Origin of the sequence: Acidithiobacillus thiooxidans ATCC 19377 (genome assembly GCF_009662475.1) — a bacterium.
GTDB classification, from domain to species: Bacteria; Pseudomonadota; Gammaproteobacteria; order Acidithiobacillales; family Acidithiobacillaceae; genus Acidithiobacillus; species Acidithiobacillus thiooxidans.
Genome location: NZ_CP045571.1, coordinates 487471 through 715190, shown reverse-complemented (window position 1 = coordinate 715190; position 227720 = coordinate 487471). Strand labels below are relative to the sequence as shown.

Annotated in this window: 225 protein-coding genes, 5 tRNA genes and 6 pseudogenes (2 of these 236 only partly in view); 110 read left to right on the top strand and 126 right to left on the bottom strand. The window is 55.2% G+C overall.

Annotated elements, in window-relative coordinates; genetic code table 11:
- A protein-coding gene (locus tag GCD22_RS03825) for a class I SAM-dependent methyltransferase (protein ID WP_081577168.1) crosses the window boundary here: on the bottom strand, window positions 1-743 show its 5' portion. Its footprint begins 19 nt before the window's first position; only the first 743 of its 762 coding nucleotides appear in the window; it begins with the start codon at window positions 741-743; its stop codon lies off the left edge, out of view.
- A gap of 120 nt (window positions 744-863) precedes the next feature.
- On the opposite strand from GCD22_RS03825, the gene GCD22_RS03820 reads away from it, so the two are divergent.
- From GCD22_RS03820 to GCD22_RS03810, 3 genes are all read left to right on the top strand, one after another.
- Window positions 864-1667, top strand: coding sequence for a helix-turn-helix transcriptional regulator (locus GCD22_RS03820; RefSeq protein ID WP_031569049.1), 804 nt, complete (start codon window positions 864-866; stop codon window positions 1665-1667).
- 256 nt (window positions 1668-1923) lie between these two features.
- The gene (locus GCD22_RS03815) at window positions 1924-2370 is read left to right on the top strand and encodes a phosphate-starvation-inducible PsiE family protein (RefSeq protein WP_031569047.1); all 447 of its coding nucleotides are present in this window, start codon (window positions 1924-1926) and stop codon (window positions 2368-2370) included.
- Between the two features lie 254 nt (window positions 2371-2624).
- A complete protein-coding gene (locus GCD22_RS03810; RefSeq protein WP_031569041.1) occupies window positions 2625-3251 on the top strand; it encodes a trimeric intracellular cation channel family protein in 627 nt (208 codons plus the stop codon).
- Window positions 3252-3313: 62 nt separating this feature from the next.
- Here GCD22_RS03810 and GCD22_RS03805 read toward each other — a convergent pair whose 3' ends face one another.
- From GCD22_RS03805 to GCD22_RS03780, 5 genes are all read right to left on the bottom strand, one after another.
- Entirely contained in the window at window positions 3314-3742 is a 429-nt protein-coding gene (locus GCD22_RS03805; protein ID WP_153940445.1) for a GNAT family N-acetyltransferase, read from the bottom strand.
- Between the two features lie 523 nt (window positions 3743-4265).
- Window positions 4266-5084, bottom strand: a complete 819-nt coding sequence (locus GCD22_RS03795; RefSeq protein WP_031569036.1) for a metal ABC transporter permease — start codon at window positions 5082-5084, stop codon at window positions 4266-4268.
- A gap of 2 nt (window positions 5085-5086) precedes the next feature.
- The gene (locus GCD22_RS03790) at window positions 5087-5968 is read right to left on the bottom strand and encodes a metal ABC transporter permease (RefSeq protein ID WP_031569033.1); all 882 of its coding nucleotides are present in this window, start codon (window positions 5966-5968) and stop codon (window positions 5087-5089) included.
- 4 nt (window positions 5969-5972) lie between these two features.
- Window positions 5973-6794 carry a metal ABC transporter ATP-binding protein gene (locus GCD22_RS03785; RefSeq protein ID WP_031569030.1) on the bottom strand — a complete coding sequence of 274 codons (822 nt, stop codon included), beginning with the start codon at window positions 6792-6794 and terminating at the stop codon, window positions 5973-5975.
- Between the two features lie 4 nt (window positions 6795-6798).
- Window positions 6799-7755 (bottom strand): metal ABC transporter solute-binding protein, Zn/Mn family, encoded by a 957-nt coding sequence (locus GCD22_RS03780; protein WP_176211971.1) that lies wholly within the window; start codon window positions 7753-7755, stop codon window positions 6799-6801.
- A 184-nt stretch (window positions 7756-7939) separates the two neighbouring features.
- On the opposite strand from GCD22_RS03780, the gene GCD22_RS03775 reads away from it, so the two are divergent.
- The 3 genes from GCD22_RS03775 to GCD22_RS03765 all read left to right on the top strand — a co-directional run bounded on the left by GCD22_RS03775 (window position 7940) and on the right by GCD22_RS03765 (window position 10312).
- Window positions 7940-8557: a carbohydrate porin gene (locus tag GCD22_RS03775; protein ID WP_153940444.1), complete on the top strand. Its 618-nt coding sequence runs from the start codon at window positions 7940-7942 to the stop codon at window positions 8555-8557.
- A 76-nt stretch (window positions 8558-8633) separates the two neighbouring features.
- On the top strand, window positions 8634-9719 hold the full coding sequence (locus GCD22_RS03770; RefSeq protein WP_153940443.1) for an IS630 family transposase: 1086 nt from the start codon (window positions 8634-8636) through the stop codon (window positions 9717-9719).
- A gap of 56 nt (window positions 9720-9775) precedes the next feature.
- A complete protein-coding gene (locus GCD22_RS03765) occupies window positions 9776-10312 on the top strand; it encodes a carbohydrate porin (RefSeq protein WP_140391011.1) in 537 nt (178 codons plus the stop codon).
- 37 nt (window positions 10313-10349) lie between these two features.
- On the opposite strand, the gene GCD22_RS03760 is transcribed toward GCD22_RS03765, so the two are convergent.
- Window positions 10350-10541, bottom strand: a complete 192-nt coding sequence (locus tag GCD22_RS03760; RefSeq protein WP_024893984.1) for a hypothetical protein — start codon at window positions 10539-10541, stop codon at window positions 10350-10352.
- A 173-nt stretch (window positions 10542-10714) separates the two neighbouring features.
- On the opposite strand from GCD22_RS03760, the gene GCD22_RS03755 reads away from it, so the two are divergent.
- Window positions 10715-10885 (top strand): hypothetical protein, encoded by a 171-nt coding sequence (locus GCD22_RS03755; protein WP_153940442.1) that lies wholly within the window; start codon window positions 10715-10717, stop codon window positions 10883-10885.
- Between the two features lie 92 nt (window positions 10886-10977).
- Here the strand turns inward: GCD22_RS03755 and GCD22_RS03750 are convergent, their stop codons facing one another.
- Complete coding sequence (locus GCD22_RS03750; protein ID WP_081577169.1) at window positions 10978-11247, bottom strand: hypothetical protein; 270 nt, start codon at window positions 11245-11247, stop codon at window positions 10978-10980.
- Window positions 11248-11520: 273 nt separating this feature from the next.
- On the opposite strand from GCD22_RS03750, the gene zigA reads away from it, so the two are divergent.
- Complete coding sequence (gene zigA / locus GCD22_RS03745; protein ID WP_081577170.1) at window positions 11521-12720, top strand: zinc metallochaperone GTPase ZigA; 1200 nt, start codon at window positions 11521-11523, stop codon at window positions 12718-12720.
- A 9-nt stretch (window positions 12721-12729) separates the two neighbouring features.
- A complete protein-coding gene (locus GCD22_RS03740; RefSeq protein WP_081577171.1) occupies window positions 12730-13392 on the top strand; it encodes a DUF1826 domain-containing protein in 663 nt (220 codons plus the stop codon).
- Here GCD22_RS03740 and bfr read toward each other — a convergent pair.
- Window positions 13389-13877, bottom strand: a complete 489-nt coding sequence (bfr, locus tag GCD22_RS03735) for a bacterioferritin (RefSeq protein ID WP_081577172.1) — start codon at window positions 13875-13877, stop codon at window positions 13389-13391. The genes GCD22_RS03740 and bfr overlap by 4 nt on opposite strands.
- A gap of 49 nt (window positions 13878-13926) precedes the next feature.
- Window positions 13927-14154 carry a bacterioferritin-associated ferredoxin gene (locus tag GCD22_RS03730; RefSeq protein WP_081577173.1) on the bottom strand — a complete coding sequence of 76 codons (228 nt, stop codon included), beginning with the start codon at window positions 14152-14154 and terminating at the stop codon, window positions 13927-13929.
- A 439-nt stretch (window positions 14155-14593) separates the two neighbouring features.
- Here GCD22_RS03730 and GCD22_RS03725 point away from each other — a divergent pair, with 439 nt between their 5' ends.
- Both GCD22_RS03725 and pmbA read left to right on the top strand, forming a co-directional pair.
- Window positions 14594-15826, top strand: a complete 1233-nt coding sequence (locus GCD22_RS03725; RefSeq protein ID WP_306670500.1) for an IS256 family transposase — start codon at window positions 14594-14596, stop codon at window positions 15824-15826.
- A gap of 116 nt (window positions 15827-15942) precedes the next feature.
- Window positions 15943-17289, top strand: a complete 1347-nt coding sequence (gene pmbA / locus GCD22_RS03720) for a metalloprotease PmbA (protein ID WP_081577174.1) — start codon at window positions 15943-15945, stop codon at window positions 17287-17289.
- Here the strand turns inward: pmbA and lnt are convergent.
- From lnt to miaB, 5 genes are read right to left on the bottom strand one after another with little or no spacing between them, the layout of a single operon-like run.
- The gene (gene lnt / locus GCD22_RS03715) at window positions 17258-18778 is read right to left on the bottom strand and encodes an apolipoprotein N-acyltransferase (RefSeq protein WP_153940441.1); all 1521 of its coding nucleotides are present in this window, start codon (window positions 18776-18778) and stop codon (window positions 17258-17260) included. The genes pmbA and lnt overlap by 32 nt on opposite strands.
- Entirely contained in the window at window positions 18775-19650 is an 876-nt protein-coding gene (locus tag GCD22_RS03710) for a CorC family transporter (protein WP_010641994.1), read from the bottom strand. Before GCD22_RS03710 ends, lnt begins: the two co-directional genes overlap by 4 nt.
- Entirely contained in the window at window positions 19643-20140 is a 498-nt protein-coding gene (gene ybeY, locus GCD22_RS03705; protein WP_024893990.1) for an rRNA maturation RNase YbeY, read from the bottom strand. The genes GCD22_RS03710 and ybeY overlap by 8 nt, the downstream gene beginning before the upstream one ends.
- On the bottom strand, window positions 20137-21123 hold the full coding sequence (locus GCD22_RS03700) for a PhoH family protein (RefSeq protein ID WP_077218182.1): 987 nt from the start codon (window positions 21121-21123) through the stop codon (window positions 20137-20139). The genes ybeY and GCD22_RS03700 overlap by 4 nt, the downstream gene beginning before the upstream one ends.
- Window positions 21124-21127: 4 nt before the next feature.
- A complete protein-coding gene (gene miaB, locus GCD22_RS03695; RefSeq protein WP_081577175.1) occupies window positions 21128-22483 on the bottom strand; it encodes a tRNA (N6-isopentenyl adenosine(37)-C2)-methylthiotransferase MiaB in 1356 nt (451 codons plus the stop codon).
- Window positions 22484-22664: 181 nt separating this feature from the next.
- Between miaB and GCD22_RS03690 the strand changes: the two genes are divergently transcribed.
- From GCD22_RS03690 to GCD22_RS03665, 6 genes are all read left to right on the top strand, one after another.
- A complete protein-coding gene (locus GCD22_RS03690; protein ID WP_081577176.1) occupies window positions 22665-23249 on the top strand; it encodes a class I SAM-dependent methyltransferase in 585 nt (194 codons plus the stop codon).
- Between the two features lie 13 nt (window positions 23250-23262).
- The gene (locus tag GCD22_RS03685; RefSeq protein WP_031570402.1) at window positions 23263-23775 is read left to right on the top strand and encodes a chorismate--pyruvate lyase family protein; all 513 of its coding nucleotides are present in this window, start codon (window positions 23263-23265) and stop codon (window positions 23773-23775) included.
- On the top strand, window positions 23775-24677 hold the full coding sequence (gene ubiA, locus GCD22_RS03680; RefSeq protein ID WP_024893995.1) for a 4-hydroxybenzoate octaprenyltransferase: 903 nt from the start codon (window positions 23775-23777) through the stop codon (window positions 24675-24677). The genes GCD22_RS03685 and ubiA overlap by 1 nt, the downstream gene beginning before the upstream one ends.
- A 235-nt stretch (window positions 24678-24912) precedes the next feature.
- Window positions 24913-27069 carry a primosomal protein N' gene (locus GCD22_RS03675; RefSeq protein WP_024893996.1) on the top strand — a complete coding sequence of 719 codons (2157 nt, stop codon included), beginning with the start codon at window positions 24913-24915 and terminating at the stop codon, window positions 27067-27069.
- An 86-nt stretch (window positions 27070-27155) separates the two neighbouring features.
- Window positions 27156-28544, top strand: a complete 1389-nt coding sequence (locus tag GCD22_RS03670; protein ID WP_081577177.1) for a sigma-54 dependent transcriptional regulator — start codon at window positions 27156-27158, stop codon at window positions 28542-28544.
- Between the two features lie 105 nt (window positions 28545-28649).
- The gene (locus GCD22_RS03665; RefSeq protein WP_009564993.1) at window positions 28650-28853 is read left to right on the top strand and encodes a cold-shock protein; all 204 of its coding nucleotides are present in this window, start codon (window positions 28650-28652) and stop codon (window positions 28851-28853) included.
- Between the two features lie 52 nt (window positions 28854-28905).
- On the opposite strand, the gene GCD22_RS03660 is transcribed toward GCD22_RS03665, so the two are convergent.
- Together GCD22_RS03660 and GCD22_RS03655 are read right to left on the bottom strand one after the other, a co-directional pair.
- Window positions 28906-30774: a DEAD/DEAH box helicase gene (locus GCD22_RS03660; RefSeq protein WP_081577178.1), complete on the bottom strand. Its 1869-nt coding sequence runs from the start codon at window positions 30772-30774 to the stop codon at window positions 28906-28908.
- Window positions 30775-30867: 93 nt separating this feature from the next.
- Window positions 30868-31491, bottom strand: a complete 624-nt coding sequence (locus tag GCD22_RS03655) for an MBL fold metallo-hydrolase (RefSeq protein ID WP_081577179.1) — start codon at window positions 31489-31491, stop codon at window positions 30868-30870.
- 122 nt (window positions 31492-31613) lie between these two features.
- Between GCD22_RS03655 and GCD22_RS03650 the strand changes: the two genes are divergently transcribed.
- The 17 genes from GCD22_RS03650 to GCD22_RS03570 all read left to right on the top strand — a co-directional run bounded on the left by GCD22_RS03650 (window position 31614) and on the right by GCD22_RS03570 (window position 42419).
- Entirely contained in the window at window positions 31614-32621 is a 1008-nt protein-coding gene (locus GCD22_RS03650) for a sodium:calcium antiporter (protein WP_081577180.1), read from the top strand.
- Between the two features lie 74 nt (window positions 32622-32695).
- A tRNA-Arg gene (locus GCD22_RS03645) sits at window positions 32696-32771 on the top strand.
- 434 nt (window positions 32772-33205) lie between these two features.
- Entirely contained in the window at window positions 33206-34276 is a 1071-nt protein-coding gene (locus GCD22_RS03640) for a tyrosine-type recombinase/integrase (protein ID WP_153940440.1), read from the top strand.
- Window positions 34273-35076 carry a hypothetical protein gene (locus GCD22_RS03635; RefSeq protein ID WP_153940439.1) on the top strand — a complete coding sequence of 268 codons (804 nt, stop codon included), beginning with the start codon at window positions 34273-34275 and terminating at the stop codon, window positions 35074-35076. Before GCD22_RS03640 ends, GCD22_RS03635 begins: the two co-directional genes overlap by 4 nt.
- A gap of 125 nt (window positions 35077-35201) precedes the next feature.
- A complete protein-coding gene (locus tag GCD22_RS03630; RefSeq protein ID WP_153940438.1) occupies window positions 35202-35429 on the top strand; it encodes a hypothetical protein in 228 nt (75 codons plus the stop codon).
- Window positions 35426-35758: a hypothetical protein gene (locus tag GCD22_RS03625; RefSeq protein ID WP_153940437.1), complete on the top strand. Its 333-nt coding sequence runs from the start codon at window positions 35426-35428 to the stop codon at window positions 35756-35758. The genes GCD22_RS03630 and GCD22_RS03625 overlap by 4 nt, the downstream gene beginning before the upstream one ends.
- A gap of 98 nt (window positions 35759-35856) precedes the next feature.
- Window positions 35857-36744 (top strand): toprim domain-containing protein, encoded by an 888-nt coding sequence (locus GCD22_RS03620; RefSeq protein ID WP_153940436.1) that lies wholly within the window; start codon window positions 35857-35859, stop codon window positions 36742-36744.
- The gene (locus GCD22_RS03615) at window positions 36741-38069 is read left to right on the top strand and encodes an AAA family ATPase (RefSeq protein WP_170286688.1); all 1329 of its coding nucleotides are present in this window, start codon (window positions 36741-36743) and stop codon (window positions 38067-38069) included. The genes GCD22_RS03620 and GCD22_RS03615 overlap by 4 nt, the downstream gene beginning before the upstream one ends.
- Window positions 38056-38481, top strand: coding sequence for a TubC N-terminal docking domain-related protein (locus GCD22_RS03610; protein ID WP_153940434.1), 426 nt, complete (start codon window positions 38056-38058; stop codon window positions 38479-38481). The genes GCD22_RS03615 and GCD22_RS03610 overlap by 14 nt, the downstream gene beginning before the upstream one ends.
- A complete protein-coding gene (locus GCD22_RS03605; RefSeq protein ID WP_153940433.1) occupies window positions 38478-38684 on the top strand; it encodes a hypothetical protein in 207 nt (68 codons plus the stop codon). Before GCD22_RS03610 ends, GCD22_RS03605 begins: the two co-directional genes overlap by 4 nt.
- Window positions 38681-39070 (top strand): putative PDDEXK endonuclease, encoded by a 390-nt coding sequence (locus tag GCD22_RS03600; RefSeq protein WP_153940432.1) that lies wholly within the window; start codon window positions 38681-38683, stop codon window positions 39068-39070. The genes GCD22_RS03605 and GCD22_RS03600 overlap by 4 nt, the downstream gene beginning before the upstream one ends.
- Window positions 39067-39372, top strand: coding sequence for a hypothetical protein (locus GCD22_RS03595; protein WP_071182662.1), 306 nt, complete (start codon window positions 39067-39069; stop codon window positions 39370-39372). Before GCD22_RS03600 ends, GCD22_RS03595 begins: the two co-directional genes overlap by 4 nt.
- A complete protein-coding gene (locus GCD22_RS03590; RefSeq protein WP_153940431.1) occupies window positions 39359-39604 on the top strand; it encodes a hypothetical protein in 246 nt (81 codons plus the stop codon). Before GCD22_RS03595 ends, GCD22_RS03590 begins: the two co-directional genes overlap by 14 nt.
- 427 nt (window positions 39605-40031) lie before the next feature.
- Window positions 40032-40099 (top strand) — tRNA-Ser (locus GCD22_RS03585).
- Between the two features lie 52 nt (window positions 40100-40151).
- A complete protein-coding gene (locus tag GCD22_RS03580) occupies window positions 40152-40409 on the top strand; it encodes a hypothetical protein (RefSeq protein WP_081577181.1) in 258 nt (85 codons plus the stop codon).
- A gap of 221 nt (window positions 40410-40630) precedes the next feature.
- Window positions 40631-41716: an IS630 family transposase gene (locus GCD22_RS03575; protein WP_065972780.1), complete on the top strand. Its 1086-nt coding sequence runs from the start codon at window positions 40631-40633 to the stop codon at window positions 41714-41716.
- 226 nt (window positions 41717-41942) lie between these two features.
- Window positions 41943-42419, top strand: a complete 477-nt coding sequence (locus GCD22_RS03570; RefSeq protein WP_081577182.1) for a cupin domain-containing protein — start codon at window positions 41943-41945, stop codon at window positions 42417-42419.
- Window positions 42420-42595: 176 nt separating this feature from the next.
- Here the strand turns inward: GCD22_RS03570 and GCD22_RS18125 are convergent.
- Window positions 42596-42748: pseudogene (locus GCD22_RS18125) on the bottom strand (IS5/IS1182 family transposase); the annotation flags it as partial.
- Window positions 42749-42779: 31 nt separating this feature from the next.
- On the opposite strand from GCD22_RS18125, the gene GCD22_RS03565 reads away from it, so the two are divergent.
- Complete coding sequence (locus tag GCD22_RS03565) at window positions 42780-43616, top strand: SDR family oxidoreductase (protein WP_244947575.1); 837 nt, start codon at window positions 42780-42782, stop codon at window positions 43614-43616.
- A gap of 16 nt (window positions 43617-43632) precedes the next feature.
- Here GCD22_RS03565 and GCD22_RS03560 read toward each other — a convergent pair whose 3' ends face one another.
- From GCD22_RS03560 to GCD22_RS03545, 4 genes are all read right to left on the bottom strand, one after another.
- The gene (locus tag GCD22_RS03560) at window positions 43633-44013 is read right to left on the bottom strand and encodes a hypothetical protein (protein WP_153940430.1); all 381 of its coding nucleotides are present in this window, start codon (window positions 44011-44013) and stop codon (window positions 43633-43635) included.
- Window positions 44014-44088: 75 nt separating this feature from the next.
- Window positions 44089-45321, bottom strand: coding sequence for an IS256 family transposase (locus tag GCD22_RS03555; RefSeq protein WP_425321085.1), 1233 nt, complete (start codon window positions 45319-45321; stop codon window positions 44089-44091).
- 89 nt (window positions 45322-45410) lie between these two features.
- Window positions 45411-45557, bottom strand: coding sequence for a hypothetical protein (locus tag GCD22_RS03550; protein ID WP_153940429.1), 147 nt, complete (start codon window positions 45555-45557; stop codon window positions 45411-45413).
- Between the two features lie 55 nt (window positions 45558-45612).
- The gene (locus GCD22_RS03545; protein WP_081576819.1) at window positions 45613-45861 is read right to left on the bottom strand and encodes a hypothetical protein; all 249 of its coding nucleotides are present in this window, start codon (window positions 45859-45861) and stop codon (window positions 45613-45615) included.
- A gap of 506 nt (window positions 45862-46367) precedes the next feature.
- Between GCD22_RS03545 and GCD22_RS03540 the strand changes: the two genes are divergently transcribed.
- The gene (locus GCD22_RS03540; RefSeq protein WP_244947574.1) at window positions 46368-47141 is read left to right on the top strand and encodes an oxygenase MpaB family protein; all 774 of its coding nucleotides are present in this window, start codon (window positions 46368-46370) and stop codon (window positions 47139-47141) included.
- 576 nt (window positions 47142-47717) lie between these two features.
- Here the strand turns inward: GCD22_RS03540 and GCD22_RS03535 are convergent.
- Complete coding sequence (locus tag GCD22_RS03535) at window positions 47718-48299, bottom strand: IS630 family transposase (protein WP_226859265.1); 582 nt, start codon at window positions 48297-48299, stop codon at window positions 47718-47720.
- Entirely contained in the window at window positions 48209-48739 is a 531-nt protein-coding gene (locus tag GCD22_RS03530) for a 3'-5' exonuclease family protein (protein WP_211371689.1), read from the bottom strand. Before GCD22_RS03530 ends, GCD22_RS03535 begins: the two co-directional genes overlap by 91 nt.
- Window positions 48740-48863: 124 nt before the next feature.
- Between GCD22_RS03530 and GCD22_RS18355 the strand changes: the two genes are divergently transcribed.
- Window positions 48864-49280: a hypothetical protein gene (locus GCD22_RS18355; RefSeq protein ID WP_244947573.1), complete on the top strand. Its 417-nt coding sequence runs from the start codon at window positions 48864-48866 to the stop codon at window positions 49278-49280.
- 5 nt (window positions 49281-49285) lie between these two features.
- Window positions 49286-50185, top strand: a complete 900-nt coding sequence (locus tag GCD22_RS03520) for a phospholipase D-like domain-containing protein (protein ID WP_081576825.1) — start codon at window positions 49286-49288, stop codon at window positions 50183-50185.
- 367 nt (window positions 50186-50552) lie between these two features.
- Here the strand turns inward: GCD22_RS03520 and GCD22_RS03515 are convergent, their stop codons facing one another.
- Both GCD22_RS03515 and GCD22_RS03510 read right to left on the bottom strand, forming a co-directional pair.
- On the bottom strand, window positions 50553-51239 hold the full coding sequence (locus tag GCD22_RS03515) for a YoaK family protein (RefSeq protein WP_153940428.1): 687 nt from the start codon (window positions 51237-51239) through the stop codon (window positions 50553-50555).
- Between the two features lie 278 nt (window positions 51240-51517).
- Window positions 51518-53080: an APC family permease gene (locus tag GCD22_RS03510; protein WP_081576817.1), complete on the bottom strand. Its 1563-nt coding sequence runs from the start codon at window positions 53078-53080 to the stop codon at window positions 51518-51520.
- A gap of 448 nt (window positions 53081-53528) precedes the next feature.
- Between GCD22_RS03510 and GCD22_RS03505 the strand changes: the two genes are divergently transcribed.
- The 6 genes from GCD22_RS03505 (at window position 53529) to GCD22_RS03485 (ending at window position 58556) form a co-directional block, all read left to right on the top strand.
- Window positions 53529-53777 carry a hypothetical protein gene (locus tag GCD22_RS03505; protein ID WP_140390916.1) on the top strand — a complete coding sequence of 83 codons (249 nt, stop codon included), beginning with the start codon at window positions 53529-53531 and terminating at the stop codon, window positions 53775-53777.
- Between the two features lie 149 nt (window positions 53778-53926).
- On the top strand, window positions 53927-54235 hold the full coding sequence (locus tag GCD22_RS18350; RefSeq protein ID WP_244947572.1) for a hypothetical protein: 309 nt from the start codon (window positions 53927-53929) through the stop codon (window positions 54233-54235).
- A gap of 11 nt (window positions 54236-54246) precedes the next feature.
- Window positions 54247-55077, top strand: a complete 831-nt coding sequence (locus tag GCD22_RS03500; protein ID WP_244947571.1) for an outer membrane beta-barrel protein — start codon at window positions 54247-54249, stop codon at window positions 55075-55077.
- Window positions 55078-55115: 38 nt separating this feature from the next.
- Window positions 55116-56702, top strand: a complete 1587-nt coding sequence (locus GCD22_RS03495) for an APC family permease (protein WP_081576815.1) — start codon at window positions 55116-55118, stop codon at window positions 56700-56702.
- 88 nt (window positions 56703-56790) lie between these two features.
- Entirely contained in the window at window positions 56791-57261 is a 471-nt protein-coding gene (locus tag GCD22_RS03490; RefSeq protein ID WP_081576814.1) for a LexA family protein, read from the top strand.
- Window positions 57262-57263: 2 nt separating this feature from the next.
- Window positions 57264-58556 carry a Y-family DNA polymerase gene (locus tag GCD22_RS03485; protein WP_081576813.1) on the top strand — a complete coding sequence of 431 codons (1293 nt, stop codon included), beginning with the start codon at window positions 57264-57266 and terminating at the stop codon, window positions 58554-58556.
- Between the two features lie 38 nt (window positions 58557-58594).
- Here GCD22_RS03485 and GCD22_RS03480 read toward each other — a convergent pair whose 3' ends face one another.
- Window positions 58595-58867: a hypothetical protein gene (locus GCD22_RS03480; protein ID WP_010641848.1), complete on the bottom strand. Its 273-nt coding sequence runs from the start codon at window positions 58865-58867 to the stop codon at window positions 58595-58597.
- A 251-nt stretch (window positions 58868-59118) separates the two neighbouring features.
- On the opposite strand from GCD22_RS03480, the gene GCD22_RS03475 reads away from it, so the two are divergent.
- On the top strand, window positions 59119-60438 hold the full coding sequence (locus tag GCD22_RS03475; RefSeq protein WP_226859266.1) for a hypothetical protein: 1320 nt from the start codon (window positions 59119-59121) through the stop codon (window positions 60436-60438).
- A gap of 6 nt (window positions 60439-60444) precedes the next feature.
- On the opposite strand, the gene GCD22_RS03470 is transcribed toward GCD22_RS03475, so the two are convergent.
- Window positions 60445-61677 carry an IS256 family transposase gene (locus tag GCD22_RS03470; RefSeq protein ID WP_306670500.1) on the bottom strand — a complete coding sequence of 411 codons (1233 nt, stop codon included), beginning with the start codon at window positions 61675-61677 and terminating at the stop codon, window positions 60445-60447.
- A gap of 146 nt (window positions 61678-61823) precedes the next feature.
- On the opposite strand from GCD22_RS03470, the gene GCD22_RS03465 reads away from it, so the two are divergent.
- A complete protein-coding gene (locus GCD22_RS03465) occupies window positions 61824-62099 on the top strand; it encodes a hypothetical protein (RefSeq protein WP_153940427.1) in 276 nt (91 codons plus the stop codon).
- On the opposite strand, the gene GCD22_RS03460 is transcribed toward GCD22_RS03465, so the two are convergent.
- Window positions 62066-63034 carry an IS110 family RNA-guided transposase gene (locus GCD22_RS03460; RefSeq protein ID WP_211371688.1) on the bottom strand — a complete coding sequence of 323 codons (969 nt, stop codon included), beginning with the start codon at window positions 63032-63034 and terminating at the stop codon, window positions 62066-62068. The two genes, GCD22_RS03465 and GCD22_RS03460, sit on opposite strands and share 34 nt — an antisense overlap.
- A 236-nt stretch (window positions 63035-63270) precedes the next feature.
- Here GCD22_RS03460 and GCD22_RS03455 point away from each other — a divergent pair, with 236 nt between their 5' ends.
- The 4 genes from GCD22_RS03455 to GCD22_RS03440 all read left to right on the top strand — a co-directional run bounded on the left by GCD22_RS03455 (window position 63271) and on the right by GCD22_RS03440 (window position 69974).
- Entirely contained in the window at window positions 63271-67254 is a 3984-nt protein-coding gene (locus GCD22_RS03455; RefSeq protein ID WP_244947570.1) for an alpha-2-macroglobulin family protein, read from the top strand.
- Window positions 67251-69329, top strand: coding sequence for a transglycosylase domain-containing protein (locus tag GCD22_RS03450; RefSeq protein ID WP_226859262.1), 2079 nt, complete (start codon window positions 67251-67253; stop codon window positions 69327-69329). The genes GCD22_RS03455 and GCD22_RS03450 overlap by 4 nt, the downstream gene beginning before the upstream one ends.
- A gap of 142 nt (window positions 69330-69471) precedes the next feature.
- Window positions 69472-69723, top strand: a complete 252-nt coding sequence (locus GCD22_RS03445; protein ID WP_010641843.1) for a type II toxin-antitoxin system Phd/YefM family antitoxin — start codon at window positions 69472-69474, stop codon at window positions 69721-69723.
- Window positions 69720-69974 (top strand): Txe/YoeB family addiction module toxin, encoded by a 255-nt coding sequence (locus GCD22_RS03440; RefSeq protein ID WP_010641842.1) that lies wholly within the window; start codon window positions 69720-69722, stop codon window positions 69972-69974. The genes GCD22_RS03445 and GCD22_RS03440 overlap by 4 nt, the downstream gene beginning before the upstream one ends.
- A 27-nt stretch (window positions 69975-70001) precedes the next feature.
- Here GCD22_RS03440 and GCD22_RS03435 read toward each other — a convergent pair whose 3' ends face one another.
- The 3 genes from GCD22_RS03435 to GCD22_RS17895 all read right to left on the bottom strand — a co-directional run bounded on the left by GCD22_RS03435 (window position 70002) and on the right by GCD22_RS17895 (window position 71462).
- Window positions 70002-70370: a DUF2442 domain-containing protein gene (locus tag GCD22_RS03435; protein WP_226831431.1), complete on the bottom strand. Its 369-nt coding sequence runs from the start codon at window positions 70368-70370 to the stop codon at window positions 70002-70004.
- A gap of 401 nt (window positions 70371-70771) precedes the next feature.
- Window positions 70772-71302 carry a hypothetical protein gene (locus tag GCD22_RS03430; protein WP_153940426.1) on the bottom strand — a complete coding sequence of 177 codons (531 nt, stop codon included), beginning with the start codon at window positions 71300-71302 and terminating at the stop codon, window positions 70772-70774.
- Window positions 71289-71462 (bottom strand): hypothetical protein, encoded by a 174-nt coding sequence (locus tag GCD22_RS17895; protein ID WP_170286687.1) that lies wholly within the window; start codon window positions 71460-71462, stop codon window positions 71289-71291. Before GCD22_RS17895 ends, GCD22_RS03430 begins: the two co-directional genes overlap by 14 nt.
- Window positions 71463-71691: 229 nt before the next feature.
- Here GCD22_RS17895 and GCD22_RS03425 point away from each other — a divergent pair, with 229 nt between their 5' ends.
- Window positions 71692-71997 carry a hypothetical protein gene (locus GCD22_RS03425; protein ID WP_031575399.1) on the top strand — a complete coding sequence of 102 codons (306 nt, stop codon included), beginning with the start codon at window positions 71692-71694 and terminating at the stop codon, window positions 71995-71997.
- A 1200-nt stretch (window positions 71998-73197) separates the two neighbouring features.
- On the opposite strand, the pseudogene GCD22_RS03420 reads toward GCD22_RS03425, so the two are convergent.
- The 3 genes and pseudogenes from GCD22_RS03420 to GCD22_RS03410 form a co-directional block, all read right to left on the bottom strand.
- Window positions 73198-74430: pseudogene (locus GCD22_RS03420) on the bottom strand (IS256 family transposase).
- A 220-nt stretch (window positions 74431-74650) separates the two neighbouring features.
- On the bottom strand, window positions 74651-75547 hold the full coding sequence (locus GCD22_RS03415; RefSeq protein WP_227487886.1) for a retron St85 family RNA-directed DNA polymerase: 897 nt from the start codon (window positions 75545-75547) through the stop codon (window positions 74651-74653).
- Between the two features lie 38 nt (window positions 75548-75585).
- A complete protein-coding gene (locus tag GCD22_RS03410) occupies window positions 75586-76506 on the bottom strand; it encodes a retron St85 family effector protein (protein ID WP_153940424.1) in 921 nt (306 codons plus the stop codon).
- Window positions 76507-77028: 522 nt separating this feature from the next.
- On the opposite strand from GCD22_RS03410, the gene GCD22_RS03405 reads away from it, so the two are divergent.
- Both GCD22_RS03405 and GCD22_RS03400 read left to right on the top strand, forming a co-directional pair.
- Window positions 77029-79080, top strand: a complete 2052-nt coding sequence (locus GCD22_RS03405; RefSeq protein WP_153940423.1) for a DNA topoisomerase 3 — start codon at window positions 77029-77031, stop codon at window positions 79078-79080.
- Window positions 79081-79698: 618 nt separating this feature from the next.
- Entirely contained in the window at window positions 79699-80382 is a 684-nt protein-coding gene (locus tag GCD22_RS03400) for a hypothetical protein (RefSeq protein WP_031575411.1), read from the top strand.
- Window positions 80383-80843: 461 nt separating this feature from the next.
- On the opposite strand, the gene GCD22_RS03395 is transcribed toward GCD22_RS03400, so the two are convergent.
- On the bottom strand, window positions 80844-81140 hold the full coding sequence (locus GCD22_RS03395) for an addiction module antidote protein (RefSeq protein WP_075324056.1): 297 nt from the start codon (window positions 81138-81140) through the stop codon (window positions 80844-80846).
- A gap of 2 nt (window positions 81141-81142) precedes the next feature.
- Window positions 81143-81409, bottom strand: a pseudogene (locus GCD22_RS03390) (type II toxin-antitoxin system RelE/ParE family toxin); the annotation flags it as partial.
- Between the two features lie 376 nt (window positions 81410-81785).
- On the opposite strand from GCD22_RS03390, the gene GCD22_RS03385 reads away from it, so the two are divergent.
- From GCD22_RS03385 to GCD22_RS03350, 8 genes are all read left to right on the top strand, one after another.
- Window positions 81786-82217 carry a hypothetical protein gene (locus GCD22_RS03385; protein WP_244947569.1) on the top strand — a complete coding sequence of 144 codons (432 nt, stop codon included), beginning with the start codon at window positions 81786-81788 and terminating at the stop codon, window positions 82215-82217.
- The gene (locus GCD22_RS03380; RefSeq protein WP_153940421.1) at window positions 82214-83584 is read left to right on the top strand and encodes a conjugal transfer protein TraB; all 1371 of its coding nucleotides are present in this window, start codon (window positions 82214-82216) and stop codon (window positions 83582-83584) included. The genes GCD22_RS03385 and GCD22_RS03380 overlap by 4 nt, the downstream gene beginning before the upstream one ends.
- A 47-nt stretch (window positions 83585-83631) precedes the next feature.
- Window positions 83632-83925: a hypothetical protein gene (locus GCD22_RS03375; RefSeq protein ID WP_153940420.1), complete on the top strand. Its 294-nt coding sequence runs from the start codon at window positions 83632-83634 to the stop codon at window positions 83923-83925.
- Window positions 83888-84100, top strand: coding sequence for a hypothetical protein (locus tag GCD22_RS03370; RefSeq protein ID WP_080707873.1), 213 nt, complete (start codon window positions 83888-83890; stop codon window positions 84098-84100). Before GCD22_RS03375 ends, GCD22_RS03370 begins: the two co-directional genes overlap by 38 nt.
- Complete coding sequence (locus GCD22_RS03365; protein WP_153940419.1) at window positions 84072-84725, top strand: S26 family signal peptidase; 654 nt, start codon at window positions 84072-84074, stop codon at window positions 84723-84725. Before GCD22_RS03370 ends, GCD22_RS03365 begins: the two co-directional genes overlap by 29 nt.
- Before the next feature lie 94 nt (window positions 84726-84819).
- Entirely contained in the window at window positions 84820-85215 is a 396-nt protein-coding gene (locus GCD22_RS03360) for a hypothetical protein (protein ID WP_031575425.1), read from the top strand.
- Between the two features lie 2 nt (window positions 85216-85217).
- Window positions 85218-85988, top strand: a complete 771-nt coding sequence (locus GCD22_RS03355) for a ParA family protein (protein ID WP_153940418.1) — start codon at window positions 85218-85220, stop codon at window positions 85986-85988.
- Window position 85989: 1 nt separating this feature from the next.
- Window positions 85990-87234: a ParB/RepB/Spo0J family partition protein gene (locus GCD22_RS03350; protein WP_153940417.1), complete on the top strand. Its 1245-nt coding sequence runs from the start codon at window positions 85990-85992 to the stop codon at window positions 87232-87234.
- A gap of 596 nt (window positions 87235-87830) precedes the next feature.
- Here the strand turns inward: GCD22_RS03350 and GCD22_RS03345 are convergent.
- The gene (locus GCD22_RS03345) at window positions 87831-88772 is read right to left on the bottom strand and encodes a putative bifunctional diguanylate cyclase/phosphodiesterase (protein ID WP_153940416.1); all 942 of its coding nucleotides are present in this window, start codon (window positions 88770-88772) and stop codon (window positions 87831-87833) included.
- Between the two features lie 49 nt (window positions 88773-88821).
- Between GCD22_RS03345 and istA the strand changes: the two genes are divergently transcribed.
- On the top strand, window positions 88822-90342 hold the full coding sequence (istA, locus tag GCD22_RS03340; protein WP_070114524.1) for an IS21 family transposase: 1521 nt from the start codon (window positions 88822-88824) through the stop codon (window positions 90340-90342).
- A 17-nt stretch (window positions 90343-90359) separates the two neighbouring features.
- Window positions 90360-91118, top strand: a complete 759-nt coding sequence (istB, locus tag GCD22_RS03335) for an IS21-like element helper ATPase IstB (RefSeq protein WP_065975116.1) — start codon at window positions 90360-90362, stop codon at window positions 91116-91118.
- Here the strand turns inward: istB and GCD22_RS18120 are convergent.
- From GCD22_RS18120 to GCD22_RS18340, 4 genes are read right to left on the bottom strand one after another with little or no spacing between them, the layout of a single operon-like run.
- Window positions 91076-94423, bottom strand: coding sequence for a PAS domain S-box protein (locus tag GCD22_RS18120; protein ID WP_211371687.1), 3348 nt, complete (start codon window positions 94421-94423; stop codon window positions 91076-91078). The genes istB and GCD22_RS18120 overlap by 43 nt on opposite strands.
- Window positions 94420-94608, bottom strand: a complete 189-nt coding sequence (locus GCD22_RS03305) for a response regulator (RefSeq protein WP_211371686.1) — start codon at window positions 94606-94608, stop codon at window positions 94420-94422. The genes GCD22_RS18120 and GCD22_RS03305 overlap by 4 nt, the downstream gene beginning before the upstream one ends.
- A 22-nt stretch (window positions 94609-94630) precedes the next feature.
- On the bottom strand, window positions 94631-95338 hold the full coding sequence (locus GCD22_RS18345) for an outer membrane protein assembly factor BamB family protein (protein ID WP_244947568.1): 708 nt from the start codon (window positions 95336-95338) through the stop codon (window positions 94631-94633).
- Between the two features lie 10 nt (window positions 95339-95348).
- Window positions 95349-95672 carry a hypothetical protein gene (locus GCD22_RS18340; RefSeq protein ID WP_244947567.1) on the bottom strand — a complete coding sequence of 108 codons (324 nt, stop codon included), beginning with the start codon at window positions 95670-95672 and terminating at the stop codon, window positions 95349-95351.
- Window positions 95673-96280: 608 nt separating this feature from the next.
- On the opposite strand from GCD22_RS18340, the gene GCD22_RS03295 reads away from it, so the two are divergent.
- A complete protein-coding gene (locus GCD22_RS03295) occupies window positions 96281-97330 on the top strand; it encodes an IS5-like element ISCARN8 family transposase (RefSeq protein WP_153940414.1) in 1050 nt (349 codons plus the stop codon).
- A 668-nt stretch (window positions 97331-97998) separates the two neighbouring features.
- Here GCD22_RS03295 and GCD22_RS03290 read toward each other — a convergent pair.
- The gene (locus GCD22_RS03290; RefSeq protein ID WP_153940413.1) at window positions 97999-98424 is read right to left on the bottom strand and encodes a PIN domain-containing protein; all 426 of its coding nucleotides are present in this window, start codon (window positions 98422-98424) and stop codon (window positions 97999-98001) included.
- Window positions 98414-98674: a prevent-host-death protein gene (locus GCD22_RS03285; RefSeq protein WP_012537639.1), complete on the bottom strand. Its 261-nt coding sequence runs from the start codon at window positions 98672-98674 to the stop codon at window positions 98414-98416. The genes GCD22_RS03290 and GCD22_RS03285 overlap by 11 nt, the downstream gene beginning before the upstream one ends.
- Window positions 98675-98886: 212 nt before the next feature.
- On the opposite strand from GCD22_RS03285, the pseudogene GCD22_RS03280 reads away from it, so the two are divergent.
- Window positions 98887-99150 (top strand): annotated as a pseudogene (locus tag GCD22_RS03280) (hypothetical protein); the annotation flags it as partial.
- Between the two features lie 281 nt (window positions 99151-99431).
- Here GCD22_RS03280 and pyrC read toward each other — a convergent pair.
- Complete coding sequence (gene pyrC, locus GCD22_RS03275) at window positions 99432-100481, bottom strand: dihydroorotase (RefSeq protein WP_153940412.1); 1050 nt, start codon at window positions 100479-100481, stop codon at window positions 99432-99434.
- Window positions 100482-100724: 243 nt separating this feature from the next.
- Here pyrC and GCD22_RS18335 point away from each other — a divergent pair.
- The 8 genes and pseudogenes from GCD22_RS18335 to GCD22_RS03235 all read left to right on the top strand — a co-directional run.
- A pseudogene (locus GCD22_RS18335) lies at window positions 100725-101096 on the top strand (transposase); the annotation flags it as partial.
- Between the two features lie 178 nt (window positions 101097-101274).
- On the top strand, window positions 101275-102246 hold the full coding sequence (locus GCD22_RS03265; RefSeq protein WP_153940410.1) for a LysR family transcriptional regulator: 972 nt from the start codon (window positions 101275-101277) through the stop codon (window positions 102244-102246).
- 160 nt (window positions 102247-102406) lie between these two features.
- Entirely contained in the window at window positions 102407-104101 is a 1695-nt protein-coding gene (locus GCD22_RS03260; RefSeq protein WP_153940409.1) for a proton-conducting transporter transmembrane domain-containing protein, read from the top strand.
- A complete protein-coding gene (locus GCD22_RS03255; protein ID WP_153940408.1) occupies window positions 104098-106509 on the top strand; it encodes a YbcC family protein in 2412 nt (803 codons plus the stop codon). Before GCD22_RS03260 ends, GCD22_RS03255 begins: the two co-directional genes overlap by 4 nt.
- 85 nt (window positions 106510-106594) lie before the next feature.
- Entirely contained in the window at window positions 106595-106885 is a 291-nt protein-coding gene (locus GCD22_RS03250; protein WP_244947566.1) for a hypothetical protein, read from the top strand.
- Window positions 106886-106932: 47 nt separating this feature from the next.
- Window positions 106933-107346, top strand: a complete 414-nt coding sequence (locus tag GCD22_RS03245; RefSeq protein ID WP_153940407.1) for a hypothetical protein — start codon at window positions 106933-106935, stop codon at window positions 107344-107346.
- A complete protein-coding gene (locus GCD22_RS03240) occupies window positions 107316-108194 on the top strand; it encodes a DUF6671 family protein (protein WP_153940406.1) in 879 nt (292 codons plus the stop codon). Before GCD22_RS03245 ends, GCD22_RS03240 begins: the two co-directional genes overlap by 31 nt.
- Window positions 108195-108255: 61 nt before the next feature.
- Window positions 108256-108813, top strand: coding sequence for a hypothetical protein (locus GCD22_RS03235; RefSeq protein WP_153940405.1), 558 nt, complete (start codon window positions 108256-108258; stop codon window positions 108811-108813).
- Between the two features lie 169 nt (window positions 108814-108982).
- On the opposite strand, the pseudogene GCD22_RS18330 reads toward GCD22_RS03235, so the two are convergent.
- The 12 genes and pseudogenes from GCD22_RS18330 to GCD22_RS03180 form a co-directional block, all read right to left on the bottom strand.
- Window positions 108983-109138, bottom strand: a pseudogene (locus GCD22_RS18330) (IS3 family transposase); the annotation flags it as partial.
- Between the two features lie 854 nt (window positions 109139-109992).
- Complete coding sequence (locus GCD22_RS03230; protein WP_153940900.1) at window positions 109993-113985, bottom strand: EAL domain-containing protein; 3993 nt, start codon at window positions 113983-113985, stop codon at window positions 109993-109995.
- A gap of 816 nt (window positions 113986-114801) precedes the next feature.
- Window positions 114802-115791, bottom strand: a complete 990-nt coding sequence (locus GCD22_RS03225) for a hypothetical protein (protein ID WP_153940404.1) — start codon at window positions 115789-115791, stop codon at window positions 114802-114804.
- 76 nt (window positions 115792-115867) lie between these two features.
- A complete protein-coding gene (locus GCD22_RS03220) occupies window positions 115868-116308 on the bottom strand; it encodes a ribonuclease H family protein (RefSeq protein ID WP_031575594.1) in 441 nt (146 codons plus the stop codon).
- Between the two features lie 52 nt (window positions 116309-116360).
- Window positions 116361-116609: an N-6 DNA methylase gene (locus GCD22_RS03215; protein WP_031575591.1), complete on the bottom strand. Its 249-nt coding sequence runs from the start codon at window positions 116607-116609 to the stop codon at window positions 116361-116363.
- Window positions 116587-119037 carry a type IV secretory system conjugative DNA transfer family protein gene (locus GCD22_RS03210; RefSeq protein ID WP_153940403.1) on the bottom strand — a complete coding sequence of 817 codons (2451 nt, stop codon included), beginning with the start codon at window positions 119035-119037 and terminating at the stop codon, window positions 116587-116589. The genes GCD22_RS03215 and GCD22_RS03210 overlap by 23 nt, the downstream gene beginning before the upstream one ends.
- Before the next feature lie 10 nt (window positions 119038-119047).
- On the bottom strand, window positions 119048-119689 hold the full coding sequence (locus GCD22_RS03205; protein ID WP_153940402.1) for a lytic transglycosylase domain-containing protein: 642 nt from the start codon (window positions 119687-119689) through the stop codon (window positions 119048-119050).
- Complete coding sequence (locus GCD22_RS03200; RefSeq protein ID WP_153940401.1) at window positions 119686-119988, bottom strand: hypothetical protein; 303 nt, start codon at window positions 119986-119988, stop codon at window positions 119686-119688. The genes GCD22_RS03205 and GCD22_RS03200 overlap by 4 nt, the downstream gene beginning before the upstream one ends.
- Before the next feature lie 10 nt (window positions 119989-119998).
- A complete protein-coding gene (locus tag GCD22_RS03195) occupies window positions 119999-121414 on the bottom strand; it encodes a TraB/TrbI/VirB10 family type IV secretion system protein (protein ID WP_031575578.1) in 1416 nt (471 codons plus the stop codon).
- Between the two features lie 2 nt (window positions 121415-121416).
- On the bottom strand, window positions 121417-122418 hold the full coding sequence (locus tag GCD22_RS03190) for a TrbG/VirB9 family P-type conjugative transfer protein (RefSeq protein ID WP_153940400.1): 1002 nt from the start codon (window positions 122416-122418) through the stop codon (window positions 121417-121419).
- A 1-nt stretch (window position 122419) separates the two neighbouring features.
- Window positions 122420-123595, bottom strand: a complete 1176-nt coding sequence (locus tag GCD22_RS03185) for a TrbG/VirB9 family P-type conjugative transfer protein (protein WP_031575575.1) — start codon at window positions 123593-123595, stop codon at window positions 122420-122422.
- Window positions 123596-123607: 12 nt separating this feature from the next.
- Window positions 123608-124276 (bottom strand): VirB8 family type IV secretion system protein, encoded by a 669-nt coding sequence (locus GCD22_RS03180; RefSeq protein ID WP_031575572.1) that lies wholly within the window; start codon window positions 124274-124276, stop codon window positions 123608-123610.
- 581 nt (window positions 124277-124857) lie between these two features.
- Between GCD22_RS03180 and GCD22_RS03175 the strand changes: the two genes are divergently transcribed.
- Window positions 124858-125346: a hypothetical protein gene (locus GCD22_RS03175; RefSeq protein ID WP_153940399.1), complete on the top strand. Its 489-nt coding sequence runs from the start codon at window positions 124858-124860 to the stop codon at window positions 125344-125346.
- Here GCD22_RS03175 and GCD22_RS03170 read toward each other — a convergent pair.
- Window positions 125339-125743, bottom strand: a complete 405-nt coding sequence (locus GCD22_RS03170) for a hypothetical protein (protein WP_153940398.1) — start codon at window positions 125741-125743, stop codon at window positions 125339-125341. The genes GCD22_RS03175 and GCD22_RS03170 overlap by 8 nt on opposite strands.
- Before the next feature lie 148 nt (window positions 125744-125891).
- Here GCD22_RS03170 and GCD22_RS03165 point away from each other — a divergent pair, with 148 nt between their 5' ends.
- The 3 genes from GCD22_RS03165 to GCD22_RS03155 are packed head-to-tail and all read left to right on the top strand — an operon-like array spanning window position 125892 to window position 127682.
- Entirely contained in the window at window positions 125892-126260 is a 369-nt protein-coding gene (locus tag GCD22_RS03165) for a type II toxin-antitoxin system RelE/ParE family toxin (protein WP_280527713.1), read from the top strand.
- A 7-nt stretch (window positions 126261-126267) separates the two neighbouring features.
- Complete coding sequence (locus tag GCD22_RS03160) at window positions 126268-126657, top strand: addiction module antidote protein (protein WP_153940397.1); 390 nt, start codon at window positions 126268-126270, stop codon at window positions 126655-126657.
- Window positions 126642-127682, top strand: a complete 1041-nt coding sequence (locus GCD22_RS03155; RefSeq protein WP_153940396.1) for an IS5 family transposase — start codon at window positions 126642-126644, stop codon at window positions 127680-127682. The genes GCD22_RS03160 and GCD22_RS03155 overlap by 16 nt, the downstream gene beginning before the upstream one ends.
- A 644-nt stretch (window positions 127683-128326) precedes the next feature.
- Here the strand turns inward: GCD22_RS03155 and GCD22_RS03150 are convergent.
- The 9 genes from GCD22_RS03150 to GCD22_RS03110 form a co-directional block, all read right to left on the bottom strand.
- Window positions 128327-128956 carry a Panacea domain-containing protein gene (locus GCD22_RS03150; RefSeq protein WP_170286682.1) on the bottom strand — a complete coding sequence of 210 codons (630 nt, stop codon included), beginning with the start codon at window positions 128954-128956 and terminating at the stop codon, window positions 128327-128329.
- 180 nt (window positions 128957-129136) lie between these two features.
- Window positions 129137-129520, bottom strand: a complete 384-nt coding sequence (locus tag GCD22_RS03145) for a hypothetical protein (RefSeq protein ID WP_227487821.1) — start codon at window positions 129518-129520, stop codon at window positions 129137-129139.
- An 85-nt stretch (window positions 129521-129605) separates the two neighbouring features.
- A complete protein-coding gene (gene trbL, locus GCD22_RS03140) occupies window positions 129606-131378 on the bottom strand; it encodes a P-type conjugative transfer protein TrbL (protein WP_153940393.1) in 1773 nt (590 codons plus the stop codon).
- Window positions 131379-131391: 13 nt separating this feature from the next.
- Window positions 131392-131646, bottom strand: coding sequence for an EexN family lipoprotein (locus GCD22_RS03135; RefSeq protein WP_031575552.1), 255 nt, complete (start codon window positions 131644-131646; stop codon window positions 131392-131394).
- An 11-nt stretch (window positions 131647-131657) separates the two neighbouring features.
- Window positions 131658-132398 (bottom strand): P-type conjugative transfer protein TrbJ, encoded by a 741-nt coding sequence (gene trbJ, locus GCD22_RS03130; RefSeq protein ID WP_031575548.1) that lies wholly within the window; start codon window positions 132396-132398, stop codon window positions 131658-131660.
- A gap of 82 nt (window positions 132399-132480) precedes the next feature.
- Entirely contained in the window at window positions 132481-133626 is a 1146-nt protein-coding gene (locus GCD22_RS18325) for a hypothetical protein (protein WP_227487822.1), read from the bottom strand.
- Window positions 133627-133628: 2 nt separating this feature from the next.
- Window positions 133629-136163 (bottom strand): VirB4 family type IV secretion/conjugal transfer ATPase, encoded by a 2535-nt coding sequence (locus GCD22_RS03120; protein WP_153940392.1) that lies wholly within the window; start codon window positions 136161-136163, stop codon window positions 133629-133631.
- Complete coding sequence (locus tag GCD22_RS03115) at window positions 136163-136486, bottom strand: conjugal transfer protein TrbD (RefSeq protein ID WP_244947564.1); 324 nt, start codon at window positions 136484-136486, stop codon at window positions 136163-136165. The genes GCD22_RS03120 and GCD22_RS03115 overlap by 1 nt, the downstream gene beginning before the upstream one ends.
- A gap of 57 nt (window positions 136487-136543) precedes the next feature.
- Entirely contained in the window at window positions 136544-136930 is a 387-nt protein-coding gene (locus tag GCD22_RS03110; RefSeq protein WP_153940390.1) for a TrbC/VirB2 family protein, read from the bottom strand.
- Window positions 136931-137211: 281 nt separating this feature from the next.
- On the opposite strand from GCD22_RS03110, the gene GCD22_RS03105 reads away from it, so the two are divergent.
- Window positions 137212-137409, top strand: coding sequence for a type II toxin-antitoxin system HicA family toxin (locus GCD22_RS03105; RefSeq protein ID WP_153940389.1), 198 nt, complete (start codon window positions 137212-137214; stop codon window positions 137407-137409).
- On the top strand, window positions 137406-137813 hold the full coding sequence (locus tag GCD22_RS03100) for a type II toxin-antitoxin system HicB family antitoxin (protein WP_153940388.1): 408 nt from the start codon (window positions 137406-137408) through the stop codon (window positions 137811-137813). Before GCD22_RS03105 ends, GCD22_RS03100 begins: the two co-directional genes overlap by 4 nt.
- A 42-nt stretch (window positions 137814-137855) precedes the next feature.
- On the opposite strand, the gene trbB is transcribed toward GCD22_RS03100, so the two are convergent.
- The 14 genes from trbB to abiEi form a co-directional block, all read right to left on the bottom strand.
- Complete coding sequence (trbB, locus tag GCD22_RS03095) at window positions 137856-138824, bottom strand: P-type conjugative transfer ATPase TrbB (RefSeq protein ID WP_153940387.1); 969 nt, start codon at window positions 138822-138824, stop codon at window positions 137856-137858.
- Complete coding sequence (locus tag GCD22_RS03090) at window positions 138821-139273, bottom strand: hypothetical protein (protein ID WP_153940386.1); 453 nt, start codon at window positions 139271-139273, stop codon at window positions 138821-138823. Before GCD22_RS03090 ends, trbB begins: the two co-directional genes overlap by 4 nt.
- A gap of 151 nt (window positions 139274-139424) precedes the next feature.
- Window positions 139425-139739 (bottom strand): hypothetical protein, encoded by a 315-nt coding sequence (locus tag GCD22_RS03085; RefSeq protein WP_153940385.1) that lies wholly within the window; start codon window positions 139737-139739, stop codon window positions 139425-139427.
- Window positions 139740-139838: 99 nt separating this feature from the next.
- The gene (locus tag GCD22_RS03080) at window positions 139839-140138 is read right to left on the bottom strand and encodes an addiction module antidote protein (protein WP_012536655.1); all 300 of its coding nucleotides are present in this window, start codon (window positions 140136-140138) and stop codon (window positions 139839-139841) included.
- Window positions 140139-140141: 3 nt separating this feature from the next.
- Window positions 140142-140438 carry a type II toxin-antitoxin system RelE/ParE family toxin gene (locus GCD22_RS03075; RefSeq protein WP_153940384.1) on the bottom strand — a complete coding sequence of 99 codons (297 nt, stop codon included), beginning with the start codon at window positions 140436-140438 and terminating at the stop codon, window positions 140142-140144.
- Window positions 140439-140717: 279 nt separating this feature from the next.
- Window positions 140718-142268 (bottom strand): DUF3363 domain-containing protein, encoded by a 1551-nt coding sequence (locus GCD22_RS03070; protein ID WP_153940899.1) that lies wholly within the window; start codon window positions 142266-142268, stop codon window positions 140718-140720.
- Window positions 142268-143059 carry a hypothetical protein gene (locus GCD22_RS03065; protein ID WP_153940383.1) on the bottom strand — a complete coding sequence of 264 codons (792 nt, stop codon included), beginning with the start codon at window positions 143057-143059 and terminating at the stop codon, window positions 142268-142270. The genes GCD22_RS03070 and GCD22_RS03065 overlap by 1 nt, the downstream gene beginning before the upstream one ends.
- Window positions 143060-143123: 64 nt before the next feature.
- Window positions 143124-144068, bottom strand: coding sequence for an LPD7 domain-containing protein (locus GCD22_RS03060; protein ID WP_153940382.1), 945 nt, complete (start codon window positions 144066-144068; stop codon window positions 143124-143126).
- A gap of 22 nt (window positions 144069-144090) precedes the next feature.
- Window positions 144091-144462, bottom strand: a complete 372-nt coding sequence (locus GCD22_RS03055; protein WP_153940381.1) for a hypothetical protein — start codon at window positions 144460-144462, stop codon at window positions 144091-144093.
- A gap of 10 nt (window positions 144463-144472) precedes the next feature.
- Window positions 144473-144751 (bottom strand): hypothetical protein, encoded by a 279-nt coding sequence (locus GCD22_RS03050; protein ID WP_153940380.1) that lies wholly within the window; start codon window positions 144749-144751, stop codon window positions 144473-144475.
- Window positions 144748-145944, bottom strand: a complete 1197-nt coding sequence (locus tag GCD22_RS03045) for a hypothetical protein (RefSeq protein WP_153940379.1) — start codon at window positions 145942-145944, stop codon at window positions 144748-144750. Before GCD22_RS03045 ends, GCD22_RS03050 begins: the two co-directional genes overlap by 4 nt.
- Window positions 145945-146004: 60 nt before the next feature.
- Window positions 146005-151155: a DUF3560 domain-containing protein gene (locus tag GCD22_RS03040; protein ID WP_153940378.1), complete on the bottom strand. Its 5151-nt coding sequence runs from the start codon at window positions 151153-151155 to the stop codon at window positions 146005-146007.
- A 137-nt stretch (window positions 151156-151292) separates the two neighbouring features.
- A complete protein-coding gene (locus GCD22_RS03035; RefSeq protein WP_080707782.1) occupies window positions 151293-152264 on the bottom strand; it encodes a nucleotidyl transferase AbiEii/AbiGii toxin family protein in 972 nt (323 codons plus the stop codon).
- The gene (gene abiEi / locus GCD22_RS03030) at window positions 152254-152838 is read right to left on the bottom strand and encodes a type IV toxin-antitoxin system AbiEi family antitoxin (protein WP_244947563.1); all 585 of its coding nucleotides are present in this window, start codon (window positions 152836-152838) and stop codon (window positions 152254-152256) included. Before abiEi ends, GCD22_RS03035 begins: the two co-directional genes overlap by 11 nt.
- A 174-nt stretch (window positions 152839-153012) precedes the next feature.
- On the opposite strand from abiEi, the gene GCD22_RS03025 reads away from it, so the two are divergent.
- Entirely contained in the window at window positions 153013-153477 is a 465-nt protein-coding gene (locus GCD22_RS03025; RefSeq protein ID WP_031571688.1) for a helix-turn-helix domain-containing protein, read from the top strand.
- A 119-nt stretch (window positions 153478-153596) separates the two neighbouring features.
- Here the strand turns inward: GCD22_RS03025 and GCD22_RS03020 are convergent, their stop codons facing one another.
- Window positions 153597-154031, bottom strand: coding sequence for a 1-acyl-sn-glycerol-3-phosphate acyltransferase (locus tag GCD22_RS03020; RefSeq protein ID WP_031571690.1), 435 nt, complete (start codon window positions 154029-154031; stop codon window positions 153597-153599).
- A 261-nt stretch (window positions 154032-154292) separates the two neighbouring features.
- Here GCD22_RS03020 and GCD22_RS03015 point away from each other — a divergent pair, with 261 nt between their 5' ends.
- The 6 genes from GCD22_RS03015 to GCD22_RS02995 all read left to right on the top strand — a co-directional run bounded on the left by GCD22_RS03015 (window position 154293) and on the right by GCD22_RS02995 (window position 158908).
- A complete protein-coding gene (locus tag GCD22_RS03015) occupies window positions 154293-155189 on the top strand; it encodes an LAPAL motif-containing putative phage structural protein (protein WP_031571692.1) in 897 nt (298 codons plus the stop codon).
- Between the two features lie 24 nt (window positions 155190-155213).
- Window positions 155214-155420: a hypothetical protein gene (locus GCD22_RS17870; protein WP_031571694.1), complete on the top strand. Its 207-nt coding sequence runs from the start codon at window positions 155214-155216 to the stop codon at window positions 155418-155420.
- Window positions 155421-155581: 161 nt separating this feature from the next.
- Window positions 155582-155917, top strand: a complete 336-nt coding sequence (locus tag GCD22_RS03010) for a hypothetical protein (RefSeq protein WP_075322251.1) — start codon at window positions 155582-155584, stop codon at window positions 155915-155917.
- A 329-nt stretch (window positions 155918-156246) separates the two neighbouring features.
- Window positions 156247-157257, top strand: a complete 1011-nt coding sequence (locus tag GCD22_RS03005) for an adenine-specific methyltransferase EcoRI family protein (protein WP_153940377.1) — start codon at window positions 156247-156249, stop codon at window positions 157255-157257.
- A complete protein-coding gene (locus GCD22_RS03000; RefSeq protein ID WP_211371685.1) occupies window positions 157254-158336 on the top strand; it encodes an HNH endonuclease family protein in 1083 nt (360 codons plus the stop codon). The genes GCD22_RS03005 and GCD22_RS03000 overlap by 4 nt, the downstream gene beginning before the upstream one ends.
- A gap of 107 nt (window positions 158337-158443) precedes the next feature.
- Window positions 158444-158908 (top strand): AAA family ATPase, encoded by a 465-nt coding sequence (locus tag GCD22_RS02995; protein WP_211371684.1) that lies wholly within the window; start codon window positions 158444-158446, stop codon window positions 158906-158908.
- A 6-nt stretch (window positions 158909-158914) separates the two neighbouring features.
- On the opposite strand, the gene GCD22_RS02990 is transcribed toward GCD22_RS02995, so the two are convergent.
- On the bottom strand, window positions 158915-160147 hold the full coding sequence (locus GCD22_RS02990) for an IS256 family transposase (protein WP_306670500.1): 1233 nt from the start codon (window positions 160145-160147) through the stop codon (window positions 158915-158917).
- 236 nt (window positions 160148-160383) lie between these two features.
- Between GCD22_RS02990 and GCD22_RS02985 the strand changes: the two genes are divergently transcribed.
- Both GCD22_RS02985 and GCD22_RS02980 read left to right on the top strand, forming a co-directional pair.
- Complete coding sequence (locus GCD22_RS02985) at window positions 160384-162192, top strand: ATP-dependent nuclease (RefSeq protein ID WP_342353868.1); 1809 nt, start codon at window positions 160384-160386, stop codon at window positions 162190-162192.
- The gene (locus GCD22_RS02980) at window positions 162189-164114 is read left to right on the top strand and encodes a UvrD-helicase domain-containing protein (RefSeq protein WP_153940375.1); all 1926 of its coding nucleotides are present in this window, start codon (window positions 162189-162191) and stop codon (window positions 164112-164114) included. The genes GCD22_RS02985 and GCD22_RS02980 overlap by 4 nt, the downstream gene beginning before the upstream one ends.
- Window positions 164115-164455: 341 nt before the next feature.
- On the opposite strand, the gene GCD22_RS02975 is transcribed toward GCD22_RS02980, so the two are convergent.
- From GCD22_RS02975 to GCD22_RS02955, 5 genes are all read right to left on the bottom strand, one after another.
- Entirely contained in the window at window positions 164456-165346 is an 891-nt protein-coding gene (locus GCD22_RS02975; RefSeq protein ID WP_153940374.1) for a DNA adenine methylase, read from the bottom strand.
- Window positions 165343-166542, bottom strand: coding sequence for a hypothetical protein (locus GCD22_RS02970; protein WP_153940373.1), 1200 nt, complete (start codon window positions 166540-166542; stop codon window positions 165343-165345). The genes GCD22_RS02975 and GCD22_RS02970 overlap by 4 nt, the downstream gene beginning before the upstream one ends.
- Window positions 166539-167399, bottom strand: a complete 861-nt coding sequence (locus tag GCD22_RS02965; protein ID WP_244947562.1) for an ATP-binding protein — start codon at window positions 167397-167399, stop codon at window positions 166539-166541. The genes GCD22_RS02970 and GCD22_RS02965 overlap by 4 nt, the downstream gene beginning before the upstream one ends.
- 10 nt (window positions 167400-167409) lie before the next feature.
- Window positions 167410-168408: a DUF1376 domain-containing protein gene (locus tag GCD22_RS02960; RefSeq protein WP_244947561.1), complete on the bottom strand. Its 999-nt coding sequence runs from the start codon at window positions 168406-168408 to the stop codon at window positions 167410-167412.
- Between the two features lie 114 nt (window positions 168409-168522).
- Window positions 168523-168747, bottom strand: coding sequence for a transcriptional regulator (locus tag GCD22_RS02955; protein ID WP_153940371.1), 225 nt, complete (start codon window positions 168745-168747; stop codon window positions 168523-168525).
- Here GCD22_RS02955 and GCD22_RS02950 point away from each other — a divergent pair.
- From GCD22_RS02950 to GCD22_RS02930, 5 genes are all read left to right on the top strand, one after another.
- Window positions 168746-169561: a LexA family protein gene (locus tag GCD22_RS02950; RefSeq protein ID WP_211371683.1), complete on the top strand. Its 816-nt coding sequence runs from the start codon at window positions 168746-168748 to the stop codon at window positions 169559-169561. The genes GCD22_RS02955 and GCD22_RS02950 overlap by 2 nt on opposite strands.
- A gap of 181 nt (window positions 169562-169742) precedes the next feature.
- Window positions 169743-169976 carry a hypothetical protein gene (locus tag GCD22_RS02945; protein ID WP_031572472.1) on the top strand — a complete coding sequence of 78 codons (234 nt, stop codon included), beginning with the start codon at window positions 169743-169745 and terminating at the stop codon, window positions 169974-169976.
- 199 nt (window positions 169977-170175) lie between these two features.
- Window positions 170176-170439, top strand: coding sequence for a hypothetical protein (locus GCD22_RS02940; RefSeq protein ID WP_153940370.1), 264 nt, complete (start codon window positions 170176-170178; stop codon window positions 170437-170439).
- A 92-nt stretch (window positions 170440-170531) separates the two neighbouring features.
- A complete protein-coding gene (locus GCD22_RS18885; RefSeq protein ID WP_153940369.1) occupies window positions 170532-170771 on the top strand; it encodes a DUF4224 domain-containing protein in 240 nt (79 codons plus the stop codon).
- A complete protein-coding gene (locus tag GCD22_RS02930; RefSeq protein WP_153940368.1) occupies window positions 170758-171789 on the top strand; it encodes a tyrosine-type recombinase/integrase in 1032 nt (343 codons plus the stop codon). Before GCD22_RS18885 ends, GCD22_RS02930 begins: the two co-directional genes overlap by 14 nt.
- A gap of 13 nt (window positions 171790-171802) precedes the next feature.
- Here GCD22_RS02930 and GCD22_RS02925 read toward each other — a convergent pair.
- The 32 genes from GCD22_RS02925 to tldD all read right to left on the bottom strand — a co-directional run bounded on the left by GCD22_RS02925 (window position 171803) and on the right by tldD (window position 201053).
- A tRNA-Pro gene (locus GCD22_RS02925) sits at window positions 171803-171879 on the bottom strand.
- A 36-nt stretch (window positions 171880-171915) separates the two neighbouring features.
- Window positions 171916-172368 carry a MerR family transcriptional regulator gene (locus GCD22_RS02920; RefSeq protein WP_010641744.1) on the bottom strand — a complete coding sequence of 151 codons (453 nt, stop codon included), beginning with the start codon at window positions 172366-172368 and terminating at the stop codon, window positions 171916-171918.
- On the bottom strand, window positions 172343-172642 hold the full coding sequence (locus GCD22_RS02915) for an integration host factor subunit alpha (protein ID WP_024893611.1): 300 nt from the start codon (window positions 172640-172642) through the stop codon (window positions 172343-172345). Before GCD22_RS02915 ends, GCD22_RS02920 begins: the two co-directional genes overlap by 26 nt.
- Window positions 172643-172654: 12 nt before the next feature.
- Complete coding sequence (gene pheT / locus GCD22_RS02910; protein ID WP_031572476.1) at window positions 172655-175048, bottom strand: phenylalanine--tRNA ligase subunit beta; 2394 nt, start codon at window positions 175046-175048, stop codon at window positions 172655-172657.
- Between the two features lie 12 nt (window positions 175049-175060).
- Window positions 175061-176083, bottom strand: a complete 1023-nt coding sequence (gene pheS / locus GCD22_RS02905; RefSeq protein ID WP_031572477.1) for a phenylalanine--tRNA ligase subunit alpha — start codon at window positions 176081-176083, stop codon at window positions 175061-175063.
- A gap of 20 nt (window positions 176084-176103) precedes the next feature.
- Window positions 176104-176463 (bottom strand): 50S ribosomal protein L20, encoded by a 360-nt coding sequence (gene rplT, locus GCD22_RS02900; RefSeq protein WP_010641740.1) that lies wholly within the window; start codon window positions 176461-176463, stop codon window positions 176104-176106.
- Between the two features lie 18 nt (window positions 176464-176481).
- Window positions 176482-176679 (bottom strand): 50S ribosomal protein L35, encoded by a 198-nt coding sequence (gene rpmI / locus GCD22_RS02895; RefSeq protein WP_010641739.1) that lies wholly within the window; start codon window positions 176677-176679, stop codon window positions 176482-176484.
- A gap of 9 nt (window positions 176680-176688) precedes the next feature.
- Entirely contained in the window at window positions 176689-177207 is a 519-nt protein-coding gene (infC, locus tag GCD22_RS02890) for a translation initiation factor IF-3 (RefSeq protein WP_075323539.1), read from the bottom strand.
- Window positions 177208-177223: 16 nt separating this feature from the next.
- Complete coding sequence (thrS, locus tag GCD22_RS02885) at window positions 177224-179158, bottom strand: threonine--tRNA ligase (RefSeq protein ID WP_081576810.1); 1935 nt, start codon at window positions 179156-179158, stop codon at window positions 177224-177226.
- Between the two features lie 54 nt (window positions 179159-179212).
- Window positions 179213-179287, bottom strand: a tRNA-Val gene (locus GCD22_RS02880).
- A 35-nt stretch (window positions 179288-179322) separates the two neighbouring features.
- Window positions 179323-179637 carry a DUF2818 family protein gene (locus GCD22_RS02875; RefSeq protein WP_035210597.1) on the bottom strand — a complete coding sequence of 105 codons (315 nt, stop codon included), beginning with the start codon at window positions 179635-179637 and terminating at the stop codon, window positions 179323-179325.
- Entirely contained in the window at window positions 179637-181082 is a 1446-nt protein-coding gene (gene nuoN / locus GCD22_RS02870) for an NADH-quinone oxidoreductase subunit NuoN (RefSeq protein WP_031572480.1), read from the bottom strand. Before nuoN ends, GCD22_RS02875 begins: the two co-directional genes overlap by 1 nt.
- A 13-nt stretch (window positions 181083-181095) precedes the next feature.
- Entirely contained in the window at window positions 181096-182577 is a 1482-nt protein-coding gene (locus tag GCD22_RS02865; RefSeq protein WP_031572483.1) for an NADH-quinone oxidoreductase subunit M, read from the bottom strand.
- A 6-nt stretch (window positions 182578-182583) separates the two neighbouring features.
- Window positions 182584-184566 (bottom strand): NADH-quinone oxidoreductase subunit L, encoded by a 1983-nt coding sequence (gene nuoL, locus GCD22_RS02860; RefSeq protein WP_031572485.1) that lies wholly within the window; start codon window positions 184564-184566, stop codon window positions 182584-182586.
- A 1-nt stretch (window position 184567) separates the two neighbouring features.
- Window positions 184568-184885, bottom strand: a complete 318-nt coding sequence (gene nuoK, locus GCD22_RS02855) for an NADH-quinone oxidoreductase subunit NuoK (RefSeq protein WP_029316355.1) — start codon at window positions 184883-184885, stop codon at window positions 184568-184570.
- The gene (locus tag GCD22_RS02850) at window positions 184885-185481 is read right to left on the bottom strand and encodes an NADH-quinone oxidoreductase subunit J (RefSeq protein WP_031572487.1); all 597 of its coding nucleotides are present in this window, start codon (window positions 185479-185481) and stop codon (window positions 184885-184887) included. The genes nuoK and GCD22_RS02850 overlap by 1 nt, the downstream gene beginning before the upstream one ends.
- A gap of 16 nt (window positions 185482-185497) precedes the next feature.
- Entirely contained in the window at window positions 185498-185989 is a 492-nt protein-coding gene (gene nuoI, locus GCD22_RS02845) for an NADH-quinone oxidoreductase subunit NuoI (RefSeq protein ID WP_010641710.1), read from the bottom strand.
- 10 nt (window positions 185990-185999) lie between these two features.
- On the bottom strand, window positions 186000-187025 hold the full coding sequence (gene nuoH, locus GCD22_RS02840) for an NADH-quinone oxidoreductase subunit NuoH (protein ID WP_024893600.1): 1026 nt from the start codon (window positions 187023-187025) through the stop codon (window positions 186000-186002).
- On the bottom strand, window positions 187025-189373 hold the full coding sequence (gene nuoG / locus GCD22_RS02835; RefSeq protein WP_031572489.1) for an NADH-quinone oxidoreductase subunit NuoG: 2349 nt from the start codon (window positions 189371-189373) through the stop codon (window positions 187025-187027). Before nuoG ends, nuoH begins: the two co-directional genes overlap by 1 nt.
- Window positions 189373-190656 (bottom strand): NADH-quinone oxidoreductase subunit NuoF, encoded by a 1284-nt coding sequence (gene nuoF / locus GCD22_RS02830; RefSeq protein WP_153940367.1) that lies wholly within the window; start codon window positions 190654-190656, stop codon window positions 189373-189375. The genes nuoG and nuoF overlap by 1 nt, the downstream gene beginning before the upstream one ends.
- Window positions 190646-191137, bottom strand: coding sequence for an NADH-quinone oxidoreductase subunit NuoE (gene nuoE / locus GCD22_RS02825; RefSeq protein WP_031572491.1), 492 nt, complete (start codon window positions 191135-191137; stop codon window positions 190646-190648). The genes nuoF and nuoE overlap by 11 nt, the downstream gene beginning before the upstream one ends.
- A 3-nt stretch (window positions 191138-191140) precedes the next feature.
- Window positions 191141-192394: an NADH-quinone oxidoreductase subunit D gene (locus GCD22_RS02820; RefSeq protein ID WP_024893595.1), complete on the bottom strand. Its 1254-nt coding sequence runs from the start codon at window positions 192392-192394 to the stop codon at window positions 191141-191143.
- A complete protein-coding gene (locus GCD22_RS02815; protein WP_031572493.1) occupies window positions 192378-192986 on the bottom strand; it encodes an NADH-quinone oxidoreductase subunit C in 609 nt (202 codons plus the stop codon). The genes GCD22_RS02820 and GCD22_RS02815 overlap by 17 nt, the downstream gene beginning before the upstream one ends.
- Before the next feature lie 3 nt (window positions 192987-192989).
- Window positions 192990-193466, bottom strand: a complete 477-nt coding sequence (locus tag GCD22_RS02810; RefSeq protein ID WP_010641695.1) for a NuoB/complex I 20 kDa subunit family protein — start codon at window positions 193464-193466, stop codon at window positions 192990-192992.
- Complete coding sequence (locus tag GCD22_RS02805) at window positions 193457-193813, bottom strand: NADH-quinone oxidoreductase subunit A (protein WP_024893593.1); 357 nt, start codon at window positions 193811-193813, stop codon at window positions 193457-193459. Before GCD22_RS02805 ends, GCD22_RS02810 begins: the two co-directional genes overlap by 10 nt.
- Before the next feature lie 134 nt (window positions 193814-193947).
- A tRNA-Leu gene (locus GCD22_RS02800) sits at window positions 193948-194032 on the bottom strand.
- 37 nt (window positions 194033-194069) lie between these two features.
- Window positions 194070-194507 (bottom strand): preprotein translocase subunit SecG, encoded by a 438-nt coding sequence (gene secG, locus GCD22_RS02795; RefSeq protein WP_010641686.1) that lies wholly within the window; start codon window positions 194505-194507, stop codon window positions 194070-194072.
- A 4-nt stretch (window positions 194508-194511) separates the two neighbouring features.
- Window positions 194512-195285 (bottom strand): triose-phosphate isomerase, encoded by a 774-nt coding sequence (gene tpiA, locus GCD22_RS02790; protein ID WP_010641685.1) that lies wholly within the window; start codon window positions 195283-195285, stop codon window positions 194512-194514.
- Window positions 195286-195382: 97 nt separating this feature from the next.
- Complete coding sequence (gene glmM / locus GCD22_RS02785) at window positions 195383-196723, bottom strand: phosphoglucosamine mutase (RefSeq protein WP_031572495.1); 1341 nt, start codon at window positions 196721-196723, stop codon at window positions 195383-195385.
- Complete coding sequence (gene folP, locus GCD22_RS02780) at window positions 196720-197532, bottom strand: dihydropteroate synthase (RefSeq protein ID WP_031572497.1); 813 nt, start codon at window positions 197530-197532, stop codon at window positions 196720-196722. Before folP ends, glmM begins: the two co-directional genes overlap by 4 nt.
- A 53-nt stretch (window positions 197533-197585) precedes the next feature.
- Window positions 197586-199511 carry an ATP-dependent zinc metalloprotease FtsH gene (gene ftsH / locus GCD22_RS02775; protein WP_010641671.1) on the bottom strand — a complete coding sequence of 642 codons (1926 nt, stop codon included), beginning with the start codon at window positions 199509-199511 and terminating at the stop codon, window positions 197586-197588.
- A gap of 96 nt (window positions 199512-199607) precedes the next feature.
- Window positions 199608-201053 (bottom strand): metalloprotease TldD, encoded by a 1446-nt coding sequence (gene tldD / locus GCD22_RS02770; RefSeq protein WP_031572498.1) that lies wholly within the window; start codon window positions 201051-201053, stop codon window positions 199608-199610.
- Window positions 201054-201366: 313 nt separating this feature from the next.
- Here tldD and GCD22_RS02765 point away from each other — a divergent pair, with 313 nt between their 5' ends.
- Entirely contained in the window at window positions 201367-204219 is a 2853-nt protein-coding gene (locus GCD22_RS02765) for a ribonucleoside-diphosphate reductase subunit alpha (RefSeq protein ID WP_031572500.1), read from the top strand.
- Window positions 204220-204239: 20 nt separating this feature from the next.
- Entirely contained in the window at window positions 204240-205355 is a 1116-nt protein-coding gene (locus tag GCD22_RS02760; protein WP_031572502.1) for a ribonucleotide-diphosphate reductase subunit beta, read from the top strand.
- A gap of 290 nt (window positions 205356-205645) precedes the next feature.
- Here GCD22_RS02760 and GCD22_RS02755 read toward each other — a convergent pair whose 3' ends face one another.
- From GCD22_RS02755 to GCD22_RS02735, 5 genes are all read right to left on the bottom strand, one after another.
- Window positions 205646-205903, bottom strand: a complete 258-nt coding sequence (locus tag GCD22_RS02755; RefSeq protein ID WP_010641624.1) for a CopG family antitoxin — start codon at window positions 205901-205903, stop codon at window positions 205646-205648.
- The gene (locus tag GCD22_RS02750; RefSeq protein ID WP_024893584.1) at window positions 205887-206168 is read right to left on the bottom strand and encodes a BrnT family toxin; all 282 of its coding nucleotides are present in this window, start codon (window positions 206166-206168) and stop codon (window positions 205887-205889) included. The genes GCD22_RS02755 and GCD22_RS02750 overlap by 17 nt, the downstream gene beginning before the upstream one ends.
- A gap of 514 nt (window positions 206169-206682) precedes the next feature.
- Window positions 206683-208980 (bottom strand): EcoAI/FtnUII family type I restriction enzme subunit R, encoded by a 2298-nt coding sequence (hsdR, locus tag GCD22_RS02745; protein WP_031572504.1) that lies wholly within the window; start codon window positions 208978-208980, stop codon window positions 206683-206685.
- Between the two features lie 10 nt (window positions 208981-208990).
- Window positions 208991-210196 (bottom strand): restriction endonuclease subunit S, encoded by a 1206-nt coding sequence (locus GCD22_RS02740; RefSeq protein ID WP_031572506.1) that lies wholly within the window; start codon window positions 210194-210196, stop codon window positions 208991-208993.
- Window positions 210193-211647, bottom strand: a complete 1455-nt coding sequence (locus tag GCD22_RS02735) for a type I restriction-modification system subunit M (RefSeq protein ID WP_031572508.1) — start codon at window positions 211645-211647, stop codon at window positions 210193-210195. The genes GCD22_RS02740 and GCD22_RS02735 overlap by 4 nt, the downstream gene beginning before the upstream one ends.
- Window positions 211648-211854: 207 nt before the next feature.
- Between GCD22_RS02735 and GCD22_RS02730 the strand changes: the two genes are divergently transcribed.
- From GCD22_RS02730 to GCD22_RS02720, 3 genes are all read left to right on the top strand, one after another.
- Window positions 211855-212133: a BrnT family toxin gene (locus GCD22_RS02730; RefSeq protein WP_031572510.1), complete on the top strand. Its 279-nt coding sequence runs from the start codon at window positions 211855-211857 to the stop codon at window positions 212131-212133.
- The gene (locus GCD22_RS02725) at window positions 212130-212444 is read left to right on the top strand and encodes a CopG family antitoxin (protein ID WP_010641612.1); all 315 of its coding nucleotides are present in this window, start codon (window positions 212130-212132) and stop codon (window positions 212442-212444) included. The genes GCD22_RS02730 and GCD22_RS02725 overlap by 4 nt, the downstream gene beginning before the upstream one ends.
- Before the next feature lie 168 nt (window positions 212445-212612).
- The gene (locus tag GCD22_RS02720; RefSeq protein ID WP_226831169.1) at window positions 212613-213080 is read left to right on the top strand and encodes a rhodanese-like domain-containing protein; all 468 of its coding nucleotides are present in this window, start codon (window positions 212613-212615) and stop codon (window positions 213078-213080) included.
- Between the two features lie 37 nt (window positions 213081-213117).
- Here the strand turns inward: GCD22_RS02720 and GCD22_RS02715 are convergent, their stop codons facing one another.
- Window positions 213118-213921 carry a DNA-formamidopyrimidine glycosylase family protein gene (locus GCD22_RS02715; protein WP_010641608.1) on the bottom strand — a complete coding sequence of 268 codons (804 nt, stop codon included), beginning with the start codon at window positions 213919-213921 and terminating at the stop codon, window positions 213118-213120.
- 166 nt (window positions 213922-214087) lie between these two features.
- Here GCD22_RS02715 and leuS point away from each other — a divergent pair, with 166 nt between their 5' ends.
- The 12 genes from leuS to GCD22_RS02655 form a co-directional block, all read left to right on the top strand.
- Window positions 214088-216553, top strand: a complete 2466-nt coding sequence (gene leuS, locus GCD22_RS02710; protein ID WP_031572515.1) for a leucine--tRNA ligase — start codon at window positions 214088-214090, stop codon at window positions 216551-216553.
- Entirely contained in the window at window positions 216550-217068 is a 519-nt protein-coding gene (locus GCD22_RS02705) for an LPS-assembly lipoprotein LptE (protein WP_031572517.1), read from the top strand. The genes leuS and GCD22_RS02705 overlap by 4 nt, the downstream gene beginning before the upstream one ends.
- Before the next feature lies 1 nt (window position 217069).
- A complete protein-coding gene (gene holA, locus GCD22_RS02700) occupies window positions 217070-218065 on the top strand; it encodes a DNA polymerase III subunit delta (protein ID WP_031572519.1) in 996 nt (331 codons plus the stop codon).
- 122 nt (window positions 218066-218187) lie between these two features.
- Window positions 218188-219447, top strand: coding sequence for a glutamate-5-semialdehyde dehydrogenase (locus tag GCD22_RS02695; RefSeq protein WP_226856036.1), 1260 nt, complete (start codon window positions 218188-218190; stop codon window positions 219445-219447).
- The gene (locus GCD22_RS02690; protein WP_081576807.1) at window positions 219416-220363 is read left to right on the top strand and encodes a biotin--[acetyl-CoA-carboxylase] ligase; all 948 of its coding nucleotides are present in this window, start codon (window positions 219416-219418) and stop codon (window positions 220361-220363) included. Before GCD22_RS02695 ends, GCD22_RS02690 begins: the two co-directional genes overlap by 32 nt.
- On the top strand, window positions 220318-221082 hold the full coding sequence (locus GCD22_RS02685; RefSeq protein WP_176211930.1) for a type III pantothenate kinase: 765 nt from the start codon (window positions 220318-220320) through the stop codon (window positions 221080-221082). The genes GCD22_RS02690 and GCD22_RS02685 overlap by 46 nt, the downstream gene beginning before the upstream one ends.
- 79 nt (window positions 221083-221161) lie before the next feature.
- Window positions 221162-222049 carry an NAD(+)/NADH kinase gene (locus GCD22_RS02680; protein WP_031572525.1) on the top strand — a complete coding sequence of 296 codons (888 nt, stop codon included), beginning with the start codon at window positions 221162-221164 and terminating at the stop codon, window positions 222047-222049.
- Window positions 222050-223729 carry a DNA repair protein RecN gene (recN, locus tag GCD22_RS02675; RefSeq protein ID WP_031572527.1) on the top strand — a complete coding sequence of 560 codons (1680 nt, stop codon included), beginning with the start codon at window positions 222050-222052 and terminating at the stop codon, window positions 223727-223729.
- A 292-nt stretch (window positions 223730-224021) separates the two neighbouring features.
- Entirely contained in the window at window positions 224022-225527 is a 1506-nt protein-coding gene (locus GCD22_RS02670) for a sensor histidine kinase (RefSeq protein WP_031572529.1), read from the top strand.
- Window positions 225528-225598: 71 nt separating this feature from the next.
- On the top strand, window positions 225599-226051 hold the full coding sequence (locus GCD22_RS02665) for a hypothetical protein (RefSeq protein WP_140390910.1): 453 nt from the start codon (window positions 225599-225601) through the stop codon (window positions 226049-226051).
- Window positions 226032-227441, top strand: a complete 1410-nt coding sequence (locus GCD22_RS02660; RefSeq protein WP_226825859.1) for a sigma-54-dependent transcriptional regulator — start codon at window positions 226032-226034, stop codon at window positions 227439-227441. Before GCD22_RS02665 ends, GCD22_RS02660 begins: the two co-directional genes overlap by 20 nt.
- Before the next feature lie 63 nt (window positions 227442-227504).
- Window positions 227505-227720 carry the beginning of a DUF502 domain-containing protein gene (locus GCD22_RS02655; RefSeq protein WP_031572532.1) on the top strand. Its footprint extends 474 nt past the window's final position, so the window shows 216 of its 690 coding nt (coding positions 1-216); its start codon is at window positions 227505-227507; its stop codon lies beyond the right edge, outside the window.

The following is a 227720-nucleotide window of genomic DNA, read 5'->3' as shown; positions in this document are numbered from 1 at the left end:
ATCCAGCACACATCCAGCGAAAAATCATGATTCGGCTGCAGCGCAAAGTGGTCACAGACCTCGGTTGAAGCCCCGGCCCATACGCTTTTAATCGCTGTTACGCGCTCTTCCGGGCTGCGCATCCGGCTTATCCAACTGGCAAAATCCAGGGGCAGCTTCCAGGTATCCTGATCAGGCATCTGCCACCCGGCTGCAGCCAACATCGCCTGCCATTCTGAAACCCGGTAATCCCGCACATGAGAAGGGTCACGTAAAATTTCGACCGTCTGCAGAAAAGTATCCAGTAATGGATTTTCGGGTGCGCATACGTCGATGATGACACATTTTCCCTGAGGATGGAGTACACGCCGCATTTCCCGAAGTGCCGCAGGGACATCCGCCCAATGATGGGCGGAAAAACGCGTCACCACTCCATCAAAATAAGCATCGGCGAAAGGCAATGATTCTGCCGTACTTTTTTCGGTGTGGAGATTAGACAATCCACGCTGTTGCGCCTCGTCAGCTACCACACGCAGCATTTCGCCGGAAAGATCCACCGCGAACACTTCCCCGACAACTTCCGCCAGTGTAAAGCTGGCATGCCCCGCCCCGCAGCCAAGATCCAGCACCCGCATGGCCGGCTGTCCGGTAAACTCCCGACGCAGACGCTGTAAATCTGCACCCTGTGCGTGTGCCGGGCTATGGAGATAATCCGTCGCCGCCACACCGAATTGCTTCTCTACCAGTTTTTGCTGATTACTCATGGGCTTTAGGTCTTCCAAAAGAATATACACCTATCATACGAAGGCCATTAAACTGGTACAATATGAGCATATATACTGGTATATTTACTACCAGTATTGTGCTTTCCATGGATTATACCGATGTCTGGAGACAGCTTGGCCTTGGGGGCGTTTATTCGTCGCCACCGCGAAAAAACAACACCGCAGCAGGCTGGCCTGAATGCGCTTGGACGCCGCCGCACTCCCGGGCTGCGCCGCGAAGAACTCGCCATGCTCTCGGGAGTCAGTGGCACCTGGATCACCTGGATTGAGCAGGGGCGGCCGATACAACCTTCCGTGCCCACGCTGGATCGCCTCAGCAAGGCACTGCAACTATCCCAAGCTGAACGGCAGCATTTGTTTCATCTTGCGGGCAAGGCTGATCCCCAGCTGGAATCTCCCCCTTCTGCCGTAGCGCCCACCCTGCTCCACCTTCTCAAAATCCTGCAATATCCTGCCTATATCCTGGATCGCTACTGGAATGTACCTGCCTGGAATGCTGCCGCCGCCGCACATTTTGCGGGCTGGTTACCAGCCAGTCCGGTTCCCGAGGAAAAGCCTCCCAATTTGCTGGAATTTCTGTTCCTCGACCCCGGCGCCAGAAACTTCGTCGATGATTGGCATAGCCGTTGCCGACGTCTGGTCGCCGAGTTTCGTGCCGATGTTGGCAAGCACCTGGATGATCCCGAAATGGCCCGGATCATCACCCAACTGCAAAGTCAGAGCCGCACATTTGCCGGGCTCTGGCCTGCCCAGGATGTAGTGGAAAGAGAAGGCGGTCGCCGGATATTCCAGCACCCAATGCATGGGCGCGTGGTGTATGAACAAAGCACCTTATTACCAGCGGCACATACGGATATGAAACTGGTGATTTTATTGCCCTATCAGGAAGATGATCTTGTGTAACCATGTGGAAGGGCAATGCTCCGCTAGGGTTATGCGGTAATATACCACTTCATCATCGCTCTTAGCTCGCGAGGGAGACTGGAAACAACATGATCGTGGATTTATGGATTCGCTGAGTTCAGTAGCTTGATTAATTTTTATATGTTTATAATTTATTTATTATTATTTGCCAGACTAAATCAATGGCAGGGTTCCCTCGTTATCATCTATCATGCCCTGCGTCGCCAGGCATGCGCATCCAGCCAAAGGAGTCCTGATGTTGAATGATGGTTTCAACGGCGTTCTACGAATGCTGAATTATACCCTTCACCTGTTTATTGCCGTCGCCCTGGCGGCTGCCAGCGTATTGATCATGATCCAATTCAGTCATGATGTGGTGGACGCTTTCCGGGAGCACATACTGGCAGCTGGCTTTCTCCACGCCTTAGGCACGCTTTTTATTGTCTGGGTCCTGTCAGCCCTGATTTCCGCCGAAATCACCTTCATGCGCAGCGGTATTTTTCATGTCGAGGTGTTTTTTGAAGTCGCCATGATTACGCTGTTGCGACAACTGATTCTGATCCCCGTGAAAGGCGGAGGAGAAACCATCCCGCAGGATGACCTCATATTCTACGCCATGATCAGCGGCGCCCTGCTGGCTACCGGCATCGCTTACTTCCTCGTGGCCCGCAGCCGCTTGGGTACTGGCCGGAAAGCGCCATGAAGCGAACAAACGGCCCAAGGAACGCTTTCAACAAACCTATGTCGACTATCTTGATCCACTGATAGCTGTCCCAGCTTAAGTCTCTACCGTCCATAAAGCATTTTCACAAACTCCGGTCTCGCGTGGCAATTTATACCGCGCCCAGTTGTTCCAAGGCCTCAAAGGATGGATGACTTCCACCTGATTTACTGACCATATAGTATCGCCCGGCGCTCAATGTACGGACGCATAAAAAAACCAAACAAATGGAGACCATGCAGTTGACTCATTCTACCACAACATTCTTCTTGAACCTGATCAACCTGTTAGGGATATTCGCCTTTGCCATCAGCGGAGCAATGCGCGGGGTGCGCAGTCAAATGGATATTTTTGGTATTGTCGTTTTGGGCGTTGTTACTGCGGTTTCAGGGGGCATCTTACGGGATTTGCTGATCGGTGCCATTCCCCCGGAGGCCATTGCCAACTGGCATATCATGGCGTTGGCGGTTCTCGCAGGGGTCGGTGTATTTTTCTTTCATCACCTTTTTGATCATTTGCGCCATCCTGTACTGCTTTTTGATGCTGCCGGCCTGGGTGTTTTTGCTGCTACGGGGGCACAAAAGGCTTTGACATATGGCTTGTCTCCGGTCATGGCAGCAGTTTTGGGAATGATCAGTGGCATTGGCGGCGGCATGGTACGCGATATTTTAACCGCCGAGATTCCTGTGGTATTGCGTGCGGAAATCTATGCATCTGCGGCGTTGTTGGGGGCAGCAGTTACTCTGGTTGGCGATTATGCGCATTTACCCGCCATCGAAAGTACTCTGGCTGGCGCATCACTGTCCTTTATTCTGCGCATGATGGCCTTGTACCGACACTGGAGTTTACCCAGACCGCGCTAACCGCCTGAAATGCTAAAATTACCATACAGCGCATGCCAAAATATGTCAATTTTCACCTTTGATCACAATGACTTGACAAAATGATGGCCAAGCACCTGATAACCCATTCGCTCATAAAACCAGCGTGCCGAATGGTTGGTGACGTACGCATCCAACACCATGATTTCGCAGCCTTGCTGACGGGCATATTGTTCAACCCAGTCCATAAGCTGCCGTCCTATCCCGGAACTGCGATATGCAGGATCCACGACCACGTTGTCTACATCCAGATAACGACCGCACCAAAAGCGCGTTCCCTGCCAAATCCCCGCCACCCCGACACAATCATCATCCAAAAAGGCGGCAACACATTGATACCCTTGCCCCATCATATCCTCAAGCCGCTGCGCGAGCAGATCGGGCAGCACATCAGGATTAAGGACCTGTACCAAGGGCAAAATGATTGTCAGCTCCTGCTTCGCCAACAATCGAATCAATAAACGACGATCCATTCTTATCTCCTACTCTGAGCCTGGGTCATTGTCCTAGAAGATTCTTTTTTGAGTGTGCAAGCAGATTCTCCCTTTCTCTGCATAAAATTTGGGTATTGAGCCGAATCTTATTCAAAACCTTTTCAGCCGCATCTATAGTACTATATTCACCACGCGACCGACTCTTGTCATCAAAATCAAGGCCGGTGAATAGTCGTGCCAGACGACATCAACTCAACCGATCATCACTCATGCCCATGCCTAAGCCGTATGACTCGCCGCTAGCTTTGAATTGACAACAGCTATACGCCACTCTACCGTTTGTATATCTATTGCGTTTCATGAGGAGGCTGTCATGCGCGCTACCGCCATCAACTTGCGGGCTTTGCCGGAGCAACGTGATCTTATTGACCACAACGCCCACCTGCTGGGTAAAAACCGTTCTGAGCGATGAGCAACCAGCTCAGAGGGGCCAGCAGGAGTTTTGTGCTTGTCGTTGATGCTGCGCCTGAGTACCGTCAACGCCTGATTACTGCATAAAGATTCACAAGCCAGAAACCTGCACGACCGGGCGTTGTCGCTGACTCCAGTGACGATAACTGCGGGCCAGGGTAAAAAGTCCGGCGCCCAGCATGCCGACAAAAAAACCGATGGGCCAGTTGGTCCAATAAGACAGCGCAATGGCTGACCAGATGCTGCTCTCGGCAAAAATTACTGCCAGGAGCAGGCTGCGCAGCGGGTGAATACTCAGCGACTGGGCAGCAGCAGGTGGCCCCACCAACAAGGTAAAAACCAGAAAGGCACCGACGACTGGCAGGGCTGAAGCCGTCACCAGCGCCAGCAGACTTAGAAAAATCAGATCCATGCGTGCTGCAGAAATCCCCTGTAAAGCAGCCAGATCAGGAAAACTGGAATCCAGCAGCAAGGGGCGAAAAATAGTGATCATAACCACCGTGACCAGGGCGGAAATCACCAGTATGGGCCACAAATCCGCATCGCTGACACCCAGCATCTCACCAAAAAGCAGCGAAAATACCTCAGGGGCGTATTCACTGGTCATACTGAGAAACAGCGCACCGACGCCCAAAAAGAGCACCAGCAGCAGTCCGGTTCCCACGTCACGCCGCCCTATACGGGCCAATTGACGCAAGAGCAGCACCCCCATTCCCACAAAAACCAGGAGGCCAACAAAAGGATTCACTCCGAGCAGATTAGCCGCTGCCGCCCCCGGAAAGGCTCCCAACGGCAAGGCATGGGCTGCAAAGGCCGAATGGCGAATTACCACAAAATAACCGACCAGTGCGGCCACCAGCGCAATGGCGGTACCCGCAATCCAGGTGTTGATCATAAAACTGGAAAACACGGCTAAGGCTCCTGAAGGCGGCGCAGGGACGCAATGCCCCGGCGCTGGTATTTCTGGCTCCACGAAGAACCGAACATAGCCAGTAGATAAAACAGAAAAATCAGGACCACCACAAAAAAACTGACGGGCCAGGCATTACCGGAAAACCAGTAATAACTTTCGTAGGCCATCCAGATTCCCAACCAGACCGCCGTCAGGGCAATAATCATCGCCCAGAAAATAGCCTGGGCAGGTCGTCGACTGAGACGAATCGCCGCTCCGGCAGGGCCGATCAGGAGCGCCGTCGCCAGTACCGCGCCAATCGCCAGAGCACAAACCGCAACGGCCAGTCCCAGCACCAGAAGTTGTAGCAAACCCATCCAGCGTGGGGAAACACCCCGCAAAGTCGCCAAATCCGGGTCCACCGCTGTCAGAATCAGCGGCCGATAAAACAAGCCGACCAGCAAAAACACCGCCAGTACCGCCAGGATGGCTGGCCAGATCAAGCCTTGCGAAATGGCGAATAAAGATCCGAACATCACCGATACAGCGGCACCGGTGGTACTGGTGGTAGTGACATCCAAATACAAAAATAGCGCCGAAAGTCCCAGACCGGCACCCAGCACAATCCCGGTCGCCAGATCTCTTTCCCGCGCCTTGCGGACCCCCAGAAATTCCATCCCGAATGCAGCAATCCAGGCCATGCCGAGAAAACCCAGCAAGGGGCTGATACCCCATAAAAACGAAGCGGCTCCTCCGGCACTGCTGACATCAGCTAGGGCATGACCGGCGAAAGCATTTCCACGCAACACAGTAAACACCCCAATCAGGGCACTGACCAACGCCGCGCAGCTGCCCACAATAAGCGCAGTCTGTACCGGCTGACTGCTTAAAAAAGCAAACATCCGCTCACACTCCGTGACCTGCACAACGATTCATATTGGCCACATCGGCATTTTCGGGGGCATCGGGCAGCACCAGAATCCGCCCGCCATGGTGCAGAACCGAAACGGGATAACCGTAAAGCTTGCTGAGCACCTCCGCCTGCACGACCTCGGCAACCGTGCCGGTGGCGGCGCGCCCGTCTACCAGATACACCAGACGGTCCATCACCGGAATCAGCGGATTCATATCATGAGCAGTCACCAGCACCGTCATTTGTTGCTGGACAATCAAACGCCCCAGCAGATCTACCAGTGCATTGGCGCTACCAAAATCGAGATTTGCCAGCGGTTCATCCAGAATCAGCAGACGCGGCTTGCGAACCAGAGCATGGGCGATGACGGCACGCTGCTGCTGCCCCCCCGATAATTCTCCAACCCGCTGATCGGCAAATTCTTCCGCGCCCACGGCTTGCAGCGCCTGATCCACCGCATGGCGGGTGCGTCCATTAAAAAACGGCAACCCCAAACGCTGACCATCCAGCCCCAAACGCACCAGATCCCGGGTGCGCAAGGGCAGATCCGGATCAAAATTGATTTTCTGGGGAACATAGCCCACCATCTCGCGATGTTCACGAGCCGGCGCAGCGCCGATCAGCACCGTGCCGGCACGCTGGGTAATCAGGCCCAGCAAGGTACGTAACAGGGTGGTTTTACCCGCCCCATTTTCACCGATCAGGGCGCAGAGCTGCCCGGGATACAAGTCAAAACTGACATCCCGTAAAATACTGCGGCCGCCCAGATCCACAGAAAGATCGGCGACCGCAAGAATCGGACTCTGATTGGTCAAGATATTATTTCAACACCGTCGTAGAGGTACCATGTTCTTCGGCTGCGCGCAGGGCATCCACTTCTGCGAGCATCCAGGATTGATAAGTGTACCCGGTTGGCATGGTTTCATAAACGCCCACCACCGGAATATGCGCCGCCTTGGCATTATTCAGGAAAGACGCGGTCAGGGAGTCAGTGACCTGCTGGTTATACAGAAACACCTTGACCTGATGATTTTTGAACAGATGATTCTGGATGCTGACATCCTGGGGTGCCGGATCGGTCCCATTCATGATCGCCGCCTGGAGATTCCAGGGGGTTTTCAGATCGCAGCCTGCCGCCTGCAGCATGTAATCCGCTACGGGTTCGGTAACCGCTACCGGAGTATGGGGATATTGCGCTTTGAAACTGGCAATGGCGGCGTACCAGGGCTTCAGCGAAGCATCAAACTTTTGAACATTGGCCTTGAAAAAAGCCGCATGGGCAGGATCCAGCTTGCTCAGGCTCGCCGCAACCGCCTTGACAACCGCCGGCATGGTTTCCGGTTTGTACCAGAGATGCGGGTTTTTGGTGCTGTCGGGTAAATGTAACAGATCCTGAACCACAATCACCTGCCGCTTGGAATTAGGATCAGCCGCCAGAATTTTTTTGGCCCAACTGTCATAACCCACGCCGTTACGGACCACCAACTGGGCCGCCGCAATTTCTCTGGCCACGGACGGGCTCGCCTCAAAAGTATGGGGGTCCGTGTTGGGATTGCTCTCAATGGCACTCACGTCAACATATTTTCCACCAATCTGGCTGATGACATTAGCATATTCATTTTCTACGCCGACGGCATGAATGGTGTCTGCTGCGGCCATTTGTGCAGCACCCAGACCCAGCAACAAGGACAGCAAAGGCAGAAAACGCCACCCGGCGCCAGTATGCCGCCTGAACAGTTTAGATGGCGATAACTCATTGGATTCAGTGTGATACATAGTGATTCTCCTAAAAGTGGTATTGATAACGGCATGTTTGTGCGTCATATTATATGCAACTTTGTTGCATATTAAGGAACGATGCCGGGTCTGTCAAGTGGCCTTTCACCACGATATAAACACTTTTATTGCAGTTGATAGTGATAATAGTTACCGTCAATATCGAGTAAACAAGGGAGAACTCATGCTTCGCCAGCAAAACCGTTACCGCAACATCCTATTGAGTAGCATTCTTTTCTGCGCATCTACTGCCCCCGCCTGGGCTGCCAGTACGGGGCAATCCATCCCCGAAGCAGCGCACCAAAACTGGTGGCGGAGGATTTCCCTGGTCATTCATGGTCAGGTAGAAGGCGTTTCCAATCTGAGTGGTGGCATCAGTACCGGCAGCACCGCAACCGGGCTCTGGAAAGGCGGACTGGCCCTGCATACAGGTAAGGCCGGTTGGTGGCAGGGGGGCCTTTTTGTAGTCGAAGGCCTTGCTGCGGACAGCAGCAACCCCGACAGTTTGTACATTGGTGATCTACAGAGCGTCTCCAATCTCACTACGCCCTATCAACACATGGCCCATCTTTATAAGGCTTATTATCGACAAAAATTCGGCGACTATACCTTGCGCCTCGGCTTGCTCAATCCTAACGACTATTTCAATGATACCGGAGTAGCAGGCGAACTGTTCAATGCCTCTTATGGTATTTATCCCATCATTTCGGCCAACATTCCCTTCACGCCCACTTATCCCTATTCCAGTCTCGGAGCCATTGCTGCAGCGAGCTGGGGAAATACCACGGTAATGCTAGTGTAGTGTTGCATTCTTGGTGAACCTTAAGGTTAATGATGATAAAATAGCTCCATGTTGAGGGTATGAATGGAGTCGAGCCTTGCGAGTTGCGCCCACAGTCACTTTAACCAGCGAAGAGCGGTCCGAGTTGTCCCGTATAGTCGCCTCCCGATTAAGCAGTGTCCGCTTGTCATTACGGGCACGGATGATATTGCTGGCGGCAGAGGGCTTGCAGAACAAAGAAATTGCGGAGCGCCTGGGGGTGGATCGCCTGCAAGTCGCACGTTGGCGCAAGCGTTATCTGGAACACCGCTTGTCGGGCATTGAACGCGATTTACCGCGCGGCGCCCCTCCGGTGAAAGTGGATGTGGCCCGTCTGGTAGAATTGACCACGCAGAGTAAGCCGGAAGCGATGACGCATTGGAGTACGCGTAGGATGGCGGCAGAACTGGGTGTCAGTGCCGCCAGTGTGTCACGGCATTGGCGCAAGCATGGCCTCAAGCCTCATCTGCTGCGTGGTTTCAAGGTGTCACGTGACCCGCATTTTGTGGAAAAGCTGGAAGATATTGTGGGGTTGTATATGTCTCCCCCGGAGCATGCCTTGGTGCTCTGCGCGGATGAAAAAAGTCAGGTGCAGGCCCTGGACCGGACCCAACCGGGACTTCCCCTCAAAAAGGGCCGCGCAGAAACGATGACCCACGACTACAAACGTAATGGTACCACGACCTTGTTTGCCGCCCTCAACGTGCTGGATGGTCAGGTCATCGGACAGTGTCAACAGCGCCATACCCATGTGGAATGGCTGAAGTTCCTGAAGAAAATTGATCGGCAGACGCCCAAGGACAAGGCTCTGCATTTGATCGCCGACAACTATGCGACCCATAAACACCCGGTAGTACAGGCGTGGCTCGACAAGCACCCGCGTATTCACATGCACTTTACGCCCACTTCGGCATCCTGGCTCAACATGGTCGAGCGTTTCTTTCGGGATATCACGACCCAGCGGTTACGTCGTGGGGTGTTCACCAGTGTGCCTGAACTCATCCAGGCCATTGAGGGGTACATCGACCACCACAACACCCATCCCAAACCTTTCATCTGGACCAAAACCGCCCGCGACATCCTGCAAAAAGTCATTCGCGCCAACAGCCATTTAAGCAGCAAACAGAATGCAACACTACACTAGGCGCGTTTGGTGCGGATGGCGTCCATCCTTTCCGTGCGCCCTGGGGCAGTGACGGAATGATTTATTATGGTGAAGTCGACCAAAGCATTCCCGTCGGTCCTGGCACGGCGATGCTCAAGGCCGGAGGCTATTACAACCACATCTACGGCCCTTACCTCACCCAAAATATTGGCATCGGTTCTTCTACCAGTCAGGGCGGATTTTACGGTACCGCCGAGTATCGCTGGAAAGCCGATCAGATGACCTGGGGGGTCTTCCTGCAAGGTGGCGGAGCCCCCAATGCTGCAGCCGTTTCGCCGGTGAATGCCTATGTGGGCGCAGGATTGCGGCTGCGACATTTCATTCCGGATTCACCCGGCTCTACCCTGAGCCTGGGCATGGCCCGCGCCTGGCAACGCCAATCCGGTTCGAATACGGGGGCTGCAGAAACCAGTCTGGAAGTGAACTTCAAACAGCCCGTTTTCAAGGATTTGTATATCCAACCCGACCTGCAATATATCATCAACCCCGGCGCCAATGGGCCCGGGTACACCCTCCCAAATGCCTTCGTCGCCATTATCCGACTGGGTTGGCACTATCATTTGCACGCTTGAAAACCAAACAGCAGGTTTCTAAATAGCATCATCGCTTTTAGTGCTTGCTTGCCTCTTGTGCTTCTTTTTTTGCCTCGGCACGCGCAGCGCGCATGAACAGCGCTGCAGCCAACCCAAAAAAAGCAAAGGCAATCAAACCCGTCACTATGATCCCCGCAGCGGTTTGCCCATCAGAAATATAATGCATGCTGTTGGTCATCGCCTGCATGCTCATTGAATGCATATCCATTATCGATCTCCTGTGTCGATTAACACATCATTAATCTTAATTCTTTGCAAGACCAGTAACAAAATAGAAATTCAGTTAGCTCGCTACAATTTTAATTATACCCTAACCTTACTATTGGCTTTAATGCCACACGGAGCAGCACACCAGCGCTTTTTGTGGAAAATTGCCCATTGATGGCCACCATACGCTCCGACCAGGAAAACCTAAGATTAAAACCCGTTACGCTCGCGGACCATAAAAAAGGTAGCCTCATTCAGGCTACCAATCGCCATATGCTGGCGCGTCGTGAAGAAAAAGTCATTGTTCAGCTCAGGTTTCCCATGATTTCCGACCGACATAATTGATGTTTGACTATGCCTTCGGAGCAGGCAAACAGTCTGCGGAAAAACCAACACCCACAAAAAATGTCATAAGGCCCATAAAAAACAGGCTCTGTTCAGGAATGCAACATCACGGACTGGCTGTATTCCAGGTTGGCCTTATCCACAGCCGAACAAAAAAAGCAGATGCGGGATGGTTTATTGCCGCCTTCCCGACAACGGCCACTTTCTGCACAGCCGGTTTCCATCGCCAGCAACTGACCATTTTTGGTGAGTTTAGCCAGCAATGCGGACATGTACTCCGCATCGGCAGCATGTAAATCAATCAACGACTCCAGAGTGATGCCCGGATATTGGCGCACATGGGCGAGTACTTCTTTCAGCATATTCGTCTCCTTGAAAGTCTTATAGACAAAACAGCACAACCACTGGTTATTAATGTAAACGATTATCATTTGTGTAGTCAATACCAGTAATATCCACACCTCTGCAAATGGAACCCAGCCGGCTGTCAGCCCGGAGGCCTGCCGCGACTTTGGCAACAAAAGAGGGCGCTTTGTGTTCTCCTCGCTTGACCTGCACAGGATTCCCATGTTGTTATGTGCAACTTAGTTGCATATTATGGCATGCCGTTTCAGTTATCATTGTGAGGATTTACCATGTCCCAGCTCTCCACCACTCCCCTTCCCGTCACCGTGTTGTCGGGTTTTCTCGGTGCCGGCAAAACCACGCTCCTCAACCATATCCTGCACAACCGGGAAGACCGGCGTGTCGCAGTAATTGTCAATGACATGAGTGAAATCAATATTGATGCCGCCCTGGTCCGTGAAGGGGGCGCGCAACTATCACGCACGGAAGAAAAAGTCGTTGAAATGTCCAATGGCTGCATCTGCTGCACGCTCCGGGAAGATTTGCTTGAGGAGGTGGCCTTATTGGCAAAAGAAGGGCGTTTTGACCAATTGGTAATTGAATCCACGGGGATTTCTGAGCCTTTGCCCGTCGCCGAAACCTTCACATTTGAGGATGAACAAGGCAGCTCACTGTCACAGTTGGCGCGCCTGGATACCATGGTGACGGTCGTGGATGCCTATAACTTTCTACGGGAATATGCCGACGCTCAATTATTGCGCGATCGTGGAGAGTCACTGGGCGCAGAAGATGAGCGCACCATTACCGACCTCCTGATTGAGCAGATTGAATTCTGCAATGTGCTGGTGTTGAACAAGGTGGGCCTCATCAGCCCGGAAGAACAGCAGAGCTTGATGGCTATTTTGAATGCGCTCAATCCTCGGGCGCGCATTGAAATTTCCGAGTTTGGTCGGGTTCCTGTCAGTCGCGTACTGCAAACCGGTCTTTTTGACTTTGAAGAAGCCAGCCAGGCCCCCGGATGGTTGATGGAAATGCGCGGGGAACATATTCCTGAAAGTACGGAATATGGTATTGGCAGTTTTCATTTTGCCGCTCGCCGCCCCTTTCATCCGCAACGATTCTGGGACTTGATGCATCAGAATTGGGACAGCGTATTACGCAGCAAGGGATTTTTCTGGTTAGCGAGCCGGCCGGATGTCGCAGGACTCTGGTCTCAGGCCGGGGGAATTTTCCGACATCAAGCGGCCGGACAATGGTGGGCCGACACCCCCAAAAAATACTGGCCTAAAGATCCTGAAGAACGCCAGGCTATCGAGAAACATTTTCAGGGAGAATGGGGCGACCGCCGCCAGGAGCTGGTTTTTATCGGACAAAACATGGATGAAGACAAGATCCGTCAATCTCTGAGCGATTGCTTGCTTACCGATGCAGAGTGGCAGCAGGGTCCGTCGGCATGGAATGGTTTTGTTGACCCATTTCCGGAATGGTGAGGAGTTCCCATGTCGCAAGCCACATTAAAACAAGGTGCAGGAACCGATGAAATACTGTTCGTAGATCAACTTGCCGATCTTGTCAGCATTTTCGATACGGACGTCCAGCTGTGCATAATGCAAAGATCCCAACAACCGGAAATACTGGATTATCTGGATGCCGCCGAAAATGATCTGGGCAGCGGAATTCGCCAATCCTTCAATCGTGGAACGCTTTTCCCTGCAGAGCTGTTGCCCGACTTATCCGGCCGGGAGTTCTTACTGAAAGACATACGCTTCCTGATGGAGCTTTACTTCGATTTAACCGGTTGCGACGCTATCGCGCTTCGCCTGATGGTTCTCGATCGGGCTATGTGCCCAAGATTCCATACAGATTTTACGGGAATCCGTTTGTTGTGCACCTGGAAAGGGCCGGGCACGCAATGGCTAAGCAGTGATTATGCGGATCGCAGTAAACTGGGAGAGGGATCCCGAGGACTGGCGGACCTGAAATCCGGGCTAATTCGCGATCCTCGCGGCATCGGGGAGGTCCCCGCATTTGCCATCGCTCTGCTCAAAGGAGAGGCCTGGGAAAACAATGCCGGAAAGGGGATCATACATCGTTCCCCGGCCCTGGGCAGCACAGGGAAAATGCGCATTGCGCTTTCCCTGGATGCGCTTTGGAATGATTAATCGGCCCCAGCACCCAAAGGACCCGAGGCCGTTTGCATAAAGTTGGGTAAACCCATTTTGTCGATCAGATCAATGTGGGTTTCCAGCCAGTCAATATGCTCTTCAGTCTGCTCCTGAATTTCGACGAGAATGTCACGCGAGACGTAGTCTTTGACCGATTCACAATAATGGATGGCCTCAACATAATGGGCACGGCCAGCTTCTTCCAGTTTCAAGTCACAAGCCAAGCATTCAGCGACATTTTCACCGATGAGTAATTTATTCAGGTCCTGCAGATTGGGTAGGCCTTCCAGAAACAGAATACGTTCGATGAGTTTGTCGGCATGCTGCATTTCTTCAATGGATTCCGCATATTCATGCTTACCCAAAGCAAAAAGTCCCCAGTTTTTGTACATGCGGGCATGCAGAAAATATTGATTAATGGCCGTCAGCTCAATGGCCAGTGCCTTGTTCAACAACTGAATAACTTTTTTATCCCCTTTCATGACGCGCTCCTGGTTGAATAGTTAATTTAATGGACTAGAAAATGAGTGTTTAGACCGCACGCTTGAGTGTAGACCGGGAATGCTGATGCATGGGATATTGCATGGCTTTGGCATGCTGCGTTTCCTGATCCAGAATCGCTTTGGCACAAGTCGCACAACGCCCGCACTGGGAGGCCACACCTAACTGTTGGCGTAGATCCCGCATGGAACAGGCACCTTCACATACTGCCTGATGAATGTCTTTTTCGGTGACAACGTTACATAGGCATATATACATAGCTATTCTCATCAAAAGCTCTTACACAGCATTCAAACGCAAATGATAATGCATGTCAATAACATTACCCCAAAAAATGGCCGTTGGGTCTGCAGGCTTTGCAGCGACTTTTGTTTCGAGCCGTTGTTGTTCTTGGCGAAATCCTGCGCCCGTCAGGAGAGCTGTCTGAGCCCGCAGGGCGAGTTCTCTCCTGACAGCAGGATGAGCCGTAGAACAACAGGCAATGAACAATGGAGCAAAAAGCCTGCAGACCCAACGGCCATTTTTTAGGTTCAACAGTCATTCATCAGTCATTTTCTTGAGCTATGCTCGAAAGTGGTGTACGGGCGCGTTACAACTGGCTTGAATGAGGTGGCGTACTGTTGCTACAAAGGGTTTCCGACTCAAAGAGCAACATAAGGAGTACGCCGTGGAAAAGAATACCGTAATAGCAGGTGGGATGGGAGAGTTGGGTCTGGGCATTGAAGGGATACTTCGACGCGCGGCACGCTCTCTGATTGAGCAGGCCATAGAGGCAGAGGTGGCGGTATTGCTGGAAGAATTTGCGACGGTGCGGATGGTTGATGGGCGTCAGGCGGTCGTGCGTAATGGGCATCTGCCGGAGCGCGAGATCATGACCGCTCTGGGTCCGGTACCCGTCAAAGTACCCAAGGTGCGGGACCGCTCAGGATCGGGGATCAAATTCAATTCGGTACTGGCGCCTCCGTATGTACGCAAATCACGAACAGTAGCCGCTACAGTACCTTGGCTCTATCTGCATGGGGTGTCTTCCGGCCACATGCAGGAAGCCCTTTCCATTTTGCTGGGTGATGAGGCCAAGGGACTTTCACCTGCGGTGTTGGGACGTCTCAAGGCGGAGTGGGCGCAAGAGTATGCCCATTGGCAACACCGCTCCCTACAGGGAAAGCGCTATGCTTACTGGTGGGTAGACGGTATTTATACGAACCTCCGTGCGGAGGAGGATCCGCGTATCTGCCTGCTGGTGATTATCGGCGTGACGGCAGAGGGCAAGAAAGAGCTGGTCAGTGTCAGTGACGGCCTGCGCGAATCCAAAGCTTCCTGGCTGGAGATTCTGCGTGACCTGCAGGCGCGCGGTCTGGAGGCGGCCCCTTTGCTCGCCATTGGGGATGGTGCCATGGGGTTTTGGGCCGCACTGGATGAAGCCTATCCCGAAACTGGTCAGCAACGCTGCTGGGTGCATAAGACCGCCAACATTCTCAACGAACTTCCCAAAGCCCAACAGAGCAAAGCCAAGGCAGCGTTGCAGGAAATCTGGATGGCCGCCAATCGCCAGGCTGCGGAAAAAGCACTGGACGTGTTTGTGCGCAATTACCAGGCAAAGTATCCCAAGGCCGTGGCTAAACTGGAAAAAGATCGGGCTGAATTGCTCGCTTTCTATGATTTTCCGGCCGAACACTGGCGGCATATCCGGACCACCAATGCCATTGAGTCCACCTTCGCTACGGTACGCCACCGGACTACCCGGACGAAGAACTGTGTATCACGCAGCAGCTTTCTGGGATTGGGTTTCAAGATGCTGCAGCAGGCTGAAAAACGCTGGATTGGGATTTATGCTCCAGAGAAAGTCCTGCAGCTTTTTGCAGGGGTGAAATTTATCGATGGCTTACCGGCTAACCTCACCCTGCCGGATGATCAACAGACCGCCGCCTGATCTATGTCAGAAAATGCTCATACACCAGATTTGACTATAGCTCCATTTTCTTTCTACATCGGATGGCTTGGGAGTAAGATGTCGGGATTCTTTCATTCACAGCGAGACCCAAGCCCATGAGCCAAGCCCCCCATTCCACCCTGAATGCCGAAACCCTGTGCCAGATCAGCGAGGATATTCTGGTTCTCGCCCGCAAACAGGGGGCAACTGCAGCAGAAGCGGCAGCGAGTACGGGCAAGGGACTTTCTGTGACCGTCCGCCTCGGTGAAGTGGAATCCATTGAGTACAATCAGGATAAAGGAATGGGTGTGACGGTCTACCTGGGGCAGTCCAAAGGTAGTGCCTCCACCTCGGATTTTTCGCGCAAGGCCATTGCCGAAACCGTGGAAGCCGCGCTCACCATTGCCCGTCACACCTCCGCAGACCCCTTTTCGGGCCTGGCTGATCCGGAGCTTTTTGCCCGCGAGTTCCCTGATCTGGATCTTTATCATCCCTGGTCAATAGACGCCGATACGGCCGCAGAGTTGGCACGCCGTTGCGAGGCGGCTGCCCGTGATAGTGATCCACGTATTCACAATTCTGAAGGGGGAAGCCTGGGCACCAGCGAAGGCCTTTCCGTTTACGCCAACAGTCTGGGTTTTGTGGGGAAAAGACAATCGTCCCAGCATAGCCTGTCCTGCTCAGTCATTGCCGAAGATCTGAAAGGCGGCATGCAAAGGGACTACTGGTATGATGTAGCCCGCAATGCCAGCGCATTGGCCAGTCCGGAAAGTATCGGCAAAATTGCCGCCGAACGGGCGGTGCGGCGTCTGGATGCCCGTAAGCTACCCACCACCAGGGCACCGGTGATTTTTGAAAATCAGGTGGCTTCCAGCATCCTTGGACACCTGGCCAGTGCCATCAGTGGTGGCAGTCTATATCGTAAAAGTTCCTTTCTGTTGGACAGCCTGGGCAAGACCCTGTTTCCGGAACATATTCGCATTTATGAAGAACCTTTGCGCCCCAAGGGGCTGGGCAGTGCCAGCTTTGACTCGGAAGGCGTAGCCACCTGCAATCGCGACATTATTTCCGAAGGCATTCTGCAGGGATACATCCTCGACAGTTACAGTGGCCGCAAGTTGCAGATGGCGACCACCGGAAATGCCGGAGGTGTCCACAATCTGACCCTGGAGCCCGGCAGCCGATCACTGCAGGAAATGATCCGGGAAATGGGACGGGGTTTACTGGTCACCGAACTGATCGGTTTTGGGATCAATATGGTCACCGGCGACTATTCACGCGGTGCCGCCGGCTTCTGGATAGAAAATGGCGAGATTCAATATCCGGTTGAGGAGATCACCATTGCGGGGAGCCTGCAGGCCATGTTCAAGGGTATGCAGATGGTCGGCAACGACCTGCTTATCCATGGCAACACCGGCTGTTCTTCCATTCTCATTGACGAGATGATGATTGCCGGCGAGTAACCCCTATGGCCAAAAGCATGAGCAAAGCACTCAGTAGCAGGTAGGGCAGACTCCCCCAACGACCATAGGGAGTCTCTCCGGCCATGGGCTGCACCGAGCCGTTCAGCGTGCCCACCACAAATTGCGGAAGCTGGGTGCGGATTTCGCCCTGGGGAGAAATCAGCGTGGTGATACCGGTATTGGTATCGCGCACATCCGGTTTCTGCTCCTGACGGGACTGCATGGCAGCCATCTGCATACTCTGGGCGGCAGCAATACTATGCCCATACCAGGCATAATCACTGATATTGAGTAAAAAAGTCGCCCCTTCTCTGACCCCCTTACGGACATCACGGGAAAAAGATTCTTCATAACAAATGGTCATGCCAGCCTTTTGTCCGTCTACAGGCAGGACATAAGGACCATGCCCAAAGGAAAAACTCCCCAGACCCGGTAAAAAGTGGTGGACCAGAGGACCCAGCAGGTGCGGCAAGGGAATATATTCACCAAAAGGCACCAGATGTTCTTTCTGGTACCAGCGCAGGGGGGCTTTCCCGTCAATTTCCATGGCAGCGTTGTAGTATTTGCCATCTGCCAACTCGGGAATGCCGATAATCAGAATCTTGTGATTCCGCGCCGACCATTCCTGTAACTGACTAATCAGTTGAGGAATTTCCGTCTGAAAAATGGGAAAGGCGGTTTCCGGCAAAACCACCAGCTGGCTATTTTTGGGCGTCTGCAAAATCAGTTGTACGTAATGGTGCAGTATCTCGCTGATGGCTGCAGTATTCCATTTTTCGGTGATGGGAATATTACCCTGCACCAGGCTAACCCGAAGCTTGTGCCCGACGGGATGGGTGAAGCTGACTGACCCTGCCGCCAGAGCCAATCCGGAAAGCACCAGCAAGGCAGAAACGCCGCCGAGCAGTGCCCGTCTGGATGAGGATTCGCGCAACATCCATAACAAAATAGTGGCAAAACCGGCGGTGGCGAGCCCGACCCCATACTGCCCCAGCCAGGCGGAGAAACCACCCAAAAAAACATGGGTCTGCGTATATCCTGTGGCCAGCCAGGGGAAGCCCGTGAAGAACCGGGCTCGACACCATTCCGCAAATATCCACAACACCGGTAAGGCGACAAGACGCGCATTTCCCCGAAAAAAACGGATAGCCAGCCATAGGGCCAAAGCTGGATAAATGGCGCAATAAGCCGCCAGCAGCGCTACCGCCCCACCCGCAAGTAGCCAGTCCATATGGGCAAAATTGTGCAGGGTGACGGATATCCAGCTGACTCCGCTACAAAATGCCCCGAAACCAAAAGCGTACCCCAAAGCGGCAGCCCGCCGGGGACGTTCAGCTGTGGTAGCCAACCAGAACAGCGCAAATAGCAGAATGATAGCGAGAAACCAGGCATTAAAAGGGGCAAAAGCCAAAGGCCAGAGCACACCCAAAATTAATGCGGCCAGAAGCCGCAAAGGAAACGCCCATGTTTTGATGGAATCCTGAATCATGCACTATCCTGATCGGGCGATTCGGGCAGCGCTGCACTGCGCGGAGGAGACACCCGGACAATTTGTACCCGGCGTCGATCGGCTCTTAACACTTCCAGTCGCAAATTACCCTCCTCAATCACTTCGCCCACCCTCGGCACATGCCCGAGACGCGTAGCCACCCAGCCACCCAGGGTGTCCGCGTGTTCATCTGCCAGATGCGCCACAAAATGTTCATTGAAATCCTCCAGGGGAATCAGCGCATTCACCAGAAAGTCACCATCTTCCCGTGAGGCTATCATGACATCTTCGTCAATGTCATATTCGTCTTCAATTTCCCCGACGATGATTTCCAGCACATCCTCAATGGTAATAAGGCCGGCCACCCCGCCATATTCATCAACCACCACCGCCATGTGGTGGCGACCTGTGCGAAACTCATAGAGCAGGTGATCCAGATGCTTGCTTTCGGGAATAAACGTCGCCGGTCGTAACAATTCTCCCAAGCGCGGCAAGGACATGCCCGAACGACAGGCCTGGAGCAAATCCTTGGCCAGTAGGATGCCGCGCACGTCGTCGCGATCCTCTCCCACCACCGGAAAACGCGAGTGCCCGACTTCCGAAACCCTGGCGATGATTTCCGGCAATGGCATATCCATCTCAATCACTTCCATCTGAGCGCGGGGAATCATCACGTCACGGACGGTCAATTCGCCCATCCGGAAAATCCCATCCACCATGCGTGCCGCTTCGGCATCAATCACCTGACGCTCGCCAGCCTCCCGGATCAGATCCAGCAAACTATCCTGATCTTCCACATTGCCGCGCAGGGACTGGGTAAAGCGCGCCCACCAACTCCGTGGGCGCTCCTGGGTACTTCGATCTTCACTCATGTATTTGGTTCAGGTAAGGGTCGGCCACACCCATTTCAGCCAGCAATCGGGTTTCCAGTTGTTCCATGATCAGTGCTTCGTGGTCTTCGACATGGTCATAGCCCAACAAATGCAAGGTACTGTGAATCAGCAAGTGACGATAATGATTCAACAAAGTTTTCCCCTGCTCGGCCGCTTCCTGAAGCACCACGGCCGGGGCTATCACAATATCGCCCAACAGGTCGCGGCGGAACACTGGAGGCAGGGGATCCTGGGGAAAAGATAGACAATTGGTCGGTTTTTCCTGCTGCCGATAGTGGGCATTCAATCGGGTGATTTCGGCATTACTCACAAAGGCGAGGGAGATTTCGGCCATGCGCCCTGCGTCCGGGGATCGCGGAGTCGCAACCGTCAGCGCCTGAAGAATGGCAGTCCTGGCCTGGTTGCGGGAAGGAATAGAAGCTGGCTCCACGGAATCATCCGCAGATAGACGCAGATAAAGTCCGCTCATGCCTTATCCCCAAAGCGATCATAAGCCTGGATAATGCGGGCCACGAGCGGGTGCCGGACCACATCGGCACTTTCAAAAAAGACCATTTCCACGCCCGGCATGGCATCCAGCACATCCAGCACCTGGACCAGACCGGAAAGCTGGCCACGCGGAAGGTCAATCTGGGTGACGTCGCCAGTGACGACTACTTTTGCACCGAAACCCATACGGGTCAAAAACATTTTCATCTGCTCCGGCGTCGTATTCTGGGCCTCGTCGAGAATGATAAAGGCGTCGTTGAGCGTCCGACCGCGCATGTAAGCCAGCGGAGCCACTTCAATGATTTGCCGCTCGATGAGTTTTGCCACCTTCTCGTAACCGATCATTTCATGCAGGGCGTCGTAGAGGGGGCGCAAATAGGGATCCACTTTTTCACTTAAAGACCCGGGCAGGAAACCCAGCCGTTCACCGGCTTCGACGGCGGGACGCACCAACACCAGGCGGCGTACCTGATTGCGTTCGATCTGCTCGACGGCCGCTGCGACGGCCAGATAGGTTTTTCCCGTACCGGCCGGACCGATGCCAAAAGTCAGGTCATTATGGCGGATGGAATCCAGATAGCGGCGTTGACGCAATCCTCGACCCCGAATGGTCCCTTTGAGGGTTTGCACCCCTGGGGATTCCGAGACTTCATGAGTTTCAGACTCGGCTTCCACCTGAACACGCTGAATACATTGATGCACCCAGTGGCTGGAAAGCTTCCGGCCCTGAACGACCTGAGCATGAAGCTCTGCCAGAACGGTTTTTGCGGCCTGCACCGCCGCTTGTGGACCGGTAATATGAAAACGTTCCCCACGCGGGAGAATGACGACACCCAGCCGGGATTCCAGTTGCCGCAGATGACTGTCCAGTTCGCCGGCCATTTCCGACAAGTCAGCGGCGCTGGCCTGCTCAGCGATAAAATCACCATGACAGATGGCGGGATTCTTACTGGGAGGCTCCATGGGATTATACGGCAAGACGATGTGCCGCAGGATTGGACTGCGTCAGACGACCACGCAGGCTATTCGGCAAAGCGGTCGTAATTTCTATATTCATCATTTGTCCTGCCCAGTCAGGGTTGCCGGGCAGATTGACCGAGCGGTTGCAGGCGGTTTTTCCGGTCACTTCACGCGGATCACGGCGCGAAGGGCCGGTAATCAATACCGCCTGACGTGTCCCCACCAGACTCTGGGCGTAGGCTTGGGCCAAGCCGTTGATACGTGTCTGCAAAATGGCGAGACGGGCATCTTTTTCGGCTTCGGGGACACTGTCCTTGAGTTTCAGGGCGGGGGTATTGGGCCGCTGACTGTATTTGAAGGAGTAGGACTGGTCGAAACGCACGGCCTCAATCAAGTCCATGGTGGCCGCAAAATCTGCCTCGCTTTCACCCGGAAATCCGACGATGAAATCTGATGAAATCTGTATACCCGGACGCGCCGCCCGCAGGCGAGCAATTTTTTCCAGATATTGCTCGACACTATGCTTGCGGTGCATGCGCCGCAAAATCCGGTCTGAGCCGCTCTGCACCGGTAAATGTAAGTGCGGAGCCAGTTTTTCGATAGAACCGTGAGCGGCAATCAGGTCATCATCCAGATTACTGGGATGAGAAGTGGTGTAACGCAGGCGCAGCAAACCCGGAATACGGGCAAGCCTTTCCAGCAATTCGGCAAGGCCGCCCTCACCAATCAGGCCCGTCGCGCCGCGATACGCGTTGACGTTTTGCCCCAACAAGGTGATTTCACGCACCCCCTGATCGACCAGACTGCGTGCCTCACGGATAATATCGGGCATGGGACGGCTGTATTCCCGTCCCCGGGTATGGGGTACCACACAAAATGTACAAAACTTGTCGCAGCCTTCCTGAATGGTCAGGAAAGCCGTGGCACCATCGCGACCGGGACGCTGGGGCAGACGGTCAAATTTTTCGAGAACCGGAAAATCCACATCCACCTGAGGATGACGTTCAGCCACACAGGCATCGAGCAGATCGGGCAGACGGTGCAGGGTCTGAGGACCAAACACCAGATCGACGTAAGGGGCACGACGACGCAATTTTGCGCCCTCCTGACTGGCTACACAGCCTCCCACGCCAATAATCACTTCCGGACGTTTTTCCTTGAACGGACGCCAGAATCCCAATTGGGTGAATACTTTATCTTCAGCTTTTTCGCGAATGGAACAGGTATTGAGCAAAAGCACATCAGCCTGCTGGGGATCGTCTACCAATTTCAGTCCATGACTCTGCGCCAGCAGATCCGCCATGCGCTCGGAGTCATATTCATTCATCTGACAACCGTAGGTTTTAATAAACAGATTTTGCAATGCAGTTCCGGAAAAAGCGGCCTTATCACGATGATAGGGCCAGCAACCCGGATTGACAAGGGCCCTGTTTCGCTCAGTTTCGCTCAGTTTCGCTCTGCATGCCGCCCATGCTAGAGTATTGACCGTTCATATGGGTTCTGCGCAAATCCGTGCATTGCCCTTTATCCGGTGGAGAAAATCCATGTCCAGATCTTCCGGGCCGGCATCCCAGGCTTGGCACTTTACCCGCGAGTTTTTACGCGACCCCCAGGCCATAGGCGCGGTACTGCCCAGCTCTCCTTTTCTCGCCAGACGCATGGCCGCCATGGTCCCAGACGGACCGGGACTGGTGATTGAACTCGGACCCGGCATGGGGCCGGTCACCAAGGCCCTGCTCGCCCGGGGTATAGATGCCAGTGATCTGGTGTTGGTGGAACAGGCGCCAACGATGGTCCGCCATCTGCGCCACCTGTTTCCGCAACTGGAAGTCATCGAAGGCGATGCTGCGCGACTCCAGGAAATGATTGCCCATCGTGGCAAGGTCCGGGCTATTGTTTCCAGCCTGCCGCTGCGCACCATTCCCCGGGAAATCGTCGATCGTATTTTTCAGCAACTGCCGGCAGTCAGCCAGCAGGGCACGGTATTTATTCAGTTCACCTATCATTTCCGCAGTTCCTGCCAGGGCTTGCCCACTGAATTCCGGCGCGGACGCCCCGCCATGGTGCTGCGCAATTTACCTCCCGCCCGCATTGATCAGTTTATTTTTCACGGCAAAGGTTCGGTCTGATTTGCCCCGAATCATGGCTTACAAAACCGCAGCACTGAATCATGCGCCCAGGCATTTATGGCCCTGGTTGGCGCTCCCGGCATCGCTGACTGCAGCACTGCAGCGCGCCTATGGTCATACCCATCGGGTCACGGCGCTGCTTATGGGGAGTGGACGCCGGAAACCGACTTATAGTGAACAGCGGCTCCTGCATTTAAAGCGGGGCGAGCGAATTTTCTGGCGGGAAGTCCTTCTCCACGCTGGTAATCCGGATCGGCCCGCCATATGGGCTATGACCACCATACCGCTTTGCGGTCTGCGCCATGGTCTGCTTCCCCTGGCGCGCCATGGTTCCCGTCCCATCGGCAATACTCTGTTCCGGCATCGCCGCTTGCGCCGTTCCTCCATCACCATGGAGGCCTTGCCGCGCTTCGGCCAACGCGCCTGGCGACGACGCTCCATTTTACGCCGGGGTCATACTGAAGTGTTGGTTGAAGAACATTTCCTGCCGGACTTACCCCCTTGGGCGGGTCGAGGTCGACGCTGATGAATGATTTCATCCCGTTTCGTCAGCGTTTTTCCGCCTATCTGGCGCTGATGCGCATGGACCGCCCCATTGGTACGCTGTTATTGCTCTGGCCAACTTATTGGGGACTCTGGCTGGCGGCCAAAGGGACGCCTTCCCTGCGCCTGTTTGTGATTTTTACCCTGGGAACATGGCTTATGCGCTCGGCAGGCTGTGTCATCAATGATTATTTTGATCGGGATTTTGATAAACAGGTAGCACGCACCCGGCACCGACCACTGGCAGCAGGACTTATCAGTCCCGCTTCAGCTTTACGTCTTTTTGTATTGCTCTGCCTGATGGCTGCGGCTTTATTGCCCTTTTTGAATCTGCTCAGTCTGGCTTTGGCAGGTGGCGCGGTATTCATTACCATTACCTATCCCCTGTTCAAACGCTTCACCCATCTTCCCCAGGCTTATCTGGGCATTGCCTTTTCCTTTGGTATTCCCATGGCCTTTGCGGCAAGCACAGGGACCGTTCCGGCTATTGGCTGGTGGCTGATGCTCGCCAATGCCTGCTGGGTGGTCGCCTATGATACGGCCTATGCCATGGCGGATCGTCCGGATGATCTGAAGGCCGGTATCAAATCTACGGCCATTTTGTTTGGCCGCTGGGATCGTCATATCATCGCCGGTCTGCAACTGACCATGCTATGCATATTTGTCGGCATTGGCGTCAGCACGCAAATGTACTGGCCCTTTTGGATTGCCTTGCTCCTGGTGCTGCTTCTCGGCATTTATGAACAGAGCTTGCTGGGGGGAGACAGAGATCTGGCTTTTCGTGCTTTTCTGCACAACAACTGGATTGGGCTGGTGCTGTTTTGGGGAATAGTGGCCGGTTTAGCGCCATCAAGCAGCTTGCCCATACCGGGAGCCTGGGGCTGAAACGGAGCATCTTGTGCGTTTTTGAAAAACTTATACACAGTTTACTCATAAACCGACAAAAGCCAGAGCAGCACCGTTAAGTTGTTGTTGAAAGTCATCATCTAATTGTTTTCATTTATTATTTATCCTTGCCACTTTTTTGGGCAAGCCGGCTAAGGTCTTGAAGCACTAGGCATATGCGAGTTTTCCTGAGGTCCATGCACAGACTTATCCACAGAACTTGTGGGCAACTTTAATGCCCGCTGCGACGGCCTGCCTGCAAGTGGCTGTTTTGGGGCATCTGCCCCGGATATTTTCCTATGCCCTGCCGGAAAACCCGGAACGCCTGCCTCCCGGCGTACGCCTGCGTGTCCCTTTTGGTCAAAAAAGCCGTATTGGTATTCTGGTGGGATATGACCACTGTCCACCAGAAATCACCCTGAAACCCATCGAGGCTGTTCTCGATACGCGGCCCCTGCTGCCGGAATCTCTGCAGCAGCTTCTGAATTTTGGTGCGCATTATTACCAGCATCCCCTGGGCGATGTCTGGGCTGCCGCCCTCCCAGCGCTACTCCGTCAGGGTCGGCCTTTGCCAAGGCCCGCAGCACAGGCTTATCAACTCACCCGGCATGAACAGACGCCTGCCCGTCCCGGCAAACTGCAGGAAGCCCTGATAACCGTGCTCAGCACCTCAAGCCCTACTGCTGAAACAGAAGTACCAGCACGTTTACGTCCGGTCCTTCGCCAGGCACTTCACAACGGCTGGGTAGAAGCCCTCACTCTTCCCGCTCCCCGGGTAACTGTGCAACCGCTTCCCTACCCTCTGAATGCAGAGCAGCGCATTGCCATCACCCAATTACGGGCTACCCAAGGCTTTACGTGCTGGCTGCTGGATGGCGTTACCGGAAGCGGCAAAACCGAAGTCTACTTCGAAACAATCCGTCCCCATCTGGAAGCCGGTCGGCAGGTGCTTATTCTCGTCCCGGAAATCGGTCTTACCCCACAGCTGCTGGCACGCTGTCAGGCCCGCTTTGGCAAGGCAGCGGTCGCCGCACTGCATTCCGCCCAGACCGACACCGAACGTTTGCGCATCTGGGCATTGGCGGCCATGGGGCATATTCAACTGCTCATCGGCACCCGCTCCACTCTTTTTGTGCCCATGCCGCAGCTGGCCTGTATTGTCATTGATGAAGAACATGATCCCTCTTTCAAGCAACATCGGGGCTGGCACTATTCCGCCCGGGACATGGCCATTCAGCGGGCCAAACTGGAGAATATTCCGGTCATTCTCGGTTCGGCCACGCCCTCTCTGGAAAGTCTCTACAATGTCCAGCAGGGACGTTATCAAAGTCTGCAATTACGGCAACGCGCTACCAACGCGCCCCTGCCGGGCATCACGATTGTTGCTCTTCGCCGCCAATATCTTCAGGGGGGGCTCTCCAGTGATCTTCTGAACGCCTGCTCAGAAACGCTCGCGGCGGGAAATCAGGTCCTGCTGTTTTTGAACCGGCGGGGTTATGCACCCGCCGTACTCTGCCATGATTGTGGCCATGTCCTGCACTGCCCACGCTGTAGTGCCGCCCTCACCTGGCACCGCCACCAGCAACGCCTGCGCTGTCACCACTGCGGATACGAGTCACGCTGGCCTGAAGACTGTCCGGAATGCCACAGTACTGCGCTGATCACTGCCGGACAGGGAACCGAGCAACTGGAAGAAGTCCTGCGCCAACGCTTTCCCGATACGCCAGTCTGGCGGATTGATCGGGATGCATTACCCGGTCGGGAGGCTTTTTCCGCCGTACTGGAGCAAATCCATCAAAACCAACCTGCCATCCTGGTTGGCACGCAAATGCTCGCCAAAGGCCATCATTTTCCAGCCGTCACCCTGGTCGGCATCGTCAACACCGATCAGGGCCTGTTCAGTGCCGATTTTCGGGCTCCCGAGCGCTTGCTGCAGATGGTTCTGCAAGTGGCGGGACGGGCGGGTCGCGAAGACCGACCCGGACGAGTCCTTCTGCAAACACACCTGCCCCATCATCCCCTGATCCAGAAACTCAGTGAGGGAGACTATCAGCAAGCCGCCCGCTTACTCCTGGAAGAACGCCTGCAAGCAAGTCTTCCTCCCGGCACAGCCCTGACGCTGATGTGTGCTGAAGCCCATCAACGGGCAGCCATTCAGGCCTTTCTGGAAGCGGCAAAAGCCTGCGCTCCCGATTCGCTGGTAATCAGCGGACCGCAGCCTGCACTGCTGGAAAGACGGGCCGGTTTTGAGCGCGCTGAACTGTGGGTGGAAGCACCCACCCGCCAGATCATGCAGAAGGCTCTTAAAACCTGGTTACCCTGCTGCCAGCAGCTGCCAGAAGCCCGGAGGGTGCGCTGGTTTGTCGATGTCGACCCGCAATTCATGCTTTGATTCCGGCGTGATGGGTAAAAGCGCCTATATATTTTGGGTATGCGTGAAATTTATGCGACACTCGTAACAAATTCGAAGGAGTAAACATGCCCAAAAATGCCAAGCTCAAACTCTCCGATCCGTCAATAGAACGCAGTGTATTGTATGTGGGTGAAAAAGAGATCATTGCTGCCTCTACAGGAATTTTGAAAGAAGAAGGCTGGAGTATCATTTATGCACCCTCTTTAGCAGAGGCTCCCCAATACGCCAGCAAAAGCGGCGCGCTGGTTGGCGTAGTCGGCTTCAGCCAGAAAGAGTTCGTGGATCATGCGCATCGTGTCGAACTGATGCTCGCCCAGTCCACCATGCTGAAATGGATTGCCTTGATCCCCCCCAATGCCGCTGAACAACCGGCTTTCCGTCAGCTGATTGGTAGCGCATTTTATGATTATCACACCTTGCCTTTAGATGCCCTGCGTCTGTCCATCACCTTGGGACACGCATTTGGAATGGCAGAAATGACGGCTGACACCTTTCAGGGCGGACAGTGGGATCTTCACCATCATCCCGAAAGCCAGATGGTTGGCGCCAGTGACCAGATGCAGAAAATCTATCAGGAAATTCGCAAAGTCGCTGGCGTAGAAGCGCCCGTTCTCATCACGGGCGAAAGCGGGACGGGCAAAGAACTGACAGCTCAAGCTATTCATGAAAGGTCCACGCGTAAAGAAGGGCCCTTTATAGCCGTCAATTGTGGTGCTCTTCCTGCCAACCTGATTCAATCAGAATTATTCGGGCATGAAAAAGGTTCTTTTACCGGTGCCCATGAACGCAAAATCGGACGCATTGAGTCTGCCACTGACGGAACCCTTTTTCTGGACGAAATTGGCGACTTGCCGATGGACCTGCAAACCAATCTGCTGCGTTTTTTACAGGAAAAAACCATTCACCGCGTTGGTGGCCGTCAGGATATAGAAGTCAATGTCCGCGTGCTCGCTGCCACCCATATTAATCTGGAAGCAGCCATCAAGGACGGACGTTTCCGACAGGACCTTTACTACCGCTTGAATGTGTTGCAGATAAAAATGCCGCCTTTGCGTGATCGTGTGGGTGACATTCCCTTGTTGGCGCAATATATATTCACGCGCTTTTCGGATGAAAAAGCACATCGAGTCAAAGGATTCAGCGAAGAAGCACTCCATGCCATGAATCATTATGACTGGCCGGGCAATATCCGGGAACTCATCAATCGTGTCCGTCGAGCCATGGTCATGTGTGAAAAATTCCTGATTTCACTGGTTGATTTAGGTCTGGAGCGGCGCACCAATTCACGCATGCAGGTCACCCTGAATGAAGCCCGTGACAGTGCCGAAGCCAGTAGTATTCGTGGAGCACTGGCACAAAGTCGCGGCAGCGTCAGCATGGCTGCCCGCCAGCTGGGCATTTCGCGGGTGTCTTTATATCGCCTGATGGAAAAACACGGCATTTCCAAAAGCTGAATATACGCTAACAGGCTGATCAGCATAGCAACTTGCGCAGGGGCAGGTATATGCTATTCTTGAAAGTAGCCGGTTGGGCTATTTTTGATTATTTTGGGGTGTGAAATGGCGGTTGGTACAGTGAAGTGGTTCAATGACAGTAAGGGATTTGGTTTCATTACACCTGAAGATGGTAAGGAAGACGTGTTTGTGCACCATTCCGCCATTGAAGGTACGGGTTTCAAAACCCTGGCTGAAGGTGAAAGGGTCAACTTTGAAGTCACTCGTGGACCCAAAGGTCTGCAGGCCGAAAAGGTCCGCCGGGCTTAATTAGGGCTCAGCGTTAAAACCGGATGTTTCGCGCATCCGGTTTTTATATTTTCTAACTCTCTCTCGTTGGCTTTTTGCGCTTGCCAGCCGAGTTACCACGCGGTTTACCCTCACCTTTCGATGGCTTGGTAGTTGCCGACAAAATCTTTCTGGATGGTTTCGCGTCTCCCCCGGTACGCGCACGTGGTGCTGAAGACCGACGGGGTGCTCCCGATTTATCGCCTCCAGCTTCTTGTGGGGCAATTTGTAACGGCCGTCCCGCCACCCAGACTTTCTGCAAATGCTGCAAGGCGGCCGCAGGAAGATCCGCCGGTAACTCTACCGTACTGTACTCGCCGTGGATTTCCACCTTGCGGATATTGCGACTGGGAATCCCTGCCTCATTGGCAATAGCGCCGACAATATTTTTGATCTGGGCGCCGTGATCTTCGCCGACATCCAGACGGAAGCGCCGCATCGGCTGATCATCAGCAAGGGGTTTACGGGGTGTGCGGTTAGCACCGCGATCACTGCGCACTGGCCTTTCGTCATCGCCGCGCCGCCGTGAAGGACTTGGCCGCCCCGATCCTGAGGACTCAGTACGCATGGGCCGGGTGGGTTCTTCAACAGGCACCAGTGGCCGTTCTTTTTGCACCATGTAGGCCAGAGCTGCCGCAATTTCACTGAGGCCCACGTCATGTTCCTGCTGATAATCGGCAATGAGCGATTCAAAAACCGACAAATCCTGAGCATTGATCACTTCCGACAATTGGTCCTTGAACTGGGTCATGCGGCGGTCGGCCACATCTTCGATGCTCGGCAGATGCATAGCCGTAATCGTCTGGCCGGTAGCCTTTTCAATAGCCCGCAACAAATGACGCTCGCGCGGCGCCACAAAGAGGATGGCATCACCGGTTCGTCCTGCCCGTCCGGTACGCCCAATCCGATGCACATAAGCCTCGGTATCATTGGGAATATCGTAATTAATGACGTGGGTGATGCGTTCCACATCCAGGCCCCGCGCCGCGACATCCGTAGCAATCACAATGTCCAGCGCACCGGATTTCAAGCGTTCGATGGTTTGTTCACGCAGGGCCTGACTCAGATCACCATTCAGGGCACCGCAGGCATAACCGCGTGCTTCCAGACGCTCGGCGAGTTCTACAGTCGCAGTTTTGGTGCGGACAAATACAATCCAGGCATTACTGTCTTCGACTTCCAGAATCCGCGTCAGCGCATCCAGCTTGTGGGTACCACTCACTTGCCAGTAACGCTGACGAATAGTGGCTACGGTGGTCGTCGCCGACTTGATTTTGATTTCAAGAGGGTCCTTGAGATAGGTTTTCGCAATCCGGCGAATGGCATCGGGCATGGTCGCCGAGAACAAGGCCACCTGCCGACCATCCGGCGTGTGCTGCAGGATGTCTTCCACTGCATCAATGAAGCCCATGCGCAGCATTTCGTCGGCCTCATCCAGAACTACCGCCTGTAATTGGTCAAGGCGCAGGGTTTTGCGGCGCAAATGATCCTGAATACGCCCCGGAGTCCCTACCACTACATGTACCCCCCGCTGCAGTTGCTTCAGTTGCAAGCCCATGGATTGTCCACCGTAAATAGGCAATACATGAAAACCCGGCAGAAATTTGGCGTAGCTTTGCATGGCCTCGGCAACCTGGATGGCCAATTCGCGAGTGGGAGCCAGAACGAGCAATTGCGGAATGCGCAGGCTGATGTCGACGCGACTGAGCAGTGGCAAGGCAAAAGCCGCCGTCTTACCCGTACCTGTCTGGGCGAGGCCAATGACATCACGGCCTTCCAGCAGCGGCGGGATACTTTGCTCCTGAATCGGGGAAGGCTGTTCATAGCCGATCTCCGCCACCGCCTTCTGCAAAGGTTCGGCGAGAGCAAAATCACTAAAACGGAGATCAGATTGTTGAGACATGGACACACCCGGAAGAGAATTCAGGGTCAGAACTATACGCCAATTATCGCGAATTTGCAGTGTTTTCTTGTCGATAAATGCGCTTCGGCAAAATCAGTCGGCGTCGAGAGCCGCCTGCAGTTCTGTTTGAATCGCCAGATCTGCCCCGGGACCAACGGGCGTCCTGTCTGCCACAAAGGTATCTGTGAAGGCATATTCAAAATGCACATCCTGAAGACCGAGGCTGCCGAAAATGCGGGTTTCCCAGCAATGATCATCGGCATGGGCCAGCAGGGTCGGCCACTGGTCCGGACTGGCACATTCGAGGATGGGACCGAAAAAAATGGCACCCGGCTTGTTTTTCAGGCGTAAAGCACAACTGCCGGGAGTGCGGCCGGACATGGGCAGAAAATCAATGGTGCGCGTCAGGCGCAACTTGCTATCCAGGGCAATATCAATGGGCGTGTTCAAAAATTGGGCCTCGGCGGGCTGCGCCACCAGCTTGCAACCGGCCTGCTTCCAGAGCAACACATCCTGAGCCCCAAAATGGCTGGGCAAAAACAATATCTGCAGCGGAGCCAAAGCTTCCAGTTCTGCCTTCAATACCTCGGTATATTCCGGCGCGTTGACGAGAATGCCCCCGGCATCTTTATCGGCAATAAAATATACTGCTGGCTGTACGCCCCCACCTTCTACATGGTAAATATCCCGATCGAAGAAACTGCACAACTTTTGCATACTCTGCTCCTGCCTCGGTCATTCCAGATGATGCTTGCAGTATAAACATAATCCACGCTGAAACTCATCTTGCGACTGTTTTTTGTCGTTGTGGATACAGACCACTGTGGCATAATCCATTCATGAATATACTCCTGCTGATTGCTGCCCTGATCATCATCCTCGCCGGGGCCGAGGCGTTTACCAATGCCCTGGAACATCTGGGTGACCGCCTCGGCATATCCGAAGGCGTCACCGGTTCGATATTTGCCGCTGTAGGCACGGCACTGCCGGAGGCCATGGTCCCCATCGTCGCGGTATTTGCGGCCGCATCGGGAAAACCCGCCCATCTTGGTGAAGAAGTCGGTGTCGGTGCCATTCTGGGCGCGCCCATGATGTTATCCACCCTGACCTTATTTCTGATGGCCATTTTTGTGTCTCCGCAACGGGGCTGGCAGGGTGCCCTGCAGCCAGAACCCAGCGGAATACGCCGTGATCTGGGATGGTTTCTGGCGGCTTTTGGCCTCTCCTGCGTCGCCTTGTTTGTCCCTCATCATATTACCCTGGTACGAGTCGGCATCGCCCTGATTCTGATCACCCTGTATTTTTTATATGTGCTGGTCACCCTACGCGCTTCGGCAGCCCTGGTTGCCGAGGGTCATGGCACAGAAGCTGGTCATGCCTTATACCTCAGCAAAGCGGGTTTGCCCGTGCAAATGCCGGTGATTCTGCTGCAACTGGCGATCGGCTTGGGCATGATAGTGTTCGGTGCCAGTTTATTTGTGGATGGTATTGAAGGGTTATCCCACTGGCTGGGCATCTCGGCGCTGATCCTGTCGCTGCTGGTGGTTCCCATAGCCACTGAGCTTCCGGAAAAAATCAACAGCATCCTCTGGATTCGGCGCGGCAAAGATACCCTCGCCTTTGGCAACATCACCGGTGCGCTGGTTTTTCAGGGCAGCCTCCTGCCTGCCATTGGCGTATTACTCACCCCCTGGTCGCCCTCCTTCCCCGTACTGCTGGGGGCGGGACTCACTTTGTTGGCCGGCACTTATACCTACTTGCTGGTCATACGTGGGGTCATCCTGCGTCCTTATCACTTTGCAGTAAACGGTTTGTGCTATGCCACGTATTTTTTTGCCTTAACCTGAAAGCATCTGCTTGGCTGCTGCGAATAAACCGGGGACTCGCCGCCGGTAACCTGCTTTTGCTAGACTAGACTCATGCCCCGGTAGCTCAGTGGATAGAGCAACCGCCTCCTAAGCGGTAGGTCGCGCGTTCGATTCGCGCTCGGGGCACCAAATAAAACAACTAGTTAAGCAACATTCCAGACTATCAAAACCCCGTCATGGGGCACTCTTGGGACACTAAGCCGCAAGCCGTGGGCACTCACCGGAACCCAAACCGCACCCTTAAACCTTCCCTCTGGTGTCACTGTGACAACCGTCTGACCTGTGGATAAGTGCCCCATTTTGTCCCGCACTGTCCCACTAGTGCCCCATACTCCGTTTCATGGCGGACTGATAATATATAAATCATTGCCTTGTGTTGTAACAGCATGGGCTTGCTCAGCCTGTGTTGCCTTTTTTTGCCGTGTTGCTATAATAAAAAACAGGCCGAGGGGTGTTATCAGCACCCGCCCGACCCTACCAAGGCAAACTGACAAGGAGCCTGCAATGGATAAGCACAGTTTACCGCATACAGCGCCAGCCCTCACCATTTGGAGGGCTTGAGCATGGCAGCCATAGAGAAGCGCACCGGAACCGATGGCGCAACATCCTACCGGGTGAAGGTCAGACTACGGGGCCAGCCTGTCCAGTCCGCCACGTTCGCCAGTCTCAGCAAAGCCAAGCAATGGGGCACCCAGACCGAGGCCGCCATAAGGGAAGGTCGGTACTTCCAGACCGTGGAAGCCAAACGCCACACACTGGCGGAGGCTATCGAGCGTTACGAGCGGGAGAAGTTGCCCGGCATTAAGACAGCGCACAACCGCCGCCCTCTGTTGCACTGGTGGCGGAACAAGCTGGGCACCGTGACACTGGCAGACCTGACAGCGCCAGCCATCAATGACGCATTGCAAGCGTTGGCACTGGAACCCAGCGAACGCCACCCGGACAGACCCCGCGCCGCCCAGACGGTATCCCACTATAGGCAGGCCTTGGCGTCCGTACTGTCTGAGGCCGTGAAAACTTGGGAATGGATGGAGCAAAGCCCCATGCACCGCGTACCTAAGCCAAGCCTACCCCGTGGCCGCGTGCGCTACCTGTCAGACGATGAGCGCGAACGCCTGCTATTAGCCTGCAAAGAATCCGCCAATGATGATTTATATCTTGCCGTGCTGCTGGCGCTGACCACTGGCGGCAGGCAGGCTGAGACGATGGGCGCGTCATGGTCACAGATAGACCTGAACAGGGCCACCTTGCAGCTTGAGGAGACCAAGAACGGCAGCCGCCGCGCTCTGCACCTTGCCGCCCCTGTGCTGGCGCTGCTGAGGGCCAGAGTGCGCCGGATAGATACTGACCTGTTGTTCCCTTCCCGCGTGAATCCTAAGCAGGCCGTGGACTTGCGCCAGCCTTGGGAAAAGGCGTTACAGGCGGCAGGCATCGAGGGCTTCCATTGGCACGACTTGCGCCATTCATTTGCATCCATGGCGGCAATGAATGGGGCCAGCCTGCCCGAATTGGCCGCGTTACTCGGTCATAAAACGCTGGCAATGGTTCAGAGATACGCGCACCTGTCGCCTCAGCATACCGCTTCACTGGCGGAGCGGGTGGCCTCTAAGATGCTGGGCGGGGGTGCGGCATGAGTGCCGGAGACATGGTGGACGAGACGGAAAACGAGCGCCGAGAGTTTGCCGAAGCCTTCGAGCGTGCCCATGCTGCGGGGAAAATTTCAGACAGGGACTTTGCACGCGCCTATATTCAGGGCGCTATGGCACGCTGGCAAATGCAGATATATGAAGCCGCTGGGAAACCGCACCCCGCGCCTGACAACATCTATGAAGGCCAGCCAGACATTGAGCGCGTGGGTATTCCCGCCATAGATGACGCGCTGCTATTCCTGAAACCGAACGGAGAGCATCCGCGCTTTGCCTTTCTGTCCGTCATGGCGTACCTGCTACGGGAGAAGGAAAACGCTCTGGAATTGAGCGAGTCGCGGAAGAAAGCCGCACAAGAGGCCGTGCAGCACGCATTGAAAGCCGCCGCGCTATTGGATGGAATTGACAATCAACTATTGGCGCATGAGTTCCGGAAATTAGCGACACTCTCCACAGGCGCACAATATGGCCGCGTCTCTCCGATTGGCGGACTTATGCCGGACGCGTTAACAGGGATGCACGCTGGACATGGAAATAAAAAATCCCGTGATGCAAATATCGTTATAGCCATAGCGCAATTTTTCCCAGATTCGCCCGACTTCTTTAGCCGCCCGAATAATGGATACAGCGTTATCGCAAGGCTGGCCGTCCTCTGTGAATTGAAGGCCAAAAACCCCGCCGCTTATGTTGCCACAATTCTTAAAGGCAGGAAGCGCACCACCAAGACGAAGCCACAGCGCAACAAGGCCGATATGCTTAGTCTTTTTGCACCCGAAAGCCGTGATTAAATAATCATCTATTATTTTAACTATTAAATATTTAGCCCCTTAATTGGGGCGTTTCTATTTATGCGGGGGGCTTCTCTATTCTCAGCACATCGCCGGAATAAACCGGCAACCCTGAGGATAGACAAATGCAAGAAGTAACGAACAATCCGCAATTCCTGACCGTCCGCCAGTTCACCGAAAAGCAGCCCGCTTTCACTGCTGGCGGAATCCGTAGTCTGCTGTTCTACCGTGGCGATGATGCCGAGAAGTCCGGGGCCGTGGTTCGCTTTGGCCGCCGCGTGTTGATTGATGAGCCGCGCTTCCTCTCGTGGGTCCGGGAAGGTGGAGCAAAGCATATCCGGGGGGCAGCATGAGCGCCGCGCCAGAGAAGAAACCGCGCCCGACCGTGGACACCTGGGCAACCGAAAAGCTGGAAGCGGGCGAACCTATCAGCCACCCGCGCCAGATACGGGAAACAGGTCATTGGCGCTTGGCCGCGTGGGTCCACAAGGAACGCAAGCGCGGGGCCAACATCAAGACGCTACGGGGGCCGGGGGGCATCGCTGTTTATGTGATGCCGGGCGCTGGGCCTCAAGGGGAAATGTTCGAGGTAGGGGGCGATGCTGAGAACACCGCCCAAGGCACGGCAAGCAAGACCGACGACGAAGCCACCGACGAAGAGGGCCGCCGCCATGGGGAATGATACCTGTATCCTGCTGATTTTCATATATGCCGCCTTCATTGTTGCCTACTCTCTGGGCGTTCTCGTTTGGGTGCGCCGCCAGACCAAGGAGGGCCGCCATGGTAAATAATCCTCTGGTGGCCTTTCAGGAAGCCATGCGTGCCTCTGGTGTCTTTCTAGCGGCAGATGCCCATATCACCCCAGACGGTCAGCTACACCGCGCCCGTGCTGCTGATGACAAGGCCGGGGCGCTTTCAATCTGGTATAACTTCCACCCGGACGCGCCTGCCTCTGGTGCTGCTGGCAACTGGCGGACAGGTGCGCGTCTGACATGGTGCGGAAAGCGTCAAAGTGCCCTCACAGCGTCCGAACGTGCGCTATTGAGTCAGCGCATCGAGCAGGACAGGAAACGCGCTCAGGAGGCACAGGAAGCCCGTCACCGTGACGCTGCTGCAAAGGCTATCAGGATATGGGCAGATGCAGCGCCAGCAAGCCCGAACCATCCGTATCTGCTGAAAAAACAGACTGTGCCAGGCATTGCCCGCCAGTCCGGGGCGTCTCTGGTCCTGCCCGTGGTGGACTTCTCAGGGGCATTGCATGGCCTGCAATTCATTGATGAGCAAGGCGGCAAACGATTTATCAGCGGCATGGCAAAGGCTGGGCATTATATCCCTGTAACCGGGATGCCTTCACCCGATTCCCGCTTGCTGATATGCGAAGGCTGGGCCACTGGTCAGACCTTGTCGGCACTGTCGCCGGGGGCCGTGGTTCTGGCTGCTTTGGACTGCGGAAATATGCAGGCCGTGGCAGTCGAGGCACGCCGCCGATTCCCTGCACTGGATATTGTGATATGCGCCGACCTTGGCGAAATTGGAATGACAAAAGCCAAAGCCGCCGCTGTCGCCTCCCGTGCCAAATGGATATGGCCTCACCTCCCAGACGACGCACCGGCATGGGTGAATGACTTTAACGACCTGCAAATATGGCGGCAGGGGGTGGCCTCATGAGCGATTTACGAGACTTCCCCATCCTGCGCGGACTCACTGAGCCGGACGACCTGCCACCACTGGACGCATACGACGAACTCGTTGAACAGCCAACACCGCGCCTGTCTGTTGTGCCTGCTGCGGGTCCGTCTGCTGGTGCTGATGAATTGCCGGAGCCACAGCCAGCACGTCCGCCCCTTTTGCGGCACGTCCGGGATTTGCTGACCAATCCGCCCGCCGTCCGTTGGCTGATACGCGGCATTGTCGAGGCCGACACTCTGGCGATGTTGTACGGTCAGCCGGGGGCCGGAAAAAGCTTTATCGCTCTCAGCATGGCGGCATCCATCGCTTGCGGGTCGGACTGGCACGGCCACCGAGTCGCCCAAGGGCCGTCCGTCTACATTCTGGGCGAAGGTGGCGGGGGTGTATCTCGCCGCCTGCGGGCGTGGCAGCTCAGCAACCCAGATGCACGACTACAGGACGCGCCGCTTTATGTGTCCTCTCGCATGGTTCCGATGGGTGAAGCTGAGGCCGTGGAGGAAATCGCCGCCGCCATAGCGGACGCTGGAACAGGCAAACCGTCCTCAGTCTGGATTGACACCCTTGCCCGTGCCGCTGCGGGCCTTGATGAAAACTCAAGTCGAGACATGGGCGAACTCATAAAAGCCTGCGATGCCATCCGGGAGCGTTACGGGTGCGCCGTGATACTGGTCCACCATGCCGGACACAATCAAGACCGTGCGCGGGGTTCCTCTGCAATCAAGGCGGCATTGGATACCGAACTATCCGCCACCAAAGACGGGCAGGTTATTACTCTGGCATCGACCAAATCCAAAGAGTCGGAAGGGTTCAAGCCCCTTACCTTCCAACTGGCGGGGGTGGATACGGGCTGGAACGATGAAGATGGGGAGCGCGTTTATAGCGCCGTGCTGGAGCCGTGCGATGCACCGGGGCAGGATGAGGCCATAGGCAAAAATCAGACGTTATGCCTTGGCGTCCTGCGGGAAATGTACGCCAACCGCCGCGCTAATCTTGAGCAGGCCGGTAACGACCCAGAATCCGCCAAGGTAACGACTACTGAGTGGCGGGAGGGTGCGGGCCTTAATAAGCAAAGGTTTTATGACGCTAAAACGTCCCTCATAAAGCTAGGACTTGTTGAAATTCAAGGAAGTACCGTAAAAGTAACGGGTAACGGTCCGGTAACGGTCGGTAACAAACGTTACCCCGGCTCACTGGTAACGTCCGGTCCGGGGGGGTCTATAGACCCCGCCGTTACGTTACCGCCCCGTTACCGGAAACAGGACGCCGTGGGGAACGATGAAGGGGAAAATTATGAAGACTTCTAACCCCTCACCTATGGCGGCATCTTCCATTCTGGCGGAACTCAAGGCGGCAGGGTTCGCCCTCACCGCCGAGGGTTCACGTCTGAGGGTGTCACCTGCTGACATGCTGACCGATGAACTACGCCAGCGCATCCGGGAACATCGCGCCGCGCTTGTATCCATATTGGCGGCAGAATCAGCGCCAGCCGGTCGGAGCGCCACTGATGCCGCCCCCGCCGCTTGCGTGCATCCTGAGCAAGATATGGCCCATTGCGGGGCATGTAGTCACTTCCTTCCCGATACCATCAACCCAGCCCAAGGGGTAGGCCGCTGCGGAGTCACCGGAGCCGGGCCGCCGTCTGGTGGCTCTGGTTATAAAGCCTGCTACCCGATGGCACCGAGGACGTGCCACAGCTATGAAGGAAACGAGACATGACAGACGAACGATGGAACCCACAAACCGCGCTGCGCCGGTCAGTATCATTTTTCCGGGCATTGCCGCACTTAGAGCAGGCCACCCTTACCACCTGCGGGGGCGAGTCTCTACATATCGCCTTTGACCCTGACACGTCCGAACTGGTGGCGGAGGATACAGAAGGGCGCGAAGTTGGCCGCGTGCCGTTCGAGGTGACGGAATGAGCGCGTCACAGAGAAACAAGGGCAGCCGGGGCGAGCGTGAATTATTCGCCCTGCTGACCGAGCAGTTAGGCGTCACCGTGACGCGCAATCTCACCCAGACGCGGGGCGGGGGTGCTGATGCTCTGGACGTGCCGGGCTGGGCTATCGAGTGCAAACGCTGCGAAGCCCTCAGCCTTGCGTCATGGTGGAGCCAGACCCAGCGGCAGGCCGATGACCTCAGCCGCAAGCCCGCATTGTTCTACAGGCAAAGCCGGAAGCCGTGGCGTGCCGTTCTGGACCTGCACCATATCGCGCCGGGGGTATTCACGGCACCGGGCAGCTTGTGCGAGCTGGCCTTGTCGGATGCCTGCACCGTCATTCGTGAATCGTTAGGGGGTGAAGCATGAGCGATAAAATAGGCCAAAATACGCGGGGTCGGGCCGGACTCGGCAGACCTGCGGGCAGCCCGAACCGAATAAATGCGGGCGTTAAGGCTATGATTTTGGGCGCTTTGGATGACTTGGGCGGGCAAACATGGCTTGTCGCGCAAGCCAAAGCAGACCCACGGGCGTTTATGTCTCTGCTGGGCCGGATACTACCGTCTGAAATCTCGCTGGATGCCCACGTTACCCATGACCCCATTGTCGAAATCAGGCGCACCATCGTTGACCCGCGTATCGTTGAGGAGGTACGCCATGACCAAGTTTAGCCATTTTGCCGCTGACCTTGGCACCACCGCCGAGGATTTGCAGGAGCAGCTTGCACAGGAGGCCAAGCGGAAAGGCTTTACACCGCCGCGCCCATTGGCAGCCGTGCCGCGTGGGTATGCTGATGCTTGGGCGCGATTGTTTGCCCGCTCACCCGCCGAGATTGAGGCGGAACGACAAGCCCGGACCCCAGCGCCACCACCACAGCCACCCGGAAGCCGCCGGAAGTCCTGAGCAATCGCCCTGCCCTCTCTGGCGGGGTTTTTTGTGCCTGAGCCACCCATGCACCACCCGCACCGATTGCGTGCGCTACACGGCAGATATGACCCCTTCCTGAGCGTCTGTATTTTTACGGAGCTATAAACGCGCGTGCCTGTCATGGGCTGCTGACCTAAAAGCGGAAAACGGGCATATTATCGAACCAACCCCATGAATGCCCCTGTCAATCCCCTGCCCCTGAATTTTTGGGGGCCCTAAAGAGTGGAAGCTCATGCGTGCGCGTGCGCGTCGTTATGGGGTGCTGGCGCTGGCAGCGTGGATTGTCCCGTGGGACACTGGCGGGACACTCAGGGGCGAAAAAGGGGCAATCTCAGGAAGCAACCGGAAACAGCGCAAGCGCGTAATATACTGTTTTTACTTATCCTGTGCCTTCCCTTGTGTTGCCGTTATTGGTACGTCTTACCCCTCCTAAGCGGTAGGTCGCGCGTTCGATTCGCGCTCGGGGCACCATATAAAACAATACCCTGACGCCATACTTAGGTTACAAACTGATGTGGCAAATATGGCTACCATCCGCTCACGCGAAGACCAGGACGGTTTCACCATCGGCTGGCAAGCGCAGATCAAACGCAAGGGATTTCCACTCCAGGTCAAGACATTCAGAACCAAAGCTGAAGCCAAAGAATGGGCAGCCGTTACAGAATCTGAAATGATGCGCGGGATCTGGCGGGATCGTGGACTGGCGGACTCAACCATCCTTGCCGATTTACTGGATCGCTACTCCCGTGAAATACTGCCTTTGAAAAAGAGCCGTCAATGAGCGGAATCTGTGATCCGTATTCTCAAAAAATCCAGCTTAGGGAAATATGCACTGTCGCAATTGACGCCAGACTTGATTGCAAAATACAGGGACAAACGGTTAAACACTGTCAGTTCAAAAACTGGACGCAAGGTTTCTAGTGTAGTGTTGCATTCTTGGTGAACCTTAAGGTTAATGATGATAAAATAGCTCCATGTTGAGGGTATGAATGGAGTCGAGCCTTGCGAGTTGCGCCCACAGTCACTTTAACCAGCGAAGAGCGGTCCGAGTTGTCCCGTATAGTCGCCTCCCGATTAAGCAGTGTCCGCTTGTCATTACGGGCACGGATGATATTGCTGGCGGCAGAGGGCTTGCAGAACAAAGAAATTGCGGAGCGCCTGGGGGTGGATCGCCTGCAAGTCGCACGTTGGCGCAAGCGTTATCTGGAACACCGCTTGTCGGGCATTGAACGCGATTTACCGCGCGGCGCCCCTCCGGTGAAAGTGGATGTGGCCCGTCTGGTAGAATTGACCACGCAGAGTAAGCCGGAAGCGATGACGCATTGGAGTACGCGTAGGATGGCGGCAGAACTGGGTGTCAGTGCCGCCAGTGTGTCACGGCATTGGCGCAAGCATGGCCTCAAGCCTCATCTGCTGCGTGGTTTCAAGGTGTCACGTGACCCGCATTTTGTGGAAAAGCTGGAAGATATTGTGGGGTTGTATATGTCTCCCCCGGAGCATGCCTTGGTGCTCTGCGTGGATGAAAAAAGTCAGGTACAGGCCCTGGACCGGACCCAACCGGGACTCCCCCTCAAAAAGGGCCGCGCAGAAACGATGACCCACGACTACAAACGTAATGGCACTACGACCTTGTTTGCCGCCCTCAACGTGCTGGATGGTCAGGTCATCGGACAGTGTCAACAGCGCCATACCCATGTGGAATGGCTGAAGTTCCTGAAGAAAATTGATCGGCAGACGCCCAGGGACAAGGCTCTGCATCTGATTGCCGACAACTATGCGACCCATAAACACCCGGTAGTACAGGCGTGGCTCGACAAGCACCCGCGTATTCACATGCACTTCACGCCCACTTCGGCATCCTGGCTCAACATGGTCGAGCGTTTCTTTCGGGATATCACGACCCAGCGGTTACGTCGTGGGGTGTTCACCAGTGTGCCTGAACTCATCCAGGCCATTGAGGGGTACATCGACCACCACAACACCCATCCCAAACCTTTCATCTGGACCAAAACCGCCCGCGACATCCTGCAAAAAGTCATTCGCGCCAACAGCCATTTAAGCAGCAAACAGAATGCAACACTACACTAGTCAGACTGTGCGACACGAAATCGCTTTGCTGTCCAGGGTAATTACTCACGCCATCAAAGAATGGAACATCCCCTTACCACACGGGAATCCTTGCCTACAGATGGAAATGCCAGCGCAACCGCAATCGCGAGATTGCCGTCTAACCGACGATGAAAACGATACAATCATCTGAAAGCAGAAGATTTGGCAAGGCTGTTGGGTTGAAGAGCGCCTTTTATTCTTAACCATGTCCACACAGAAAATCATCCACCAGCTTGATCTTCAACCGCACCCAGAAGGGGGTTGGTATCGGCGGAACTTTACATCGCCAGAAATGGTGAGCACCCCACAGGGAGATCGCCCTACCCTGACCAGCATTTTTTACCTGCTGGCAGTAAATCAATTGTCCCGCTGGCATATGATCCCCTCTACTGAACTCTGGCATTTTTACAAGGGCGCCCCCTTGGAGCTGATCATCTACCACACGGAGACACACCATCTTCAGAAACACATTCTGGGTAATGATCTCGACGCAGGGCAGATTCTCCAGGCAATTGTTCCCGGCAAAGCCTGGCAGTGTGCCCGTAGCCTTGGGGCTTTTTCTCTGATGGGGTGCATTGTTACCCCCGGCTTTGATTTTCGAGACTTTCAGTTTGTGCGCGATCTTCCAGGCCATGTTCTCCACTTTGAAGGAGAGATGGCTGCGTTACGCCATTACTTGTAGGCGGGGCTATCGAACAAGCCCGTTTTCCTGCTGCGACGATATCGGTATGCAGCCCAGACCAGCGAGCGATCGGCACCTCTTTTGAGGTTGCTATCCTCAAATTATTCACCGTCGGGGGTGTAAGAATTTTTGTGTAAATGGTCATTTGGCAGGAAACTTTCGTCCTGTGAAAAAGGAGTTGTATAAGGCGGGCGACCACCCTGGGGACTCACCGGTCGAGGAGCCGCGCCATCCACCTGTGCTGCCAGTGCCGTAAAGTCGATACAGGAGTCAATCCGCAGGAGCGGTTCGTCCAACTGATCCAGTTTCTGATGAGCTCTGCCTTTCAGCGCTAATTTTCAAGACCAACGAGATCAAATCTTGCGTCACAAAAGCCATCCCAGCTTGACGAAACGGTTTACCTTGACTACGGTTAATACCAACTGGACGGTATATAAATTCCCCATGTTGAGAGGTTATTTCATGAAAATGCAAGATTTAAAAGGTAGGGTTGCTGTTGTCACTGGAGCATCCAGTGGAATTGGTGAGGCTAGCGCCAGACTGCTTGCGGCCGAGGGTATGCATGTAGTCCTGGTAGCTCGTCGTCGCGAGCGCTTAGAAAAACTGGCCCAGGAAATTGGCGATACCGCTTTGGTGATGCCTGCTGACTTGCGAAAACCGGAGGAAGTGCTTCATTTGTTTGAAGCTGTTGGAAATCATTTTAATGGAATTGATTTGCTATTCAATAATGCTGGTCTCGGTTATCACGCTGAGTTTGCTGATAGTAAACCGCATGAATGGGAAGAAATGATTGATGCCAATTTGTACGGAGTGCTCCGCTGTACACATGCAGCTATACCCTTACTTAGAGGGAGGCCCGGGGCAATGATTTCGACGGTTTCCAGCGTGGGTGGTCGCTACGGTCTTCCTGGTTGGTCAGTTTATAATGCGACCAAATTTGCGGTAGTCGGCTTTCATGACGCCTTACGTAAGGAGCTCGGGCCGGAAGGTATTCGGGTGGCACTCATTGAGCCGGGTGCAGTCTGGACAGAATGGGGTTTTAATGTTTCCGAGGAGAGCATGCACAAAAGACGAGAGTCCCTGGAGGCTCTCCATGCAGATGATGTTGCCCAGGCTCTCGTATACAGTTTTGCTCAACCGGCTCATGTGCTTGTCGAAGAAATTCTGGTTCGTCCTGTCAAGCAAATCGTGCCATAGGGAAGTTCGGCTGAAATTAAAGATCAATCCCATCAACTCGATTGCATACACAAGATAACAATAAGGCCTGCGCTGCTGTTGCCGTTATAGCTGCCTGCGCTTCCTGAAGATTAGTTGCTGCGGGAGAGGCACGAAAATGGCTACTACATAAAGTGGCAGCGTACTGCGTGGGATAGGCCAAGGAAACCGAGGTGAATCCTCGCGGTATAAATAATTGATTGGTTCCAGCCACGACTAACCGCCCGTCCACGACGGCCACTCCTGAAGTCGCAGCAGACGGAGCGAGGGTTTGCGCAGGCGTGGTATTGGCCAGAGCCTGATTGCTCACGCACGCGATACACGCAAGAACTACCGCCGGGAGTGCAGTAGCAAGGGTGATACGCAGGGATTGTTTCATTTGGGTTCAGTTGCTTCCCACATGGGTATTCAGAGCTATAGTCAAATCTGGTGTATGAGCATTTTCTGACATAGATCAGGCGGCGGTCTGTTGATCATCCGGCAGGGTGAGGTTAGCCGGTAAGCCATCGATAAATTTCACCCCTGCAAAAAGCTGCAGGACTTTCTCTGGAGCATAAATCCCAATCCAGCGTTTTTCAGCCTGCTGCAGCATCTTGAAACCCAATCCCAGAAAGCTGCTGCGTGATACACAGTTCTTCGTCCGGGTAGTCCGGTGGCGTACCGTAGCGAAGGTGGACTCAATGGCATTGGTGGTCCGGATATGCCGCCAGTGTTCGGCCGGAAAATCATAGAAAGCGAGCAATTCAGCCCGATCTTTTTCCAGTTTAGCCACGGCCTTGGGATACTTTGCCTGGTAATTGCGCACAAACACGTCCAGTGCTTTTTCCGCAGCCTGGCGATTGGCGGCCATCCAGATTTCCTGCAACGCTGCCTTGGCTTTGCTCTGTTGGGCTTTGGGAAGTTCGTTGAGAATGTTGGCGGTCTTATGCACCCAGCAGCGTTGCTGACCAGTTTCGGGATAGGCTTCATCCAGTGCGGCCCAAAACCCCATGGCACCATCCCCAATGGCGAGCAAAGGGGCCGTCTCCAGACCGCGCGCCTGCAGGTCACGCAGGATCTCCAGCCAGGAAGCTTTGGATTCGCGCAGGCCGTCACTGACACTGACCAGCTCTTTCTTGCCCTCTGCCGTCACGCCGATAATCACCAGCAGGCAGATACGCGGATCCTCCTCCGCACGGAGGTTCGTATAAATACCGTCTACCCACCAGTAAGCATAGCGCTTTCCCTGTAGGGAGCGGTGTTGCCAATGGGCATACTCTTGCGCCCACTCCGCCTTGAGACGTCCCAACACCGCAGGTGAAAGTCCCTTGGCCTCATCACCCAGCAAAATGGAAAGGGCTTCCTGCATGTGGCCGGAAGACACCCCATGCAGATAGAGCCAAGGTACTGTAGCGGCTACCGTTCGTGATTTGCGTACATACGGAGGCGCCAGTACCGAATTGAATTTGATCCCCGATCCTGAGCGGTCCCGCACCTTGGGTACTTTGACGGGTACCGGACCCAGAGCGGTCAGGATCTCGCGCTCCGGCAGATGCCCATTACGCACGACCGCCTGACGCCCATCAACCATCCGCACCGTCGCAAATTCTTCCAGCAATACCGCCACCTCTGCCTCTATGGCCTGCTCAATCAGAGAGCGTGCCGCGCGTCGAAGTATCCCTTCAATGCCCAGACCCAACTCTCCCATCCCACCTGCTATTACGGTATTCTTTTCCACGGCGTACTCCTTATGTTGCTCTTTGAGTCGGAAACCCTTTGTAGCAACAGTACGCCACCTCATTCAAGCCAGTTGTAACGCGCCCGTACACCACTTTCGAGCATAGCTCCATGGGCGCTTCCTCCTTCATCTTCTTTGCTTGCCGCTAGTCTATCTGCAGCATTCACCGAAAAGCACTGGTTATCGCTTCTGATCGCGTTGTCCATTTTTGATATTCTCCAGAAGCTCGTTTGATGCTTTCCGATGGTTCGGCAGAGGTCTCTAACCGAAAAAGTTTTCGATCATTACCCGCATATAAATGCCGCGCACCTCGGCACTTAACCCAGACACTTCATGCAGACGTGATCTGACCCAGGCATTGGCCTTCGTCTCATTGCCTTTCGCTACGATCAGTTTTTTCCAGTTTTCTTTGCTGATCCCGATATTAATAAGCGGTGGGTTATTATCCGGGGTAATCTCTATCAGAGTTTCTGCGTTATCCCCATGTTCCTGTCGGCCGTTCTGATTCATGTGTTTTGAATAGCCTCCAGTTGCTCAGTTCATGGATGAAATCGCATTTGTATAGAGGATATGCTTTTTGTCGGGATAAGCATACCCAGAGTTATTGAGGGGGGTATTCACAGTACAGCGCTTCCATAAAACGCCGCATCCGTATCTTTCTAACTTTTTACGATTTCCAGAAACTTGTCCAATGCTCTGGAGCGACGACTGGTCAGCGGCGTGGCCATAAAATTCAGACAGAGCATGTCATGACTTTCCAGCGTGGCCGCCGAAACCTGCCAGTCCGGACAGTGATTTCTTCATCGTACTGTACCCGTCTCCTGCCATTGTAGTAGTGTGACTCCACAGATTTTTGATTCTCTACAAGACATGAAGCGCTCATAAGGCGCGCATAGGAAACCGATGCCTTCCAAGCTTTTTGTAAATCAGCCATGACTACCGCATATGATCGTGAAATTCTCCAGTTAGATCCGGTCAAGGATCACTGCCGAATCACTTTTCTGATGGCAACTTGTGTGTATCCTTTTGATATACCGCGTGCGCTTGAACTAGCTTTGTTTCGTACGTATGCGGTCCCCCGTATTTCTGGTCTCCTTCGCCACACAGGAGAACTCACTGAATACACCCGCAAACGTTACGATGATACCGACCTGCTCCTCAGTGAATTGATTGAACACGGCTACGATAGTCCACGAGGACAGGCTGCCATTGAAAACATCAACCGCCAGCACGCCAAATATACGATTCGCAATGAGGACTATCTATATGTATTGTCCACGTTTATTTTTGAACCTATACGGTGGATAGAGCGTTTCGGGCATCCCCCCCTATCAGAAAAAGAACGCTTGGCCTGGTTCCACTTCTGGCGGGCCATAGGCATGCGCATGAACATCCAAGGTATTCATGATGAATATGCTGAACTGGAGCAGTTTAATCAGTCCTATGAGGCAGAGCGTTTTCATTATTCAAATTCAAACCGATGTGTCGCAGAAAAAACGATAGACTTGCTGCTGGGTTTTTATATGCCGCCCGTACTGTTTCGCCTGGGACGGCCTGCCGTTTATGCGCTGCTGGATCGACCCTTACTCAACGCCTTAGGCTTACCTGGACAATCAATCTGGTTGAGCCGAATGCTCACCCGTGCATTACACTTGCGCGGACGAATAGCCAGTGCGCTACCGATCAGAAACAAACCCGTGATGCGTACGCAATTGCACCGGCCAAGCTACCCAGATGGCTATCGCATTGACGATCTAGGCCCAGAAAAACCTACGCAGCAGCGCGATTGAAGGTCTACTTTATAGTCAAGCTCTTGGCCTTTCCTATCTACCAGTCGCGATTCTCAATATTCATGCTCAAAAGACTGCCACGAGTTACACCTATAGAAATAACCCAACGTTCTACAACACGCGCATACTGACGGATGGAAAGATGAGGTGAGGCGTGTTTCCTGTTGGGGAAAAGAAACTGGTCATCCTTGAGTTTGGCATGGGTGATCCAAGCAGTCAGGGCCTCTCGGGTGTGTTCGGTGATCTCAATTGGACGGGCCTCTGAGTTTTTTGTTGGAGCACAATGGCGCGGTGCATGACGGCGTGACCATGTGCGATATCGGAAACATGCAGTCCCACGAGGTCACAGCCCCGCAATTTGCTATCGATGGCGAGGTTGAAGAGGGCTAATTCATGGATCTGTTAGGCCAGTTGCAGGCGAATCCTAGTGGCCCATACCTCCTGTAGTTTCAAGGGCCGTTTCTGACCTATGATTTTTGTCTTTGTTCCAAGGGGTGTTGAGGCGCTGGGTGGCGTTGAGCTTTGTTTGCATGACACGGTCTCCATGGTTGTGAGAAGAAGACCATTTTTTGCGAACTAAACAGACGGCGCCGTACTGACTGCACCTGTGCGCAGAGCAGTTTTAAAATCCCGATTCAGGTATTCGTCGGGGTTGGATTCTGGCGCATAGGGCGGCAGAAAAGCCAGCTCAATGCGGTCTTTTTTATCTGCCAGCCAAGCCGTTACCACTTTGGCATGATGCACCCGCAGATTATCGACGACCAGATAGGTTTTCTGGGGCGCGTCCTGAATCAAGGCAGTAAGAAAGGTGATGAAACGCTCCGCATCAATGCGGCCTTCGACAATCTGGAAAGCAACTTTGCCCTGCGGAGAAATCGCCGAGATCATGGAGAGCGTGGCCCATCGGGCGGGAACCGCCAATACCGGCGTTTGTCCCCGAGGCGCATACCCGCGTACCCAATGGGCATCTTCCTTGACGGCCGTCTCGTCCCCCCAATAAATCACCGCTCCCTCTTGGGCCGCTTGCGCGCGCAGGCGGGGATAATCCTGTTCCAACCACTGACGGACTACTTCTGGATTCTGCTCCAATGCCCTTTTGACGCAGTAACCAGCCAGTGCCATGCCGCAAGCAGACGAGGATTGGTTTTTTGCAGGCATTCAAAGGCCTCACGCTGATCGGAAAACAGTGTCAGAGTAAGGCGCGCATCCAGTTCGGGATCATTCAGACGACCACGCTCAAGTTGCCCATCCTGATAATGTTTGACTAAATGATGATAAGGATTGCGGGGAAATGCCAGAGGATTGAGCCGTAACGTATCGACTACCGGCAGTTGCAGTAGTTGAAGATTCGGTTTGGCAGCGCGTAAATAAGGTAAATCAAAAGCGATAATGTTGTGCCCCAACGTAAAGGCAGCCCCTACAGAGAGGGCATCAAGACGGGAAAGGGCCTCATTGAGCGGGCCGTTACGATAGGTAACTGTTTTGCCGGTATCCCCACGAATACCGGCAAGTTGATGAATTTGCTCATCCGCTTTGCCTACTTCAAGGTCAATGGATAAACACTGTGGTGCAAAGCGGGTTTCTTTATTTTCGTTCAAGGTGCGGCCTAATAAAGTGGTTTTTATAGATTCCAGCTAGGGACAACTTACCACTTTATTAGGCGAATGTTTAACTATTTTCCTAAGTTGGTTTTTACAGCCTTGATCAAGATGGCTGCCATCCATGATGCGCTTGTGGGATACAGCAATAGGACTCACTTGGTGGTATCTTCATCACAATATTTCCGGGCTGGCCGTCTTTCTTTGCCTTTGTGCCGGGCACGAGGCGTGGCGTATCCCGATTAACGACATCTTTCCGCAAACCAGCAAAAAGGAGCACCATCACATGTTTGGATTTGGAGAAAAACACCAGGAACAACAAACTGCCATTTGCCCTTGCTGCCAGACGCCCATGCAGAATATGGGCGCCCATGGCCTTCGTATGGGCGGTTTAACGGGCTTGGGTGGTGCCGCTTTGGGCATGATCGCTGGGCAGATGGCCGATGATGGCGAGGAAGCCTTCGAGAAGAAGCTCAAGGTACAGGTCTTTGTCTGCCCACAGTGCAGCGAGATTTCGTTTAAATATCATGGCGGGCTTTGATCCATATGCCGCTCTATATTGAGCCCCATGCGGGACCTGCACCCATTGTGCAGCTGATACGATCAGCCCATCACGCGGTCAGTGTCGGGGTTTATTATCTCTCCGACCGCCCTATTCTCCGGGCATTGAAAGCCGCCCATGCGCGCGGTGTGAATGTGCGTGTGATTATCGAGGGTAAGCCCTATGACATGAAACCCTGGCAGGTGCGCAAGGAAGAACGGGAGATCAAGGCGACAGGCGCTATTTTACATCTGGCCCCTTACCGCTTTACCAGCCATGGAAATCACTATGCTTTTCTTCATGCCAAGTACGTCTGTTCAGGCCATGAATGCGAGATCGGTACGGCAAACTTTGACTGGAGTGCTTTTCATCGGAATCGGGAGTATTTATATGTCACGAAGGATCCTGCCTTGGTCAAGGCGGCCAACGCTGTTTTCCATGCCGACTGGAACAATCGACGGGCCCCGGCCTATGCACATCGCGTTCTGGTTCTTGCGCCGCGCACATCTGCCGCGCAGATCATCGGCGTCATCCAGCAACCGGGTCCGATAGACATCGAAAGCGAGGAAATGGGTCCATATCGCCCGACACTGGATGCTATTGCCCAAAAAGGCGCTCTGGCCAGAGTAATCCTGCCCGCCAGTATCAACGCCCAAGACAAGCAGGATGTAGCCTTCCTGCGCGCGCATGGGGTTCAGGTACGCTTGATGCCGGTGAAGCCGGTTTACATGCACGCCAAGGCCGTAATTTCCGGAAATGAGGCATTGATAGGCTCCGAGAATTTCACGGAGACTTCACTGGAGGCCAATCGAGAAATGGGGTTATTGCTGCATGGTCGTTCGGTATCGGAACTGCAGGCCCAATTTAATCGGGATTGGGTGAGGGCTGGACGGGGTAGCATGTAAACGTGACATTGCGGTTATCTCATGACTTCGCAGATAACAGCGACAGCCATCTGCCCTTGTGCTTGGTGCCGACTGATCCGGCTTCCAACAGCTGTAATCAGCTATCGGTTTGATCCGGTGGCGTGTTCACTACCACATTGGATGTCACGCTCTAAGTGCTTGATTCCCGCGCCACCCTGGCGCCATCTCGAACACAGGAATGATGGGGAATATTAGGGATTTCCAATATACAGATGCACGCATAACATATTGTAATTTTTTTCTATATGCCATTGATGAAAAAAGAGGAAAAAACGCATTTTAACCGACTCCTAAGCGGTAAGTCGCGCGTTCGACTCACGCTCGGGGCACCACTCCGACTCAATCCCTAATCGGAGCCGGCCCTCGTACTTTTCCAGTGGCTTAGCAACGCAATACCAACTAGAAATACCGGCAAAACCATTGCGAGAACGGGAACCCGGAAAAGAAAAAAAGCAAACAAAATCGCACCAACCAGATATGCAAATAGTGCAGCTAGCTGTTGATGCCAGGCAAAGGGAAGCGGGCGTTTCTTGCGAAGATTTTCGACAAAAGTAATGACAATGCTGGTCAAGGTATTCGTGAACACGACAGAAGGAACGCCTGCGACATTAATTAATCTCGCTGCCACACTTTGCAGGCCCATGCTTAGCGCTGAAGCCATAATCAGGACATAGAGCAATACACCATCACCAGGAAAACCTACAAGCATCCAGACTAAAGCATAAATCCCCAAAAAAAAGGTCTCTATGCAGAGAAGTATTCGTAATCCATTGAGATGTTCTTTCCACATGCTCCCGAGCGCGATACCCACTATAAAATCCAGAAGTGCGGCCAGAGAATGGGTAGCTGAGAGCAGGCGTCCCTGGCCTACGGCAATACCAAACAGAGCCAGATTGCCGGTCATGGCCGAGGTAAAGACCATGTGGAATTTGAGAAAGGCGACAATGTCTGCTCCGCCAGAGGTGGCTGAGAGAAGGTGCATGTTCCGATCGGATTTCCCCAGGCGTTGGGGCGCAGAAGATCGCTCATTCATAAAATACAGGTCATCTCAATATCCTCCTAACTTATTGTTCAGGATTCTTTACTTGCATACTCAGGGAATCAAAGTAATTGAATATGCCACATTGTGCATGTGATGTGGCCAGAACGATTCGAAAGCAACTAAACAGATCTAAGGGATGAAAATTTATCAGCGCCTCCTCCCACAAAACCGTATAAAAAAACTTCTGCGGATAACAATGAATCCGCAGAAGCCCGAATATTACAGAGTTCCATTTACGACCTTGCGCAAGTGGAACTCCAGATAAAAAACTAGCTCTGTAACTGAGGCGAGAACTTGGGACGCTTGGCTTCTTCCATGCGTGATGCGACGCCCCATGGTAGAAAAATAACCAATGCGACCACCACCACGATAACGCTACCAATCTGCACACTGACAAAGTTTTTTGCGCCCTCACTACCAATGTAAGTCATGCCTGAAAGGAAGAGAATATAGGCAATATACCATACTGAATTTATAAGGCCTTTTTTCACATTTCCCGTCATAGCAAAGACTAAAGCGAGTAACAAGACTATAACACTTGCATAAGGGACAGAGGGCCAGCCACACCAGTAGATAATCAATGAAGCCGAAGCAAATGCCAATACAGCAATGATGGTACTAACAGAATTTGACGTAAAACGCCCCTGACGTCCCTCTTTGCGTAATGCCAGCATGATTGGCGGGTTAGCTGCAAAACCAATGTAACCAGCAACCACGGCATCACTCAGCAAATTGTAAATGGATGGTAATGGCGCAGCTATAAAAGCTACTATGATTCCGATGACGGTTGTAACTACTAATGATTTTACAGGAATGCCATGATTATGGCTGAGTTCAACCATTTTCTTGCTGACAATTTTCGATCTACCCATGGCAAACAAAATTCGGCTTCCAGCACCCTGGTAAATATATCCAGTAATAAAGGGACCGATTATGGCAATGGCTACCACAATAGCAATCAGCCATGTCGCCTTCGAACCCGCTGCCATCACCAAAAATGGATTTCCTGCAATTTTCGAAAGGTCCGCCCAGTGACCTGCAGCAATATGAATCGTACCCCAATCCAATGCCGACAACAATGCAACACCAAAAAGAATGTATAAGATAGACTGGCCAAGTAGAGACCAAAGAATGGAAGGCATAATGACACTTGGGTCTTTTGCCTCCTCGGTATAGTCAGGTATGACCCTAAGGCTACCAAAAGCAAACATACCCAGAGGGATGGCCGCAAAGACACCTGCCATACCAAATGGCAAGACGCCACCAAAATGGCTAAAATTACCGAAATGACCAAATGATATAAATCCAAGAGCTACCAAGAAATATAAAACCAACTTCAGCCCACCGAACCAGTTGGTACTATTTGAAAATGCCTTCACCCCGTAATAGTTGAAAGGAAAAAACATCAGCATGAAAATAACACCTAATATCGCGCCAGATAAAGTTGGATCTCCGGATGAGTTAACCAAGTGTGGATAAAAATAATTTAAACCCATTACGGTGCCAAGTGCTTCGATGGGTGGTATAAAAAGATACCAAAGCAAATCAGAAATGGCATTAATCATATTGGTCACTGGGCCAAAAGTATATAGGCTATATCGAGAAGGGCCACCCTCTTCAGGATACAAATAACTTAGGTCTACATATGTTAGGCCCACTGTCAAGTACATGAGTGCGCCAATTAGCCAAGCAAGAATTACCCCTGGACCAGCGACAGCAGTCATGCCCGCCGTACCAAATAAAACGCCCGTACCTACGGCACCACCTATACCAATTATAATCAGTTCTTTTTTACCAAGCTCACGATGTAATCTGGGTTTTTTGCTAGTCATAATTTTACTCCTAGTATTTTCAGGATGATTATATGCAATCACTATAACCATCAGATCAATATGAGGGCTAAAAATTATTTAATAGCCTTTTTTCCGGAAACAAAATTCGTATTGCCCACCTAAATTCAAGATGACAACGAATATGCCAAGATCAATAGTCTTAACAAATTAAAGATAGAGAAGCGATTATCGTACCACATGTTGCATGTCTTCCCTTTATACTCTATACATAGTTTTAACCTATTGTCAAATACAAAATAATATCAATTTTAATTTGTTAAAATAAGTCACATATAATAACGTATTTTATTAATTTTTTCATTGGCTTATAGGTAATATCGCCAGCAGATTTCACATCAGTAAGTTTGATCATCATTTAACCATGAGATAAGAATTCGATATGACCATGTCATTTTATCTTTTTTGCTGGCATGTCAGAATTCTACCCATGAAAAGAAATTTCATGGCATCTATATGCCTCTGGAAGCACATCAACAATTCAACCGGCAATGCAGCATATCCAAACCGCTGCAGAATTGATGCCCTGCCGATTCAAAGGCAACGAATATTTCTGAACTTCGGGCACCCATTTGGCCCAAAAAAACAGAATATCCTTATATTGGTGCAAGACAAGCCCTATTTTGGTGCAGAAATATTTATTCGTGGTATAGTTGGCAATCGTCTTGTTGTTGGTTAACCATGACTTAGTAGGCATCATCTGTACAATTAATTTATAACTATCAAAATGTTAGCCATACAACACAAAGTACTGTAGACGAGAATCTGTTCAATTGGAATGTTTTTTGCGTAGATTGTATTGGTTTTTTTCAAACAAGGAGAAACTCAATGTCGCTTAACAACCGTAAAGTAATCCTGAGCACATTAGCAGCCCTTTTCGTGAGTCCTTTCGCAGAGGCTGCCGTCCTTCCCGCCATGCCGCCCAGCGTTCATATCAATGCGGGCCCACTCGGAGAACTATCCGTAGGAGGAATCCTTAGTGTTAACGGCCGGGCGCAAAGCAATCGTTACGACGCATCGGGTCCCGCCGGTAAATATTTCAGTGCCAATGTCACTGACGGATTGGTCTCTGTAGCCAAAACCCATGGTCTCATCCAGTTTTATCTGGAAGCTGGTGCTATAATTTATATGGTGTAGGACAACCTGCAATGTCTACGGGGACTGCAACTAATCTTTTTGGTGCGCTTCCGCTCGCTTATCTACAAATCACACCCAGCAAAAACTTCAATGTACAAATTGGCAAGCTTCCGGCTATTACAGGTATCACCCCACTGACGGGACTGATTTCTGATTCGTATAATGTGCAATTTGGACTGGATGGATGGCAGCAGCAGACTATCAGCCGTGGGATACAGGCTAACTACAGTGCTGGTCCTTTTTCCGCTTCTCTGGCCTGGACTGACGGTTACTACTCCAAACGCTTCAATTGGGCAGTGGGCCAGCTCACTTATTCACCCAGTGCCAGCAGCACTTTTTATTTACAAGGCGGCGGCAATTTAGGGCATACCAGCTACATAGGTCCACTGGATAACTCTGATTTTTATCTGCTTGGCTATAGCTATAGCGGTACAAAATGGAATATGTTCGCTTACCTGCAATATCAAAAACTACTAAACGGTAGAAATTTTGATAATCTGAATGATGGTAATCAATATGGTGCCAGCATTGATGGGAACTATGCGTTCACCAAGCATTATTCACTCAGTGCACGTCTGGATTACATGGCCTATAGTGATACTGGCACATTCGGAACTGGAAACAACCAAACAACACTTGTCGGGAACGAGATGGGTTACGGGCCTGGAAGTCGTGCTGTATCACTGACTTTTACTCCAATTTATCAATATAAACATTGGTTTATTGAAGGAGACCTGAGTTACGTACATGCTTATCACATTACTTCCGGGGAAGCCTTTGGGCAGAATGGTAATCAACCCAACCAATTTGTGGCAATGATAAATACCGGTTTCCTGTTGTAAACCATAGTCTGTTTCTACCACTATAAGAGGTACATAAAATGGTTGGGAAATTAAAAAGAGAGGTAGGATTTTCAGGGTTAATTTTTGCCAGCCTGGGGGGCATCATTGGGTCAGGCTGGTTGTTTGGCCCACTGGATGCGGCACAAATCGCGGGCCCCCTCAGCATTTTCTCATGGGTCATCGGTGCGGTTACCATCCTGTTTCTAGGGCTGACCTACGCCGAAGTCGGTCCGTTATTTCCGCGTGCGGGTGCCGCTGCGCATATCGCCAATGTGGTTCATGGTAATCTGCTCGGCAAAATCTGGGCCTGGCTACTGTTCATGTTTTATATTGCCATTGCTCCTGTGGAAGTCGTGGCGGTACTCACTTATGCCAACAACTATATTCCCGGTCTTTTACAAGGCAATACCGGACTGCTCAGCGGACTTGGTCTAATTGCTGCTGTTGTTCTGCTGGGAATTATGTTTTTACTTAACTTTTTGGGCATAAAACGCATCGGCCAGATATTTACGGGCCTTGGTTGGTGGAAGCTGGCAGTTCCCGTTCTGACCATCATCGTTTTGGTAGCGTTTTCCTACCACCCGGAAAATCTTCATATCATACATATGAAGGAAAATGTGCATGGCATGTTTGTGGCTGTAGCTTCTTCAGGCATTGTCTTCAGTTACCTAGGCTTCAGACAGGCCATTGAATTGGGTGGGGAAAGTAAAAATCCGGGTAAACATATCCCTATGGCAGTCATTGGTGCCATTGTGATTGGCGCAGTCATTTATGTAGGCTTGCAATGGGCTTTTCTGGTCAGCATGCCACCCGATCAACTCACCCAGGGCTGGACCAAGCTCAGTTTCACTGGAGTATTTGGTCCCTTCGCGGCAGTTGCCGGCATGCTCGGGATTACCTGGCTGGCGGTGCTGATTTATGCCGATGCGCTCATTTCTCCCGGCGGCACGGCGCTTGTGTATGCTACTTCAGCGGCGCGCGCCGTAGTCGCCAATGGCGAAGTCAAGGCAGGGCCGAGCTTCTTCACCAAAATCAGTGAAGGTGGCGTGCCCTGGGTGGGTGTCATTGTCGCTTATGTCATTGGCTGTCTGTATTTTCTGCCTTTTCCTTCCTGGCAAAAGCTGGTGGGCTTCATTACCACCATTTCAGTCATTACCTACGGCATTGGTCCCATCGTCTTGTTGCAGTTACGCCGTTCCGTACCGGACCTGAAGCGACCCTTCCGCCTTTGGGGAGCGCACGTTATCGCCCCCATTGCCTTTATTCTCTCCTCACTGGTGGCGTATTGGGGTGGTTTGCAGGCGCTTTCCTATATTTTTGGCGTCCTGTTTGCCATTCTCTTCATTTACTGGATTGTGCACCTGATTCGGGGTAAATCCGGTGACAAGCCCCTCGGTTTCAAACATATTACCTGGATATTTCCCTATTTTATCGGGCTCTGGGTACTTTCCTGGTTTGGACCCAAGGTGTTGGGGGGATCCGGGGATATTCCTTTCTATCTGTCCATGTTGCTGGTCGCCATTCTGGCCATTATCTGCATGATCTGGGCACTGAAAGTCACCGTTCCGGATGGCCGCGTTACCGATTATTTTGCGGCCATGGATCATGAAGGCATCGACCTGTAAATAATCTTTTTTATTTGATTATTTGTCAGCCCCCTTTCAGGGGGCTTTTTGTTATTATATTCAGCATTCCTATAGCGGAGTGAAAATCATGGGGTATTCAACATCCAGCGGGGCCGACAAGGCGGAGGGTGAACCAATCATTTTTTACCCGCCAAGCCAACCTGCACCTTTGAAAAGACCGTTGTACGCATCACGCATTCCAGCCGGATTTCCTTCTCCTGCCGATGATCATGTCGAACGGTCTCTGGACTTACACGAACACTTGCTGCCTCACCCCGATGCCAGTTTTTTTCTGAAAGTTTCCGGCGATTCCATGCTGGACTATGGCATCCACGATGGTGATCTGCTGATTGTGGATCGTGCCATTGATGCCCGGGAAGGTCATATTGTCATTGCCGCCATAGATGGAGAACTGACCGTCAAGAAGCTGGGAAAACACACCGGGAAGCCCGCTTTGCTGCCCGGCAATAGTGCGTACCCACCCATTTTGCTGGACCCCGAACAGGAACTGCTTATCTGGGGTGTGGTGCGGCATGTGATTCATAGCCTGGGGCAGTAAACATGCGCTTTGCATTGGTGGATGCCAACAATTTCTACGTGTCCTGCGAACGCCTGTTTGCGCCACAACTGGAGGGCCGCCCCGTGGTCATCCTCAGCAATAACGACGGTTGTGCCGTATCCCGATCCGCCGAAGCCAAGGCCCTGAAAATCGGCATGGGCACCCCCTATTTTCAGTGGCAGAAGCTGGCCAAACAGCAGGGTGTAGTCGTACTGTCTTCCAACTATGCCCTTTATGGAGAATTATCGGCGCGAATGATGCGCCTGCTGGGCAGCCTCAGCGCTGCGCAGGAAATCTACAGCATTGATGAGTCATTTCTGCATATTCCGGTCAGCGGAAAGGAAGCGCTGCACTGGGGCAGTGCAGTCCGGCATCGCGTTCGCAAGGAATTGGGCCTGCCCGTTTGTGTCGGCATGGGTCCTTCCAAAACCCTGGCCAAACTCTGCAATCACTGGGCTAAAAAAGGGCGCGTGGCAGAAGGCGTTTGTGATTGGGACAGCATTCCCGACAACCAGAAGGTCCAGTGGCTTCAGGATACCCCTATTGATGCGGTCTGGGGTATCGGCAGACAGCTCGGCGAGTCCCTGCGCCGCCAGAATATTCAGCAGATTGCGGAATTTTTACGGGCGGATCCCGTCGCTATCCGTCAACGTTATGGCGTCGTGTTAGCCCGTACCCAGCAGGAGTTGCAGGGTATTTCCTGTCTGCAGCTGGAACAGATACCCCAGAAAAGGCAGCATATTCAATGCAGTCGTTCTTTCGGCCAAGCCGTGGAAAGCCTTACTGATCTGGAAGAAAGTTTGTCCGTGCATACCCAGCGTTGCGCCGCAAAGTTACGGCAGGACGGTCAAAAAGCCCAAGGCGTCCAGATACAAATTCGCAGATCGCCCCATCGGGGACGTTATTATTCGGGAGTAGCCTTCCGCCCGCTGGCGAATCCAAGCAATCATTACCAGGATCTGTGGCAGGCGGTCAAGGCCGCGCTGGCAGAAGCCTATCGACCAGGCGTGCGCTATATCAAATCCGGCATTTTGCTGAGTGCCTTGCAGGACGTGAACATGCCCGAAACCCAAAGCCTGTTTACCCCGGAAGACGATGCGGCCACACCCGGCGATACACAGAAAAAAGCCTTGGCTGATGTGCTTACGCTGCTACAAAAGCGTTACGGTAAAGCGGCTCCAGGATTCGGGGTAGCCGGGCTGCGGGCCGAAAGAGCTTGGGCCATGCGTGCCGGTAACCGCTCCCCCCGTTATCTGAACGCGTGGTCAGACATTCCCGTGGTACGGGCGGGTTGATTGCCCAATGAATCGGGAACCCGCCAGCCGTTACCCGACTATTCGACAACCACTTCCAGCGCCCCTACATCCAGAAAAGCCGCTTCCACCATCGCCGACTCCTTCTCGTCAAAACCATAAAACTCACAGGAAATGACGTCCTTCTCGGCAAAAACAGCGGGGCTGCACCGTAAAGGCTGCTGCAGCAGTTTTTGCAGCGCTGCATAGTAATCAGGATGATCCGCATGCTTTTCCATCCCGGCCTCGCGAATACTGGAAATGGCTTCCCTGGCGGCATTTTCATCGGCGAATAAAACTTTAAGGGCAAACATGAACACTCCTATTATTTAACGGGAACAGTAATAAATAAAACAACGACATCGCAGCAATTAAATAGGCCGAAACGAAAATCTACTGCAAACAGTATATCACGTATTAGTTTTGCTGAAATTGCCACTCATTTCCACGTTGTCCCCTGAACACGTTTAAATTATTATTCACAATTATCGGGAGCGGTTGATTTTTTCTGGCAAATTCTTACACATTTTGACAATCTATCCGGCAGATTACATAGAGAGAATATATGACTCAGCATAAAATCAGTTCCCGGCTCCTATGGATAGTCATCACATTACTGCTGGTACTCATCGCTTTTGCGGCCTGGGCTTTCAGTGCCCGACAAGACGCAACAGCCCATTCGTCCAAGACCCATAACAACCAAACATCCCGATCCGCAGATCATGCCGGCAAAACATCCCCACCCCAGGCTCCAAATCACTCTGAAGTAACCAACGCTAATAATACGCTTCCTGCCGCATCCACCATCTCCAAGCCAAGGGCTACTACCGTCCCGGTCGTCAACTTATCCCGGACTCTGCCCGGGCTGGGAAATGACGCCGAAAACTATGCCAGCACGCTGGAGTCTTCGGCGCCGGGCCAAAGTTTCCGCAAAAAATGTCAGGATAAGGAAAAAGCCATTCTTAATGCCCTGCAATCCGGAAATACGGCTCAGGCTGCAACCCTGCAAAAGCAATATGAAAGCTGGAAACAACAAGAGCGCAGCGACGCGCTCAGCAAGGCAGATCAGGCCTACTCGGCAGGAGACTGGTCTTCAGCCGTCACCGACTACCAAAAACGCATTGCCCTCGAAGACAATACCGATCCACAAATCTGGTGGCATATGGCCGATGCCTTGCAAAAGCGGGATCGGACCTCTGCAAAAGAGACTAAATATGCTGCCTATCTGGCTTATGATCGTAATATCTACAGCCAGAAACCGGATGTCACCCTCCTGCTTCCGACTTTGCAGATTCTGCAGAAAGCACTGGCTGCAGAGGACGATCATCTCGGTGAAATTCATCTGCTCGAGGCCATGTATCGCGCTTATCCCGGCAATGCCCAAGTGGCTGTCGATCTGAAAAAAACCGTAATGCACTACGGTTTCAAGGTTCAGAAAATCACACCCGATACCAACCAGTTCCCCACCCGTACTTGCGTCCAGTTTACAGCCCCACTCTCCGAGGCCCCTGATTTTCATGCCAGCAACTGGGTGACTTTTTCGCCTGCCCAGGCGCATGTCGCCGTGGTTCGCGAAAATGGCGGCATCTGCATCAGCGGCCTGCCCGCTGGCAGCAGTACCCAGATGCATATCCGTGCGGGTCTGCCCGCCATTGCCGGCGCTGTTCTGACCAAGGCGCAAACAGTCACCTTGTCCCTGCCCAACCGTTCTCCCAGCATCATCACCGATACCGGGCGCTTCATTATCCCGGCATCACTGCCCCCCGCCGTAGGTTTTTCCAGTATCAATATTTCCAGAGTTAAACTGAAAATCAATCGGGTACCAGAACGTGCCTTGCTGGCTTTTGTGAGCTATAGTCAAATCTGGTGTATGAGCATTTTCTGACATAGATCAGGCGGCGGTCTGTTGATCATCCGGCAGGGTGAGGTTAGCCGGTAAGCCATCGATAAATTTCACCCCTGCAAAAAGCTGCAGGACTTTCTCTGGAGCATAAATCCCAATCCAGCGTTTTTCAGCCTGCTGCAGCATCTTGAAACCCAATCCCAGAAAGCTGCTGCGTGATACACAGTTCTTCGTCCGGGTAGTCCGGTGGCGTACCGTAGCGAAGGTGGACTCAATGGCATTGGTGGTCCGGATATGCCGCCAGTGTTCGGCTGGAAAATCATAGAAAGCGAGCAATTCAGCCCGATCTTTTTCCAGTTTAGCCACGGCCTTGGGATACTTTGCCTGGTAATTGCGCACAAACACGTCCAGTGCTTTTTCCGCAGCCTGGCGATTGGCGGCCATCCAGATTTCCTGCAACGCTGCCTTGGCTTTGCTCTGTTGGGCTTTGGGAAGTTCGTTGAGAATGTTGGCGGTCTTATGCACCCAGCAGCGTTGCTGACCAGTTTCGGGATAGGCTTCATCCAGTGCGGCCCAAAACCCCATGGCACCATCCCCAATGGCGAGCAAAGGGGCCGCCTCCAGACCGCGCGCCTGCAGGTCACGCAGGATCTCCAGCCAGGAAGCTTTGGATTCGCGCAGGCCGTCACTGACACTGACCAGCTCTTTCTTGCCCTCTGCCGTCACGCCGATAATCACCAGCAGGCAGATACGCGGATCCTCCTCCGCACGGAGGTTCGTATAAATACCGTCTACCCACCAGTAAGCATAGCGCTTTCCCTGTAGGGAGCGGTGTTGCCAATGGGCATACTCTTGCGCCCACTCCGCCTTGAGACGTCCCAACACCGCAGGTGAAAGTCCCTTGGCCTCATCACCCAGCAAAATGGAAAGGGCTTCCTGCATGTGGCCGGAAGACACCCCATGCAGATAGAGCCAAGGTACTGTAGCGGCTACCGTTCGTGATTTGCGTACATACGGAGGCGCCAGTACCGAATTGAATTTGATCCCCGATCCTGAGCGGTCCCGCACCTTGGGTACTTTGACGGGTACCGGACCCAGAGCGGTCATGATCTCGCGCTCCGGCAGATGCCCATTACGCACGACCGCCTGACGCCCATCAACCATCCGCACTGTCGCAAATTCTTCCAGCAATACCGCCACCTCTGCCTCTATGGCCTGCTCAATCAGAGAGCGTGCCGCGCGTCGAAGTATCCCTTCAATGCCCAGACCCAACTCTCCCATCCCACCTGCTATTACGGTATTCTTTTCCACGGCGTACTCCTTATGTTGCTCTTTGAGTCGGAAACCCTTTGTAGCAACAGTACGCCACCTCATTCAAGCCAGTTGTAACGCGCCCGTACACCACTTTCGAGCATAGCTCGGCTTTTGTGGCCAACCACCCACTGCTGAACCAGGACGAGAGCGAATCCACCCTGAACAACCAGAACAGCCTGACGATTTGGCAAGGCAGCGCGGATATTCCGCATTTCAGCGCCAACCGTTTGATGCACAGTATATTGCCACTGCCCAAAATCCTGCAGAAACCCGGGCTCTATGCCATTGAGATCAGTCCGGGAGATGGTACGCCCAACCCTAACGGCGGCCTGAACAGATACCGTCTTGATGACGCCTATGCAAGAGCTTTTTCAGGGTCGAACGGCTGACCGGATTTGAGGACGCCATAGGTGATATGCAGGAGCTTGCGCATGGCGGCAATGATCACCTGCATAGGACATTTACCCCGTGACAGTAACCGATCGCAAAAGGCGGCGATCGCTGGATTGTAACGCTTGGCCACTACGGCTGGCAGGTACAGCGCCTTGCGTAGAAGAACATTGCCTGCCTTGGCAATATGGCTTTTACCGGCCCACTGGCCCGACTCACGAATACGCGGGTTGAGTCCCGCATAGGCGCCGACCTGTTTGGCGGAATGAAAGCGCGTGAGTGGACTGAGGAAAGCCAGTAGCATAGCTGCGGTAGCCTCGCCGATGCCGGGAATACTCAGCAGAAGCGCCTTTTGGGATTTCAGGTCCGGGTGATCATCCATATGATCCTGGATTTGTCGGCGGACGGCGTCAATTTGCTGATGGATGGTAAGCAAAAGGGCTTCAATGGACGCGCGAGCGGCAGGCTCTGCCATTTCGAGGCGATTGTTTTCCATATTCTGCATACCCAGAAGGTCGTCCAGACGCTGCACCAAAGCCTGGAGAGTCACAATGGCTTCTGCCGGTGGCACCCAAGGGGCAGGTCGGTGCATCTGGCAATAGCGGGCAATGAGCCGAGCATCCGCTTTGTCTGTTTTGGCCCGGGAAAGCTCGGTTTTACCAAAGGCGTGAATCAAGGCAGGATTCATCACACTGATAACTAACTGTTGCTGCGCCAGAAAGCGCGCCAGGCTTCGGCCATAGGCGCCAGTCGTTTCCATGCAGAGATGAGCCTTGAGGGCCTCCTGCTTCTCCAACCAATCCAGGAATTGCCGGAACCCCTCAGAATTATTGGAAAAGACCTTGCTGCGATATTTACCATTGGGTTTCAGCAGGGCAACATCGAATTTGGCTTTCGCTACGTCAATACCAACACAGGAAACTGGATTCATCATAAACCTCCTTGACTAGCATCATGGCGATCTACGGACCATGCCGGTTCATCCTTATCTGTGCAGGCTCATGCGCAATGCAGGCCTCGGATACCGTCCGAACTGGGTGGCAAAGTTGAGGCAGTCGATTAATCTGTTTAACGGAGTCATGCCCCAAGCGTGTAAACAATCTGATCTGCCTCACTCCGGGGATCAGCCGAAGGGTACCAGTACATACTGACTGGCTCCAAGACATAAGCGTGCAACTGGTATTGCGCACCAATCTGGCACCTACCGTCTGGCAGGGCCGCAATGGATTATATGTGCAGATCCGCCATTATACGGATGCCAGCCCCTGGAGTGGCGTCAGTGTGAAACTCATTGCCCAGGACAATGATATCCTCCAGACCGTCCAGACCAACGCCGATGGCATTGCCTTTTTCCCCAAACCCATTCTCCAGGGCAGTGGTGGGCAAAGCCCGGCTGCCCTGCACATTTATGGGCCGGATAATGAATTTACCTTGTTCAATCTCGAAAACTCGCCGCTGAATTTGTCCGGGCGCGGCATTTCCGGACGCCCGGCACTGCAACCGGTCAGTCCATTCCTGTGGCTGGACCGGGGCATTTATCGCCCTGGCGAGACGGTCCATGTGGCGGCCATTTATCGCAGCGCCGCAGGTCAACCGCTGAATTTGCCTCTACATCTCATTGTGCGGCGGCCCGGTGGGCAGGTATTTCTGGATACGGTTCCAAAATTGTCTGACGATGATGCCATTGCCGTACCCGTCAAACTACCCCTGGCCGCTCAGGATGGCAACTGGAGTGTGAGTCTGGCGACCGGTCTCAAGGAGCCTGCCCTGGCGCAGGAAAGCTTTACCGTATCTGCCTTTGTACCGCCAACTCTGGCTGTCAAACTGGGAACAGCCAAGCCCATTCCGGCCGGACAAGCCCTGCAGTGGCCGGTAGAGGCACGTTATCTTTATGGCGCTCCGGGTGGGCATTTGTCGGGAACGGCGCGGATCAGCCTGAGCAGTGGTCCTACGCCCTATCCGCAATGGCAGAACTATCAGTTCGGGCTACATAGCGAAATATTTACCGCCCCGGTCCAGGAGCCGACACTGCCGGACACCGATGCTGAAGGTCAGACACAAGTACCCATCAATTTACAAAAACTGCCGGACAGTACCCGTTTTCTTGAAGCGCATGTCGCGGTATCCATCAATGAGCCTTCTGGCCGTCCGGTAAGCAGCGAAATCGTTTTGCCGGTAACCCCCGACCATCCCCTTATTGGCATCGAAAATGCTTTTAAAAATGACACGGTAGCCGCAGGGAAAATACCGGAGTTTCATATTGTGGCGTTGGCACCAGACGGCAAGCCCAGCGCCATGCCCGTACAAATCGAAGTAGTCCGACAGTCTTCGCAATGGAACATTTCCATGCAACACGGCGTAGCCAGCTGGGGATATAGCTACGTTGACCATCCTGTACTGAAGAAAAATATCAGCTTACCCGCCGGTCATACCTATACCCTGCAATTGCCGGTGCTGGATTATGGTCGTTACCGACTGCGGGTTGTTGAGGCGCACGGTGGGCTGGCAGCCAGTTCCGCGATTTTTTACTCCGGCTGGCAGACCAGTGCCAATCCGGGCGTACCCCAACGGGTTTCAGTACGCAGTAACACGGCAGAATATGCGGCGGGCAGCACGGCAGATATCCATATTGACGCCCCCTTTGGCGGCCCAGCCGTACTGGTGCTCGCCAACGACAAAATTCTGTCCCTGAAAAATTTCAATTTACCCAAAGGGGGTATCACCCTGCATATCCCGGTGGAAAAAAACTGGGGTGCAGGTGCTTATGCGCTGGTCGATGTGTTTCGGCCGGCCAGCGCCAGCGAGGCACCAGAACGCGCCATCGGCCTGACCTGGCTGGGCCTCAAGCCTGGCGAGCGCGCCATCCCCGTTCATTTTGATGTGCAGCCTGTTTATCGCCCCCGTCAAATCATCCGGATTCCTGTTAAAACCCGACCCGGTGCCTACGTGACGCTGGCGGCCGTCGATCAGGGAATTCTCAACCTTACCCAGTTTCCCAACCCGAATCCGCTGCATCATTTTTTCGGGAAACGGCGGCTGGATATCAGCGTAGCAGACAACTACGCTGCGCTACTGGCGCGACCTACCGGCTATGAGGCACTCCTGCAAAATGGCGCCGGGGCCAACTTCGGCCCGGCCGTGCGTCCCATTCCCCAGAAGGTGGTGGCACTATTTGCCGGTCCGGTGCAGGCCAACAGTGCCGGGCTTGCGGAACTTCCCATTGATGTTCCGGAGTTCAATGGCGCATTACATCTCATGGCCGTGACCTGGCAGGGAGATGCGGTGGGTGCTGGCAATGCCGACATCATCGTCCGCAACCGGCTCATCGCCAATTTGCTGCTGCCCCGCTTTTTGTCCTCCGGTGATGGCGCCGAGGCCACGCTCATGCTGCAGAACCTGAAGCTGCCCGCAGGCGACTATCAAAGTGTAGTCACCGCTACCGGACCCATTCAGGTCGGGAATAATGGACAGCACAAAACCTTTTTGAAAGTGCAGGCCATGCATCTCTTGCCGGTTACCCTGACCGGTACGGGTGAAGGTACCGCTCATCTAACCCTACGTATTACCGGCCCAGGTGGATACCAACTCATCCGCCATTGGGATATGGTCGTGCATTCTACCCAGCCCCCGGTTTCCAAAAATCATAGGCTGACCCTGGTAGCCGGAAGCCAGCATCTCCTCAAGCCGGATCTGCAAGGCTTCATTCCCGGTTCCAGCACCACTGCGGTCACATTGGGCAACACCCTGCCCTTCAACCCCAAGGTCTACGTGCAGGCGCTGTATCAGGGTTGGCATTGCCATTCACTGCTCAATGCTGCCAGCCAGGGTTTACCACTGACCATTCTGAAGTCTCCGCTCATCACCCCGGAACAAGCCGCCAAGCTTCAGGATTACGTGAATCAGGTCCTCAATGATCAGCGTTATGATGGCGCTTTCGGGCTCTGGTCCAATAATGGTGACGCCCAGCCCTGGCTCACGGCTTTTGCCACAGAATTTCTCCTGCGCGCTCAAAAAGCCGGTGCAACGGTGCCGCAACCCACCATCGACCAGGCCCTGCACTGGCTGAGTAATGAGGTGGAAGAGGAAAACCATCCGGTATTTGATCGCATTTATGCAGTCTACGACCTGAGTCTGGCTGGGAAAGCGCCAGCAGGAGCCATCCGTATGCTGGCAAGACACATGGATCAACTCACCATGCCCTTGGCCCTGGCACAACTGGGCTCGGCATTGAACACCATTGGCGAACGCCATTTGGCCGAGCAGGCCTTGCAAAAAGCCATCAAAAGTCAGGGACCCATTGGCGGCGACTGGTGGTGGGGACGCTCAGACTGGGATGCGGCCTTCGGTTCACCTTTACGGGATGCCTGGGCAGTACCGACCATCATTGCCCAGACCGGACTGATGCCCGATGCCATGGTCAAATTACGGCAGAATCTGCCCGGCGCAGGACTGGAACCCGATAGTCTGACGACCCAGGAACTCGCCTGGGCGCTTTACGCCGATGGCGTACTAGGCGGCAACAATCAACCAGTGCATGTGCAATGGGGTCAGCGAACCATCCAGCAGACTGGACCCGTTGTTCTGCCTCTGAGACAGGCAATCAACATCCGTAATCTTGGCAGCAAAGCCCTGACAGTAGCCCTCAGCACGACCGGCATCACCAGCAGCCCCCCTCCGGCCGCCGACCAGGGGATGACTGTCAGCCAGGCTTTTTATTCACTCTCGGGCAAGCCCCTGCAGCCTGACTCCCTGCCGCAGAACACCGTCTTCGTCGTCGTTCTGAAAGGGAGCATCAGCGATAATTTACCCCATCGTGCACTGCTCAACATGGGTCTGCCACCGGGCTGGGAACTGGCAGGCGACCTCTCGGCGGGCAAGGTGCATGGGCTGCCCTGGCTCAAAAACCTCAGCACTCCGGAAGCCACTGCGGCTACCGATGACCGCTACGAAGCCGCCTTCAAAATGGCCCCCAAAGACAGTCAGGCTTTCGACGGCGACGGGATACCCGATTTCAAGACGGCCATTTTGTTGCGCGCCGTCACTCCGGGGCATTATCTTCTGCCCGGCGTTACGCTAAGCGACATGTTTCACCCTTCCATCTTCGCCCGCAGCGCTGGGCGCAAGGTCAGCGTGACAGCAGCGCCAGCTTCATGAACAGTCTACAGTCTATGAGTGGGCGCAGGACGGACAGAATATTTTCGAGCATTTTGCGCGGGGGCCGACGCTGCCTCTGGCCTCGGGGCCGCTACGCCTGGTGGCGTCGCTGCGGACACTGGCTGCTGCTCAGCATCATTCTGGTGGCCGTCATTGCCTGGTTTATGCCGCCCGATACCCAGACGCTGAAGCAGGAGGGGCGCATCATTTACGACCGCCACGGCCACGTGTTGAGTATGTTTCTCAATCACCAACAGCAATGGGCTTTTGCCACGCCCGCAAAGCGGGTCAGTCCGGTCCTGATCCAGATGCTGATCGCCATTGAGGACCATAATTTCGCCTGGGACCCCGGTATTGATCCCTTGGCCATCATCCGTGCTGCTGGACAGATGATCATGGCGGGGCACGTAGTTTCCGGCGCTTCCACCCTCACCATGCAGGTCACCCGCATGCTCCATCCGGCACCGCGCACCCTGCCCGTCAAAATAGTGGAGGCCCTGCAGGCTATTTCGCTGTATGAACATTATTCCAAGTCTGCGGTGCTGGGCATGTGGCTGTCACTGGCTCCTGAGGGGAGCAACATTCAGGGTATCGAGGCGGCTGCACATGCCTGGTTCAATCAGTCTCCACGCACCTTGGGTCCGGCACAAGCGGCTTTTCTGGTCATGATGGTGCGCAATCCTAATCGGCTGAATCCATTGACCCACCCTCGCGCGGCTCTTGCCACCCGCAATCAGATTCTGCGCGAAGCCCAACGCCGGGGCATTATTTCGAAGGCAGCATTGGAGCGCGCTCTGGCAACAGCGCTGCCGCAACGGCTCTATCCCATGCCTCTGCTTTCTCCCCAGGTAGCCTCGACACTACCCAGCGGGACGCATAGCACAATTGATGCGCCCATGGATCGCGCGGTGGCCGACATCGCCCAACATGCCCTGCAGCAGATGGCCCCCTCGGAGAGCATCGCTATTGTGGTTGTCAGCCTCAAGACAAAAGGCATCCGTGCGATTTATAGTGGTGATTGGGGTAATGTCCAGCGCGATGGTTTTGTCGATATGACCCGCGCTATTCGGTCTCCGGGCTCCGCCCTCAAGCCATTTTTATATGGCCTCGGCTTTGCAGCCGGAATCATCCGCCCAAGCACCAATGTAGCTGATTTTCCCAGCAATTTCGGCGCTTATGAACCTAATGATTATAATGACCGCTATATGGGGGTCGTCACCGCAACTACCGCATTACGACGCTCCCTGAATGTGCCGGCCGTAGATCTTATCGAAGCCTACGGCCCCCTGCGCTTTGCGGCACATCTGCGGGCTGCCGGTACGCAGTTGCTGCTCCCCTATGGCGCGGATCCCGCCCTGCCCCTGGCCCTGGGTGGTGCCGGCATTTCCATGCGCCGCTTGCTGGCACTATACGCCGGACTGGCTAACGATGGTGTCGTCGAACGCTTGCACCTGATTGCTGGCCAACATCGCCGCGCACGCCGTCTGTTATCCCCTTATGCAGCAGAAGATGTCACCGCCATCCTCAATCGTTCCTTCCCTTTTGGTGGTCCTGGTGGCATTGCCTGGAAAACCGGCACCAGCGCCGGAAATCGCGACGACTGGGCCATGGGATATAATCACCGCTACGCCGCAGCAGTCTGGATTGGTCAACCCAATGGCGCCGCCCTGCCCGGTGACACAGCGCTCGCCGCCATCCCCATCCTCGCCAAGGTTTTCAGCATTCTGCCGGGGCAGCCGATTGATATCCATCCGACGACCCGTTCCCTGACCTTGCAACGCCAGCCCATGGGTACGCTTTTAGAAATTGCCTCTCCCGCACCGGGAAGCCAGCTGACAGTTGGCGAACCGGTCAGCATTCGCATCATTGGCGGAAATCGGCCCTTTCATTTTCTGCTGGACGGTCGCCCACTTGACTCCAACCCGGCGTTACGCAGCGTGGACTGGACACCAGCGGTGGCCGGTTTTTATCAGCTCAGCGTTCTCGATGCCAGTGGCCAACTGGTCAAACGCGCCTTACGCGCAGTGCTACCCATAAGCGCAGCAAATGCGGAGTGGGGTAATAACGTCCGCTGAACGGATGTGGGTGAGTATTCCATCAAAAAAGTGATTTAAGGAAGCTTTTAACGCTCAGCGTAACCAGCATCCGGTTGACAGGGGGATGGACATCCGGGTTGGCAAGAATGTACAGTAACATGTACAAATCAGGAGTCCGACAGTGGATGCTATTACTTACACGAAAGTTCGAGCGAACTTGGCGAGCGCGATGGATCGAGTCTGCGACGACCACGAAGCGTTGATTATTACCCGCAACGGAGAGCAATCGGTTGTGATGCTCTCGCTTGCAGATTATAAAGCGCTGGAAGAAACCGCTTACCTCTTGCGCACGCCCGCGAACGCGAAGCGTCTTCTTGCGGCGGCAGCGCAATTGAACGCTGGTAAGGGCGTTGAACTGAAACTGTCCATGTGAAGCTGGTCTTCGCAGATGAGACTTGGGAAGACTACCTGTTTTGGCAGAAGCAGGATAGAAAGATGATAGAGCGGATCAATAAACTGATTCGCGAGACTCAGCGTGAACCGTTCGGCGGCATCGGAAAACCCGAACCACTGAAACACGCCTTCTCCGGATTTTGGTCACGCCGGATCACGGACGAACACCGCATGGTGTATCGCGTTGAAGGCGACCAACTTCAAATAGCTCAATTGCGTTTCCATTACTGAGAGGTTATCTGAATTCAATGGAGCGCTTTAGCGCGTTCGCTGGAATGATGGGTTGGGCTTGGCAACTAATGGGAGCAAAGCTGGACTGCGGATAGATTCAACTGCAAGGTCAACATCAAGCAAGGGCCAATAAAGATGAGCAGAGGACTGCCGCTCAATCGTGGTGATTTGCTCAACCGTGGCTTGTTTAAACCATGGGAACTCGACACAGGAAACAAAAATACCTTGCTTTTGTGGTGCCTTCCGAAGGCTTTGATTGCTTCCGCCGAGTGAAGTCTTCAGAGACCTGATGATCCCCTGAGCCGGATGACGCTTGCCCTGTGCCCTGTATTTCTTCCTCAGAAATTCCCAAGCGTTTCCTGTAATCCGGATAGGGGCCGATTTGCGCCAGTCCAATACGATGCGGGAGACTGCTGGGCCACTCAACCGAAAAGATGACAAAACACTACCTGGATAAACACCAGGAACCTTGGATTGTAACGAATACCGTCGGGTTATCCCTACTGGTTTCCCCATTATAAACCCAAAGTTTACCCACAGATATTACTTATGGCCCATAAAAATTATATCATTATGATTCATATAGTAAAATTGGTCGGGGCGAGAGGATTTGAACCTCCGACCACCTGAACCCCATTCTAGCCCCATAATCCCGCTTACACTATGTATTTATAGCATATTCCTGCGCGGATACTTTCTACAAAATGGCATGCCGGGACAAAATATTTCCATTACAAAACAATGGCGAGTTTTCAGTTGTAGAAGGCTTTAGTCATTCCTGATTCTACCTGTGAAGCCTATTTGATCTGGTCCGCAAGGTCTGTTTCGACAATCTCCAGCAGTGATCGCTCACCGCATAGGAAGATCGAGGCGGTTGAGCGGGTGGGATGAATCTGACACCCAAGTCCAATACCATCAAGCCGATCTTTTGTGACATGCCGCCGGCGGGCTATCGGTGTCGTTCCCCACGTTCCTACCTTCAGTTTCAGGTAAACAGCCAGGTCGAACAGGCTCATTCCTCGCACATGCTCTCGCCAGTGCTCAGGTGAGAACGGCTTCCAAAGGTCAACCGATCGGTTCACCGTCTGAATGGGAGTGGGGCCGTATGCCAGATCTCCGGATTCGTAGGGGGCTGGATCAATCTTGATGATCAGGTTTGCTCCGGCCCAGGCCAGGGCATCCTGGCCGAGCCTGCTCCAAGACAGCACCAGGAGTTTGGCCTTTGTATATGGCAATGGGCTTTGTTCTGGGAGCAAGTCGGCCAGTAAGACAAGTTCTTTTCTAAGGTCTTGCGGGATCGCGTTGAGAGTTGATTCACTCCGCATCATCAATGTCTTCCTCTGGTTCTGCTTGCTGCAAATGGTCAACAGGGCACCGATACCCATTTATGGCCCAAGCCGCGGCGATGAGCAGGTCTGGCGCCCCGTCCTCGATAAAAGCTCCCCCACAAAGCAGCTCGTCTGGGATCTCGATTTCCTCGTAGTTCATCCCTCTCACCCTCGCTCTGAGTCTGATTCCTGGCCAGGTATAGATCGGACTCGGGTGCGCCTCTTCAGGTATCTCCAGATTCTTTGATCTATACCCAAGCGGGTTCTGATATGGAGGAATGCCCGATGTTCAAAGGTGCTTTTGTTACAGCCTGCATGGCGACATTAGGCTGCAACGGGACCGGGGCCAATGCTCCGGTGGCTGGTTCCGCAAGCTATAGCTGGTAACCATGCGACGAATTTCAAATCTTGCATTTAACCAGGAGTTCCCTGAAGCTTCTGGTCTGTCTGGTATCCCAGCGGATAACCAGGTTCGGATTTCTCGGGATACGGGCAACCCCTATGATCGGGATGCGGTGGGGATCTGGCTTGGAGGACACCCGAAAACGCCCATCGGTTGGCTTTATCGCAAAGACGGCAACCGCGATGCCGTACTGCAAAAGCTCGACGCCGGCGGAGAGATCACGGGACACATCGAACAGCGCAGCCGCAGAAAAGGTGAGAAGCCACGAAAAGTTGTGGTATTTTGGCTATGAGGGGTCGTTGCTCCAAAATCTGATAACGTGGAACCCAGAGGGAAGGAGGATGCCTGACGACGGCAATGCCTTGAAGAAGGATGCACACACCGAAGACTTGGTGCCGTCGTTGAATCGGGCTACTCCATGATCGGTGGTAAAATCGCTGGCAGCAGGGCCAGCCTGAACGGCCGTTCAAGACTGGAAGCGGACGTCCATTAGCACTAACCTGTTTCGAGCGTGAGACGGCCATGGCTTGCAATACGTTGGCGCACAGTATTCGAACAGCTATTCGAAGGGAAAACGAGCGATGAAGGAATCAAGAATTTGTATATTTTTTTAAAAGATTTGTTTTTAATAGACCAATTAATAATTTTAACAAATAATTTAAAAGAAAATAAACAGGCACCAAGAAACCGTTTGTACTTGTTTTCTATTCTTGTGTGTTCTATCTTTATTTTTTCTTTGTTTTCTTTGTTTTCTTTGTTTTCTTGTTTTCTTGCTACAATACATTATGAAATAATTTCCGTCATAATGCTTCTTTTCTCTATTCTATATTTATATCTTTTTTTGTTAAAATTTATAGCCTCAGGTGATTCCTTTATTAAAGATGATGAGGTAATCTTGTTTTCGTTTCTTTTAGTGGTTTTTATTTTTATGTTTAGCCTTTTTGTTATTTGCGACTTTGCTTTTTATTACCAAGCTGCCACAACAAGTACTATTTTTATTATGCCATCAAAATCCTATTTCTATAACTCATCGCAGTTTTTTTGCAACACCGGCGATCCGGTAACCATTGGCATAAATCAACCCATTGATAAAATCGCTAGGATGGCGGAGCAGCTTCTCGGTTATTCACTTATTCCTGTTTATATATCTTTTATATTTTTCAAGGTTTCAAAATGGAACGTTTCCAAAACCTAAGGTTTCTGAACACTTGCGGCCAGTTTCCATGTCCGTTCTGTATTCAGAAATCCATAGAACCATCGCCGTCCGAAAAATAATCTCGCATGGGCGCCGAATGACCGCTGCCCTGCCGCCGTTGAGCCATGATCGTCGGCAGAAGACTGATTTCAGTCACTCCGAAGATCCCCAGTCACGAGATTAAGGTAACCTCTACAGATTGTAGAGGATCTTTATAAATCAAACGCCACTCAACACGGATAACGTCGTTAGTGGAGCTATAGTCAAATCTGGTGTATGAGCATTTTCTGACATAGATCAGGCGGCGGTCTGTTGATCATCCGGCAGGGTGAGGTTAGCCGGTAAGCCATCGATAAATTTCACCCCTGCAAAAAGCTGCAGGACTTTCTCTGGAGCATAAATCCCAATCCAGCGTTTTTCAGCCTACTGCAGCATCTTGAAACCCAATCCCAGAAAGCTGCTGCGTGATACACAGTTCTTCGTCCGGGTAGTCCGGTGGCGTACCGTAGCGAAGGTGGACTCAATGGCATTGGTGGTCCGGATATGCCGCCAGTGTTCGGCTGGAAAATCATAGAAAGCGAGCAATTCAGCCCGATCTTTTTCCAGTTTAGCCACGGCCTTGGGATACTTTGCCTGGTAATTGCGCACAAACACGTCCAGTGCTTTTTCCGCAGCCTGGCGATTGGCGGCCATCCAGATTTCCTGCAACGCTGCCTTGGCTTTGCTCTGTTGGGCTTTGGGAAGTTCGTTGAGAATGTTGGCGGTCTTATGCACCCAGCAGCGTTGCTGACCAGTTTCGGGATAGGCTTCATCCAGTGCGGCCCAAAACCCCATGGCACCATCCCCAATGGCGAGCAAAGGGGCCGCCTCCAGACCGCGCGCCTGCAGGTCACGCAGAATCTCCAGCCAGGAAGCTTTGGATTCGCGCAGGCCGTCACTGACACTGACCAGCTCTTTCTTGCCCTCTGCCGTCACGCCGATAATCACCAGCAGGCAGATACGCGGATCCTCCTCCGCACGGAGGTTCGTATAAATACCGTCTACCCACCAGTAAGCATAGCGCTTTCCCTGTAGGGAGCGGTGTTGCCAATGGGCATACTCTTGCGCCCACTCCGCCTTGAGACGTCCCAACACCGCAGGTGAAAGTCCCTTGGCCTCATCACCCAGCAAAATGGAAAGGGCTTCCTGCATGTGGCCGGAAGACACCCCATGCAGATAGAGCCAAGGTACTGTAGCGGCTACCGTTCGTGATTTGCGTACATACGGAGGCGCCAGTACCGAATTGAATTTGATCCCCGATCCTGAGCGGTCCCGCACCTTGGGTACTTTGACGGGTACCGGACCCAGAGCGGTCATGATCTCGCGCTCCGGCAGATGCCCATTACGCACGACCGCCTGACGCCCATCAACCATCCGCACCGTCGCAAATTCTTCCAGCAATACCGCCACCTCTGCCTCTATGGCCTGCTCAATCAGAGAGCGTGCCGCGCGTCGAAGTATCCCTTCAATGCCCAGACCCAACTCTCCCATCCCACCTGCTATTACGGTATTCTTTTCCACGGCGTACTCCTTATGTTGCTCTTTGAGTCGGAAACCCTTTGTAGCAACAGTACGCCACCTCATTCAAGCCAGTTGTAACGCGCCCGTACACCACTTTCGAGCATAGCTCTCGTTAGTGCCTCAGTAATGAGCGCCACTCCTTGCGTCTATCCAGGCAAGACTACCACAGCAAACATGCTTGTTTGATGCATCATCGGAGCAAATCAGAAATGCGTGAAAAGCCATGCCGCTGACACAAATTTTCGACGAATTTTGGATCTATTGACCAGACGAAAGACAGCATTCCCGCCAATCGAGCAACTTCGTCACAGGGTAACCGGCCCTGTGTATACGCGTGCAACGCAGCCCGCAGACGACGCTTTTCTTCCCGTCCGATAGAAACATTACCATCATTTGCAAGCGTAAGTCCGACTAGCAACCTTCGACGTTTCTTCGAAACATTGACGGTCTTGTCCGGATGCAATATTAGGGGTAAGTAGGATATTGACGCCAATATTTTCTGGACAGTATCGAAGACTTTGTCCAATAGCCGAGGGGTGTCCGTAGAGAATGCCAAGTCGTCGGCATAGCGACTGTACATCACACCCATGACCTCACAGTACTGCTGCATTGCTATGTCGAACTCCCACATCAGGTAATTCGAAATAAAAGGAGAGCTTGGGGCCCCAATGGAAAGCTGCAACGGCCCACCTTCAATGCTTGCGGACTTCAGAAGTAGGTTACAGAGGATCTCAATCTCTTCCTCAGAATAGTTGCAATCACGTTCGAGACAATGCCGAAGCGCGTGCTCGTTTAGACTCGGAAAGAAATCCTTGAAATCGAGTTTTAGAAGGTATCTCTGTTTTGCATGAGGAGTAGCATGATCGAGAATTGAGCGCCCCTTGCGGTATGCCGTAGCCGCATCGTGCACAGGCAGTTGATTCAGCTCATTATCGACCAACCATCTTTGGAAATATTTCAGCTCGGCTGTTGGTTGCGAAATTAACCGCTTGCCACGACCGTGTCGCTTTTCTATGAAGTGGCTCTTGTAACGATGAGGCGCAGTGGCAATCACGCGAGATAGCTCTCTCGCTGATAGGGGAGACATCTCAAGAAGTCTAGTGAATAAATTAGCGCTCCTAAAGTTCATGGGAGTCTCCCATAAACGGACTTCAGTCGAATTTTGCCATTTACATACTCTTCGGCATAAATCTTAAACTTTTCTCGGAAAAATCTGCCGCCACTTTTAGCCTTATGGTCAACCCATGGCGCATCGCTGCCCGGCGCTCGTACCCAGAAGATCTCTCTTCCCCGTACTTCTTTCTGAATCAACTTAAAGAAGCTAAGCAATTCGAGGTGCTGTGCCAGTATCTGCTCATCCAAATTAACGCCGTAAAACTTCAGAACAGCGTCAATTTCTGTTTGCTTGCTGATCAACATTAAATCGACCAGATCAGCAGCTATCAGGAAGATGTGGGCGGGTTTATTCGGATCGAAACGAGTGCGCTGTGGATTTGTCTTGAGCCACTCGTCAATTGTTTCAACAATGGCATCGAAATCGTCGTCCGGCAGTTCCGTTTCTTGGTTGGTGCCAATGACGCATTCTGCCCCGTGGCTTTGCACGCGATTCAGCGGCCCTAACCTCAGAAATGACCGCCGTGAGCCCTGCTCACAGTACTGCCGCTGCACGACTGTCAAAACTTGCGGGAGGATGCTGTCATGCGATGCCAAGCAACCAAGCTCAGCAAGCGACCCTGGCGACTCCACAAATAAAATGATCGCGCGAGCCAAGAAACACGCGTCACGCTCGAATGTTAGAAGGTCAGAGTAACCTGAAAAGGCCCACCAATCGTCAAAGTCTTCAGGACGCGCCAAGTGCTCGGCCCAAGGACGATTAAACGTAGATTTCAACGTACGCCGCCAGAAACAATCTCGAAGAGAACCTGCTGGTTCGCTGGAGGGCTCTGTGGGACCACCGAATACCCAAATACGAGCCGGCAGGTTGATGACTTCACAACCTGCCGGATCCAATTGCTCGGTCAGAACTGTGACCAGCTCGCTGTTCACCCTCAACTACCTTAAACTAGACTCGAAAAGTTGCGATGGCTCGCCATCGCGGCTTTTCGAGCCGTAATTGCGATCCACCACACCGCAGTCCTGCGAAACGCCGGACAGTTGATAGTTCTACAGTTGACTACCAAAACGCGTAGCTGAGGTGTACAGCATAGCAACATTTTGTGTCTCTCTCCAATAATCTGGGATATATTTCCCGATCATCGTGCATTGACCTAGCAGATTTCAAGTGCTGGCGCGTACGGTCAGGGATATCAGTGGTGTTACGGGTCACCAAGGCGCGCTCAATGATGAGCGGAATCCGGTTGCAGTGTCCAAGGAAGGGAGCGTCGTTTAAACCTTACCCAAGCGCGCTACGTACGGGACCACCAATTTCTGGATGGCCGGTTACGCTGCATCTTGGTCGTTCGGATTTAACGTCTGCCGGTCGGTGACAGTGACCGACCCAACAACGATCTATACCCTCACGTTGGGGTGACGCAGAGCGTCTACCCGGTAGACAATAGAGGGTGCCTGATGAAAGTATACATTGCCGAGAAACCCAGCCTGGGTAAAGGCATAGCCGAGTATTTGCCTGGACCAAAGAACAAGGGTAACGGGTTCATTCAGTGCGGATCCGATACCGTCGTGACCTGGTGTTTCGGCCATATATTCGAGCAGGAAGAGCCGGACTTCTACACGCCTGATGATGTTCCTACCACGCCAAAGGGCAAGAAGAAATGGCGCTTTGAGGAACTGCCCATTTTTCCTGAGCAATGGAAGAAGCGGGCAAAAGATGACGCCAAGGCCCAGATCAAGGTGATCCGGGAACTGCTTAAGAAAGCCTCGTCTGTCGTTAATGCCGGCGATCCGGACCGAGAGGGTCAGCTGCTGGTGGATGAGATCCTGGAGGAACTCCGCTGGAAAGGCCCAACCCAGAGGATCTGGCTGGCCGCCCTCGATGAGCAATCCGTGCGTAAGGCTCTGGCATCGCTCAAGGACAATAGGGAATATCAGAATCTCAGCAATTCTGCCGAAGCCCGCGCACGCGCGGACTGGCTCATGGGCATGAATCTCACCCGCGCATTTACGCTGCGCAACAGCGGCGCCGGAGTCGTCTCCGTGGGTCGGGTGCAGACGCCGACCTTGGCTCTGGTCGTGGCCCGTGATGAGAAGATCGAGCACTTCAAACCCAAAGATTACTACGTTCCTCGGATTTACACAGGATTCTGGGCCGCCTGGGATCTGCGGGAGGACTTCGAGGGCGTCGATGCCGAAGGCTTCCTCACCGACCGGAAAGCAGCTGACCGACTGGCAACCCAGGCCAAGGCAGACGGCAAGGCCACGGTGAAGGATTTCACCAGCGACGAAAAGCAGCAACAGGCACCGCTAGGGTTCTCTCTCGCCGAACTGCAAAAGGTCTGCTCGGCCAAGCTCGGCATGTCGGCACAAAATGTCCTTGATGCGGCCCAGGCGCTGTACGAGGAGCACAAGGCGGCGACCTATCCCCGGACCGATTGCCGCTATCTACCTGAAGAACAGCATGGGGATGCCGGACAGATACTGTCCGGCCTGGCAAAAGCTGGATTTGCGGATCTGGTGAAAGCCGCCGATTCTAACCGGAAGTCGGCCATCTGGAATACGGGCAAAGTGACGGCGCACCACGCCATCATTCCGACCGGCTCCATGCAGGGCTCTATGAGCCCCGCAGTGGCCAAAGTCTACGAGATCATCGTCCGCTCCTATCTCGCGCAGTTCTATCCGCCCTATGTGTACCGGGCGATCAAGGCCCTACTGACTTGCACCGGCGAGGACTGGAAGGCGACTGCCAACATTCCGGTATCCGCAGGCTGGAAAGCCGTGTATGGGATGACCGATGACGATAATGATGACACCCCCGCCCAGCCGATCCCGGCGCTCAAAAAAGGCCAGGTTCTGACCGTCCAGGATGCAGATGTCCAGGCAAAACAGACCAAGCCGCCGGCACGATTTACGGATGGGTCGCTCATTGAGGCCATGAGCAACATCCACAAGGTGGTTGAGGATGAGGCCGCCAAGGCCAAACTCAAGGAAACCTCTGGCCTGGGGACTGAGGCCACCAGGGCTAGCATCATCGAAACACTGCTCACCCGGGGATTCATGGAGCGCAAAGGCAAGCAGATTCTCTCCACCCAGGCAGGGCGGGCGCTGGTTCACGCGCTGCCCAAAGACCTCACGGATCCCGTCCTGACGGCACGCTGGGAAGATGCCCTATCATCCGTGTCTGAGGGCCGCGTGACGCTACAGCAGTTCGAGGAAGCCCAGCGCAAATTCGTTTCTCGCATGATCGAAGCAGCCAAGGCGGCGACCATCGCCGTTGGGCAAGCGCGGTCCGCCACGAGCGCGCGGGGTAAGGCGTCTACCGGAAAAATGCGCGGAGGCGCTGCGAAAGCAGGCCCTTCCTGTCCAGACTGCAAAAAACCGACCATCACCCTGAAGACCAAGAAAGGCGACTCCTTTTTCAAGTGCGAGGGCTGCCAGTCCTGCTGGTGGCCGGACAAGCAGGATGCCAAGAAGCTCGGAACGAAGTGGAGCGAGAAAAAAACATGAGCGAGACAATTTGTTGCTTCCTGAGATCGCCTACCCGGTAGACGAACCCCGCTTTTCCTGCCGCAGGACATGTGGTCGCGTTATCCCCGCAGCTCCACCGCCTTGTGGACGGCTCGTTACCGTGTAACGACCAGCCGGTACACATTCCGGCTTGCCGACCACAACCCAGACGGCCGCCGGGGGTCCAGTTGGACCCCGCTTCGTTGTCTGGGCTTCGGACCGTGGATCGCGGGGATAACGCTCCAAAAAATCGTCTACCCGGTAGACGAACCCCGCTTTTCCTGCCGCAGGACATGTGGTCGCGTTATCCCCGCAGCTCCACCGCCTTGTGGACGGCTCGTTACCGTGTAACGACCAGCCGGTACACATTCCGGCTTGCCGACCACAACCCAGACGGCCGCCGGGGGTCCAGTTGGACCCCGCTTCGTTGTCTGGGCTTCGGACCGTGGATCGCGGGGATAACGCTCCAAAAAATCGTCTACCCGGTAGACGCTGGGCCGATCTCCGCTGTCAGAAATCGTCTACCGAGGAGACTGACCCGATTCGGGTTTGAAAACCTCTCGCTGATCTATACCCGTCTGGGATTGATCCTTTCTCACTGGAGGGCTTGTAGATACCATGGAAATTCTGGCTTGGCTGGTAGCCGCTATCGTTGCGGTCTGGAGTGTACGACGAGTGAGTAAATCTGTGCTTTCCGAACTTTGGAGGATTCCACTCATAGTGTGGGCAGACTTTCGCCATCCTCCGCAGGTTGCCTGCATACCTTTGCGGGTGATGACCCGCTGGGATGTTCCATTGTTCTTTGTTGGGAGCGTTCTCTGGTTGATCTGGGCACTCGCTTTCGCTCTGACGCTCTTTTTGCATTTGACGCTTCTGGTCTTTCTGGCATTCGAGATGGGTTTCCTCTTGCTGGCTATTCCACGCGCATATAACGATTCCTCCGTGAGGCGAAAACTACTCGGAATGTGCGCGAACGACGGCGAGCGGCTCGCTTGGTTTGCCTTGTTCGAGCGCACTCACCCCGATCTGGCAAAGATGGAGCCGACGTTTTTCTATCCTATTGATGGCAATCTTTGGAGATTCGTCGCCGCGATCTTCATCGTGCTCTTCCCGCTATATTCACTGGCGCTACAGCTCATGCTGTCGGGGCTGGCTGGTCTGGCCGTACAAGGCCTCGTCCTTTCCTGTGTATTGGTTGTGAGCATCATCCCTCTGGTTCGATGGGCCGGAGCTCTAATCGGCGGCAGGTACGCCTGGTGGCTTGAATACCACTTACTGCTCTCTGAGTCGTCTACCCGGTAGACGATCTCGCATTTTTCACCCAATCGGGCCTGTGTTCGGGCGTCTACCCGGTAGACGCTGGACCCAGAATCGGTAAATAAAAGCGTATTCCCGCTGAACGCTGCTCTAAAAAATCGTCTACCCGGTAGGCGAAAACGCCAAAAAAAGCGTCTACCGAAAGAAAAGCGGAACGCAAGATAAAGAAGGGGTAATGTGGGCGTTTTCCGGGAAAACGTGGCCGCTGCGCCCGTCTACCCGGTAGACGATCGCCCGCCCCGCTGCCCTGCCCTGCCCCCCAAAAACAACTGAAGCGCACAATGCGTGGAACGATGTTTGTCAGGAAGATCTCTTCGCTCGATCTCTATTGCAGCAGTCCTGGTTGTCGTGCGGTGATGGCACACCGGAGCTATCCAGGCTCAGAAAACGGTCGGTTCTGGCGAGCGTAGCCTAATAGTCGGTGGCTTTACCGATATGATTGGCCATCATCGGCCCTGTGGCCCCGGTTTTGCCGTAAGTTCAATCCCTAGGACCTTCATGACTGCTAGCGTGGTCTTGAGCGTCGGATTGCCGCGCTCGCTGAATGAGCGGTACAACTGTTCACGCGAAAGACCAGTTTCCCCAGCGATCTGAGCCATTCCCTTGGCGCGGGCCACGACGCCCAGCGCGTGCGCAATGTAGCCGGCGTCTGCAGATTCAAACGCATCGGCCATGAAGGCTGCGATGGCCGCGTCTGATGCCAGCCCTTCGGCAGGGTCAAAAGTAGATAATTTTTCACTCATGGTCATTCACTCCATTCAGCAGCCAGGCGCTTTGCTACCCTGATATCCTTCGCTTGCGTGCTCTTGTTGCCACCACAGAGCAAGACGATGATCATGCTTCCCCGTTGCTGAAAATAAACGCGGTACCCAGGGCCATGGTGGATGCGTAGCTCACTGATCCCCTCCCCCACCGGCCCCGCGTCGCCGATCAACCCGTAAGCGAGACGATCCAGGCGACCAGCAACGATGCCACGAGCTCGTTCATCTTTGAGCTTCGTCCACCACTTTCTGAAAGTCTCTGTTTACTTGAGTTCGATCATCGCATGACGCTTGTAGTTCACAAACTACTAATGGCAAAACTTCCGTTCCCATCCTTTTTAACCCTTCGTGCCAACCGTTAGGTAGATAGCCCGTTGTGGAATCCCACCCCTGGCCTGCCCCCGATCTATACCCCGCCAACGGGTGGGCATACATCGTCTACCCGGTAGACGATAGGGGGGTGTGATGAATCCGATTGTGGTGTTTGACCTGGACGGTGTGCTCTTAGACTTCGAGTCCGCCTGGGCGCAGTGCGCCTCGTGGGAACTGGGCAGGCCCATCCAGAAAGTCTCCGAGGCCTATGACCTTCAGGAGCGCTTCGCGCTGAGCGCGAGGGAGTGTCATCGGGTGTGGTCCGCGTTTCATCGGGATGCCTGGTGGGAGCGAGTGCCGTCCCATGGTTCCGCCTGGGATGCCGTCTGCAACGTGGAGGCAGCCGGGGGCAGCGTCTGGGCCGTCACCAATGTTGATGCCCAGTGGATTCACGCCAGAGCGATCTCCTTGGGAGGGCTGATCCCCTCTGGCCGCATCATCTGCCTGGGCGAGGATGCCTCTGCCCACGACCGCGTGAAAATCCTGGAAGCCCTGCATGCCCAGGCTTTCGTAGATGACCAGGCGGCCAACGTCAACGCGGCGGTAGGCATCATCGCCGCTCCGGTATTCCTTCACCGTGCCTACCAGGGGCAGGAAGAGCCCGCTCATGGTGTTACGGTAATCGATGATCTGCTGGACTTCCCGGTGGTGGTCGAGCCCCTCTTCAAAGCGGCCCGGGCCGCATGACGGCCCAGAGCTCCACCGTCTACCCGGTAGACGATTCGCGGAGAAAGTCCGCTCTCGTCTCCCGATTCGCCATTCCGGCACTCCTGGGTGCCCTGGTGGGTGTTCTGGCCTGGCCTCATGCCATCTGGCTTGCGCCACTGGCCTTGCTGCTTCTGCCTGTTTTGAACAAGCGTTCCTGGATGGCGCCATTTTGCTTGATGTTCGGATATCACATGGCGACAACCTACGGCCTCATCAAAGGCACGTCGGTTTTCTTCCCACACTCCGGGCTATTTCTCGGTATTGGGTTCTGGTCGCTGTCATCTCTGGCCTTTGCCCTGCCCTATCTGGCGTACCCGTACATTGCTCTGTATTTCCGTGGCGGCGGCCTTGCAGGTGGCAGCCTTGCAGGCGGCGGTTTTGGCGCGGTCACGGCCACTATCATTACCTCTGCTGTCTCGACGATTCTGCCACCCTTGGGGATCATCGGCTGGACTTCCCCATGGCTCGGCGCCGTCGCCGCAGGCCCAACCGGCATCCTGCTGACCATTCTCGGAATCTTCGCTCTGGGCTACTGGGAGCGGAAAAATCAGGATTTCCCGGTGCGCTTACTGATGGCCGGGATCGTCGTCTTCAATCTCTGGCTTCTGGGTTTTGTCTTCCCTGCCCTGGCCGCCCTGGCCGAGCGGGTGCCGGCACTAGTTGACATGATGGGTCACCCGCTGCCCACAGCGCCCGCTGGATGGGTGGGCATCAATACCCACCTGGGCCGCCTGCGTTCCAATCTTTCCTATGTCGATGCGTCCATGGAAATGGCTCCCAAGATTTTGGCCGATCTGCACGCAGGCGACAAGGTGGTATTGCTCCCGGAAACCTTGGCCGGGCCCTGGCTGCCAGGAACCCGGGCCATTTGGCGTCCGGTCATCCGCTGGACGGCGCGACATCCCGGACAAACCGTGCTGCTCGGGGCCGATGTGCCCCTTACAGGGTGCGAGCCCCATGGGCGGGACTTGCGCCCTGCCAAGGGTTATCTGGATGCTCTGGTGAAGATCCAGGATGGCCACCAGACGGTACTGCCGGATCACATCCCGGTGCCTTTCTCGATGTGGCACCCGTGGCATCCCCGTGACAGCTTCCGGATGGCGCCGTTTTCCAGGAAACCGGAAACCACGGAGATTGACGGCAAAAAAGTCGGCTATCTCATCTGCTATGAGCAACTGCTGATGTGGCCTGCCCTCGATCTATACCCGCATGGGATACAAGTCCTGTTGGCTCCGGCCAATGACTGGTGGGCGCGGGGGACGGATATTCCGGCCATCCAAAGGGCTTCGGCAAAAGCCTGGGCCGCGTTTTTTGGGGTGCCGGTATTGTTCGCGGTGAATCAATGATGGGGGAACGGATGAAGAAGCCTGATCATATGAAGGCAGGAGTTTCCATGGGAAACCCATCTGATCCCTGCGATCCATTGCTTGCCTGGAAGCCCGTTCTGGATTCCCTGGATGACAAGCGCCGTGAACGACTCAAGGATCTGCTCAAGACGCACCTGTCCCGTCCCCTCACCGCGCAACAGCGGATTGCCAAATGGGAAAAGGTGCTCTCTGCGGATTATTCACGGATTCCGGCTGAACAGCACATTGCTACCCTGGAAGCCTCTCTTGAAGAGGCGATCACTGTCCTGAAGGAGCGGGTGCGTGAGCAATCCTCTTCGGCAAGTCATCGCTCGGCTTGACCAGAGGCTAATCGCCTTCTTCGAGCGGCCCAGCCCGCGCAAGGTGGCTGAAGCCATGCTATGGGGTGCCACCCATATCGAGTGGCTATTCTTCTTCCCCTTTCGGTTATTGACAGGCCCCGCACGCTTTTTTCTGGAGCGCCGCCATGCAAAGAATGTCCGCCACCATCGCTAAGCGGCTACTCTGGTGGAGCGCGTGGGCGATTGTCGGCGTCCTGGTACTGAATGCTGCCGTGGGGCTATGGATGCAGTACCAGCATCTGGTCTTCAACGACTCGACCTGCGAACCCATCGGCATCTATAAGCTTCTCGGCTCGCCTTATCCGTTGCATGATGGAGAACTGGTCGAAGTCGAGATTCCTGGCCCCACCCATCACGCCGCCGTCGCAGAGGGACTGAAGTACCACTGGTTTCCTGCTGGACAGCCGTGGATCAAAGAGATCGCCGCTGTTCCTGGGCAAACCGTGAAACTCTCCCGCGCGGGAGACTGGGTGAGTCCCGGGGATGCGAGTCCTGCTGACAGCAGCCCTGCTGGCGGCGGTCCTGCGGACGGCGAAGCCGGCCATTACCTGCCCAACTCCCATGTGGATCGCTGGACGCCCGGCCACCATCACCGGATTGTCCATTACCCTTTCGGCACCTATCACCTGAAGCGTGGCCAGGTCTGGCTCTACGCCCCGGGAAACTATGCCTTTGACTCCAGCTATTATGGCCCAGTCCCGGAGACCAGCATCCTGCAACGGGCGGTTCCCTGGTGGACGATTCCCGGAAGTCAGTTCTGGCTTCAGAAGGGAGACTGAGCCCCGGGCCGTCCTCGTAAATCGTCTACCCGGTGGACGATCTGGCCCGGCGCTGATCTATACCCATTCGTGAAAGGGTCAAGCCGGGAAAAGCATGCTGACACCATCTCTCTTTAACGGTATGCCCTATGCGGGGGAATCGACGGTTATCCCGCTAAAGATGCACCTGTACATCCAGGCCCTGGCCTTCGTTCAGGGGATGACGCTTCGGGCCGTCCATGAGGACTGCGCTTCCCGGTTTCTGGCCGAAAAAGCGTGGGAGAAAGGACTTCGATGGCGGGATGGGCACCGCCCGGCCTTGGCCGACACGGAATGGGTGGAAGTGAACGTGCGGATTCCCTGCGATCTGGCGGACAACCTGGTAGAGGTCAGCCACCGGAACGGAGTCGGCCTGCCCGATGTGCTTTACACGATGTTGTATTGGTATTCCTGGGTTCTGTATCCGCCACTGCATGAGCAGGAGCGTCGGAAAGCGCAAGAAGAGAGGTAGAGATGCCACAGATCATTACCGTGACCAATCAGAAGGGCGGGGTAGGAAAGACCGCTCTTGCCGTTCACATTGCGGCTTACGCCAGCATGGCGGCGAAGAAAAAGACATTGCTCGTGGACATGGACGGCCAACGCAACGCCACTTTTATCACTACGGGGGAGCCGAATGGCCGTGGCAAATCGGTATTGGAACTGTGGGACGGGGACACCAGCCTGGAGTTCCAGGACACCCGGTTTGGGGATCTCAAAATCCTGCCAGGCCACCAGCATGTACATCTGGTTGAAAAGCAGGGATTGAAGGCCGGACAGGAGGCAATGAGCCGTTTGCTGAAGATTGATTTTGATGTGGTGGTCATCGACACGCCACCAGCCGCCGGCGTGCAGCAGCTGGCCCCGCTCTATCTGGGCGGGTTGTTGGTGGCGCCCGTGGAGCCCGACCTGTTGGCGTTGCAGGGGCTCACTTCGCTGCTCAAGGTATGGCGGGAGATCGCCTCGCAAGTCGACCTGGGATTGTCCCTGGTCATCAACAAGCGGGTTTTGAACTCCACGAATCAGCAAATGGTCGTGGATGCGATCACCGAGTCGGGTTTTGGTCAGCATGTGCTTCCAGTGCATCTGACGAATCGGCTGATTGTATCCAACGCCCTGAAACAGGGGATGCCCGTCTGGAAGCTGGACCCGAAAGACGCGGCGGCGGCGAAATGGGCCATGGCCTGCAAGATGATTTTGGAAACGGACCGGGTGCCGACAGAAGAAACAGTGAAGGAGGGATAAGATGGCCAAGGTAGATCTTTCAGAGAATCTCTTTGATGAGATGAAGCGCACGCTGGCCGAGATGGCGGGAGATTCCGGCGAGACCGATGCCAAAGCCAATCGTCTACCCGGTAGACGACTTCCGGGACAGAAAGCGGCCCCGGCGGATGAACAGAATACCGTCTCGGGCGGAACTGTCGGCAGCGGAGCCGCTTCGGCGCTCTTTCTGGAGTTGTCGGAGATCGAGCCGGACCCGGAGCAGCCGCGCAAGACGTTTGTGGCATCCGGGGCACAGGATGCCATCGACAATGATCTGGAATTGCTGAAGGAAAGCATCTTGCAGCATGGGGTATTGCAGCCCATCGCGGTACGTCATGTCGTGTCGGGAAGATATCGGATCATAGCGGGCGAGCGGCGCTGGAGGGCATCCATGGCTGCCCGAGACAGTGGCCAGCCATGCCGTCGCAAGGGCTATGACCTGTCCCGGATTCCAGCCGTGATCCTGGAGCCCGACACAGACGCTGATCGGCTGGAAATGCAGTTGGTCGAAAATCTGGCGCGAGCGGATATGACGCCCGTAGATACGGCGAAGGCCGTAAAGCAGCTGATGGATAGCCTGGCCCCCAAGCCGAGCCTGTCGGATCTGGGCAAGCGGCTGGGTCGATCCAAAGCATGGGTACACCAGATGCTCTCTCTGGGGAGCGAAGATGCGCAGGCGGTGGCAGAGTATCTGGGCGTGCCGCTGGAGTCCATCGGGCAAACAGACATCAGTCGCATGAAAGGATGGATGAAGGACGAGGACAAGCGCATCGTGCTGGACGCCATCCGTGCCAGCCTGCAGGCCGGGGAAACCCTCTCCCGCGTGCTGGTGGATAGAGAGGAAAGCCGATACGAACGAGGTTTGAGCGGAAAACCGCAGGAGGTAGACATGCAGCAGGAAAATGGGGCCGTGAGGGCTTTTGATGCCAATGGGGAAGAAGTGGATTTGTCCACGATCGATATGCACAACGTCGATAGCGATGAGGACATCGAGGATGGGGGCGCCGTCGATGAGAACGGAGTGGTTGTCGGAGATCCGGCGGATGATGCGCAGGAGGATGGCACCCTGCCGGGAGCACCTCTGCCGAGAGCATCCCTGCCGAACCAGGTGACGGTGACGCTTCCCCGCCCTCTGCTGGAGCGAGCCTTTGAGAAGGCCGGGCGCGAATTGCCCGGGACGATGGGAACGGTGGAGATCATTGAGGTGTTGGAGTTGGTGTTAAATTAAGGGTCGGGTAATGTCATGTATCACCGCCAATGAACGGCCGCAATCAGTGATCAAGCCGCCAACGGCGGCAGGGCAGCGTAACCGGACGTCCAGATTCTTGGTTGGTGGTGCGGCGCACCTGGGTGGGATGTGCCTGTCCTCGCTACGGGGCTTGTAGTGGCAGCGGCGTCAGACGATGGATACCAAATCTATCAGGCGGGGTACGGTGTGGCTCCATGATGTTCGCTCCTATGGTTGACGACAAAAAGTGGAGCATAAACCTAAGGAGCAAAAAAGGAGGGGCAGTGCTGGGCCCGCCTTTTCCTACATGCATATAGAGACCGACGGGAGGAATAACCTTGTTAAACCATGATGATTTGATATTATGTAAGCAGTTTCTATACCAAACAAAGTCCTGATCCGCCAGCCTTTACATTAACTGTTAGGCACCAAAAGGAGTCGTACATGCACGTCGAAAGCCTAGCCATGATCGTTTCCCCTGCGCTCCGACCTCTATAACATCTCGAACTAAGCCGCAAGATACGCCGCTCAGTTACCGCTTACTGCACGGCCCGCAAAAGGCCCACCCGTGATGGGCCAACCTTTTTACAGATACCTCACATCCGACCGAGAAATCTTTTTTCGAAATCTTCGACCGGCACTGGTTTGCTGAACAGATAGCCCTGCATCTCGTCGCAGCTCAGCAGGTGCAACAGACTGTACTGCTGTTCGGTTTCCACACCTTCCGCCACGACTTTGAGCTTGAGCGCATGGGCCAGGCTGATGATGGTGGTCACCAGCGCCAAGCCTTGCGGTCCCGCAGTAATGTCGGTCACGAACGAGCGGTCGATTTTCAGCGTGTCCAACGGTAGTTTCGACAGGTAACCCAGCGAGGAAAAGCCGGTGCCGAAGTCGTCGATGGTAACGTGTACGCCCATGTCGCGGATAGTCCTCAGAATGGAAACACTGTGCTTGACGTCTTCCATGATCATGCTTTCGGTGATCTCCAGTTCCAGGCCATCCGCCGCATGCGCGCCGATACCGATTTTTCGTTCGATCTCGGCGACAAAGCCGGGGTTGCGCAGTTGCAGCGGCGACACGTTCACCGCGATGCGCACCGCTTCCAGTCCGGTTGCCCGCCAGCGCAGGTAATCCTCGACCGCTCTGCGCAGCGCCCAGCGCCCGACCTCGGAGATCAAACCGGTTTCTTCCAGGATAGGAATGAACTTGTCCGGCGGCACTAGGCCTGTGCGCGGATCGTTCCAACGGATCAGCGCCTCGGCGCCGACGACCTTACCGCTCGCCAGGTTCACCTTGGGCTGGTAATGAAGCACGAATTCCTCGTTATCGATCGCCTGGCTGCGTATTCTGGCCCATCGTGGGCAGTCATTCTGAATGATCGTGGGCGGTGATTCTGGGCGATGGTGGGCAATGATTCTGGCGGATCGTGGGCAGTTTGCACGATTTTCCAGAATCGGTGCCCACGATGCCAGAATGGCCTGCGGAAATTCGTCTGTGGAGTAAAAAACATTTTGGTCATTCATTGGCTTGAGCGGCATTCTGGGTCTTTTTTAGAGGAGATCCAGCATGCCCACACCGAGGATGACCATGAAAGCGATTATCGAGATCCTGCGATTACATGCCGCCGGCTGTAGCCAGCGGCAAATAGCCCGGGCCTGCGGGCTGTCCAAGGGGGCCGTGGGCAAGTATCTGCAACGGGCGACGGAAGCCCGGATCGGCTGGCCGCTGTCGGAGGGGCTGACGGTCGTGGAGGTAGAACAGCGGCTGAACCCGCGCCGCCAGCCCCTCCCGGCGTCCCGGCCGGTCCCGCCCGACCTGGCGCAGATCCATACGGAGTTACGGCGCAAGGGCGTGACCCTGCAACTGCTCTGGGAGGAGTATGTAGCCACCCATCCGGATGAGCGCACCTATCAGTATGCGCAGTTCTGTGTCCATTACCGTAGCTGGAAAGCCCGCCTCAAAACCAGCATGCGGCAACAGCATGTGGCGGGCGAAAAACTCTTCATTGATTATGCCGGGCCTACGGTTGCGGTCGTGGACCCGGGCACCGGCGAGATCCGGCAGGCGCAGATTTTTGTGGCGGTGCTGGGGGCTTCCAGCTATACCTACTGCGAGGCCACCTGGAGCCAGAGTCTGCCGGACTTCCTGGGCTCCCATGTCCGGGCCTTCCGGTACTTCGGCGGAGTGCCGACTCTCCTGGTCCCCGACAATCTCAAGGCGGCGGTCACCAAGGCCTCCCGCTATGAACCCGAGATCAACCGCAGCTATCGGGATCTGGCCACCCATTACGGGACCGTAGTGCTTCCGACACGCCCCTACAAACCCCAGGACAAGGCGAAGGTCGAGGTCGGCGTACAAGTGGTGGAGCGCTGGATTCTGGCGCGTCTACGCCACTTCCAGTTCTTCTCGCTGATGGAGCTCAACAGGGAGATCCGCCGCCTGCTGGAGGACCTCAATCAACGGCCCTTCAAGCGCCTGCCCGGCAGCCGCCAAAGCGTCTTTGAATCCTTGGACCGGCCCGCCCTACAGCCCTTGCCCGCACAGGACTATGTGTATGCGCTCTGGAAAAGCGCCAAGGTGAGTATCGACTCCCATGTGGCCTATCAGGGGCATTTTTACTCGGTACCCTATCGTCTGGTCAGTGTGCGGGTTGACCTGCGGGTCAGTGCCCGGACGGTAGAAATCTTCCACCAGCAACAGCGGGTGGCCAGCCATCCCCGCCAGACTCTGCAAGGGCGTTACAGCACCGTCCCGGAACACCTGCCCAAAGCCTACCAGCAACACCGGGAATGGTCCCCGGGACGGCTCCTGAATTGGGCCCTGTCCATTGGCCCTGCGACCCGGGACGTAGTGCGCTGGCAACTGGCGCGGCGCGCCCATCCCGAACAAGGCTACCGATCCTGTCTGGGCCTGCTCAGCTACTCCCGGCGCTATGGCAAGGAACGCCTCGATGCCGCCTGTGCCCGGGCGCTGAAGATCGGTTCTCCGACGACCCGGAGCATCCAGTCCATCCTGAAGCAGGGGATGGATCAAGTTCAGGAGAGCCCCTCTCCCACGACCCCCCTCCCGACCCACGACAATATCCGTGGCCCCCACTACTACCAGTGATTTACAAGGAGTCTCTCATGTTATACCAACCCACCCTGCACACCTTACGGCAACTGAATCTCACCGCCATGGCCGAAGCCCTGGAAGAACAATCCCTGCTGCCCCAGGTCCAGGATCTCCCCTTTGAGGAGCGCCTGGGCCTGCTGCTGGACCGGGAACTCAGTGCACGCGACCAGCGCCGCCTGACGCGCCTACTGAAGCTCGCCCACCTCAAGCACAACGCCTGTGTAGAAGACATCGACTACCGTGCTTCGCGCGGCCTGGAACGCGCCCGTATGCTCTCCCTGATCCAGAATACCTGGATCCGTCAGGGCCAGAACCTCCTGATCACCGGTGCCACCGGTACCGGCAAAACCTGGCTGGCCTGTGCCCTGGGACAGCAGGCCTGCCGACAGGGACTGAGTGTCCGCTATCTCCGTCTCCCCCGGCTGTTTGAAGAACTGCAGACCCGCCATGGGGACGGCAGCTTCGGGCGCTACCTGAACACCCTGGCCAAGGTGGACCTGCTGATTCTGGATGACTGGGGCCTGGCGCCCATGCGCGGAGAAGCGGTCCGTGACCTGCTGGAAATCCTCGATGACCGGGTGAACCAGAAGGCCACCCTGATTACCAGCCAGCTACCGGTCAACCATTGGCATGACTATCTGGGCGAGCCCACCGTGGCCGATGCCGTCCTGGATCGCCTGCTGCACAGTGCCCACCGCCTGGAGCTGAAAGGCGAATCCTTACGCCGTCACCGGGACCCCGGCACCGCCCCCAAAGTTGACCCATCGTGACCACCCGTGCTTAAAATCACAACGACCAAAATGTTCCCTCTCCAGGGGTGCCCACGATCGCCAGAATCGGTGCCCACGATCAACAGAATACGCACCTGGCGCAGCTGATTTTCTAGGGTAAGCTTGGCGGCTACCGCTTCGGTCATTTTTCTGGTGTGGAACAGGTAGCGATCGCCGCTCTTCTTGGCTGCTTTAAGTGCGGACTCGGCGTTCTTGAACACGGCCTCTGCATCGGCGCCATCGTCGGGAAATAGCGCGATGCCGGTTTTGGCTGCCAGGCGCAGCTCGGTGTCACCCACCCGGAACGGGTGGGCCAGAAAGCTCTGTGCGACCTTATCGAACAACTCGGTCAGGTTGCCGTCCGCCCTGACTTCCGGCACCACGAACGCGAAATGGTCCGCATCGATACGCGCCAGCAGATCAGCGTCATGCGCGAAACGCGCCAGCCACTCTGCCACCTGCTGCAGCAGCGCGTCACCGGCCGGTCGGCCGAGACTGTCATTGATGTTCTTGAACCGCTCCAGATCGATCAGACCTATCGCAAAGCGTTGCCCGTCCCTGTCCGCAGCACGAATCAATTGTTCGACGCGCTCGAGAAACAGGTTGCGGTTCGCGAGCCCGGTGAGCGCGTCGTAGTAGGCGAGATAGTTGAGCCGTTCCTGCTTGTCGATGTGATCGATGGCGTATGCGATATCATCGGCAAGCTCATTCAGCAGCTTCATTTCTTCCTGATGGAAGAATTCAATCTCGCTTGCATATAGCGAAAGCACACCTAGGACTGCACCGGAATTGATCAACGGCATTACAACCATCGAGTTTACTCCTGCCCCAGCGTATTGCCTGCCGAACACTACTTGAGGATCATCTCGCGATTCATTTGACACGACTGGCCGCTTTTCCCTGATCGCTCGTGCGACCATAGTCTTCGGGGCATCCTCGCTCGACGACAGGATGTTTTTGATGGCGGCCATCAGCGCGTCGTTTTTGCCTGCGGATGCGCAAGGAACGATCCGGGCCGTGCTGTTGTCGACGGTGCATAACAGGGCCATGCGGAACCCGCCTAACTCAACTGCTATCCGGCACGCCTCCCTGAACAGCTCGTCACGGTCGCTTGCATGCACAATCAGCGTACTGATGCCGCTCAATACTGCATAGACACGGTTCAGGTAAAGTATCCTGGCTTCTGATTCCTTGCGTTCCGTGATGTTTTCAAACACAGTCACGAAATGCCCTCGGTCGGAACTGTATACGGTAATGGAAAGCCATGCGCCCACAGCCGACATGTATGTTTCGAATTTTTCCGGCTGTCCGGTCAAAGCAGCCCGGCCATATATTTCAAAAAGATTCGCATTATCCTTCTGCACACCGGGGATGATATCGCTGATCTTCCTGCCGACCACGTCATTCAAGCCGGTCAGTCTGCCAAATGCGCGATTGACTTCAAGGTAGACGAAATCGCGTAGCACATCCTGTTCAAAGATCGTTCCGCAATACGCATAGCCTTCCAGCATATTTTCAAACAGCGAGTGATAACGCAATTCGCTTGCCCTGAGCGCGGCTTCAGAATCTCTGCGCTCGGTGATGTTGCGGTTCGACCCGACCACGAAGGCGACGCTTTGATCGGCATCCAGCACCGGCGAAAAAATATACTCGTAATACCCTATTCGATCGTCCTGGCCGACATAAGATGTCTCATCGGTCACGCGCTGCCCGGTTTCGAATACATGGTGCAGCTGCCGCTGCAGTCTTCCAGCCAATTCTTCAGGGTATCCCAGGTCAAAGAAATTCCTGCCAACCGCCTCCTCAAGGGCGATCCCCCACAGGTCGAGCAGCGGTTGATTCACATACAGGATGCGCCCTTCGGGATCATATATCTGCGCAAAATCGCTCATCGAGGAGAGCGCAGAACTCAGCATGTGATCGCGCCGTTCGGTTTTGCGCGACAGCTCCTCAAATGCATACTCAGCCTGTTTGCGTTCGGTAATGTCCTGGCAAGTGCCGAATGCCCGGACTGGCGTTCCCTGATCATCAAAAAAGATCTGCCAATTCTGTTCCACGAATTTGATGCGGCCATCCGGCAGCAGAATTCGGTGCTTGATCGCACATGGGACTCGCTGGTCGAGGGATCGCACAAATGCCTCATCTACCGCCGCGCGATCTTCGGGATGTACAAGCGCGATGAAATTTTGATGGGAGGGGTGGAAGCTATCCGGATCGGTTTCAAAGATGCGATAGGTTTCGTCCGACCAGATGACCTCCAGTGTGGTCAGATCTGTATCCCAGCTGCCCACCTTGGCGACCCGCTGGGCGGCAACCAGGCGGCCCCGCTCCGCCTCGAGTTGTTGCACCAATTGCCGCTGCTCGCGTTCGCTGGCGTGCAATGATTGTTGCGCACGCCTGCTCTCGGTAACATCCCGGAAATACCATATGCGCCCGTAATATTTTCCGATTTCGCCCGCGATAGGAGCGGAATAGCGGTCGATTATCCGGCCATCTTTCAGCCGCAGTTCGTCGCGGCTCTTTTCGTCGCGGTGCGCATACAGATATTTCACCGTGGCGGTCAATGCTTCCGGGTCCTTAGTCTGTTCAGCGGTGGACGGAAGCACGAGTGTGTCGACATGGGTGTTGATGAACTGCGGCGGTAGCCCCCATAGCTCGATGAATTTCTGGTTGAAAGTGAGGACTTCCCCATTCTCGCCGACCACCATGATCGCATCGAGCGACGTCTCCTGCTGGGTCTGGAGCATCTGGTTCTTGAAATTCAACTCTTCCTCGATAGACCTGCGTTCGGCGAGTTCGAACTGCAACGCGCGGTTGGCCTCCTCCAGTTGCAGCATCCTGTCTTCGAGCTTGCGGACCAGCGTTTCGCTGCAATACTTGAGCATGGAATTCTCATCGCCCACAGGCTGGTACGGCAGTACCGGTTTGTCCGCGCCAGCGTTGGCCTGTACTTCGCGCAACCTGACGATGAAATCATCCGGTTCGCAAGGCTTTAGGATGAAAGCGTCGGCGCCGAGATTCATGGCCAGGCGCTCGTCCTCTTCCTCGGTGTAGGTTGCGGTGTAGACAATGAACGGGATATCCGTCAGGCGGGCATCGGCCTTCCAGTGGCGCAGCAGCGTATAACCGTCCATCACCGGCATCAGCAGGTCGGAAACTACCAGCCCGGGCGGGGTCTGCCGCGCCTTGACCAGCGCCTCGGCGCCATGGCGCGCAGATTCAATCACACAGCCGTTCCCTTCCAACAAAGCACGCAGGTAATAGAGGTTCTCCTCCTTATCGTCGACGATCAGTATCCGGGTCATGGCCGCCCCCCCCCGATCGGCGGGGACAAGTAGCGCTCGATCTCCGCCACAAAAGTATCCAGATTGATTGGCGTTTCGATGTATCCGTTGCAACCCGCGGCCAGATATTTTTCACGGTCGCCCACCATCGCGTAAGATGTCACGATAATGATAGGCGTGTTGCGCAGTGTATCGGTATCTGTCAAGGCGGTTATCGCGTCTCCCATTTTAGGCTGCCTTTGTATCCTGCCGCTGCGGGTTCAGGTCTACCGCAATGCCATCTGCCACGGCAGGTGATACATCCCCCATCCCCGTATTCACGGCACCGGGAATCTCACCCTTCCACAAGACCTTACCCGTACGAGCACTCAGGGCATAAAGACCAGGAATGACGGACATGGAAACGAAAATTTTTCCACGCCACACGACGGGGCTCGCCATGTTGGCGATGCCGCCAACATGGGTACGCCACATTTTCTGGCCGTCCGCCGAGCGAATACGGTAAATGTTGCCATCCCCGGTACTGATAAAGAGGGCATGATCCGCATAAGCCGGAGTTGGCATAGCGTCACCGGCCGTTTTGAAGCTCCAGAGCAGTTTGCCGTCGGTCCGGTCCAGACAGAATATCCCATTGTAACTGATGTCCTTGCCGCGCCCCGCATTAGTCGGATGCTTAGCGTATTCCATCACGTTGGTAAAATTGAAAGACACACTGCCGGCGGATAGGTATACATGCTTGCCGATCACCAAGGGGTTACCCATCAAAGTGTTAGCGACCGGGCTGGTTCTCCAGATCAGCTTGCCCGTCCGCGCATTGACCGCATAGGCAAACATGTCATCGCTCTCAGCGTAAACCACGCCGTTGACGACAGAAACCCCAAGCGCATTGCCGTAAAACTGGGTTTGTACTGGCAGGGCTTCCTTGAGGCCATCCACTTTTTCTCCATCAAGGGTGGGAATCCCTCAACGGCCAGGCACGCGCCTCCGGGAAATTCCAGCGCACGCCCTCGCGAACCCAGGCTGGCGCGCTGGCCGGAACCCGGAACCCCGCATTATGCTGAGGATTTCCGTAGGCATGGGTCCACTCGGAGGGGCCGACCTGATCATCTGGCGCGGGTGCGTTTTGCGGCAGGTAAAGTGTGGCGAAGGGGCTTTGCGGGTCTAACGCATTATTGGCCGGGTCCTGCGGGACCATGGCGGTCTGTGCCCAAGCCGTGCCGGAAATCACGCTGCACATTATGGATAAAACGACGATTTTTCTGGTTTTCATAATACTTCCTCCTAAAGCGCTAAAGACATGCGATGGATATCGCAAAGAACAGCACAACAACTGAATTACAAATAAATAATATGGCCAATAAGTTATCCATTTTATTTGGGCGATTGTTTGACATTAGACACGCTATTAAACTACGTCAACCCCGCAAATTGTAACAATGTGAAACATTGTTACAGCTTATTACAATTAGGTCACGAAATCATAAAAAATATTTCATATGAGTTATTATGATCCATGAGAATGTATAATCTACAGCCTAATCAACGCGGACTCGCTCAATAATAATGCGCAACACCGATCGTCAAAAGAGATCGGAGGTGAGGAATGGGACGGAAGTATCAGCAGTTGAGCACAGAGAAGCGTAATACCGGCATCGGCTGCAATCACGCTTCCGCGCTACGCCGCTGGTATCTCCTCCGTGTATCCAATTGCATAGTTCATAGGCTCCTTGGCTGTTTCCAGAAGTCTATTCTCCACATAGGAAAATCAGAGATACAACGCCGCTCAGTTACCGTACATGGACGGGCGCCTCGAAAAACCTTCCCATTTCGGCTGTATATGATAAAATATAACCAGTTGAATATTATGGGGTATTCCGGATGACACCACGAAAGAGCGCAATCAAAACCGACCTGTTTGCAGCGGATTTCCACCAGCAGAAACTGGATCAGTTGGGTGATCCATTGCTGCGCATCGCTTCCTGCATCGACTTTCCTGCCCTGGCGGCAGAGGTTGATCGTGTGGCCCCTCGTCCGACCAGTCCCCAGGGCGGTCGCCCTCCTTATCCCACGGAAACCATGGTGCGGATATTGGTGTTAAAGCGCCTTTACAATCTTTCAGACGAGCAGATGGAGTATCAGCTGCTGGATCGCCATAGCTATCAGCGTTTTTGCGGTCTGGTGGATGCTGCACGTCTTCCGGATCGCACGACCATCTGGCACTTTGAAAACCGTATTGGCGTAGCCGGTGCCGAAGCGCTGTTCGCGGCAGTCGAGCAGCAAATCCTGCAGCACGGCTATGTGGCCCGGGGGGGCCAGATCATTGATGCCACGCTGGTACCGGCACCCAAGCAACATTTCTCCAGAGATGACAAGGAACAGATCAAAAAAAACGCTATGCCTGCCGACTGGAGCCCAGCGAAACGCCGTCAGAAAGATCTGGATGCGACCTGGACGAAGAAGCATGGCAAAAGCACCTATGGCTTCAAGCTCTCTATCGGAGTAGATCGCAAACACAAACTGATCCGCAAGCTGGTGACCGACACGGCCTCTGTCCATGACAGCCGACACTTTGAAGTCGTACTGGATGACTGGAATACCAGTGCGGAAGTGTATGCGGATAGAGGCTACCCCAGTCAGGAGCGGGAAGAACAACTCAAGGCCCAAGGCTACCGGAGTCGTATCCAACGGAAAGGCAGCCGCAACCACCCACTGTCCGAATGCCAACAGCGGCGCAACCATAAAATCGCCAAAGTGCGGGCGCGCGTAGAACATGTATTCGGCGCCATGGAGCAGATGGGCGGCAAGTGTATCCGGACCATAGGCCAGGCGCGGGCCGACTTTGCGCTGACCATGATGGCGGTTACCTACAACATCAAGCGACTGGTGTTTCTCGAAGTAGGTCCTATGAGGGCGGTGGCTTGCCCGTAATGCGGCAAATTATGGAAAAACAGCCGTAAAGAACAGCATTCGGCATCAAAACAGCAGGAAAATAACCTGAATTCTGATTTTTCAGATTATTCTTCGTTCTGAGCGCCGGTTTTTAGAGGTGCCCGGACGTCTCCAGTTTGCCAAACAATCGATTCGTGATGATCAGATAAGGAAAAGGTTGCTCCCGTACATGCGGACTTTCGCTGCGAGATACAATCGCTGTCCCTGATGGGCTTCGCTGGTCTACGCCTCTATCGCTTACACGCACTCTGGGTGCCTCGGTAACTTCGGGCTGTTCAGACCACGGTCTTACCTGTTCTGCCATTACTTCCTGTTTGCCTGAGTGGGCACAGCAAACGTTCCAAATCCGCCGGGAACACCCCCGCCGACAAGGGCCAGGTGATCTTCGCATCTGCCGCCCGTTGCAGATACTTGCCAACGGCACCCTTGGAGAGTTTACAGGTGCGGGCGATTTGCCGCTGGCCTGATAACATCGCGGCCAAAAGAGGCGCAAAAAAATCTCGGCTTTTTCCGCTGCTGAATGACCGTAATCAGTCTTTCACAGACACTCCAGAATTCGGGCCTAGCCAATCCTCCCGATAGCTAAACTTTAGCGTAACCCAATGTCTGGTACCGCCGATCAGAACCTAATGGAGGCAGAGCAGCCTTCAGCAGCTATCAAGATATATAGATATGGTTTCTGTCGTCCAGGTTGCCACACCGGCACCAAAGAAATCTCGATCCTCCGTCCAGATCGGACAATCCAGCAGCAGGGACGCCGCTACCGCCGGCCAATCCCGTTCGTCTCTCCGGGCAATTCTGGCTTTTGCGGCAATTTCTACAGGCGACAATGTTTCCTGGCCAATCAACTGTATGGCCGTCATAAGCGTATCTAACGCGTCCCGCCACACCACTTCGGATATCCCCCGGGCGGGAGCCAATTCTGCTAAGTAGTGCTTGGCTTCGTCATAATTTTCTTCGGCCACATAGAAACTGACCCTGTCACATGCATCGGCGATGAGTAATCGTACTCGCAGCCCCAAGACAGCACGAATCAGGATGTTGGCGTCTACAACCAACCGCCTACGCGGCATGAGCTTTTTTGCGCCATTCCTTGAACCCCGCTACCAGTTCGTCCTCTGTGATACCCATGTGTTCCATTTCTTCACGCATTCGCCGTCCTGCTTCGAGCAAAGCATCTCTTTCTGATTGGCTGGGTTTTTTAGGAACCGGGATGTAAAAGCCGATGGTCTGCCCATGTCGTGTCACCTCAATGGGCATTGAGGCTTCGAGATATTCGGCCAATTTGTCGCGTAATTCTCGCACTCCTACACGCAGGCTCATGATCGCCTCCTTTCTGCCGCGATGTGTACACAATATAATACACAAGTCGAGACCTATCAAGCTGAGGCACATTAAATCTTTCGCACCCCATCCCAGCGGAATACGTTGGCTCTGGTTGCCTGACTCGCGAAGGAACGCTCTGCAGCGTAAGCAGTCGTCCAGCGAACTGACCGTCATGTTCTCGAAACTCGTCACCATGGCTGTAAAAAGAGCTGGGCTTGGGGATAGAGGGCGTGCTGCGGCGAGCGGCACGTTCCCTGATCGAACAGGCCATAGAGACAGAGGTGGCCGTATTGCTGGAAGAGTTTTCTGCTGTACGGATGGTCAATGGTCGTCAGGCGGTCGTTCGTAACGGCCACCTGCCGGAGCGAGAGATCATGACTGCCCTGGGCCCTGTAGAATCACTGCCCACGATCAAACGGAATGGATGCCCACGATGCCCCGGAATACGCAACAGGCTATGCGGTTCTGGTATTTTCGTTGCGTAGAACGGCGATCGCAGGGATGAATGTGCTCTCTCTTCACGTCGAAAGATCGCGCTGGCTTTTTGGAGGGCTGACCATGACCAGGGCTACCGCCGGGCCTTGAGTGGTCCCTTCGTTGCACTCTCCAGGCTCGCAGCGTGGGAGGAAGTGCGTCGCGGCGACGCACTTCAGCGAACGCAAGATAGAGGGTTCACGAGAAAGCTATACCATTCAGTTTTGCCAGATTTTTGCCATCAGAGCGCCCCTTGCTGGATGAAGCGCGATTGCATAGGTTATGACGCTTCGGCTTTCATGCGCCAGGCTATGGCTTGCCCGGCGCGCAGAGGTACTAAGGTGTCGGTGCCGCAGTCTAAGGTTTCTGGCACGGTCCAGCTTTGTTTTTCAAGGGTGATGCTATCCGTGTTGCGGGGCAGGCGGTAAAAGTCTGGACCATGAAAACTGGCGAAGGGTTCGAGGCGATCCAAAGCGCCTGCGCTTTCAAACGCTTCTGCATACAGTTCAATAGCGGCATGGGCACTGTAAATGCCGGCACAGCCGCAGGCGGATTCCTTGGCATGGCGGGGGTGAGGGGCGCTGTCCGTGCCAAGAAAATATTTGGGATTGCTGCTGGTGGCGGCGGCAAGTAATGCCTGACGATGGATTTCCCGTTTGAGTACCGGCAGGCAGTAATGATGAGGACGGATTCCGCCTACAAAGAGGGCGTTGCGATTGAGCAGCAGGTGATGGGCGGTGATGGTGGCCGCAATTTGACTCCCTGCATCGGCAACAAACTGGGTGGCAGTGGCAGTGGCAGTGGTAATATGTTCAAGCACCATGCGCAGGCCTGGTAAAGCTCGAATCAGCGGGTCGAGATGCCTTTCGATGAAGACGGCTTCGCGGTCAAACACATCCACTGTGGGGTCAGTGACTTCACCATGCAAGAGCAGCGGAATTTCCAGTTTTTCCATGGCTTCCAGTACCTTGTACGCGCGCTTCAGGTCTGTGACACCGTTTTCTGAGTGGGTGGTGGCTCCTGCCGGATAATATTTGAGGGCATGTACGAAGCCGCTTTTTTTGGCTTTTTCTATTTCGCTGACCGGGGTGTTGTCGGTTAAATAAAGGGTCATGAGCGGTTCAAAGGCGTGTTTGGTTTTTTGTGCGCGCTTAATCTGGTCCCGATAGGCGGCTGCCAGATCCACCGTCGTTACCGGCGGTCGCAGATTGGGCATAACAATGGCGCGAGCAAAGCGGCGAGCACTGTCTGGCAGTACCGACGCCATCAGGTCTGTATCCCGGAGGTGGAGATGCCAGTCATCGGGGCGGGTCAGGGTTAGTTCTTGCACAGTGCTTCCCTCAGCAGATGGCGCTTGAGCTGGATAATAAGGTGCAGGCGCTTCGCTGTTCAATTACGAATCCGATCTGCACGCCGTACTGGACTGATTCAAAATTCAGGAATTTGTCACCTGGTGTTGTGGTATACTGGTAAGCATCAACGATGCACAGGGGAGATAGTATGTCCGGGCAGATGACTCTTGCGGAAGAAGAGGATCTTTCCTTTCCCTGGAAGCGGACCATGCGGTGGCTGCACGGCGGAGAAAATACTGGTCCATCAAGTCTTGGGCCGGTTGCTGGCCGGAGAAGAATCGGTAGTCCTCGTGGACCGGGGCTATGATTATCCCCCGGTCTACGAGCATTTGGCCGCCTAGGGAACCCAGGATGCCGTGGCCTTGCGTCGATATATGGGGCAAAAGAAAGGGCTGGCGGTGATGAAGCGCTGCAGCCGGGGCGTAGCCCATATCCGTGCCTTGGGAGAGCATGCCTTACGGGTGCTGAAGTGTCCGTTCGGCTACCCCAAGACCCGCTACCAGGGGCTGGACAAGAACGGTGCTCAGCTGACCACGCCCTTCGCCCTAGCCAATCTTTACCTGCTGATGCGGCATTTGCTAGCCGCCAGAAGCGCACTGCGCCCAAAATCTGCCGATGGCCCTCAGATAGCGCGAATTTCGGTGGGAAACCCATCATTGAGTGGAATTTTCGTGTTCCGAAAAAGGAGCTTTTCCGTTCAGATCAGGGCTTCCTTAATGGCTGACCATGGAGTACCCATTATTTTTCATGAGTAATAATTAAAAAAAGAGTATGTCCAGATCGACTCATTCACTCTTGCGCCATGTTACTTTCCGGCAATTACAGATATTTTCTGCAGTTGTTCACACGAGGAGTTTTACCAGGGCCGCAGAAGAACTTTTTCTGGCTCAGCCCACTATCTCTCTGCAAATGAAAAAGTTAGGAGAGGCCGTTGGTATCCCTTTGTTCGAGCAAGTTGGCAAAGAGATTCGACCGACTGATGCTGGGCAGGATCTATACGCTGCCTGTCGCGACCTGTTCCGCACCTTTGAGAACCTGGAGACGCAAATCGCTGACCGCAAGGGAATCCGGCGGGGCAAGTTGCGTCTGGGTGTGGTGACTACAGCCAAGTATATTGCTCCGGAGTTGCTGGCTGCCTTTGGTGCACAATTCCCGGGCATTGAATTCAGCATGAAAGTCAGTAATCGAGATGAAATCATTCAACGCATTCAGAATGGCGAGGATGACCTCTATGTGATGGGTCAAGTGCCCACGGATGAGGTCGATGTGGAGGCCATCCCCTTTGCCTTGAACCCGCTCACGGTCATGGTGCCCCGAGCCCATCATCTTGCCAGGCTTGCGAAGCCCGTGCCATTAGACGCCATCGCTCAGGCCCCCTTCCTCATTCGGGAACCGGGGTCTGGCACCCGCAATGCCTACTTACGGTTGTTTGGTGAAAAGGGCTTGCGACCCAACATCGTTATGGAACTGAGTAGCAACGAGGCTATCAAGCACGCTGTGGCCAGTGGTTTGGGGGTATCCATTCTCTCCATTCATTCCCTGGCCCTGGAAGGAACTAGCGGACCCATTGAAGTGCTGGAAGTCGAGGGCTTTCCCATCCTCCGGAAATGGTTTCTGGTCTACCCCCGGGGCAGGCTGTTGTCGCTCACAGCACAAAAATTCTTGGACTTTTCCGTTTCCCAAGAGCAGTTCATCACCGACCGCCTCGTGCAGTTGTGGCCTGACCTGGCCCGATATCTCTAAATCACCTGCTCGCAAACAAGCGAGGGGGAGGCTGGCCCATGGTTTTGGTTAAGAATAACGCATTTATAAATATAAATCACAATGATTTATATATTAAATTAGAATAAATATCCGTATCCCATTATTGTCTCCGCCAGTCAACTGAACCACGGAGGCAACTATGACTCACGTACTTTCCATACCTTGGCTTGCGGGTGCGTTCCTGGCGTTGATGCCTTTGGGACTCATCGTCGCGTCTTTACCCGGTGTGCGGGCAACGCGGCAATCGGCCCTGTCGACCCGCTATCGCGTTCGCTGGGCGGCGGTGGCGGCGTTGCTCGCGGCACTGGCCAGCGACCTTTGTTTTTTTCTGGGCGCACGAAGCGATCTGGATGTGGCAAGTTTGCCACTGCCAGGTTTGCATTTCGATTTCCCCCTGTCGATTGCCGTCAACGGCTTGACCCTGGTCTTGGCCACGTTGGTGTCCTTCGTCATCGTCATGATCGCTCAATACAGCGTGGGGTACCTGGATGGTGACCCGCAGCAAGCACTTTTTTTTCGCTTGCTGGCTTTCACGGGAGGCTTTTTCCTGGTGGCGATGGTTTCCGGGAATATCGGTCTGTTTGCCTTTGGAATCGTCGTCATGGGTTTCAGCCTGAATAGGCTTCTCAAGTTCTACAGCGATCGTCCCAAAGCCATCATGGCGGCCCATAAAAAATCTCTCTTCACCCGAACAGCAGATCTTTGTCTGGTGTCGGCCACCGTGCTGATCGGGCAACAGCTTGGCAGCATTCAGTTCAGCGCCATTCGCCACTTTGCCGGGCAGGCGGGAAGCATACCGGTGTCGTTGCAGATGGCGGCCTGGTTGATCGTTGCAGCAGTGATTTTGAAGAGCGCCCACTTTCCATTCCAGGGCTGGCTGATTCAGGTCATGGAGGCGCCCACCCCGGTCTCGGCGCTGATGCACGCCGGTGTTGTGTACAGCGGCGCCATTGTCGCTCTGCGTACCAGTTCGCTTTTGGTCCGGGTTCCTGATGCGTTGATTTTCTTGGGAGCAGCTGGATTGGCGACGGTCATTATTGCTTCTCTGGTGATGACCACCCAGACGTCCATCAAATCCATGTTGGCATGGTCTACCACGGCCCAGCTGGGATTCATGTCGCTGGAGTTGGGGTTGGGGCTCTTCCCTCTTGCGTTATTGCACCTGATCGGTCACTCCCTCTATAAGGCACATGCCTTTCTGTCCTCGGGCAGCGTTACCGATCAATTGCGACAGGTACCGCCAGGAGGAAAGAAGATTCCCAGTATGGGATCGTGGATGGCTGCCACCGTTCTTGGAGTATTTATTGCTGGAGGAGGCGCTTGGCTTTTCGGGGAGAATCCTCTCAAAAACCCGGCATGGATCGTACTGATACTTATCGTGGCGATAGCGATATCGCAGATCCTGCTCAAAGGCTTTCAGTTCGATGCCCTGGTGGATCGGATCACCGCGCTGTTGATTGCCACGAGTATGGGATTTGTCTATCTGATTTTACACACGTTGTTCGTTTTAGGGTTCACGCCCGATTTGACACGTTCCATGCTGACGGTATCCGGTCTCTACCTGGCACTCGTTGGGCTAACAGCGCTTGGCTTTTTGCTCCTGAGTTGGTTACAGGGGCCAGGACGTGTCCTGTTGCCCAGAAAAGTCCAGCTGGCGATGTTTACCCATCTCTACAACGGCCTGTATACCGATTATTGGGTAGAGCAGTTCTCCCACCGATTTTGGTCAGAACGCGTCGGTGTGCAATTACCACGCAAGAATCTTGCCGTGGAATCTCTTCAAACCATTGCCCGCAATCAGGATGTTCTTGGAAAATCTGGAGGTGCTCAATGACTGCAACTACCACTGAAAACCCCGAGCAGCTTTTCGATCGGGTGATTCGCCGTATTGCTCCGGTATGGCCCCTGGATAGCTTCGTGGCCGTCAACCCCTACTGGGGTTTCGCCGATCAACCTTTCTCCCAGGTAGCCGCACAGCTCCAGGGGACCGTCGGCGAGCGGGTCCTCATGGATCGGCGCTGGTACGCGGACCTGCTTCAAACGGGCAAGCTCGACATGACCGATGTCCTCCGGGCGGCCGAAGACCTGGGTCTGGCTGCTGACGAGGAGGGCTGGAGAGCGTATCTCCGTGAGGCGTCTGATCTGCCTATGCGCTTGCCACGCTTGCCCGAATTGATGGATCGGCAAGGGCATGCTTCCATCTCTCAGTATGTGGTGGAGCAGATCAGTCACTTCCTGGCGGCATATTACGATCGGGGACAGTCGCTTTGGTCCTTTCCCAAGGACCCCAAGATGGGTCTGTTCGGTGCCTGGCGCCAATATACGCTCACGGACCGCAGTCTGGGACCCATGGGCCTCAAAAGCATTCGTACGCAGCTTTTGGCCGTATCTGCTGATGGCACTGAGGCCCGGCTCTGGGCCCTGCAAACCCTGAGCATTCCCAGTTTCGCTGAGGAGGCGTACTTGCTGGTACTGCTCAAGTCTATCGGAGGTTGGGCCAGCTGGTGTCGTTATCTGCTTTGGCAAGCGGAACTGCAGGGCGGCACCCATGGGGATCTGGCCGATCTTTTGGCGATCCGTATGGTCTGGGAAGCCCTCCTGCGGCAAACGGTCCTGCCAAACGTCCTGGAGCGTTGGCGACGGCAAATCGAGGGCTGGATTCTCGATAACAAAGGCAAGGATTTGGAAGACGCTCAGCGTGGTGAGGTACTCCTGCGCGCTTCTGAAATAGCCTATCGTCGCCAAGTGGCGACCCGGATCCGACGCCAGCCGGCCAGAAAAAAAGGCACATCAAAGCCTCAAGTGCAGGCCGCCTTCTGTATCGACGTCCGCTCAGAGGTCTTCCGCCGGCACCTGGAAGGGGTTATGCCCAATCTTGAATCCATTGGCTTCGCAGGATTTTTTGGGGTACTCCTTGATTACCGTCGGCAAGGAGATCACACAGCGAGGACGCAATCTCCGGTGTTGCTCAATCCCAGCGTCCATGTGGAGGAAAATGGCCCTGAAGCCATTATTCAGGCGCGGTTCCGCCGTTTGCGACGCGGGGCCGCATGGAAGCAGTTCAAGCTCTCGGCGTCTTCCTGTTTTTCTTTTGTGGAGACGGCGGGACTCTCCTATGTGGGGCGTCTACTGGCAGATACCTTAGGATGGCACCGTCCTTCCATACCGCCGGACGAAGCCGGTCTTTCCGAAACGGAGCGGGCCACTTTGGAGTGTGTGTTGCCACCATCTCTCAGCCTACAGGAGCGAGTGGCTATGGCCGAGTTCATCTTGGGTGGTCTGGGTTTGACTCAGGGAGTAGCCCCCATCGTCCTGCTTGTGGGGCACGGAAGTTCCACCACCAATAACCCGCACCGGGCGGGACTGGATTGTGGCGCCTGTGCCGGGCAAACGGGAGAAGTGAATGCCAAGGCGGCAGCCAACCTCCTGAATGATCCGCAGGTACGAAAGTCCCTCGTGGAAAAAGGTTGGGATCTGGATCCAAAAGCCTGCTTTTTGCCGGCTCTCCACGACACCACCACGGATCGGGTCGATATTCTGGGCGGGATGGACGATCCCCGTTTGGATGTAGGACTGCTTACAGAATTGCGCGAGGCCCTGGAGAAAGCGGCCAATCTTACCCGACTCGAAAGAATCTTGCGTCTGGAGCCAGACATGCGGGATCAGAAGGCAGTGGCCAGAAACATGGCCTTTCGTGGCCGGGATTGGTCCCAGGTGCGTCCGGAATGGGCCCTGGCAGGCAATGCGGGTTTCATCGCGGCACCCCGCTGGCGCACCCGGGAAATGAATCTGGCGGGTCGGGCCTTCCTCCACGACTACGACGCCTCTAAGGACCCGGAATTCGCCGTCCTGACACTGATCATGACCGCGCCGCTCATCGTCGCCAACTGGATCAATATGCAGTACTACGGCTCCATCGTCGACAACCAGCGGCAAGGATGTGGCAACAAGGTCCTGCACAACGTGGTGGGCGGTACCATTGGTGTCCTGGAGGGGAATGGAGGCGACCTGCGTATTGGGCTTTCAGAGCAATCTCTGCGGGATAGCGGTGGCGGATTGCAGCATGAACCCTTGCGTTTGTCGGCCTTCATTGAGGCCCCAACGGAGGTCATGGACCGCATCATTGCCGATAACAATGTTCTTGGTCAGCTGGTGAATAATCGCTGGCTCACCGTCGTCCAAATTGCTCCCGACGGCAGTCTCTTCGAGCGACGTGCGCAGGGCCAATGGGGGGCGATATAGGTTGTCTGGACTTGGGGTCATACCCCAAGTCCTGATAGCCAGCAGCAGGTTTCAGCTGTTTTTTCGGATATGGAGAGGACACAGCATGGATAAAATTAAAGAAAAGAAAATGTCAGACATCCAGCAGAAAAGTTCGAAGATCGTGGTTTTCGAGCTTGCACGGGCCATTGATGCCAGAGTGTCAAAGGTGGGGCTGCTCCACAATGGATTCAACGGTGCCTACGCCCGAGCGGCCGGGCGTTATGTCTGTGTGCGTTATCACCACAGCCAAGAGCCGTCTTATCTCAGCATTGATGAAGCGCGCCGTTATTTGGAATGGATCCGCGCCGGTCATGTCGGACCCCACTGGTACCTACGAGACAGACAAAATGACTAGGGGCTGACATGGCAGCCCCGTTATGAGTACCCTCTTGGAAGATTGTCATGCCATCAAACCTGAATTTCATTATTCTTATCCTCATTTCTGGGGCGCCGTTGTTACTTTGGGTGACGGGGCTTTTCGGGAGTGTTCTGCCCGGCGAACATATCCGGCTGATGGCACGCCTGAGTAACGGTGCCGCAGGGTTGTCCTTTATCGGTGCGGCCCTTGCCGCACTGCTGTACGCGGTCGGCGGGAAAGCCCTAACGGTAACCCCATTCTTCTTTGTCTTGCCCCGGGACATGGGGGCGTTGGCCCTGAGCATCTATATCAATACAGTGACGCTGGTGATGCTCGCTCTGGTTTCTTTCGTCGGATTCGTGGTCTCCCGCTACACGCGCCACAAGCCGTTGCTGGGGGATCTTCGATTTCCGCTGAGGGCCAACCGATGCATAAGTTCGAGCACACGAAATTTATGAGTTCAGGAAACGCTATCTACAGGGGCTCAACTGTGGCCCTACTCACGCAGCACGGCAAGGAGAAAGTCGTCACTCCTTTACTGGCTGCCACCATCGGTTGCCAAGTGGTGCAGGTGACCGGCTTCGACACCGACCAGCTGGGCACATTTACCCGCGACATTCCCCGCTCCGGCACCCAAATCGAGGCGGCCCGGAAAAAGGCGCGCATCGGCATGGGACTGGCGGGCCTGGCTTTGGGACTTGCCAGCGAAGGCAGCTTCGGGCCGGACCCGTTCACCGGGATGTTTTCTATGAACGTAGAGATGCTTGTCTGGATCGACGATACGCTGGGCATCGAAGTGATCGGTGTTGCCTCGGGCAAGACCAACTTCTCTCACCTGCTCACCGCAAACTGGGAGCAGGCCGAGACATTCGCCCGTGCGACAGGTTTTCCCGAACACGGCTTGGTAGTACGCCCGCGACACGAGGACGACCCCCGCATCCGCAAAGGCATTGCCGACTGGGAAACACTGCGCGTGGCCTTTCGCCGGGCCTGCGGCGAGGCGGACAATGGCTGTGCCTTCCTGGAAACCGACGTGCGCGCCCATATGAACCCCATGCGCATGGAGATCATTGCCCAGGCCACACGGGATCTCGCACGCAAGCTTTGCACCCCATGCCCGGCCTGCAACTCGCCCGGTTTCCAGATCGTGGAGCGCGTCCCCGGCCTGCCTTGCGAGGATTGCGGCGCCCCGACCCGGGAAGCCAGGGCGGACATCCACCGTTGCGCCAGATGCGGCCACCAGGTGATGGCGGAGCGCCCGGAGAAGGCCGCTCCAGTAGGCCGCTGCGACTGGTGCAACCCGTGAAGCCGAAGCAGCGCGACGATCACGCGGCTTTGCCCCGAAACGAACGGGAGCGGATCGCGCCATGAGAACGAATGCCAATGAAGCGCGGGATGGTCAAATGACGAATCTGCTCATTTTCGTCCGCACAACAGACGACCTTGTCCGCGCCTGCCCCCAGGTGGAGGAATTTCTCGCATTCTGTCGCAGCCGCCAAGGCGGTTCATTCGCCAACGGGCGGCTCTTGGGGGCCTGGATTGATGAGCACACGGTCACCAATCTTCCCCAGGAGATGGAGTTGCGGTTACCATCCAACCAAACGATTCTGCTAGCGGTGCGGGAAACTTTCGCCTTGTGGGGGATATGGGCGGTCGCATCGATCGATCCCGCGTGCCTGGAGCCAAAGGCTGGCATGAAGCTATCCCACGATATGATGCTCGATGCGCTGATTGGGCTTGCGCGGGGCGACAGCGGGAGGGCCGGCCGCTATTCACCCGTCTTCGCCCGCGACACGCTCAAGGAACAGGTTCGTGCCGAAATCAAGCGACTGAATATCCATTATCCGCTTCGGATCGCAAGGCCGATCTATTACGACCCGGTTACCGGCGGGTTGTTCTTGCAGAACGAACGATTATGCCATTAACGAAAAAATGACCAGACCCATAGAAACACGTATTCATTCGGGTTTCAAAGGTTTTGCAGAATCGGCCATTGAACATGGCGAAATCCAAATACGAACATTACGCCGTGATCCAGTTCCTGAGCGAGATGGAGGTGCTGCGGCCCGAGATGGGGACGGCTCAAGAATGAAGTTGAATCTCCGTCAGTAGTACTTCATCCCGGAAGATGCGGGGGATCCGTAAAGCCGGGTTACGTCGACCTGCAGCGGAGTGCCGGTATCCCGATGGGGCCATCTGCAATACCTTGCAAATGGGCTCGACCCCGTAGCGGTTTCGGTTCTGATCGACAACTCTCCCCCTGCTAGGTTTATCGAATGCGTGTTTTTAACGATAGGAAAAGCCCCATGAAAACTGCGTTTACAGATTTTCTTCAATGCAGTTTTGCTGTCGTCGCAACCCATGGCGCAATTCCATTGAATCCGCGGTGACCGGGCGCACCAAAAATGACCAATGCACGCAGTAAAATACATCGGATGCCCAAATGGCGCCATTTTGTCACCAATAGGGCTGGGTAAGCCGGAGACCTTCGACTTTCTGGGATTCACACACTGCTGCAGCCAAAACCGGCAGGGTTGGTATGAAATCCAACGCTTGACGGTCAAGAAACGCATGCGCCAGACGCTGCGTGCTATCAGGGAAACGTTGATGCGGCGACGGCATGAACCCATTAGGGTGTCAGGCCGTTGGTTGGGAACGGTGCTACGCGGGTACTTTTGCGTACTTCGCTTCGCCGTCCCCGGCAACATGGATAGGCTGAATGGCTTCCGGACGGAAGTGATTCGCGCATGGCTGCATGCGTTAAGGCGACGCAGTCAGCGCGTACGAATGTCTTGGCGGCGTTTTGGGCCGATAGTGAACCGATACCTTCCTCCCGTAAAACTGGCTCATCCCTACCCATCGCAAAGGTTTCGCGTCATGACCTAAGGTAGGAGCCGTATGCGGTAATTCCGCTCGTACGGATCTGTGCGGGGGGCAGTGGGTAACTACTGTCTCTACCGCGACCTAGACATAGGAAAGATAGACGAGTCGATTGACAGATTCAGGGCCAGAAATGGCCCCAAAAATGTCATGAAACCGAAGCGTCAAAAAACGTTCGTTTTTGTGGAATCTTGTTCGCCAGATGTTTGGCAAACACCGCCGAATTACTGGTTGGCGCCTTCTGGAGGTGGTGCCTTGGCCTCTGCGTTTTCCCGCATGGCCTTCACCGCCTGTCCCAAGCCTTCCTGAAACTGAAGACTGTGCCCATGCAACTGGCCGAGCAGGCGATGAAGTTCCTCGCGTGTTCCTTTTTGCCGTACCTGGAGAATTTCCCGACCCAGGATATGCACTGTTTTGTGCTCGGCCAGCAAGGTCTCTACCTCGGGCAGTTCTGATGCATGGGCGTGCAGCCAGGTCGTGATCGGGCAGGCTGCCAGTTCCGCATGTTCGTAAAGTCCATGATTTATTGCGGACTCTGCTGCCGCACGCACCCATTCCAGATGCTGGTACAAAGCCAGCAGCGGCGTGTCCGCATCCCCTGCGCCGAGGACGAAGGTGCTCACAAAATTCGCTACCGCTTCCGCCTCCAGCGGCCTGGCAATGGCATACCCCTGGAGATAGTCGACTTTCATCTCGCGCAGGAGGGCGATATGCGCTTCAGTTTCCACTCCTTCCACGGTGATGAGGATGCCCATCCCCAAACCCAGGTTGACGAGACTTTCGACGAAAATCAGGTCCTGGGGTTTGTTCGACAACTCGCGGATGAAACCCTGATCGATCTTGATTTCGTCGATGGGCAGATTTTTGAGTCGCAGGAGAGAGGCATACGCGCTCCCCACATCATCCAGGGCGATTTTGACGCCCGCACTGCGCAGTCGTTGTAGATGCCCCATGACGACCTTCTGTTCGAGGATTTCCCCGATTTCCAGCACCTCCAGCACCAGGGATTCCGGAGGTATGCCCAGCTGGGTGGCCAGGATGGCAAAGACCGCATCGGCAAATCCGGGCTGGTTGAGCTCTTCCGGGGTGACGTTGACGCTGAGAAAGAGGTCCAGACCCATGTCCCGCCACTGTGCGAGTTGCTGCAGCCCCATTTGCAGCACGAAGCGCCCCAAGGCCTGACGCTCCCGCACGCCCAGGGAAGGAAGGAACCGATCGGGGGAGACCTCCTGACCCTCCCGGTGCCAGCGGGTCAGGGCCTCGAGACCTGCCACCCGACCCGTCGCCATGGCTACCAGAGGCTGATAGCGTAGTGTCACCGCTCCGCTGGCCAAGGACCGCAGGAAATCCTGGCGCAACGTTTCATCGCCCACGGTGAGGGTGCCAAAATCAGGGTGATAGAGCTGCACCCACCCTTCGCGCGCCCGGCCAAGGCGCGCCTTGGTCGCATACATGGCCTGATCGGCGTGCCGCAGGAGCAGGTCGGCATCCGCCTCGTCAAAAGGATAGATAGTCAGTCCCAGGCTCGCCTGAATACTGACCATCTCCCCCTTGATGTTGAAGGGCTGTGCAATCGCGGTCTGGAGACGGGTCAGGACCTGATCCAGTTCATTCATATCGCGCAAGCCTTCCAGCAGCAGCACGAACTCGTCACCCCCCAGGCGCGCGACCGTATCCATCCGACGCACAGCGTCCTGCAGGCGGCGGGCCATTTCTTTCAGCAGGTCGTCACCGGCATCATGGCCAAAGGTGTCATTGACCGGTTTGAAGTCGTCGAGATCGAGAAACCCCACCGCCAGGAGCCGCTCCTGGCGGTCGGACCGCGCCAGCGCCTTATCCATTTCCGCATCCAGGGCGCGGCGATTAGGTAGGCCGGTGAGCATGTCGGAGAACGATTGCCGCGCGAGCTCATCCACCAATCGATGTCGTTCCGTCACGTCCACAAGGGTGCCGAGAACGCGCTGCACGCCATCCGTGCCGTCCAGGCGTTGAACAGAAATATCAATGTATATGATCTCTCCATCCAGACGGCGATAAGGCATATCTCTGAGCGCCCCGTGGCCTTCGCTTAGGCTCTTCTGCTTCGCTACTGTCACCTGATCGTAGGTTTCCTCATTGAGGTAGAACTCCCGTATCGGGTGCCCGAGAAACTCCTCCTGCGAAGAGGCCCCAAACATTTCCAGCATCCGCGCGTTCACCCGCTCGAGAATCCCTTCTGGAAAGCGTGTAACAGTGATGCCGGACGACTGCGTGTTCAGCAACGCCTCGTTGAAGAAGTTGGCTTCCCGCTCCCTTCGCAGGATATCCAGGCGATCCAGGCCATAGCCGACGTCTTTGGCCAAGTCCGTCAATATCTTCTGGAGATCGGCATCGAAAATATCATCTTCACCGTGACCCATCGCCAAGACGGCCCACCGCTTGCCACCACGGAAAATGGGTAGAGCGGCGTTCGCACTAATCCCGAAGGCTTCGGCACGCTGCGCCCAGGGCTTCATGCGAGGGTTTTTGGTGAATGACGCATTGTAAACCAGTTTTTGATCGCGCCAGGACAGACCTGCTGGTCCTTGTCCCTCTGGAAGTTCTGCGGACGCGGATATACGTATCCCCGCCAGATAGCCGATCGGCCCGGCGGCGGCAAGCATTTGAAACCAGCCATCGCTATCGGGCCGACCAATCCATGCCAGCCGTAGATGAGCGTGATGGACGGCCAGTTCGCAGAGGGATCGCAGCAAATCTGCTTCGTTCTCCATCTGGGCGATGGCTTCATTGGCGCTGGAAAGAAGCACACTGAAATCGGTGATCCGTTGTAGGCGTCTGGCGCTGTCCTGCTGGGCGGCCTCCAGCGCCTTGCGCTCGGTGATATCACGCGTGATGGCCAGCAGGTAAGGCCTATCGAGTTCGACAGATACCACGTTGACCTCCACAGGAAACGTCGAGCCATCCTTGCGGCGGTGTATGGTTTCGAATAACGCGCGTCCTGATTCCTGTAACTGCGCGAGCACTTTCTGGGGATCCGCGCTGTAAGCCGTGTCTATGTCGCAAATGCTCATGGACAGGAGCTCTCCCCGTGTGTAGCCCAAGGCGAGGCATTCCGTCTCGTTTATATCTAAAAAACGCAACGTGACAGGATCGACAATCTCGATTGCGTCGTTGGAATTATCAAGCAGGGTACGAAACAGCTTCAGGGTCTGGCGTTGCACATCCTGCCGGCTATCCAGGAAGAGGATGCGTCGATAGGCAACCAAGCCGAACCCCAAAGCAACGATCAGAAAGATCAGAGGGAATTGGATATGTCGTCGCCACCAGGCGGCCAGCCATTGATCCCTGGGGATGGAAACGAAAGCGGTCAATGGATAATGGCTCAAACGCGTAAAGGCCCCAAAGCGGTAGGCCTGCGCCCCCACCGCGACGACGCCCGCATAAGTTCCATGACGTGCATGGGGGGCACGCTGCAAGACTTGCCGTAAGGCTTCTCCTGCAGGCACGGGATGGGCAAGCCTCTTGGAGAGATCACCCTGGGGTGTGGGCCAGCGCCCTTCAATATAAAAGTCACTCCGGATCAAACCGACAGCCGTTCCCGTGCGCAAGGGCAGGTGTCTCAGGAAGTCTTCAATATCATTGAAGCGCAGCGGCGTGGCCACCACAAACAAGGGTTTTCCCGCAGGGGAAAACACCGTGCGACTCAGGCGGATGACCCAATGATCGCCCACCAGCGGACCACGCAGCGGGTGGTAGACCCGCATGCCATGTGCCTGCAAGACTTTCTGAAAATCCGGCCATCTGGCCGGATTATTACGAAAATCCAGGAGCGGCTTCCCCGCCGGTACGGCCGTGGAGGCAATGACCTGGCCATTTCGTGCAATAAGATTCGCGCTGGCGATATCCGAGGTGGCCTTCAGGTAATCGAGCAGGAGCGTCCGGGCGCGGCGCGGATGCTGGAGTGCATCTGCGCGCTGTAACTGCACCCCCAAAAACTGGAGCCCGGAGGCGTGGCCGTCCAGCAGATTCTGCGTGACGGTTGCGACCATATCGGATTCCAGCGTCAGGCGATATTGACTGTTCTGCTCATAGCGATGCCAGGAGAACCAGGCATACCATCCGGCAAAAGCCAATATCCCTACCAACGTCCCCCAAAAGACCAGAAATATGGTCCGCCGATAGGGGGGCATAGTGATGGGACGGGTGAGAAATGCGGGAATTTTCGGGATGATTTTCAAATTCAATGGTCCCCGCCACCCAGAGAGCTATCCGTCATGGCGGCACCGACATGCTCTGGGGATCCGGTAGCGAACGCGGAAAAGGCAATTCGCCTCTTTCAAGTACGTCAAACACCACGACTACTCCAGTGATGATGCAGGGAGAGGATATTGGAGACTTTTGAGTGAGCGGGCCGAAGGATCTGCAAGTCACTACCCGGTTAGCTCCACCAGACAGAAGGTATCATTGTGTCTGGTGAGTTTCTGCTCGGCCAATAGCAAGGTATCGATTACAGATACCCGGCGAACAGCCTGTCGTGCCATTGCCATGGTGGCCTCTCCTGCTGGCATGCCGTGATGGGGAAAGCATAGTGCAATTCAGCGAGCCAAGTCGTCCATTATTATTGTGATCGGGTTCCTCAATATTAGCTAACAGGCATCTGGACAACCCAATGTCTGCAATCAGTCTGTACCGGCCCTTCAACTTGGAATTCCCACAGAACACCGTTGACACGAGCTGCACAGACCATAGCTCCATAAAGTGGTTACAACCGCATTACTACCATAGGGCACTCCGAATAACTCCGCCGGACGAAAAGCAGACCTAAAAGAATCAAATGGTTGCAGATCGGCATTCAGCAAAAACTAGGGTTTTTCGAAGTGCCACATAGCCTTCTGCATGCGCCTCTCACCGATTGTCATTTTTCAACCCAGTGCAGGCATGGGTCACTCAGGTCTTTGTCCTCCCGACTCTTGGGTTTATAACCAGGATTCGCACATAGCTCAAAAAGCTTGGCCAGAGTACCAAAGATTTGGCCAACCACACCTAGTAGCCCATTAGTGCAGCTTAGTCGAGGGCGCTTCAGCAGGCCCACTCTGGATCACCGGGAAACCGAAATCCTCCAGCACTTGTTTGAGTTTGTCCGTGATCTGTGTCCGAGCCACTCTGACGGCCTCGTAGTCTAGGCTGCAGAGCAGGTTTCTGCGTCCATGCTTGGGCTGGAGATAGATATGGATCATATTATCTAATCCATCCTCCAGGAGGACCCTACAGTCCTTTGCAGGAAGGTGCTCTTCCTCAATCTGTTTTTTTGCTGCTGCAGCGACCGAGAAGACCATCTCTAGCAGGCGATCCTCCCTGGAATCGGGTTCATCATCCACACTTTCCAGAAAGAATTGCAAGGGGGCACAGGCGTCGAGCGTTTCTACCGGCCAGCCCAGTGCTTCGGCTTGGGCCTGGATGAGCAATTCCGGATTGGGCCAGTGGAGCTTGCTTTGCTCTGGAAACTCCAATCGCCCCACCAACAGGTACATGGTAGGCGTCGTCACACGGCTATAGTTCCATGGATAGGGGGCTGTGGCTGTGGGCGTGTTCAATGCCCACAGCTGCATTGGGCTGGTATCTCTCAAATGGTAAATCGACTGCGGTTGCTGAACCCAGTGGATTTTGCCACGCGGGGGTATGACACCCTGCTTCTTTAGAACCTGGGATAGCGCCTTGCGGTCAGCCGCTCGGCATTCTCCGGACCAGGGGGCCAGGAAGGGAACGGCAATCAGGAGGCTGCGGTAGTCATTTTCATAGGATTTCGCACAAGCCATGTCAGTAGCCCGATCCCAAAAGTATTGCCAAAGATCGGTCAGACCCTCGGCACGGAGCGTTTCAAGCACCGCCTGAAAGGCTTCGTCGTCACGTTCGTACATGATGCTGTAGAGCGATGTCAGCAATCGCGACATCTCCGAACCGTGCTTCAGTGCATTATCGACCGCGTGCGCGAGCGGCATCATTTCTCCCAGAAGGGCCTCTATTCTGGCGCTACGTTTTCTCATGATGGCAGCGAATCCCAAGTGCTTCTTTTGCTGTGGGCTACAGCGGCGAAATAGGGAACATGCTGGCCCGCCCACTTCATCCCAAGGTCAATCCACGGTTTGCGAGCTGGTCTGCCGTCTCATTTTCCGGATGACCATTATGCCCACGCACCCACTCCAGCCTGACCTTGCGGGTAAGGTACTCCTGGTGCAGCAGTTTCCAGTGTTCCTGGTTCAGTACCGGCGATCCAGAAGCCGTTTTCCAGCCCTTCCTGATCCAACCGGGAAGCCATTCCCCCAATCCCTTCAGGGTGTATTGGCTATCCGAGCAAAGAATTACTTCTGCCCCTTCGGGAATCCTGCGCAAGGACTCAATGGCCGCTGTCAGTTCGGCAATATTGTTGGTGCCCCGTTTCTGAATAAAGCCGCAATGTTCCGTGCGCTCCCCATCCGGCGACTCGATCACTGCTCCCCAGGCACAGGGGCCGGGATTGGTTGGGCCACAGGACCCATCACACCAAATTTTCCATACAGTCACAAAACGATTCCTCTCGCACTGAAAGCTTGCGTCCAGAGTATAACGCAGTCGGTCACGGTGTCCCCAGCAGCGGTAGCCCAAGCTCCTGCAGAAAGGCATTGTGGCGCTGCGTGGCCTCTGCGATTTGGTCCTCCAATGTGGTCAGTTCCTTGTGGACCGCCTGCAGGTCGATTTCTTCCTCGGCCTGGGCTGTGCTGACATACCGGGAGATGTTGAGGTTATAGCCATTTTCCTCGATCTCGGCTATCGGCACCCGGCGTGCGTAACGACCCTCCCATTCACCCCTGCCCTGATTTACTATCTTCCGTCAGACCCGCAAATGATTCCCTCTCCGCGTCTCGCTCGCTGGTATCATATTTCCCCTCGCCAGCAGGTTTTCCCCCCGCGAGGGCATTGAGTTCGGACTGAGTGGCTGCCAAGGCTTCCTTCTCTGCGTCTGACACTTCCTCGACAGGCCCCTGCCCATTGGGCGCCTGCCCTTCCAGCTTTTTCTCGATATGGGGGATGGGTAGCGTTCCACCCGACTCACCCAGAATGGCCTTGTAGTCTTTCCTGGCTCCGGGGATGGAATCGCTCTTCTCTGGCCACCGAATGGATGCCCGATCGAGCCATTCCGGGTTCTTGAAATAGAGCAGCTGCTGTCCATAGATGGGGTGAAAGCCCGCCGCGAATACCAGCATATCGCCGGGGGTCTTGATATTGGCGCCTTCCTTTTCCGGTCCCCGCAAGGTCATGACTTCATCCGCCGTCAGCAGGGCGCGGGACTGGTAGCTGAGGCTCGTCGAATAGCCCTTGTTCTGGCTGAACATGGAGCCGTCGAAACTCTGGTTGTCGTTTTCCATGGTCACCGTACGGGTGCCCAGCATGTCAGAGATCCACTTGGCCGTCTCCACCTGGTTGGGCGCGTAGGCCGCCCGGATGTGGCAGTTGCCAATGATGGTCTTGGCCCCGGCCTTGCCGTAGCCGTGGCCTTCATCTTCCAGCTGGGCAATGTCCTGGGTGATAAGGTACAGCTTGACGTTGTAGCCTGCGAGGAAGGCGATGCTGTCCAGGAATACATCGAGTTTGCCCAGGCTCGGGAACTCGTCGAGCAGCAAGAGCAGCCGATGCCTTCCCTTGGCGACGATTCGCCCGTCTTTCGCTTCCAGGCGTTCTTCTGCGGTGAACTGGGAGGCGATCTGGTTGAGCACCAGGCGAATGAGGGGCTTGAGCCGGTTCTTGTCTTCCGGACTGGTAACCAGGTACAGAGAGACGGGTTGTTCGGCGTCCTGAAGGTCAGTGATGCGAAAGTCCGAATACTCGGTCCACTTCGCGACGATGGGGTCCCGGTAGAGGGACAGGAAGCTCATCATGGTCGAAATGACACCCGATTTTTCATTCTCGGCCTTGTTCAGCATCTCCCGCGCGGATTGCGCGATGACCGGATGCACTTTGGTGAACTGGCCGTTGCCGTCCCTCCAACCATATTGCTCATCCGGGTCATGCTCCGTCTGCATCATGCGTTCAAAGGCTACGTCCACGCTTTCCAGCGTAGGATCGTTGAGATAGGCGGCAACGCCCCGCAGGGTCTTGTCCGGCATGGCGTAGAGCACATGCAGGATGATGGACGTGAGCAGGGCAAAGCCGGTTTTCTGCCAGTGATCGTTCAGTCCCTTGCCATCCGGGTCCACAATCATCGTGGCAATGTTCATCACGTCCTTAACTTCGTACTGGGTTCCGACACGCACCGCATCCAGTGGGTTGAAGTGGCAACCTTCTTCGGATACCGAGCCTGGTGAGAACTTCAGGATGTGGTGCCCCATGGCCTTGCGGTATCCCGCCGTCAGGTTGAAGTTTTCCCCCTTGATGTCATGCACGACCACCGAGTCCATCCAGCCGTCCAGCAACGTGGGCAGCACCAGGCCCACGCCCTTGCCAGATCGGGTCGGGGCAAAGACCAGGATGTGCTCTGCCCCTGTGTGCTGGAGTGGAGTGGCCACCCCGTTCTCGACAAAAGCCCCAACATAACAGACATGCGGAGAGTCAAACCGGTCAAAAACTGTCGGCTCCGGGATCTCTGACAGGCGTTTCTTCTCGCTCTCCGCCTTCTTCTTCCGCCATTCGGCGGCCTCCTTTTTCCGCTTTTCCTGCCGGTCTTTCCAGTGGGTCCAGTCGGAATCTCCCTTGAGCCCCTTCGCAGGGTGCAAGCCCTTTGCAGGGTGCAAGCCCTTCGCAGGGTGCAAGCCAAGCCAGGGGCGCAGGGAGTCCATCACCGTCTTTGGCGGGGGAGAGGGCAGGAGCGCCGCGCGGATCGCGTCGCTCTTGCCCGCCCAATGGGCTGAGCCATGCACAGGATTGTCCAGGACGGCTTTTTGCGCGTCCTTGTGCTTTTTCCCGAGCATCCCCGCCGTGAGCATTCCCAGCACCACGGCAGGCAGACCGGCATCATAGAATGCCTGATGAATCACTGGATAATGAATGTTCAGGATCATGGGGCGCAGGAAAGGCAGAGGATTATATAGACGCCAGCCGTAAGGCAATGCGATGTAGGCATGCGCCTTCTGGATGAAATCATCGGTCCACTGGTAGCCAGGAAACACGTCCCTGGCCACATAGGATATGCCTAGCGTGTAACCGAGGACGCCAACCGCAACGCCAGCGAGCGTCGTCTTGAGCCTGCCGCCCCGGGCGAGACGCTGGACCTTGTAGTCTGAGACGGCGGAGTCAGGGGCATGGATCTTGTTTACCATCTCGAAGTCCTTATGGGAGAACCGGCCACGAGTGGGAGCCGCCTGATGATGCAGGCGTTACCGCCTGAGCAGGTTTTGCCTGCCAGCGAAATTGAGGAAAGGGATTGGTCGGCAATGCCGCATTGACCTGGTTGCCCCAGGAGACGGGGCGCAATCCGCCGTAGGCGGCGGGCTTGCAGCCGGCAGGCTTGCAGCCGGCGGACGTGGGTACTCCAGCGGCACCCAGTATCCGGTTGGCATATTGGGCATCGCCCCGGAGCCGCCCGGAATTGTACGCCTCAAAGGCGTGGTAGAGCGCTTGTTGGCCCCGGTAGCCGCTGGCCAGCGCCTGTTGCCAATCCATGTGCAGGATCTCGCCGCCAGCCCGAAGGTTGGCGCAGGCATTGAAGGCTGTCCTGGGAGTGAGCCCGAAGGCGGCGAAGTTCCCGGTATCCACTTGGGCCAGCCCGACGTCGACCCGCTGGCCAGCGGCCATGGCTTTCCGCAAATACTGGATGGCCTGAGCCCGACCGCCGGGAGTGACCATGCTCCGCGTGCTGTTGTTCCACATCGCCAACGGGCGGCCCCCGGACTCCACCTGCACAATGGCGGCCATCGTCCGGGCAGCGACCATAGGGGCGCATTCGGCACTGATCTGGGGTAATGGAATCATTGCGAACTCCGTGATGATTCAGGGTGGGCATCTTCCGATTCCAGAAGCCGATCGATCAGCGCGGAGACGCTCCATCTCGCTCCCTGGAAACGTTGCAGACGTTCCAGCACGTCGGCAGGCAGGGTGATCGACATGGGGCGAAGGCGGCGCCCCGGGTGCTGTTTCTCCCGGCGGCACGCCAATTCCTGCAGGCCCTCATCGGATAGAGAGCGCACCTTCTGCGTCACGATCGCCGTTCGCTTTTCAGGCGAAAGCCCGGCGCAATCGTGTTCCGTCCGGACGATGATGCTTCCGCGCATGTTTCTCTCCTTACCCCTTTGCAGGGTGCAACCCGTTCGCAGGGCGCAGCCCATAGGGATTGAGGTTCGGCCCAAGCGCAGGCTCGGTGCCTGCCAATCCCGTCTGCATGGCCGGGTCGTAAGGGCCGGGGAACACCATGTCGTGAGCCACCACCACCGAGAACAGATAACCAGGATGAATGGTGATCGTGGGTGCTATGTCGATGTACTTTTCCAGCAGTTGGGATTCGGCTTCCCCAAAGGTCTGCGCCAGGGATTGCTCGCTGTCCTGAAGAGCCACATTCCCGGACATCTGGCCTGTCACACTGGTTGAAGTGGACGGAGAGGAAATCGCCATCCCTGCATCCACGATCGACATCAATAACGCATTCCTGAAGATCAGCCAGGTGTGGTCATTGACCTCCCCGGCGAAGCCGGCGTATCCGGAACCGCCCGCTCCTCCGTATCCCGGCAGGTTCATGGTGGTGCCGTTCGGAAACTCGATGCGTGTCCAGGCAACGGCCAGCCGGTTGATGCCCAGGGCGGTCTGGGTATCATAGGTGCCTACCAGTCTGGCGCCGGCAGGGATCAGGAGCGTTGCCCCGTTCACGGACGAATAGACATCCTCGCTGACCACCGCCACGATCTCTCCCGGCAGATAGCTCTTGATTCCCGTCTGCAAAACGGCGGGGATGACCGATCCAGAAAGAATCTCGTAGGGGCTCGTCTCCCGTGTCACCAGGGGCGGCGGGGTCTTTTTCTTCGTTTTTCTGGCGCCATCGGCTGCTTGTTCTGCATCAGCCAGGGCTGCCCCCGGCAGGGCCATAGGGAGAACTGTCGGGGCCTGCGCGGACGGCGTTGACCCCTGCGTTTTCCAGGCAAGGCCCTCACCAGATCCGCTCCCGGCGCTTCCCGTACCCAGGGCGGACGCGAAGGCGGCGTCCTGCGTTGCGTAGGGATTCTTTTGGGGTCCTGTGGACGCTGGGGCGGGCGTTGGATGGGACTGTCCACCCGCGCTGTTCGTGGCCACGGTTGCCGGCGTGTCCGCAGCCCCTCCAGGAGCGGTAGGCTTGTGGACCTGCTTCCGATGCTTCGGGGCGGCAGGTGCGCCAGTCCCGTTCGCCGGTCGGATGGTTTTGGCCTGCGCCTGCGGCCTGGCGTTCCCGAACATCGAATGACTTTGCAGATACTCATAGCCGCCATAGGCGCCCAGTCCAACCACCGCAGCCGCGATATAAAGTGGCGTCCGTTTGATACGCGTCGCCATCCGGTCCCTGTCCGGCTTGACCTCTATCCCGGGCTGACCGGCTTGTGGTCCTTGCTGCCCGCTAGGACCTTGCTGCCCGCCAGGGCCTTTGCTGCTATCCATGGCGGGCTGTTGCCCTGCGGGCGGCAGCCCCTTCTTTTTCTGGAGCAAATCGGAGAAAAAGTCTTTGCCGCTTTTCATGGCTATGCTCCTGCCTCGTTCGTGAGGCGAATTTCGGCCAGGTGACTCCAGTGACCCGTGAGCAGATCGATGCGGTAGGGGATGGCCCCCACGGCCAGCGTGTGCCCTTCCATGCGGTAGCCCACCAGCAAGGATTTGCCTGCCTTGTTGCGCACCAGAACCATCGGGGGTTTCCCTGTAGGCAGGCGGATATAGGTCATCCTGTCCTTTATGTCGCTGACCACGCTGATCGGCTGGACAGGCTTACAGTCGCCCGTGAAACACTGCATTTTCCAGTCGAGATCGGCATGTGTGGCATTCACATGCGGAGTATTGGCATGCGAAGCATTGGCGACGGAGGCCGTCGCCTGCCTGTCCTGGTCGCGTATCACGGCTTCCCGGGGTTGGGGGATAACGTGAGGGACGCGATAGAAGGACAGAACCGGTGTGAACCGGGAGGCACCGCTGACCAAACCCACGGTGTACGTCAACGGATAGCCATGTGGGCTGGTCGCCACGATCTGGATGCTGCCTTTGAGTCCGGCAAAACGGGGCATGATTTCCAGAATGGGATGCCTGCCGGCTGCAAGCCCGCCGGCGGCGGTCTCCTTCACGACCCACTCGGCGCTTGGGGCGCCGACCAGGGATACCGGCTTGACGCCCTTCCCCAGAATGACCACGGAGAAGTTGCCAGGGGCGGTCTGAAGCACCGGCAGGACTTGCCCCAGTGGCACGATGACCTCTCCACCTGGGCGCGTGAATACGGGGAGCTGCGAGAGCGTGCCCAGGGCAAAGGCCCGCACCGATTGTTGCTCCACCGCCTGGATAGGCTCGCCATAGTGGATGTTCATGCTGTGCCGAAAGATCTGGGCGGTGTTCACGATCCCGGCAATCGGTGAGGATTGTCCAGCAACTTCCGGCGCCTTCACCGTGGATGCCATGGAAGCGGGTACGCTTGCTGCCATGGCAATCGTGGCCATAATCAACACAGACCGTTTTTTCATCGTCAACGCAACGTCGCGCATGTTACTTCCCCCTCTGCTGAATGGTGACCACCTCAGAACCCAGACGTAACAGGATCTCGGCAGGAACTGAATCGACGACATAGGTGTTGCCCCGGATCTGGGTATCGACTCCGATCAGGTGTCCACTGGCATTGCGGGCCTGCAGGATGGGAAAGCCTCCGTGGCTCGCCAGCCCATGGGGCATGTCGATGAAGGTATGGGTCCCATCGTCATACACGCGCAATGGACGGATCGGTTTGCAGTCGCTGGAACTGAACCATCCGTCGCCACCGCAATGAATGGACCAGCGAAGATTGACGTGGTTGAGACGGATATTGGGCAGAGGCAGTACATTGCCTTGAAGGTCGGCAGCCGACTGATCCGTTGGTGCGTTGTCTGCCGTCTGCAAGGCTGCCGCCTGCGAGTCTGCTGACTGCAAGTCTGCTGACTGCAAGTCTGCTGACTGCAAGTCTGTTTTCCAGGAACGGACCTCGCCCCCGCTATCCTCGATCTTCAGGGCGGGAATGTAGCGCACTGCGTCACTGACCAGACGGATTTCATAGTTGATGGGCTTGCCCTGGTCGGTCGCGGCCACCACGATGTTTTGGTGGAGCCCCTTGAATTTCGGGCTCAGGAAGATTTCCGGCTGTTTCCCAACCAGCGCCTGTTGCACATTCCATTCCGATGGGCTGACGCCGACGGTTGTCACGGGCTTGACCCCATCTGGCAGTTCGATGATGCAGGTATGCAGTGGCGAACAGACCAGCACGGGCCGTCCGGCAAGGCTGCCGCCTGCAAGGCTGGTGACGGTTCCGTTCGCGCCGCCGATCACCGGAGGGGTGTTGTCCATTGCCTGGGACGCCGCCAGTGACTGGCGGACCAGCACTCTGGTTGCCGCACTTTCCGGCCCCTCGGGCGGTGTGGCGATGGACTGTTGCCACACCTGCGCCGACGCTATCTGCGCGGCAGCCTCCGGGGAGATGGCCGGGACTTTCTGGCCCGCAGACGTGGTACCGCCAGATGCGGATGGTGTCGCTGACGGATGGACTGCTTCGGTTTTCGTCCCTGCAGGCTTCGTTGCCGGATTCCCCTGCAGCGAAGCGATCGGCTTCACCGGCGGCAGACTGGTATCCACGCCTGCCAACGCCAATCCAGGAAGGACGGCGAGCCCCAAAGAAAGCCATGTTCTGTTTTTCATGTCATCTTCTCCTTACACCTGCGGACTGAAAGCAAAGTGCGTGATATAGATGCCGAAGGGATTGCCTTTCAGGACATTGGGGTTGTTCGATGGCGGGACCGTCGCGTAAGTGACCGTGCCTTGCCAGTTCTGCTCGCCATCCATGCCGCCATGCGGGCCATAGTGCTTTACCAGGAAATCGACGATGTACGAGCCACCCTTGGCCGTCACCTGCCCAACGGGAACGGCGCTCTGGATCGTGACCGTGTTGCCCTGCGTCTTGTTGGAATAGGCCGCGTAGGGATTGTGCTGCGCGTAGAAGGCATCCAGCGATGGTTCCGCACTCGATGCGATGTAGTGATAGGACTCGTCGATGAAGTGCTTTTGCACGTACTTGTCCGGGCTGCGCGTAAAAGCGAACCAGGCAAAGCGGGAAACGATGTGCTGCACCACCGGCTGGGCGAAAGAACCGGCACGCACGGCCTGCGCCAGTTCCACAGCCTTGCCCAGTTTGTCCACTTCGACGACATAGGGCACCACATGGACACGGTCTGCCTCGTACACCATACCCGCCCCAAATAGGGCGGCAATGCCGATGGCCGACAGGGCAGCGATGCGCCAGTTCCGCGCCTGAGCGATGTAGGAGCCGTAGCGCTCAAGCCATTCCTGGCGGGCGGCCAGATAATCGGGATTGCTCGACATGAAAAAACCCTCTCAGATGATTCCTGAGAGGGTATAGATCAAGGGGTGGGGGGATAACCGGGGCTCGCGCCCGGCGAGCGAGGGTATATCCAGCGGAGTGGATGTTGGGTATCTTGGGTCATGGCTGAATTCTGTAGGGGGGTGCGCATATGTCAGATTATGCCTCAACGGAGCCAGGTGGCGAACCGTTAAGCGCATGGGACTACCGTTCTCTATTCCTTCGGGATGAGACCGCGTTCGATAAATTTTACTGTCCATACTGCGATATCAGGCTAAGTAGTGTGCTGATATATGAAACTGGAGAGCTATCGAAGTCTCCCCACTTCTCAGCAAGGTTTGGTGCCCATAGATATGGGTGCGACGGAACACCTGATAGCGTTCCAAGCCATGTTAATGAACCAACGAAAAGACACTATGTGAAAAGTGTCATGCATGCGCCAGAAGTTCTGATTACTCGTCCTGCACCGCGAGCGAGCAATACCGCGCGCAATAGCAGATCTGAACCTCCGACGCCAGACGAAGTACGAAGAAGACGACGGGAGGCTGGAGTTGCTGGCCTGGCAAGGCCAAGGACATATCTATTGCAACCATTGGTAGAAGTTCGCAACGCTGTTCTTGCCGAAGGCTATGAGTTATTCGGGAGAGACCATCTCCATGAAGGCAAGAGAAACGAATGGTTTAAGAAAAATCTGAAACAAATGCCATTGACGCTGGACGATGATACAAACTATGACGACGCTTTCCGTACCCCCCGATATATCAATTGGAATAATGATCGTATTTATCACGGGAAAGGCGTTGTTATAGGTTTAGATGGATGTTACAAAATAACTAGCGAAATAGCCGCAAAAGTCCCCAATTTGGCTAAGATCCAATTTTTTGTGAAGATAAACACTTCTGCTTTGTTGAACCAAAATTCGCCGCGCTCACATCATGCACTATGTCAAAGGCTAAATGATCTATGCCAGCCAGACAAAACTATTAAGTGGTACGCCTACGGGAGGCCAGCCATTGGGGGGCGTGGCTGTGACGTTATCGTTGATAGCCTTGATTACATTTATATCAAGTAGTTCCGTCGATGATAGATATGACCGCCTCCTGCCAATCTACAAAGAAGTCTCCGTGATCATTCAGAGGATGCAGCACTTTGCAGGAACACCGGAGTTTTGATTCCAAAAGCCTTGTGAGACCGATGATGTAAGCAAACTGCGGAAGCTCAATGGTGGTCTCGCGCTTATTCGGGAATGCGGGTATTGATCCCAGCCTGAAGCAGCCATCAACCTCAGCATAAATTGTACAGAAGATGGTCCTATCTTCCAGCTGACCATGGGAAATCTCGATAAATGGTTGGTGACCATGCGCCCCAAGTACTGGATAACATTCGGGAGTTGGGATTGTTGACACCAAACCATTTACGAAACAGGCCATCTCCAGAAAGTTCGATGACGTGTTGTCATTCGTCATCATATTGCAATGTCCTGCAAATCAAATCGCGCCATGCGGATCTCGAACCAGAGATTGGAGACATTGGCAGGCTGGCCGGCAGGCAGGGGACTGGTCATGGAAAACCCTCTCAGGTGGGATCCTGAGAGGGTATAGATCGGGGCCGGGTGAGATGATCGCGGGGCATGATCAACATCTGTCAACTGCGGTTGACATGCGAGCACATAGCAACTATGGTTGTCATATGCTTGAACTCATAGAAACCAACGTGTTCAGAGAATGGCTCGAAGGTCTGCGCGACCACCAAGCCCGCGCAAGGATTCAGGTGCGGATGCGCCGATTGAGCCTTGGGAATCCTGGAGACGTGAAGCCTGTAGGTGAAGGCATCTCGGAAATGCGGATTGACTACGGTCCTGGCTATCGCGTCTATTTCATGAGGCGCGGACCAGTTGTGGTGGCGCTTCTGTGCGGCGGAGACAAGGGGAGCCAGGAACGGGACATTGCTTTGGCAAAAGCCATTGCAACGCAATGGAAGGAGTAATGTTATCATGGAAGTGCAATTCAGACGCTACGACACCGTGAATTACCTCAAGACTGAGGACGATATTGCGCACTATCTCGATGCTGCGATGGATGATGGCGACCCCGCGTTGATTCTTGCAGCGCTGGGAGACGTTGCCCGCGCCCGCAACCTCAGCCAGCTTGCCCGCGACGTAGGCATGAGCCGCCAAGGATTGGACAAGGCCCTTTCCGGAACAGGGAACCCGAGCCTGGTAACGGTGCTGAAAATAACCCAGGCACTCGGCCTGCGGCTTTCCTTCCAACCAGCACACACAAGCAGTCACCCATCGGCTACAGGGCGGTTCGAAAAACTCCCCATTTCCAGTAAAATGCAGGGAGCCGATTGGAAGGGAGAGCAACCATGGCAGGACTGGTAGGGCAAACAGGATTTTTCCCCGGAGACCGCCGGTTGCGGGAACTGGATTTGCTGGGCGACGGCCTGCCGCTGCTCAACCGGCTCATTCCCTGGGAGCGCTTCCGCCCAATTCTGGAGAGTGTGCCGAAGGCCAAGCCCAAAGGGCCGGGAGGGAGGAAGCCCTACGACCGGATGCTGCTCTTCAAGATGATGGTGTTACAGCAACTGCACAATCTCAGCGACGAACAAACCGAATACCAGGTTCGGGATCGCCTCAGTTTTCAGCGTTTCCTGGGGCTTGGGTTGGAGGAAGCCGTACCCGATAACACGACCTTGTGGCTATTCCGTGAATCACTGGCCCAGGCCAAACTGACGGAGCGACTGTTCACGGCCTTCCATGCTTTTCTGCGGGAAGCCGGCTACGCCGCACGGGCCGGGCAAATCATCGACGCGAGTTTTGTGACGGTTCCACGGCAACGGATGCACCGGAAGGAGCGGGAACAGGTCAATCAGGGCGAAACGCCCCAGACGTGGCAGGATCAGCCCGCCAAGCGCCGCCAGAAAGACACCGATGCCCGCTGGACCAAAAAGAATGGCCGCAGTTTCTTCGGATACAAGAACCATATCAACGTGGACAAGCGCCACAAGCTGATTCATCAGTACATGGTCACGGATGCCGCTGTGCATGACAGTCAGTGCCTGGAAGCGCTTCTGGACCCGGAGAATCAGGGCGTACAGGTTTTTGCGGACAGCGCCTATCGTTCAACGGAAGCGGAGCAAATGCTATGTCAAAAAGGTTACCGCAGCCGAATCCACGAGAAGGCGCAACGCAACCGCCCCTTGACCAAGGCCCAGGAGTTGGCCAACACGCGCCGGTCACACCACCGCGCACGGGTTGAGCATGCCTTTGGCGCCATGGTACAGCAGGGTGGTAAGTTTCTGCGCACCATTGGTATGGCTCGCGCTGAAGTCAAAATCGGCATGATGAATCTGGTCTATAACATGCGGCGATTTACCTGCTTAATGCAGCAATCGGTGGCCAGGTAGGGATCAATCCGTCCAAAGCCCACGAAAAAGGCTAAAAATACTGGAAATACGCAGATAAAGTAGGGATAATGCGTAAAAATCGCCTGAAAGTGGCGAGGAAAGGGGAATATTCCATTCTCAAGTCGTGAAATTTTTGTTATTCGAAGTGCCCTACAGGGGCTTAACCAGAGTTGCTACGGAGCGCTTTCTTGTGCGTCTCATAATAATACGCCGTATAGACTGGCTGCTGACTCCCGCAACCACAATTTCAGCGTGAATCTCCAAAAAAATCTTTATTTATGAATCGGCGCACTTGCTTTGATCTTGGAAGGATGTCGATCATTTTTTGTAACGTCGGCGGGTCAATCCTGACAGGGTGGAGTCTAAAGAGTGTGGTTTCTACATTCTGGCACAGGTCCACTATATTTCTTATTTGCGCATGCGCAAAATCAGCATAGCTGTCATGTGTGACGAATGGGTGGCACCCAACAGGCACTCGGCACTCATGAGAACAGCCAGTGATAGCAGTACAAATTGGAACCAAAAGGAACTGATCCTGATCACCGTAGGCTGGTAACTTTTTGGGACCAAACACAATCACAAATAAATGATCGCCAGATGGCCCGCTTGGAATAAATAGAGCGACGCCAGGAGAAAGAACCATATTAATATAATACGTTATTTTTTGTTTTTTCTTGGATAAATGCCATTTTCTCCAAGTTCTCGCAAATATCCTGTATGGCTACAGGCGTGTAATTCATACTCCTCAGCATGGTCTCCATAGAAATAGGGCGACTGGAATTGCCCGGATCTTCCCATTCCGGGCAGTTTTCCGGGTTATGGGTGTATTCCCTTATATCGTGAGCCGAATAACGACAGAATTGATTCCATAGATTTTCAAGAATGTCCAAATCCGCTTCGCTCAATTCAAGCAAGTCATCAGCATGTTGTATCGGTGCATCGCTGCGTAGATAGAGATAATGCCCGTTTCGTTCTGAAATGAGTTCATCCCAGTGTTCACCACCCTGCCTTTCATCGGGTGCTGAGTTGATGAGGTTCAACGTATTGGATAGAACGGGTCCATGTTGCATCGAAAACAACGCATCCCCAATCATGGGAGAAGCATACTGCTTGTAAGATTCCCGTTCGGCGAGATACATGAGTTTCATGAGCTTCAGAACGGAAACGTTTGCGTCTCTCTCTCGCGCCTTAATAAGAAAGAACGCTGCCACTTGGGCAGCTTTCCGGGCATCGAAAGGAAAGGCCGAAGGTGCTGATATCATGTATCGTTCCATAGGTAATCTCCTGCGTGCTCCTTGTAGCATAAACGTTTGACATGACGCAAGCACGTTCGACCACATGGTCTCTGACCCTTCCTGCACACATCCGAGCCAATCAGGTCCAGAGGGCCGCTACAGGATGAGTGTCCGCAAATGTATCCCGGTACGTCAGGAACAGGGTCGGGTGCAATCATGTCACGCCGCAGCCAATGTCTGCGTCAGATCCCGGACCAGCCAGGTCCAATGGACCGCTGCCGGGTGCCGGATGACATGCGCCTGCCAGTGGGCCAGGAACACCTGAGGCTCCGCGTGGATTTTCAGTACGAGTTCCACCGCCACCCACCCGAATATCAGCAGCAGAGGAGCCACAAAAATCAGGAACAGGAAATGCTTGCCGTAGCCGTAGCGGAAGGGCAGGAACAGGACGAAGGCGAGGGCCTTGATGGGGAGGCTGAAGATATACGCCCAAAGCTCGCCGTCCCCAGGCCGGGCGTGAAGCTCCGCCACCTCGCGTTCTATCTGCTCAAGGTAATGGTCCCGCTCGCCATTAGGTTTATAACGAAAAATCGTTGCGGTCATTTCAGATATCCTGGCCCGTGGCTCTGCCAATCCCGTTGTTAGTGGTATACCGTCACGGATATCCCGCCATGTCAAGAGCAGGCCATCAATCAAAATCTCTTGGGTGACTGGTATCTATGGCGTTCTTCTGGACTTGATTTGATTTTGTTGTAGCTATTTCCTCCACATGTTTTTGAAATCTATCGGCAAAGTCCTCCTTCACCTTATCCACCACCCCCTTCGGCTGCCCCTGCATCTGCTTCATCTGCTCGACCACATCGTCCATCGTGGCACCGCCACTTGCGGGCGCGCTCGGAGCCGGAGCCGCCGTGCTTCCCTGACCGCCACCGCCGGAAGGCGCACTGACGGGCTTAGGAGTCGGAACCGCATTGACCGGAGCGGGCGGCGCATCGGGATGGGGTTCACCCCCTGCAAAGGGTTCGCTTGCGCTCATTTCCTGATCGTTCTGCTTATCCTGGCCCGCTTCCTTTCCAGCTTCCTGGATCGGTGCCTCGACACCCTTGGATGGGTTTTGCTGGCCAGTGGATTGCGTGCTGGTCGCTGGAGCCTGCACAGCCCTGGATGCCTGTGGAGCCTCATCACCCGTCGAACCGCCAGCGCTGGGGGCAGGGACAGCGTTCCCCTCGCCCGCGCCGGAACTCGCACCACCACCTGCGGACATCGCTCCAGCTTCCGGGGCCGCCACACCAGCCGCCGCGCTGGTCTCTCCCGCACCCGCGGCTCCGGCAAGGCCGCCGCCTGCAAGGCTGCCAGCGCCTCCGGCTGCACCGCCTCCAGCGCCCGCCGCTGCGGAGAGTCCACCAGCGGTGAGACCGCCAGCCGCACCAACGCCTAGGGCCGCCACTCCCGCTCCAGCCGCTACCGTACCACCGGCGATCATCCCGCCCTCTTTCGCAAGCTCCCCGCCAGAGAAGCTGGACTGGCCGGAAAGCAGGCTGCTGGCAATACTCGAAGCCTTTCGGGGAAGCAGCGCGATCACCGCGCCCAGAATGAGCACCTCGAACCCCGCCTGGAGCGGATTGGTGACGTTCTCCAGGATCGTCTTGATCAGCGGCACGATGCTGTAGGTCACCAGATACGCCAGCGCGGTCAGGACAAAAAGACGGACACCCACGTTGATGGCGTAATCGAAGTAACTGCCGACATACTTTGCCGTCCAGCGCAGCCCGCCGCCGGCCAGCATGATCACGCCCAGGGCGATCACCAGGTAGCTCTCGATCTGGACCATCAGGAACTCCAGGGCCATGACCAGAATACCCATCCCCGCCAGCAGACCAATGATCCCCGCCAGGAGGGTCTCTACCAGGAGCGATGCCGGATTGCTGCTGGCGACCGTTTTGGCCGCAGAAGAGAAAGCCGCAGAGAAGTTACCACTGAAAATGTCGCTGAAGGTATTGCTCGCGTTGTGGGTGGCGGCAGCTATTGGAGACAGCACGATCCCGAGAAATGCCTGAAGAGCCTCCGTCGCGATCTGCCCGGGCGTCACAGCCGTCACTCCAAGCGCGTGCGCTCCACCGGCCAGACCATTGATGATGTCGGGAATCCAGGTCCCGGAGTTGTCCAGCAGGGTCAGAAAAAACCCCAGCGTCACCACCTTCTTGATGATACCGGCAAAGAGATCTTCGTGCCCACGCTTTTGCAGAACATGGTTCAAAAAGAGGACGGAGAACTCGACCGCCGCCAGGACGTAGAACAGATCCGTGGCCGCCGTTTGCATGACACTTTGCCAGGGAAGAATTTTGCCTCGCAAAAGGCTTTGTACCTGGCCCAACGATCCCGAACCCGCTGCGAATGAAATGGCGGGGACGGCACCCAGAAGCATGCCCACGACCCACGGAAACCTGCGTAGTCCACGCATAAGCCCAACCTCTTTATGGCAGCAATGCAGGGTTGTTCGTGCCGCCAGAGAAGAGTCCGTCTGCCGCCTCTTCATCCGACCGTACCTCGTGCGCCGTCCGACAGTTCTTTTCCTCGCTATCCGATAGCTTTTCAGCCTTCGCGCAGAAGGCAATTTCCTTTTTGAGCGCTGCCTTGTGCGTCCGATAATAATGCGCGGTGTATACTGGCTGGTGTGCGCAACCGGCCAACATGGCGCCTAGTACTGCGAGCAATAGGGCTTTTTTCATCATCATCTCCTTCAAGGCAAAAGACTTGGGTTGTTCGTGCCACCGGAAAAGAGCCCGTCTGACGCTTCTTGCGCAGTCACGTTCTTTTCCGCCTTCTTCTGCCGCTGATACGCCAGTACCGCATCCTGTCCAGCCATGGTGATCTGCTCCAGTTGCTGGATCGACTTGGTGGTGACGTTGGCCGCAGCCACGGCGGCAGCGGCCACCTGCTCCCGGCCCTGAGCTGTTTGTGCTTCATTCTGAATCGTCTGCATGGACGAGTCCTGAGTGGCGAAGTTTGCCGCCGCCAAGTGCTGGGACTGCAAGGCGTCTTCCATGTCGGTGTTGGTCGTCTGGTTCCAGTTGGCATAGACGGAGGACAGGTTCTGGATGGAGCTGCCCGCTCCCTGATACTCCTGGGCCAGCTGTGCCCCGATATTCTGCCCGGCATAACCCAGGGCCTGCGCCTGGCTGTAAATGGACGTGAGCTTCTGAATGGATCCCACCAGCGGATTCCAGATCTGCGCGAACACGCCCGCAGGCATATCCATGGTGTTGGTCACCATGTTCTGATAGCGCTCGATATCGTTGGCATACATGCTGATCTGTGTCGTCACTTCCTGCGCCTGCTTCGCCAACTGCTCAACAGACGTTGCTTCCTGTACAATCTGTTCTGGGAAAGTGGCCCCGGCTATTTCACTGACGGCGAAGGCGGGCGCTGGTAATAGAGCGAGGCTCATGCCCAAAAAGACGGCCTTGCTTTGGATGCTCATAGAAAACCTCCCTGCGCCGATCCCGGCGCAATGATCTGGACTCCATGGGTATAGATCAGAGCTGGGTGGAGATGCCTGTCGCCTACTGCGATAGCGATTGCGTCAGCGTATTGGCCTGGGCCGCGAAATTCGCCACGTCGCCGTTTATGGGCACCATGTAGTTGCTGACCTGATTCATGTCGTACCCCAACGCCTTCACCAATTGCGTCCGCTCTGTGTACTGCCCACCCATCAAAGGCCCAGCCGCCGCGAGGCTGCCGCCAGCATGGCCGCCCCCAGCAAGGCTCCACACGGACCCGCCCTCCAGGCTGGCAAGCAAAGGCGCCAGAGCCGGTTCATCCGTCACCGCCTGCTGGGCAGAAGTCAGAATGGTGGACGCCGAAATCTCGGGAATGCTGGCCGATCCTGTCGGGCAACGATCTTCCAGTCGCGGGAATAGATCATTGGAATACCGCAGGTACCAGCCAATCGGTGCCCCATCATCGGGTCCCGGAATCCACTGCACCGCCGAGAGATTCGGGTAACTACCAATGCCCGGGTGCGAGTTGCCCGCCAGAGGAAGCGGTTGGAACGTACTGTTTGGCCCAAAGGCGGCCGCAATCTGCTGCCCCACCCCGTTCAGCAGACGGTCCAGGGCATCGGCCGCCGATTCCACCCGTTTCGATTCCGCCTGCACGGTGGCCAGGCTCGGCGCGGACGAGGTCTTCAACACCTGGCGGGCCTGGGCGTTCATCAGGTCGGCGACATCCTGCACAATCTGCGTGTCGATCGCCTGCATGGCATAGGCTTCCGCCTCCGCATCTCCCGCGAGATTCAATCCGCCCGTGATCAGTTGCCGGATCTGGTCGTCCCATCGCACGTTATGGCATTGCTCAATGCCGAATGGGGTCTGAACACGCGGACCGATGCCCGAGAGTCTGGCGTAAGACGCAACCTGCGCATAATTGGCGGCCTGTTGCTGCACGTTCCCCCAATCACTCGCAAGCCGCTGGATCTGTGCATTGTCCGCCTGGACGGCCTGCAATTCGGAGGATACGGTTCCAACCCCCTGCCCCACTTGGGGAATGGCCTGCAATGACGCCTGTGGGTTCACCGAAAGGTTTCCTGCGATTATCGCGGCGTTCTCCGCCTGTAGCTGCGCTATCGTCGCGGAATCGCCGCCCAGCGCACAAACTGGCAAGACCGCGAACAGGGACCCAAGAACCGCCACTTCGATCTGCTTTTTCATGCTCACTCTCCTTGGTAAAGGGACTCCGCATAGCTCACCCAACCATCCCGGATGCTGGGTGACAGACACTCTTTCAGCCACGCTATCGGCCAGCGATCGCCGTGCTGTGTCTTGAGCTCCGCTACCCGCTTGACCTCACGCGGATCGGAGACACCGCAAAAAGCCAGGGTGACCGGACCCATGCCAAACTGAATCCGGCGCTGACCCTCGGGTGTGGACAGGTAGTAGTCCTGCTTCGGCGTGGACATCGCCAACAGATCGATTTGCCGATCATTCAGCCCCATGTCGATATACAGGGGTCTGAGGTCCTGACTGGAGGCTGCCCGATTGGGCAAGAAGATTTTCGTCGGGCAGGATTCCTTCAGGACCGGGAGCAACGGGCTGTTCTTGAGGTCATTCAGGGACTGTGTGGCAAAAACGACGGCGGCATTTTTCTTCCGCAGTTCCTTCAGCCATTGCCGCAACTTCGCCAGAAACATCTCGTTGTCCAGGAAGGTCCAGGCTTCGTCGAGCAAAATGAGGGTTGGCCGCCCATCCAGCATCTGCTCGATCCGGTGGAACAGATACAGCAGTACCGGAACCGTTACCCGGCGCTCCGCCGGACTGCCATTCATCAGGTGGCTCATCTCGAAAGTGATCATGCTGGCATCGGCCATCGACAGTCCGTCGCTCTCGGCATCAAGCAGCTTCCCCGTTTGCCCGGTCAGGGTGTAATACTGCAAGGCATCCTTGATTCCCCGGTTCTGGATCATCTGGACCAGCGCCGTGAGCGATCGTCCGGATTCCCGGGCCAGGCCATGCACGGCGTCACGAATGGCCGAACGCTCCGTAGAGGTGATCGTCATGCCCTGCAAGGTGGCCAACGCCTCCACCCAATCGGCAGCAAAAGCCGCCTCTGCCGGATCATCGACGTGCTGCAGGGGTGCGAAGCACAGATTGGACGTCGGGCCGTTCAGGTCATAATGCTGCCCCCGCATCGCCTCGGTGAGGGCGTAGAGACTCATACCCTTGTCGAAGCCGATCGCCCGGCTGTCTGGATAGCGTTGCCATTGCGCCGCCAACAGGGCCAGGAGCGTACTCTTTCCGCCCCCGGTCATGCCGGCAACCAGACTGTGCCCCAGATCGCCCACATGGAGATTCAGTCGGAACGGCGTATTTCCCGTGGTCGCCGCGTACAGCAGGGGCGGGGCCTTGCCGCCTGCGAGGGCCCTTCGGCCATCCGGCAGTTTCATCAGTGGGCTCGGGCAACGCGCTTCACCGGCCCAGATCTCCGTCTTGGGCGCGAAATCCGCAAAATTCAGCGAGTGCATCAGGGGCCGGCGGATGTTCTCATAGAGATGACCGGGGATGCTCCCCAAAAAAGCCTCCACCGTGTTGGTCGTTTCCAGGTGGGCGACATAGCCCGCATTGTCAAAGAAGGTCTTGATCGCCTTTATCCGATCAGCGAGCACTTTTTCATTGGCGGAACGCAGCACGACGGATAGCGTGAAGTTGCCAAACTTCACAGCGCCCTCCCGCGCCTCATTGACGGCCTGCTTGGCGTCATAGGCGAGGTTTACCACCGTATCGTCGGCGGACAACTGTCCCTGGGCTTCGCCCGTCATCTTCTCCGTAAGCAGGGACTTCATGTTGGCCCGGGAGCCAAACCAGCGATCCCGGATCTTCGCCATATCCGCCACCGCATCAGACTGATCGAGGGGCAGGAAGCGGAGCGTGTAGCGTAGGGGAAAGGGCAGGCTATGCAGGTTCTCCAACATCTCGGGGAAGGTCATGCCTGGATAGCCCAGAACCGTTACGACGCGGATCTCTTCCCCGTCGATGGACGGCTCCAACCCGCCAACAAAATCATGGTGCCCAATAAGGGCATCCAGATACGCTGGAATGCGGGGCGCATTGACGCGATGCGTGGCCCCGGTCAGGCACTCATGAACATGGGTAAGCAGGGCATCGGCATCCATGGCCTTCACCCGGTATCCGTGCCTGAAAATACCCAGGATGACTTCGATCATCTGCCGGTAGCGGGCCAGCGTGTCCCGGAATGCCGCATCGGCCAGTTGCTCGGGTTGTTTACCGGCTTTCTTTTGGATCATGGACTGTGCCAACTGTACTTCAGCATCGATGGGCGTTCGCCAGGTGATGGTGATGGCATAGCGGCTCACATAGTGATTGGTTTCCGATCCAAACTGCGCCCGTCTCTCGGCCTCGATGAGGCGCGACACCGGGTCGCGAAAGGCGCACTCCGATTCGTCGATATAGCCGTCGGCCGGCTCGCGAATCGCCGTGACATGCACGCCCCAATCCGTGCCCAGTCGAGCGATGGCATTGTTCCAGGTGGCCGAGAGCGCCTCCAGATCCTGCGTGGACTGGCTTTCGAGATCAGGTCCGTCATAGCGGAACCCCGCCAGAAAGCTCCCGTCTTTTTGCAGCGCGATGGCCATTTCCCCGGCATCCGTCTGCCAGCCATCCACCAGAAAAGCGATGTTCAAAAGATCGGGAAGGCCCAGGGCCTTATCGCGGTACTGTTTCAGGGAGCGCATTATTTCTTCTTCCTCATGAGTTTCGATAAGGCCCTGAGCACGCCACCAGACGCGGCACTTTGCGTTTGTTCTTTGGGGGCCTTGTATTTGACCGGCGCATAAGCGCTGGCCCCGCCCAGGTAGACGGATTGCTGGCTCCAGTGGCGACGCACAACGCCAAAGGATTGCGGGTCGTGTTTTGCCAGGAAACGCAGAAACGACTGCCCCACTCCGCCGACGATGAGACCCACCGGGATGAACCAGAGAGAGACCAGAATCGGTATAGAGAGACAGACGAACCAAAGGGCAAATGTGGCCTCCCGCTCACCCCCAGCGACGAGCATGGGCCTGGTCAGGGAGGGGTGGAGCGGGAGACGGCGGGTAAGCTCCGCCGCCATGGCCTAGAGCCCCACGACGTGCAGGGCATGCGATGCGGCGAGGCCCATAATGCCCACATGCCCCATCGTGGCACCGCCGGTGATGCTGGTGGCGAGCGATTTCGCATTGGCCATGGCAATGCCGCCGACCGTTGCACCCAGGCCAATCATCATGGCCTTCTTGTGCTCGCCGCCATGCCACCAGGCAAGGCCCGTAGACACCACGCCGCCAGCGGCGACCAGCCCGCCCATGTCCTGCATACCGGTCAGGACCGTATTCAGCGGCCCCGCAATGGGAGAAAACACACCGCCGGACGTGGACGCGAACGCCATGCCGGGGGCCAGGACCATCAGGCCCGCCGCGCTGACCTTGCGAACTCCAGAAAATATTGCCTTCAACCGCTTTTTCATGTGAACACCCTTTCGTGGACGGACACTCATTTGTCCTTGCGCGGGTATAGATCGGCGGGTTTTGGTATACCCTGCATTACACCGGAAGTTCGCGCAGTCGCTCGCTATTGCCAGGCTGGCCATCCAAGGTCTGCCGGGACTCCAGAAGCGCACGGGCGCAGACGACAATAAGTTGCACGCACATCCATGAATACACCCCTTGCACAAAACGAGGGAAATGGAGGGTTGCCCGTTAGTCTCCCGACAGTGACTTGCGGAAATCTGTGTGTATAATACACACCATGACGAGCTCAGAACTGATCAAATGCCTGGAGTCGGCGGGATGGTTGCATCGAAGCACAAAAGGTTCGCATCACGTCTATGTGCATCCCGATCACCCAGGGCATCTTTCGATACCGCATCCGCGTAAAGACCTGGGCACAGGATTGCTCCACAAACTTTTGAAGCAGGCCGGACTTAAGGAGGGCAACTGCAAATGAGATACCCAATCGCTATTGAATCTGAGGATGAGACCCATGCCTTTGGGGTAGTGGTTCCTGACTTGCCAGGCTGTTTCTCTGCCGGGGACACCCTAGACGAAGCCATCCAAATGGCCAAGGAAGCCATCGAACTGTGGCTGGAGGTGCAGATTGATGAGGGCGGAGATATTCCAGAACCTAAATCCATCACGGAGCATCAGGCCAATCCGGAGTTTGCTCACTGGATATGGGCGCTGGTGGATGTGGACCCAGCGATCCTCTCCGACAAGGCGGAGCGAGTCAATATTACCTTGCCTGCACGAGTGCTGCGACGTGTGGATGAGGCGGCCAAAAGCCGTCACGAGAGCCGTTCTGGTTTTCTGGCTCGCGCGGCCCTAGCGACGTTGCGCCGCGAGGCCTCTTAACTACCTCTGATTGGCGAGAAAAACGTCACTTCGTTTGAGGAATCACGAGATCAGCACGCCGTCTTTCACATCAAGAATGGCCGAAATCCTGCGGCCGGCAGGATGATTCGGGTCACGGGCAATCTGTAGAACGATGTCCACCGCCTCATGAATCAGCGTCTGCTGTGCGGGAACACCCGCTTCCTGGCAGAGTTGGTCGAGACGCAATAAGGCCGCTTCGGGGTTGTTGGCGTGCAGGGTGGCGATGCCGCCCGGGTGTCCCGTGTTCCAGGCTTTGAGCAGCGCCAAGGCCGCCTTGTCGCGGACCTCGCCCACCAGTATGCGGTCGGGCCGATAACGCAGCGTGAGCTTTAAGAGACGCGTCATGTCGATGCCCGCATCATCGTCGGTCAGGAACTGGACCACATTGGGAGCGGTGCATTGGAGCTCCCGGGTATCTTCGATAATCACGATGCGGGTACCGATATCTGACAGCCTGGAGATCCGGTCGATGATGGCGTTGGCCAGGGTGGTCTTGCCCGATCCCGTGCCACCGCTCACCAGGATATTCTTGCGGGAGAGCACGGCATCGGAAAGGGTGTCCAACTGCGCCGCAGTTATGATGCCCGCCTCAACGTACTGATCGAGGGTGTACACCGAACGGGCTGGCAGGCGGATACTGAAAGACGCACCCTCCACCATGGGCGGAATCGCGCCGGCAAAGCGGCTGCGCAGGAACTCGATGGGCATGGCCCCCTCGACGATAGGCCGATCACGACTCACCGTGGTATGCAGGTAGTCGGCCATGAGCCCTAACAGGGACTGGACACGGCTTGCATCGATCTCGCCCAGGTGGGATATACCCGACCCCAGGCGCTCGACGAAGACCCGTCCGTCGGGGTTGGCCATGATCTCGACGACACCCGTGTCATCAAAGAGGGCTGCGATCTCCAGACCAAGAATCCGCCGCATCTGCTCGATCCGGCGGGCATGGGCCTGCTGTTCCTGCTGATCGTGCGCGTTGATGTTCACTGATTTTCCTCCGCCGTTTCGATCCGCTGCTGAATCAGCTCTCCGATTTTTTTGAGGGCCTGCGGCCGGTCGCCTTCAAAGGCCATGCCGACCTGTTGGATGAATCGTTCATACCGGGCCAGCGCGGAAGCCTGGGTTGCCTCCTTCTCCGTGCCCGGTTCTGGCAGGTGAACCAGCATGAGTTTGACGAAGGTGTCGAGCATCGCAGCCAGAGTGTCGAGCTCGGCCTGTACAGCTTCGAGATCGCTTCTGGACGCCAGTATGGTTGCCGCAATCCGACGCTCAAAACCGGCCAGTTCGCTGCCATCTTCCGCCTCTGCGTCGAGCCCGCGCATGGCATACTCGGCGGTCAGTGCCGCCAAAGACATGCGCCGGGATGCGCTCGCCACCCGCACCTTGTCTGCGTAGCTGCCTGTGAGTTTGATTTTTACCGTGATGGGCAGTGCCATGAATTTACCCCTATAGCTATTATTCCATTGGGGTATAGATCGGGCGCGGAGACGATAGCTGCCCCAGGGAGCAGCAGATTCGGCGGGACGGATACTGGGCCATGCGCAAAGGGATCTGCGCTGGGATCCTATGCGAACGAAAGCCCGCCCCTCAATCAAAGGAAAATAGTTTTCTTTGCTTTTCGAGGATTCGGATATCCCGCAAAAAAACAGACATCGGGTAGGCCATGAGATCGTCTCGTTTCTGACTCCATTCGCCAAAGGCGGCAAGTACCCCTTGAAATACGACTGGCACGAAATAGAGTGAAAACGCCAAAATTACCGTCTCCAAAAAGCGAGGCGCAGTTTGCGCAGCATACAGGGAAGAGAGCACCAGAAATCCGTAGGCAAACAAAAACGATTTTCCAGCTTCAAATGCGGCGTAGTCCGGGCGGATCGAAAGGCCCAGCGAGATCAACGCCGACAACGTGGTGGTGACACTATGACTGCAAAAAACACCTGTGGCAGAGGATTGGATGCGATAAGCCGCCGACAGGATGCCGGAATGACCCCAGCAATGATCCGGTCAGACGTGCAGAGCTTCGGCGCGAATGCGCACACCCAAGGCTTTGGCTACCTTGAGAATGGTGGCAAAACTGGGATTGCCTTCTCCGGAAAGGGCTTTGTAGAGGCTTTCCCTGCCCATGCCGGCGTCATGGGCCAGCCGGGTCATGCCGCGCGCGCGGGCAACGGTACCCAGCGCCCTGGCGATGAAGGCCGCGTCATCCCCCGCCTCTTCAAAACAGGCGTCGAGATAAGCCGCGATGTCCTCTTCGGTTTTCAGGTGCTCGGCACTGTCCCATGTGTGCAATTCCAATTTTTCCATGATTCACCCCTCCAGTTGTCGTGCCAACTTCAATGCTAGGGCAATGTCGGCCGATTGCGTGGATTTGTCGCCTCCGGCCAGAAGCACGACGAGTTCCAGGCCAAACCGCTTGAAGTACACCCGATAGCCGGGACCGTAATGGATACGCATCTCGGATACGCCCTCTCCGACGGGTTCACAGTCGCCAAAATGGGCCAACTCCATGCGATCGATTCGCACCTGAACGCGCGCCCTCGCCCTGCGATCCCGCAGGCCATGGAGCCAGCGATCAAAAGTCGCCGTCGTTTTGATGCTGATCATGTGGAGGAGTGTATCCCAAATTATACACCTGTCAAGCCGCTGGGTCCGGTTGTGAGGAGTACGCCGCTCAGTTACCGTACAACCATCCCGAAGCCCGCCAGCAGGCGGTTCACCCAGGGTATCGAAATCACGGAGCCATATACTTCGGACTGGTATCGCAAAACACGATCCTCGGCGCTGCCTTGACGCCTTTTCACGCCAAGGCTGATCCAGTAGCAAGTGTATACCAACACACTGAACGCGAAGTCCCCAATTTTGTCCATTCCCGCTCCCAAATCGCTACTCGATCTCCGATCCCCGCTGCGGCTTTGCCTGTTCCCGGGCCTGTTTTTTCTGTCGTGCCCGTTCTTTCTCTTGTTGCTTGCGCTGATCCAGAAGCCGTCTGTGCCACTCCGCCGCAAAGCCGCTAGTCGGGTCCATCATTTCCTTGGGCGGATTCCGTCGTTCATGCGCCAGTTGGTCATCCAGTGCCACTTCGGGAATCTCTGTCCGTTTCCAGCCCTGGTCCGGGATCTCGATACCGTAGTCCTTGACGGTAACGCCACGGTCGAGGCCAGTGAGGGCGACGAGATGACGCAGCCCCAGTTCCTGCCGTCCACGGGCTTTCTCTATCGATCCCGTCTGGTAGACGATATGCGCCCGGTTATCGACGCCCTCGATGAGCACGAAGCTCCGGTCATATTGCTCATCCAGCCCCGTACCCAGCACACGTCCCACCAGGCGGTCGCCTGGCCGAATCCTGGTGACCTGTGGCGGACAGCGCGGCTCCGTCATCAAAGCCCGCGCCTCGGCCAGCATCTTCGTCCGGGTCTGCAATACCTGGAGTTCCTTGAGGGCCTTGTCCCAACCGGGCTCCAGTCGCCAGAGATTCGCCCCGATCTTGTCGGCCACCCCAAATTCCACGAGCTTTTCCAGGCGGGCGAGCCGGAGTCGGCGGTTTTCGCGCACTTTGTCATCCAATAAGTGGGTAGGCGATTCATCGACCAGTGAATAGCCTTGCAGGCGGCCGCCTTGCGGCGCGGGCGTCGCCTTGTCGAGAATCCCTCGATCGAGACTGGTGAAGCGCCGTTGATCCAGCTCCCGCTCCCGCGCCGCCTGGATTTCCCGTTCGCTGCGGTAGCCCAGGCTTTCCGTGAGAATCTCCTGGGCTGCGGCACGCATTCCCCGCCGAATCAGATCCGGCTCCAGTTCCAGCTTGCCCTTGCCACGAATCAGCAAGTGAACATGTGGGTGGCTGGTGTTGTGGTGGTCGATGGCCGCCCACTCATAATCCCGCCCGATCTGTCGCTGGATGCGCGCATTGAATCGGCGCGTCAGATCCCGCAACGCCTCTGGCCGGAGTGGATCTTCGGGTGCCAGAATGACCTTGAACAGGTGCGGGTCGTTCTCTTCCTGCCAGGAAGACAAACGCGACGACAAGTTGACGCTCTCGGAATCCCGGTCAAAGCCCTGGCCTTTCTCGCCGTCCTGCTGCGCGCCTTCACGACTCAGGTACTTGCCATGGGCTTGCCACTGATCCGGCCCCTTGCTCCGCACATAGGACACCTTTACCGTGCAGCGACGCCCGGCAGGCTGCAACGCCGGCCCTCGGGACGACGGGGCCTTGTAGAAATTGCTCCCGACATGAGGAAGCAGGCTCTTGATCAGGGAGCGTGCCGCTCCAGATCCGTGTTTCCCCCTTGCTCGATGCACCTTGTTGTGAACACGGGATGCGACCGGGCGGTTGTGCCCCCGCGGGGATCGGTCGGGAGAAAGCTGATCATCCAGCGTTTCCGTGGATGAGAGAAAGCGCCCCTTGCGGGTTTGCCCAGGTGGTGTTTTGGGTTTCATCAGAACAGCGAAGACAAGGGAAGCGCGATACCCGCGAGAAATATCCCGATAGCCGCCAGTCTCCATATCGCTTGCTGCTTCTCACCGCCGGCTTCCTTGCTCGCCTCCCAGATGATTGCCCCAGCCAGGGGAAGCAGGACCACCCCAACCGGGGCGCCGAGATATGCGGCGGCAATCCTGGGCAGGACGCCGCTATGGGTGGTCGGCTCCCAGAATGGATACCGACCAGACGCGACGATATAGCCATATCCCATGCCCAGACCCGCTGCCAGAAGAGCCATCGCCCAGCCCAGCAGGACGACGACAGAGGAATGATGGGACAGCGCATGACGGGTCACCCGGTCCTCAACAGTGGCCAGCAACCGTGTCATATCCGGATCGGAAACCATGATGTTCGCGGGGGCCGCTGCCGGCAGGTCTGCATCCTCATGCGGGAATACTTCTCGAAGTTCATCGGACTCTTCGGCGACAGTGACCGAAAGATCCGGCGCCGAGGCAATGGGGGGCTGCGGATTTTCAGGAAGGCCTCCCTGCGACGGGTCATTCGCTTGCAACAGGAGATCCAGGCGATCACGGATCTCCGCGAGCAGGCTTTCGACATGGGCGGAGTCGCCCTCCGTAATCGGCTGCCGCTCTGCCATTCTGGGGCTGCGCCCTGCAAGGGGCTTGCGCCCTGCGGTGGACGCCCGCTTTGCATCTGCCGTCTCCCGCTTTCGCGGCGGGGGAACAGGTTCTGCCATCAGCTTTTGGCCTGATGCCTCCAGTTGTGCGATTTCGTCCAGTTCATCCATGGCCATACCCTGTCATCAAGAACATCGACAGGGTATAGATCAGCGCGCAGAGGGATAACCGGCCTCAGAGTCCAATGCCTTTGCCCTTGTCCACTTCTCGCTTCTTCTCCGGCGCCCGATATGGGGCGGCATCCTTCGACGGGCCAAGCTGATTCCCGCGCTCCTTGATCGCCCGTTCGTAGATGTCCCTGGCCATTGGACTGCCAGGCTCCAGGGCAATCCCACGCTCCATGGCAACTTTCACCGTCTCTTCCAGGAAGGCACGATTGCCCTGGAAGCGCACCGGCTCCCCAAATCGGTCCACGGCGGCCTTCAGGCCAATCTCGACCGCTTTTTGCCGCTTCTCCGCTGCTTCATGCCCCAGGCCCAGCATCGCGCGGTTCGTCACCGTCACCTTGTCGCCATGATCCAGCACATAGGGCTTGCCTTTGGGATTGGCGAAGAGGACTTCCGGCGGATTCTTGCGCTCGAATCGTGGTTTCTCCGGCGGCATGAGCGGCTCAGGGGACTTCTGGGATGTCCCTGGCCAATCCGCAAGGGGGTCGGGTTCCGTTATCGTCTTTTGCTGCGGCTCCTGATCGGGCTTTTTCCCGGTCGCGTCCGCGATTTCCGCTTCAACCGATTTTTCAGGCGCTGGCTGTGCGGGTTCCGCAATCTCTGGCCCTGCAGTCCCCTGGACCAGAGTCTCTCCGACATTCAGGGCCTCGCCCTTCTCCTTCTCCGGGTTCAGGGATGGCCCGAAACTCAGGCCCTCGGCATCATGCCCCGGCCCATCCCAGCGCCCCTCCTGCTCAAGACGTGCGTGGATCTGGTTGGCCACAAAGCCTTTGCTATGCGGGTTTTTGTCAATGAGGTTCCGGATTTCCCGATGCAGCGGGTCATCCTGGGGAATGAACGCGCGGTTTTCCGCGTCCATGTGGACGATGTGAAGCCCTGGGTTCTTCTCATCATTGCTGGCCACTACATCCATAGGGCCGTAGGACAAAAGGTGATCCAGTTGTGCTGCCATGTGACCTCCGCGCAAAATTGCCTCAACGATAGGCCGCCGCATCCCCCTGTGGATTCACGACGGCGGACTGGTAGGAACGCACATCGACACCGAAGATCGCCGCCACCTCCTCATCGGGAAGCTGATCGGCAACGCCGACCTGCCCGCCGATTCGGGAAAGGTACTCCAGACTCTTGCGAACCACGGACAGATCCCCGGTTTCCGAGCGAAAATAAATGACCTCTGGCGATTCATCGCGAATCAGCGCCTCGATGGCCAGCTGATACCCGCCCCGCCCCTGGGGATCGTCCACCGGACGTAGATGATCCGGGTGACCGCCAATCCACAGATTGCACTGGTCCTCCCTCTTCGGGGTTTGACGGGAACCCGTCAGCACCTTGAAAAATCCAAACATAACCGTCTCCTTACAGTTCTATGCCCAAGGCATGACCGGCAATCTGTTTGCCGATCTCCTTTTTCAGCGTCTTGCCGGGCGTTTCAAAACCCAGCTCTTCGGCCCTCTCGGCGAGCTTGTCCACACGCCGTTGTGCGAGAAATCGCTGGGTGGACCCGACCGGGAGCGATTCAGGGTCAGGCAGTTCACGGAGTTGCGCGAGGATCAGCGCAACCCGCTCCCGGTGCGCCGTATCCCCTCGCTCCAGCTCTTCCTCGGCCCACTCCAGCAGTTCTTCGGCCAGGCTCATAGCTGCACCCCTTGGGAATGCTGCTTCTCCTGTGCTTTAGCTGGAGCCCTTTGGGCCTCCCGCGCAGGCAGGGGGTTGAGCATCTTCGGATCCACGCCCAAAGCCTGTTCGATGGCCTTGCCCTCCCGGTGATCCGGGATCTTCTGAAGCGCGTCGTTGGCCCGCAGACGCCCTGGGTGCTCGTGAATCTGCTCCAGGGTGTCCTTCCCCTCCAGATCCTGGCCCTTGGCGAAGATGCGCACATCCACCTTGGAAGGCTGTGTCTCAGAGGGCTCCGACCGGGACAACGAAACCAGCAGTGGAGCACCATCCGAAAACTGTGCCTCCGCCTGCAAGCCGCCGAGTTCTCCCGGGTGAAATTCCAGCGGCACCTTCTCGTACTCGCCGGGCTGGCCGCCGCGCCGCTGCAAGGTCCCCACCAGGTGCCCGTCTTTCTCATAGGCGGACATGTTGTGCCAGGTGCCATCGCGATCCTTGATGCCCGCATCCAGGGCCGGGAATTCGCCGCGCTCGTTCGCTACGGTCTTCGGCGTAATCCCTTGCTCCACCATCCGCTCAGACAGGCCAGCGGCAACCTCCGCGAAGTAGCTCTCCCGAGTGCTGGCGGCGATCTGGTTCAGGATCTTCTTGTCCTTCATGCCAGCATCCAGCATCGGCTTTTGCGCCGCCTCCACCCGCTCCCTGGCCTTCTCGAAGTGCCCGGGAGTGGCCGGAACTTCCTGCCCGTCAGGCCCCTTCATGGTCGCAACGTGATCCACGAAAGTCCGACCATCCCGCTCAGTCTGCTTGGCAAAAGCGCCAATGCTCACCTCGCCACCCGCATGTTCCCGCGTCGCCGTGTCGAGCTTGGTGATCAGCCGCTGAGCAAACTCGGAGCCCATGTCCGCCGACAGGATGGTCCTGCCGGCTTCGTTCTCCAGCGTGACGCGCAACTTCCTGAAGGTCTCCCCATTGGCCTGCGTTTCAGCTACCTCCGCACCCACCAGATTGCCTTTCAGCGCCTGTTCGTACCGTGCCCCATGTTCCTTCAGTGCGTCGCGGACAATCGCCTTGTTCTCCGGGGAGTACCCCTTCTTCCATTCCGCGTCCCCAATCTGTTCTCGCGCGGTTTTCAGGGCGGCATTGGTCTGTTCATCGTTGACCAGCACAAAAGCATCTGCCAGGTTGTTCCGTTGCATCATTCGGGTAGCCATCACTTTCTCCTTTTCATTTCCAGAAAAAATTGCTCACAAAAACTCCGGTACCTACTGTTTCTATATCTCCACACCCTGCTGCTTCTGCTGCTCCGGCCGGCGGGCTGAGGCCTTGGGAGCAACACGCGCCGGGTTGAGCGTCTTCAGGTCCACGCCCAAAGCCTGCTCAATCACCTTGCCCTCCGGGTGATCCGGGACCTTCTGGAGCGCTTCATTGGCCCGCAGATGTCCCGGGTACTCATGAATTCGCTGCCAGGCGAAGACTGCGGCGTCCCTCGACTGGGAAAAGACCTTCATATCCACACCGCCATCCCGACCACGGGAAAGGCCAACCGCCAGGAGTTCCCCGGACTCGCGCTCAAACTTGGCCACCACCCCATAATTCACGTCAGGCTGAAAAACACCGGCTGGCATCGTCTCCACCAGACCCGTTTCCGCATCGCGCCGCTGCAAGGTCCCCACCAGACGGCCATCGTTTTCCTGCACGGAAAGGTTGTACCAGTCGCCGTCGCGGTCCTTGATGGCCGCAGACAGCGCGGCGCTCGGGTCGCGGACAGTAATACCTGGGCTCACATCAGGGCTCTGGGAAACCGGCACAGTGTCGAGCCGTTGGGCCGGTTCTGGTGCTGCCACCGTCTGCTCAGGCGGCATCAGCGCGTCCAGCTTTTTGATGACATCCCGCGCGGCATATACGGCATTGCCCGTCCACTGCCGTTGCCAGGCGCCCTCGGAAGGCGCCCATCGAAAGCCGCTCGACTTCATGAGATTGCGGACCTCTTCGTCAGGCTTGTCCTCGAACCGGAACTGGATGCGGTTGATCTCCCTGTTCTCCCGAACCGTTCCCCAGGCATACGGTGTCTCACGGTCCTTCAGGGCCTGGGCCTTTTCCAGGATCTGAATACGCTCTTCCAGCCGCCGGATGTTGGCGTTATTGTTGCTGAGGGAGTACGACGCAAAACCCACGGTTCCCATGACATCCGGGGTCAAAATGGCTTTTGCCTGGTCTGGCTGGAAACCCAGACGCTCCAGGGCCGCCTGCTGCGCCTCGGGGCCATCCTTCTGATGTTTGCGGATGGCGGCGTTCGCCGCCTTCATGCGCTCCTGGGAAGACTTCAGATTCTCCACCCGCTCCCTGAGTTTTTTCACGGCATCCGGATCGTCCGCGCTGATGGCGTAGTCGTTGACGCCCTTGGCGCGGCGCTCGTAATACGCTGCCTTCTCCAGCAGGTCGAAGCCTTTGCCAAAGTTCTGGTGGATGCGCTCACGATAGCGACGGTCGCGGCCTTCACTGTGGTGGCCAACCAGGATCGGCTGACCAAAAGGGATGGCGTCCGCCATGCGCCTGGCCTGCTCGACGTGCGCTTTCGCCCGCGCCCGCGTCTTATCAGAAAGGGCGCGATAGCGCTCCTTACGCGCCTCGATTTTTTGCTCGTAGGCGTTCTTCCCGGGAGCTTCTGGTGCTTTTTCCTCTTTCTGAAGATCAGCAGCTGGTTTTGGGGTAACCCCTTCCGGCGCAATCCCTTGCACAATGTCCGCCTTCTCCAGGGCGTTACGCACCATACCATCGGCGTCCATGGCCAAAACCCGCCTGGCAAAGGCCGTGAACCGCACGTCCTTGACGCGGGAATATGCGCCTTGGTCATTGACCAGATGATATGTGGTTGCCGCACCCGCCTTGCCAGAAGCAATGCGCTCCTGGCCGCCCGCAACTTTCAGCGTCACATACTCCTGTCCATTCACCACCTGGCCACCGACCTCCACGCGCAGGCCCTTCAGATCCTCCCACGCTCTGGTCATACCATCCCGCAAGCCCCGAGTTTCCCGTTCCCGCTCTGCCAGCGCATTGCTTTCGCGCAGGGCCTGCGCCTTTTCAGGACCGGCCCACTCCAGCAACTGTGCGACCCGTTCTTTTTGGGTCTTGCCCAGTTTTACTCCCGTAATGTGCGTAAATACCTCTTCCGATCCCGGGTTTTGGCTGTTGTGGCCAATCATTCCCAGCAGGGTTTTGAGATCCTTGTCCTGAATCGCCCCGACCACTTTTCCGATCATCGGGCTGTCCGGACTTGCCTCAATCCCGTGCTTCCAGTAGGTCGCCTGCGCGATTTCCCGGGGTTCGCGCAGGCTGCCGGATTCCAGCAGTGCCTTGCCATGCTCCCTGAGCCGCGCCTTGAAAGCGTCCCTGATTTCCCGGTCCAGATCGTGAAATCGCTCGCCAAGCCGTCTTGCCTGGTCATGGGCGGTTTGGACGGCGGGCAGATCGGAGATCTCTTCCGGAGCGAACGCCTGCGCCAGGCGTAATTCCGGGGCCGACGATCCCCGGTTTTCTCCCTCCCGGAGGATCCCAAAGGTATCGTCCACGCCTGTGCGGAAATCCCGCATCATGTCGGAGAAGCCCCGAAAATCCGCCGGAGCCAGACGCTCGGAGCGCTCGCGGACCGCCGTCACCAGTTTCTCTTCCCGCTGTGGCAACTGGGCGTAAAACGCCTGGTACTCCTGAAGTGCCTGTTCCTTGCGCGGATCCACTGGGCGATGCTCTGGCGGAAGCAGGTCTGGGTAGTGCTCCAGCTTCACCTCCAAAAGGGTCCGGGGCGCAAAGTGATAATCGAGTTCCGCCCCGGCACGGGTGATCTCCGGAATACTGATGTAGCCCACTTCGGGATGGCCCATACCTAAGTCCGCCAGACCAAAAGCTTGCATCTGGTTCGGGAAGCCGTTCCCCTCATTGGCCGGATCTCCGCGATCCTTCTCAAGGATGAACCACTGGGCACCATTGGGACCAAAATAGCGCAGGGATACTGGGCGCTCGCTGTCCGGCACGCCGTCAGTCTCATAGGTCGCCGGCATCTGCCGGATAATCTCCTGTAACTCCTGCATCTTGTCCGAGAAAAAGCCTTTTTCTTCGCTGCTGCGGAGCAACTGATCTGTCACCGTAGCCTGTTGGCCTCCAAGGAATGGCCGCACATCGTCGGGGACCTTCGTCAAAGGTTCCGGTGCCTTGCCGTACATGAGACTGTGTTCGGCATCAAAAGCCCGGACCACACCGACGAATCGGTCCCGGCTGGCGGCGAAATCGAGCTTTTCTGATGCGATCTCGGGCGGCACCACGCCACTAACCTGATGACTGAGAGCCGTATCGAAGTCTTCACGAGACATCATTCGCCTGGCTGGGGCGACTTCCCATTCCTGGCCAGAGCGGTAGAGGTCCTGCAACCGGACTTCGGAGTCATCGATGCGGGTAACGATGGAGGGAGTATCCCAGTCTGCCCCGAATTGATTTCTCCGGGTTATCACGAAGTCTCCGACCTGAATCTGGGGGGCTTTCTCTGCCTCTGGAGCGAGAGCCCGGTCGAATCCCACGGCCTGATCCAGAGCGATCTCGCAGAACTGTCCGTCCCGGCCATATACCCGTGCCTCAATACCCTGATCTGGCCCCGTCTCCGCCCGCAGGTGATAGCGGATATCGCCGCCAGAGGTATCCAAGGCCGCGATGATCCGTCCTGAGAAGGGACTGGATGTCACGCCCGGTTCATGCGGTTCAAAACGCACGAAATCGCCGACCTGGGGTCGTTCCATGCGCCGAGCGCCTTGGTTCAGTTGAGACGCGACGAGACCCACCGTGGCCGGACTGAGGCCCACAGCCTCGCCGTAAGCCACCGGGCTTTCCTGTAGCGCTCTGGCCCATTGCGCGGAACGCTGGGGATCGGTACGGCCTTGCCGCTCAACGAAGGCTTCGGCATTGGCGACGGGATCGCTCAGTCCGGCAAAATTCGGGTGTTCGCCTTGCCGGATGCGGGTGCGGTTTTCAAGAAACGCAATCAGCTCCGGGTCCAGGGCGCGTTCCGGCAAGGCTGCCGCCCGCAAGGCCGCCGCCTGCAGGGCCGCCGCCCGCTCCGGCTGCCCACGCGCGGTTTCGACCGCCATGAGCACGGCGAGGCCCGCCCGATCGCGCGAATCGTCCATGCCTATGGTGCGTTGGTACGCATCGGTCTGCGGATCGATGGCGTCCAGATCCGGACCGGGGGTGACAGCGCCCGGGATGTGTTCCACCAGGTCGTTAGGCAGTACCGTGGGCGCGATGTCGTCCGCCCCGTCCAGGCCGGGGGTGCCGTTGGGCCACCGGTAGATGCGCCTCAGTCGCGTTGCTTCGCCGGGCTGGGCGGCGTCAAGCACCACGCCCTCAACCTCTTGCCCAATCTCATTCCTGTACCGGACGTAATCGCCACGGGAGACGGTTGGTCGCTCCTGCTCCACCAGCAATTCCGGCGTCCGTTCGATCAGATAGTCGCTGATCCCCTGGGCATCCTTGATGGTCTGCATCAGGATCTGCTTGCGCTCTTTTTCCGGCAGGGCTTTGAGCCATGAGGCAAGATAGGCGGCTGAATTACCCATCTCGCGCCCCTCTTCCAGGTCCTGGGATGCAGGATCAAAGCCAATCCCCAAACTCGCTGCGGTCATGGCCGCGGACATCTCCGCCCGCAACTCCTCGATGGCGTACTTCTCACTGCCGAAGGAGTTTTTCAGATCGCGGTTCAGTCGTCTCTCATGACCTGTGGCATGGGACAGCTCGTGCAGGAGGGTGGTGTCATGCCCCACAGCCTGCTCGAAAGATTCCACGGGAGGCATCTGCACCCGGTCCTCCGACGGACGATAAAACGCCCGGCCGCCGCCGTACCGCAATTCCACGCCCAGGCGCTCGGCCAGCTTCGGCAACCGATCATCGGGTTTCCCCTCGATCTCCAGACGCGGGGACCGCTCCAGCGGGGGAATGCCGTCTATCTGTGATGCGTGAAACACCGTGTAGTAACGGACACCAAGCCGTTCCTCCACGGGCTCGATGTTCTGGGCGCCCTGCGCCCAAAGCCTCTCTATTTCCTCATCGGTGCGCTTGTGCTCGTAACGCGACCACTTTTCGATGGGAATCCCATGCTCACCCTTGCGCACCTGCCAGCCCTGCTCCTGGGCCTGCTTGTAGGTACACCAACGTGGATCGGACGGGTCCGGAGAGAACATCATGAGATTTTGGTAGTTCACCCCGCTGTAAGGCTTGCCTGTGACTGCATTGACCGGGGCCAACACATCGCCGGCTTCCCAGGGCCTTTGCCAGGAGGCAGTTCCTGCCCCGATCTGTTCAATCAGTCGGTCGGCAAGCTCAAGACGGGGATCTTTCCTATCGGTGTTGTTCCCTGAAGGGGATGGGGCGGGGACGGGCATCGTATACTCTCCAGCGCAGTTAATCTTCGACTGGAGGGTATAGATCGGGCGATCGTGGTATAGCTTTATCGGGCCGAGCAGCGCCCTGCCCGGCATAGAGACGCAGTTGCTCTGCTGTGCTTTAAAATCAGGATGCCTTATAACTCCGGCCCACGTTTTTTCTTCCCTGGCAGCACCTGCTGGACTTTTTTGAGATCAAATTCCAGATCCTTCCGCAGACTGGATAGCAATCCGCTGACCGTATTCTCGAAATATTTCTCATACCCCTCCTTGCCAAACACCCTGTCATGTTGTGTTTGCGGCAGGAATCGCGCCATCTGCGCACGAAACCCCTCTCCACCAGCAATCACGGGAATCGCAGCAATGGCGCGATCCAAAAACCGGGGGAATTCATCCAATCCATAATCCGAGACTTTCTTTCTGACCAGTTGGGTATCCAACTGCGCTCCCTGACCAGATAACCACGCGATATCCCAAATATCCCGATGCCTGATCCGCGATGGGGTAAACTCCATCTCCTGGCCAATCATTCTGGAAATGGAAGCAGGAAGCGCAATCAGCTTGTCCGCCAGAATCTCATCCCTGGACTCGACCGCCACCAAAGGTTGACTACGCCCCTCCAGAACGGAATAGTTAATCCGCAATGGAAGAATATCCCTGGAATAGGCCGGTACGTTGGCGATTTCCAGTTTGATCTTTTGCCGTGGCACGTCCGGACGATCCGGACTGGTCTGGATCGTGACCATCCATTTATCTACCCGCACTGTCCCATCAAATGGAGCATCCCTGGGCTCCCGGACTGTGATATCCAGGTCAAAGCGCTTGCCAATCTTCCCGACAATGCAGCCTTTGACGGCAGCCATACTCCGGGCGGAAAAATTCTTTCCACCCGCAAAGTCAAGGTCTTCACTGAATCGCTCAGAACCATAACATAGACGCAGAGAGGTTCCCCCCTGAAACACCATATCCTTTAACAGCCCCTCTTCGTCCAATGCGCTAAAAATCTCATAGTGCAGCAGTTCCTTCTCCACCACGGGACGCAAAAAACCCAGCCCGTCACCCCGCATGGCCGCATCTACATATTGCGCAAAATCTTCTTTATTCATCATCCACCTCGTCCCGATCAATCAAGTCTATGTTCCGTCCTACACGATGGAGATCCTGGATGGCAGCCTGCTTTCTGGCAATACGCAATGGACGCCCCTTGACGACTAATGTTCTTTCCAGAAGATCCGGAATAGTGCGCTTGGTGTGCGTGAATTCAATAGCCCCAAAGGGGGTCTTGTGGAGCCCTTTCGCGCCTGTGGTCATTACCGTCAAGCGATCCACAGGAATCTGTGAGATCACACCATATTCCGAGAGAATACTTTCCAGAGAAACGTAATTGAAATCTCCCGGGCGCAGGGCCTGCGCGATCCGCTCGATCAGCCAGCCCCGGTGACGCGGCACAGCTGGACCAAAAAGGTAGATGCCGCGAGCGGCGCGAACCAGAAGGTTGTCCTGGCACATGCGCTGCAAGCTCTTCTCCAGCGCTTTCTCATCCTCTTCCGGAAAAATCTTCTCCAGGTCTCGTCTTGAATAGACGACAAGCCCCTTCTGTTCCAGGGCGGATAGGCGATTCAGCAGATCCAGTCGTTTCATGTGCGCGCGAACCAGACAGTTGTGTAGGGTTTCTATACACATAATAGAATCTGCCATGTCGCTTGTCTATCAGGCAGAAAATCCGCGAGCGCATCCAGTAGGTGTCCCTTTGGTTGCCTGCCCGGCAAGACCATCCCATTTCGGATGTTTCGATTATTCGTTTATTTCGGTTATACTTCCTCCCATAATGCTGTTTGAAACTCCCTGGAGGCTGCCATGACCACACTCTCTCCCACCCATTCGTTGCCGACGGCCGAAGAAGTTGCCATCGCCCGCGAGAGCGGCCGGGCGTTGTCCGCCTTCCTTCAGACCCGCGCGGAAACCCAGCAGATCGAGATATTCAACGACCAGGGTACGTCCCATCCGGTGCGCGTCCCGGTGTCGGCGCTGCGCCTGCTCGTGGACGTCCTGACCGAAATCGGTGAGGGCAACGCGGTCAGTATCATCCCGATCCACGCCGAACTGACAACACAGGACGCAGCGGACGTACTCAATGTCTCGCGACCGTTCCTCGTCCGGTTGCTGGAGCGCGGCGAGATCCCGTTCCACAAGATCGGTACTCACCGTCGTGTCCGCTACCAGGACGTGATCGCGTACAAGGAGCGGATCGACGCTGAGCACAGCAAGGCCCTTGATGCACTGGCCGAGCAAGCCCAGGCGCTCAGGATGGGGTACGAATGAATGGGTTCGAACTTCATCGTCATCTACGACGCGTGCGTGCTCTACCCGGCGCCGTTGCGCTTTCAGACACTTTGAAATGGCGCCATTACGCCGCACATCGGTGGCGCCATATTGCCCGGTCAGTGACAAGTGGCGCGGCGCTCATGCCCCTGATACGCCACTTGAGGAATCCATCCGGAGTGATCCAGACGAATCTCCGTGACCAAGCATCGGGATTTTCGGGCTAGCCAGGATGCTCCGGGCAGATCTGGCCGGACCGGATTGGAAATGCCCGTTCCCTGCGGGAACAGCACCACTCCGTGGCCCGCCTCCAGGGTGCGCAGAATCACCCGAAGCGCCATGGGTGATCGCTGATCGAGAGGGACCATGCGATGGTGGCCGTTGACCCGACCATACCAGGACAGCGCCCTTCGCCAGAAAGGTTGGCGGGCATAATCGGGATCGACGGCGAAGAGGTAGCCGCAGTGGCCGCCAATCTGATGCAGACAGTGGACAACGACTGGGCCGTCCAGTAAGGACGCATGAGGACGGACAAGGATCAGGTGACCCGGCATGGCGATACTCCCGTGAAAGCTGATGGGAGGGTATAGATCATGCTCAGGGCGGGTATCGGAGCATGCGGACAGTGAATCCTCCCGCGACTAAGCCAGGACTGTAGTCGGGGCTTCGTGCTCTGCGCATGGCGAAAAATTCAGCACCCGCTAGGCATGGTTGGGACTGAGAACAAATTTGCCAAGAAGCGCACGACCTAGCGTAAGAAAATCTGTGCAGATGGTGCTATCCTAGGAGAAGTTTCAGATCGGACAAAAATTTCGATGAGCACTGAACATTTTCGGATTACCTACGATGGTCCAGCCCTGGATACGCACGAAATGGATGTGCGGGATCTGGCTCCCGCGCTGCTCTCTCTGGCAGACGCTTGTGATGCTGCCAGTCAGGCACTGTTTGGCCCGAAGAGCAAAATGGTGGTAAACGTCAAGGCGTCGTTCAAAACCGGCAGTTTTGGTGTAGACCTTACTTTGGCATCCTGCGTGCTCCAGTCAACGATAAACTGGTTTGCTGGTAAGGACGGGCAAGGACTGGCCAATGCGACAGCGGTACTCCTGGGGTTGGGGGCTTTTGGCGGTGGCGTCATCGCTGCTCTGAAATGGTTGCGCGGACGAAAAATTCACAGGATAGATATTCACGGGAACAAACGAATTCTCATCACGGAAGATGAGGATCAGCTTGAAATCGAAGAATATACTCTTATTTTGCTTCAGCACCGCGAATTTCGGGAAAAGCTCGAAAAAGCGTTGGACCCCCTGAACTGTGATGGCATTGAGACTATAGCGTTGGGCCGGGATGATTCTGTCGATGTCACTGTTAGCAAAAAGGAGCGTGGATACTTTGTTACCCCACCAGCCACGGATGAGATTTTGTTCTCTGAAGAGCGAACACAGGCTTTCTCTATCGCCAATCTGGCGTTTCAAGATGGCAACAAGTGGAGACTGTATGATGGGCAGGCGACCGTATTTGTGTCTATTGAGGATACAGACTTCCTCCTTCGAGTGAACACCGATAAGGAATCTTTTGCAAAATCTGACGTTTTGATTTGCCGCGTCCGGGTCACGCAATGGCAAACAGATGCCGGGGTAAAAACGGACTATGCCGTATTAAAAGTTCTGGAACACAAAACTCATGCCACACAGCTAAAATTGCCCACGGTGTAGCCTGAGCCTTCCTGGAGCATTACCATGAGCACTACCGTCGACACCTACGTCCGCGCCCGCATTGACACCAACACCAAGGAGCGAGCTGGAAGCGGGCAAGGGCCAGAAATTCGCCAGTGTGGACGATCTGATGGCGGATTTGCATGCGGACGATTGACCGCTCCTCCGTTCAAGACCGCGTTGCCTGTGCTGCAGGGACAGTTGGTGCATAGTTTGGGTGGTATCCTGTAGCACAAAACCATTCGGGTCTTTAATCCGAAGTTTCCGCATGGCGTGTCTGCTGGAAGGGTTTCCTCCTTCAGGTGCAAGCTGCAACAGATGCATCCCTTATTGCGCTCGGTTGGCTGTCGCCAACTCTTGGAGAAATCGGGGCATGTTAGGAGTGCTACGTTATGTCACCAAAGAAAATCACCATCGCCGAACAGGATTTGACCGAAGCGTACCAGCGGGAAATCAGCGAGATTCTGGAATTTCTGGGCCAGAATATTGCGGAGTGTCTAATCACGGACGAGTCCAGTATTTACGACTTTTCCATCTGCTACCCTGAAGATGAGTATCCGGAGGATGACGATACCAGAGGGACCTACCAGGAGGCTGTGGACGCTTGGAAATCATGGCTGGAAACCGCATGGCCAAAACATTTTCCTGGGGTGCCACTGGGCGTTGGGAAAGATCGGTATTTGGTCAGCCTTGCCGCCAGGATACGGGAGAGCCGAAATGTGCAGTGATGTTGCAACCTGTCACCATGGGATCGGACCACGACTGTTTCAAAAGCGGCTGCAAGCGCGAGGCCAAGGGCCAACACCGCGCCACACTGGATGACGCCAGCCGCCGGGGTGGGTCGCAACGGGCGTGCCAGAGCGAAGCGGCAGGCGCGGGCCGTTGCTAAGAGGCTGATATCGAAAGAGATGACAGCACGGCACCCCTTCTTTATCTTGCGTTCCCCCCTACTTCAATCCTAAACTCAATCGTGTACCAAAATGAGGGACCGTCCGAACTTCACAATGACACCGGGGGCCGGGGCAGATAGTAACAATCAAGAAGGTAGATGACGTAGATGGCAAACGAAAATAGTGGCCTGCATAAAGCCAAGCGCAACAAGAATGACGAGTTCTATACACAAATAGTAGATGTTGAGAGGGAGCTAAGGCATTACCGAGACCAGTTTAAGGGAAAGGTTGTGTACTGTAACTGCGATGATCCGTATGTCAGCGCATTTTTTGAATACTTCACCAAGAACTTCGAATTTTTGGGGCTAAAAAGGCTCGTCACCACCTGCTATAAGAGTCAGCGGCTGGATCTTTTCAGTCAGAACGATTCAAAAGAAGCCATCAAATTGGAATACACTGGCGGCGCCCCAAACAGCATGCCGAAACCGAACGACATTGGCATAACACCACTCAATGGTGACGGCGACTTTCGCAGCCAGGAATGCGTAGAAATTCTCAATGGATCAGACATTGTTGTCACCAATCCCCCGTTTTCGTTGTTCAGTGAATATGTGGCGCAGTTAGCCAACCACAATAAAAAGTTCATCATCATAGGGCACCAAAACGCGATTACCTATAAAGATGTTTTCCCTCTCATTAAGAACAACAAAATGTGGCTTGGCTACGGTTTCAAAAGAAATATGGCTCATTTTGTTGCACCACATTATAAGGATACTGCTTCTGACGCCGATCATCGGGACGGTATGATCCGGGTATCTGGGGTGGTCTGGTACACAAACCTCGACCACCACAAGCGTCATGAGGAAATGATTTTGGTAAAGCGTTACGACGGCAATGAATCAGCTTATCCTCTCTATGACAACTATGATGCCATAGAGGTCTCAAAGACGCAGGATATTCCTCTCGATTATGAGGGCGCAATGGGCGTCCCAATCACGTTCCTCACTAAATATAACCCTGAACAATTCAAGATAATTGGTGCAACAGAAAGTGAAGGCTCAGGCTTTTCTTTTGGGCTATGGAAACCTGAAAGCGGCATTTCGCAGGCGGTTATAAAAGGAAAGCGGGTTTACAAACGCCTTTTCATCCGCAACCATAATATTGCTTCGGAGAAATGATGGAGATAAAACTGCATAATATCGCGATCAGAGATTTGGTCGAAGGTTACCAGGACAATCAGGAGGCCGGAGTTGTCGGTTTCGGCGACAGACTAAATATCCGCCCGCCCTACCAGAGAGAATTTGTTTACAACGATAAACAACGTGAGGCGGTGATCGATACTATCACTAGAGACTTTCCGCTCAACACGATGTACTGGGCTATAACTCCTGAAGGTTTCGAGATTATCGACGGTCAACAGCGTACCATTTCGATCTGCCAGTATGTGGATGGTGTATTTTCCTACAAAGATCGTTACTTCCATAACCTTCAACATAATGAGAGAGATAGCATCCTCAACTACAAACTAACCGTGTACCAATGTCAGGGCGCTGATAGTGAGAAACTGGACTGGTTTCGTATTATCAATATTGCTGGTGAAAAACTGACAGATCAAGAGTTGCGAAACGCGGTCTACGCAGGCTCATGGACGGCAGATGCCAAGCGCTATTTCTCCAAGAACCAGTGTGCTGCCTGGATAGTCTCAGAAAAATATATGAACGGTGCGCCCAACCGCCAAGACTACCTAGAAACCGCCATCTCATGGATAAATAATGGTGACATAGATGGTTATATGGCAAAACACCAGCATGATAAAAACGCCAATCCACTGTGGCTTTATTTCCAAACTGTTATTAACTGGGTAAAGGCCACTTTCACGAAGTACCGTAGGGAGATGAAGGGTATCGCTTGGGGAATTCTTTATAACAAATATAAGGATGACGATCTTGATCCGAGGACGCTGGAGGAATCGGTGGCGCGTCTTATGGCAGATGACGATGTGACAAGGAAGAAAGGAATATATGAGTTTCTACTTACAAGAAACGAGAAATACTTGAGTATCCGTGAGTTTACGGACGGGAATAAGCGTACTCTCTACGAACGTCAGAACGGTGCTTGTGCCGCATGCCTGAAAATTTTTGAGATTGGCCAGATGGAGGCAGACCACGTAACACCATGGTCGCAAGGAGGCAAGACGGAATTGGTTAATGGACAAATGCTCTGTCGAGAATGCAATCGCAGGAAATCCGATAGATAAGTTAGGCGAAATGCATACTGAGCGTATAGGGACGAGCCCGATGGTTGGGGCTGGATCTTGTGCATATTACCTACATGGACAACTCCCTTCGTAGAGGAAATTTTTGAATGCGTATTTCTCATATTGAAATTGCTAATTTCCGTAAGCTCTACTCCGTCCGGATCGATCTAGCGGACGAGACTACGCTCTTTGTCGGCGCAAACAATAGCGGGAAGACATCCGCCATTCAAGCCATACGTCGTTTTCTTGTCAAAAAAGGGAAGGGATTCAGGACGCAAGATTTCACCCTGGCGCATTGGAGCGCCATCGACGACATCGGTAAAGCTTGGGCAGCAGCCACAGACGACAAACCCACAGAACTCGATCCCAAGCTTTGGGCCCCTCTCCTCCCGATGCTGGATATCTGGCTGCAGGCTGAGAACAATGAAATTCACCACGTCAGCGCCTTGTTGCCCAGCCTCGACTGGGCTGGTGGGTTATTGGGCGTGAGGTTGTGTCTCAGGCCCAAAGACCTTGAAGCCCTTTATCGCGAATTGAGCTATAGTCAAATCTGGTGTATGAGCATTTTCTGACATAGATCAGGCGGCGGTCTGTTGATCATCCGGCAGGGTGAGGTTAGCCGGTAAGCCATCGATAAATTTCACCCCTGCAAAAAGCTGCAGGACTTTCTCTGGAGCATAAATCCCAATCCAGCGTTTTTCAGCCTGCTGCAGCATCTTGAAACCCAATCCCAGAAAGCTGCTGCGTGATACACAGTTCTTCGTCCGGGTAGTCCGGTGGCGTACCGTAGCGAAGGTGGACTCAATGGCATTGGTGGTCCGGATATGCCGCCAGTGTTCGGCTGGAAAATCATAGAAAGCGAGCAATTCAGCCCGATCTTTTTCCAGTTTAGCCACGGCCTTGGGATACTTTGCCTGGTAATTGCGCACAAACACGTCCAGTGCTTTTTCCGCAGCCTGGCGATTGGCGGCCATCCAGATTTCCTGCAACGCTGCCTTGGCTTTGCTCTGTTGGGCTTTGGGAAGTTCGTTGAGAATGTTGGCGGTCTTATGCACCCAGCAGCGTTGCTGACCAGTTTCGGGATAGGCTTCATCCAGTGCGGCCCAAAACCCCATGGCACCATCCCCAATGGCGAGCAAAGGGGCCGCCTCCAGACCGCGCGCCTGCAGGTCACGCAGGATCTCCAGCCAGGAAGCTTTGGATTCGCGCAGGCCGTCACTGACACTGACCAGCTCTTTCTTGCCCTCTGCCGTCACGCCGATAATCACCAGCAGGCAGATACGCGGATCCTCCTCCGCACGGAGGTTCGTATAAATACCGTCTACCCACCAGTAAGCATAGCGCTTTCCCTGTAGGGAGCGGTGTTGCCAATGGGCATACTCTTGCGCCCACTCCGCCTTGAGACGTCCCAACACCGCAGGTGAAAGTCCCTTGGCCTCATCACCCAGCAAAATGGAAAGGGCTTCCTGCATGTGGCCGGAAGACACCCCATGCAGATAGAGCCAAGGTACTGTAGCGGCTACCGTTCGTGATTTGCGTACATACGGAGGCGCCAGTACCGAATTGAATTTGATCCCCGATCCTGAGCGGTCCCGCACCTTGGGTACTTTGACGGGTACCGGACCCAGAGCGGTCATGATCTCGCGCTCCGGCAGATGCCCATTACGCACGACCGCCTGACGCCCATCAACCATCCGCACTGTCGCAAATTCTTCCAGCAATACCGCCACCTCTGCCTCTATGGCCTGCTCAATCAGAGAGCGTGCCGCGCGTCGAAGTATCCCTTCAATGCCCAGACCCAACTCTCCCATCCCACCTGCTATTACGGTATTCTTTTCCACGGCGTACTCCTTATGTTGCTCTTTGAGTCGGAAACCCTTTGTAGCAACAGTACGCCACCTCATTCAAGCCAGTTGTAACGCGCCCGTACACCACTTTCGAGCATAGCTCTCGCGAATTCCGGGTTGCTATCCAAGATGTTCATAAACTCCATCAGGCAATAAAAGACGCCGAAACAAAGGCCGAGGAAGGCGCAGAAAAAGCGGAGATGAAGCTGACACTCTGGCCAGTCAGCCTCACTGATTTTCTCAGCCACAAGCTGTCGCAACATCTGGAGATGCAGACATACGTATTGGATCCGGAAAAGCTGGTTGACCCTGTTAATGGTCATGCGAAGCCACAGGAGCTTGCAGAGGACACTCTTCCGCTCGACCCAGACCCACTCCACGGGCTCATTCGCGTGAATGAGATCAATGCTCAACGTGGCTTGGGTGAGACGGACGGCGCAGACATTGACCCCGAAGCGGCCAAGGACCATGACACTCAAAAACTTTCAGACCAACTGCGCACGTATTACACGAAGCACCTTGATCCGTTTCAGACACCAGGCGTTGCCGACCTTGCCGCGCTTCAGGCTATCGAAACAGCCCAAAAAGCCTTTGATAAGCGACTGCACGCGAGCTTCGCCGATGCCTTCACAGAAGTGGAGGGAATGGGTTACCCGGGAGTATCGGACCCAAAGTTAAAGATCACTTCCAAGCTCAAGACGGTTGATGGCCTAGATCACGATGCCGCACTCTCATTCGAGATTAAGATGGTCAGCAAGGCTGGAGCGACAGTGCCGATTCTGAGGTTGCCGGAAAGCTACAACGGTCTCGGCTACCAGAATTTGATCTCCATGATCTTCCGGCTTATGAGTTTTCGCGACGCATGGATGCGTGTCGGAAAAGCGAGCAAAATCGGAACCGAATCGAAGTTTGAACCTATTCATCTGGTTCTGGTTGAAGAGCCGGAAGCCCATCTACACGCCCAGGTGCAGCAGGTTTTCATCAATAAGGCATATAAGGTGCTCAGGGACCATGGCCACCTTGGCGAGAACCCAGATCTACAGACTCAGCTCATTGTCAGCACACACTCAAGCCATGTGGCGCACGAAGCTAAATTCGCGTGTCTAAGGTATTTTCGCCGCTTGCCAGCAGGAATGGGGGGGGCAACAGTTCCGATTTCCACGGTCGTCAATCTGTCTGACGTGTTTGGGGAAGGGACCGAGACAGAGCGGTTCGTGACTAGATATCTGCGTGCTCAGCATAGCGACCTTTTCTTTGCCGATGCTGCAATCCTCGTTGAAGGCCCAGCGGAAAAGATGCTCGTTCCCAACTTTATTCGGGAGCATCATGAGTTTTTGACACAGTGCTACATCACTCTCCTTGAAATCAACGGTAGCCACGCGCATCGACTAAAGCCTCTCATCAACGCGCTAGGCCTCCTCACGCTGGTAGTCACTGATCTGGATGCGGTTGAGGTGGAAGGCACAAAGGTCACGGCCGCGCCAGTAAAGCGCGGTGCGAGTCAACGGACCCACAACAATGTTTTGAAGACTTGGGTCCCCAAGATCGATAGCGTCGACGACCTCCTGGTGGCAACGACCGAGCAGAAGACTCTCGAAGGTGACCAATTATTTGCGGTACGTGTGGCCTATCAGCTTCCTATCACCGTACAAAAAAATGACGGAGAAGTTGAAGAAGAGGCACTACCCAGTACATTCGAGGATGCGCTAGTCTTTGAGAACGCTGATTTCTTCTCGCAATTAAATGGCCATGGGCTAGTCAAAAAGTTCAAAGATGCCCTTAATAATTCTAAGGTTACGTCAGATATTACAGCTGCGGATGCTATGTTTGTCGCGCTGCGGAGCGGCAATAAGGCAGAGTTCGCTCTGGACGTGTTACTAAGCGAAGAGTTCAAGACACTCAAATGCCCAGACTACATTGCTGAAGGCCTCATCTGGCTTGAGGAACGTCTAAAGAAAAAGCAGGTTGACGTGCTTCCCAGCATTGAAGACGGAGTAATGGCGGAATGAGCGATCCAGACGCAATAGATAACAGTACAATGGATGCGGGTGTCGAGGAAGAGATACACGCGTGCCTTGATCTTGCACAACCCCGTAGCTTCTTCCTCTATGCTGGAGCGGGGTCTGGCAAAACTAGATCGCTCGTAAATGCCCTCAAAGAAGTTCAAACTAGCTCACGAAAACAACTAGTTCTTGCTGGGCGCGGCGTAGCAGTCATCACCTATACCAACAACGCTTGCGAGGAGATCAAGCAGCGCCTCGACTTTGATCCGCTAGTTGAAGTCTCCACAATCCATTCCTTGGCATGGTCGTTAATCGGTGGTTATCACGCGGATATCCGTAAGTGGCTTCGAGAGAACATCAAGCAAAAACTAATTGAACTGGAAGCAGCTGCGGCAAAGGGCAGGCTGGGAACCAAGGCTGCAGAGGATCGTCAACGCTCAATCGCAATCGGTAAAAAACGCCTCGGCCGCCTCGATTCAATCAAACGCTTTGTTTACAGCCCTACAGGTGATAACCGCACTCGGGACTCTCTCAATCACAGCGAAGTCATCGGTATAGCTGCCGATTTCCTAAAAGGAAAGCCACTTCTCCAGAACATTCTGGTAAGCAAGTATCCAATCATCTTCATCGACGAAAGCCAGGATACTAACAAGAACCTGATGGATGCATTCCTGGCGATCCAGCAAGCTCAAAAGGATCGCTTCTGTTTGGGACTCTTCGGGGATACCATGCAGCGCATTTATGCGGATGGAAAAGTAGGACTAGAGAAAGCCATTCCAGCCGACTGGGCAACTCCGGTCAAGAAGTTGAATTATCGCTGCCCCCATCGCATCATTCAGCTCATTAATCGAGTCCGCTCAGCTGCTGATGGACAAATGCAGCAGGGACCCAAAGACAGTGTACAGGGTTTTGTGAGGTTTTTCATTCTCCCCAACAACATGGCGGACGTGGCTGATGTAGAAGAGCAGTTCGCCACTAAGATGGCGGAGGTAACTGGAGACTCTGGCTGGTTGAAGGGTGAATTTAAGACGCTCATTCTCGAACATCATATGGCCGCTCGCCGTTTGGGATTCGATGCGATGTTCACACCCCTCTATGCAATTGAACGGCTCAGGACATCGCTGCTGGACGGTTCGCTCTCCAGCCTTCGCCTTTTCTCTGAAGAAGTCTTACCCGTAGTTGAGGCATTTAGAAGTGACAACGCCTTTCGTGTTGCAGAGATCACCCGAAAACATTCCCCACTCCTGCGTCCGGAAGCGCTTTCTGCGGCCGGATCAAACCAACTGATCCAGATTCAAAAGACAAAAGCGGCCGTGGTAGAACTTGCAAAGCTGTGGAACAACGATGCTCATCCATCCTTCCAGCTGGTGCTAGACACACTCGCAGCGACGAAGTTGTTTGTCATTCCTGACGCACTCGCGATCTTTCTTTCGCAAGCGGATATGGATGAAACCGGAGATCAGCGGGCAGAGGACAAGGCAGTCGATGATAAGGAAGAGGACGAGACAAGTAAGATTGACATCGAGTTGGAGGGGTGGCGGGAATTTCTTGCCACACCCTTTGATCAGATCAAGGCATACGCAGACTACGTCGCAGGGAAATCCCCCTTCGGTACGCACCAAGGCGTGAAGGGTCTCGAATTTCAGAGGGTTAAAGTCGTAGTCAGCGACGAGGAAGCGCGTGGTTTCACATTCAGCTATGAAAAATTATTCGGTGCAAAAGCCAAAAGTGCCTCAGACATTAGAAACGAAGAGTCAGGTGACGAGACCACGATTGATCGTACGCGCCGCCTCTTTTATGTGACATGCAGTCGAGCTATGGAAAGCCTTGCGATTGTGGCCTATTCCGAAAAACCGGACGCAGTTCGAAATAGTGTCGTAGGTGAGGGATGGTTCACTGCCGAAGAGGTTGAGGTTCTCACAGACTAAACATATTGGAGGGCTGCTTTGCGGCTATGTTTTTTTGCTTAAATGACTAAATAGTGCCTGACAGAAAGAGGCTGATTTTTGAAAATCAGCCTCTTTCTGTCAGGCACTAACTAAACATTATTGGGGTTAAACACCTATTAAATACACTGAAGACCACCTACTCCGCTATCAAAACCGTACACGCCGCAGCAGGCTGCGCGTCTGGAATAAAACATCTGCCTGCGTCACAAATGGAATCTCCTCTTCGCCCAGATCATCCATCGGAGCGGGGTTTCCACCGCCCCCGCCAGATTTACCGGAGTGGCCATCATTATTCAGGCTCGGTATAGATCGGGCGCGGGTCACACGGCGCACAGATCCAATAGGGAACACTGGCGCGGAGCGTGCCGGTCGTACCAATCCGTAAGGCGCGGATTCAACCAGATCCTTTCTGTCCGCTCTCGATCAATATCTTCTCCAGCTTGCCCTGATCGGTTCGCGTGACAGGAGTGGGCGACATCCACAAAGGACCATCCTTGCCCGGATTCCAAATGATCCGAATATAAATCACTGGGATAGCCGGAGATCGCGACATAGGCATCACATGCTGAGAGCACCTGAAGCAGGTTTTCATGATCCTGGTCACTCATCTCATCGGCATATTGCCCGTCTCTGCGGGTGGCCTGGAGATAAGGCGGGTCACAGTAGATGACGGCGGATGGGGTATCAAATCTCCGGACAACCGCAATGGCATCATCGTTCTCAATCAGCGCGTACCGCAGCCGATCCCGAACCAATCGCAATTCCGAATCGATGACTGCGGCCATGGACCGAGCCTTATTGTCAAAAACCTTGGCGAAGGCCCACGCTGGATTTTTGCGGGTGGATTCGGCCGCGAATGCGGATCTGGCAATATAGAAAAACCGCGCAGCACGCTCTATCTCTGGCAGCTGGGCTGGGTCCTGAATGGCCCGCCACTCATAAAACAGTTGGCGCGAGTAGGGGGTGTTCTGCAAGTATCGGATCAGTTCGTCTGTGCGGTCACGGAGCACACGAAAGAAGGTCACGATCTCGCCGTTTGCATCATTGATGACCTCAATGCCGGATGGACGACGGGCAAAAAACACCGCTCCGCCACCAAAGAAGGGCTCGACGTAGGTCAGTTCCCGTGCCGGCTCGGGAAGCCGGGCAAGAATCTGGTCAGCAAGTTTCCCCTTTCCGCCCAGCCAGGGAAATGGCGGATGTACTCTCATACGGAGGCCACCTGCAGTGCAGCCAACACTTCACGTTCACCATTCTCCCCACGAAGGTATGCCTTGCATGTGTCGAAAAGGGAGACCACTTCACAGCCGTCGGCCCTGCCAACACGCAGGACCTGCTTGCGAATATCGGTCAACCCTCGATTGCCCAGCAGTTCACGCAGCGATGCTGCTTCAAGGCTGATTTCATCGGTTTTCTTCAGCACCTGAAGAAGGCCGAGAATGGCACGGTATTCCCTTGCCTCGGCCAGGTAAGGTATGAGCTGCTTTGCAGCGATTTGCTGGTTACCCACCTGAATCAGAAGGTCCAGGAACTCCCGCTGGTCGGCGGGCATCTCATAACTATCGTCTTCCTCTTCCAGGTCAATACCTCCGACTGCGATGGACACCTGCTCCTCCAGCGAAAGTCGCTCGCTACTGCCTCGTGCCTCATGGTCTCCCCTTTCTTCCAGCGCATATTCCAGGCGAACCTCTGTTCGCACTCCATGAAGCGTGGCTTCCATTCTTTCCAGCTCCCGCATTTTCGTCTGCCGCTTTTCTCCGGAGAGACTCTTGAGCTCCGATCGCCTCTGCCGGATGACTCTTTCCAGCGATGCTTTGGAGAACGTCGGTTCGTGTGGCAATGCAGATTCCGCATCAAGGCGCTTTCGATAAATAAAATCTTCCATGGCATCACGGGAGGCAAACCGGGTATGCACGTCAACGAATGTCGCGATATTGGGGTGCGGCACCTTTGCCAGGTCGTGCTTCTCCGTAAAGTGTTGCAATGCCTTGGTGGCCGCAGAGACGGCGAGGTCGTGATGATCGTCGCGATGATCTGGTATAGACCATTCAGCCATCCTTATTTTGGATTCGATGATCGCGGCTCCGCGCCGAATGGCTTCAGAGACGATCTGGTTCATCACGTGATTTTGGCGGGGGGTCAACTGGATGCTTTGCGACCAGCGCATCAGGCGGATGGCAATCTGAGCGCTGCAATCGTATCCCTTCGGAGCAAAATCACTCGCACGCAGGTCTTCCAGGAACTGCTTTGGCTCTGAAAAGAATGGGCCGAGGTCAATCAGGTAGGATGTCATGTTCCCGGTTGTGCTTCGGGCGCAGCCAGAACGGATAGGATGAGGGTTCAGCATCGGGTGGCCTTCTGAGAGACGAGCTATCAGCAGACGCTGCTGCTCATGATTTCTGTTCATAGTTCACCCCGCAGGCAGGCTGCCGTATCGGATTTGTACTCCCTCCCCCGACGATGGCTCTGCCAGTCAAAGAGCAGCAGCCCGCCATTCTGGCACAGCCGGTCGAAGGCGGCCGGACCCAGGTATTTCTCCACACCGCCAATGCTCTCGTTGGACAGGATGAGGGTCGGCTTCAGATCGCGGTATCGGTGATCAATGACCTCGAAGAGATGCACCCGCTCTCCATCGCTGCCGAAGGTTTTCCCGACCTCGTCGATGATGAGCAGGCCCACTTCCGCAAACCCGCGGATGACCTCCAGCTCCGTGCTGTTGCCAATTCCCCGCTGCCAGGTCTGGCGGATCCGGGCAATGATGTCGTAGGCAGTGACTTGGAGCACGCTGTGCCCTTTGGCCAGCACAACGTGGGCGATGGCAGACGCCAGGTGGTTTTTGCCCGTGCCGGGATTCCCGCAGATGACGAGACAGGATCCCTTGCGGGCGTGCTCCTCGAAATAATCTGCGTAGTCCCGGCAGACATTGAGGGCCGTCTGCTGACCCGGGACATCGACCACGTAGTTGTCGAAGCCGCAGTCAACGTAGCGCTTTGGGATGGCCGCACTCTCCATGAGCCGGCGGGAGGCCTGCTCCGCCGCGCACACCGGACAGACTGGCGACATGTAGCGGATGGCATCCCGCTCATCCACCATGGAGATCGGATAGCGGCCATGGCGCGCGCACTCGCGGTACTGGGGATGCCGGTCGGGCAGGATCGCCACGTTATTGGGATCGAACCCCCATCGGGCAAGGAGATCCCTGGCAGCATCGCCCGTGTGAACTAATGGCTGATGTTTATTCTCGGACTTCTTCGGTATTGCCATGGCGGCTCTCCTACAGGGCAATGAAATGAGATTCGGCAACGGCGACGGGCGGCAGGAGAGAGCGGTTGGGCGGACCATCTGTTTGCTTGTTCTTTGCTCCTTTCACTGAAGATCTCCCAGGATCTTTCAGCATCGCGGCGATGTAGCCGACATGAATGCCGCTGCCTTTTTTCTCCAGGGCGATTTCCGCCGCAGCCAGGATGTGCTCGTCGGAATGACGGGCGCACATCTCCTGCACAACAACCATGTGTGGGGCCGCACGGACGCCAAGCCCCCGTAGTTTCTTGCACAACGTGCCTTCGCGGGTTGCTGTCGGCAGTGGAGAGGGCTCTGGTGGTGGCGTTTCCTGAAACGTTTCACCCGCCGTTTCTGAAACGTTATTAACGTTTCTTCTCTCTCTCTTTTCTCTCTCTCTTTCTTTTCTGTGAAACGTTTCAGCCGTTTCAGGAAACGTTTCGGTGAAACGGTCTTGAAACGTTTCAGCCGTTTCATCGGCTTGGGTAGAGTAGTGTGCTTCCTCAGTTCTGTTAGACTGAGCGTTTTCCTGCCTGGCCCTCTGTGCCGCCCGCCAGCGACGAAGGCGCTCACGATCCTTGGCGCGTGGGTCCGAAGGGCTTGATGTCGGCTGTTGGGTCTTGTTGCCCCAGGCATCCAGTACCATTTCGGCAAGCACGGGATGGTACAGGCGGCCATCGGAGCAAAGGGAGAAACCATGCAGCGCAATAGTCCTGACTTTCATCCACCGCCGGGGTGAGCCTCGATATCCAGCGAGGCACGCCAGGATCTTGTCATCGTTGGGAAGGCTACCAGCAGGTACTTGCCGCATGGATTCGGTCCATAGCTTTACAGCTGCGCCGAACTCCTCATTGCTGGCCAGGTGGATGAAGTCGCTGGAATGAAGTCGGCTCAAATCCAGCTTCATCCAGCAATATGAACGCAGATCGATGTCTGCTGGTACTGGTGGGGGCGGAAGCGCTGAACAATCCAGTTTTTGTGCATCACTCGGCATGGTCTCTTCCAGCCTTCCCAGCCCTACGAATAGGCGCCAGGAATGATAGCGCGGCTGGAAACGCAATCCGGGTGCCCCCGTTTCCTGGCAAAGAAGTGGTTTCTGGTGGAGCGTTCATACAGCCCCCTGGTCTCTGATCCCGCCCAAGGGGCCGAAGATGTCGGGGCGGAGTTCGGCACGGGTGACAGCGCCGGCGGTGGCGCGCTCGATGCGAATCGCGCTCTCAGGCGAGATGTTGCGACGCCCCGTTTTCCATTGAGAAATAAGCGATGGCGTGACGCCAAGCGCCTGTGCAAGTGCGCTGTTTCCAAATTCATCAAGGTAGGAGATCAGGTTCATGCCAAATAAATTAGCTATGGCTAAGCATGTTGTCAACAGCTACAGCTCATCGTATGACCGATTAGCGTCAGCTAGCATCGTCGCTATGGAAACAGTAAAGAACCTACCCGAGATATACGAAAAGCGGCGGGCTACGCTTGCCCGCATGGTGGAAGATGAAAAACTGCGTGGGGGCAAGCGTGGTGCCCACCGCCGTGTTGCTGAGCTTCTAAAGATGGACCCTTCTCACCTATCCCAAGTAATCCTCGGGAATAGGAAGTGTGGAGAGGAGTTGTCGATCAAGATTGGATCCGTCTTGCAGTCCCCAGAATGGTGGGCCCTTCAATCAACGGAAAACCTTAATCTTCGTGGGCCGAGACCCTTCGACCAAAATGTAGTGCCCGTAGAGGAACCCATACGCACTGTCCCCCTTATCAGCAGCGTGGCGGCTGGGCGCTTGACTGAGGTCACCGATCCATACGCTCTTGGAGCGTGCGAGAAGGAGATCGCAGTGTTAGCTGAGGTATCCAGATTTGCTTTTGCACTAAGGATCACCGGCAACTCCATGGTGCCCGAATATGCGGATGGGGATATCGTCATCATCGACCCTCAAGCATCCCCACAACCTGGAGATTGCGTGGTGGCAAAGAATCACGAGCATGAGGCGACGTTCAAAAAGTTTCGACCACGAGGCCGCAATGAGCAGGGTGTTGAATACTTCGAACTTGTGCCACTCAATCCCGACTACCCAACATTGCGATCAGATGTAGAGCATTTGCGCATCATTGGTACTGAGGTGCAGCACAACAGGATTAAGAGGCCAAGGAAAAACTGAGCATCTTTGTTGCCGCAGTCAGGCATGGGCCACAGCCCCTCAAGCCCCGTAAGCGTTAGGCACGCCGGGATTGCGTTGACTCAAAATGATTAGCTGCAGATATTGATTAAGTTGTTAGCTTTGGCTAATCTTAATCCATCGAAGTCGCCCACCCGGCGCGGCATCATGGAGACTAACAGCCATGCAAAGAGCCATGCTCAATGGTGAGCCAACCAGGCAGGGGTTCCGCCCCAATGCGGACGGGGTTGCTCCGCAGCACCTAATCCCTCTCAGATTCTCTCAGAATCACGCAACGGTTTCCGTCGCCTACCGCGACGGCGCTGTACTGACCTTCATCTTCGATCGCTCCACAACCATTGTGGACCTGATGACCATGGTCTCCCGCGCCGGCACGGTGCGGAAGGTGGTGCTGTGATGGATCGCACCCTCCTGTTCATAACCACAGAGAAGGACCCGGAGCAACGGAGCCATTCTGAGTTGCTGCTTTGCCAGATACTCTTGTGTGCGACGAGAGGGTCCTTTCTGTTTCGGGAGCCGGGCCGCGTCGGGATAGCCGCGCGTGGTGATACCCCCTCACGGTGGTGCTCTGTTCTGCTCTGGGACGAGGTACCATCATGATCTCGACCGCAAAGGACGCCTCGCGTCTTGGCATGCTCATCCGGCCCAACGGCACCCGGCTGCTGCCCATAACCGGGCTTCAATCCGAAGGGAAAATTTCAGTAACAGGCGTTTACGTGGAGTTCGAGACGACCATTGGTGCCGCCATCGCTTTCGGATACTCTCTGGAAGATGCTACGCCAGCGCTTTCCGAAGCCTGGGATAACGCTGCGGCAAGGCGTCAGGCACAGCCCCCGCTGGCAATCCATTTTGGGAGCTGATCCATGGGCGCCCTACCCCTAAAAGAACCCTCTCGCCGGATCACGCGCTATCACCGCGGGAACTTCCGCGTGGCAGACTGGATTTTGGAATCATGGCTACTTTTCTAACGCCGGAAGATCTATATAGCCTCACAGGACTGAAGACCAAGCCTGGGCAGGTCAGATGGCTATGTGACCATGGTTACAGGCATGAAGTGGCGGCAACCGGGCGACCAGTGGTACTTTGGGCAGAGGTCGAACGTCATCTCGTTGGATCAGGGGCAATGCCCAGACGTAATGTGCCGAGACTGGATGTTCTGAAGCAGGAGCAACGACGACATGGGACGGCATAGATCGTCACACCATAATCTTCCACCAAGGATGCACCAGAAAGGCAAGGTGTACTATTACGTCACGCTCGTCGCCGGAAAGCGCCAGTGGACCAGGCTCGCAGACAATTATCCTGAGGCTGTTGCCAAGTGGGCCGAGATGGAAGGACACAATGCCTCTGGCTCCACAGTGGGACAGGCCATAGATCGCTATATCGGTACGGAGCTATCCAAGCTCGCAGAGTCCACCAGAAAGGAATACATCCGTCAATCCGCGCTGCTGCGCTCCGTGTTTGGACACATGCAGATCGTCGAGGTGAGGGGTATGGATATCGCCGCATACCTTGATCAGCATCCATCACCGGTTGCAGCCAATCGCGAGATGGCCCTTCTTTCGACGGTATTCTCCTTCGCTATTCGATGGGGCTGGTGTGAACACAATCCAACCAAAGGTGTCAGGCGAAACAAGGAGAAACCTCGGGACCGCTACATCACTGACGAAGAGTTCGACCTTATCAGGTCACATGCTGATAGCCAGTGGCAGTGCATCATTGATATCGCCTACCTCACCGCCATGCGGCGCGGTGACATCATGAGACTTCGACTTTCGGATATCAACGGTGACTCTCTGCTCATCAGCCAGAGCAAGACTGGAAAAAAGATGGCCTTCATCATTAGCCCTGCATTGGAGGAAGTGATTTCACGTTCCAAGAGCTTGCGCCGCAGGGTAGGGTCGCTCTACTTCTTTTGTACACGCGACGGGCAACCCTATAGTGTCAGTGGTTGGAACAGCGCCTGGCGGCGTATCGTGGCCAAAGTTGGCGTGGAGGATATTCACTTTCATGACATACGAGCAAAGGCGCTTACCGACGCCAAGCGGGTCTCTGGAAGAGACTACGCGCAAGCCTTGGCTGGCCATGCCAGCGGCGATATGACCGAGGCATATATCAGAGCCAGAGAAGCGGAGCGAATCACCCCACTGAGCAGGATTGTAGAAAAAGGGGATGATTGTAGAAAAATGAATCAGGATAAAACGTCCTAACCCATTGATTAATTGGTCGGGGCGAGAGGATTTGAACCTCCGACCACCTGAACCCCATTCAGGTGCGCTACCAGGCTGCGCTACGCCCCGCAAGAGCCGCTACTCTAATGCTTCGCTGGCGTCGGGTCAATGCTTGCCGGCACATATTTTTATCAATTCGGATAACTCAGTCCGCAGGTAGGTCAGACGGTTGCCCGTGCCCCTGTTCAGGCCGGAGGCATTATCCTCCATTTCGAATTCCAGTTGTGCTGCTGAGACCGGATGTCCGTGACTGGATTCGTTGCGCAGCCCCTGAAGTCGTTCACGAGCGCCGTGGATGGTGTAACCTTCTCCATATAGAAGCTCACGAATCTGTCGCGCCAATAGTAAGTCGTGGCGCTGGTAATAACGGCGATTACCTTTTCTTTTCAGCGGACTGAGTAGCGGGAATTCCTGCTCCCAATAGCGCAGTACATGGGCCTTTACCCCACAAAGCAGAGACGCCTCGCTAATGGAGAAATACCGTTTTTCAGGAATTTCTGGTAGCGCGACGAGCTCTTTGCCAGCTTTACCCTTAGCCGTTATCTGGTTCGCTACCATTGACGTAGGCTTTGAGCTTCTGGCTCGGATGGAAAGTCACCACCCGCCGTGCGGTGATGGTAATTTCCACGCCGGTTTTGGGATTACGTCCTGGGCGGGGGTTTTTATCGCGCAGGGTGAAATTACCAAAGCCGGAGAGTTTCACTTCTTCGCCCTGGGCCAGGTTTTCGCGAATATGATCAAACATGGCTTCCACAACGCCTTTGGCTTCACGCTTGTTCAAGCCCATGGTTTCAAACAACATATCAACAATTTCTGCTTTCGTGACGGCCACTTTCTTGTCTCCCTATGCCCTGAGTTCTATGGAGCCGATTTGCTTCACTGCTGTAAGCATTCGCTCCAATTCCATTTGTACATCAGCCTCAGTCAGCGTACGCTCACGATCCTGCAAAATGAGCGCAAATGCCAAACTGTAGGTCCCTGCTGGCAGGGATTCCCCCTGATAGCGATCAAAAATACGAATTTCCTGCACCACCGCACTGGCAGCTTGCTGCATTGCGGCCAGAACAGCTCCTGCCTCAATGTTATCGGGTATGACCAACGCCATATCCCGGCGCAAGGCAGGATAGGGTGACAACGCCGTAAAATGTCGCCCTTTCTGCAGATGTTCCAGCATCTCTATGTCTAGATAGAAGAAAAAGGCCGATTTGTCCAGGTCATAGCGCGCTGCAAGGGTCGGATGCAGAGCCCCGAGCATCCCGATTCTGCAGCCTTCAACCAGAATTTCTGCGGCCTGTCCGGGATGCAGCGCATGCTCAGTGGACAAAGTCTGGAACTCAAAATGGGTTTGTGGCCATAACGCCAGAATGGCGGCTACATCCCCTTTAAGATCAAAAAAATCCACATCCCGGGCCGTTTGCGCCCAGTTTTCCCGATCTGCGGCGCCCCAGATACAACCTGCCAGGATCATGCTCTGCCGATCTGCCGAAAATATCCGCCCCATTTCAAAAAGACGAATACGATCCTGCTGACGCTTCGCATTAAATTGCAAGGTCTGCAGCAAACCCGGCCAGAGGCTGGCACGCATCACCGCCAGGTCTGCTGACAAGGGGTTCAGCAAGGCGGGTGCATCCGCATTCGGCTGGAAATCATCCTGAGCTTCCTGGCTGATAAAACTGTAGGTAATGACTTCGTGATAATCGCGGGCCTGCAAAATATGACGCAACTGCTGAGATGATGATTGATTATCGGGCACCGCCTGCAAGAGGCCACGAGGGCGATGGGCTGGCAGATGGTCATAACCGTAAATTCTTCCCACCTCTTCAATCAGATCTGCCTCAATCCGCAGATCAAAACGGTGGCTGGGGGCAGTAGCCTGCCAACCATCCTGCACCGGACGGATCTGCAGACCCAAACGCGTCAGCAACTGCTCAACAACGGCCGCCGCGTAGGGCATTCCCATCACCCGCTCAAGACGTTTCTGCCGCAATGAAATTTCGACGGAAGCTGGCAACTGGCCCTTCAGGGTAAATGAATGGGAGGCTCGCAACTGCACGGTGGCCAGTTCCATCATTTGCGCGAGTACGCCTCTGGCTACCTGCGGAGCCAGATTAAAATCCACACCCCGCTCATAGCGCATGGCGGCATCGGTTTGCAAACCCAGTCGACGTGCGCGGCCCTGAATGGCCTTGGGTTGAAAAAACGCCGCTTCCAGAATAATGGAACGGGTTTGCGCGGTCACACTGCTACGGCGTCCGCCAATAATACCCGCGAGTGCCACTGGTCCCTGCGCGTCGGCAATGACCAGCATATCCGGCTCCAGGTTCAGATCGCGGCCATCCAGCGCATCAAGGACTTCTCCGGTCCTGGCCCAGCGTACACACAGTCCACCCTGAATCGTATCAGCATCAAAAGCGTGCAAAGGCTGACCGGTATCAAACATCCAGAGGTTCAGCAAATCCACCATCGGGTGGATGCTGCGCTGGCCGGCCCGGCGCAAACGCTCGCGCAAAAAATCCGGTAAGCGATTTGGTACGCCGTCAATCCACAATGCGGTATAACTGGGACAAGCCGTTCTGGCTTCAGCCTCTATTGAGACAGAGTAATCACCCTGCACGGGTTCTTGGGTGGAGTCCTGCTGAGACCATTCGTGGTCTTGTGTGACAGCCCGGGGGTCATGCAGTTGCTGCGCCCCAAGGGCATACAGATCGCGCGCCACGCCCTTGATGGACAAGGCATCACCGCGATTAGGGGTAATACCCAAAGTCAGAATTTCATCATCCAAATGCAGGTAGGTCCGCAGATCCGCACCTACGGGAGCCTCTGCATCCAGAATCAACAATCCGCTACTGCCATCCTCCAGACCCAGCTCACCAGCCGCACAAAGCATGCCCTCCGAACGCGCCCCGCGCAGTTCCGAAATGGCTATTTTTTTATTACCCGGCAACTCCGCTCCCGGCAAAGCCAGGGGTACCCGCTGCCCTTCAGCCAGATTTGCAGCGCCACAGACAATCGTCCGCAGGGTACCGTCACCAGCATCTACCTGAGCGATTCGCAGCTTGTCGGCTTCCGGATGCGCTGCCACGCTTTGTACTGCCGCAACGACCACAGAATGGAAAGGCGGAGCAGCGGGCTCCATCGCTTCTACTTCAATACCGCCCATGGTCAGGCGACGGGCGATTTCTTCCGTATTCCAGGAAAAATCCAACCAATCACGAAGCCACTGAATACTGATACGCATAACCTTCGCTCCTCAGGAAAACTGCTTGAGGAAGCGCAGATCGTTCTCAAAAAAGAGACGCAAATCATTGACCCCATAACGCAGCATGGTCAGTCTTTCGATGCCCATGCCAAAAGCAAAGCCGCCGAATATTTCGCCATCTACTCCGGCACCAGTCAGTACTGCCGGATGCACCATGCCGCAGCCCAGCACTTCCAGCCAGCCGGTTTGCTTGCAAACCCGACAACCTGAACCACCGCAGATGACACAGCCTACATCCACTTCTGCAGAAGGCTCCGTAAAGGGGAAATAGGAAGGACGAAAGCGCACCGGCAAATCCGGTTTGGCAAAAAAATTCTGAAGAAAATCTTCCAGCAGGCCACGCAAATCAGCAAAACTGGCTTCTTCATCAAGAAGTAGCCCTTCCACCTGATGAAACATCGGGGTATGGGTAATATCAGAATCCCGCCGATATACGCGTCCCGTTGCAATCATCCGCAAAGGCGGCTGATGGTTTTCGAGAAAGCGGATTTGTACCGGAGAGGTATGCGTACGCAACACCCGATTCTGGTCAAAGTAGAATGTATCGTGCATGGCCCGCGCTGGATGATCTTCGGGAATATTCAGCGCTTCAAAATTATGATAATCGTCTTCTATTTCGGGACCATCACTAATTTCAAAACCCAAACCGGAAAAATATTGCTCTATCCATTCGAGGGTCTGACGGATGGGATGACTACTCCCCAACGCAACGCGCCTTCCGGGTAGGGTAACATCTATCCGCTCAGCCTCCAGGCGGGCTTGAATCCGTGCAGCTTCCAGTACGGTCCGGCGGGATTGCAGCAGATTCTGCACTTCCTCCTTGCGCACATTCAGTAATTGTCCGGCTTCACGACGCGCTTCTGGAGATAATTGTCCGAGTTGCTGCATGGCCTGGGTCAACAGACCCTTTTTCCCCAACCAGTGCAGACGGATTTGTTCCAGCGCGGCAAGATCCGCAGCGGCCGCAATATCACGCGCGGCCTCTGCAAGGGAAGCTATGGAAGATAGCGACATATCCACAGCCTCCGTCACAATTAAGCGGCCAGCTGGCCCTTAGCCACCTCAACCAGACGGGTAAACGCCGGCTTGTCGCGCACCGCAATATCCGCAAGGACCTTGCGGTCCAGCTGAATACCCGCACGCAGCAAACCATTCATGAAACGGCTGTAGCTCAAACCTTCTGAACGTGCTGCGGCATTGATGCGCACAATCCAGAGGCTGCGGAAGTCCCGCTTCTTGGTACGACGATCGCGGTATTCATAAGTCAGGGCCTTCATCACCGCCTGATGGGCGATGCGGAAGTTGCTTTTGCGTTGACCACGGAAGCCCTTGGCGCGCGCCAGGACTTTTTTATGACGGGCGTGGGCGGTTACGCCACGTTTTACTCTAGGCATAGTACGATTCCTCTGTCATCAAGCGTAGGGAAGCATGCGCCGCAAGGCAGCCTGATCGCTTCCCGAAGTCACCAAGGTGTGGCGCAGATGACGCTTCCGCTTGGTCGTTTTTTTGGTCAGGATGTGGTTCAAAAACGCCTGACGATGCTTAAACTTGCCGGATCCGGTGCGCTTGAAACGCTTGGCCGCTCCGCGATTGCTCTTCATTTTTGGCACGATGCTCTCCTATTTTTTCCTTGGGGCGACAATCATCACCATTTGCCGTCCTTCCATGCGTGGCCGTTGTTCAACCACCCCGACTTCTGCTAAATCCTTTTCTACCCGGTTGAGCAGTTCCATGCCCAGTTCCGGGTGAGACATCTCACGACCACGAAAGCGCAGGGTGATTTTGGCCCGGTCTCCATCATCAATAAAACGCATGATATTACGGAGCTTGATCTGGTAATCGGCATCATCCGTACGCGGACGGAATTTGATTTCCTTTACCTGGGTCTGCTTTTGCCGACGCTTCGCTTCATGCTGACGTTTGCTTTCCTGAAAGCGAAACTTGCCGTAATCCATGATCCTGCAAACCGGTGGTTCGGCCTGTGGGGCAATTTCCACCAGATCCAGGTCGGCTTCTTCAGCGGCCGACAAGGCTTCCATAAAGGAAACCACACCCATTTGTTCACCTTCCACCCCTATCAGCCGGACCCGCGCTGCGGTAATTTCCCGGTTGATATTGACCTCTTTCTCCGTCGCGATCGCCTTATCCTCCTCGCTAGCCTTGCCACTCCAGGGTATTCTGCCGCTCCTGATGCATTTTCTGCAGAGCGGTGCCCAGCGCAGCAATGCTATGGGAACCCAAGTCCTGACCGTTCCGATCCCTGATCGCCACGGTTCCCGCTTCCTGCTCGCGTTCTCCGACGACCAGCATATAGGGCACCCGGCGCAGGGTGTGGGCGCGTATCTTATAACCTATCTTCTCGTTTCTCAAGTCCGTTTCGACACGGAGGCCGATTTTGCTCAATACTGCCGTGACAGATTCCGCATATTCGACAAAATGCTCACTGATCGGAAGTACCGCAACCTGCACGGGTGACAGCCACAATGGGAATTTTCCTTCGTAATGTTCGATGAGCACGCCAAAAAAGCGCTCCACAGAACCAAATATGGCGCGATGCACCATAATGGGCACCTGCCGCGAACCATCTTCGGCCACATACTCCATCCCGAAACGTTCGGGCAAGTTGAAATCGAGCTGGATGGTGCTGCACTGCCATTTACGGCCAATGGCATCCTGAATTTTCAGATCGATTTTCGGGCCGTAAAAAGCTCCGCCCCCTTCATCCACCTGATATTCCAGGCCCGCACGATCCAAAGCGGTCCGCAAAGCCTCGGTAGCTGTTTCCCAGATGGCATCACTACCCACGGAGTGCTCTGGCCGGGTGGAAAGGTTGATTTCGTAGCGGTCAAAACCAAAGGTACCGAGAATTTTCTGAACCAGCGTCAGCACTTCGCCAATTTCCACCGCAATCTGATCAGGGCGGCAGAACACATGGGCGTCATCCTGGGTAAAGCCGCGCACCCGCATCAAACCATGTAGTGCTCCAGACATTTCATGACGGTATACCGTCCCCAGTTCCGCCCAACGCAGGGGCAAATCCCGATAGGAACGCAACTTGTCTTTATAAATCAGAATATGAAAAGGACAGTTCATGGGCTTAAGCTGATACGGCTGGCCCTCGTCCTGCATGGGATCAAACATGGATTCCGCGTAGAAATCCTTGTGTCCAGAAGTGTGCCACAACTGTTCATGGGCAATATGCGGAGTAAACAGTAATTCATAGCCCCCATCCACGTGGGCACTGCGCCAGAAGTCCTCAATGACCCGCCGGATCCGGGCACCCATGGGATGCCAGAAAACCAATCCACCCCCGGCATCTTCCTGAATGGAGAACAAATCCAGTTCGGTGCCAATACGGCGATGATCGCGCTTTTCAGCTTCAGCCAGCTGCTGCAAATAGGCGTCCAGATCTTTCTGGCTCGCCCAGGCCGTTCCATAAATACGCTGCAACATGGGGTTGCGGGAGTCTCCACGCCAGTAGGCTCCGGCAACCCGCTGCAACTTGAAAGCACCCAGTGATCCGGTAAAGGGCACATGAGGACCCCGGCAGAGATCTACGAAATCACCCTGGCGGTACAAACTCAATGCTTCACTGGCCGGAATATCACGGATAATCTGGACCTTATAGTCTTCACCCATGCTCTCGAAAAGATCAATGGCGGCATCACGAGACAATACTTCGCGCTGGACGGCAAGATTCTGTTTCACCAGTTCGCGCATCCGGTTTTCAATGGTGGCAAGATCTTCCACCGTAAAGCTGCGTGCACTGGCAAAATCATAATAAAAGCCGTTTTCAATTACCGGGCCGATAGTCACCTGAACATCCGGAAACAGCGACTGTACCGCCTGCGCCAGCAAATGCGCGGTCGAGTGGCGAATTACTTCCAGACCTTCGGGACTGTCCTTGGTGATAATGGCTACTGCCACATTCTCATCCAGCACCGTGGAGAGATCCTTGAGGGTACCATCGACGCGCATGGCTACTGCTGCCTTGGCGAGTCCGCTGCCGATAGTGCGCGCCAGTTCCAGCCCGGTGAGGGGTTCAGGGAACTGTCGATGACTACCGTCTGGCAACTGAATGTCTGGCATATGTCCCCTCCAAAGAAAAAGCACCAGAGAGATTCCTCCCTCTGGTGCGGGATTTGGTAGGCACGGGCGGTTTCGAACCGCCGACCTCTACCGTGTCAAGGTAGCGCTCTCCCCCTGAGCTACGCGCCTGCAGCCCGCAAATGTACCCATTACGCAGGCTCCGGTCAAGATCTACGCAACATGGGCAGCACGTTAAAGCGCCAGATGAAACCCGGTATGGCAAAAACGGCAAACATGCACAGGGCAATCACATAAAATTCCCACCCCTGGGCATGCAGGCTACCATCCAGACTGTTTTCAACAGCCATGCCGATCAGCCCCACAATGAAGTACATCACCAACCACTCCAGCAGATACCACTGCAGAGCCTTGCCTCCCGCAACCGGGCGTATAAAAAACAGGCGATTGCTCAGCCAGGGCAAATTGGCTGCCACAAAAGCCAGTAATATATAAAGTAGTTCCCAATTATGCATATCCATCAAATCACTCCCTGCATGGCATAAAAACAGAAGGCCATCAGCGGTCCGGGGACAATCCCCAGAACCAGCAAGGCCAGACTGTTGATACTGAGGGTAGCACTGGCAAGATCATCGCGCACGATCGGCCCGCCTTCCGGTTCAGGGGCATCAAAATACATGACTTTAACGACCCGCAAATAATAGAAAGCGCCAATTACTGCCAGCAATACGCCGATTACCGCCAACCACACATATCCCGCTGCAATGACGGCCTGGAACACCGCCAGCTTGGCATAAAAGCCCACCGTCGGTGGAACACCCGCCATGGAAAACATGATGATGAGCATCAAAAAAGCATACCAGGGTTTGCGCTGCGATAATCCCTTGAAATCATCAATGCGATCCGCCTCAAAACCCGCCCGGGTGAGGAGCAGAATCATCCCGAAACCGGCCAGAGACATCAGCACATAAACAATGGTGTAGAAAAATGCGCTGGCAAAGCCAGCTTCTGTCCCCGCAACTATGCCCAGGGAAAGAAAACCCACATGCCCTACGGTTGAGTAGGCCAGCATCCGTTTCAGATTCTGTTGGGCAATGGCAATCAGGTTGCCTACCAGCAGAGACACCAATGTCAGGGCAATAAATATCTGCTGCCAGGATTCCAGCATGCCGTACCCACCATCTACCAACAGGCGAATAATCAGGGCAAAGGCGCCGATTTTAGGTGCCGAAGCCAGAAAGGTCGTTACCACCGTGGGTGCGCCCTGATAGACATCCGGCAACCACATGTGAAAGGGGGCTGCGCCGAGCTTGAAAGCAATACCCGCCACGATAAAGACCAGGGCAAATACCAGAATCAGATTACTGCTGGTAACATTCACCAGTGCTGCAGCAATATGGCGAACCTCCAGGGTTCCTGTCAGTCCGTAGAGCAGCGACATACCGTAAAGCAGCAAACCCGAAGCCAGGGCGCCCAGAACAAAATATTTCAGCCCGGCTTCGGTTGCGACCAGACTGTCGCGATTGAAGGCAACCAGCGCATATTGACTCAGCGCCAAAAGCTCCAGCCCCAGATAGATGCTCAACAGGTTGGCGCCCGAGACCATCACCATGACACCCAGGAGGGCAAAAAGCAGCAACACATAGATTTCGCCCCGGTATATGCCACGATCCATCAGATAGCGTCGCGAATAGAGCACCACCATCAATACGGCCAGATAGCTGAACAATTCGGCCACATTGGTAAACGGATCCAGCACCAGCAAACCGGCGAAAGTCGTACCACTTTGTCCCAATTCAAAAAAGGTCAGCACTGCTGCACCCAGCAGCGTCAGTACGGTCAGCACCGGAGCCACGTCCCGCAGTCGTTCGCCCAGGTACAAATCCGCCAGCAACACCACGCAGGCCATGATCAACACCCAGATTTCCGGTATCGCAAAAGTCCAATGCAGCAGAAAAGCATTCATAGGCAGTGTCCTTCTACGCCGGAATTTTCGAAACAGCTATCTGCGCCACCAGATGCTGTACCGAGGTATGTACGATATCAAGGAAAGGTGCGGGCCATACGCCCAAGAGCAGGGTGAACGCCGCCAGAGTCCCAAGCACCAGCATTTCGCGGGCATCGAGATCTTTCAGGGCTGCCACCTCGGGGTGCACAATTCCACCAAAAATAGCGCGTTTGAACAGCCACAAAGTGTAGCTGGCTCCGGTAACCAGACCGGTAGCGGCAAGAATCGCGTACCACGGATTCACCTGATACGTGCCGAGTACCACCATGAACTCACCCACAAAACCGGAAGTCCCCGGCAACCCCACATTGCCCATGGCGAATAACATCATCAACGCCGCAAATATCGGCATGACGTTGGCGACCCCTCCATAGGCTTTGATATTCCGGGTATGCATACGGTCATAGAGCACGCCGATGCAGAGGAACATGGCGGCACTGATAAAGCCGTGAGAGAGCATCTGAATAATACTGCCTTCAATGGCCACACTATCAAACACAAAAAAGCCCAGCGTCACAAAGCCCATGTGGGCAATGGAGGAGTACGCCACCAGTTTTTTCATGTCTTCCTGAACAATAGCCACCAGCGCCACATAAATAATGGCGATCAGGGAAAGCAGAATCATCAGCCAGGCGAGTTTGTGGCTGGCATCCGGAACAATGGGCAGACTCAGGCGCAGAAAACCGTAAGCCCCCATCTTCAGCATGATAGCTGCCAGTACCACCGATCCGGCGGTAGGCGCCTCCACGTGGGCATCCGGTAACCAGGTATGCACTGGCCACATCGGAATTTTTACCGCAAACGCCACAAAAAAAGCAATAAATATGAGAATCTGCGCTGTCATTCCCAGGGGGGTATGCTGATAAACCAGCAAGTCGAAACTGTTGCCGCTGTGAAAATACAGGTACAACAAAGCCACCAGCATCAACACGGAACCCAGGAAGGTATATAGAAAAAACTTGATGGTGGCATACACCCGTCGTGGTCCACCCCAGACGCCGATAATCAGGAACATCGGAATCAGCATGGCTTCCCAGAATACATAAAAGAGAATGGCATCAAGGGCGCAGAACACGCCGATCATCATGCCTTCCATAATCAGGAAAGCCGCCATGAATTGGGCAACCCGGGTCTGGACATTACGCCAGGAGCTGATGACCACCAGTACGGTCAAAAAGCTGGTCAGCAATATAAACCACAGGGATATACCATCCACACCGAGGTGATAATAAATATTCAGGGAAGGAATCCACGCAACCCGCTCACTGAATTGCATGGCCGCAGTGTGCGTATCAAAACCCGTATAGAGGGGGATGGTAACGGCAAAGGCCAGCAAGGACACGATCAGGGCCAACCAACGCGCCAGCGCCGCACGGTGATCTCCAACGGCTAAAACCAGCAGGCCGCCGACGATGGGTATCCAGATAGAATAGCTGAGGAGCGAAGCGTTCATCAGTGCTTACCCCTTCCAGATCACAAAATATGTCATGAATAAAATCAACCCGATAATCATGGCGAAAGCATAATGATAAATGTATCCCGTTTGCACTTTACGCCAGGACAACGCCAACTTGCCGATGCCGAAAGCGGTGCCATTGACCATCAGGCCGTCAATCAGTTTTTCGTCACCAACATGCCAGAACAACCGTCCAAACTGAATCACTCCGCGTACCAGAACCGTATTATTAAAAGCATCAAAACCGTATTTGCTTTCCAGCAGCCACACTGCCGGACTGAGGATGCGGCTGAGCCATTCGGGTAAACCCGTATTCCAGGCATAAAAGTAGGCAGCACAGACAATACCCGCCACGGCCAACCAAAAGGGCCAGGCTTCCAGACCATGCAAAAGAAACACAGCAGCGCCCTGCCAATGCGCGGCAATTTCACCGATGGTGTTGAACTGCGGAGCAATAACCAGCGAAGAATCGAGAAAATGCCCCAAGCCTACCGGACCGATGTACGCCCAACCGGCATATACCGCAGGAATAGCCAAGGCAATGAGTGGCACCGTAATCACCCAGGGTGACTCATGCAGATGGTCCCGGGTGTAGGGGTCCATGCGGGGTGTACCGTGGAACACCATGAAAAACATACGGAAAGTATAAAGAGCTGTGACGAAGGCCCCCGCAACCAGCATGAACTCGGCCCAGCCAGCTCCCGGCAGGGTGGAGAGGCCCACGGCTTCGATAATCAGATCCTTGCTGAAAAACCCGGCAAAGGGCGGGATACCTGACAGCGCGAGGCCGCCTATCAGAAAGGTGATGTAAGTGATGGGCATGGCCTTGCGCAAGCCGCCCATTTTACGGATGTCCTGCTCATTGGCCATGGCATGAATCACCGAGCCCGCCGCCAGGAACAGCAACGCTTTGAAAAAAGCATGGGTCATGAGGTGAAAAATAGCCGCTGAAAAGGCCGAAGCCCCCAGTGCAGCCGTCATGTATCCCAACTGGGAAAGGGTCGAGTAGGCAATAATGCGCTTGATGTCATTTTGCACCAGGCCGATCAGCCCCATGAACAAGGCGGTAATAGAGCCAATCAACAAAATGACGGTCAACGCCGTGGCCGACTGTTCATAAATGGGCGACATCCGGGCCACCATGAAAATCCCGGCAGTGACCATGGTCGCGGCGTGAATCAGCGCCGAAATGGGAGTTGGACCTTCCATGGATTCCGGGAGCCAGACATGCAGCGGTACCTGGGCTGATTTGCCCATGGCACCAATAAACAGCAGCAAGGCAATCCAGGTCAGTACATTCCAGGGATGTCCGGGAAAAATTTCTACGGTCTGGCCGACCAGATGGGGCACCATGGCAAATACCGTGCGGTAATCAAGACTGCCGCAGTAATGATAAATAGCCGCAATACCAATCAGAAAACCGAAATCGCCGACCCGATTGACAATAAATGCCTTCAGGGCGGCGACATTGGCGCTTTCGCGCTGGAACCAGAAACCGATGAGCAGATAGGAAACCAGACCCACCGCTTCCCAGCCAAAAAACAACTGCAGAAAATTGTTGCTCATCACCAGCATGATCATGCTGAAAGTGAACAGGGAAATATAACTGAAAAAGCGGGCATAACCAGGGTCACCATGCAAGTAGCCTATGGTATATAAATGCACACAAAGCGACACAAAGGTAACCACCACCAGCATCAGCGCGGTCAGGCTGTCCACATCAAATCCGATGGGGACTTGCAGATGGCCGAGCACAGCCCATATATAGATATTGCCGTAAAAATCGACACCATGCAGGGTCTGAAACAGTACCGCCAGGGCCAGATAAAAAGAGACCGCGACCCCCGCTAAGGGCGCCCAGTGCGCTTGTTCCTGCAGCTTCCAGCCGCCAAAACCAGCCACCAGAGAACCAGCCAGCGGTGCCAACGGAATAATCAGGTACACAAGGAGAGGTGGAAAGGTATTCAACCAGTCAAAAACCCACATATCAGCCTCTCAACTCGTCAATATCTTCTACGTTGATACTCCGGCGGTTCCGGAAGTAAACCACCAGAATGGCCAGACCAATGGCCGCTTCAGCAGCAGCTACCGTCAGGATGAAAAACACAAAAACCTGCCCTTCGAGATTCCCCAGATAGCGGGAAAATGCCACCAGATTGATATTCACTGCCAGCAGCAGTAATTCAATGGCCATCAGCAAAATAATCACGTTTTTGCGGTTCAGGAAAATCCCCACCACACCGATGGAAAAAAGGATAGCCCCGAGTATCAGATAAGCGGCGAGCGTTGGTTGTCCACCCATCATCATTGTTCCGGCCCCCGCAAATTCACCAGGCTGATGCGGTCTTTGGCACGCACTGCCATTTGCGCATCAACACTCTGGGTTTTAGTGCCCTGGCGGCGCCGCAAGGTCAGGGCAATAGCCGCAATAATCGCAACCAGCAAAATCACCGCCGCAATTTCAAAGGGATATAAATAATGAGTGTAAAGCAATACGCCCAGGGCGCGGGTATTATCTGCATTGGCAGGAATAGGGCCGGGAGCAGGAATATGGCCCAACGGCGAAGTCCAGAAAACCACGGCCAGTTCCAGCACGCCCAGAATGGCAATGGCCAGCCCCAGCGGCAGGTAACTCAAAAACCCTTCCTTGAGACGGGTCAAATTAATATCCAGCATCATCACCACAAACAGGAAAAGCACCATGACCGCGCCCACATAAACCAGAATCAGGATCAGACCCAAAAATTCTGCGCCCAGCAAAATGAACAGGGCGGCGGCATTGAAAAACGCCGGCACCAGAAACAAAGACGCATAGACCGGATTTCTTGCCGTGATGACCGCTGTCGCAGAACCCAGCAATATCGCCGAAAAAAGGTAAAAAAGGATGGTGGTTATGATCATAATAATTATTTTCCTGTCAACGATATGCGCGGTCTGCTTCGCGATCCGCTGCCAATTCTGCTTCCAGGCGATCACCATTGGCGAGGAGCATATCCTTGGTATAAATCAGATCCCCACGAATTTCGCCGTGATAGGACAACACCCGACTTTCGACAATGGAATCCACCGGACAGGATTCTTCACAAAGACCACAAAAAATGCACTTGCTCAGATCAATGTCATAACGAGTGGTGCGCCGGGTTCCATCATTACGTTGTTCACTTTCAATGGTGATAGCCAATGCCGGACAGACGGCTTCACATAATTTACAGGCGATACAGCGTTCTTCACCGTTCTCATAACGGCGCAGGGCATGCAGCCCCCGAAAACGCGGAGACTGGGGCGTTTGTTCTTCGGGATACTGCACGGTGATTTTGCGGGCAAAAAAATACCGGCCGGTCAGCTGCATACCGCGCAGCATTTCCGTCAGGAAAAAAGTCTTGAACCACTGCTTCGGGCGAATTTGCATATTGTTCTCCTCAGCGCAGAATGGCACGCATGGGTGTTTCCAGGGCAATACCCACCACCACAATCCAGGCAATGGTTACCGGAATGAACACTTTCCAGCCCAGGCGCATGATCTGGTCATAGCGATAGCGTGGGAATGTTGCCCGAATCCACAAAAACACATACAGCAGAAAAGCGGTTTTGAGCAGCAACCAGACCAGGCCGGGTATCCAGGTCAATAACGGGGTGTTGATGGGTGCATACCAACCGCCCAGAAACAGGACCGTCGTCAACAATGACACAAAAATCATGTTGGCATATTCCGCCAGGAAAAACAGGGCGAAAGCCATTCCAGAATATTCCACATGGAAACCGGCGACAATTTCCGACTCGCCTTCCGCTACGTCAAAAGGTGCGCGGTTGGTTTCCGCCACACCGGAAATAAAATACACCAGAAAAAACGGGAAAAGGGGCAACCAGTACCAGGACCAGAACCCGCCACCGGCCTGGGCCTCGACAATTTTGCTCAGATTCAGGGTCTGGGCCAGCATCAACACTCCGACCAGCGCAAAACCCATGGCGATTTCGTAAGCAACCAGCTGTGCGGCGGCACGCATGGCACCCAGAAACGCATACTTGGAGTTGGAAGCCCAGCCCGCCACGATAATGCCGTACACGCCCAACCCGGCAATCGCCAGCACGTACAGCAAACCGGCGTTCATGTTGGAGATAGCCACATCCGGCCCGAAGGGTACTGCCGCCCAGACCAGTAGTGCAGGGACAAACGCCAGCACCGGCGCTGCCAGAAACAGAAAGCGGTTGGCACTGGTGGGAATGATGACTTCCTTGAACATCAACTTCAGCGCATCGGCAATAGGCTGCAGCGAACCTCTGAAACCCACCCGGTTGGGTCCCAGACGGACCTGCATGTAACCAATGACCTTGCGTTCTGCCAGGGTCAGGTAAGCCACACCCAGCAATAACGGCACCACCACAATGACAATTTTGATAATCGACCAGATGACTGCCCACCAGCCGGTTTGATAAAAATCATGCATTATGATGCCCTCTGGGTTTCCGGCAGTAATGCTGCCATCGCTACGGAACAGGGCAGATAAGGCGCAGCAAGTCCTGAAGTTTCCGGGTAGCCCAGAGGAATCCAGATGCAACCCAGAGGAATATGCGTATCCAGATCCAGGGCCAGAGTGACTTTTCCTGATGCGGAACTGACTTCCACGGCCTCACCCTGAATTCCCGACTGACGGGCCTGATCGGGATGCATTCTGGCAACCAGGGGGGTACTCAGCGGCTTGGCCCGGCGTACCAGAGGATCCCCCTGATATATGGGCCAGTCGCCAAGGCGCAACAACGCGCCTGCTGGTATGGGTTGCACTGCTTCCAGTGCTGGGAAGGCGTGGAAAGGCGGAATATCCATACCATAGTCGCCTACGGCATGATGCCAGGCGGCGCTCACTTCGCTCAGTTCATTGTACTGAAAGTCCGGCAGTTTCAGACCATCACCCAATACCCGCAATATTTTCCAGCCGGGCCGGGCTTCACCGGGTAATTTCACTGCCGCGCGGAAGGACTGGCAGCGTCCTTCATTATTCACATAAGAACCTGAACCCTCGGCAAACGCGGCCATGGGTAGTATAACATCCGCATACTGCCGGGCTTCATTCCCAAAATGACTGATGCTTAAAACAAACTCGGCATCGCGCAGGCGCTGGACGGCTTGTGCTCCTGCAAGACTATCCACACCCGGCTCTACGCCGAAAAGAATAAAGCCCTGCATGTCGGTATTCCAGCAGGCACCTGCAGGTAAACCGGACTCTGCCAGCAGGTGACCGCCAGGAGCGCGCTGGGGTACACAGCCACTCAACCAGGCTCCGGCACTGTTGCTTTCATCTGCCAGCCAGCCAATCCGCCCACCCGCCAGCTCGGCAATGCTTTCCACCTGCGCCAGCAGATCAGCAGCCTGGGGATGATGCAGCAGGGCACTGCAAATCAAAATGAGCGGATTATCTGCTGCCGCCATTTCCCGGGCCAAATCTACCAGACCATCGCTCTGTTTTTCTTCATGAACATGGGCAAAATGCCCCGCCAGTTGCTGGTACAAGGCCAGATCTTCACCCGCCCCGGCAACGATCTGAGTGACCGGAAAGTTGAAATCCTGACGCATGCTGTCAATGCTCACTACCTTGCCGCCGTTCAGTACCGCCTTATGCAGGCGATGGTTGGTCAGCGGCTGCTGGTGTCGGGTGAAGCCATGACAGAGCACAATCAGTGGTTCCCTTTCCAGTTCTTCCAGACTCATATTCAGCGCCGGATAAAGAGGCATGGCCGCATCCGCACGGAAATCCTGCTGATGCAGACGATGATCCACATGCGGGCTACCCAGTCCGCGCAACAAGGCCTGGAACAAAAACAGTTCTTCGTTGCTGGACTGTCCGGAAATCAGTCCGGCCAGCTTGTCTGCACCGTGACGGGCCAGCACTTTTTCCAGTCCGGCGAGCGTCGCTTCCAGGGCTTCGGCCCAGGAGACTTCCGTCCACTTACCCTGTGAATCGCGCAACAAAGGCTTGGTCACCCGATCAGGCGCATTCAATCCGGTGTAGGCATAGCGCCCCTTGTCACAAATCCACTGTTCATTGACAGCTTCATTATTGCGCGGCAAAACCCGCAGCACTTCCTTGCCCAGACTTTGGACATCGGTATTGCAGCCCGTGGAACAATGCGGACAAATGCCGGGGGTGTGCTTCAGTTCCCAGGAGCGGGCCTTGTAGCGGAAGGGTTTGCTGGTCAGCGCGCCCACCGGACATAAATCAATCATGTTTCCGGATAATTCCGATTTCACAGCCTTGGCTACATAAGTGCCAATGGCCATGTGTTCACCGCGTCCGGTAGCCCCAAGCTCCTTGATGCCACCGATTTCCTGCCCGAAACGCACACAGCGGGTACACTGAATGCAGCGGGTCATTTCCGTAGTGATCAGCGGACCGATATCCTTGTCTTCGACAACCCGCTTCTCCTCATTGTAATGACTGTGGGGATTGGCAAAGCCCATGGTGATGTCCTGCAATGGACATTCGCCGCCCTGATCACAAATCGGACAATCCAGGGGATGGTTGATCAGCAAAAATTCCAGAACACCCTGCTGGGCCATTTTTGCCTTGCGCGAAGCCGTGGCTATTTTCATTCCGTCAGACACCGGGGTGGCACAGGCGGGCAAGGGTTTTGGCGCTTTTTCCACATCCACCAGACACATCCGGCAATTGGCGGCAACAGAAAGTTTGGGGTGATAGCAGAAAAACGGGATATAAATCCCTAGAGACTCAGCGGCCTCCATGATCGTGGTCCCGGCTGCCACTTCGACTTGCTGTCCGTCTATTTCAATATGCAGCATCAGTGTTCTCCCATACTGATCATGCAGCTTTTGTGTTCAATATGGTATTCATATTCCTCACGAAATAACTTGATGGAGCTCACCACCGGCGCAACCCCACCATCTGCCAGGGCGCAGATGGTCCGCCCCTCAATGCGTGAACCCACATCCAGAAGCAGTTGCAGGTCTTCTTCGCGACCCTGACCGTTTTCGAGGCGATGCATGACCCGCCACAACCAACCCATGCCTTCGCGGCAGGGTGTACATTGACCACAAGACTCATGCATATAAAAACGGGCAATGCGCTCCACCGTGCGGACCATGCACACACTGTCATCCATGACAATCACGGAACCCGCACCCAAAGCCGAACCCGCCTTGGAAATGGAGTCGTAATCCATGGTGACATCCATCATCACCTCCCCAGCCACCATCGCCGTGCTGGTTCCACCGGGAATCACCGCTTTCAGCCGGCGACCAGGACGCAAGCCCCCGGCCATCTCCAGCAATTCCCGGAACGGAAGCCCCATGGGGACTTCGTAATTTCCGGGTTTCTGGACCTGACCAGTGACGGAGAAAATCTTGGTGCCCCCATTATTGGGTTTACCCAGATTCAAAAACCACTCGCCGCCCCTGGTGATAATGTCCGGCACCGAGGCGAACGTTTCGACGTTGTTGATGGTGGTGGGGCGCCCATAAAGTCCGTAGCTGGCGGGAAAAGGTGGCTTGAAGCGCGGCTGACCCTTTTTGCCTTCCAGGGCTTCCATGAGCGCGGTTTCTTCCCCACAAATGTAGGCCCCGGCACCCCGATATACATACAAATCGAAGGAAAAACCGGTACCCAGAATATTCTGGCCGAGATACCCCGCTGCATAGGCTTCAGCCACCGCATCCTCGACAATATGGATGGGTTCAATGAACTCGCCACGAATAAAAATGTAGCCCGCCGTGGCACCCATGGCATAGGCACCGATAATCATCCCCTCAATCAGGCGATGCGGTTCATAGCGCATAATATCCCGATCCTTGCAGGTACCGGGCTCGCCCTCATCGGCATTGCAGAGCAGGTATTTCGTGCCACTGACCCCTTTGGGCATGAAACTCCACTTCAGTCCGGTCGGAAAGCCGGCACCACCGCGTCCACGCAGAGCGGATTTTTTCATTTCGGCAATAATCTGCTCGGGCGCCATCGGTTCCTGGAGGACCTTGCGCAAAGCTTCATAACCACCGGTTCCGGCATACACGGACAGACGATGGGAGTCGGGAATACCACGATTCTGCAGCGTAACGCCATTAACGTACATCTTCAGATCCTCCCCGCAATTGGGCAATCAGGGCATCCAGACTTTCTGGAGTCAGGTTTTCGTAGTAGCGATCTCCCAGCTGCATCATCGGCGCATCTTTACAGGCACCCAGGCATTCCACTTCCTGCAGGGTGAACAAGCCATCAGCCGACGTTTCACCCAGACCGATTCCCAAGGTTTTACTCAGATGAGCAATGATTCTGTCTGATCCGTTCAGAAAGCATGACACGCTGCCACAGACGCAGAGCTTGTGGCGACCCACGGGCTTGAGGTCATACATGGTGTAAAAAGTCGCCACCTCAAATGCCTGAATGGCTGGCAAACCCAGAATTTCTGCCACATATTCAATCAGTTCATCACGCAGATAACCCTGTTCTTCCTGGGCAATACGCAGTGCCGCCAACAACGCAGAACGCGACTCTTCCTGCGGATACTTGCTGCGCTCAAAGGCAATAGCTTTCAGGGACTTTTCCGATAACATGCTCTACCTGTCAATCTCGCCGAAAACAATATCCATGGTGGACAGTATCGCCACCACATCTGCAATCATGTGTCCCTTGGCCATTTCATCCATCGCTGCCAGATGAGAAAAACCGGGGGCACGAATTTTCATCCGGTAGGGTTTGTTGGCACCATCAGAAATCATGTAGATACCGAATTCGCCCTTGGGAGCCTCAACGGCTGTGTACACTTCTCCTGCCGGAACGGACATGCCTTCCGAAAACAGTTTGAAGTGATGGATGAGGGCTTCCATGCTGCCCTTCATTTCTTCACGCGGGGGTGCTGCCACCTTGAAATCATCCGTAATGACCGGCCCCGGATTCTGCCGCAGCCAATTCACGCACTGGGCAATGATGTGGTTGCTTTGCCGCATTTCCGCCACCCGTACCAGATAGCGGTCATAACAATCCCCGGTACTACCGACGGGAATCTCAAAATCCAGATCCGCATAGGCCGCGTAAGGCTGGGTCCGCCGTAAATCCCAGGCTACCCCGGAAGCCCGCAACATGGGACCGGTAAAGCCCAGCTGCACCGCCCGCTCGGAACCTACCACACCAATCCCCACTGTTCTTTGTTTCCAGATGCGGTTATCGGTCAGTAATGTTTCATATTCGTCGACATAACCGGGAAAACGCCGGGTAAAATCTTCAATGAAATCGAGCACCGTTCCCTGGCGATTGGCATTGAGTTCATCCAGGCGCCTGGCATCCCGGTAAGGCGAGGCCACATACTGGGGCATCTGCGCCGGGAGATCACGATACACTCCACCAGGCCGATAATAAGCTGCATGCATCCGCGCACCGGAAACCGCCTCATACACGTCCATAAGGTCTTCTCGCTCGCGAAAGCAGTACAGGAAGACACTCATGGCACCCACATCCAGCGCATAGGCACCCAGCCAGAGCAGATGGTTGAGAACCCGGGTAATTTCGTCGAAAAGCGTACGAATATACTGGGCACGCCTTGGCACTTCCAGACCCAGCAGCTTTTCCACGGCCAGGCAGTACGCATGCTCGTTACACATCATCGACACGTAGTCGAGACGGTCCATATAGGGCAAATTCTGCAAATAGGTTTTATTTTCGGCCAGCTTTTCCGTAGCACGATGGAGCAAACCAATATGCGGATCAGCACGCTCGATGACTTCCCCGTCCAGCTCCAGCACCAGACGCAACACCCCGTGTGCCGAAGGATGCTGCGGCCCGAAGTTCATCGTAAAATTATTGATTTCTGGCATTGTAGCGCCCCTCCTCCTCGGCCCGGATGATGCGCGGGACAACTACCCGTTCTTCGGTGCGCGTGGGTTCGTAAATGACGCGCCCCTGATCGGCGTCGTAACGCATTTCTACGGTTCCCACCAGCGGAAAATCCTTACGGAATGGATAACCCACAAAACCATAATCGGTAAGAATACGGCGCAGGTCGGGATGACCATCAAACAAAATCCCGTAAAGATCAAAAGTCTCCCGCTCAAACCAGTTAGCGGCCGCCCAGACATCCACTACGGAGGGGACAATCGGCAATTCGGTATCTGCAAATATCCGCAAACGGATGCGCTGCCGGTGTGGCAGGGAAAGTAAATGGTACACCACCGCAAAACGCGGCCCTTTCCAGGTGCCGTCGCCATATTCGGAGTAATCGACGCCGCATACATCTATCAGCATGTCGAAGCGGCAGGCCGGATCGTCGCGCAACCAGAGACAAGCTGCGTGGAATCCTTCCAGCGTTATTTCCACCGTCAATTCTTCACGATCAATACGGGCAGCGTGCAGATTATCTCCCAGCTTTGCGCTCAGTATCTGGCGCAGATTTTCGAGTGCGTCAGTCATGGCTTACCTGGCTATCGTATTGGTTCGACGAATTTTTTTCTGCAATTGGATCAGACCGTAAAGTAGCGCCTCGGCAGTGGGCGGACAACCGGGAACATAAATATCCACCGGCACGATGCGATCACAACCACGCACTATGCTGTACGAGTAGTGATAATAGCCACCACCATTGGCACAGGAACCCATGGAAACTACCCAACGCGGTTCCGGCATCTGGTCATAGACCTTACGTAATGCCGGGGCCATTTTATTGACCAGAGTCCCTGCCACAATCATCACGTCCGACTGACGCGGACTGGGACGAAACACGATACCAAAACGATCCAGATCATAACGGGCTGCTCCGGCATGCATCATCTCTACGGCACAGCATGCCAGCCCAAAAGTCATGGGCCACAAGGAGCCGGTCCGACTCCAGTTGACCACGGTATCGATGCTGGTGGTCACAAAACCTTTTTCGAGGATGCCTTCTATTCCCATTCCAAGGCTCCTTTTTTCCACTCATAAATGAAACCCACCACGAGAATGGCGAGAAAAATCATCATGGCCAGAAAACCCATCATGCCGATCTGATCAAAGACCACGGCCCAGGGGAACAGGAAGGCAATTTCCAGATCAAAGAGAATGAACAGAATGGCCACCAGATAATAGCGCACATCAAATTTGACACGCGCATCTTCAAAAGCCTCAAAGCCACATTCATAGGGCGAGAGCTTTTCGCTATCCGGTTTGTGCGGTCCCAGCGAGGCTCCCATCAGCAATGGGACCACACCGACCACCAGTGCCACCACAATAAAGATGAGCACGGGTAAATAGTGGTTCAACATCCCCAACACTCCTCCACCCAAATATGGACCTGAAAATACCACCTTCAAAATCCGCTATAAATTAATTTTCTTATATATAAATCAATGCTCTGGTATACTCCAGAGACAAAAAAACAGCCCTATAGGCTGCAATTTGGTGCCGAAGACCGGATTCGAACCGGTACAGCTTGCGCCGCCGCCCCCTCAAGACGGTGTGTCTACCAATTTCACCACTTCGGCCGAAGTCTTAAAACTTTCTCATGACCCGCTTGCTACGTCAAGGCTTCACAGGTGTTTTTGCTGTAGAAACTGGCGCTGCCGGCACACTGCTTGCTGCAGATGTGCTTACGGCTGCTGCCGCAGAACCCGTAGCCGCTGCCGCAGGATGAACGACCGTGGGTTTCGCGGTAGCAGGTTTCTCCGGTAGCGTGCTGGTAACCGGTGCCTTACTTGGCAAAGTAATCCCGGAAACCGCACTGCTTGCAGCATGATCAGAAAGATACGCCAGACCAAGACTGTTCAGAAAAAATATGGCACCAATAACTGCCGTAGTATGGCTGAGGAAGTTTCCCGCTCCCTGGGCGCCAAATACGGTTTGCGATCCACCGCCGCCAAATGCTGCGCCCATATCCGCCCCCTGACCTTTCTGAATCAGAACCAGCCCTACCAGGACGACACAAATAATCACCTGAAACACCAATAACAAGGTGTACATCAAATCAACCTCCTCGTCCTGCCAATTCGGCAGCACGACAAATTTGGATAAATTCTCCCGCGCTCAGGGATGCTCCGCCCACCAGAGCGCCATCAATGTCTTCCTGATCAAACAGCGCTGCTGCATTGTTGCCTTTGACGCTGCCTCCGTACAACAGAATCAGGCGCTTGGCCAACTGACTGGAATGCCCTGCCACCAGCTTACGAATAAAAGCATGTACGGCCTGGGCCTGTTCCGGACTGGCACTTTGTCCGGTGCCAATGGCCCAGATGGGTTCGTAGGCAATGATGAGATTAGGCTGGTTGGACTCCAGATTCAACAAAGGCAATATCGCCTCCACCTGACGCTGCAGAACCTGTTCGGTAGCGCCCTGGGCACGCTCAGTTTCGCTCTCACCCACACAGACTACGGGTATCAGGCCCGATGACAACGCCGCTTTGACCTTACGGGCCACCAGTTCGTCCGTTTCCGCAAAAATCTGCCGTCTTTCCGAATGTCCTACCAAAACATAGCGACAACCCATGTCGCGGAGCATGGCACCCGAAATTTCTCCGGTATACGCCCCACTGGCTTCCCAGAACAAGTTCTGCCCCCCCCAGCGCAAAGCAGTTCCCTTTGCTTCCTGAGTCACTGCATGCAAAAGGGTATACGGCGGGAACAGCACCACTTCAGGACGCATCTGCTCCAGATCGGCGCTGAGAATGGCTTGGGTAAGATGCACGGCATCGGCACTGAGGCCATTCATCTTCCAGTTTCCTGCAACCATGGTGGGACGCAAATCAAATCTTCCTTGTTCAGCTATATGTCATGATCGTCTAATGTGCGACCGAGTGTAAAGACTCCACTCGAAGCGGTCAATTTTGCATTTTCTGATTTTATCCGGACGCCAGATCACTGAGTTCTTTGGCAAGCTTTTCGGCGACCCGCGCAGCCAGGTCTGCTGACACTGCCTCGACCATGACCCGCAACAATGGTTCTGTACCTGATGGCCGCACCAGTAGCCGCCCTTTATCCGCCAGTTCTTGTTCTGCGGCCGCAACCCGTTCTTGCGCTGCGGGATGATCCAGAAAATGTCGTGCATCTGCCAGACGTACGCCAATTAGCACCTGCGGATAGGGCTGATAGCCTTCCCGAAGTGCCTTCAAGCTTTTGCCGGATTTGCGCATAATGGCCAGCACGCGCAAGGCGGCCAGAATTGCATCCCCCGTGGTATTGGCTGGCGTAATAATATGCCCCGATGATTCGCCACCCAGAGGGAAGGCGTGCTGCTGCATGGCCTCAAGAACATAGCGATCACCGACGGCGCTACGCACAAAGGGCACTCCCAAATCAGCAAGGCCCTGCTCAAGGGCCAGATTACTCATGACCGTACCGACCACGCCAGACAAAATACCCTGCTGCTGCATGTCGCGGGCCAAAAGCCAGATGAGTTCGTCGCCATCCAGCAGCGCGCCCTGCCCATCCACCAAAATCAGTCGATCACCATCACCATCAAAAGCAATACCCAAGTCAGCCTGAGTGCTGCGCACCTGCTCCTGCAGGCTTTCCGGACAGGTCGAACCAACTCCGGCATTGATATTGATGCCATTGGGCTCCACACCCAGCAAAGTCAATTGTGCACCCAACTCCCGGAACACCATGGGGCCCACTTTGTAATTGGCGCCGTGAGCACAATCCACAACCAGATGCAGGCCACGCAAGTCCAGGTTGGCGGGAAAAGTGGTTTTGCAAAACTCTACATACCGACCTGCTGCATCCTCTACACGGCGCGCCTTACCAAGCTGTTCGGAATCACAAACCAGCATTGGCCGATCCATCCAGGCCTCAATAGCTTCTTCCTGGGCATCGGGCAATTTATAGCCATCGCCCGAGAAAAACTTGATCCCATTGTCCTGATAGGGGTTATGCGAAGCGCTGATGACAATTCCGGCGTCCGCACGCAGGGTACGCGTCAAATAGGCAATGGCTGGTGTTGGCAGTGGACCGACCAGCAACACATCCACACCAGCACTGGCCAGACCGGATTCCAGTGCGGATTCCAGTAAATAACCGGAAAGCCGTGTGTCCTTGCCAATGACTACCCGGGGACGCTCTGTGGCGCCGGCGGTCAGCACATGTCCCGCCGCCCATCCCAACTTCAGTACCCATTCCGGGTGAATGACAGAATCTCCGACCCGCCCTCTGACACCATCGGTGCCAAACCATTTTCTGCTCATGGTACTTCCCTCAACGGCTTTTCAGCCCCTTGTTCCTGAATACCTGCCCAGACTTTGATGGCCTGCACTGTTTCTGCCACATCGTGGACACGCAACACCTGCGCACCATGGGCCACAGCCCAGAGTGCGGCGGCAATGCTACCGGCCAGCCGCTGAGCGGCAAGGGCGACACCGGACAACTCGCCGATCATGCTTTTTCGGGAAGCCCCGACCACAATCGGCAATCCTAGACTTTGAATTGCGTCCAACTCCCGCAAAAGCCGGCAGTTTCCCTGCAGATCTTTGGCAAAACCCAATCCGGGGTCCAGCAATAACTGTTCACGGCGGATTCCTGCAGTTGCGCATGCAGCCATACGTTCCCTGAAAAAACCGATTACCTCGCCAAGCACATCGTCATAGCGGGTGTTGGTCTGCATATTCCGTGGCGTACCCCGCATATGCATCAGGCAAACCGGAATGTCCAACTCTGCAGCCATGGCCAGCGATTGCGGGTCGCCTTGCAGTGCCGTGACATCATTCATCAACCCTGCCCCCAGGGACCAGGCTTCGCGCATGACCTTGGCTTTGTAAGTATCTATGGACACCGGCAAAGGCACTGCTGCCATCACCGCTTCCACAACGGGCAGCAGGCGATCCATTTCTTCGGACTCGGAAACAGCGGGGGCACCTGGACGGGTAGATTCCGCACCAATATCAATAAGATCGCCGCCACTCTCCCAGATTTGGCGTGCCCGCATAACCGCCAACTCCGGGCGGATATAAGTTCCGCCATCGGAGAAAGAGTCGGGGGTGACATTCAAAATCCCCATAACACAAGGGCGCCCCAAATACAGCGGGCGCCCATTGCAATTCAGCGTTACGGTCAAACGGGATGTTCTCCGGGATTGAGGCCCGGCAGGGTCTGACCACCGGTCTTATCCGAACTGGCAGCATTACCATCCGTGGGCATGGTCGGATAACTGCCCGCGCCATCTACCGGCGGACGTGGATCACGCCCGGCCATGATGTCACTCACCTGATTGGAATCCAGGGTTTCGTACTTCAACAAAGCCTTAGCCATAGCTTCGACCTTGTCACGATTACCTTCGATCAACTTGCGCGCCACATCATAACGTTCACGAATGATGCCCCGGATTTCTCCGTCCACGGTCATGGCTGTCTGTTCGGAAATGTTACTATGCTTAGTCATTTCCCGACCGATGAACACTTCTTCTTCCTTCTCACCAATCACCATGGGGCCAATACTGGACATACCCCACTGGGTCACCATCTTCCGGGCCAGATCCGTGGCGCGTTCAATATCATTACCCGCACCCGTGGTCATTTGATTCAGAAAGACCTCTTCGGCAATACGCCCACCCATGAGGATGGAAATGTTACAGAGAATTTCCTCACGCTCGTAGTTGAAGCGATCCTCGGTGGGCAACTGCATGGTGACACCCAAGGCACGGCCACGAGGAATGATGGTCACCTTATGCACCGGATCCGTGCCGGGCAACAACTTGGCAACCACCGCATGACCCGATTCATGATATGCCGTAGTTTCCCGCTGCTTGTCACTCATCACTACCGATTTGCGTTCGGCACCCATCATGACCTTGTCTTTGGCGTTTTCAAAGTCATGCATATCGACCAGACGCTTGCTCTTGCGCGCCGCCATCAAGGCTGCTTCGTTGACCAGATTGGCCAGATCAGCCCCGGAAAAACCAGGCGTACCCCGCGCAATGACTTTGGGATCCACGTCGGGCGTAATAGGCACTTTGCGCATGTGAACCTGTAGAATCTGTTCACGACCACGAATATCGGGCAGAGGCACAGTGACCTGACGATCAAAACGGCCAGGACGCAACAGGGCAGGATCCAGCACATCCGGACGGTTGGTGGCAGCCACCACAATAATTCCTTCCGTACCTTCAAAACCATCCATCTCTACCAGCAACTGGTTGAGGGTCTGTTCGCGCTCATCATTACCACCGCCAAGACCCGCGCCACGCTGGCGTCCAACTGCATCAATTTCGTCAATGAAAATGATGCAGGGTGCATGTTTTTTCGCCTGCTCGAACATGTCGCGAACCCGCGAGGCGCCGACGCCCACGAACATTTCCACAAAATCAGAGCCGGAAATGGAGAAGAACGGTACCCGGGCTTCACCGGCAATGGCGCGTGCCAACAAGGTTTTACCGGCACCCGGTGAACCCATCAACAGCACGCCCTTGGGAATACGACCACCGAGACGCTGGAATTTTTGGGGATCGCGCAGGAAGTCGACAATTTCCGCCAGCTCTTCCTTGGCCTCTTCAACGCCCGCCACATCAGCGAAGGTGACCTTGTTGTTTTCTTCAGTCAGCATCCGGGCCTTGCTGCGCCCGAATGTCATGGCGCCACGGCCACCCGCGCCACCGCCACCCATCTGGCGCATGAAGAAAATCCAGACGCCAATCAGCAGCAACATGGGGAACCAGGAAATCAGGATAGACAGCAAAATGGATTGTCCTGCCGGGGGTTTCACATTGATTTTCACACCTGCGGCAAGCAACTGGGGCACCAGCTGGGTATCATTGGTCGGCGTGTAAACGCTGAACTTTTGCCCGGAACTGAGACTACCCGTTACATGATTGGCATCAATATTCACATCGGCTACTTGCCCTTGCTTGATGCTATTCACAAACGTCGAAAAGTCCATAGCCTGAGCGGGTGTCGAACTACTCGTATTGAGGTTCTGAAACACCAGCATCAGGATGACGCCTATGGCCACCCATAACAAAACGTTTTTTAAGACATTATTCATAAGTTACCCCCCGCAAGGGAGAATTTGATCCAGATTCAAGGCTGACAGATGCTTTGATGTTAGCCCTCTGAAAAGCCACTGACAATAAGATTTTTTTCAACCCTGTGTTCCTCCCACCGTCAGATCGCGTATTTTGAGAGTAGGCTGACCGACGCCCACCGGCACACTCTGACCATCTTTGCCACAAGTACCCACACCCGTATCTAATTGGAGGTCATTACCGATCATTTCAACCCTGGTCAGCACATCCGGACCATTACCAATCAGCGTCGCCCCTTTTATCGGCCGGGTTATTTTACCATTTTCAATGAGATAGGCTTCAGAAGCAGAAAACACGAACTTACCGTTGGTAATATCCACCTGCCCTCCGCCAAAATTCACTGCATAAAGACCACGCCGGACACTGGCAATAATTTCCTGAGGATCCCGATCCCCCGCACGCATGTAGGTATTGGTCATCCGGGGCATGGGAAGGTGCGCATAGGACTCGCGCCGACCATTGCCGGTAGAACGGGTGCCGGTCAGGCGGGCGTTGAGTGTGTCCTGCAAATAGCCCTTGAGGATTCCGTCTTCGATGAGGGTGGTACACTGGGTTTCCGTGCCTTCGTCATCGACATTCAGGCTGCCCCGGCGATTTTCGAGGGTACCGTCGTCCACCACGGTCACCCCAGGAGCCGCGACCCGCTCACCGACCCGACCACTAAATGCACTGGTACCCTTACGATTGAAATCACCTTCCAGGCCATGGCCGATGGCTTCATGCAGTAAAATGCCCGGCCAGCCCGGCCCCAGCACCACATCCATACTCCCTGCCGGGGCCGCTTCAGCTTCCAGATTAATCAGTGCCTGACGCGCGGCTTCGCGGGCAAAATCATCGGCCATCTGGCCCTTCAGGAAGGTCTGGTAATCATAACGACCACCACCACCGGCGCTCCCCTGCTCGCGCCGTCCGCCCTGCTCGGCAATGGCCGAAACATGGAGACGCACCAAAGGACGGACGTCTGCCGCCATGGTGCCATCCAGCCGTGCCACCAGCACCGCCTCAAATTTGGCACTCAGACTGGCCATTACCTGAACAATGCGGGGGTCTACCGACCGCGCCACCTGCTCCACCCGCTCCAGCAGGGCGATTTTTTCTTCGTTGGGAATAGAGGCCAATGGATCGGTTGGCTGATACAAGGACAGCCCATTGCGCCGCTGCCAGACCAGGCCCCGATTTTCACCCGGCTGATGGACAATGGCGCGCGCGGCATCGGCCGCCGTCAGCAGCGCCTCGACGCCAATTTCATCGGAGTAGGCCAAGCCCTGCCGCTCACCCTGAATGGCGCGCACCCCTACCCCCTGTTCAATGGAATGACTCCCGTTTTTCACAAACCCTTCTTCGAGACTGAAGCCTTCGCTGCGACTGTACTGAAAGTACAGGTCGGCATCGTCCAGCGCCCGATGAGACAGTCGGCCAAACACTTTTTCCAGCTCCCCTTCACTGATACCGCCGGGAGTAAACAAGGTGGCACGCGCTATATCGAGGGTTGAAGCAGTCATATCATCCTTCCTTGAGAGTCTATGCCGTCAGTATGCGCCCAAGAGACCAATTAGAACAAGTCCAAATTTTAATTTCTTTAGACATGATCGGTAATTCCCACAAAACCTTCGCAAAATGATTGCACTGGCTATCTTATCCACAACTTGCAAGCCATTTATCCACCCTTTCATCCACAATATGTAGTTGACAACAGCACCAGCAAGACTATATTTGGTGTGTGGGGCGTCTGGCAGGCAATTTGTTTTCCGGGTGCCCATTGCGTGACATAACCGCTTTTTCCAGGCCCTTTACGCCCAGCTTCGGAGTCTCAACATGCCCAATCCCGCCGCTCAAACTGTTGTCAGCAATCCTGCATACGATCCATCAGAAGCCAGTCATTACAAGGTCATCCGTCGCAACAATGCGATGGTTACCTTTGACGCCAGCAAAATTCATATTGCCATGACCAAAGCCTTTCTGGCCGTGGAAGGTGGCAGCGGTGCCGCCAGCGCCCGGGTGCGCGACCTCGTCACGCGTCTGACCGGGCAGGTCATTGAGGCGCTGCAAAGACGCCAGCCGGGTGGTGGCACCTTTCATATAGAAGACATTCAGGATCAGGTGGAGCTGGCCTTGATGCGGGCGGGCGAACACGAGGTCGCACGTGCCTACGTGCTTTACCGCGAAGAGCGCGCCCGCGAACGCCGTCAACAGAGCATTTCAGCCCCGCAGGCGGACATACCGCAAATTCAGGTGAAATATCCGGATGGTACGCAGCGGACTCTTGACCTGAAGCGTTTGCGAGCCGTCATTGAGGAAGCCTGCAGTGGCCTTGGCGAGGCTGTTTCCGTTGATACCCTGATGAGCAACACCAGCAAAAATCTGTACGATGGCATCAGTGAAGATGAACTGTTTCAGGCTCCCATTTTGGCCAGCCGGGTCATGATCGAGCGCGACCCCGCCTATGCTTATGTTTCTGCCCGCCTGTTGCTGGACCGGGTACGCTGGGAAGTGTTGGGAGAAGCCGCCACCCAGGCGGAAATGGCCGCCCGCTATCCCGAATACTTCCGGGATTACCTGCAGACCGGCATTGCCCACGAACTGATTGATCCGCGCCTTGGTCAATATGATCTGGACCGTATTACGGCGGCCATCAAACCCGAGCGCGATCTCAATTTCCAGTATCTGGGCCTGCAGATTCTTTATGATCGTTACTTCCTGCATGTCCGCGAACGCCACATTGAACTGCCTCAGTCTTTCTGGATGCGGGTGGCCATGGGTCTGGCTGTCAATGAAGTGGACCGTGAAGAACAGGCCATCGCCTTTTATGAAGTGCTGTCCAGCTTCGACTTTGTCAGTTCGACCCCCACTCTTTTCAACTCAGGAACCTTGCGGCCGCAATTGTCGAGCTGCTTCCTGACCACCGTGGGCGACGATCTGGACGATATTTACGAGGCCATCAAGGAAAACGCCCTGCTCTCCAAATTCAGCGGCGGCCTGGGGAACGACTGGACCCCCGTACGGGCGCTGGGTTCTTTCATCAAGGGCACCAATGGTAAATCCCAGGGAGTCGTGCCCTTCCTCAAGGTGGTCAATGACACCGCTGTTGCCGTCAACCAGGGCGGCAAGCGCAAGGGTGCAGTCTGCGCCTACCTCGAAACCTGGCACATGGACATCGAGGAATTTCTGGAACTGCGCAAAAACACCGGCGATGACCGCCGCCGCACCCATGACATGAACACCGCCAACTGGATTCCTGACCTGTTTATGGAGCGGGTGGAAAGTGGTACTGCCTGGACGCTGTTCAGCCCGAATGAAACGGCAGATCTGCATGATCTGACCGGCTCCGCTTTCCGGGAACGCTACGAACATTACGAGCGTATGGCCGATGCGGGTGAAATCGAACTGTACAAAAAAATCCCCGCCCTGCAGCTGTGGCGCAAAATGCTGACCATGCTGTTTGAAACCGGCCACCCCTGGATTACCTTCAAGGACCCCTGCAATCTGCGCAGCCCGCAGCAGCACGTGGGTGTCGTACATAGTTCCAATCTCTGCACGGAAATCACCCTCAACACCAACGACAAGGAAATTGCCGTTTGTAATCTGGGCTCCGTGAACCTGATTGCGCACCTGAAAAATACCGCAAGCACCGATCAATCCGCCCTGCGCACCGACAGCACGCCCGAAGATCTGCTGGAACTGCTGGACACCGACAAGCTCAGCCGGACCATCCGCACCGCCATGCGCATGCTCGACAATGTCATCGACATGAACTACTACGCCGTGGCCAAGGCGCGCAACAGCAATATGCGCCATCGTCCTGTGGGTCTGGGTCTGATGGGCTTTTCGGATGCCCTGCTGGAAATGCGGATACCCTATGCTTCGCCAGCGGCCGTCGCCTTTGCCGACATCAGTCAGGAAGTGATTTCCTACTACGCCATTGAGGCTTCTGCCGATCTGGCGCAGGAGCGAGGCAGTTATCCGAGCTTCCAGGGTTCACTCTGGAGTCAGGGGGTGTTGCCCATCGACAGCATCGAACTGCTGGCTGCCAGCCGTGAACATGGCGTTGACGTAGACCGCAGCATGCGCCTCGACTGGAACGGGCTGCGGGACAAGGTTCGCAAAGGCATCCGTAACAGCAATTGTCTGGCTATCGCCCCCACGGCGACCATTTCCAACATTGTTGGCGTTAGCCAGGGGATTGAGCCCATCTATCAAAACCTTTACGTCAAATCCAACCTGTCCGGCGAATTTACGGTGGTAAACAGCTACCTGGTGCATGACCTCAAACGTCAGGGACTCTGGGACGAAGTCATGGTCAATGACCTCAAATACTTCGACGGATCGGTCTTGCCCGTGGACCGCATTCCTGCTGCCCTCAAGCCGCTTTATGCCAATGCCTTCGAAACCGATCCGGAATGGCTGGTCGAGGCCGCTGCCCGTCGTCAGAAATGGCTGGATCAGGCGCAGAGTCTGAACCTGTATTTTGGTCAGCCGTCCGGCAAGAAAATTGATGAAACCTACCGTCTGGCCTGGAAGCGCGGGCTCAAAACCACTTATTACCTCCGCTCGCTGGGAGCCACAGCGGCGGAAAAATCTACTGTACAAACAGGCACTCTCAATGCCGTGTCCGGCCACCAGCCCAAGGCCTGTGCCATTGATGATCCCACCTGTGAAGCCTGCCAATAAGCAGAGGAGAAATTGCCGTTATGTTGAATTTTGAAAACAGCCTGCGTCCCGAAGCACTGCGCAGCAGCAGCCTGAATGATTTGCCGGAGTCTGTGCCGGAAGAAGAAAGCATGCGTTTCGCCCGGGTACGGGCCGAAGACAAACGCATCATCAACGGTCGTGCGGATGTCAATCAACTGGTTCCTTTCAAGTACCAGTGGGCCTGGGACAAGTATCTGGCCGCCTGCGCCAACCACTGGATGCCCCAGGAAATCCAGATGTCCCGTGATATTGCCCTCTGGAAAGACCCCAAAGGCCTCACGGAAGATGAGCGCCGTATCGTCAAGCGTAATCTTGGTTTTTTTGTGACCGCCGACAGCCTCGCTGCCAATAACATTGTACTGGGCACCTATCGGCATATTACCGCGCCGGAATGCCGCCAATACATGTTACGGCAAGCCTTTGAGGAAGCCATTCACACCCACGCCTACCAGTATATCGTCGAATCCATTGGCCTGGATGAAGGTGAAATCTTCAACATGTACCACGAAGTACCGTCGGTGCGGGATAAAGACCAGTTTCTGATGCCCTTCATCGACATCCTGGCCGACCCCAATTTCAAGACGGGCACCCTGGAAAATGACCAGAAACTGCTGCGCTCGCTGATTGTTTTTGCGGCCATTATGGAAGGGACTTTTTTCTATGTCGGGTTCAGCCAGATTCTGGCCATGGGCCGACAGAACAAGATGGTAGGCGCCGCCGAACAATACCAGTACATTCTGCGCGATGAATCCATGCACTGTAATTTTGGCATTGATTTAGCCAATCAGATCAAGGTCGAAAACCCGCAGCTTTGGACAGAAAGCTTCCAGCAGGAAATTATTGATCTGATCCGTCGTGGCGTGGAACTGGAATGCGCCTATGCCGACGACACCATGCCCCGTGGGGTTCTGGGTCTGAATGCCCCGATATTCAAGGACTACGTCAAATTCATCGGAAACCGGCGCCTGGTACAACTGGGCCTGCCCCAGCAATATCCGGGCGTACAAAACCCTTTTCCGTGGATGAGCGAAATGATGGACCTCAAAAAGGAAAAGAACTTTTTTGAAACTCGGGTGACGGAGTATCAGACGGGCGGGGCGCTGAGTTGGGATTGATGTTTGGGGTGATCGTTGGCCGCCACATAACGTGAGACTGACGCGACACATAAGGAGATTCCGTGTCAAATAAAGCAACTATACCATTTTAGTCTGTGGACGCATTTATATACTTCGTCATGCCTCGATCATATATAAGCGCTTGGTCTTCCGAGCTAGTATCTAGAGTTTCATCATTTGTGGATGCTTACGTACTATTCGATAAGGTTGTTCTACCTGCAATACGCGACCGGCGGGAGTGGGTCGGAAGCTGTCCATTGCTTACGTTGGAGAGTGGGTACAATACTCGGCTACTGCTGATGACGTGGTCGAGCTACATCGGCTTCCAGAAGCATGCGCACGTAGCGGGTGTAGGGCACACCTTTGGCTTTGGCTTTGGCCTTCACGGCTTCCAGCAATGCTTCGGGTAACCGCATGTTCAGGGCGGCGTCTTTCGGCGCGATTTCGAAGCGCATTGGCTGGAACTGCCGGAAGTCGAGGTCGGACAGGTCCTGCTCTAGGAACGCTTCGGCCTCTGCATCAGTCTTGAACTTAGGTACCTGCTTCATAATTCGTAATCTCCTTCTCGTGCATGTAACGGGCACTGATCGGGCGAATGAGATCATCCCTGATGGCAAACGCCACGAACATTGGCCTGCCATCGACCCGGCCCACCGCAATATGCCGACCTTCTGTCGGGAGGGAGTGCTTCGGGTCGGGAGCAACCATCACCTTTCCTTCGAGAAACAATCGCTCTATCACTTGGCGGGAAACGCCATGCTTTCCGCACTTCGGCCAGTTGCCGCTATCCCAATCGAAGCCCACTATCTCCATGAGAGAAGTGTAGGCGTGCGTCTACACAAACGCAACTCAGCCATTTGCCCAGGTATCTGACCACCAATGGGCGGTTTCCAGTCTAAACCTGAAGTTCGCTCCGCATAATACTACCCCAGTGGTCTGGAGATCATAATCTGAAATAGCAGTCCATTTTCTTAACAAGTTGGTTTACTGATCTCCTGTGCCCGTACTATATCCTGTCGATAAGGGCTTTAGCCTTTCTCTTGTCAATATCTGGGTCAGTCTTCTGGCTATATTCCACTGCCGCGAGATCATCCCCCCGCTTTCGATTTTGCCGTGGTTCCAGGGCCTCAATAAGTATTGCTTCCAATGCAGGAATCAGCTTTTCCGCTGGATATGATGCTGGCATAACCCCAATACTACCGGTCTCGTGGTAAACAGCGTTCACAGTAGCCGCTGGAGTAGCGCCCAGTGTAGTGTAACGGCATAGATGATTCCGCCAATACCTCATCTATGGCAGCGCGCCATTTCTTGTCTGTTACGCTCATCTTTATTCCCTTTGCCGTGCATCATACAAATACCGCTGAAACCCGCTGAACACTTCCCTTATCTGTACCGGTGTGCCCAGCTCCGCAAACGCATCGGCGATAGCGTTGTTGTACTTCAGCCGGAGTAGGGGCGATAATTTTTCGGTATCCAGTTCCGCATCTCCCACTTTCACGTATTGCGCCAGCACAAAGTCCAGAAAGGCCCGCTGTCTGTCGGTGAACTGCTGGTCCATACTCTGCTTGGCGTGTTCCGCCCGCTCTGATCTGGGAACCGGTTGCAAGGCAAAAGCCACATAGGCCAGCACGTCATAGAGATCACTATTCTGCGCGTCGATGATTTGCTGCATCTCCATGAGTAGTTCCCGGTTGTAGCCTTTCTCGGCCAGTCCCTGCAGAAAGCCCTTCCGCGTCTCAGGATCGCTCCATATCTGGCGAAGTGCGTCCTCATCCTTGAAGAACTCCGGCAGTGTGCCAAAGAGCCCTTCCAGAAACTGCGCTGCCGTAACGGGATTTCCATCAGGTCCGAAATAGATGGTGGAGGATATACTTTGAATGCTGCGCTCTTTCCCATCCCGCAGTTTCACCCGGATTTTGACGGGCCGCTCCGTCGGCGGTAAAGGTAGCCGGGGTTCCCGCACTTCGCCGCTTCCCCCTGTAGGTTCCGGTTCCAGCGGCTCGCCATCCCATTCCGGATCTCCAAAATGATGATGCGCTTTCACGAAGTCATAGACGGTGAAAAAGTCCTTCCCCTCATACAGCCGGGTGCCCCGACCGATAATCTGTTTGAATTCGATCATGCTGTTGATTTGGCGAAGCAGAACAATATTGCGAATGTTCCGGGCATCGACGCCGGTGCTCAGTTTTTGGCTGGTGGTCAGGATGGTGGGGATATTTTTTTCGTTGTCCTGGAAGTCTTTCAGATACTGATCGCCCATGCTGCCGTCATTGGCCGTGACGCGGACACAGTAGAGGGGATCGGTGCTGGTCTTTTCCTGATTGATGATGTCCCGCACCAGGGCGGCGTGTTCCTGATTGGCACAGAACACCAAGGACTTCTCGCGCTGATCGATGTGGCTCATGAAGAGCTTTACCCGATAGCGTTCGCGCTCGGGGATGACGATTTTGCGATTGAAGTCTTTTTCCAGATAGGTCTTGCCGCGCTGGATTTCGCCTTCGAGGAGATCATCATCGGGGGTGTATATGTATTCGTCGATGGTGGTGGCGAATTGCTTGACCTTGAAAGGGGTCAGGAAACCGTCATTGATGCCGTCCTTGAGGCTGTAGATATAGACTGGCGCGCCAAAGTACGCATAGGTATCCACGTTGTCCCGTCGCTTGGGGGTGGCGGTGAGGCCCAACTGTACCGCAGGCGCAAAGTATTCGAGGATGCCCCGCCAGCTGCTTTCGTCCTTGGCGCCGCCCCGATGACATTCATCCACCACGATGAAGTCGAAGAAGTCTGGCGGATAGTCCCCAAAGTACGGTGTTTCACCGGGGCCGCTCATGAAGGTCTGGAAAATGCTGAAAAAGATACTGCCGTTGGTGGGGACGCGGCCTTTCTTGCGGATATCCTCAGGGGCTATCCGCACCAGGGCATCTTCGGGGAAAGCGTTGAAGGCATTGAAAGCCTGATTGGCGAGGATATTCCTGTCCGCAAGAAAAAGAATACGTGGCCTGCGGCTGGGTTCGCGGGAGATGCTCCAGCGGGCCTGAAAAAGCTTCCAGGCGATCTGGAAGGCGATGAAGGTTTTGCCGGTGCCGGTAGCCAGCGTCAGGAGGATGCGCTCCTGTCCCTGCGCAATAGCTTCCAGAACGCGCTGTACGGCGGTCTCCTGATAGTAGCGGGGTTGGAATGATCCGCCGACACTTTCAAATGGAATGGCGGCAAAATGATCCCGCCAGGCATTTTCTACGGCATGAGTTTGATTCCAAAGTTCTTCGGGAGTGGGATAGCGGGTGATGTCGCCCTCGCTACCCGTTTCCATATCCATCCCATAGAGGGATTGACCATTGGTGGCATAGGTGAAGCGAATGGCCATCTTCAGCGCGTATTGCTTGGCCTGCATGACTCCTTCGGTATGGGGCAGATCGCGGCGCTTGGCTTCGACGATGGCGAGCTTCTCGTTGCGGTACTCCAGCACGTAGTCGGCAATTTCCGGCTTGCCGCGTTGCCCGGCGCCCTGCAGCCGCCCCTGAGTGATCCGGTACTCCCGGAGTACCCTGCTGCCCTCCACCATACCCCAGCCAGCGGCCTTGAGGGCAGGATCTACCAGTTGGGCGCGGGTGTCGGCTTCATTCATGGCAGAGTCCCTATAGGTCGCCGTTAAAGGCTTGGTGCAGAAGGGATTGCTTCAGTTCGTCGAGGGCGGCAAGTTTGTGTTGGTAGAGGGATTCGAGGTGTTGGGTTTCTTCTCGCATTTCATTCGCAGCCCGAATAATTTCTAATTGCTCGGTTACTGGTGGAATATAAATGACCGTTTCTTTCGCTGCACTAACATTGAAGTGCTTCTGGGCAGCGCCAACAATTTTTCCTAGAACAAGCTGCTTGCCGTATTGTGAGTTGAAGAACGCAGCAAGAAAATGTGCATCGATATCTATCCCAGGGCGAACTATGACAAGATCGCTACAATTTGCTATGCCTAGCGACTCTGGGATCACTGCCGCTGTCCCCGGATAACCCGTCCTAACTATAGCGATATCACCTACCTCAAGACTTGATTTTGCTAGAGATGAATGGAATGCTTCATCAATAAAAACCACATTATCTAAGTCGATAGAAAAAGGTCGGATGTTCTGTGAGCGAAGGAACGGAATGCCGTTGCTTTTATATTGCTTTGCCATTGGGCCAACATGACCAACAGTTATTCGCCTACAAACGTCGCCCAACCGCTTCTCCACCCATCCCTCACCCCGCTGCGAAAACACCGCATTCAGATGGCTCTCAAAGACCTCGCGGGCATTCTGGAGATTCTTTTCGGCGTTCGCTTTTGCAGTCGCTATGCCTTCAAAGGCTTCGTCGAGGATGGCGACAATGCGGCGCTGTTCGGGGAGGGGAGGGAAGGGTACATCAATTTCTTTTAGCTTGGCTTTATTAAAGGTGCGGCCTTTTATCTTATGGTCGCCTTCAGTAGCCTTATCCCAATCAAAATATTGCAGATAATAACGAAGGAAATATTTTGATAATATTATTTCGTCTTTTATATTGAGCGCTGCGATTGCTTCATTAGTATATAAATTTCGACCAGCAAATGCCAGTCTACCAAGCGTCAACTTGAAACTAACTAATAAGGTGCCTGATTTTACGGGTTTGCAGAGCAACGCACCCTCATCTGATATATGCTCTTTACTATCGTTTACTATACTATCATTTGCACGCAGAAGATCAGCTATTGATAACCAAACATTTCCCGTGGTGCGAGATGTATCCCAATATTTTACGTTATCTCTAGCCGGTGTTTTTCCAAGCTCAATGCTGCTCAATTCACTGAGCTTCTTAGATATCCACCCTTCCCTCACAGCAGTCCCCGAATAACCGCCAGCACCTCAGCACTCTCCGCATCCAGTGCGGCAATCTCATCCAGTATTTCTTCCGGGCTACGCAGCACCTTTTCATCACCGCCATTGGGATTCTTGGCCGACAGGTCATAGGTATGGGTGTCGATGCCGGACACGTCCACCGTCCATGACTGCGGCGAGTCGGCCTTGGTCTTCTGAAGTGCGACAAACTCCGCCAGATCGTTGTCATTGAGGGGGTTCGTCTTCCCCATGTTCCGTCCGGGGTTGAGCTGGTAGTACCAGACCTTGCGGGTCGGCGCGCCCTTGTCAAAGAACAGCACCACGGTTTTTACTCCCGCCCCCTGAAAAGTCCCGCCCGGCAGATCCAAGACGGTATGCAGGTTACAGTCTTCCAGTAGCAGTTTGCGCAGACTGACCGAGGCATTGTCTGTATTGCTCAGGAAAGTGTTTTTAATGACTACACCGGCCCGACCGCCAGCCTTCAGCATGCGGATAAAGTGCTGCAGAAATAGAAACGCCGTCTCGCCGGTCTTGATAGGAAAGTTCTGCTGAACCTCCTTGCGTTCCTTGCCGCCAAAGGGTGGATTCGCCAGCACCACATCTACCCGGTCTTTTGGCTGGATATCCATGAGATTTTCGGCCAGGGTGTTGGTATGGACGATGTTCGGCGCATCGATGCCATGCAGGATCATATTCATGATGGCGATGACGTAGGCCAGGCTCTTTTTCTCTTTGCCGTAGAAGGTACGCTCCTGCAGCGTCTGCATGTCGCCGGTGGTCAGTCCCGACTGGGCCTTGAGATAGTCGAAGGCTTCGCAGAGAAAGCCCGCAGAGCCCACGGCGCCGTCATAAATTTTCTCGCCGACCTTGGGCGCCACCACCTGCACAATGGCCCGAATCAGAGGGCGGGGTGTGTAATATTCGCCGCCGTTACGACCGGCATTCCCCATGTTCTTGATCTTGGCTTCATACAGGTGGGAGAGCTCATGCTTCTCCGTCTGAGACCGGAAGCGCAGACCATCAATGATCTCCACGATCTCCCGCAGGTTGTAGCCACTTTGAATCTTGTTTTTGATTTCACTGAAGATTTCACCGATTTTGTACTCGATGGTGTTGGAACCAGTAGCACGACGCTTGAAGCCTGACAGATATGGAAACAGCCGGATATTCACAAAATCCCGGAGGTCGTCCCCGGACATGGCCTTGTGGTGGTCCATCCTGCCATCTGCCGTTTTGGGCGCCGCCCAATGCTCCCAGCGGAAGGCATCCTCCAAAATGAAGGTGTAGGGACGGCCTTCCAACTCCGCCTCCATGGCCCGGTCCTGCTCCAGGGCGTCCAGGTACTTTAAAAACAGCAGCCAGGAGGTCTGTTCGGTGTAATCAAGTTCGCTGGAGGAGCCTGCATCTTTGTGGAGGATGTCATCGATATTCTTGAAAGCCTGCTCGAACATGCGTGTCTCTTGCGGTCAGTGGTTTTATGTATGTGACCTGAATATAAGGCATTGGAGGCACGGCGGGAAGGCGCGCGGCGGAATGTTCCCAACAATACCATTGCGCAAATTGTACAGCCCCCAATCACGTAACTTTCGATCTCACTCACACCTTAAAACCCTCCGATCTGATGCCAAAAGGCACACATTTGGGTTATACTGTGCGTCATGAAGCCGATCAACTGGAATCCTGAGAAAAACCAACAGCTTATTTCAGAGCGTGGGATTTCGTTTGAGGACGTCGTTTTCTATTTACAGCAAGGCGCATTGCTGGACGATATTGAGCATCCAAACAGAGACAAATATCCGAGTCAACGTATATTTGTGATCGACATAGATGGTTATGTGCGTCTTGTACCCTATGTTGAAAACCGAAAAGAGATTTTCTTGAAAACAGTAATTCCGAGCAGAAAGGCGACCCAACAGTATCTTGGAGAGAAATCATGACTGAGCCTAAACTAAGCAAAGAAGAAAAAGAAATTCTTGAAGAATTTGAAGCGGGTGAGTTCAAATCTGTACTCACGCCCGGGCGTATAAAAATGCTGCAAGCGGCTGCCGAGGAAACCTTCAAAAAGGATAAGCGGATTAATATCCGGATTTCCAGCCATGATTTAGAGTCACTTCAAAGGCGAGCCCTTGAAGAAGGGATTCCATATCAAACATTGGTATCCAGCGTCCTGCATAAATATGTGTCTGGCGGGCTTCAGGATTTAATGGCTAACAAAGCATCCCAGCGGACGCAAAAATCACGCCGCTGAATTTTGCCGTTGGGCAAACACATGATGAACCAACACCGAATAGCGATGTATCAACGTGCTTCAGCAAAAACAGTTCCGGCCGTAAGGTCGCCTTAAAATTCAGCAGGGCGTGCTATATTTGACAATGAAAGGCAGGGATAAGCATGATCCCGCCATCAGGAGACCGACATGAACATGACAACCGCCATGAGTACCGCAGAAATTCTTGAAAAAGCCCATGAACGCGCCAAGGCTGCAGGCAAACGCCATGCCGGTGATATGACGCCGGAAGAAGCCCACGCGCTGCTTCGCGAACACCCCGACGCCGTGCTGGTGGATGTCCGCTCGCATCCGGAGCTGGATTTCGTGGGCATGATTGAAGGGGGTAAACATATTCCCTGGCAGAACTATCCCGGCATGACGCCCAATCCGGATTTTGACCAGCAGATCAAAAAAGAAGTGACGCCCAATAATATCCTGCTACTGCTTTGCCGTACCGGTGGCCGTTCACTGGCGGCTGCCGAGCATCTGGCTGGCTTGGGTTATCACCACTGCTACAACATTCTGGGGGGCTTTGAGGGTAAGCAGGACCACCAGGGTCAGCGCGGCAAAGTCGAGGGCTGGAAAGCCAGCGGCCTGCCGTGGAAACACAAGTAAGGCCGGGCAGAAGCTTACCAGACCGGGGCAGTTTGACTCAGCTTTGACAAGCCGGGCAGAACAGCGCGTTTTTACCACCCACCGATAGGGTTTCGAGGGCGGCACCACAGCCGGGACACTGGTTGTCTTCCCGGTGCCGGGTGAGGAAGGTTTTGGGTAGCAGATTGGTTTTGGCCTGACAGCGAACTGCCCGGTCCAGCACCTTGGGAATCTGCTCCAGAAAACGGTCGCGCTCTTCGTCCGTCAGACTGGGGGCGGTGCGATCAGGACGCAGGCGCGCCTGGTACAGGATTTCATCGGCCCACACCGCACCAATACCCGGCGCAAAAGCATCATCCAGAAGAATATTGCGCAGGGCGCTGCGGCGGCGAGACAATGCTTCACGCAAAACCGCCAGTCCTTCGCCATGCACCATCAAAGGATCGGGTCCAAGCTTGGTCAGAAAATCCACATCGCTGTTTTCGTCGAGCATCCGCAGGCGATTACCTAACTGCGTGCCATGCAGGCGTAAGCGTTGATGCCCATTAATCTGGATTTCCAGAACGGCCCGCGCTTCTTCTTCACTTTCTGCCTGGGCAGGCCCGCGCTCCAAATCGACAGTGAGTTCGCCACCCAGCTGCATGGCCAGAATATCCTTGCGCGCCAATTCCAGAAACAGGTACTGACCATAGCGATGCAAATCGGTAATTGGTTTGCCCTTGAAAGCGGCTTCTTCAATGCCCGCGCCATCGGTCAGCAACTCGCCTTTGGCGTTATGCACCTGCATGACATTTACCCGCTTGTTGAGGATGTTGCGGCGTAATTTTTGTTTCAGTAATTCCAGTTCTGGCAATTCAGCCATGTTTTCTCCAAATTCGATATTTTAATTGCTGTCAGGGGTTAGTCTAACCTGCATGGGACAATGCGCCAATGGCAGGAGACCGTTCCTCGCGCTGGAACATTGCGCCACTCGGGTGCCTGTGGCAACCTTTGTGCCACTTCAACAAATCGGCTGAACAACAGAATCCATGGATATTCCCGCCTATTCCCCCCAAGAACTTGAGCCGGCAGTGCAAAAACGCTGGCAGGAGCAGCAGTCTTTCCGTGCAGCCAGCGTGCCCGGCAAGGAAAAATTCTATGCTCTGGCCATGTTTCCGTATCCTTCGGGACAACTGCATATGGGCCATGTCCGCAATTACAGTATTGCCGACGCCATCGCCCGTTATCAGCGCATGCGCGGCAAGGATGTCCTGCAACCCATGGGCTGGGATGCCTTTGGTTTGCCCGCCGAAAATGCGGCTCTCAAAAATGGTCTGGCCCCGGCCGAGTGGACCATGGACAACATTGCTCACATGCGCGGGCAGTTGCAGCGGCTGGGATTATCTTATGACTGGTCACGGGAATTGGCGACCTGCACCCCCAACTATTATCGCTGGGAGCAATGGCTGTTCCTCAAGCTCTGGGAAAAGGGTCTGGTTTACCAGAAACTCAGCACCGTCAACTGGGATCCGGTTGACCAGACGGTGCTGGCCAATGAACAGGTGGTGGATGGTTGCGGCTGGCGCTCCGGTGCCCCCGTCGAGCGGCGCGAAATTGTTCAGTATTTTTTGCGCATTACCGCCTACGCCGAAGAATTGCTGGAGGGCCTGGATACCCTGAATGAAGGCTGGCCGGAACAGGTGCTGACCATGCAGCGCAACTGGATCGGGCGCTCTGAGGGGGCGGAAATTCATTTTCCCCTGGCGAGTGGAGAAGGGGTTATCAAGGTCTTTACGACGCGCCCCGACACCCTGATGGGCGCCACTTATCTGGCCGTAGCGCCGGAGCATCCTCTGGCCTTGCAGGCGGCAGAGCAGAATTCGGCCTTGGCTGAATTTCTGGAGCGTTGCCGGCATGGCTCGGTTTCCGAAGCCAGCATCGAAACCCAGGAAAAAGAAGGACATCCTCTCGGCCTGTTCGTCAAACATCCCTTGACTGGTGCCGAACTGCCGGTCTGGACGGCCAACTTTGTGCTGATGGGTTATGGAGAAGGGGCCGTGATGAGTGTGCCCGCCCATGACCAGCGTGACTTCGAGTTTGCCCACAAATACAGGCTGCCCATTCAGATTGTCATTGCGGCAGAATCTGCGCCGCTTGAAGCAGCCGCCATGACCGAAGCCTACACAGGTGCCGGAACTTTGGTGCATTCGGGAGACTTCAACGGTCTGGATAGTGTGCAGGCAAAAACCCGCATCACCGAGGCCGTTGCCGAACGGGGTCTGGGCCGGAAAACCATCAATTACCGTCTGCGCGATTGGGGAATTTCCCGTCAGCGTTACTGGGGTACGCCCATCCCCATGATTCATTGTGAACATTGTGGCGTGGTGCCGGTTCCTGAGCAGGACTTGCCGGTCGTGCTCCCCACCCATTATCAACTCAAGGACCCCCGCTCTCCCCTGCTGGATGATCCGGAGTTTCTGAACGTACCCTGTCCGCGCTGTGGAGCTCCGGCGCGACGTGAAACCGATACCATGGATACTTTTGTGGAAAGTTCCTGGTACTACGCCCGTTTCGCCTGTCCTGATGCCGACACCATGCTGGATGCACGCGCCGCCGAGTGGTTACCGGTGGACCAGTATGTGGGCGGGGTGGAACATGCCGTACTGCATCTTCTCTATGCCCGTTTTTTTAATCGCCTGCTGCGGGACGTGGGGTTGTTGCCTGCAGATGCGGTTCACGATGAACCCTTCAAGCAGTTGCTCACCCAGGGCATGGTGCTGAAAGACGGCAGTAAAATGAGTAAATCCAAGGGGAACACCGTTGACCCTCAGGGACTCATTGATCGCTATGGTGCGGATACTGCCCGCCTTTTCATTTTGTTTGCGGCCCCCCCCGAACAACATCTGGAGTGGTCTGATGCGGCTGTCGAAGGGGCGCATCGCTTTCTGAGCCGCATCTGGCGTCTAGTCCATGAATATGGAGCAGAGAATCTGCTGGTACCAGCAGAATTGTCTGACGAGGCGAAAGATCTGCGTCGTGCTGTCCATCAGTGCATTGAACGCGTCAGCCGCAATATGGAAGGTCGTTATCATTTTAATGTGGCTATTGCCGCCATCATGGAACTGAGTAACGGCCTCATGAAAGTCGGTGCTGATGCGCCCAAAGACTTGCGTGCCGTACTGGGCGAGGGATTGCGTGCCATTGTGCTGATGCTCTCGCCTTTTGCCCCGCACATGACTGAAATACTTTGGGAAGTATTGGGCCAGAAAAGCAATATCATCCATACCCCATGGCCCAGCGCCGACCCCGAGGCACTCAAGTCGGACACGCTGACCCTGGTCATCCAGGTCAATGGGAAATTGCGGGAACGCATGGATTTTCCGGTGGCAGCGGACAATAAGGCCATCGAAAAGGCGGTGCTGGCCAGTCCCGCCATGCAGCGTCATCTGGAAGGTAAAACCGTGCGCAAAGTCATTGTCGTGCCGGGCCGTCTGGTTAATCTGGTGCTGGGATGAAAGCATGGCGCCAGCGTGGCATTTACGGGTTGATGAGCCTGCTTTTGCTCGCGCTGGCAGGTTGCGGGTTTCATTTGCAGACCGGATCAACCGTTCCGGCTAAGTTGCAGGGGATGCGTGTGTCTGGCAGCGGTCCCAGTGGCGGCACCCTGGCCGCAGCCGTTCACCGTGAATTGCAGCGCGACGGTAATTACAGCCGCGCGGATGGTCCTGTCCTGCACATTGATAATGCCTATGTCTCGCAAAGAATTATCAGCATCAGCCCCAGTAGCGGCGTGGCTCTGGAATTTCTGGATACCCTCCATGCGCAATTCAGCGTCATGGATGATCAGAAAAAAGTCATTCTTCCCGCCCAGTCACTGCTGGTGGAAAACAGTTTCAGTTATAACAGCGGGAACCCTCTGGCTACCAATGAGCAACAAATTCGCATGGAAAGATTGCTGATGGAGCAGGGTGCCCGGCAGATTCTCCGGCGGGTTCTGAACAGTCCGGTCGTCCGTCAGTCCGGCGGCTGAGATGCGACTCAAGCCGGGACAGTGGTCAGGACACCTGCAGGGTAAGCTGGCGTCCGTCTACGGTTTGTTCTCTGATGAACCGCTGCTTTTGCAGGAAGCTGAAGAAGCACTCTGCCAGGTTGCTGCAGAACAGGGTTTTGCCCAACGCCAACGGCTGAATCATTCCTCCGCCCCTTGGGATGCGCTGCGGGATGAGCGGGATGCTGGCTCACTTTTCGCTGAACAACGCCTGCTCCTCCTGCGTCTGGACAGCATCAAGCTGCCCAAGGAAGGCGTCAGCGCCCTGCAGTACTGGCTGGCTTCGCCGCCCCCCGATGCCCTGCTCGTCTTCAGCGGCCCACGCCCCGATGCCAGCGTCCAGAAAACGCAATGGTTCAAGGCCCTGGAAAGCCACGGCCAGACCCTGTTGTTGTATCGTCCCGAAGGCGCAGACTGGATCCGCTGGATAGAACAACGCCTCAAACTGCAAAAAATGTCGGCAGATGACGAGGCCATCCAGTTGCTGGCGGATCTGAGTGCGGGCAATCTTGGGGCCTGTCATCAGGCCATTTTACGGCTGCAGCAGATTTATCCGGGGCAGGCGGTGGATGTTGCCGCTATTCGTAACGTACTGGCCGACAGCAGTCAGTTCAATATTTATGACCTGGCGGATGCGACGCTGCGCGCTGAACCAACGCAAATCCTGCGCATTATTGACCGTCTGCGCAGTGGCGATGGTGAACCTGCCCTTTGTCTCTGGGCACTCCACAAGGATTTGCGGATACTGGCGGAATTACGCGCTGCCCATGTGGACGTTGATCAGGTTTTTCGCCAGAACCGGGTATTCCCTCCCCGCCAGAACTGGTTCCGCGCGGCGGCGCGGCGTTTGCCGGGTCATAGCCTGCTGGCGGGTATCCGTGAATGCCTTGAAATTGACGCCCGCATCAAGGGTCAGGACCCTACTCCGGTCTGGCCCGCCCTGACCGATTTATGCCTGCGAATTGCCGGATCAGCCTGAGAACGGCACAATAGACCTAATATCCGCGCGAATGAATCCCCATTGGCAGGTCACATATTGCCCGACACGGAAGGTTCTTCGCTGAACTCATGTCAGCCAGACTGACACGAAAGAGGAGACTGATGATGGATTTGCACCAGGAAATGGAAAAAATTGGCGAACGGGCGCGCAGCGCCCAACGGCGTCTGCAAAGCGCCGATAGTGCCGCCAAGGACCAAGCCTTGCGCCTGATGGCAGAATTTTTACGGCGTGATGCCGATAATTTGCAGCGTGCCAATCGCAAAGATCTGCGCAGTGCCGAAGAGGCGGGCAAGGATGCCGCCTTTATTGACCGTTTGCGATTGGATGAGACGCGCATTGAGGCGATGGCCCGGGGCCTCGAAGAAATTGCCGCACTTCCCGATCCTGTTGGTGAAATCACGGATTTGCGTTATCGCCCCAGCGGCATCCAGGTCGGTCATATGCGGGCGCCGCTGGGTGTGATTGCCATGATTTACGAGTCACGTCCCAACGTCACGGCTGATGCTGCCGGTCTCTGCGTCAAGTCGGGCAATGCGGTCATTTTGCGCGGTGGCTCGGAATCCCTGAACAGCAACATGGCTATTGCCGAACGCTTGCGGGCGGCTTTGGGTAAGGCGGGATTACCTCTGGATCTGGTGCAATACGTTAACACGGCAGACCGGGAAGCCGTCGGGGTGCTGATCAGCATGGATGCTCATGTGGATGTGGTCATTCCGCGCGGCGGCAAAGGGCTGATTTCCCGCATCAAGGCTGATGCCACAGTGCCGGTGATTATGCATCTGGACGGCAACTGCCATGTTTACGTTGATGCCGATGCGGATGCCCGCAAAGCACTGAAAGTGGTGGTCAACGCCAAAACCCAAAGACTAGGCACCTGCAACACCGCCGAAAGCCTGTTGATCCACAAGGATCGCATGGAAGATCTGCTGCTTCCTATCGTCACGGCACTGCAGGAAAAAGGCATCGAAGTCCGGGCCTGCGAACGGAGCCTGCCACGCCTTGCAGGTGCCGTGGCAGCTACGGAAGAAGATTACGGCACGGAGTATCTGGGGCCCATCATTTCCCTCAAAATTGTCGACGATCTCGACGCCGCTATTGCGCACATCAATCGCTATGGGTCCCAGCATACCGAATCCATTCTCACTGAAAATTATACCCACGCCCGCCGCTTTTTGCGTGAAGTCGACGCGAGCTCATTGATGGTCAATGCCTCCACCCGCTTCGCAGATGGATTCGAATATGGTCTGGGGGCGGAAATTGGCATTTCCACCAATCGTCTGCACGTCCGTGGTCCGGTTGGTCTGGAAGGGCTGACTTTGCAAAAATGGATTGTATTGGGAGACGGCCATATCCGCTCCTGAAGCCCCCACAGCGGCACTGCAAAAACTGCTGGAAGTTCTGGCTGATGTCGAGTGCGTTAACGATGCAGGGGTGGTGCCCACGGCCCTGCTTCAGGAAGCAGAGCATTGGGGGATTCCCCTGCGCCAGACTGCCGAGGGACTGCAGCTGGAGTATCCTCACGCGCCCCTTTCCCGCCCGGAAATTGCCGCTGTTGCCAACATTCCGGAAGCACAAATCCGGATACTGCCAGCCTGTGCTTCGACCAACAGCGCAATGCTGGACAGCGATGCCAATCCCGGTATTTGTCTGGCAGAAAGTCAGTGGGCCGGGCGGGGGCGGCGGGCGCGTCACTGGTCTTCACCCTTTGGTCGGCATCTGGCCATGAGTTATGGCTGGACGCAAGCGGCCAGCATTAACCCTGCCCTGACCCTGGTGGCTGGTCTGGGGGTTTTTCAGGTGCTGCAAAAAAGTATCAGCGGATTGTGGATCAAATGGCCCAATGACATTTGGATTGGCGGGCAAAAACTGGGGGGACTGCTGCTGGAAGCGCGCCGCCTGCCCTCCGGGCAAAACCGCCTGGTACTTGGCCTGGGGCTGAATGTGCACGACGATCCTAGCCTGCCGGACACTGCCACGAGTTTGGCGCAACAGCAGCTCAACCTGTCCCGCAGCCATCTTGCCGGACAAATCATTCGCCGCTGGCAGGAGGATTTCGTCCGCTTTGATCGCGACGGCCTGGAACCCTTTCTGCCGTTCTGGAATGAAGCGGCAGCGCCCATGATGCGCCAGATTGTGCAGATCAGCGATGCGCGGGGACATTATCCGGCAGAAGTACTGGGCATCGGGGGGGATGGTCGCCTGCAGGTACAGGAGCCGGACAAAGCCCCGGTATGGTTGAGTGCCGGCGACGTCAGCCTGCGGCCATTGGCATCATGATATTCATCGCCGTGGGCAATACCCGAACCCTGCTGGCGCAGAGCAATGATGGCCTGCATTTTCAGAGCATCAGCGCCGCAACCGCCCTGCATCCTGCGCATATTTTACAGCAATGGGAACAGCTACGCCCTCATGCAGAGGAAGAGACTTTTGCGCTGGGAGGGGTCGTGCCGGAGGCGTTGCAAACCTGGCGGGAATTATTACCCGAAGCACGTCTTCACGAACCTGATCTGGCGGTGTTCAACCAGCGCGTCGCCAACGCCTATATCCCCGGCGAAGCGCTGGGGTTTGATCGACGCTGCTGCCTGCTCGCTGCAGCTCAGGATTACCCCGCCCAAAGCAGCATCATCATTGACATGGGTACGGCCATTACCATTGACCTGTTTGCCGATGGCCGCTTCCAGGGCGGCAGAATCCTTCCGGGAATCACCATGAGCTTTCATGCCCTGTTTCTCGGCACGGCACTTCTCCCCGATATGGATTTGCCCGTACCCGCCGCAGCTCTTGGTAACAGTACGGGTGCAGCCATCCAGTCCGGCGTGTTCCATTTATTTGCCGACGCCTTGCAGGGTGCCATCACCCATTTTCAGCAGATGTATCCCGACGCCCAGGTGCTACTGACCGGTGGTGATGCGGCGCTCTGGCAGGCGCAAATCCCCAACAGCCAGCATGTTCCCGATCTTCTGCTACGCGGTTTTTATGGATGGCTGCAGGCGTAATTATCGCCCTGAACTCCCCCACCCTGAAAACCGCTATTTTCCTCTTGGCGTTTGTAGCGCCCCCATGTAGGCTACTCCCATGACCAAGCCCTTCCAGCGCGTCCTGCTCGTCAGCAAATACCGTGATCCTTCGGTACTTCCGGGATTACGCCTGTTGCGTGATTTCATTCAATCCCAGGGGCGGGAAGTTTTTATCGAAACCCAATGTTCTGGCGAGATCAATGATACCCTCGGCCTGAAGCTGATGGCTTTCAGCGAAGCCCGCGCGGAAACGGATCTGGTTATTGCCATTGGCGGCGACGGCACCCTGTTAGGCACGGCCCGAAATACGGCCAGCAGTGGCATAGCCATTCTCGGCATCAATCAGGGGCGGCTAGGCTTCCTGGCTGATCTTTCCATTGACCAGATAGAAGGCGCCCTGCCGCCCATTTTGCAGGGTCATTATCAGCAGGATCAACGCCGGGTCCTGCATGCTGAATTGTGGCGCGACAATCAACAAATACACAGCGGCCTGGCCATCAACGAAGTATTTATTCATAAAGGCGGCGGTGAGAGCATGATTGAACTGAGCGTCCATATGGATGGCCGCTTTGTTTATACCCAGCGCGCTGATGGCGTCATCATTGCCACTCCAACGGGCTCGACCGCCTACGCCTTGTCAGCGGGCGGTCCCATTTTGTCCCCCAGCCTCGCTGCCCTGCTGCTGGTACCAATCTGCCCGCACACCCTCACCGCCCGGCCCCTGGTCGTCGCCGATACCGTGGCCATCCGTGCCCGCCTGACCGCCAGTCGTCAGCCTGCGGCCCTCAGCCTGGATAGTCACAGCAGCGTTCCTCTGGCCGTCGGCGATGAAATTCACATCCGCCGTGCCCCCTGCTCGGCACGTTTTATTCATCCAGAAGAGAAAAACTTCTTTCAGATACTGCGGGAAAAACTGCATTGGGCCGAATCACCGGGAGAAGATTAAATGCTGCTCAGCCTGCAGGTTCGCAATTTTGCCCTGATTGACAGCGTCAGTATTGATTTTGATGCGGGTTTGACCGTACTCACCGGAGAAACCGGGGCGGGTAAATCCATTCTGGTGGATGCCATCGCCCTGCTCCTCGGAGACAAGGGTCATGCAGACAGTATCCGCCATGGTGCCGAGCAGGCCGAAATCAGTGCTGAATATGCCCTTGCCTCCAAACATGCCGCTCGCCAATGGTTGCGCGATCAGGATATGAATGCAGATGAACCGGTGTGCGTACTGCGCCGGGTCCTCCAACGCAATGGCCGTAGCCGGGCTTTTATTAATGGCTGCAACGTCACCCTTACCCAGCTGCGGGAGTTTGGTGAGTTTCTGATTGAGCTGCTGGGACAACATGAACATCAGAAGTTGCTCCACGCCGATCGCCAACTGGCCCTGCTGGACCGTTTTGCCGGGTTGGAAACCAGGCTGGATCAGGTGGCTGAAGCGCATCGGCTGTGGCGGGAACAGACGCTGCGCTGCCAGCAATTACGTACGGAGCAAACCCGTCAGAATGAGCAGGCCGATTGGCAACGCTTTCAGCTGCAGGAGCTGGAAGCCGCACAGTTGCAGGAAGAAGAATGGGAAAGCCTGCGCAGCGAAGAACAGCGTCTCGGGGCGGTCGAGAAATTGCGTGAACACCTCCAGGCGGCACTGGAAGCCCTGGAAGGGGAAGCGCATCCAGCCAATCGGGCCCTGGCCGAAGCCCAGCGTCATCTCGGCGTGGCTTCCCAGCATGATGCCCGCCTGCAGGAAAATGAGGCCTTGCTCAATGCCGCGCTCATCCAGGTCGAAGAAAGCATTTCCAATGTGCATAGCTATCTGGCTGATCTGGAAGCCGACCCCGAACGTCTGGAAGAAATTGCCCGACGCTTGCAACAGTTGCAGGATCTTCAACGCAAATATCATTGTGACTTACCGGGCTTAATCGCCAAACGCGATACCCTGCGTCAGGAACTGCAGGGAACAGAAAACCTGGAAAGCACGCTGCTCGCCGCTGAGCAGGCTTTACTCAAAGCCAAAACGACATATATTGAGCACAGCCATGCTCTCACGACGGCCCGGCGAGCCCGTCAGCAAGCCCTGGCGGACGCGGTTGCCGAACAAATCCGTCAGCTGGGCATGCCCCATGCTCAGGTGGAATTGCGTTTATCCAGCCATCCGGAAGAAGAAAAATTCTGGCGTGACTCCGGCTGGGATCAGACAGAAATCTGGATTACCGCCAACCCCGGCCATCCGGCACAGGCCCTGGCCAAGGTGGCTTCCGGCGGAGAACTCTCGCGTATCAGCCTGGCCTTGCAGGTCATTCTGGCTGCACCCGAGCGCATTGACACCCTGATTTTTGACGAAGTGGATGTGGGCATTGGTGGCGCCGTTGCCGAACGGGTAGGACGCCTGCTTCGCCGCCTTGGCGCGCAACAGCAGGTACTTTGTGTTACCCATCTTGCCCAGGTGGCGGCACAGGGCCACCACCACCTGCACATTGAAAAACAGGTGCAGGATGGTCAAACCCTCAGCGCCATAACCCCCCTGCAAGCGGAACAACGTCAGCAGGAAATTGCCCGCATGCTCGGCGGCATTGATCTCAACTCAGCCGTATTCGAAGCAGCGGCCACGCTTCTGGCCAATGTGGACGCATAACCCTAAAAACGGCAGTTGCCGGGGGTGCTTTGCCGCGACTTTTGTTTCGAGCCGTTGTTGTTCTTGGCGAAATCCTGCGCCCGTCAGGAGAGCTGTTTGAGCCCGCAGGGCGAGTTCTCTCCTGACAGCAGGATGAGCCCTAGAACAACAGGCGAGGAACAACGGAGCAAAAAGCACTCCCGGCAACTGCCGTTTTTAGGATAATTTACACTAGGCCGCTGGCCCTCAGTCGCATACACTGGTTTCCGGCAATGCGCTGCCCATGTTCAGGGCAACCGGCATGGAGGAGTGGATGGCTGCGGACTTTATGGAAGAACAGAACACCGGACAAAAGATCATGGACTCTCCGGCTAAAGATCATCATGGCGCTATTTCGATTCCCCGACGCGTCCTGTTTTTTGCCATTATCATCCTGTTTCTGGTCGCGGGGGTCGTGTTTGCGGCCATTCAGGCGATTCATACCCTGGGCGACAGCAGCAATACGCTGATTGAAATTGGCTTGCCGCTGCAAAAGCAATTACTGGAAATTCATGGACAACAACGTCAGGCCGAATTTTATCAGGATCTGGCGCAGGTCCTGCCCCACTCTGGTTATGAAGCCACTTTTGCCCACCTGATTCATCACGAACAAACGTCTTTACAGACACTGCAGACTGGCGCGACAGCCTACCCCCAACTTGCCAGCGCACTCCAGCAACTACAAGTGAGTCTGAACAATTATTTGCAGTCTGCAAATACACCAGGGTCAGGGCAAGCGGCTGTGCTCGACGGCAAAGCCGGCCGGACGGCTGTGGAAGCACGTTTTCATGACGTTCATCAGGCCATGCAGTCCTTGCTGCTTAGCCAGGGAGAGGCGGCAGCGGCAGCGCGTTCTCAGGCCGTGCAACTGCTTTATGCACTGGTAGTCATCACGGCGTTGCTCAGCCTGTTGATACCCTGGCGGGTTGCCACGGCCTTGACCCGGCCATTAAAGGACTTCCGTCTGGCCCTGGAGGACATCGGGGCGGGTAAAGTCGCCCATGTTGCCAGTGATGGACCCCAGGAATTGCGCGATCTGGCCCGCAGTATCGACAGCATGCAGGCCCGCCTGCGGGAAGAAGAGCGCCTGCGCCACCAATTTCTCAGCCAGGTCTCTCACGAACTGAAAACCCCTCTGGCCTCAGCCCGTTCCGGCAGTGAATTACTGCTCAGCGAGCGCATCGGCCCGCTTCTGCCACGGCAACGCGAAGTCCTCGAAATTGTCGTCCGTCAGGTCAAGGAATTATATGCGGCCATTCAGGAAATGCTCGACATGCATGCCTTACAGGCGCAATCCCTCGATTTTTCACCCCAAACTGTCAAAGTATCCGAGATTCTCGAGGATCTACAAAAACGCATGCAGCCATTGACTGAAAAAAAGCAGCAAACCCTGATTTGTGAGAGCCATGCACCGCTGGAAGTGTACGCCGACCCACAACGCTTGCGGCAAATTCTCAGCAATCTGGTCAGCAACGCCAACAAATACAGCTCAGCCGGCGGACAAATCCGCGTGCAGGCCATTGCCGAACAACAGGGCGTTCTGTTTCGGATAGAAGATGAAGGCCCGGGTATTCCTGAAGCCTTGCTGGAACGGGTATTTGAACGTTTTTATCAGGTTCCGGTCAGTAACAGCTTACCCCGGGGTACCGGATTGGGATTGGCCATCACCCGCGAACTGGTAGCCGCTCAAGACGGCTGGATACGCATTCAAAACCGTCCACAAGGAGGGCTCAGCGCAGAAATCTGGCTACCCTCTTTTCCTCAGAAGGCAGCTCATTGATGTACCGATTATTGCTTGCGATCCGCTCACTCGGCGTCTTCAGTATCCTATTGTTTCTGGGTGCCTGTGCAATGATTCATCCGGAAGCACCTGCTCAGCCCCAGGCCGCGCCGCTGCCGCTCTCGGAAACGCCCCGACCAGAGCTGCTCAAGGCATTGCATGATTGCGGTCCCGCTACCTCCGCCAGTTGTGCCAATATTCATCTTGCGCTGGCAAACAGCTATCTCAGCAGTGGCCCTCTCAATAAAACTGCTCTGGATAACGCCGCCCGGGAGCTCAGCATGGCGGCACAGAACCAGGATCTGGCCAGCCAGACCCTCCCCTTGCGGCGCAGCGTCAATGCCCTGCTGGAAAATATTACTCTTCTTAAACGAGACAAAGTCCGCATTCAGCAAATTAAAGCTCAGACTATCGCTGCACAAAATGCTGCAGATGCCGCACAAGCACGGCTTCAACGTCTGGAATCCCTGCTCCACCAGCATGCAGAAAAAACCCTGGAAGCGCATGGCGCGCCCTTACCCTGAGATGCGTAAAACCATGCCCACTATTCTCATTATTGATGATGATCCGGATTTTTTAAGGCTGCTGGGTTTGTGGCTGGAAAGTGAAGATTATCGGGTACTGAGTAGCAACAATCCGCAGCAAGGGCTGGAACTACTGGACCAGGAAAGTGTGGATTTGTTGATCACCGATTTACGCATGCCCATCATGGACGGGATGGCGGTTCTTGAAGCCGCTCAGGCTCGTGATCCCGATTTGCCGGTTATTTTGCTAACCGCCCATGGCACCATTCCTAACGCGGTAGAAGCCATGCGTGCCCAGGCTTTTGGTTATCTCAGCAAACCGTTCAGTAATGACGAGTTACAGACATTATGCACGGCGGCCCTGGCACAACGCCTTGCTGGCCGTGAACTCAGCAAGTTAAGGGCTGACCTACGCGCTCAGGCCGGGCAAAGCATCCTCCACCGCAGTCCGGTCATGGCCAGTCTGGTCAATGAAATTACCCGCATAGCCACTTCCCAGGCCAGTGTTTTTCTTTCTGGAGAAAGTGGGTCGGGCAAGGAACGTGTCGCCAGAGCTATCCACGAAGCCAGCGCCCGGAATGACCAGCCTTTTGTGGCCGTCAACTGTGGCGCCATTCCCTCCGAACTGGCCGAAAGTGAACTGTTTGGCCACGTTAAGGGGGCTTTTACCGGAGCCACTCAGGACCATATCGGGCTCATTCGCAGCGCCGACCACGGTACTTTGTTCCTGGACGAAATCGGAGACCTCCCCTTGGCTTTGCAGGTCAAACTGCTGCGGGTATTGCAGGAAGGGACCTTACGTCCAGTTGGAGCAAAAACAGAAATATCTGTGGATTTACGCGTTATCAGCGCCACCCATCAGGATATTCATGCGCTGACTACCAGCGGCGCCTTTCGGGAAGATCTATATTATCGCCTGCACGTCATTCCCCTACGGGTTCCCAGCCTCAGCGAGCGTCCCGAAGACATCCTGCTCCTTGCCCAATATTTTCTGGATCGGGAAAGCCAGCGCCTGGAACGCAATATTCCAGGGTTCAGCCCCGAAGCCATGGACAAGCTGATGCAGCGACCCTGGCCCGGAAATGTTCGAGAGCTGGAAAACGCCATCACCTTTGCCGCCGCCGTCACCGAAAAAGGTTGGGTCTCGGGAGAGGCCATTCCCGATGCCGGCCGTCAGGGTGGATCCAGCGCCTTCCCGCCTTTGCAGGATGCCAAAACGGCCTTTGAAAGGGTGTATCTTGAAAATCTGCTGCGTGCCACCGACGGCAATATTTCCCGGGCTGCTCGCATTGCTGGCCGCCATCGTACGGATCTTTACAAGCTCATGCGCAAACATGGCCTGGCCCCGCAACTATTCAAAAATCAGGAGGATCGCGATGAGACTCCGTAAACATCCACTACTTTCTGGCATTTTTTGTTATGCTGGTGCGGTCTTTGCTAAAACGGGGTCCCAATGACACTGCCAGTACCCGTTCAACCGCCTTCACGTTTTCAGCATCTGCATTTGCGCCGCTGGTTCGCCCAGGGCCTGCTCATCTCTCTTCCCATCGGCCTGACCATTTATGTGGTGTTATGGATTGGCGGCTGGCTCAACAACTTGTTTGAAGCGCCGATCAAGGCCATTTTCGGAATAGACATCCCCGGTCTGGGACTGGTCCTGACCTTGCTG

Excerpts from the sequence above, each read along its gene's own strand:
- GCD22_RS03820 (WP_031569049.1), top strand. The coding sequence starts at position 864 with ATGTCTGGAGACAGCTTGGCCTTGGGGGCGTTTATTCGTCGCCACCGC.
- GCD22_RS03815 (WP_031569047.1), top strand. The coding sequence starts at position 1,924 with ATGTTGAATGATGGTTTCAACGGCGTTCTACGAATGCTGAATTATACC.
- GCD22_RS03810 (WP_031569041.1), top strand. The coding sequence starts at position 2,625 with ATGCAGTTGACTCATTCTACCACAACATTCTTCTTGAACCTGATCAAC.
- GCD22_RS03805 (WP_153940445.1), bottom strand. The coding sequence starts at position 3,742 with ATGGATCGTCGTTTATTGATTCGATTGTTGGCGAAGCAGGAGCTGACA.
- GCD22_RS03790 (WP_031569033.1), bottom strand. The coding sequence starts at position 5,968 with ATGTTTGCTTTTTTAAGCAGTCAGCCGGTACAGACTGCGCTTATTGTG.
- GCD22_RS03780 (WP_176211971.1), bottom strand. The coding sequence starts at position 7,755 with ATGTATCACACTGAATCCAATGAGTTATCGCCATCTAAACTGTTCAGG.
- GCD22_RS03775 (WP_153940444.1), top strand. The coding sequence starts at position 7,940 with ATGCTTCGCCAGCAAAACCGTTACCGCAACATCCTATTGAGTAGCATT.
- GCD22_RS03765 (WP_140391011.1), top strand. The coding sequence starts at position 9,776 with ATGATTTATTATGGTGAAGTCGACCAAAGCATTCCCGTCGGTCCTGGC.
- GCD22_RS03760 (WP_024893984.1), bottom strand. The coding sequence starts at position 10,541 with ATGGATATGCATTCAATGAGCATGCAGGCGATGACCAACAGCATGCAT.
- GCD22_RS03755 (WP_153940442.1), top strand. The coding sequence starts at position 10,715 with ATGGCCACCATACGCTCCGACCAGGAAAACCTAAGATTAAAACCCGTT.
- GCD22_RS03750 (WP_081577169.1), bottom strand. The coding sequence starts at position 11,247 with ATGCTGAAAGAAGTACTCGCCCATGTGCGCCAATATCCGGGCATCACT.
- zigA (WP_081577170.1), top strand. The coding sequence starts at position 11,521 with ATGTCCCAGCTCTCCACCACTCCCCTTCCCGTCACCGTGTTGTCGGGT.
- GCD22_RS03740 (WP_081577171.1), top strand. The coding sequence starts at position 12,730 with ATGTCGCAAGCCACATTAAAACAAGGTGCAGGAACCGATGAAATACTG.
- bfr (WP_081577172.1), bottom strand. The coding sequence starts at position 13,877 with ATGAAAGGGGATAAAAAAGTTATTCAGTTGTTGAACAAGGCACTGGCC.
- GCD22_RS03730 (WP_081577173.1), bottom strand. The coding sequence starts at position 14,154 with ATGTATATATGCCTATGTAACGTTGTCACCGAAAAAGACATTCATCAG.
- GCD22_RS03725 (WP_306670500.1), top strand. The coding sequence starts at position 14,594 with ATGGGAGAGTTGGGTCTGGGCATTGAAGGGATACTTCGACGCGCGGCA.
- pmbA (WP_081577174.1), top strand. The coding sequence starts at position 15,943 with ATGAGCCAAGCCCCCCATTCCACCCTGAATGCCGAAACCCTGTGCCAG.
- lnt (WP_153940441.1), bottom strand. The coding sequence starts at position 18,778 with ATGATTCAGGATTCCATCAAAACATGGGCGTTTCCTTTGCGGCTTCTG.
- GCD22_RS03710 (WP_010641994.1), bottom strand. The coding sequence starts at position 19,650 with ATGAGTGAAGATCGAAGTACCCAGGAGCGCCCACGGAGTTGGTGGGCG.
- ybeY (WP_024893990.1), bottom strand. The coding sequence starts at position 20,140 with ATGAGCGGACTTTATCTGCGTCTATCTGCGGATGATTCCGTGGAGCCA.
- GCD22_RS03700 (WP_077218182.1), bottom strand. The coding sequence starts at position 21,123 with ATGGAGCCTCCCAGTAAGAATCCCGCCATCTGTCATGGTGATTTTATC.
- GCD22_RS03690 (WP_081577176.1), top strand. The coding sequence starts at position 22,665 with ATGTCCAGATCTTCCGGGCCGGCATCCCAGGCTTGGCACTTTACCCGC.
- GCD22_RS03685 (WP_031570402.1), top strand. The coding sequence starts at position 23,263 with ATGGCTTACAAAACCGCAGCACTGAATCATGCGCCCAGGCATTTATGG.
- ubiA (WP_024893995.1), top strand. The coding sequence starts at position 23,775 with ATGAATGATTTCATCCCGTTTCGTCAGCGTTTTTCCGCCTATCTGGCG.
- GCD22_RS03675 (WP_024893996.1), top strand. The coding sequence starts at position 24,913 with ATGCCCGCTGCGACGGCCTGCCTGCAAGTGGCTGTTTTGGGGCATCTG.
- GCD22_RS03670 (WP_081577177.1), top strand. The coding sequence starts at position 27,156 with ATGCCCAAAAATGCCAAGCTCAAACTCTCCGATCCGTCAATAGAACGC.
- GCD22_RS03665 (WP_009564993.1), top strand. The coding sequence starts at position 28,650 with ATGGCGGTTGGTACAGTGAAGTGGTTCAATGACAGTAAGGGATTTGGT.
- GCD22_RS03660 (WP_081577178.1), bottom strand. The coding sequence starts at position 30,774 with ATGTCTCAACAATCTGATCTCCGTTTTAGTGATTTTGCTCTCGCCGAA.
- GCD22_RS03655 (WP_081577179.1), bottom strand. The coding sequence starts at position 31,491 with ATGCAAAAGTTGTGCAGTTTCTTCGATCGGGATATTTACCATGTAGAA.
- GCD22_RS03650 (WP_081577180.1), top strand. The coding sequence starts at position 31,614 with ATGAATATACTCCTGCTGATTGCTGCCCTGATCATCATCCTCGCCGGG.
- GCD22_RS03640 (WP_153940440.1), top strand. The coding sequence starts at position 33,206 with ATGGCAGCCATAGAGAAGCGCACCGGAACCGATGGCGCAACATCCTAC.
- GCD22_RS03635 (WP_153940439.1), top strand. The coding sequence starts at position 34,273 with ATGAGTGCCGGAGACATGGTGGACGAGACGGAAAACGAGCGCCGAGAG.
- GCD22_RS03630 (WP_153940438.1), top strand. The coding sequence starts at position 35,202 with ATGCAAGAAGTAACGAACAATCCGCAATTCCTGACCGTCCGCCAGTTC.
- GCD22_RS03625 (WP_153940437.1), top strand. The coding sequence starts at position 35,426 with ATGAGCGCCGCGCCAGAGAAGAAACCGCGCCCGACCGTGGACACCTGG.
- GCD22_RS03620 (WP_153940436.1), top strand. The coding sequence starts at position 35,857 with ATGGTAAATAATCCTCTGGTGGCCTTTCAGGAAGCCATGCGTGCCTCT.
- GCD22_RS03615 (WP_170286688.1), top strand. The coding sequence starts at position 36,741 with ATGAGCGATTTACGAGACTTCCCCATCCTGCGCGGACTCACTGAGCCG.
- GCD22_RS03610 (WP_153940434.1), top strand. The coding sequence starts at position 38,056 with ATGAAGACTTCTAACCCCTCACCTATGGCGGCATCTTCCATTCTGGCG.
- GCD22_RS03605 (WP_153940433.1), top strand. The coding sequence starts at position 38,478 with ATGACAGACGAACGATGGAACCCACAAACCGCGCTGCGCCGGTCAGTA.
- GCD22_RS03600 (WP_153940432.1), top strand. The coding sequence starts at position 38,681 with ATGAGCGCGTCACAGAGAAACAAGGGCAGCCGGGGCGAGCGTGAATTA.
- GCD22_RS03595 (WP_071182662.1), top strand. The coding sequence starts at position 39,067 with ATGAGCGATAAAATAGGCCAAAATACGCGGGGTCGGGCCGGACTCGGC.
- GCD22_RS03590 (WP_153940431.1), top strand. The coding sequence starts at position 39,359 with ATGACCAAGTTTAGCCATTTTGCCGCTGACCTTGGCACCACCGCCGAG.
- GCD22_RS03580 (WP_081577181.1), top strand. The coding sequence starts at position 40,152 with ATGGCTACCATCCGCTCACGCGAAGACCAGGACGGTTTCACCATCGGC.
- GCD22_RS03570 (WP_081577182.1), top strand. The coding sequence starts at position 41,943 with ATGTCCACACAGAAAATCATCCACCAGCTTGATCTTCAACCGCACCCA.
- GCD22_RS03560 (WP_153940430.1), bottom strand. The coding sequence starts at position 44,013 with ATGAAACAATCCCTGCGTATCACCCTTGCTACTGCACTCCCGGCGGTA.
- GCD22_RS03555 (WP_425321085.1), bottom strand. The coding sequence starts at position 45,321 with ATGGGAGAGTTGGGTCTGGGCATTGAAGGGATACTTCGACGCGCGGCA.
- GCD22_RS03550 (WP_153940429.1), bottom strand. The coding sequence starts at position 45,557 with ATGGACAACGCGATCAGAAGCGATAACCAGTGCTTTTCGGTGAATGCT.
- GCD22_RS03545 (WP_081576819.1), bottom strand. The coding sequence starts at position 45,861 with ATGAATCAGAACGGCCGACAGGAACATGGGGATAACGCAGAAACTCTG.
- GCD22_RS03535 (WP_226859265.1), bottom strand. The coding sequence starts at position 48,299 with ATGCCTGCAAAAAACCAATCCTCGTCTGCTTGCGGCATGGCACTGGCT.
- GCD22_RS18355 (WP_244947573.1), top strand. The coding sequence starts at position 48,864 with ATGATGCGCTTGTGGGATACAGCAATAGGACTCACTTGGTGGTATCTT.
- GCD22_RS03520 (WP_081576825.1), top strand. The coding sequence starts at position 49,286 with ATGCCGCTCTATATTGAGCCCCATGCGGGACCTGCACCCATTGTGCAG.
- GCD22_RS03515 (WP_153940428.1), bottom strand. The coding sequence starts at position 51,239 with ATGAATGAGCGATCTTCTGCGCCCCAACGCCTGGGGAAATCCGATCGG.
- GCD22_RS03510 (WP_081576817.1), bottom strand. The coding sequence starts at position 53,080 with ATGACTAGCAAAAAACCCAGATTACATCGTGAGCTTGGTAAAAAAGAA.
- GCD22_RS03505 (WP_140390916.1), top strand. The coding sequence starts at position 53,529 with ATGAAAAGAAATTTCATGGCATCTATATGCCTCTGGAAGCACATCAAC.
- GCD22_RS18350 (WP_244947572.1), top strand. The coding sequence starts at position 53,927 with ATGTCGCTTAACAACCGTAAAGTAATCCTGAGCACATTAGCAGCCCTT.
- GCD22_RS03500 (WP_244947571.1), top strand. The coding sequence starts at position 54,247 with ATGTCTACGGGGACTGCAACTAATCTTTTTGGTGCGCTTCCGCTCGCT.
- GCD22_RS03495 (WP_081576815.1), top strand. The coding sequence starts at position 55,116 with ATGGTTGGGAAATTAAAAAGAGAGGTAGGATTTTCAGGGTTAATTTTT.
- GCD22_RS03490 (WP_081576814.1), top strand. The coding sequence starts at position 56,791 with ATGGGGTATTCAACATCCAGCGGGGCCGACAAGGCGGAGGGTGAACCA.
- GCD22_RS03485 (WP_081576813.1), top strand. The coding sequence starts at position 57,264 with ATGCGCTTTGCATTGGTGGATGCCAACAATTTCTACGTGTCCTGCGAA.
- GCD22_RS03480 (WP_010641848.1), bottom strand. The coding sequence starts at position 58,867 with ATGTTTGCCCTTAAAGTTTTATTCGCCGATGAAAATGCCGCCAGGGAA.
- GCD22_RS03475 (WP_226859266.1), top strand. The coding sequence starts at position 59,119 with ATGACTCAGCATAAAATCAGTTCCCGGCTCCTATGGATAGTCATCACA.
- GCD22_RS03470 (WP_306670500.1), bottom strand. The coding sequence starts at position 61,677 with ATGGGAGAGTTGGGTCTGGGCATTGAAGGGATACTTCGACGCGCGGCA.
- GCD22_RS03460 (WP_211371688.1), bottom strand. The coding sequence starts at position 63,034 with ATGATGAATCCAGTTTCCTGTGTTGGTATTGACGTAGCGAAAGCCAAA.
- GCD22_RS03450 (WP_226859262.1), top strand. The coding sequence starts at position 67,251 with ATGAACAGTCTACAGTCTATGAGTGGGCGCAGGACGGACAGAATATTT.
- GCD22_RS03430 (WP_153940426.1), bottom strand. The coding sequence starts at position 71,302 with ATGATGCGGAGTGAATCAACTCTCAACGCGATCCCGCAAGACCTTAGA.
- GCD22_RS17895 (WP_170286687.1), bottom strand. The coding sequence starts at position 71,462 with ATGAACTACGAGGAAATCGAGATCCCAGACGAGCTGCTTTGTGGGGGA.
- GCD22_RS03425 (WP_031575399.1), top strand. The coding sequence starts at position 71,692 with ATGCGACGAATTTCAAATCTTGCATTTAACCAGGAGTTCCCTGAAGCT.
- GCD22_RS03415 (WP_227487886.1), bottom strand. The coding sequence starts at position 75,547 with ATGTCTCCCCTATCAGCGAGAGAGCTATCTCGCGTGATTGCCACTGCG.
- GCD22_RS03405 (WP_153940423.1), top strand. The coding sequence starts at position 77,029 with ATGAAAGTATACATTGCCGAGAAACCCAGCCTGGGTAAAGGCATAGCC.
- GCD22_RS03400 (WP_031575411.1), top strand. The coding sequence starts at position 79,699 with ATGGAAATTCTGGCTTGGCTGGTAGCCGCTATCGTTGCGGTCTGGAGT.
- GCD22_RS03395 (WP_075324056.1), bottom strand. The coding sequence starts at position 81,140 with ATGAGTGAAAAATTATCTACTTTTGACCCTGCCGAAGGGCTGGCATCA.
- GCD22_RS03380 (WP_153940421.1), top strand. The coding sequence starts at position 82,214 with ATGACGGCCCAGAGCTCCACCGTCTACCCGGTAGACGATTCGCGGAGA.
- GCD22_RS03375 (WP_153940420.1), top strand. The coding sequence starts at position 83,632 with ATGGGAAACCCATCTGATCCCTGCGATCCATTGCTTGCCTGGAAGCCC.
- GCD22_RS03365 (WP_153940419.1), top strand. The coding sequence starts at position 84,072 with ATGCAAAGAATGTCCGCCACCATCGCTAAGCGGCTACTCTGGTGGAGC.
- GCD22_RS03360 (WP_031575425.1), top strand. The coding sequence starts at position 84,820 with ATGCTGACACCATCTCTCTTTAACGGTATGCCCTATGCGGGGGAATCG.
- GCD22_RS03355 (WP_153940418.1), top strand. The coding sequence starts at position 85,218 with ATGCCACAGATCATTACCGTGACCAATCAGAAGGGCGGGGTAGGAAAG.
- GCD22_RS03350 (WP_153940417.1), top strand. The coding sequence starts at position 85,990 with ATGGCCAAGGTAGATCTTTCAGAGAATCTCTTTGATGAGATGAAGCGC.
- GCD22_RS03345 (WP_153940416.1), bottom strand. The coding sequence starts at position 88,772 with ATGCCGCTCAAGCCAATGAATGACCAAAATGTTTTTTACTCCACAGAC.
- istA (WP_070114524.1), top strand. The coding sequence starts at position 88,822 with ATGAAAGCGATTATCGAGATCCTGCGATTACATGCCGCCGGCTGTAGC.
- istB (WP_065975116.1), top strand. The coding sequence starts at position 90,360 with ATGTTATACCAACCCACCCTGCACACCTTACGGCAACTGAATCTCACC.
- GCD22_RS18120 (WP_211371687.1), bottom strand. The coding sequence starts at position 94,423 with ATGACCCGGATACTGATCGTCGACGATAAGGAGGAGAACCTCTATTAC.
- GCD22_RS18340 (WP_244947567.1), bottom strand. The coding sequence starts at position 95,672 with ATGAAAACCAGAAAAATCGTCGTTTTATCCATAATGTGCAGCGTGATT.
- GCD22_RS03295 (WP_153940414.1), top strand. The coding sequence starts at position 96,281 with ATGACACCACGAAAGAGCGCAATCAAAACCGACCTGTTTGCAGCGGAT.
- GCD22_RS03290 (WP_153940413.1), bottom strand. The coding sequence starts at position 98,424 with ATGCCGCGTAGGCGGTTGGTTGTAGACGCCAACATCCTGATTCGTGCT.
- GCD22_RS03285 (WP_012537639.1), bottom strand. The coding sequence starts at position 98,674 with ATGAGCCTGCGTGTAGGAGTGCGAGAATTACGCGACAAATTGGCCGAA.
- GCD22_RS03265 (WP_153940410.1), top strand. The coding sequence starts at position 101,275 with ATGTCCAGATCGACTCATTCACTCTTGCGCCATGTTACTTTCCGGCAA.
- GCD22_RS03260 (WP_153940409.1), top strand. The coding sequence starts at position 102,407 with ATGACTCACGTACTTTCCATACCTTGGCTTGCGGGTGCGTTCCTGGCG.
- GCD22_RS03255 (WP_153940408.1), top strand. The coding sequence starts at position 104,098 with ATGACTGCAACTACCACTGAAAACCCCGAGCAGCTTTTCGATCGGGTG.
- GCD22_RS03250 (WP_244947566.1), top strand. The coding sequence starts at position 106,595 with ATGGATAAAATTAAAGAAAAGAAAATGTCAGACATCCAGCAGAAAAGT.
- GCD22_RS03245 (WP_153940407.1), top strand. The coding sequence starts at position 106,933 with ATGCCATCAAACCTGAATTTCATTATTCTTATCCTCATTTCTGGGGCG.
- GCD22_RS03240 (WP_153940406.1), top strand. The coding sequence starts at position 107,316 with ATGCATAAGTTCGAGCACACGAAATTTATGAGTTCAGGAAACGCTATC.
- GCD22_RS03235 (WP_153940405.1), top strand. The coding sequence starts at position 108,256 with ATGAGAACGAATGCCAATGAAGCGCGGGATGGTCAAATGACGAATCTG.
- GCD22_RS03225 (WP_153940404.1), bottom strand. The coding sequence starts at position 115,791 with ATGAGAAAACGTAGCGCCAGAATAGAGGCCCTTCTGGGAGAAATGATG.
- GCD22_RS03210 (WP_153940403.1), bottom strand. The coding sequence starts at position 119,037 with ATGGTAAACAAGATCCATGCCCCTGACTCCGCCGTCTCAGACTACAAG.
- GCD22_RS03205 (WP_153940402.1), bottom strand. The coding sequence starts at position 119,689 with ATGATTCCATTACCCCAGATCAGTGCCGAATGCGCCCCTATGGTCGCT.
- GCD22_RS03200 (WP_153940401.1), bottom strand. The coding sequence starts at position 119,988 with ATGCGCGGAAGCATCATCGTCCGGACGGAACACGATTGCGCCGGGCTT.
- GCD22_RS03195 (WP_031575578.1), bottom strand. The coding sequence starts at position 121,414 with ATGAAAAGCGGCAAAGACTTTTTCTCCGATTTGCTCCAGAAAAAGAAG.
- GCD22_RS03190 (WP_153940400.1), bottom strand. The coding sequence starts at position 122,418 with ATGCGCGACGTTGCGTTGACGATGAAAAAACGGTCTGTGTTGATTATG.
- GCD22_RS03185 (WP_031575575.1), bottom strand. The coding sequence starts at position 123,595 with ATGAAAAACAGAACATGGCTTTCTTTGGGGCTCGCCGTCCTTCCTGGA.
- GCD22_RS03180 (WP_031575572.1), bottom strand. The coding sequence starts at position 124,276 with ATGTCGAGCAATCCCGATTATCTGGCCGCCCGCCAGGAATGGCTTGAG.
- GCD22_RS03170 (WP_153940398.1), bottom strand. The coding sequence starts at position 125,743 with ATGATGACGAATGACAACACGTCATCGAACTTTCTGGAGATGGCCTGT.
- GCD22_RS03165 (WP_280527713.1), top strand. The coding sequence starts at position 125,892 with ATGATCGCGGGGCATGATCAACATCTGTCAACTGCGGTTGACATGCGA.
- GCD22_RS03160 (WP_153940397.1), top strand. The coding sequence starts at position 126,268 with ATGGAAGTGCAATTCAGACGCTACGACACCGTGAATTACCTCAAGACT.
- GCD22_RS03155 (WP_153940396.1), top strand. The coding sequence starts at position 126,642 with ATGGCAGGACTGGTAGGGCAAACAGGATTTTTCCCCGGAGACCGCCGG.
- GCD22_RS03150 (WP_170286682.1), bottom strand. The coding sequence starts at position 128,956 with ATGGAACGATACATGATATCAGCACCTTCGGCCTTTCCTTTCGATGCC.
- GCD22_RS03145 (WP_227487821.1), bottom strand. The coding sequence starts at position 129,520 with ATGACCGCAACGATTTTTCGTTATAAACCTAATGGCGAGCGGGACCAT.
- trbL (WP_153940393.1), bottom strand. The coding sequence starts at position 131,378 with ATGCGTGGACTACGCAGGTTTCCGTGGGTCGTGGGCATGCTTCTGGGT.
- GCD22_RS03135 (WP_031575552.1), bottom strand. The coding sequence starts at position 131,646 with ATGAAAAAAGCCCTATTGCTCGCAGTACTAGGCGCCATGTTGGCCGGT.
- trbJ (WP_031575548.1), bottom strand. The coding sequence starts at position 132,398 with ATGAGCATCCAAAGCAAGGCCGTCTTTTTGGGCATGAGCCTCGCTCTA.
- GCD22_RS18325 (WP_227487822.1), bottom strand. The coding sequence starts at position 133,626 with ATGAAAAAGCAGATCGAAGTGGCGGTTCTTGGGTCCCTGTTCGCGGTC.
- GCD22_RS03120 (WP_153940392.1), bottom strand. The coding sequence starts at position 136,163 with ATGCGCTCCCTGAAACAGTACCGCGATAAGGCCCTGGGCCTTCCCGAT.
- GCD22_RS03115 (WP_244947564.1), bottom strand. The coding sequence starts at position 136,486 with ATGCTCGTCGCTGGGGGTGAGCGGGAGGCCACATTTGCCCTTTGGTTC.
- GCD22_RS03110 (WP_153940390.1), bottom strand. The coding sequence starts at position 136,930 with ATGAAAAAGCGGTTGAAGGCAATATTTTCTGGAGTTCGCAAGGTCAGC.
- GCD22_RS03105 (WP_153940389.1), top strand. The coding sequence starts at position 137,212 with ATGACGAGCTCAGAACTGATCAAATGCCTGGAGTCGGCGGGATGGTTG.
- GCD22_RS03100 (WP_153940388.1), top strand. The coding sequence starts at position 137,406 with ATGAGATACCCAATCGCTATTGAATCTGAGGATGAGACCCATGCCTTT.
- GCD22_RS03090 (WP_153940386.1), bottom strand. The coding sequence starts at position 139,273 with ATGGCACTGCCCATCACGGTAAAAATCAAACTCACAGGCAGCTACGCA.
- GCD22_RS03080 (WP_012536655.1), bottom strand. The coding sequence starts at position 140,138 with ATGGAAAAATTGGAATTGCACACATGGGACAGTGCCGAGCACCTGAAA.
- GCD22_RS03075 (WP_153940384.1), bottom strand. The coding sequence starts at position 140,438 with ATGATCAGCATCAAAACGACGGCGACTTTTGATCGCTGGCTCCATGGC.
- GCD22_RS03070 (WP_153940899.1), bottom strand. The coding sequence starts at position 142,268 with ATGAAACCCAAAACACCACCTGGGCAAACCCGCAAGGGGCGCTTTCTC.
- GCD22_RS03065 (WP_153940383.1), bottom strand. The coding sequence starts at position 143,059 with ATGGATGAACTGGACGAAATCGCACAACTGGAGGCATCAGGCCAAAAG.
- GCD22_RS03060 (WP_153940382.1), bottom strand. The coding sequence starts at position 144,068 with ATGGCAGCACAACTGGATCACCTTTTGTCCTACGGCCCTATGGATGTA.
- GCD22_RS03055 (WP_153940381.1), bottom strand. The coding sequence starts at position 144,462 with ATGTTTGGATTTTTCAAGGTGCTGACGGGTTCCCGTCAAACCCCGAAG.
- GCD22_RS03050 (WP_153940380.1), bottom strand. The coding sequence starts at position 144,751 with ATGAGCCTGGCCGAAGAACTGCTGGAGTGGGCCGAGGAAGAGCTGGAG.
- GCD22_RS03045 (WP_153940379.1), bottom strand. The coding sequence starts at position 145,944 with ATGGCTACCCGAATGATGCAACGGAACAACCTGGCAGATGCTTTTGTG.
- GCD22_RS03040 (WP_153940378.1), bottom strand. The coding sequence starts at position 151,155 with ATGCCCGTCCCCGCCCCATCCCCTTCAGGGAACAACACCGATAGGAAA.
- GCD22_RS03035 (WP_080707782.1), bottom strand. The coding sequence starts at position 152,264 with ATGATGAATAAAGAAGATTTTGCGCAATATGTAGATGCGGCCATGCGG.
- abiEi (WP_244947563.1), bottom strand. The coding sequence starts at position 152,838 with ATGTGTATAGAAACCCTACACAACTGTCTGGTTCGCGCGCACATGAAA.
- GCD22_RS03025 (WP_031571688.1), top strand. The coding sequence starts at position 153,013 with ATGACCACACTCTCTCCCACCCATTCGTTGCCGACGGCCGAAGAAGTT.
- GCD22_RS03020 (WP_031571690.1), bottom strand. The coding sequence starts at position 154,031 with ATGCCGGGTCACCTGATCCTTGTCCGTCCTCATGCGTCCTTACTGGAC.
- GCD22_RS03015 (WP_031571692.1), top strand. The coding sequence starts at position 154,293 with ATGAGCACTGAACATTTTCGGATTACCTACGATGGTCCAGCCCTGGAT.
- GCD22_RS17870 (WP_031571694.1), top strand. The coding sequence starts at position 155,214 with ATGAGCACTACCGTCGACACCTACGTCCGCGCCCGCATTGACACCAAC.
- GCD22_RS03010 (WP_075322251.1), top strand. The coding sequence starts at position 155,582 with ATGTCACCAAAGAAAATCACCATCGCCGAACAGGATTTGACCGAAGCG.
- GCD22_RS03005 (WP_153940377.1), top strand. The coding sequence starts at position 156,247 with ATGGCAAACGAAAATAGTGGCCTGCATAAAGCCAAGCGCAACAAGAAT.
- GCD22_RS03000 (WP_211371685.1), top strand. The coding sequence starts at position 157,254 with ATGATGGAGATAAAACTGCATAATATCGCGATCAGAGATTTGGTCGAA.
- GCD22_RS02995 (WP_211371684.1), top strand. The coding sequence starts at position 158,444 with ATGCGTATTTCTCATATTGAAATTGCTAATTTCCGTAAGCTCTACTCC.
- GCD22_RS02990 (WP_306670500.1), bottom strand. The coding sequence starts at position 160,147 with ATGGGAGAGTTGGGTCTGGGCATTGAAGGGATACTTCGACGCGCGGCA.
- GCD22_RS02985 (WP_342353868.1), top strand. The coding sequence starts at position 160,384 with ATGAAGCTGACACTCTGGCCAGTCAGCCTCACTGATTTTCTCAGCCAC.
- GCD22_RS02980 (WP_153940375.1), top strand. The coding sequence starts at position 162,189 with ATGAGCGATCCAGACGCAATAGATAACAGTACAATGGATGCGGGTGTC.
- GCD22_RS02975 (WP_153940374.1), bottom strand. The coding sequence starts at position 165,346 with ATGAGAGTACATCCGCCATTTCCCTGGCTGGGCGGAAAGGGGAAACTT.
- GCD22_RS02970 (WP_153940373.1), bottom strand. The coding sequence starts at position 166,542 with ATGAACAGAAATCATGAGCAGCAGCGTCTGCTGATAGCTCGTCTCTCA.
- GCD22_RS02965 (WP_244947562.1), bottom strand. The coding sequence starts at position 167,399 with ATGGCAATACCGAAGAAGTCCGAGAATAAACATCAGCCATTAGTTCAC.
- GCD22_RS02960 (WP_244947561.1), bottom strand. The coding sequence starts at position 168,408 with ATGCCGAGTGATGCACAAAAACTGGATTGTTCAGCGCTTCCGCCCCCA.
- GCD22_RS02950 (WP_211371683.1), top strand. The coding sequence starts at position 168,746 with ATGCCAAATAAATTAGCTATGGCTAAGCATGTTGTCAACAGCTACAGC.
- GCD22_RS02955 (WP_153940371.1), bottom strand. The coding sequence starts at position 168,747 with ATGAACCTGATCTCCTACCTTGATGAATTTGGAAACAGCGCACTTGCA.
- GCD22_RS02945 (WP_031572472.1), top strand. The coding sequence starts at position 169,743 with ATGCAAAGAGCCATGCTCAATGGTGAGCCAACCAGGCAGGGGTTCCGC.
- GCD22_RS02940 (WP_153940370.1), top strand. The coding sequence starts at position 170,176 with ATGATCTCGACCGCAAAGGACGCCTCGCGTCTTGGCATGCTCATCCGG.
- GCD22_RS18885 (WP_153940369.1), top strand. The coding sequence starts at position 170,532 with ATGGCTACTTTTCTAACGCCGGAAGATCTATATAGCCTCACAGGACTG.
- GCD22_RS02930 (WP_153940368.1), top strand. The coding sequence starts at position 170,758 with ATGGGACGGCATAGATCGTCACACCATAATCTTCCACCAAGGATGCAC.
- GCD22_RS02920 (WP_010641744.1), bottom strand. The coding sequence starts at position 172,368 with ATGGTAGCGAACCAGATAACGGCTAAGGGTAAAGCTGGCAAAGAGCTC.
- pheT (WP_031572476.1), bottom strand. The coding sequence starts at position 175,048 with ATGCGTATCAGTATTCAGTGGCTTCGTGATTGGTTGGATTTTTCCTGG.
- pheS (WP_031572477.1), bottom strand. The coding sequence starts at position 176,083 with ATGTCGCTATCTTCCATAGCTTCCCTTGCAGAGGCCGCGCGTGATATT.
- rplT (WP_010641740.1), bottom strand. The coding sequence starts at position 176,463 with ATGCCTAGAGTAAAACGTGGCGTAACCGCCCACGCCCGTCATAAAAAA.
- thrS (WP_081576810.1), bottom strand. The coding sequence starts at position 179,158 with ATGCCAGACATTCAGTTGCCAGACGGTAGTCATCGACAGTTCCCTGAA.
- GCD22_RS02875 (WP_035210597.1), bottom strand. The coding sequence starts at position 179,637 with ATGGATATGCATAATTGGGAACTACTTTATATATTACTGGCTTTTGTG.
- nuoN (WP_031572480.1), bottom strand. The coding sequence starts at position 181,082 with ATGAATGCTTTTCTGCTGCATTGGACTTTTGCGATACCGGAAATCTGG.
- GCD22_RS02865 (WP_031572483.1), bottom strand. The coding sequence starts at position 182,577 with ATGAACGCTTCGCTCCTCAGCTATTCTATCTGGATACCCATCGTCGGC.
- nuoL (WP_031572485.1), bottom strand. The coding sequence starts at position 184,566 with ATGTGGGTTTTTGACTGGTTGAATACCTTTCCACCTCTCCTTGTGTAC.
- nuoK (WP_029316355.1), bottom strand. The coding sequence starts at position 184,885 with ATGATGGGTGGACAACCAACGCTCGCCGCTTATCTGATACTCGGGGCT.
- GCD22_RS02850 (WP_031572487.1), bottom strand. The coding sequence starts at position 185,481 with ATGATCATAACCACCATCCTTTTTTACCTTTTTTCGGCGATATTGCTG.
- nuoI (WP_010641710.1), bottom strand. The coding sequence starts at position 185,989 with ATGCAAATTCGCCCGAAGCAGTGGTTCAAGACTTTTTTCCTGACGGAA.
- nuoH (WP_024893600.1), bottom strand. The coding sequence starts at position 187,025 with ATGCATGATTTTTATCAAACCGGCTGGTGGGCAGTCATCTGGTCGATT.
- nuoG (WP_031572489.1), bottom strand. The coding sequence starts at position 189,373 with ATGCTGCATATTGAAATAGACGGACAGCAAGTCGAAGTGGCAGCCGGG.
- nuoF (WP_153940367.1), bottom strand. The coding sequence starts at position 190,656 with ATGTACGTTAATGGCGTTACGCTGCAGAATCGTGGTATTCCCGACTCC.
- nuoE (WP_031572491.1), bottom strand. The coding sequence starts at position 191,137 with ATGTTATCGGAAAAGTCCCTGAAAGCTATTGCCTTTGAGCGCAGCAAG.
- GCD22_RS02820 (WP_024893595.1), bottom strand. The coding sequence starts at position 192,394 with ATGCCAGAAATCAATAATTTTACGATGAACTTCGGGCCGCAGCATCCT.
- GCD22_RS02815 (WP_031572493.1), bottom strand. The coding sequence starts at position 192,986 with ATGACTGACGCACTCGAAAATCTGCGCCAGATACTGAGCGCAAAGCTG.
- GCD22_RS02810 (WP_010641695.1), bottom strand. The coding sequence starts at position 193,466 with ATGGGAATAGAAGGCATCCTCGAAAAAGGTTTTGTGACCACCAGCATC.
- GCD22_RS02805 (WP_024893593.1), bottom strand. The coding sequence starts at position 193,813 with ATGTTGAACCACTATTTACCCGTGCTCATCTTTATTGTGGTGGCACTG.
- secG (WP_010641686.1), bottom strand. The coding sequence starts at position 194,507 with ATGTACACCTTGTTATTGGTGTTTCAGGTGATTATTTGTGTCGTCCTG.
- glmM (WP_031572495.1), bottom strand. The coding sequence starts at position 196,723 with ATGAGCAGAAAATGGTTTGGCACCGATGGTGTCAGAGGGCGGGTCGGA.
- folP (WP_031572497.1), bottom strand. The coding sequence starts at position 197,532 with ATGGGGATTTTGAATGTCACCCCCGACTCTTTCTCCGATGGCGGAACT.
- ftsH (WP_010641671.1), bottom strand. The coding sequence starts at position 199,511 with ATGAATAATGTCTTAAAAAACGTTTTGTTATGGGTGGCCATAGGCGTC.
- tldD (WP_031572498.1), bottom strand. The coding sequence starts at position 201,053 with ATGACTGCTTCAACCCTCGATATAGCGCGTGCCACCTTGTTTACTCCC.
- GCD22_RS02765 (WP_031572500.1), top strand. The coding sequence starts at position 201,367 with ATGCCCAATCCCGCCGCTCAAACTGTTGTCAGCAATCCTGCATACGAT.
- GCD22_RS02760 (WP_031572502.1), top strand. The coding sequence starts at position 204,240 with ATGTTGAATTTTGAAAACAGCCTGCGTCCCGAAGCACTGCGCAGCAGC.
- GCD22_RS02755 (WP_010641624.1), bottom strand. The coding sequence starts at position 205,903 with ATGAAGCAGGTACCTAAGTTCAAGACTGATGCAGAGGCCGAAGCGTTC.
- GCD22_RS02750 (WP_024893584.1), bottom strand. The coding sequence starts at position 206,168 with ATGGAGATAGTGGGCTTCGATTGGGATAGCGGCAACTGGCCGAAGTGC.
- hsdR (WP_031572504.1), bottom strand. The coding sequence starts at position 208,980 with ATGAATGAAGCCGACACCCGCGCCCAACTGGTAGATCCTGCCCTCAAG.
- GCD22_RS02735 (WP_031572508.1), bottom strand. The coding sequence starts at position 211,647 with ATGTTCGAGCAGGCTTTCAAGAATATCGATGACATCCTCCACAAAGAT.
- GCD22_RS02730 (WP_031572510.1), top strand. The coding sequence starts at position 211,855 with ATGAAGCCGATCAACTGGAATCCTGAGAAAAACCAACAGCTTATTTCA.
- GCD22_RS02725 (WP_010641612.1), top strand. The coding sequence starts at position 212,130 with ATGACTGAGCCTAAACTAAGCAAAGAAGAAAAAGAAATTCTTGAAGAA.
- GCD22_RS02720 (WP_226831169.1), top strand. The coding sequence starts at position 212,613 with ATGAACATGACAACCGCCATGAGTACCGCAGAAATTCTTGAAAAAGCC.
- GCD22_RS02715 (WP_010641608.1), bottom strand. The coding sequence starts at position 213,921 with ATGGCTGAATTGCCAGAACTGGAATTACTGAAACAAAAATTACGCCGC.
- leuS (WP_031572515.1), top strand. The coding sequence starts at position 214,088 with ATGGATATTCCCGCCTATTCCCCCCAAGAACTTGAGCCGGCAGTGCAA.
- GCD22_RS02705 (WP_031572517.1), top strand. The coding sequence starts at position 216,550 with ATGAAAGCATGGCGCCAGCGTGGCATTTACGGGTTGATGAGCCTGCTT.
- holA (WP_031572519.1), top strand. The coding sequence starts at position 217,070 with ATGCGACTCAAGCCGGGACAGTGGTCAGGACACCTGCAGGGTAAGCTG.
- GCD22_RS02695 (WP_226856036.1), top strand. The coding sequence starts at position 218,188 with ATGATGGATTTGCACCAGGAAATGGAAAAAATTGGCGAACGGGCGCGC.
- GCD22_RS02685 (WP_176211930.1), top strand. The coding sequence starts at position 220,318 with ATGGTTGAGTGCCGGCGACGTCAGCCTGCGGCCATTGGCATCATGATA.
- GCD22_RS02680 (WP_031572525.1), top strand. The coding sequence starts at position 221,162 with ATGACCAAGCCCTTCCAGCGCGTCCTGCTCGTCAGCAAATACCGTGAT.
- recN (WP_031572527.1), top strand. The coding sequence starts at position 222,050 with ATGCTGCTCAGCCTGCAGGTTCGCAATTTTGCCCTGATTGACAGCGTC.
- GCD22_RS02670 (WP_031572529.1), top strand. The coding sequence starts at position 224,022 with ATGGCTGCGGACTTTATGGAAGAACAGAACACCGGACAAAAGATCATG.
- GCD22_RS02665 (WP_140390910.1), top strand. The coding sequence starts at position 225,599 with ATGATTCATCCGGAAGCACCTGCTCAGCCCCAGGCCGCGCCGCTGCCG.
- GCD22_RS02660 (WP_226825859.1), top strand. The coding sequence starts at position 226,032 with ATGGCGCGCCCTTACCCTGAGATGCGTAAAACCATGCCCACTATTCTC.